Source organism: Rhodococcus sp. ACPA4, assembly GCF_002300185.1.
GTDB lineage: Bacteria > Actinomycetota > Actinomycetes > Mycobacteriales > Mycobacteriaceae > Rhodococcus_F > Rhodococcus_F globerula.
On record NZ_NSDY01000003.1, the window covers coordinates 288358 to 490710 of the forward strand.

The 202353-nt window shown below is 60.5% G+C and carries 165 protein-coding genes and 11 pseudogenes; 78 read left to right on the forward strand and 98 right to left on the reverse strand.

Annotated elements, in window-relative coordinates:
* Positions 1-2815 precede the first annotated feature (2815 nt).
* The 6 genes and pseudogenes from CJ178_RS31490 to CJ178_RS31520 all read left to right on the forward strand — a co-directional run bounded on the left by CJ178_RS31490 (position 2816) and on the right by CJ178_RS31520 (position 8510).
* Entirely contained in the window at positions 2816-3532 is a 717-nt protein-coding gene (locus tag CJ178_RS31490; RefSeq protein WP_095888958.1) for a ParA family protein, read from the forward strand.
* Complete coding sequence (locus CJ178_RS31495; protein ID WP_095888959.1) at positions 3532-4464, forward strand: ParB/RepB/Spo0J family partition protein; 933 nt, start codon at positions 3532-3534, stop codon at positions 4462-4464. Before CJ178_RS31490 ends, CJ178_RS31495 begins: the two co-directional genes overlap by 1 nt.
* A gap of 900 nt (positions 4465-5364) precedes the next feature.
* Positions 5365-5466: an excisionase family DNA-binding protein gene (locus CJ178_RS33540; RefSeq protein WP_257013673.1), complete on the forward strand. Its 102-nt coding sequence runs from the start codon at positions 5365-5367 to the stop codon at positions 5464-5466.
* 88 nt (positions 5467-5554) lie between these two features.
* The gene (locus CJ178_RS31510) at positions 5555-6025 is read left to right on the forward strand and encodes a PIN domain-containing protein (protein WP_257013640.1); all 471 of its coding nucleotides are present in this window, start codon (positions 5555-5557) and stop codon (positions 6023-6025) included.
* A gap of 105 nt (positions 6026-6130) precedes the next feature.
* Positions 6131-7713: pseudogene (locus CJ178_RS31515) on the forward strand (hypothetical protein).
* Positions 7713-8510 (forward strand): hypothetical protein, encoded by a 798-nt coding sequence (locus CJ178_RS31520; protein ID WP_095888960.1) that lies wholly within the window; start codon positions 7713-7715, stop codon positions 8508-8510. The pseudogene CJ178_RS31515 and the gene CJ178_RS31520 overlap by 1 nt, the downstream one beginning before the upstream one ends.
* A gap of 325 nt (positions 8511-8835) precedes the next feature.
* Here CJ178_RS31520 and CJ178_RS31525 read toward each other — a convergent pair whose 3' ends face one another.
* The 3 genes and pseudogenes from CJ178_RS31525 to CJ178_RS33545 form a co-directional block, all read right to left on the reverse strand.
* On the reverse strand, positions 8836-9729 hold the full coding sequence (locus CJ178_RS31525; RefSeq protein WP_179300903.1) for a LysR family transcriptional regulator: 894 nt from the start codon (positions 9727-9729) through the stop codon (positions 8836-8838).
* A gap of 220 nt (positions 9730-9949) precedes the next feature.
* Positions 9950-11242: a flavin reductase gene (locus tag CJ178_RS31530; protein ID WP_095888962.1), complete on the reverse strand. Its 1293-nt coding sequence runs from the start codon at positions 11240-11242 to the stop codon at positions 9950-9952.
* A gap of 462 nt (positions 11243-11704) precedes the next feature.
* Positions 11705-11911 (reverse strand): annotated as a pseudogene (locus CJ178_RS33545) (IS3 family transposase); the annotation flags it as partial.
* A gap of 501 nt (positions 11912-12412) precedes the next feature.
* On the opposite strand from CJ178_RS33545, the gene CJ178_RS31535 reads away from it, so the two are divergent.
* Complete coding sequence (locus CJ178_RS31535; protein WP_095888963.1) at positions 12413-15712, forward strand: protein kinase domain-containing protein; 3300 nt, start codon at positions 12413-12415, stop codon at positions 15710-15712.
* Positions 15713-16062: 350 nt separating this feature from the next.
* Here the strand turns inward: CJ178_RS31535 and CJ178_RS31540 are convergent, their stop codons facing one another.
* Together CJ178_RS31540 and CJ178_RS31545 are read right to left on the reverse strand one after the other, a co-directional pair.
* The gene (locus CJ178_RS31540) at positions 16063-16392 is read right to left on the reverse strand and encodes a hypothetical protein (RefSeq protein ID WP_095888964.1); all 330 of its coding nucleotides are present in this window, start codon (positions 16390-16392) and stop codon (positions 16063-16065) included.
* Between the two features lie 49 nt (positions 16393-16441).
* On the reverse strand, positions 16442-17614 hold the full coding sequence (locus CJ178_RS31545) for an amidohydrolase family protein (RefSeq protein ID WP_095888965.1): 1173 nt from the start codon (positions 17612-17614) through the stop codon (positions 16442-16444).
* A gap of 806 nt (positions 17615-18420) precedes the next feature.
* Between CJ178_RS31545 and CJ178_RS31550 the strand changes: the two genes are divergently transcribed.
* Complete coding sequence (locus tag CJ178_RS31550; protein WP_179300905.1) at positions 18421-19356, forward strand: alpha/beta hydrolase; 936 nt, start codon at positions 18421-18423, stop codon at positions 19354-19356.
* Between the two features lie 564 nt (positions 19357-19920).
* Positions 19921-20043 (forward strand): hypothetical protein, encoded by a 123-nt coding sequence (locus CJ178_RS33550; protein ID WP_257013641.1) that lies wholly within the window; start codon positions 19921-19923, stop codon positions 20041-20043.
* Positions 20044-20051: 8 nt separating this feature from the next.
* Here CJ178_RS33550 and CJ178_RS31555 read toward each other — a convergent pair whose 3' ends face one another.
* From CJ178_RS31555 to CJ178_RS31580, 6 genes are all read right to left on the reverse strand, one after another.
* Positions 20052-20312: a hypothetical protein gene (locus CJ178_RS31555; protein WP_095888967.1), complete on the reverse strand. Its 261-nt coding sequence runs from the start codon at positions 20310-20312 to the stop codon at positions 20052-20054.
* Between the two features lie 167 nt (positions 20313-20479).
* Positions 20480-22075: an AMP-binding protein gene (locus tag CJ178_RS31560; RefSeq protein WP_095888968.1), complete on the reverse strand. Its 1596-nt coding sequence runs from the start codon at positions 22073-22075 to the stop codon at positions 20480-20482.
* A 174-nt stretch (positions 22076-22249) separates the two neighbouring features.
* The gene (locus CJ178_RS31565) at positions 22250-24814 is read right to left on the reverse strand and encodes a CaiB/BaiF CoA transferase family protein (protein ID WP_095888969.1); all 2565 of its coding nucleotides are present in this window, start codon (positions 24812-24814) and stop codon (positions 22250-22252) included.
* A 15-nt stretch (positions 24815-24829) separates the two neighbouring features.
* Positions 24830-27424 (reverse strand): CaiB/BaiF CoA transferase family protein, encoded by a 2595-nt coding sequence (locus CJ178_RS31570; protein ID WP_218833770.1) that lies wholly within the window; start codon positions 27422-27424, stop codon positions 24830-24832.
* Positions 27421-27855, reverse strand: a complete 435-nt coding sequence (locus CJ178_RS31575) for a Zn-ribbon domain-containing OB-fold protein (RefSeq protein ID WP_095888971.1) — start codon at positions 27853-27855, stop codon at positions 27421-27423. The genes CJ178_RS31570 and CJ178_RS31575 overlap by 4 nt, the downstream gene beginning before the upstream one ends.
* Positions 27852-29036 (reverse strand): thiolase C-terminal domain-containing protein, encoded by a 1185-nt coding sequence (locus CJ178_RS31580; protein ID WP_095888972.1) that lies wholly within the window; start codon positions 29034-29036, stop codon positions 27852-27854. Before CJ178_RS31580 ends, CJ178_RS31575 begins: the two co-directional genes overlap by 4 nt.
* A gap of 215 nt (positions 29037-29251) precedes the next feature.
* Here CJ178_RS31580 and CJ178_RS31585 point away from each other — a divergent pair, with 215 nt between their 5' ends.
* The gene (locus CJ178_RS31585) at positions 29252-30169 is read left to right on the forward strand and encodes a LysR family transcriptional regulator (protein WP_095888973.1); all 918 of its coding nucleotides are present in this window, start codon (positions 29252-29254) and stop codon (positions 30167-30169) included.
* Between the two features lie 919 nt (positions 30170-31088).
* On the opposite strand, the gene CJ178_RS31590 is transcribed toward CJ178_RS31585, so the two are convergent.
* From CJ178_RS31590 to CJ178_RS31635, 10 genes and pseudogenes are all read right to left on the reverse strand, one after another.
* Positions 31089-31334 carry an IS3 family transposase gene (locus CJ178_RS31590; RefSeq protein ID WP_179300906.1) on the reverse strand — a complete coding sequence of 82 codons (246 nt, stop codon included), beginning with the start codon at positions 31332-31334 and terminating at the stop codon, positions 31089-31091.
* Positions 31335-31997: 663 nt separating this feature from the next.
* The gene (locus CJ178_RS31600) at positions 31998-33503 is read right to left on the reverse strand and encodes a CoA-acylating methylmalonate-semialdehyde dehydrogenase (RefSeq protein WP_095888975.1); all 1506 of its coding nucleotides are present in this window, start codon (positions 33501-33503) and stop codon (positions 31998-32000) included.
* Positions 33504-33867: 364 nt separating this feature from the next.
* The gene (locus CJ178_RS31605; RefSeq protein ID WP_095888976.1) at positions 33868-35034 is read right to left on the reverse strand and encodes a thiolase family protein; all 1167 of its coding nucleotides are present in this window, start codon (positions 35032-35034) and stop codon (positions 33868-33870) included.
* Positions 35031-35285, reverse strand: coding sequence for a Zn-ribbon domain-containing OB-fold protein (locus CJ178_RS32595; RefSeq protein WP_143547572.1), 255 nt, complete (start codon positions 35283-35285; stop codon positions 35031-35033). Before CJ178_RS32595 ends, CJ178_RS31605 begins: the two co-directional genes overlap by 4 nt.
* A 24-nt stretch (positions 35286-35309) precedes the next feature.
* Positions 35310-35561, reverse strand: a pseudogene (locus CJ178_RS33780) (zinc ribbon domain-containing protein); the annotation flags it as partial.
* Positions 35562-35593: 32 nt separating this feature from the next.
* On the reverse strand, positions 35594-37093 hold the full coding sequence (locus CJ178_RS31615) for an aldehyde dehydrogenase (RefSeq protein ID WP_095888978.1): 1500 nt from the start codon (positions 37091-37093) through the stop codon (positions 35594-35596).
* Positions 37094-37145: 52 nt separating this feature from the next.
* Complete coding sequence (locus CJ178_RS31620) at positions 37146-38882, reverse strand: flavin-containing monooxygenase (RefSeq protein ID WP_143547573.1); 1737 nt, start codon at positions 38880-38882, stop codon at positions 37146-37148.
* A 45-nt stretch (positions 38883-38927) separates the two neighbouring features.
* The gene (locus tag CJ178_RS31625; RefSeq protein WP_095888980.1) at positions 38928-41642 is read right to left on the reverse strand and encodes a branched-chain amino acid ABC transporter permease/ATP-binding protein; all 2715 of its coding nucleotides are present in this window, start codon (positions 41640-41642) and stop codon (positions 38928-38930) included.
* Positions 41643-41693: 51 nt separating this feature from the next.
* Complete coding sequence (locus CJ178_RS31630; protein ID WP_095888981.1) at positions 41694-42386, reverse strand: ABC transporter ATP-binding protein; 693 nt, start codon at positions 42384-42386, stop codon at positions 41694-41696.
* Between the two features lie 103 nt (positions 42387-42489).
* Positions 42490-43671 carry an ABC transporter substrate-binding protein gene (locus CJ178_RS31635; RefSeq protein WP_095888982.1) on the reverse strand — a complete coding sequence of 394 codons (1182 nt, stop codon included), beginning with the start codon at positions 43669-43671 and terminating at the stop codon, positions 42490-42492.
* 418 nt (positions 43672-44089) lie between these two features.
* On the opposite strand from CJ178_RS31635, the gene CJ178_RS31640 reads away from it, so the two are divergent.
* Entirely contained in the window at positions 44090-45325 is a 1236-nt protein-coding gene (locus tag CJ178_RS31640; protein WP_179300908.1) for an IS110 family transposase, read from the forward strand.
* Positions 45326-45715: 390 nt separating this feature from the next.
* On the opposite strand, the gene CJ178_RS31650 is transcribed toward CJ178_RS31640, so the two are convergent.
* Complete coding sequence (locus CJ178_RS31650) at positions 45716-46333, reverse strand: NAD(P)-dependent oxidoreductase (protein ID WP_095888985.1); 618 nt, start codon at positions 46331-46333, stop codon at positions 45716-45718.
* Positions 46334-46354: 21 nt separating this feature from the next.
* A complete protein-coding gene (locus CJ178_RS31655) occupies positions 46355-47140 on the reverse strand; it encodes an inositol monophosphatase family protein (protein WP_179300909.1) in 786 nt (261 codons plus the stop codon).
* Positions 47141-47212: 72 nt separating this feature from the next.
* Here CJ178_RS31655 and CJ178_RS31660 point away from each other — a divergent pair, with 72 nt between their 5' ends.
* The 3 genes from CJ178_RS31660 (at position 47213) to CJ178_RS31670 (ending at position 49559) form a co-directional block, all read left to right on the forward strand.
* A complete protein-coding gene (locus CJ178_RS31660; protein WP_218833771.1) occupies positions 47213-48106 on the forward strand; it encodes a LysR family transcriptional regulator in 894 nt (297 codons plus the stop codon).
* A gap of 84 nt (positions 48107-48190) precedes the next feature.
* Positions 48191-48781, forward strand: coding sequence for a TetR/AcrR family transcriptional regulator (locus tag CJ178_RS31665; RefSeq protein WP_095888988.1), 591 nt, complete (start codon positions 48191-48193; stop codon positions 48779-48781).
* An 85-nt stretch (positions 48782-48866) separates the two neighbouring features.
* The gene (locus CJ178_RS31670; protein ID WP_095888989.1) at positions 48867-49559 is read left to right on the forward strand and encodes a type 1 glutamine amidotransferase domain-containing protein; all 693 of its coding nucleotides are present in this window, start codon (positions 48867-48869) and stop codon (positions 49557-49559) included.
* Positions 49560-49840: 281 nt separating this feature from the next.
* On the opposite strand, the gene CJ178_RS31675 is transcribed toward CJ178_RS31670, so the two are convergent.
* The gene (locus CJ178_RS31675; RefSeq protein WP_306453229.1) at positions 49841-50674 is read right to left on the reverse strand and encodes an HpcH/HpaI aldolase family protein; all 834 of its coding nucleotides are present in this window, start codon (positions 50672-50674) and stop codon (positions 49841-49843) included.
* 1168 nt (positions 50675-51842) lie between these two features.
* Between CJ178_RS31675 and styD the strand changes: the two genes are divergently transcribed.
* Complete coding sequence (gene styD, locus CJ178_RS31680) at positions 51843-53330, forward strand: phenylacetaldehyde dehydrogenase StyD (protein WP_095888991.1); 1488 nt, start codon at positions 51843-51845, stop codon at positions 53328-53330.
* Positions 53331-53373: 43 nt separating this feature from the next.
* On the opposite strand, the gene CJ178_RS31685 is transcribed toward styD, so the two are convergent.
* Together CJ178_RS31685 and CJ178_RS33555 are read right to left on the reverse strand one after the other, a co-directional pair.
* Positions 53374-54285, reverse strand: a complete 912-nt coding sequence (locus CJ178_RS31685; RefSeq protein ID WP_095888992.1) for a helix-turn-helix domain-containing protein — start codon at positions 54283-54285, stop codon at positions 53374-53376.
* Between the two features lie 69 nt (positions 54286-54354).
* A pseudogene (locus CJ178_RS33555) lies at positions 54355-54582 on the reverse strand (3-oxoadipyl-CoA thiolase); the annotation flags it as partial.
* Between the two features lie 187 nt (positions 54583-54769).
* Here CJ178_RS33555 and CJ178_RS31695 point away from each other — a divergent pair.
* From CJ178_RS31695 to CJ178_RS31705, 3 genes are all read left to right on the forward strand, one after another.
* Positions 54770-55774, forward strand: a complete 1005-nt coding sequence (locus tag CJ178_RS31695) for an AraC family transcriptional regulator (protein WP_095888993.1) — start codon at positions 54770-54772, stop codon at positions 55772-55774.
* A 541-nt stretch (positions 55775-56315) separates the two neighbouring features.
* Positions 56316-57668 (forward strand): MFS transporter, encoded by a 1353-nt coding sequence (locus CJ178_RS31700; RefSeq protein ID WP_095888994.1) that lies wholly within the window; start codon positions 56316-56318, stop codon positions 57666-57668.
* A 101-nt stretch (positions 57669-57769) separates the two neighbouring features.
* Positions 57770-59341, forward strand: a complete 1572-nt coding sequence (locus tag CJ178_RS31705; RefSeq protein ID WP_257013676.1) for an AMP-binding protein — start codon at positions 57770-57772, stop codon at positions 59339-59341.
* A gap of 151 nt (positions 59342-59492) precedes the next feature.
* Here the strand turns inward: CJ178_RS31705 and CJ178_RS31710 are convergent, their stop codons facing one another.
* From CJ178_RS31710 to CJ178_RS31790, 18 genes and pseudogenes are all read right to left on the reverse strand, one after another.
* Positions 59493-60182, reverse strand: coding sequence for an IS6 family transposase (locus CJ178_RS31710; RefSeq protein WP_095888996.1), 690 nt, complete (start codon positions 60180-60182; stop codon positions 59493-59495).
* Positions 60183-60727: 545 nt separating this feature from the next.
* A complete protein-coding gene (locus CJ178_RS31715) occupies positions 60728-61897 on the reverse strand; it encodes an aspartate aminotransferase family protein (RefSeq protein WP_095888997.1) in 1170 nt (389 codons plus the stop codon).
* A gap of 247 nt (positions 61898-62144) precedes the next feature.
* On the reverse strand, positions 62145-62657 hold the full coding sequence (locus CJ178_RS31720) for a hypothetical protein (RefSeq protein ID WP_095888998.1): 513 nt from the start codon (positions 62655-62657) through the stop codon (positions 62145-62147).
* Positions 62658-62729: 72 nt separating this feature from the next.
* The gene (locus CJ178_RS31725; RefSeq protein ID WP_095888999.1) at positions 62730-63572 is read right to left on the reverse strand and encodes a mycofactocin-coupled SDR family oxidoreductase; all 843 of its coding nucleotides are present in this window, start codon (positions 63570-63572) and stop codon (positions 62730-62732) included.
* A gap of 353 nt (positions 63573-63925) precedes the next feature.
* Positions 63926-65743, reverse strand: a complete 1818-nt coding sequence (locus tag CJ178_RS31730) for a flavin-containing monooxygenase (RefSeq protein WP_095889000.1) — start codon at positions 65741-65743, stop codon at positions 63926-63928.
* Positions 65744-66184: 441 nt separating this feature from the next.
* Entirely contained in the window at positions 66185-66496 is a 312-nt protein-coding gene (locus CJ178_RS33105) for an IS30 family transposase (protein WP_218833772.1), read from the reverse strand.
* Between the two features lie 17 nt (positions 66497-66513).
* Positions 66514-66651 carry a hypothetical protein gene (locus tag CJ178_RS33110; RefSeq protein WP_218833773.1) on the reverse strand — a complete coding sequence of 46 codons (138 nt, stop codon included), beginning with the start codon at positions 66649-66651 and terminating at the stop codon, positions 66514-66516.
* Positions 66652-67581: 930 nt separating this feature from the next.
* Positions 67582-68779, reverse strand: a pseudogene (locus CJ178_RS31740) (IS3 family transposase).
* A gap of 218 nt (positions 68780-68997) precedes the next feature.
* Entirely contained in the window at positions 68998-70305 is a 1308-nt protein-coding gene (paaK, locus tag CJ178_RS31745) for a phenylacetate--CoA ligase PaaK (RefSeq protein WP_095889125.1), read from the reverse strand.
* A gap of 30 nt (positions 70306-70335) precedes the next feature.
* On the reverse strand, positions 70336-71430 hold the full coding sequence (gene paaE, locus CJ178_RS31750) for a 1,2-phenylacetyl-CoA epoxidase subunit PaaE (RefSeq protein WP_095889001.1): 1095 nt from the start codon (positions 71428-71430) through the stop codon (positions 70336-70338).
* The gene (gene paaD, locus CJ178_RS31755) at positions 71430-71891 is read right to left on the reverse strand and encodes a 1,2-phenylacetyl-CoA epoxidase subunit PaaD (RefSeq protein WP_373557502.1); all 462 of its coding nucleotides are present in this window, start codon (positions 71889-71891) and stop codon (positions 71430-71432) included. The genes paaE and paaD overlap by 1 nt, the downstream gene beginning before the upstream one ends.
* Positions 71892-71932: 41 nt before the next feature.
* Positions 71933-72850 (reverse strand): 1,2-phenylacetyl-CoA epoxidase subunit PaaC, encoded by a 918-nt coding sequence (gene paaC / locus CJ178_RS31760; RefSeq protein WP_095889003.1) that lies wholly within the window; start codon positions 72848-72850, stop codon positions 71933-71935.
* A gap of 11 nt (positions 72851-72861) precedes the next feature.
* The gene (paaB, locus tag CJ178_RS31765; RefSeq protein ID WP_218833782.1) at positions 72862-73173 is read right to left on the reverse strand and encodes a 1,2-phenylacetyl-CoA epoxidase subunit PaaB; all 312 of its coding nucleotides are present in this window, start codon (positions 73171-73173) and stop codon (positions 72862-72864) included.
* 47 nt (positions 73174-73220) lie between these two features.
* Complete coding sequence (paaA, locus tag CJ178_RS31770) at positions 73221-74162, reverse strand: 1,2-phenylacetyl-CoA epoxidase subunit PaaA (RefSeq protein WP_095889005.1); 942 nt, start codon at positions 74160-74162, stop codon at positions 73221-73223.
* 124 nt (positions 74163-74286) lie between these two features.
* The gene (locus CJ178_RS31775; RefSeq protein WP_095889006.1) at positions 74287-75066 is read right to left on the reverse strand and encodes an enoyl-CoA hydratase-related protein; all 780 of its coding nucleotides are present in this window, start codon (positions 75064-75066) and stop codon (positions 74287-74289) included.
* Positions 75063-75914: a 3-hydroxyacyl-CoA dehydrogenase family protein gene (locus CJ178_RS31780; RefSeq protein WP_095889007.1), complete on the reverse strand. Its 852-nt coding sequence runs from the start codon at positions 75912-75914 to the stop codon at positions 75063-75065. The genes CJ178_RS31775 and CJ178_RS31780 overlap by 4 nt, the downstream gene beginning before the upstream one ends.
* Complete coding sequence (locus tag CJ178_RS31785; protein WP_095889008.1) at positions 75911-76633, reverse strand: enoyl-CoA hydratase/isomerase family protein; 723 nt, start codon at positions 76631-76633, stop codon at positions 75911-75913. Before CJ178_RS31785 ends, CJ178_RS31780 begins: the two co-directional genes overlap by 4 nt.
* A complete protein-coding gene (locus CJ178_RS31790; RefSeq protein WP_095889009.1) occupies positions 76630-77850 on the reverse strand; it encodes a thiolase family protein in 1221 nt (406 codons plus the stop codon). Before CJ178_RS31790 ends, CJ178_RS31785 begins: the two co-directional genes overlap by 4 nt.
* 114 nt (positions 77851-77964) lie before the next feature.
* On the opposite strand from CJ178_RS31790, the gene CJ178_RS31795 reads away from it, so the two are divergent.
* From CJ178_RS31795 to CJ178_RS33785, 5 genes are all read left to right on the forward strand, one after another.
* On the forward strand, positions 77965-78582 hold the full coding sequence (locus CJ178_RS31795; protein WP_095889010.1) for a TetR/AcrR family transcriptional regulator: 618 nt from the start codon (positions 77965-77967) through the stop codon (positions 78580-78582).
* Positions 78583-78654: 72 nt separating this feature from the next.
* A complete protein-coding gene (gene paaZ / locus CJ178_RS31800) occupies positions 78655-80682 on the forward strand; it encodes a phenylacetic acid degradation bifunctional protein PaaZ (protein ID WP_095889011.1) in 2028 nt (675 codons plus the stop codon).
* Complete coding sequence (locus tag CJ178_RS31805) at positions 80679-80987, forward strand: EthD family reductase (protein WP_095889012.1); 309 nt, start codon at positions 80679-80681, stop codon at positions 80985-80987. Before paaZ ends, CJ178_RS31805 begins: the two co-directional genes overlap by 4 nt.
* Positions 80987-81439 carry a hydroxyphenylacetyl-CoA thioesterase PaaI gene (gene paaI / locus CJ178_RS31810; protein WP_095889013.1) on the forward strand — a complete coding sequence of 151 codons (453 nt, stop codon included), beginning with the start codon at positions 80987-80989 and terminating at the stop codon, positions 81437-81439. The genes CJ178_RS31805 and paaI overlap by 1 nt, the downstream gene beginning before the upstream one ends.
* A gap of 305 nt (positions 81440-81744) precedes the next feature.
* Positions 81745-81900 carry a hypothetical protein gene (locus tag CJ178_RS33785; protein WP_179300911.1) on the forward strand — a complete coding sequence of 52 codons (156 nt, stop codon included), beginning with the start codon at positions 81745-81747 and terminating at the stop codon, positions 81898-81900.
* A gap of 35 nt (positions 81901-81935) precedes the next feature.
* Here CJ178_RS33785 and CJ178_RS31820 read toward each other — a convergent pair whose 3' ends face one another.
* From CJ178_RS31820 to CJ178_RS33565, 3 genes are all read right to left on the reverse strand, one after another.
* On the reverse strand, positions 81936-82235 hold the full coding sequence (locus CJ178_RS31820) for an IS3 family transposase (protein WP_143547577.1): 300 nt from the start codon (positions 82233-82235) through the stop codon (positions 81936-81938).
* Between the two features lie 228 nt (positions 82236-82463).
* Positions 82464-82679: an IS3 family transposase gene (locus CJ178_RS33790; RefSeq protein ID WP_095889015.1), complete on the reverse strand. Its 216-nt coding sequence runs from the start codon at positions 82677-82679 to the stop codon at positions 82464-82466.
* A gap of 438 nt (positions 82680-83117) precedes the next feature.
* Positions 83118-83501, reverse strand: a complete 384-nt coding sequence (locus CJ178_RS33565; protein WP_257013650.1) for a hypothetical protein — start codon at positions 83499-83501, stop codon at positions 83118-83120.
* A gap of 501 nt (positions 83502-84002) precedes the next feature.
* Between CJ178_RS33565 and CJ178_RS31835 the strand changes: the two genes are divergently transcribed.
* From CJ178_RS31835 to CJ178_RS31865, 7 genes are all read left to right on the forward strand, one after another.
* Positions 84003-85124, forward strand: coding sequence for an NDMA-dependent alcohol dehydrogenase (locus CJ178_RS31835; RefSeq protein ID WP_095889016.1), 1122 nt, complete (start codon positions 84003-84005; stop codon positions 85122-85124).
* Positions 85125-85144: 20 nt separating this feature from the next.
* On the forward strand, positions 85145-86644 hold the full coding sequence (locus tag CJ178_RS31840) for an aldehyde dehydrogenase family protein (RefSeq protein ID WP_095889017.1): 1500 nt from the start codon (positions 85145-85147) through the stop codon (positions 86642-86644).
* Between the two features lie 289 nt (positions 86645-86933).
* Positions 86934-88340 (forward strand): 4-hydroxyphenylacetate 3-hydroxylase N-terminal domain-containing protein, encoded by a 1407-nt coding sequence (locus CJ178_RS31845; RefSeq protein WP_095889018.1) that lies wholly within the window; start codon positions 86934-86936, stop codon positions 88338-88340.
* Between the two features lie 36 nt (positions 88341-88376).
* The gene (locus CJ178_RS31850; protein WP_095889019.1) at positions 88377-89474 is read left to right on the forward strand and encodes a CaiB/BaiF CoA transferase family protein; all 1098 of its coding nucleotides are present in this window, start codon (positions 88377-88379) and stop codon (positions 89472-89474) included.
* A gap of 312 nt (positions 89475-89786) precedes the next feature.
* Positions 89787-91376, forward strand: coding sequence for an AMP-binding protein (locus CJ178_RS31855; RefSeq protein WP_095889020.1), 1590 nt, complete (start codon positions 89787-89789; stop codon positions 91374-91376).
* 2 nt (positions 91377-91378) lie between these two features.
* Positions 91379-94570, forward strand: coding sequence for an acetyl-CoA carboxylase family protein (locus tag CJ178_RS31860; protein WP_095889021.1), 3192 nt, complete (start codon positions 91379-91381; stop codon positions 94568-94570).
* A complete protein-coding gene (locus CJ178_RS31865; protein ID WP_179300912.1) occupies positions 94567-95160 on the forward strand; it encodes a TetR/AcrR family transcriptional regulator in 594 nt (197 codons plus the stop codon). Before CJ178_RS31860 ends, CJ178_RS31865 begins: the two co-directional genes overlap by 4 nt.
* Before the next feature lie 70 nt (positions 95161-95230).
* On the opposite strand, the gene CJ178_RS31870 is transcribed toward CJ178_RS31865, so the two are convergent.
* A complete protein-coding gene (locus tag CJ178_RS31870; RefSeq protein WP_095889022.1) occupies positions 95231-96535 on the reverse strand; it encodes an MFS transporter in 1305 nt (434 codons plus the stop codon).
* A 543-nt stretch (positions 96536-97078) separates the two neighbouring features.
* Here CJ178_RS31870 and CJ178_RS31875 point away from each other — a divergent pair.
* From CJ178_RS31875 to CJ178_RS31915, 9 genes are all read left to right on the forward strand, one after another.
* Complete coding sequence (locus CJ178_RS31875) at positions 97079-100336, forward strand: protein kinase domain-containing protein (RefSeq protein ID WP_095889023.1); 3258 nt, start codon at positions 97079-97081, stop codon at positions 100334-100336.
* An 869-nt stretch (positions 100337-101205) separates the two neighbouring features.
* On the forward strand, positions 101206-102387 hold the full coding sequence (locus CJ178_RS31880) for an ABC transporter substrate-binding protein (protein WP_179300913.1): 1182 nt from the start codon (positions 101206-101208) through the stop codon (positions 102385-102387).
* Positions 102388-102479: 92 nt separating this feature from the next.
* Complete coding sequence (locus CJ178_RS31885) at positions 102480-103361, forward strand: branched-chain amino acid ABC transporter permease (RefSeq protein ID WP_179300914.1); 882 nt, start codon at positions 102480-102482, stop codon at positions 103359-103361.
* The gene (locus CJ178_RS31890; protein WP_095889026.1) at positions 103358-104413 is read left to right on the forward strand and encodes a branched-chain amino acid ABC transporter permease; all 1056 of its coding nucleotides are present in this window, start codon (positions 103358-103360) and stop codon (positions 104411-104413) included. Before CJ178_RS31885 ends, CJ178_RS31890 begins: the two co-directional genes overlap by 4 nt.
* Complete coding sequence (locus tag CJ178_RS31895; protein ID WP_179300915.1) at positions 104410-105135, forward strand: ABC transporter ATP-binding protein; 726 nt, start codon at positions 104410-104412, stop codon at positions 105133-105135. The genes CJ178_RS31890 and CJ178_RS31895 overlap by 4 nt, the downstream gene beginning before the upstream one ends.
* Positions 105128-105832, forward strand: a complete 705-nt coding sequence (locus tag CJ178_RS31900) for an ABC transporter ATP-binding protein (protein WP_095889028.1) — start codon at positions 105128-105130, stop codon at positions 105830-105832. The genes CJ178_RS31895 and CJ178_RS31900 overlap by 8 nt, the downstream gene beginning before the upstream one ends.
* A gap of 11 nt (positions 105833-105843) precedes the next feature.
* Complete coding sequence (locus CJ178_RS31905; RefSeq protein ID WP_179300916.1) at positions 105844-107397, forward strand: class I adenylate-forming enzyme family protein; 1554 nt, start codon at positions 105844-105846, stop codon at positions 107395-107397.
* Between the two features lie 405 nt (positions 107398-107802).
* The gene (locus CJ178_RS31910) at positions 107803-109368 is read left to right on the forward strand and encodes an acyl-CoA carboxylase subunit beta (protein WP_095889030.1); all 1566 of its coding nucleotides are present in this window, start codon (positions 107803-107805) and stop codon (positions 109366-109368) included.
* 8 nt (positions 109369-109376) lie between these two features.
* Positions 109377-111089 (forward strand): acetyl/propionyl/methylcrotonyl-CoA carboxylase subunit alpha, encoded by a 1713-nt coding sequence (locus CJ178_RS31915; protein WP_095889031.1) that lies wholly within the window; start codon positions 109377-109379, stop codon positions 111087-111089.
* A gap of 24 nt (positions 111090-111113) precedes the next feature.
* On the opposite strand, the gene CJ178_RS31920 is transcribed toward CJ178_RS31915, so the two are convergent.
* Positions 111114-111743: a TetR/AcrR family transcriptional regulator gene (locus CJ178_RS31920; protein ID WP_095889032.1), complete on the reverse strand. Its 630-nt coding sequence runs from the start codon at positions 111741-111743 to the stop codon at positions 111114-111116.
* A 164-nt stretch (positions 111744-111907) separates the two neighbouring features.
* Here CJ178_RS31920 and CJ178_RS31925 point away from each other — a divergent pair, with 164 nt between their 5' ends.
* A complete protein-coding gene (locus CJ178_RS31925) occupies positions 111908-113509 on the forward strand; it encodes an AMP-binding protein (protein ID WP_095889033.1) in 1602 nt (533 codons plus the stop codon).
* Positions 113502-114386: a crotonase/enoyl-CoA hydratase family protein gene (locus CJ178_RS31930; RefSeq protein WP_095889034.1), complete on the forward strand. Its 885-nt coding sequence runs from the start codon at positions 113502-113504 to the stop codon at positions 114384-114386. Before CJ178_RS31925 ends, CJ178_RS31930 begins: the two co-directional genes overlap by 8 nt.
* 175 nt (positions 114387-114561) lie before the next feature.
* On the opposite strand, the gene CJ178_RS33795 is transcribed toward CJ178_RS31930, so the two are convergent.
* Positions 114562-114993 (reverse strand): IS30 family transposase, encoded by a 432-nt coding sequence (locus CJ178_RS33795; protein ID WP_373557498.1) that lies wholly within the window; start codon positions 114991-114993, stop codon positions 114562-114564.
* 141 nt (positions 114994-115134) lie between these two features.
* Between CJ178_RS33795 and CJ178_RS31940 the strand changes: the two genes are divergently transcribed.
* On the forward strand, positions 115135-116340 hold the full coding sequence (locus CJ178_RS31940) for an IS110 family transposase (protein ID WP_095889035.1): 1206 nt from the start codon (positions 115135-115137) through the stop codon (positions 116338-116340).
* 114 nt (positions 116341-116454) lie between these two features.
* Here the strand turns inward: CJ178_RS31940 and CJ178_RS31945 are convergent, their stop codons facing one another.
* Genes CJ178_RS31945 through CJ178_RS31955 form a run of 3 tightly spaced genes read right to left on the reverse strand, consistent with a single transcriptional unit; the run spans position 116455 to position 118194 of the window.
* Positions 116455-117456 (reverse strand): helix-turn-helix domain-containing protein, encoded by a 1002-nt coding sequence (locus CJ178_RS31945; RefSeq protein WP_257013653.1) that lies wholly within the window; start codon positions 117454-117456, stop codon positions 116455-116457.
* Positions 117407-117892: an IS3 family transposase gene (locus CJ178_RS33800; RefSeq protein WP_095889036.1), complete on the reverse strand. Its 486-nt coding sequence runs from the start codon at positions 117890-117892 to the stop codon at positions 117407-117409. The genes CJ178_RS31945 and CJ178_RS33800 overlap by 50 nt, the downstream gene beginning before the upstream one ends.
* The gene (locus CJ178_RS31955; RefSeq protein WP_095889037.1) at positions 117892-118194 is read right to left on the reverse strand and encodes a transposase; all 303 of its coding nucleotides are present in this window, start codon (positions 118192-118194) and stop codon (positions 117892-117894) included. Before CJ178_RS31955 ends, CJ178_RS33800 begins: the two co-directional genes overlap by 1 nt.
* 350 nt (positions 118195-118544) lie before the next feature.
* Here CJ178_RS31955 and CJ178_RS33805 point away from each other — a divergent pair, with 350 nt between their 5' ends.
* The gene (locus CJ178_RS33805; RefSeq protein ID WP_218833774.1) at positions 118545-118712 is read left to right on the forward strand and encodes a helix-turn-helix domain-containing protein; all 168 of its coding nucleotides are present in this window, start codon (positions 118545-118547) and stop codon (positions 118710-118712) included.
* A 177-nt stretch (positions 118713-118889) separates the two neighbouring features.
* Here the strand turns inward: CJ178_RS33805 and CJ178_RS31965 are convergent, their stop codons facing one another.
* From CJ178_RS31965 to CJ178_RS32005, 9 genes are all read right to left on the reverse strand, one after another.
* The gene (locus CJ178_RS31965; RefSeq protein ID WP_095889039.1) at positions 118890-120116 is read right to left on the reverse strand and encodes an allantoate amidohydrolase; all 1227 of its coding nucleotides are present in this window, start codon (positions 120114-120116) and stop codon (positions 118890-118892) included.
* Positions 120117-120195: 79 nt separating this feature from the next.
* On the reverse strand, positions 120196-120453 hold the full coding sequence (locus tag CJ178_RS31970) for a WhiB family transcriptional regulator (protein ID WP_095889040.1): 258 nt from the start codon (positions 120451-120453) through the stop codon (positions 120196-120198).
* 10 nt (positions 120454-120463) lie between these two features.
* The gene (locus CJ178_RS31975; RefSeq protein WP_095889127.1) at positions 120464-121132 is read right to left on the reverse strand and encodes a helix-turn-helix domain-containing protein; all 669 of its coding nucleotides are present in this window, start codon (positions 121130-121132) and stop codon (positions 120464-120466) included.
* Between the two features lie 99 nt (positions 121133-121231).
* Positions 121232-122554: an FMN-binding glutamate synthase family protein gene (locus CJ178_RS31980; RefSeq protein WP_095889041.1), complete on the reverse strand. Its 1323-nt coding sequence runs from the start codon at positions 122552-122554 to the stop codon at positions 121232-121234.
* Between the two features lie 9 nt (positions 122555-122563).
* Positions 122564-123289 (reverse strand): protein glxC, encoded by a 726-nt coding sequence (locus CJ178_RS31985; RefSeq protein ID WP_095889042.1) that lies wholly within the window; start codon positions 123287-123289, stop codon positions 122564-122566.
* Complete coding sequence (locus tag CJ178_RS31990; protein ID WP_095889043.1) at positions 123274-124173, reverse strand: class II glutamine amidotransferase; 900 nt, start codon at positions 124171-124173, stop codon at positions 123274-123276. The genes CJ178_RS31985 and CJ178_RS31990 overlap by 16 nt, the downstream gene beginning before the upstream one ends.
* Positions 124174-124201: 28 nt before the next feature.
* Complete coding sequence (gene glnT / locus CJ178_RS31995; protein ID WP_095889128.1) at positions 124202-125569, reverse strand: type III glutamate--ammonia ligase; 1368 nt, start codon at positions 125567-125569, stop codon at positions 124202-124204.
* A 53-nt stretch (positions 125570-125622) separates the two neighbouring features.
* Complete coding sequence (locus tag CJ178_RS32000; RefSeq protein WP_095889044.1) at positions 125623-126813, reverse strand: NAD(P)/FAD-dependent oxidoreductase; 1191 nt, start codon at positions 126811-126813, stop codon at positions 125623-125625.
* A 199-nt stretch (positions 126814-127012) separates the two neighbouring features.
* A complete protein-coding gene (locus CJ178_RS32005; RefSeq protein WP_095889045.1) occupies positions 127013-127567 on the reverse strand; it encodes a HutD/Ves family protein in 555 nt (184 codons plus the stop codon).
* 188 nt (positions 127568-127755) lie between these two features.
* Here CJ178_RS32005 and CJ178_RS32010 point away from each other — a divergent pair, with 188 nt between their 5' ends.
* Entirely contained in the window at positions 127756-129120 is a 1365-nt protein-coding gene (locus CJ178_RS32010; protein WP_095889046.1) for an ammonium transporter, read from the forward strand.
* 75 nt (positions 129121-129195) lie between these two features.
* On the opposite strand, the gene CJ178_RS32015 is transcribed toward CJ178_RS32010, so the two are convergent.
* From CJ178_RS32015 to CJ178_RS32030, 4 genes are all read right to left on the reverse strand, one after another.
* Positions 129196-129861, reverse strand: a complete 666-nt coding sequence (locus CJ178_RS32015; RefSeq protein ID WP_257013657.1) for a helix-turn-helix domain-containing protein — start codon at positions 129859-129861, stop codon at positions 129196-129198.
* A gap of 153 nt (positions 129862-130014) precedes the next feature.
* Positions 130015-131237, reverse strand: a protein-coding gene (locus CJ178_RS32020; RefSeq protein ID WP_095888597.1) for an IS3 family transposase whose coding sequence is annotated in 2 segments (ribosomal slippage) — positions 130015-130931 and positions 130931-131237 — 1224 coding nt in all. Because the reading frame shifts where the segments join, the coding sequence is not laid out codon by codon here.
* A 183-nt stretch (positions 131238-131420) separates the two neighbouring features.
* Positions 131421-132866: an aldehyde dehydrogenase family protein gene (locus tag CJ178_RS32025; RefSeq protein ID WP_095889047.1), complete on the reverse strand. Its 1446-nt coding sequence runs from the start codon at positions 132864-132866 to the stop codon at positions 131421-131423.
* 59 nt (positions 132867-132925) lie between these two features.
* A complete protein-coding gene (locus CJ178_RS32030; protein ID WP_257013658.1) occupies positions 132926-133588 on the reverse strand; it encodes a zinc-binding dehydrogenase in 663 nt (220 codons plus the stop codon).
* Positions 133589-133800: 212 nt separating this feature from the next.
* On the opposite strand from CJ178_RS32030, the gene CJ178_RS32035 reads away from it, so the two are divergent.
* From CJ178_RS32035 to CJ178_RS32055, 5 genes are read left to right on the forward strand one after another with little or no spacing between them, the layout of a single operon-like run.
* Positions 133801-134214, forward strand: coding sequence for an acetate--CoA ligase family protein (locus CJ178_RS32035; protein ID WP_257013677.1), 414 nt, complete (start codon positions 133801-133803; stop codon positions 134212-134214).
* The gene (locus tag CJ178_RS32040) at positions 134214-135896 is read left to right on the forward strand and encodes a (2,3-dihydroxybenzoyl)adenylate synthase (RefSeq protein ID WP_095889050.1); all 1683 of its coding nucleotides are present in this window, start codon (positions 134214-134216) and stop codon (positions 135894-135896) included. Before CJ178_RS32035 ends, CJ178_RS32040 begins: the two co-directional genes overlap by 1 nt.
* Entirely contained in the window at positions 135893-136969 is a 1077-nt protein-coding gene (locus CJ178_RS32045; RefSeq protein ID WP_095889051.1) for a cupin domain-containing protein, read from the forward strand. The genes CJ178_RS32040 and CJ178_RS32045 overlap by 4 nt, the downstream gene beginning before the upstream one ends.
* Positions 136970-136975: 6 nt before the next feature.
* Positions 136976-137800: a fumarylacetoacetate hydrolase family protein gene (locus CJ178_RS32050; protein ID WP_095889052.1), complete on the forward strand. Its 825-nt coding sequence runs from the start codon at positions 136976-136978 to the stop codon at positions 137798-137800.
* Between the two features lie 11 nt (positions 137801-137811).
* On the forward strand, positions 137812-138531 hold the full coding sequence (locus CJ178_RS32055; protein ID WP_095889053.1) for a maleylpyruvate isomerase family mycothiol-dependent enzyme: 720 nt from the start codon (positions 137812-137814) through the stop codon (positions 138529-138531).
* Between the two features lie 9 nt (positions 138532-138540).
* On the opposite strand, the gene CJ178_RS32060 is transcribed toward CJ178_RS32055, so the two are convergent.
* Entirely contained in the window at positions 138541-139068 is a 528-nt protein-coding gene (locus tag CJ178_RS32060; protein WP_095889130.1) for a PadR family transcriptional regulator, read from the reverse strand.
* A gap of 134 nt (positions 139069-139202) precedes the next feature.
* Between CJ178_RS32060 and CJ178_RS32065 the strand changes: the two genes are divergently transcribed.
* Positions 139203-139814 (forward strand): cysteine hydrolase family protein, encoded by a 612-nt coding sequence (locus CJ178_RS32065; RefSeq protein WP_095889054.1) that lies wholly within the window; start codon positions 139203-139205, stop codon positions 139812-139814.
* Positions 139811-140791: an NADPH:quinone reductase gene (locus CJ178_RS32070; RefSeq protein ID WP_095889055.1), complete on the forward strand. Its 981-nt coding sequence runs from the start codon at positions 139811-139813 to the stop codon at positions 140789-140791. Before CJ178_RS32065 ends, CJ178_RS32070 begins: the two co-directional genes overlap by 4 nt.
* On the opposite strand, the gene CJ178_RS33575 is transcribed toward CJ178_RS32070, so the two are convergent.
* The 6 genes from CJ178_RS33575 to CJ178_RS32095 all read right to left on the reverse strand — a co-directional run bounded on the left by CJ178_RS33575 (position 140792) and on the right by CJ178_RS32095 (position 146861).
* On the reverse strand, positions 140792-141397 hold the full coding sequence (locus tag CJ178_RS33575; RefSeq protein ID WP_306453235.1) for an LLM class flavin-dependent oxidoreductase: 606 nt from the start codon (positions 141395-141397) through the stop codon (positions 140792-140794).
* Positions 141283-141834 carry an LLM class flavin-dependent oxidoreductase gene (locus CJ178_RS33580; RefSeq protein ID WP_257013659.1) on the reverse strand — a complete coding sequence of 184 codons (552 nt, stop codon included), beginning with the start codon at positions 141832-141834 and terminating at the stop codon, positions 141283-141285. Before CJ178_RS33580 ends, CJ178_RS33575 begins: the two co-directional genes overlap by 115 nt.
* 28 nt (positions 141835-141862) lie before the next feature.
* A complete protein-coding gene (locus CJ178_RS32080; protein WP_095889131.1) occupies positions 141863-142636 on the reverse strand; it encodes an SDR family oxidoreductase in 774 nt (257 codons plus the stop codon).
* 45 nt (positions 142637-142681) lie between these two features.
* Entirely contained in the window at positions 142682-143731 is a 1050-nt protein-coding gene (locus tag CJ178_RS32085) for a 2,3-butanediol dehydrogenase (protein WP_095889056.1), read from the reverse strand.
* A 38-nt stretch (positions 143732-143769) separates the two neighbouring features.
* A complete protein-coding gene (locus CJ178_RS32090; RefSeq protein ID WP_095889057.1) occupies positions 143770-145140 on the reverse strand; it encodes an NAD-dependent succinate-semialdehyde dehydrogenase in 1371 nt (456 codons plus the stop codon).
* Positions 145141-145229: 89 nt separating this feature from the next.
* Positions 145230-146861, reverse strand: a complete 1632-nt coding sequence (locus tag CJ178_RS32095; protein ID WP_095889058.1) for a flavin-containing monooxygenase — start codon at positions 146859-146861, stop codon at positions 145230-145232.
* A gap of 222 nt (positions 146862-147083) precedes the next feature.
* Between CJ178_RS32095 and CJ178_RS32100 the strand changes: the two genes are divergently transcribed.
* Positions 147084-148808 carry a sigma-54-dependent Fis family transcriptional regulator gene (locus CJ178_RS32100; RefSeq protein WP_095889059.1) on the forward strand — a complete coding sequence of 575 codons (1725 nt, stop codon included), beginning with the start codon at positions 147084-147086 and terminating at the stop codon, positions 148806-148808.
* Positions 148809-148820: 12 nt separating this feature from the next.
* Here the strand turns inward: CJ178_RS32100 and CJ178_RS32105 are convergent, their stop codons facing one another.
* Complete coding sequence (locus tag CJ178_RS32105; protein ID WP_095889060.1) at positions 148821-149714, reverse strand: LysR substrate-binding domain-containing protein; 894 nt, start codon at positions 149712-149714, stop codon at positions 148821-148823.
* Positions 149715-149804: 90 nt separating this feature from the next.
* On the opposite strand from CJ178_RS32105, the gene CJ178_RS32110 reads away from it, so the two are divergent.
* From CJ178_RS32110 to CJ178_RS32130, 5 genes are all read left to right on the forward strand, one after another.
* Positions 149805-150983, forward strand: a complete 1179-nt coding sequence (locus CJ178_RS32110) for an acyl-CoA dehydrogenase family protein (protein ID WP_095889061.1) — start codon at positions 149805-149807, stop codon at positions 150981-150983.
* Positions 150980-152194, forward strand: a complete 1215-nt coding sequence (locus CJ178_RS32115; RefSeq protein ID WP_095889062.1) for a CaiB/BaiF CoA transferase family protein — start codon at positions 150980-150982, stop codon at positions 152192-152194. Before CJ178_RS32110 ends, CJ178_RS32115 begins: the two co-directional genes overlap by 4 nt.
* A gap of 35 nt (positions 152195-152229) precedes the next feature.
* Positions 152230-152958, forward strand: a complete 729-nt coding sequence (gene fabG, locus CJ178_RS32120) for a 3-oxoacyl-ACP reductase FabG (RefSeq protein WP_095889063.1) — start codon at positions 152230-152232, stop codon at positions 152956-152958.
* 94 nt (positions 152959-153052) lie between these two features.
* The gene (locus tag CJ178_RS32125; protein ID WP_095889064.1) at positions 153053-153511 is read left to right on the forward strand and encodes a MaoC family dehydratase; all 459 of its coding nucleotides are present in this window, start codon (positions 153053-153055) and stop codon (positions 153509-153511) included.
* A 4-nt stretch (positions 153512-153515) separates the two neighbouring features.
* Entirely contained in the window at positions 153516-154274 is a 759-nt protein-coding gene (locus tag CJ178_RS32130; protein ID WP_257013660.1) for an IS6 family transposase, read from the forward strand.
* Between the two features lie 237 nt (positions 154275-154511).
* Here CJ178_RS32130 and CJ178_RS32135 read toward each other — a convergent pair whose 3' ends face one another.
* The 7 genes and pseudogenes from CJ178_RS32135 to CJ178_RS32155 form a co-directional block, all read right to left on the reverse strand.
* Positions 154512-155087: an IclR family transcriptional regulator gene (locus CJ178_RS32135; RefSeq protein ID WP_257013661.1), complete on the reverse strand. Its 576-nt coding sequence runs from the start codon at positions 155085-155087 to the stop codon at positions 154512-154514.
* A gap of 33 nt (positions 155088-155120) precedes the next feature.
* Positions 155121-155279: pseudogene (locus tag CJ178_RS33585) on the reverse strand (helix-turn-helix domain-containing protein); the annotation flags it as partial.
* 1022 nt (positions 155280-156301) lie between these two features.
* Positions 156302-156775: a transposase gene (locus tag CJ178_RS33590; protein ID WP_179300923.1), complete on the reverse strand. Its 474-nt coding sequence runs from the start codon at positions 156773-156775 to the stop codon at positions 156302-156304.
* Between the two features lie 296 nt (positions 156776-157071).
* Positions 157072-157761, reverse strand: coding sequence for an IS6 family transposase (locus CJ178_RS32140; protein ID WP_095889066.1), 690 nt, complete (start codon positions 157759-157761; stop codon positions 157072-157074).
* Between the two features lie 47 nt (positions 157762-157808).
* The gene (locus CJ178_RS32145) at positions 157809-159287 is read right to left on the reverse strand and encodes an aldehyde dehydrogenase family protein (RefSeq protein WP_095889067.1); all 1479 of its coding nucleotides are present in this window, start codon (positions 159285-159287) and stop codon (positions 157809-157811) included.
* A gap of 64 nt (positions 159288-159351) precedes the next feature.
* Positions 159352-160224, reverse strand: a complete 873-nt coding sequence (locus CJ178_RS32150; protein ID WP_095889068.1) for an SDR family oxidoreductase — start codon at positions 160222-160224, stop codon at positions 159352-159354.
* A 54-nt stretch (positions 160225-160278) separates the two neighbouring features.
* Positions 160279-160848 carry a TetR/AcrR family transcriptional regulator gene (locus tag CJ178_RS32155; protein WP_095889069.1) on the reverse strand — a complete coding sequence of 190 codons (570 nt, stop codon included), beginning with the start codon at positions 160846-160848 and terminating at the stop codon, positions 160279-160281.
* Between the two features lie 279 nt (positions 160849-161127).
* Between CJ178_RS32155 and CJ178_RS32160 the strand changes: the two genes are divergently transcribed.
* From CJ178_RS32160 to CJ178_RS32175, 4 genes and pseudogenes are all read left to right on the forward strand, one after another.
* Positions 161128-162897 (forward strand): FAD-dependent monooxygenase, encoded by a 1770-nt coding sequence (locus tag CJ178_RS32160; RefSeq protein ID WP_095889070.1) that lies wholly within the window; start codon positions 161128-161130, stop codon positions 162895-162897.
* Entirely contained in the window at positions 162894-163835 is a 942-nt protein-coding gene (locus tag CJ178_RS32165) for a 3-carboxyethylcatechol 2,3-dioxygenase (RefSeq protein ID WP_095889071.1), read from the forward strand. Before CJ178_RS32160 ends, CJ178_RS32165 begins: the two co-directional genes overlap by 4 nt.
* Before the next feature lie 80 nt (positions 163836-163915).
* On the forward strand, positions 163916-164818 hold the full coding sequence (locus CJ178_RS32170) for a hypothetical protein (RefSeq protein WP_143547578.1): 903 nt from the start codon (positions 163916-163918) through the stop codon (positions 164816-164818).
* Positions 164818-165826 (forward strand): annotated as a pseudogene (locus tag CJ178_RS32175) (NAD(P)/FAD-dependent oxidoreductase). Before CJ178_RS32170 ends, CJ178_RS32175 begins: the two are co-directional and overlap by 1 nt.
* Before the next feature lie 9 nt (positions 165827-165835).
* Here the strand turns inward: CJ178_RS32175 and CJ178_RS32180 are convergent.
* From CJ178_RS32180 to CJ178_RS32195, 4 genes are all read right to left on the reverse strand, one after another.
* Positions 165836-166792 carry a LysR family transcriptional regulator gene (locus tag CJ178_RS32180; RefSeq protein ID WP_095889073.1) on the reverse strand — a complete coding sequence of 319 codons (957 nt, stop codon included), beginning with the start codon at positions 166790-166792 and terminating at the stop codon, positions 165836-165838.
* A gap of 119 nt (positions 166793-166911) precedes the next feature.
* Positions 166912-168399 carry an aldehyde dehydrogenase family protein gene (locus CJ178_RS32185; RefSeq protein WP_095889074.1) on the reverse strand — a complete coding sequence of 496 codons (1488 nt, stop codon included), beginning with the start codon at positions 168397-168399 and terminating at the stop codon, positions 166912-166914.
* Positions 168400-168469: 70 nt separating this feature from the next.
* Positions 168470-169621, reverse strand: a complete 1152-nt coding sequence (locus CJ178_RS32190; RefSeq protein ID WP_095889075.1) for an iron-containing alcohol dehydrogenase — start codon at positions 169619-169621, stop codon at positions 168470-168472.
* Complete coding sequence (locus tag CJ178_RS32195) at positions 169621-170502, reverse strand: alpha/beta fold hydrolase (protein ID WP_095889133.1); 882 nt, start codon at positions 170500-170502, stop codon at positions 169621-169623. Before CJ178_RS32195 ends, CJ178_RS32190 begins: the two co-directional genes overlap by 1 nt.
* Before the next feature lie 308 nt (positions 170503-170810).
* Here CJ178_RS32195 and CJ178_RS32200 point away from each other — a divergent pair, with 308 nt between their 5' ends.
* The 5 genes from CJ178_RS32200 (at position 170811) to CJ178_RS32220 (ending at position 175794) form a co-directional block, all read left to right on the forward strand.
* The gene (locus tag CJ178_RS32200; protein WP_095889076.1) at positions 170811-171689 is read left to right on the forward strand and encodes an amidohydrolase family protein; all 879 of its coding nucleotides are present in this window, start codon (positions 170811-170813) and stop codon (positions 171687-171689) included.
* Positions 171690-171820: 131 nt separating this feature from the next.
* Positions 171821-173200, forward strand: coding sequence for an MFS transporter (locus CJ178_RS32205; protein WP_095889077.1), 1380 nt, complete (start codon positions 171821-171823; stop codon positions 173198-173200).
* On the forward strand, positions 173197-174912 hold the full coding sequence (locus CJ178_RS32210) for an AMP-binding protein (protein ID WP_095889078.1): 1716 nt from the start codon (positions 173197-173199) through the stop codon (positions 174910-174912). The genes CJ178_RS32205 and CJ178_RS32210 overlap by 4 nt, the downstream gene beginning before the upstream one ends.
* Positions 174906-175376: a MaoC/PaaZ C-terminal domain-containing protein gene (locus tag CJ178_RS32215; protein ID WP_095889079.1), complete on the forward strand. Its 471-nt coding sequence runs from the start codon at positions 174906-174908 to the stop codon at positions 175374-175376. The genes CJ178_RS32210 and CJ178_RS32215 overlap by 7 nt, the downstream gene beginning before the upstream one ends.
* Complete coding sequence (locus tag CJ178_RS32220; RefSeq protein ID WP_095889080.1) at positions 175369-175794, forward strand: PaaI family thioesterase; 426 nt, start codon at positions 175369-175371, stop codon at positions 175792-175794. The genes CJ178_RS32215 and CJ178_RS32220 overlap by 8 nt, the downstream gene beginning before the upstream one ends.
* A gap of 65 nt (positions 175795-175859) precedes the next feature.
* Here CJ178_RS32220 and CJ178_RS32225 read toward each other — a convergent pair whose 3' ends face one another.
* The 6 genes from CJ178_RS32225 to CJ178_RS32250 form a co-directional block, all read right to left on the reverse strand.
* Entirely contained in the window at positions 175860-176642 is a 783-nt protein-coding gene (locus CJ178_RS32225; RefSeq protein ID WP_095889081.1) for an SDR family NAD(P)-dependent oxidoreductase, read from the reverse strand.
* A gap of 27 nt (positions 176643-176669) precedes the next feature.
* Positions 176670-178115, reverse strand: a complete 1446-nt coding sequence (locus CJ178_RS32230; protein ID WP_095889082.1) for an aldehyde dehydrogenase — start codon at positions 178113-178115, stop codon at positions 176670-176672.
* Positions 178116-178181: 66 nt separating this feature from the next.
* Positions 178182-179039 (reverse strand): 3-hydroxyacyl-CoA dehydrogenase, encoded by an 858-nt coding sequence (locus tag CJ178_RS32235; protein WP_095889083.1) that lies wholly within the window; start codon positions 179037-179039, stop codon positions 178182-178184.
* A gap of 64 nt (positions 179040-179103) precedes the next feature.
* Positions 179104-180666, reverse strand: a complete 1563-nt coding sequence (locus tag CJ178_RS32240) for a long-chain-fatty-acid--CoA ligase (protein WP_095889084.1) — start codon at positions 180664-180666, stop codon at positions 179104-179106.
* Between the two features lie 2 nt (positions 180667-180668).
* Complete coding sequence (locus CJ178_RS32245) at positions 180669-181547, reverse strand: alpha/beta fold hydrolase (RefSeq protein ID WP_095889085.1); 879 nt, start codon at positions 181545-181547, stop codon at positions 180669-180671.
* Positions 181544-183088 (reverse strand): flavin-containing monooxygenase, encoded by a 1545-nt coding sequence (locus CJ178_RS32250; protein ID WP_257013663.1) that lies wholly within the window; start codon positions 183086-183088, stop codon positions 181544-181546. Before CJ178_RS32250 ends, CJ178_RS32245 begins: the two co-directional genes overlap by 4 nt.
* A gap of 205 nt (positions 183089-183293) precedes the next feature.
* Here CJ178_RS32250 and CJ178_RS32255 point away from each other — a divergent pair, with 205 nt between their 5' ends.
* The gene (locus CJ178_RS32255; protein ID WP_095889087.1) at positions 183294-184472 is read left to right on the forward strand and encodes a PucR family transcriptional regulator; all 1179 of its coding nucleotides are present in this window, start codon (positions 183294-183296) and stop codon (positions 184470-184472) included.
* A gap of 245 nt (positions 184473-184717) precedes the next feature.
* Positions 184718-186046 (forward strand): MFS transporter, encoded by a 1329-nt coding sequence (locus tag CJ178_RS32260; RefSeq protein ID WP_095889088.1) that lies wholly within the window; start codon positions 184718-184720, stop codon positions 186044-186046.
* A 450-nt stretch (positions 186047-186496) separates the two neighbouring features.
* On the opposite strand, the pseudogene CJ178_RS33840 reads toward CJ178_RS32260, so the two are convergent.
* Positions 186497-187526, reverse strand: a pseudogene (locus tag CJ178_RS33840) (IS110 family transposase).
* A 161-nt stretch (positions 187527-187687) separates the two neighbouring features.
* Positions 187688-187936: pseudogene (locus CJ178_RS32270) on the reverse strand (IS6 family transposase); the annotation flags it as partial.
* Between the two features lie 4 nt (positions 187937-187940).
* Between CJ178_RS32270 and CJ178_RS33845 the strand changes: the two are divergent.
* A pseudogene (locus CJ178_RS33845) lies at positions 187941-188384 on the forward strand (IS6 family transposase); the annotation flags it as partial.
* A gap of 70 nt (positions 188385-188454) precedes the next feature.
* On the opposite strand, the gene CJ178_RS32275 reads toward CJ178_RS33845, so the two are convergent.
* Together CJ178_RS32275 and CJ178_RS32280 are read right to left on the reverse strand one after the other, a co-directional pair.
* Positions 188455-189195: a haloacid dehalogenase type II gene (locus CJ178_RS32275; RefSeq protein WP_095889089.1), complete on the reverse strand. Its 741-nt coding sequence runs from the start codon at positions 189193-189195 to the stop codon at positions 188455-188457.
* 35 nt (positions 189196-189230) lie between these two features.
* Positions 189231-189864: pseudogene (locus CJ178_RS32280) on the reverse strand (PDDEXK nuclease domain-containing protein); the annotation flags it as partial.
* A gap of 30 nt (positions 189865-189894) precedes the next feature.
* Here CJ178_RS32280 and CJ178_RS32285 point away from each other — a divergent pair.
* Positions 189895-190287 (forward strand): type II toxin-antitoxin system RelE/ParE family toxin, encoded by a 393-nt coding sequence (locus tag CJ178_RS32285; RefSeq protein ID WP_095889134.1) that lies wholly within the window; start codon positions 189895-189897, stop codon positions 190285-190287.
* The gene (locus CJ178_RS32290) at positions 190284-190634 is read left to right on the forward strand and encodes a helix-turn-helix domain-containing protein (RefSeq protein WP_095889090.1); all 351 of its coding nucleotides are present in this window, start codon (positions 190284-190286) and stop codon (positions 190632-190634) included. Before CJ178_RS32285 ends, CJ178_RS32290 begins: the two co-directional genes overlap by 4 nt.
* A gap of 648 nt (positions 190635-191282) precedes the next feature.
* On the opposite strand, the gene CJ178_RS33035 is transcribed toward CJ178_RS32290, so the two are convergent.
* Positions 191283-191447: a hypothetical protein gene (locus CJ178_RS33035; protein ID WP_179300917.1), complete on the reverse strand. Its 165-nt coding sequence runs from the start codon at positions 191445-191447 to the stop codon at positions 191283-191285.
* A gap of 882 nt (positions 191448-192329) precedes the next feature.
* Here CJ178_RS33035 and CJ178_RS32305 point away from each other — a divergent pair.
* From CJ178_RS32305 to CJ178_RS33120, 5 genes are all read left to right on the forward strand, one after another.
* Entirely contained in the window at positions 192330-192713 is a 384-nt protein-coding gene (locus CJ178_RS32305; protein WP_143547579.1) for a hypothetical protein, read from the forward strand.
* A gap of 563 nt (positions 192714-193276) precedes the next feature.
* Positions 193277-194122 carry a hypothetical protein gene (locus CJ178_RS32315; protein WP_257013665.1) on the forward strand — a complete coding sequence of 282 codons (846 nt, stop codon included), beginning with the start codon at positions 193277-193279 and terminating at the stop codon, positions 194120-194122.
* A complete protein-coding gene (locus tag CJ178_RS32320; protein WP_095889096.1) occupies positions 194107-197613 on the forward strand; it encodes a DEAD/DEAH box helicase in 3507 nt (1168 codons plus the stop codon). The genes CJ178_RS32315 and CJ178_RS32320 overlap by 16 nt, the downstream gene beginning before the upstream one ends.
* Positions 197614-197659: 46 nt before the next feature.
* The gene (locus tag CJ178_RS33115) at positions 197660-198088 is read left to right on the forward strand and encodes a transposase (RefSeq protein WP_218833775.1); all 429 of its coding nucleotides are present in this window, start codon (positions 197660-197662) and stop codon (positions 198086-198088) included.
* A gap of 105 nt (positions 198089-198193) precedes the next feature.
* Complete coding sequence (locus CJ178_RS33120) at positions 198194-198358, forward strand: hypothetical protein (protein WP_218833776.1); 165 nt, start codon at positions 198194-198196, stop codon at positions 198356-198358.
* A 116-nt stretch (positions 198359-198474) separates the two neighbouring features.
* Here the strand turns inward: CJ178_RS33120 and CJ178_RS32330 are convergent, their stop codons facing one another.
* Complete coding sequence (locus tag CJ178_RS32330) at positions 198475-199734, reverse strand: ATP-binding protein (RefSeq protein ID WP_095889097.1); 1260 nt, start codon at positions 199732-199734, stop codon at positions 198475-198477.
* 300 nt (positions 199735-200034) lie between these two features.
* Between CJ178_RS32330 and CJ178_RS32615 the strand changes: the two genes are divergently transcribed.
* Both CJ178_RS32615 and CJ178_RS32340 read left to right on the forward strand, forming a co-directional pair.
* Positions 200035-200241: a hypothetical protein gene (locus CJ178_RS32615; RefSeq protein WP_143547580.1), complete on the forward strand. Its 207-nt coding sequence runs from the start codon at positions 200035-200037 to the stop codon at positions 200239-200241.
* A gap of 216 nt (positions 200242-200457) precedes the next feature.
* The gene (locus tag CJ178_RS32340; RefSeq protein WP_095889098.1) at positions 200458-200916 is read left to right on the forward strand and encodes a hypothetical protein; all 459 of its coding nucleotides are present in this window, start codon (positions 200458-200460) and stop codon (positions 200914-200916) included.
* Positions 200917-201148: 232 nt separating this feature from the next.
* Here CJ178_RS32340 and CJ178_RS32345 read toward each other — a convergent pair whose 3' ends face one another.
* Positions 201149-201652 carry a hypothetical protein gene (locus CJ178_RS32345; protein ID WP_143547581.1) on the reverse strand — a complete coding sequence of 168 codons (504 nt, stop codon included), beginning with the start codon at positions 201650-201652 and terminating at the stop codon, positions 201149-201151.
* Positions 201653-202353: the final 701 nt, after the last annotated feature.

The window sequence follows — 202353 nt, forward strand, 5'->3', positions numbered from 1 at the left end:
AGCGAACAGGCCGACGCGTCGCCGCATCCCGAACCGCACTCGCCGAACGAACCGGAACCTCGGTCTCTGTAGTCCAACGCGCCCGACGAGTTCTATCCGCGCTCCACGTAGCTAAAGAAATGGCCCGAGGACGCTTCCTACGCACCATCGAATGCTGGGCCGCCGAAGCACACCACGGCGGCCATCAAACCCGCGCAGCGAGCGTCTGGGCACTCATCTCACCCAAATCGGTAATTCAACGTCTCACTTCACCAAACACCCCAACCGAACCCTCATCACAAACAACCCCACAGGCCCCAGAATGCGACCACACTCCAACCAAAACTTATCCACAAACAAACATCCCTGACCCCCTATCTGTTGTACTTGCTTTTAGTTCTTCTTCTTCCGTTAGGAAGAACTACACAAACGCGCGCACGCGCAAAGGCCACCAGAAGAAATTCAAAACCCGCAAGCCCAAACCCCTTAACCTTCAGCGAGCAGCGGCAGAACTAATTCGATACGCGCCTGCGCTGATGCCCCCCGGGCACATTGGAGTGATTAGCGACGCCCTCATCCGCCACTCGATCGACACCAACCGCTGGTCGGGTCGAGATATCGCCCGGACCCTCACCGAAGACACCAAGTCGCGAGGCTGGATATGGCCTAACACAGCTGACCTGAAGGATCCGGTCCGATTCCTGCACTGGCGCCTCGCCCGTATCAACTGGTCTGTCCCCTCCCCAAACGAACTCGCTGTCACTGCGAAGAACCAACGCGACGAAGAGCGACGGACTGCGGCAAACGAGGCCGCCGCTCGGAATCAACGTGTTGCTTCTCCGTCCGTTCGAGCGGCTGCCCTAGCGCTTATCCGAGCGACCGTCGCCGGAAAGTCGCGGGCACAATGATTCCTCCGATAACTGCTGCCTCTGCAGTGTCATCGGCATGAAAACCATTCTTACAGAATGGAATCCAATCGATCTTCGAACTCGCCAACTACGAGGACGCGCAATCATGTTGATAACAGCCAGGATTCAACTACTTGCGAGGCCATTCCCAAATTGAGGCCGGAGATATTCTTGACTGTCGTTGTCTGATAAGGGAATTGATTCAAGAAGATTTTCTCGGATCAGTGAGTTCTGCCGCTACCCTAAGCGGATTTTCGGCCTCAAGTGAGCACCACTACATTCTGGCGCCAACGTTGTTGAGTTGACCCGACAGAACCTCGCGCCAGCGAGGCGCCGGATAAGGCCCGATTGGAGGGACTCCTTGTGTAGTTGTCAGACGTGCCCTAGAGGAATGAACTGGAGGTGAAACTCTGGCCGCGCAGACAGGCTGATGAGAGTGCTGATCTGTTCTCGTGGATATTGCCGGAATTGACGCGCCAGAGTTGTCCAGATCCGGAGTTTACCGCGGTAAACCGGCAGATCAGTGTTCCGGACGAGAATTGCTTCGGAGTTTACCGCGGTAAACCGTGCAAGCGGTGAGTTTCGGTTCGTCGAGCAGAGGAGTTTACCGCGGTAAACCGGCTGGATCGATATTCCGGCGAGGCTGCCTTCGGGGGTTTACCGCGGTAAACCTCGGGTTCCGGCGGCGCATTCGGATGTGAAGAGCACGGACGTTTACCGCGGTAAACCGGCAGATCAGTGTTCCGGACGAGAATTGCTTCGGAGTTTACCGCGGTAAACCGTGCAAGCGGTGAGTTTCGGTTCGTCGAGCAGAGGAGTTTACCGCGGTAAACCGGCTGGATCGATATTCCGGCGAGGCTGCCTTCGGGGGTTTACCGCGGTAAACCTCGGGTTCCGGCGGCGCATTCGGATGTGAAGAGCACGGACGTTTACCGCGGTAAACCGGCAGATCAGTGTTCCGGACGAGAATTGCTTCGGAGTTTACCGCGGTAAACCGTGCAAGCGGTGAGTTTCGGTTCGTCGAGCAGAGGAGTTTACCGCGGTAAACCGGTGCGCCAGCGGCACATTCAGATGTGAAGAGCACGGACGTTTACCGCGCTAAACCGTGCAAGCGGTGTGCGTCGGTTCGTCGAGCAGGGGAGTTTACCGCGGTAAACCGGTAGAGTCGGTTCTGGGAAGTGCTGATTATCGGAGATCATTCTATCCCGAGAAATGGGAGCGCTGAACTCCGCCCTCTTGCTCTCGCATGTGTGCAACCTGAACCGTACGCTGTTTGTAATTGCAGATGTAGATCGTGGTGCACTTTGTAGCGCGATGCCAGATATAGGAATGAAGGTCCAGCTGCGAGAATGCGTATTGAAATTTCTCGGCATGGTCAATGGGCGAACATATCGTCACAGTGACGTAATGTCTCCTGGTGAATGATCGCCAGTGAATCAGGGCAGGTATGGCGAACTCCAGCTGAGCGTTTCGAAGCTGAAAGACGTAGTCGATGCGTGAATCACTTTGCAGCAGGGCGCTTTTCGATAAGAAATTGGATTGATAAGTCAATCCCCATAGTTGCTGCGCCGGTGAGTAATCAGGCTTGTTCTCCACTGTGAGATTGCGGCAACCAGTCTGCTGCCACAATTGGTGTTGGCCCATGCGGATTGTTTCCGACTTCGATTGCGCCAGTAGTGCAGAACTGTTGAACGGCAGGTCAGTTGGCCTCCACGTGTTTTGGCAGTAAGTGGAACGTGCGAGCACGTCCGACATCCGTTGCCTCGAAGCCCTTTGCGGCTTATGGCGATTGCCGCATGTCGATTTACGGATTCACCTGTGGACCCCGTAGAGTGAACTTGACACGCGCGCCACTTCAATAATGGTTGCGGCGGCGAAAGTCCGAAGTAGCTCCCTATTAAGGGGAGCGAAGTATACGGAGGTTGTATATGGCTGTGCACGTGGTTTTGAATCAGAAGGGTGGAGTGGGAAAATCCACCCTCACAATGAATCTCGCGGCGGTGAAAGCTCACGCGCTGACCGGTGATGCGGATGTCGAATCGCCCGTGGCGGCGATCTCGGTTGATCCTCAGGGGTCGGCGGTGTGGTGGGCCGATCGTGTCGAAGGTTCTGGAAACGAGCTTCCCTTCAAAATTGCTCAGGCACATGACAATCCGAAGGTTCTGAGTCAGCTTCACAATCTTCCCGGCATCAGTCACGTCTATGTTGACACACCGGGGTGGATCGATTTCTCAAGCAACGGCGACGGTGCGGACTCTTTGGGCTCCGGCGCATCCGGTGATGCACTACGCGCAGTCCTCTCAATTGCTGATCTGGTCATCGTTCCGATCGAACCCGAGCCGCTGTGCTTCGACCCGACGGCTCGCACGATCAAGAAGGTCATCGAGCCCCTCGGTAAAAAGTTCGTTGTCGTCATCAATAACTGGGACCCTCGAGACGGCAAGGTTGATCTGGAGCAGACTCGCGCGTTCGTCAATGCTCACGGTTGGCCGCTCGCCCGGACTGTGGTGCGCCACTACAAGGTTCACACACGTGCGGCCGCGGACGGCCGCGTGGTGACCGAATACGACGCCAATCGCGTTTCTCTGCAGGCCCGCGAAGATTTCTACAAACTGAGCCTCGAGTTGGAAGCTGGTGGACACTGATGGCGCGCAGGGGCGGCAGGATCGACTTGGCATCGCTGGCCGGTTCCGTCGGAGACAACTCTTCCGTCGATAGTAAGCCGGTAACACCCGGGAAGACCACACCCGCAGACATTCCCTCCGATGTCAGCACGTACATCGATGGCCAGCTCCTCGCGAATGTTCCCTTAGGGGAGTTGATCGGCAACCCACGTAACCCGCGGCGCCGGATCGGTGACCTGTCAGATCTGTCGACGATCGCCGAACGACAGCTCCAACCAGGCGTCGCCATCACCAGGGCGACCTGGCTGAAGATCTTTCCTGCTGACGAAAAGCTCATCGGTGCAGCACGTTACATCGTCGTCAACGGTAACCGGCGTCTTGCGGCGTCGAAAGAATTCGGCCGCACTGGGATGGACGTCGTTGTCCGCGACAGTATCGCAACGAGCTCGGAATCGATTCTAGAAGCCGCGATCATCGAGAATATCGGCCGCAGCGATTTCGATGTCCTGGAAGAAGCAGAAGCAGTCCAAGCGCTCGTTGCCGAGTGCGGCAGTGCCGACGCCGCAGCCCAGCGACTCGGTCGTTCCAAAGGTTGGGTATCTCAGCGGCGCGCGTTGCTCAAGCTTTCCCCTGAACTTCAGGAGAAGCTTCGTGGCGGAGAGATCGCCATCAGATTGGCACGTTCCCTCGCGCAAGTTCCCTTGGAAGGGCAGGTCAAGGCCTGGCGCGCCGCGCAGGAGCGGGCCGAAAAACAGTCTGCGCAAGAAGAATCCAAGGATGCAGAGCCAGCCACCGAGACTTCAAGTAGTAGCACAATTGTTACGGCGAAGGCTGTCCGTTCATTGCGTTCGCTGCGTAAGGGCGGTGTGAATCCGGAAGTGCTGGCGAAGGCCTTGCGCGAGATTTACACCGACGAGGAACAGCGGTCACTGCGCGACGCACTCGGGCAATAACAGCAACGCGGGCCGGTTCAGCGGTCTCGTGGACCAATAGGTGAGCTTTGATCCGTTGACGGCGCCGGGGATCCAGAATGATCATGGCAGGGGATCTGTCGCGGTCACTGTGCCCGGCGCCCTGACTGGCGACGGCACCTGCGCCTGGGCGGGCGCGGTCGAGACGACCGCAGAGGCGAGCGTGATCACCATCACTGCTTGGCCGAGCCGTCGTCGGATCATTGCACCGCTCCCGGGGTTCGTCCGTATGTACGCCGACTTCCATTCCACCGGAGGTGCCGGCATACCGGTTCGACCATCTTCGGGTGCCGCTCCCGCGGTCGAGGGGTCGGTCTGTTGTCCGAGACGTGTACGGGCACAGCGTAGCTCGCGTTGAAGGAATGGGGCGAACGCCGACTCGCGAGGTCGCCTCCCGTGCACGCGGGGGCCCTGAGCGATGGAAACGTGTAGATACACTGGCGGTGTGTAAATGCTGGTGCCGTCAGGAAATTGTTGTGTGGCTCTGGTTGATGCGGCACTCTCGCGCGGTGAACTGGTGTGCTGGCGCATCTCGGGCGATTGTCAGCCATCGGCAGATCGCCTACGTTCCGTTTGTTTCGATTATTGCGTATGTTTCGGTTATAGGATTCTGGTATGTAGGAGGTAGCGCCATTTCCGCCGGCGAACAGCCCAGTGTCATCGAGCAGGAGCAGGCACGTCAGGCGTTGCAGGTGCTGCGCGGTGTCGAACCCGATGTGGGTCAGACTCTTGACGTTACGGTCGCAGGGACTGCGGAGTCTGTGCATCTACCTCGCGCGGCATTCGAGTTGTTCCGCGACGTGTTGGCGAACATGGCCGCGGGGGCGGGGCATCACCGTCGTCCCGGCACATGCGGAGTTGACCACGCAGCAGGCTGCGCAGATGCTCAATGTCTCTCGCCCACATGTCATCAAGCTGCTCGACGAGGGACATATCGAGTTTTGGTTGGTGGGCCGTCATCGCCGGTCCTCGCATCGTCGCTGATTGCCTATCAACGCTCTCAGCTTCGGCGGCGCACGTAACGCCGCCGACGAGTTGGCAGATCTGACGGAAGATCTCGGGCTGTACTGACGTGACCTTCACCGTGTTGTACGACGCCAATATGCTGTATGCGAACGTTTTACGAGATGTGTTGATCCGGCTCGCGCAGACCGGTCGTGTCCATGCCCAGTGGACGGATCGCTTTCTCGATGAGACTTTCGGGAACTTGGCACAGGACTGCCCGGATATCCCGACCGTGAAGCTGGACAAGTTGCGGGAGTTGATGAATGCCGCGGTTCCGGACTGCCTGGTCACCGGTTACGAGAAACTGATTCCCGCACTGACATTGCCCGATGTGGATGATCGGCATGTGCTTGCCGCAGCGGTTCGAGCGGGAGCTCAGGTGATCGTGACCGCGAATCTGCGGGACTTTCCCGATTCGGAGCTTGCGCAGTTCGGTGTCGAGGCGAAGCATCCGGATGAGTTCGTGATGGATTTGTTCAATCTCGACGGGGTGCGGGGTTCATCGTGCGGTCAGTGCGACGGCAGCGGCGTGGCGTAACCCTCCTGGGACGCCGGCGGATGTGTGTGATCGTCTAGTGGCGGCGGGGCTTCCGATCTCAGCGGCAGCGCTTCGCCGCTGAGGTGGCAGCGACTGCGAGCCTCTCTGCTTGCTGACTGCGCCACGAACGTGTCTGCTCCATGTCACCGTCACGGACGACGGTTGCACCCTCCCGTGGGCACGGACTCGGTTGAGAAGCTCGACAAGCTGATCCGCTGGGCGGCACTGACCCCATAAGGTGCTCCGGCACAGATCTGGGTCGTCGGCATCGATGCCTGCGAGATGCTCGGCTGGATCATCGACCCCGGCAGCGAAGACGACGTCGATGACATGGAAGTCCTCCGGACCCGCGCCGCCGAGGAACTCACCGGTGTCCTTTCGGCCAGCTTGAATCCGATGCTGACCGCCGGATGGGAACTGCGCGGAGACCCCGGCCATGTCGTGCAGCTCTCTCGTACGACAGGGAAATTCACCTCCATGGTCGATATCGTCATCGAACCGTACGTGTGGACGTACTGGAACAAAGACTTCGGGTGGGGAAATCGTGTGGGGGGCATGGGAATCCTCGGATCGCCCACTGCCGGTACATATCTCCCTGACGATGATCTTCCTGCCGCACAGGAACTCGGACGCAGACTTGCCTGGTGTGCACAGCACCTCGGTGTCCTACCCGGTCCCACCCCGGCTCGTACCGGGGCCGCAGTCGTCGACAAGATCAAACGCGAACGCACCCGCAGCGGCAAAGGCATCGTCGTCACAACCGCAGGCCCGGTACCGCCGCTCGACGGCGAACACCGCGGCGATCTCGAACCCGCCCTCGGGTGGACACGCGTCCCCGAACGCGGCGAGCTCGACGACGCTTCTGTGCTTGTTTCCATCGATCAGCGCGCCGCATACTTAGCTTCGGCCGGCATGCTCGACTTCGGCTACGGAAAACCGCGCCATCTCCGCAGCGACGCCGCGCGCGCAGCCGCGGAGGAAACGAAAACCCCGTTCGGACTGTGCACGTCACGCTGCCGGCAGCAAATATGCTCGCCCTCCCAGACACTATGCCGCTGCCGCACCCGCACATGCTCGAGGACCAACCCGTTCAAACGTGGGTTACTTCTGTCAGCCTCGACGCCTTGTGCGCCCCGGTCGCCGATGGCGGCATCGGCGCCGAACTCGACGACCTCGACATCACCGAAGCGTGGGTGTACCCGGAGCAAGGTCGCGCTCTCGACAAATGGGCAAAAATTTTGCGGGAAGCCCGCAAAGTAGTGGTCGACACCGACGATGCCGCGATGAAACGGTTCCTCGGGGCCTGCTACAAGGGATATATCGGCCGAATGGTCAACCCCGACATGTGGACTGCGAAACAAATGCAACACCACCACCAACCGCTCTGGCGGGCGGCGATCATCGCACATTGCCGCTGGCGTGGCCGCCGCGTCGCGATGCGCATCGCCCGTGAAACCGGCCGCTGGCCACTACGTACAGTCACCGACTCCTGGGTCTACCCACTCCCTGACGGACTCGACATCGCCGACGACAGTGACGCTTTGGGTAAGATGACCTTGGAGAAGTGCACCCCGCTCACCGAGAACGTCACAGCAATGCTGACCGACGCCCGCGACACACACGAGATCAACCTCGCGCTCAAAGCCGCCTTTTCCGGCGACTCTGCCGATGATGAAGGAAACACATAGTGGCACTGCACCTTCCGAAGCCACGTACCAAGCAGCCCGCGCAGAAGGCGGTCGGGCTCGATGGACTCAAGGTGTCCGTCTCCACGGCGGCGACCAGCGGCATCGAAAAGTCCAAAACCGTCAAAAGTGGAGGCTTGGCAGGCCTGACCAGCAAGGTGTCCATCCGGCAGATTCGTACCGAAATCGGCAACGACGGCCTACGCCAAGCGGCCATCGACGCCGGCCGAACACCACCGTCGGACCGAACGTTGCGACGGTGGGCACAACAAGGCCGGATCCCGCACCCGGATGTCAACGAGCGGGCCCAACGGAGGGCCGCGATCGAGCGTCTTGGTGGAATCGATGCTGTCGCACAGAAAATCGGCCGTTCTCGATCCGCAGTCTCCCGGTATCGGTCCGGGGAGACGAACGAACTCCGCGCCGATGCGAAGAAGAAACTCAAGAACGTCAAAGCCCGCGACATCATGGACCGCGCCGGCGTTCTGCGACCCGACGGGCAACCCAAGAAGGCCACCATCCGAGTCCGTGGGGGAGTCTCCGTCCGTAACGGTTCCGAGGAAGGCTACGACTACCGTGTGCGCACTTTGGATTTCGCGAACTCCGATAGTCCGTTCAGTGTCGAGGAAACACGAGAACTCGCCGTAGCACTGGCCAACGACGACCACGCTCGTGTCGTCGCGATCCTCGAACGCCACGCCACGATGGACTACCCGGAAAACAAGGGCTTCGACCAATACAACGACGCCTTCGGATTTCACTTCGATTCCATCGAATCCGTCCACATCGACTGGACGTGATTTGACAGCTCGCTACGACACGCCCGGGAGATTTCGCTCGCCTCGTCGTCATATACTGTCATCGATCTCGGCCGCTCATGGTGGTTCCTACTGCTGTGAATTTGATTGATCCGAGACGCACCCCGAACCGGTTCGGCATCCGGCACCGCCACCACCGGCGAGCTCCGGTGGGATCGACGATATCACCGAGGCATGGGGAGGTCGTCGTCTCCTGCTTTGCGATGAGCGACCACCCGCGCATCTGTGCACTCCGGGCTCGGCCTTACAGGCGGTCATGGCGCACTTAACTGCAGAAGAAATGTGCAAATACATTCACTCGAACCCGCTATTCCTTCAAAGTATCGAAGACGAGACGGGTCTGCGACTCGATTGCCACAGCGACTGCCCGAACCTCGGGACGCCTAAGGTTCTCAGAACGTGCACTCATCCAGTAGGTGATCGGGAAGTCTGGAATTTTTGGGATTAGCACTTGCCGCAGATCAGGCTCGTTTTTGGCTAGAAAGTCGGGGAGTATTCCGATGCCAAGCCCCCGCCGCGTCATCTCGAGCTGGGCCAAGGCACTCATCGCTCCCAAGACTTGGGGACTGGAGTGGTACAGACGCGCGAGCAGATCTAGATCTGGCACCTCTAACATCGATTCGATGTAGTAGATCGCGGTGTGCTTCTGAAGGTCGGACAAAGTCTCGGGCGTGCCGTACTCCTGCAGATAACCGCTGGAGGCGAACAGGCCAAGCTTGTATTCGATTAATTTCCGTCGTTCCGTCCTGGTTGATGAGGGTCTTGTCACCGCGATCTCAAGGTCCTCTGTCCTGCCATACGGCCACCCCGATCTTGCGACCGGAACTAACTCAAATCTGATATGAGGGTGGATCTTACGGAGGGAAGCAAATGCAGGAATGACAACGAGAAGACCGAAAACTTCGGTCGAACTCACCCGCACCATTCCGTGCAAACCGCCAACTTGTATTTCTTCCACACCTGGAAGTGTTTGGAGAGCCTTTTCGACGCCCTCGGCCGCGACAATAGTCGCGCGGCCGATGGCCGTTAGTTCCCAACCTCGGGAGCCCTGAACAAGTAGGCGATCACCGACCTCTCGTTCGAGCGCTTTCAAGCGGCGCGCCACCGTCGTATGGTTAAGCCCTAGCGTCTCGGCGGCAGCCAGGTGAGTTCGAGTGCGAGCTACCGCTAACAGAACCAACAAATCCGAGGGATCAATCACAATGCCGTCGTCCTTCTCGATAGGTTGGTGTTCGAGGCATATAGACAATCCTGGCCGATTCGGATGCGAACCTTAGGTGACCCTGCGGGTATGTCGCGAACATCCTGTGTAGCCCTCATGGCCCTGGTGCCTCAGGCAAAGCTTGACATGTTGTGTAATCGTTGTGATTTAGCTGTGTTCATTTGCTGCGTAGGGCTTTTCGTGAAATAATGGTCGGGATTTAATAGTCGCTGGTGTACCAGGCCCGGTAGTCCTGCAATTGTTGCGCACCACCGGTACCGCGCAACTCGTTCTCGATTCCGCTCGCAGCCTCCTTGAGCTCGCGAATCCAATGTTTGACGCCACGCCCGTCAACTCTGCGTGGTAGCTGGGTCAGTCGTACGACCATCGACACGTCGCCTTCGGGGTTATGCACAGGCACCGCTACCGAACCAACGTCGTAGACCTCATCGTCGATGAGTTCGCCCGCCGCAAAGAACCACGACATGTCCTGGATCACCGAACGAATTGCACGTTCCCGCGCGGGGGTAAGTTCGTTTCTCGCGTACTCGTCCATAGCATTGTGGAGATCGCGATAGGCGTCCTCGCCACCCGGGGCAATCATAGCGAGAGCCACTCCGCGTTCCGCGATTGTGCGAAGGCGTGAACGATATCTTGCGAGAACTTCCGGCTCCTGTGACGGTGCTCGAGACAACCAGCGCTCGACCACCTCGGTGGTCTGGCCAGCGACATATGCTTCTCCCAATGGAGGCATGAGCGGGATTCGAGCACCTAGACGCTCCTGCATCGAAGCGTCACCGCCATACGCGCTCGCAGCTGTCGTCAATTCGTTGTCGTTGACCCCTACAAGTACTGCCGCCTCGCAACCCAAAGCCTCCGAGAGGGCTCCGATGAAGCGACGCGCGGGGTCCGCCAAACGGATTGCGGTGATGAGGTCGGCGTCACCCTTTGCCGTCATGCCGCGCGGGCTGAATCCCCCGTATCCACCTTGAAAGAACAGGAGGGGAGGGGCCGAGCGTGTCACCTCCATCGCGTGCACTGTGCACAATACGATGAGATGGTCACCGGCTGGTACTGCGCTCCTCATAGTGCAGTGGATGTGAGCGACCGCTTCGGCGAGGGCAGGGGCTCCGAAGGCGGACACGCTCCAATCGACCTGACTGAATTTGTCGTCGCGGGGGACCGCCATCCGGCGACATAGGTCCAATTGATCGTGGGCCAAAACGTTGATGCAATATGCAGACGATTCGGCTAGCCGCATATAAGTCCTCGAGTTGATTGCAGGCATAAATGTGACCATGGGGGGGTCAAGTGACACTGCGCTGAATGTTCCTACGACCATGCCGATAGGTTCGCCGTTATCGAACCCGGTGACGACTGCAACGCCGGTTGGGTAATGTCCCATGACCTCGCGATACAGATCGGCATCGACGACCGGGGCGCTGTCCAAGTCCATGTCTGTCATCAGCTCAACTTCCGATTCATTGCGTCGAACAACGCACTCTATGACCATTCAGTCAGACACCGCGGAACGGAGACGTGCCTGGCATGCCATTGTCTTCTTTCGAGCAATGTTTGGTCGATGTCGAACTTTGCAGAGCAGAGCTGCATTACCGCACACTGATGGGCCGTTGAGCGCGTCTAGTTTCCCGCAACGTAACGAGTCGGAGAAGAACACCCGCAGCTACCAGCGGCATCGAAGAACACCCGAAGCGACTAGCAGCGTAATTTCAGTTCAGGCGGCTCCCGCCGGAAACGCGCAGCGTGCGAACTTCGCGCCCATCCTGACCCGTGTCGACATGCCATCACGAAGTTGTTCCGCAACAAGTGACCGCGCTGGATTTCATATCGCGCGCTTTTGAGAAGGATGCAGATCTGTGCCTAAGTGTTGCTCGCCCGAGCAAAGTGGCGGAGTTGACAAGGCCTACGGCGACGCTCTCGCGGAGCGACGATCGGACTGCTGGTAGACGGAGGCCGTCTCCAAGAGCTGCATGCCACCGCATGTCCCGGCCCTGCTCAATGAACGTTGTAAACCATTGTTAGACAGTGCATGTACGAACTTTCTTGACCGAAACTGACTATCGCGATCGGAATGTACGGCCGTCCCGGGCGCACAGGGAAGTGCAACTGTATTGGTCAGTGCGTTCACGGCCAGCGATGCTTTCATTCGTGGGTCGATCGAGCGGAGAAACATCTCGACCTGTTTCTCGCGTCGAATACGGAGTGTGGAGGCTAGCGATGCATCTAGTGGCACCACGAGGTCAGCGGCTCGTGGTCAATCGTGCCGAATGCTTCGCCGACGTCGACGCTTCTTATCTGCAAGGTGCGAAATCTGCGGCACAATGCTCACCGTTTCCTTGCGAAAAAGGCTGATGGACAATGCGTTACCGTTCTGCGGCGGGTGCCGTTCAATCGGGCGAATGGGTTCGCGTCGTAGACGTCGACGGTCAGCGAAGTGATCTGCGAGGCAAACGACGGCAACCAAGTTGAGGGGGTGTTAAACGCCAGAAATTGTGCAGTATTCGTTCCGGGAATCGCGATGGCGGTCAGTGAAGGAACGAGCCAATCAACCGTCGAGTGCGAACGACTTACCCCAGGGCAGGGATATACTGAAAGCAGCGTTACCGAGAGGCAAGAGGATGGTTCGTTTTATGGGCGAGGCCGGGCGGGTCGCAAGTCACCGATGAGCACCGATGGCCCGTCCAAGCCTCGTCGAGGCGCGTCAGACACGGTCGCGGTTGAGCTGAGTGCGGCAGGTTTCGACGACCTCCACGAGATTGGGCGGGGCGGCTTCGGCATCGTCTATCGGTGCATTCAGCCCGCCCTCGATCGTATGGTCGCGGTGAAGATTCTCACTGCGACGGTAGTCGATGATGAGAACCAAGCGCGATTCTTCCGAGAGCAACGGGCAATGGGTCGTCTGACGGGCCACCCTCACATCGTTGGTGCTCTGCAAGTCGGTATTCTCGCGGGCGGACGTCCCTACATTGTGATGCAATGCCACCCGAAAGGGTCGTTGGACCGCCTGATTCGGCGAGCAGGACCGCTTGGATTGGAGGGTGCGCTACGGGTAGGCGTTAGGATTGCGGGGGCTCTTGAGACGGCTCACAGGCTTGGCATCATCCATCGTGATGTGAAACCTTCGAATATTCTGCTCACTGAGTACGGTGAGCCGGCACTGACTGACTTTGGTATCGCGCACATGTCAGGAGGATTTCAGACTGCCACGGGCACAGTTACAGGATCGCCAGCGTTTACTGCTCCAGAGGTACTCGGGGGTGAGCCTGCGACCGCAGTATCTGATATTTACAGTCTCGGTGCCACGCTATTCTGTGCCATTACCGGCCACTCAGCATTCGAGCGTCACAGTGGTGAGCAAGTAGTCGCACAGTTTCTGCGGATCACCACCCAACCGGTCCCGGATCTGCGGAAGAAGGGCGTCCCTGAGAACGTAAGCGCAGTGATTGAATGCGCTATGTCCGCCGATCCGCGGAATCGTCCGAACACTGCAGCAGAGTTCGGTGACAAGCTTCGAGCGATTCAACTCCAGGCGGGCTATCCGGTTGACGAGATGGCCTTGCTCGTCAACCGGGGCGATCCTCGTGAAGATGTTGAGATGTTTGCAGCACCCTCACACACTGCGAGGACTTCAGTGAGCAGCCCGTCGACGGGTTCGGACTTCCGGCGTTCGGGAGGGAATCTGCCGCTTGAGCTCACCAGCTTCGTGGGCCGGCGCCGCGAACTGACATTGGTGAAGGAGAAGCTCACCGAGTCTCGTCTGGTGACGTTAACCGGAAGCGGCGGTGTAGGTAAGACCCGTCTGGCGTTACGAGCAGCCGCCAATTTGCAACGCGCATTTTCTGATGGTGTGTGCTTGGTCGAGCTGAGCGAACTCCATGATGAGACTCTGTTGGTTGAGGTGGTAGCTGCCAATCTAGGGGTGTGGGATCGGTCCATAATGCCACTCGAAGAAGTCGTAGTGGACTTTCTCACTCCGCGTCATATCCTGCTCGTGCTCGACAATTGCGAGCATTTGGTGGATGCGGTTGCCTCCCTGGCTGAAACACTGCTGCGATCCTGTCTCAACCTGAGGATCCTGACCACTAGTCGTGAATCCCTCGGCGTCGGAGGGGAATCAATACTGCGTGTTCCTTCGCTTACAGTTCCCGTTCCTGACGGAGATGCGCCGTTACAGGGGCTTCCACAGTACGACGCAGTGACGTTGTTCGCGCAACGGGCAGCAGCGGCCTTGCCGGGATTCAGCATCACGGAACAGAATCGAATCACGGTCGTCCGGATCTGTCACCGGCTCGATGGCTTGCCGTTGTCGATTGAACTGGCGGCAGCGCGGTTACGCGCCATGTCAGTTGAGCAGATTCTGGAACGCCTGACCGACAAGTACGCGTTTCTGACCCTCGGCAATCGCAACGCGCCGGCTCGTCAGCAGACTATACGTTTGTGTATCGACTGGAGCCATGACCTGTGCACACCCAAAGAACAGCAGATGTGGGCACGTTTGTCAGTATTCGCTGGAAGTTTCGAATTGAACGCCGCAGAGGTGATTTGTGACAGCGAGTTACTGCCGGAGGATTTGCTCGACCTTGTGACGGCTTTGGTCGACAAGTCAATCCTGATCCGGGAGGACTACCTCGCGGTGGTGCGCTTTCGGATGTTGGAAACTCTGCGTGATTACGGCAGCGAGAAACTGGACGAGGCTGGCAGTCAACTGAGATTTCGTCGGCGGCATCGGGATTGGTATCACCGGCTGGTTTCGAAAGCGGAAGCCGATTGGATTAGTCCCCGTCAATTAGAATGGATCGCCCGCCTCGAAAGAGAGCAATCGAACCTTCGTGAGGCGATGCAGTTCTGCTTGACGCAAGTCGGCGATGGCGAGGCAAAGGCTGTGCTGCGCATCGCTACCGCTCTCCTGCACTTTTGGAACGCGCGAGGCTTATTGACCGAGGGGCGTCGGTGGCTCGATCGCGCCCTCGCCCACCCATTGAGCGAACCGAGTATCGAACAAGTCAAGGCAATTTATGCCGATAGCTTGTTGGCCGAGCGGCAAGGCGATCTCTCAGCAGGGGTGGACCTCATCGAGAAAGGCCGGGCTCTGACTGCACGAATGGTCGATCCTGTTGCCCATGCGCTCCTAGCTCAGGCCGAGGGTCTCCTTGCGCTCTACAGCGGCAACATACCTCGCGCATGCTCGCGCCTCGAGGCCTCAAGAGCAGTATTCGGCGTATCTGACGATCTGTGCTTACAGATTACGGCATTAGGAGCCCTCGGATGGGCTTATGAATTGCGCGGGGACGTGCCGTTATCCATTACTTGCTACGAGGAGATGCTCGCAATAACGGAAGACCATGGTGAATTGATGTACCGGTCGTATTCGCTGTGGGCAATGGGAGTAACGCGCTGGAGGCAAGGCGATCGTCATCAGGCGGCGCAATTGATGGAAGATGGCCTTCGGCTAACCCGAAAAATCGACGATCGACTTATGTCCGCAATGTGTCTAGAGTCGCTGGCATGGGCCAGTGGCGATCAGAATCAGCAGCGCGCTGCCGTACTGATGGGAGCTGCGGAGGCATTGAGAGAGAAGATCGGCAGCCCCACCGTTCTGCTTCCCAACCTCCTCGTCTACCATGAATTGTGTGACCATCAAGCTCGTAATGGTCTCGGGGAGAAGGCATTCGAGAAAGCCTACAGTATCGGATACTCGCTAGGATTTCAGGGCGCCACCGAATATGCGCTACGTGAGGAACCCGGAGTAACCGGGAATGCAGTTAAGGCAATGCCCGTTTTGACCAAGCGTGAACGGCAGGTTGCGGCACTGGTCGCTCAAGGTCTGACTAACAAAGAAATTGCGGCAAAGCTCGTGATATCACCACGGACCGCCCAAGGTCACGTCGAACACATCCTAACCAAACTCGGATTCACATCGCGGGCACAGATCGCGGCCTGGGTGGTCGGCCACCAAGAATAGCGGTTCTGACACGGGAATAGTCTGAATCTGGTGTGAGAAACCATTGGCGGCTGGGCGGTTCGCTAATAAGGTTCTCCCGATCCGATCCGCATTTGGGGGACGGAGTCGGCTCCTGGGTGGTGAGGAATCGGGCGTCAAGAACCCTCATGCTCACACCCCAGGAGCCGTTACATCTTGTGCCTCATTCGATTACCGGAAGATCGATTTTATGCACTCTAAAACCGGAAGAGCCAGCAGAGACCGGAACAGTGTGTAACGCCGAGAGAGCGCTGTTCCGGCTGCGTGGCGTCATTGTCTCGTCAGCTCGTGATTTAAGGTCCTCGTCGACCTTGAATTAAAGTCGAGTGCAGTCAGTAGTAGACAAGACGAACCCGTACCATCGCGCAGGCAGAATCTAACCATCCGCGTGCACGGGCATGGTCGATTAGGCGGTCGAAGCCGCCCAACTCGGTCGTGTTGGCCCGCTCTGCGAATTCTCGGGTGAGTGACTCAATGTTTAAGAATACGGTGCTGTCGTCTGCTGGCGTGCCGGCGCCGAGTTGAGCCGTTTCTAGATAGCCTGAAATTTCCGTATAGGGTGTGCCAGAAGGGACGTCAACGTTTAGGCGTGACAGGTCGCCTACTTGGCAGATGATGTGGGACAGCCCCTGATGGTCCACACTTTGCAGCTTGAGGATCATCAGACGCCCCTCGCGTTGGCTGTGTCCACCCCGAACTCAGAGCCCCTCATCATGATAACGACTGAACGCTGGTTTGCTTCAGGGTGCCAAGGTCGAAGAGTTTGTTTGCGGTGCCCCCGAGGATCAGCTGTGCAGTCTTGGGATCTGTCGCGTCCACGACCGACTGCATAGCAGTCCAGTTGTAGCCGAACGTGCTCTCAACATGCGGGTAGTCGGACGACCACATCACTCGTTCTCGACCGATGGTATCGAGCATAGCCAGGCCAGCGGGGTCATACATGAAGGTTGCGTAGCAGTTGTTGAACCAATAATGAGAGGGCTCATGTTTCAGCCTTGGCTGGAGAATGGTCTTATAGCCTTCGTAGAGGGTTTCAGCTAATTGCAGGGCACCCGGAATCCAGTTGATGTCGCCTTCAGTGAATACTACCTGTAGCCCAGGGTGTCGATCGAGAATTCCGCCGAAAATCAGGTCGCCAAGCGACTTTCGGAAGGGGCCTAGCGAGACCATGCTCGTGCGCCCGATTGCTCCGGGCCCATCTTGGAAGAACTCGCCAACATGGAAGCATATTGGTAGGCCAGCCTCTTCAAGTGCTGCCCACATGGGGTCCATTTCCGGGGTGCAATAGTCGAGTACCATTCCATCCGCGCCTCTTGGGTTGATCGGGATCGAGACTGTTTTAAGGCCAAGTTCCTTTACTCTCGCGATAGACTGTTTGGTGCGCGTAGGATCCCAGAAGTTGACAAAACCCACACCGAAGAAGCGTCCGGGGGCCTTGGCGGAGACACCTGCTATGTATTCATTGTAGATGTCAATGGCGCACTCCCGTACCTCAAGGTCCGGGTAAGCAAAGAATATTCCGACACCATTTCCGAAAACGATTTCCTTAGTAATTCCTTCTGCATCCATGTCAAGCAACCGCGGGGTAAGTTGGGTGCATCCCGGAAGTCCTTCGAAGGTTCGGAAGACTTCTTTCTGAACTGAAGAGAAGATTGACCTGCCGTTGAGAAGGAAGTCGAAGCCTTTTTCATCCCAAATCAACCGTGGCATTCGAGATTTGAGAGCTGCGGGCGCCTGATCGATAAAGACGTCCTCCGTAATCGACCAATGGTTGTCCGCAGATACAACCAGGGTGCCCTCGGGGAGGGAGAAATCCGACTTCTCTTGGGGTGCTCGGTCGTTGCTGAGGCCAATATCCTGCACGATGCTAAATTGGTTGTTCATTGCTTCCTAACTCGATCACAGATAATAGACTTGTCGGTTGCGCCCAGACTGTCCGGGTGTCCTCCCGGTGGACACTTTTCACGGCCCGTTTGGCCTTGCCTCAGAATCGCTCAAGCCGTCGTGGCAGTCCATGGTGAAGGTCGCACTGTGGTTCTGCACTCTTGCAGAGTGCGTCGCAGATCGGGACCACGGACTTGGCCTTGCGATTCAAAAACATTTGATCATTGTGGAGTAAAGGTGTAGGGCAAAGTGTCTGCACCGATAGTGCAATCTTCTATTGACGACGGTTGAAAAGTGGGTCAGAACCAGTTTTCGACCGTCGTTCACATCGTCGAAGATCGCGTGCGAACCGAGTTGCGTCAGTCAGGGCAGTAGGGTGTCAGCGGCACCGAGGAGTTCTCACCTCGCGACCGGTTCCACCGGGAACGGAAGCTGTGATGATGGTACGTGGGCAAAAAGGAGGTCAGTCCAGTCCTGTATGGCATCTACGTCTCCAGGTTCGCCAATTGTCGCCCTGCCCAGTGGCGCCGACGGCTGAACAAACTGTACGGCTCACTGCAGCAAATCAAGAATATTTCGGCCGAACGCAGGTGGATGACCAGGTTATCGTGGAGCTCTCGCGTGCATATCAATGCCTGAAGTTGAACACACCAACGCTGGGCCCTCGGAGTGCGCCAGTCTGCGAAATCGCACTCCGATTGTTCGAAACTCGTCATCGACACCGATTCGTCGTGCGAGTTCACTTACCACGAGCCGATGGCTTCTCGTTTGAGCGGACCCAACCCGCAAGAGTTTTAGGAGTAGCGTTGAACCCTACTATTGATTCAGAGCTTGAACCATATGCGAACGCCCACCCGCCCTTAGCTGAGCTGAGTGTCTCAGCGTATCGAGAACGCGTGGCTGAGGGCATAGCTCGTGCTGTCAAACCTGATCCCGGTGAGTACATCATCGAGGATTTGTTGCTTGAGGGGCCAGAAGGTGCGGGTCTGACAGTTCGAGTCTATCGTGCCCCTGAAGCCGCCTCACCCGAGCCGGTCGTGCTCTACTTCCACGGTGGAGGATTCATCTGTGGTGGTATCGAACCCGAGCATGAGTTCTGTTTGTCGCTCGCGAAAGAATCAGCAGCTACGGTTGTCTCAGTCGACTACCGTTTGGCTCCGGAGCACCCGTACCCGGCGGCCCTAGATGATGCTTATGTGACGCTTGCGTGGGTTGTTGATCAAGCTGATCGCCTTGGCGTCGACCCTGATCGGTTGGCCGTTGCAGGATCGAGTGCGGGCGCGACTTTGGCTGCGGCGCTGTGTCTCAGAGTTCGGGAGCAGGGCGGCCCGTCAATTCGATTCCAGATGTTGATGCACCCGTCGGTGGACGACCGACTTGAGACGAACAGCATGCAGATCTATGCGGGCGCGCCGAGCGGGCACGGCAAAGATACATGCAAATTTCTCCTGACTGAATACCTTCGTGGAACTGATGAAGCGGAGACGCCGGCGTTAGCCTTCCCGGCTCGGGCGAAAGATTTGAGTGGTCTTCCTGCCGCCTATGTCGGAGTCGGTCAGTTCGACCCGTTGAGAGACGAGGGCGTGGCATATGCAGTCGCGCTGATGAGCGCCGACGTGGCCACCGAACTTCACTCATTTCCTGGAACGGTGCACTGTTCGTACCTCTTTCCTAGCGCTGAGGTCTCGCGCCGGGAACGTCGTGCCTACGCAGAGGGCCTGAGGGCCGCTCTTCAGCGATAACGGTTGTTGCATGAACGGGGTGGTGCGTCGGTGGAGGGGCGAATGCGGTCACGATGTGGGCGCTGGCCGTCTCGCCTCGGAGCAGGGCCCTGCTCCGAGACTCTTGCAAAGAGCCGCCGTCGACCCTGGTCGCCACAGGGAAGGGTGTGCTCCCACCTAGGAAAATGCGACTTGCAATAGTTGAAGCGCTCCCTAGATCAACCCGAAAACTTCACTTCGATACCACCGACAGCGCTCCCATGTCGCACGATCACCTTGCGCAAAGAACCGGCGTGCCGACAATAGTGGTCGATCCCCAGACAGTCTGGGCAAGATCTTCGCGATTCACGTGCAGTCTGCGGTAGCTGCGAGTGAATCGCGAGGGGAGCGAATCCACCTTCCATTCCCTGGCCTGGTCGCCTCCCATCCGAGGATATCTTCGTTCTAACTGGTCAGTGGCCTGCCGCTAACTTCGACGAAGTTAGCGGCTATCAAGGACCTCTGCGTAGCGGCACGAAAGCAACGTGACGGCACTCCGATGAGCACGGCCAACATCGATCTGCGCCACCGGCGATCATCGAGTCGATGACACCCTCGTCATCGAGCATCCGAAACGTCGAAGAGGAAGAATGCCTTTATGAGATCGGCGACGCGCAGACCTGGCTGCCAGCCACGGATTGCGGGCCGGCGCAGGTTGTGCTTGGCTGAACGGCGGATCAGCCAAGCATGAATCGAGTCGAATCCGATGCAGATCCTGGTAGTTGGATGAGTGAAGCTTGTTCCTTGGTCGCATCGTCGATGATTGCCGCCGGAACATAACAACCTTGTCCCAGATCTGCATTGAGTGCTCCTTCAGGCCCTTCGGTGCGCTGCCATCGAGCTAGAAGAACTTGGTTGGTCCCGGTCAGCTGCTGGATGCGTAGGGCGATCGGCGGACTGGCGTGTTCGCCGTCGTTACTGACTGCCAGTCGTCCCATGCGCGAGCATGGGCAGCTCGACGACATCATCCTCCGGAACTACAGTGCGATTCAGTTTGGTGATTCAGCCATGACTCTGCGCCGTGAAGCATCTCCGTTTGTGACTGCGGCCAGGTTAGACCGAATCCGGATGCGCGTAAAACAGTTCGGCTGATGCAGATCAATGCTCATGTCACTTCGATCGTTCGCAGATCCTTGCGGAGGATCTTTCCGGCCGCGGACTTGGGGACCGTGCTGATGAAGGCGACCTTGCGAACCTTCTTGTGCGGTGAGACGCGCTCGGCGACAAAAGCGATGACGTCGGCCTCGGACAACGCGGCACCGTCCTGCAGGACGACAAACGCCTTCGGCACTTCCTCGCCCTCCTCGTCGAGTACTCCGATGACGGCGGCGTCGGCGATCTGCGGGTGGGTGAGCAGCAACGCTTCGAGTTCGGCCGGCGGAACCTGGTAGCCCTTGTACTTGATCAGTTCCTTGAGACGGTCGACGATGGTGACGACACCTTCGTCGTCGACGGTCGCAATGTCGCCGGTACGCAGGTAACCGTCGGCGTCGAGGGTGTCTTTGGTTGCCTGCTCGTTCCCGAGGTACCCGGCCATGATGTTCGGGCCCTTGCACCACAGCTCACCGGGCGAACTGACCTCGCCGGAACCGGCCGCGGGGTATGCAACCTCTTCACCGGTGCCCGGATCGACGAGCTTGCATTCCATGTTCGCGATGGTCGGGCCGCACGAGTCGAGCGGCATGTCGTCCCGGTCGAACGGAATTGCATGGCTGACCGGGCTCATCTCGGACATGCCGTAGCCCTGACGGACCCGGCAGTTCAGGCGATCGGCGACGGCCTTGCCGAGGGCGGCATCGAGCGGGGCGGCGCCGGAGAAAATCGTGTGCACACTCGACAGGTCGTACTGGTCGACCAGTGGATGCTTCGCCAACGCGACCGCGACGGGCGGCGCGACGAAGATGTACGTCGATTTCTGCTCGGCGACGATCCGCAGGAATTCGACGAGATCGAACTTCGGCATCGTGATCAGGCTCGCGCGGGCGAAGAGCGCGGCGTTGAGCAGCACCGTCATGCCGTAGATGTGGAAGAACGGCAGGACTGCGAGAATCTTGTCGTCGGAGCCGATGCCCATCCGCGGCATGATCTGGCAGACATTCGCGACCAGGTTGCGATGGGTGAGCATGACCCCCTTGGGTCGACCGGTAGTGCCTGACGAGTACGGCAGCACCGCGAGTTGGGTGGCCGGATCGAAGGAAACCTCGGGCGGCGTTGCACCTTCACCGAGCAGATCGCGCAGCGAGAGGTGGCCTTCGGCGCCGTCGAGGACGATCACGTTCTCGGCGGGGATGCCGACCTCGTCGGCCGCCGCCTTGGCTTGCGGAAGCAGCGGCGAGACCGTGAAGAGGAACGTGGCCTTCGAGTCGGTGAGTTGCTTGGCGATGTCCTCGGCGGTGTAGAGAGCGTTGATGGTGGTCGCAACGCCACCGGCACGCAAGATGCCGTGGAAGACGGATCCGAACGCCGGGACGTTCGGTGAATGCAGAGCGACGACGTCCCCCACAGCGAGTCCGCGCGCGGCGAGGGCTCCAGCGACGCCGTTGATCTGCGCGATCAGCGAGGCGTACGTGGTGACGGTGCCCGAAGCGCCCTCGACAAACGCGGTCTTGTCGAGATCAGCGGGTTCGATGTTTCCGAACAGGAAGTCGTAGACGCTGACGTTGGGGATGTCGACGTCGGGGAACGGACTCTTGAAGCTCAACGGTGCTCCTAGACGATAGTTTTGACCGGGCTTATGTAGGGCACGGCGGCTGCGATACCACGCAGGTTGAACACCGCCGCGGAAGGGCTGGACGCCGGCCCAGGGTGGATCGAATGGACGCGTGGGAGAAGTCCAGCACCATGAAGATTCACGCAAATGCGGCTGCGATGTTCCTTAGAGTGCGCCGTTGTGGTGGAGATTGTTGATGGTGTCTTGGTCGAGGTTGAGGAGTTGGGCGAGGATCTGGTCGGTGTCTTCGCCGTAGGAAGGGCCGGATCGGTTGATACGTCCGCCGATGTGTGTGGGCGTTTCGGAGAATCGGACGGGGTGTTCTTTCACAGGCCAGGTGCCGATCTCGCTTTGTGGGAGTTCGACGAGCCAATGGTCGTGCGCGAGTTGTGGGTCTGTTTCGTAGCGGTCTTCGGCTGTTTGGCAGACACCGGCGGGGACGCCTCGTGCTTGGAGTTTGGTCATGAGATCGAAAGGTTTGTGCCTTTGGGTGGCTGTGTCGATCAGCTTGTCGAGGTCGTCTTGGTGGTTGATGCGTGTTTCGAGGGCCGTGAAGCGGATGTCGTCGGCGAGGTCTGTCAGTTCGAGGACGTCGATGAGGTCGTGCCATTGCTGGTCGGTGAACGCGGCGATCGCGATCCACCGGTCATTACCTCGGGTGCGGTAGGCCCCGTGGGGTGCGGCTGGCTTGTGGGGGGAGCGGTTACCGTAACGGGACCAGCGTCTGCCGTTGATGGTGTGGTCGAGGATGGCAGTGCCGGTGAGGTAGATACCGGTCTCGGCTTGGGAAGCGTCGATGTGGCAGCCTTCGCCGGTGATGTCGCGTCGGTAGAGTGCGGCGAGCATGGCCACGGCCATGTTGTAGGCGCCGAACCAGTCTAGGTAGGAGTATCCGATTCCGGCTGGGGGGAAGGGTTCGGGCAGTCCTGACATGTCGCTGAGTCCGGTGATGGCTTGGGCGGTGGGTCCGTAGGCGCGGGCGCGGCCGTAGGTTCCGGTTTCTCCGAAGCCGCTCTGCTGGACGTAGATGATGTTCGGGTTGAGTTCTTTGAGCCGTTCGTAGCTCAGTCCCATACGGGTCATGGTGCCGGGGGAGAATCCTTCGACAATCATGTCGGCGTCGCGGATGAGGTCTTCGAGGATCGTGCGGCCCTCGGGGTGTTTGAGGTTCAGTGACAGGGACTGTTTGCCGGAGTTGATCTCCATGAACGATCCGCCACGATTCGGATTAGTTCCGATTGGTGGTGTGGGTAGCGGGTCCGTTGCGGCGTCGCGCTCGGCGCGGCCGCCGGGAGGGCAGGCCCCACGGCTGAAGCGCATCGCGTCGGGGCGGCTGATGTGCTCGACCTTGATGACCTCGGCGCCCATTGCGGCGAGGTACCTGCCGGCGCCGGCGCTGGCCAGCATCCACGACAGATCGATGACTCGAACCCCCGACAAGGCGAAGGGTTTGCCGTGTGGACTCAGGGTCTCGACTTCGGTGGGGCGTGGGGAGAAGAACGACCGCACGTGCTTGACGGGCACTGCGGACCATTCCTTGAGGATGTCTTCAGTGTGTTCACCCAGCAGCGGTGGTCGTGGACCGCGCTGCCAGTCCATGTCCTCGGTCAACCATTTGCCGCCGGTGTAGCGGAATGTTTCGTCCAACTCGGGGTGGTAGACGTCGAAAAACGCACCCCTCATCAACCAGTGCTCGTCATGAGCGTTCTCCTCCGGACGACGCACTGGGGCCCACGGCAGACCGAACTCCTGAGCCTCACGCCACAGGTCTCGTTCAAAGAGGTATTTGGATACGAGGTCGTCGATGACGCTCACCGCTGCTTCGGCAGGAGACGTCAGCGAGTCGTTCGTAGGCTCACCTTCGACGTCGTAGCCGTGTTTCTCGAGCAGGTTTACCGTCCCGGCCCACACATTTCCCGAGCGCATGAGGTAGGTGCGGTAGGGGAGGAGGTAGCGGCCGTCCTTGGTCATCGACAACGAGGGGGCACTGGCGGTGACCATCGAGTGACGGCAGGTCAGCCGGTTGTGTGTCTGTCGGAGGTACACCCAGTCGGGGAGGTCGGTTTCGGTGTTCTTGCTGACGGCTTCGTGGATGCTGGTCGACAGGTGCTGGCCGTGCCCGCTGGTGAGGCGGTATTGGAGGGCCCCGAGGATCGACATTGCGGTCATTTCGCCGGCGATGTGGTAGCTCTGCCACATCTGCGGGGCCACGGGTGGGGTGTCGTAGAAGCCGGTGGGGTCCGGGTCATATCCGCAGTTCATCATCACCCCGCCCAGGGCGAGGTGGATCAGGTCGCTGGCTTCGAAGTCTGCCCAGGGGCCGGTGTCGCCGAAGGGGCTGATCCGCGCGTAGATCAGCCGCGGGTTCAGCGTCGCGAGTGTTTCCCATCCGCTGTTGCGCTCGGACAGGTAGCCGCGTGGGCGTGAATCGATGATGACATCGGCGGTGGCGGCTAGAGCATGGAAATCGGCCTGTCCTTCCGGGGTGTCGAGATCCATTACGGCAGAACGCTTTCCGAGGTTGTAGTGCCAGAAGTGCAGACTGCGGTCGCGATGCGGTTCGTCGTGATAAAACGGGCCGTAAGAGCGTGTCGCTGTTCCCTCGGGGGGTTCGATGCGAACGACATCGGCGCCCAAGCCTGCCAGTACTTTTCCGCAGTACTCGCCCAGCTCGTCACCCACCTCGAGGACACGAACCCCACCCAAAAACCCCACAAAATCTATAGTCATGATCTGCGATGTTCCTTAGAGTGCGCCGTTGTGGTGGAGATTGTTGATGGTGTCTTGGTCGAGGTTGAGGAGTTGGGCGAGGATCTGGTCGGTGTCTTCGCCGTAGGAAGGGCCGGATCGGTTGATACGTCCGCCGATGTGTGTGGGCGTTTCGGAGAATCGGACGGGGTGTTCTTTCACAGGCCAGGTGCCGATCTCGCTTTGTGGGAGTTCGACGAGCCAATGGTCGTGCGCGAGTTGTGGGTCTGTTTCGTAGCGGTCTTCGGCTGTTTGGCAGACACCGGCGGGGACGCCTCGTGCTTGGAGTTTGGTCATGAGATCGAAAGGTTTGTGCCTTTGGGTGGCTGTGTCGATCAGCTTGTCGAGGTCGTCTTGGTGGTTGATGCGTGTTTCGAGGGCCGTGAAGCGGATGTCGTCGGCGAGGTCTGTCAGTTCGAGGACGTCGATGAGGTCGTGCCATTGCTGGTCGGTGAACGCGGCGATCGCGATCCACCGGTCATTACCTCGGGTGCGGTAGGCCCCGTGGGGTGCGGCTGGCTTGTGGGGGGAGCGGTTACCGTAACGGGACCAGCGTCTGCCGTTGATGGTGTGGTCGAGGATGGCAGTGCCGGTGAGGTAGATACCGGTCTCGGCTTGGGAAGCGTCGATGTGGCAGCCTTCGCCGGTGATGTCGCGTCGGTAGAGTGCGGCGAGCATGGCCACGGCCATGTTGTAGGCGCCGAACCAGTCTAGGTAGGAGTATCCGATTCCGGCTGGGGGGAAGGGTTCGGGCAGTCCTGACATGTCGCTGAGTCCGGTGATGGCTTGGGCGGTGGGTCCGTAGGCGCGGGCGCGGCCGTAGGTTCCGGTTTCTCCGAAGCCGCTCTGCTGGACGTAGATGATGTTCGGGTTGAGTTCTTTGAGCCGTTCGTAGCTCAGTCCCATACGGGTCATGGTGCCGGGGGAGAATCCTTCGACAATCATGTCGGCGTCGCGGATGAGGTCTTCGAGGATCGTGCGGCCCTCGGGGTGTTTGAGGTTCAGTGACAGGGACTGTTTGCCGGAGTTGATCTCCATGAACGATCCGCCACGATTCGGATTAGTTCCGATTGGTGGTGTGGGTAGCGGGTCCGTTGCGGCGTCGCGCTCGGCGCGGCCGCCGGGAGGGCAGGCCCCCAGGCTGAAGCGCATCGCGTCGGGGCGGCTGATGTGCTCGACCTTGATGACCTCGGCGCCCATTGCGGCGAGGTACCTGCCGGCGCCGGCGCTGGCCAGCATCCACGACAGATCGATGACTCGAACCCCCGACAAGGCGAAGGGTTTGCCGTGTGGACTCAGGGTCTCGACTTCGGTGGGGCGTGGGGAGAAGAACGACCGCACGTGCTTGACGGGCACTGCGGACCATTCCTTGAGGATGTCTTCAGTGTGTTCACCCAGCAGCGGTGGTCGTGGACCGCGCTGCCAGTCCATGTCCTCGGTCAACCATTTGCCGCCGGTGTAGCGGAATGTTTCGTCCAACTCGGGGTGGTAGACGTCGAAAAACGCACCCCTCATCAACCAGTGCTCGTCATGAGCGTTCTCCTCCGGACGACGCACTGGGGCCCACGGCAGACCGAACTCCTGAGCCTCACGCCACAGGTCTCGTTCAAAGAGGTGCCTAGACACCAGTTCGTCGGTCAGCTTGGCAATGTAATCGGTGGACTCCCTTTCGAACTTTTTGTCTCCGTAGAATCGAGGGCCCTCCAGATCGCCCTCGGACTTGTACTTCTTGAGTAGAGCGACCGTGCCATCCCAAGCGTTGAGCGCCTCTTTGAGGTAGGTGCGGTAGGGGAGGAGGTAGCGGCCGTCCTTGGTCATCGACAACGAGGCGCCGCTGAGGGTGGGGACGGAGTGCCGACACGTTAGTCGAAGGTGTGCCTGCTTCAGCAGGACCCAGTCGGGGAGGTCGGTTTCGGTGTTCTTGCTGACGGCTTCGTGGATGCTGGTCGACAGGTGCTGGCCGTGCCCGCTGGTGAGGCGGTATTGGAGGGCCCCGAGGATCGACATTGCGGTCATTTCGCCGGCGATGTGGTAGCTCTGCCACATCTGCGGGGCCACGGGTGGGGTGTCGTAGAAGCCGGTGGGGTCCGGGTCATATCCGCAGTTCATCATCACCCCGCCCAGGGCGAGGTGGATCAGGTCGCTGGCTTCGAAGTCTGCCCAGGGGCCGGTGTCGCCGAAGGGGCTGATCCGCGCGTAGATCAGCCGCGGGTTCAGCGTCGCGAGTGTTTCCCATCCGCTGTTGCGCTCGGACAGGTAGCCGCGTGGGCGTGAATCGATGATGACATCGGCGGTGGCGGCTAGAGCATGGAAATCGGCCTGTCCTTCCGGGGTGTCGAGATCCATTACGGCAGAACGCTTTCCGAGGTTGTAGTGCCAGAAGTGCAGACTGCGGTCGCGATGCGGTTCGTCGTGATAAAACGGGCCGTAAGAGCGTGTCGCTGTTCCCTCGGGGGGTTCGATGCGAACGACATCGGCGCCCAAGCCTGCCAGTACTTTTCCGCAGTACTCGCCCAGCTCGTCACCCACCTCGAGGACACGAACCCCACCCAAAAACCCCACAAAATCGTCAACGCGGGATGTCACCTTCATGTGCGCGGCTTCCATTGCACAAGGGTGTAATCAGAGTGATGCTCGAATACTGCTTCTACGGGTGTCCCAATCGAGACGCTCTGTCGACTGTCGCCAACGAGATTGCCGACCAGTCGGATGCCCGGAGCGGAATCCAGCTCGATTACGACAACGACGAAGGGGCAGTGCGATGCCAGCGCTGGTGTGGAGGGATGCCAGACGCGCTCCCAGGAATAGATCGTGCCAGACGGAGCGACGCGGCTAAACCCGAGATCGAATGAATTGCAGTGGTGGCACACCCATTCCGGAAGCCACTGGAAGTTTGAGCACGCGTTGCACTGCTGGATCCAGATCTCTTCGGCACGTGTACCTTCCCAGAAACGTGCGTCGAGGCCTTCAGGGTCGGGTACTACTGGTAGAACTCCATCGGGGAGGACATAAGAATCGTTCATGACAAGGTCTCCTTGCTGCCATAAATTAGGGAACTGGCGGGGGCGACCATAGGGCCGGCCGCGACGAAGCTGACCTTCGCGTCCTGCACCTGGTTCACCGACTCGCGGCGAATCTGACGGACGGCTTCCACATGCAGCTCGAGCCCGTGGATGTACGCCTCGGCGAGATTGCCGCCGCTGGTGTTGAGAGGCAAGCGGCCAGAACTTGCTACAAGGTTTCCTGGGGTGAGCACTTCATTTGCCGACTCCGGCGTGCAGAATCCGTGCTCGACCAGGCTCATAACGACACCGCCGGTGAAGTTCTCGTAGGCCTGCACGACGTCGACGTCGGAAGGATCCAAGCCAGCACCGCTGAACAGTCGCCCCGCAATGGTCCTGAATTCAGCTGAAGCGAATGCTGTGGAATCGTAAATATTGGAATTGAACGCTCCGCTTCGGTGACCGCCTCCCTGCGCTGCCGCCAAAATGTAGGCGGGCCGCTCGGTTAACTCTTCGGCCCTCTCAGCGCTCGTGACGATCAAAGCTGCCGCGCCGTCATTCTCCTGACAACAGTCGAAGAGACGGAAAGGTTCGCAGATCCACCGACTGGCGTCGTACTTCTCTGCGGTCAACGGCTTGCCGTACATGACTGCGCGCGGATTGGCCTGTGCATGCTCGTAGGTGGCGAGAGACACGGCGCGCATCGTCAGCGGATCGATACCCGTCTCATGGAAGAAGCGGGTTACGCGGGTGCCCAGAATCGAAGCCGCTGTGTTCATACCGTAGGCGGCACGATGCGAGTCGGCGCCGGACGGAGCCTGATTACCCCCGAATCGGCCGAACTGTCCCTGCGCAAGCCCTCGATACACCACAACCGTGTCCGCGAATCCAGAAGCAACAGCGGCGGCGGCTTGCTGTACTGCACCCGATCCTCCTGCTCCACCCCCGCCCCACTGCATCGTGGACCAGCGAAGTTCTTTTACTCCGAGGGCAGCGCTGACACGCATAGCAGTGTTTCGATCATCTGAGAAGCTGACGAAGCCATCGATGTCCTTAGGATCGATGCCAGCGTGACGAGCGGCAGCAAGAATTGCTTGTATCGTCAGCACAAATTCGGGGTCGGGGGACTCGCCGTGACGGTAGTAGGCTGATTCCCCGACCCCGACGACCGCTGTCTTTCCCTTGATATTGCGGTTATTCATGCGCGCACACCCGCGATGTGGGTACTTGACCCGGGGCGAATGAAAGTGGGCATGGGGCTCTCCTCCAGTGTGGACGTCGCCGGCTTCCGATCGACCGAGCGGTACGCCTGTGAGACACAATGATCGCCCTGCAATACCGTGCAGTCGATGGGGAAGAATGCACATAAGATGTGCATTTCTGTACAATCGGAGCTCTGCAATCAAGGAATCCTGAGATGATTGACCCAACTGATCTGCTGGTTCTGCTCGCTGTCGCGAGGTCACGGACACACGTCGGCGCCGCGTCAACCTTGGGCATGAACCACACCACGGTGGCACGGCGAGTGAAGTCTCTCGAGCGTCAAATGGGTGCGAGGCTCTTGGTTCAAGGGGCGGGTGGCTGGGAGCTGACGGATGCGGGTCGCACGGCGCTCGTCGCTGCAGAAGGAGTTGAGGCAGCCCTTCGATCCATGCCAGGGACAGAGTCCGATGACAGCCTTAGAGGGGTAGTAAGGATCAGCTGCACCGAAGTATTTGGGCTGGCTGTCGTAGTGCCAGCATTCGCCGAGGTTCGTAGGCGACATCCACAGATCGGACTCGAATTAGTATCTGTGAACAGGCCGAGCGCCCCGTACGCAACCTCAGTGGATCTTGAAATCGGAGTCACGAAGCCTATTTTGGCTCGGCTTGAGAGGCGAAAGCTAATCGACTATGGTATGGGGCTGTTCGCAGCGCCGAGTTATCTCTCCGAGCATGGGACACCCGTTAGCAAACAACAGCTTGCCCACCACTTACCGATCTTCTACATCGAGTCGATGCTTGAGGTTGCCGATCTGGATGTTGTCGACAAGCTATTCGGCGAGAACGCTCATGTGCTTGCTGCGACGAGCGCGTTGGCTCAACTGGAGATGACCAAGCTTGGACTGGGTATCGGTATACTGCCTGACTTCGTCGCCGCGCAGGCAAACAACCTGCAACGGCTTCTCCCCGATGATGTAGACTTTCTTATCACCTACTGGATGAGCGGTAAAGCCCAGAACCTTCGAAGAGCTGAGGTGAGGGTGGTCGCGGCAGCGATCGAGCAGAAAGCGCACGAAATCTTCACGGTGCCTGGACCGGCGACGCCTGAACGTTGGAATCCTATTCGCTCGTAGCTGTCTCGCAGTGAGTGGTTTGCGTAGGTGCTCATTTGCGATGTGAATTGTCTTGTCTCGGGATCTATGAACGAAGCGGATCCGGACGCTGCTGCCGTTCGGCATTGTGAAAATTGTCGAATTGATCGGCCATGGTTGCAGTCAGTTGCAGCGTGGTCGACCACTTCTTCCGGTTCAGTATTCGGTTTGCATTCGGCCCCAGAAAGATTCGATCACGACGTTGCCATAGCATTGACCGGCTAATCGCTGTTGAGGGAACTCCATTGTTGTGCAGAATTGTTCATCACCGCCGCAATGAACCACCTTCATCCGCCACGAGAGCGCGGCGAAGACGCGACCTCCGGAAATTAAGCAACTGCCTGGACAGCGAGCGCGACAGCCCTGCGTGCCAGCCGAGGCCATGTCCGGGGAGGTCGAGCTCGATCGGGATTCGTGGCACTTGGCCAGGCAGTTGGTTGTTCGTCCGGCGTGTGAGCGGACAGGCCGGCAACAAAGTGTCGTCGGGTACGGCCTGCCCGGGTCAACGTGGAGGAGCCCCACGTTTCGTGGAGCACTCGGCATCCGAAGTGTCGACGATTCGCCCTATCGCTCGAACAGTATTGCATATCGCTCTGACCTGTTCGTATATCTCGCTTAGCCGGTTAACAGGCAATCGCCGACCGTCCAAGGACTCGAGCAGGTCCCACCTTCGCAGATCCTCACCGAACCCCCACGACGTGAACTGCGGACCCTGATCGGCATGCAAGAGAGTTGCCTCCCAACGGATCCGTTCCTGCACGACCATGTTCACCGCATGGTGGACCAGTGCCGTATCGGCCCGAGAAAAGGAACGACCCACGATCATTTTACTGAATCAGTCCAAAATCGCACAGCAGTAAACCTTTCCGTCACGAGCGGGATGATCCGCAATGTCCGTAAATCACAGTTCGTTCGGCCGGCTTGCCGTGAAACCGCGATTGACCCGCTGAGAGAGGGTTTCGACGCCGAACAGGTTCAGTTTCCGCTTGCCTGGACGAGGGAACCCGGTAATGCCGAGCTCGGTCATGATCGCCGACACCGGCTTGTGATCGACGTTCATTTCGTACGTATCGAGGAGTTCCGCTTGGATACGTCGCTTCCCGTAGGGTTCACGCGACTGGTAGATTCTCTCGATCGTGTCGGCCACGATGAGGCGCCGTGCTCGTCGATCGGAGCCCGGCCGTCGCCGATACGCGTGTAAGGTTGATCTGCTCAAACCCCTTATGCAACATGGCGAAACGTCCTCGTGTGATCAGTCCTTCGATAATCGAGATCTGATTTTTGGGGCCCCACCGGCTGCATGAACAATGCACAGTCATCGTTGGTCGATGCGAGTTCGGCTTCGAGTGCAGCGATACGGGCGCGGGCCGATGCCAGTTCGTCGGACTCGATGCTCCGTCCCGCACTCCCGCATCGATCATGGCTTGGTCCTTCCAACGGAACAACGTCGGCGGCGATGTTCCGGTTTCCAGAGGCGATATCGGCTTCTGCATCACCATCGCGAAAACAGTGCGAAATCTGTCGACGGACTGAGATTGGATACGACATGGGCGCTTTGACCTCCTCTGGATCACTTTGCCAATATTCGCAATCGAGTCTCTGAGACTTCGAGTGTGATAGCGACTCACTCCGACGTGTGATCTGAAAAATCTCGGTTAGACTTGCTCGCCACATCTTTGGGGATCCTGCCGACGCTCTCTTATCGTCCCGCCGTGGTAAGAATTCGCCAGCACCCAGTCCAATGATCGCCTCTGCGGCTCCTGTGGAGTGCTCTTATCGCGCCATTCTGATGCAATCGAGAGCTCGGACGTCAGTCCATCGTAGGAATGACGAAGTGGTTGGTGTTCCCCTTCAAACCGCCACCGGGCCAACGCTGAGTCACAGTCTTGGTCTTGGTGTAGAAACGGATGGAGTCCGGTCCGTGCTGGTTGAGGTCGCCGAATCCGGATGCTTTCCATCCGCCGAAGGTGTGGTATGCGATCGGCACTGGGATCGGCACGTTGATGCCAACCATACCGACCTGGACACGCGTCGCGAAGTCGCGAGCGGTGTCACCGTCACGGGTGAAGATCGCAACCCCGTTGCCGTACTTGTGATCCGTCGGAAGTGCGAGTGCTTCTTCGTAGTCGTCTGCACGAACGATCTGTAGCACGGGGCCGAAGATCTCTTCCTTGTAGACGCGCATATCTTTCGTGACGTTGTCGATAAGCGTTGCGCCGGTGAAGAATCCCGTATCGTTGTCTTCGATGTTCTGGTTCCGTCCATCCGCAACGACGGTCGCACCCTCGTCGATAGCGATCTGGACATAATCGTTGATGCGCTTCACGGCGTCCGAGCTGACGAGCGGGCCGATGTCGACGCTGTCCTGGTCGGACTTGCCAATGTTGAGCTTGCCCACACGCGCGGTGAGCTTCTCGACGAGCGTGTCCGCGGTCCCCTTACCGACTGGCACGGCCACTGAGATTGCCATACAACGCTGTCCGGCGGAGCCGTATGCGGCACCGACGAGCTGGTCTGCGACGTCGTCGAGGTCAGCGTCCGGCATCACGATGGCGTGATTCTTGGCGCCGCCAAAGCACTGCGCGCGCTTGCCGTTGGCGGACGCGGTCTCGTAGATGTACTGCGCGATGGGGGTAGAGCCGACGAAGCCAACCGCCTTGATGCGCGGGTCAAATAGTAGAGCGTCGACAGCTTCCTTGTCTCCGTTGATCACGTTGAAGACTCCGGACGGCAAGCCGGCTTTGAGGAACAGTTCGGCGAAACGAAGCGGTACGGATGGGTCGCGCTCAGAGGGCTTGAGTATGAACGCGTTGCCGCAGGCGAGTGCTGGGCCGGCCTTCCACAGCGGGATCATGGCCGGAAAGTTGAAAGGGGTGATACCCGCGACGACGCCGAGTGGTTGGCGCATGGAGTAGACGTCGATGCCGGTACCGGCGCCCTCGGTGTATTCGCCTTTGAGTAGGTGCGGTATTCCGATGGCGAACTCGATAACCTCTAGGCCACGCTGTATGTCACCCTTGGCATCAGGGATGGTCTTGCCGTGCTCTGAGGACAGCAGGGCGGCGAGGGAATCCATTTCGTCGTTGACCAGGGCCACGAACTTCATCAGTACGCGCGCACGCTTCTGTGGGTTGAACTTCGCCCACTCGCGCTGTGCTTCGGCGGCGTTGGTGACGACCGCCTCGACCTCGCTCTTACTGGCGAGTGGCACCTTTGCCTGCACCTGGCCGGTGTTGGGGTCGAAGACATCTCCGAACCTGCCCGACGTTCCGGCGACGCTCTTGCCGCCGATGAAATGCGAAAGCTCACGAACCATATTCTTCAACCTGTCTTTGGATTCTATAAGAGATGCCGAACCTTTATCTAAGAATGTTATTCGTTTCCACTCATCCATTCAAAGTGGAGAACAGCAATCTAAGTTTCGGATGTATTATTTGATCGATTCCATCGATTCGCTATCTTCTTGACTGGTTTTAACTGGGATCGGAGAATGAGAAAAGTGGGATAATGTTTTTTGGGGAGGTAGTTGCACAGGTTTGGCAGGTACTTTTATCCGCCATGCCGGGAAGGATCCGAGTCCTTCGCTACTGATCAGCGAATCCGGTCGGTGATGACGATTCACGGTTCGGCCAAGTACCCATCGCCGCACTTCTTGTGGCGATGGGTACGGACGCGGAAGACTAGCCAGGGTCGCTGGCGAAGACAATACCTCCGGCGTGGTGCGTGCCGCCGACCGTCACCAGGGAGATATCTGCCCCTTCTATCTGGCGAGAACCTGATCGGCCCATCGTCTGCATAGCGCCGTCCATCAGGTGGGGTACGCCGTGCATACGCCCGTTACCCAGATTTCCGCCAGATGTGTTGAGCGGGATGTGTGGTGCCGCAATCCATTGCAGTCCGCCTCCGTCTTCGCACAGACCCATTGAGTCGGCCCAGAATGGGACGTTCGCTGAGTAGCCGTCATAGAGATTGGCTACATCGATATCGCATGGTTCAATGCCTGCGTTGCGGTACAGGTGGGCTGCCATACGCCGGCCAGCGTCGATCTGCGACTCTACCGTTTCCGGATATGTGACGGGCGAGAAGAACTCTGGTGAGATGGCTGTTCCCAACACGAAGGCCGGACGTGGTACGAGATCGCGTGCTCGGTCTGTTGAGGTCAAAACGAAGGCGGCTGCGCCTTGGATGGGGATGTCGCAGTCGTGCATCCCAATCGGCTCGCTGATCGGCCTTGCCGAGAGGTAGTCGGCAAGCGTGAGCTGTTCAGGACGGTGTTGCGCCCAGAAGCTGTTGGGATTGTCGAGACCGAATTGTCGGTTACGGACCACGAACGTACCGAGATCCTCCTTCGTCCCGCCGCCCTTTTCCATATACCTGCGAAGCTGTTGGGCGACAGTGGTCGGTCCGGTAGATCCGTATGGGTTCTGCCACTGATCGGCACCGTACGCCCGAGTAGCCGCGATTCGGCCGTATCGCCCGTCCGGGTTGTGCAATGCCCGAAACACCAAAGCGTGCCTACATGCACCGGCCGCAACAGCGTTCACAGCCTGGACAAACGATTGTGACAGCATGAACGTGCCTTGATCGGAATAACTGGGATCCAGACCAAGTGCCTTGATCATGAAATGGGTTCCTACGACGTGAATGCCTTCGACGGCGCCCGGCGATGCGGCCGGATGTGTGGGTGATGTCGTGACGCCATCGATGTCCGACGGCGTCAAACCGGCGTCGGCGATCGCGAGGCGAGCGGCCTCGACCGCAAGCACACCCAGCGGCACCTCGGCTCGTCGATAGACCGGAGAGTGACCCAGGCCGACCACCGCGACCTTCGCCTGACTGTTCCTCATAGACCCTCATCGCCTAGAGGCTGGAACTGCGGCAAGAAGCACCCGGGAGCAATCTCCTCGAACCAGACGTGGACGGGCATCCCTGCCCTCACTTGCTCGATCGGAACACCGGGGAGATTCGTCCGAAGCAGCACGTCCGGCGCGTCCTCCAATCGAACCGTGGCGACGACATAGGGCGTGAGCTCGTCGAACGCCACCAGCCGCTGATCTTTGACGACAGCGAAGCTGTAAACGCTCCCCCTGCCATTCATTGTGACGAATGGCAGGTCGGTTGACAGACACTCCCAGCACAGTCCGATCGGAGGATGATGGTATCGACGGCATCTTCCACACTGTTGGATCACCAGCTCGCCACGAGCAGCCGAGCGCCAGAACGGCGCGGTCAGCGGATCGTCCTGATCCGGGCGAGGTCGGCTACCGGGTTCATCGGTGATCGTGGCCCCTACGGGGGCTGACTCTCCTGCGTACGACAAAGTATGTCCTCGATAAAATGATCGTGATGAACGGCGCTGTTCGGAATTGTGCACGCACCGAGCTTCGAATGCTGAGCCGCGGACGTTCAGCCCTTGGCGGGGGACTTGTAAGCCGCAGGAGCGCCCTGCAGGATCACAGTTTTCGACTCCAGATAGGGCAGCAGCCCCTCCATACCACCTTCACGACCAATGCCGGACTGCTTGAAACCACCGAAAGCGATGCCGAAGTCAGTTCGGAAAGAGTTGTGACCCACCGTGCCCGACCGAAGCTGGCCGGCGACCTCACGGGCGCGGTCGAGGTCCTTCGTGAAGACAGATGCGTTCAGACCGTAGATGGTGTCATTCGCGATCTTGACGGCATCCGACTCGTCAGCCGCAGCTATTACGCTGAGTACCGGGCCGAAGATCTCTTCACGCGCGATGGTCTGCGAGTTGTCAACGTTCGCGAAGACAGTGGGTTCGATAAAGAAACCCCTGTCCAGGTGTTTCGGTCGTCCACCTCCAGTCACGAGCTTCGCACCCTCGGATATGCCAGAAGCAATGAATCCTTCGACGCGATCACGCTGCCGTTCCATCGCCAGCGGACCCATCTGGGTGTCAGCGTCGAACGCGTTTCCGACCTTTGTCTGGGAGAACATGCCCGACAGGATCTCGACGAACTCGTCGTGTCGCCGACGGCTGATGACGAGCCGGGTGAGGGACGAGCACACCTGACCTGACAGGAAGCACTCCGCGCCGGAGATAACCGCAGCGGCCTGCTCTAAGTCGGCGTCGTCGAGGATGACTGCAGCGGACTTTCCGCCAAGTTCAAGCGTGTACCGGCCGATCCGCTCTCCGAGCGTCGATGCGATCTTGCGGCCCGCCAGCGTCGACCCCGTGAAGGCGATTTTGTCGATGCGTGGATCACGCACTAGTCGTTCGGAGACCTCGCGGTCCGCCGTCAATACGTTCAAGACTCCCGCTGGCAAACCGACGGCCTCCGCCGCCTCCGCAATGATGTATGCCGCTCCAGGCGCTTCGGGGGAGGCCTTGAGTACGGCCGTGCATCCAGCCAGAAGCGCTGGGGAAAGTTTCCACAGTGCAAGAGACAGCGGCCCGTTCCAGGGAATGATCGCACCTACGACGCCGACAGGCTCCCGAACCAGAAGCCCGAATCCGCCATCTTTCGGTGTGACCTCCTCCTCCCATGGGTAGTCCGCAGCGAGATCCGCGTAGTAGTCGAGGATTTGCGAGTCCGCGACACTTCGATTGACAGCGACGCTGTGCAGCACACCTGACTCCCTGGGCCAGATGTCCGACAAGACATCTACGCGCGACTGCAATTCTGCGCTCAGGGCCCGAAGGTATTCAGCGCGCTGGATGTGGCTGAGCCGCGGCCAGGGTCCGCTGTCAAAGGCTGTCTTGGCAGAATCGATGGCTCGGTCCATATCTGCGGCCTGGGCTTCGGACACGCGGAAGTACAATTCTTCGGTGTTCGAGTCGAGGACGTCGAACATGGCGTCTGAGCTGGGATTGACCCATTCACCTCCGATGTAGAACCGGTTGGGATTCTTCACGGGTGAGTAGACGTCGCTGACAGTAGTCATGTTTCTCCTAGTAAATATGAGTCGTGCGATGGTTGAGGGGCGACAGGGTGAGCTAGATCAGCGTGCCGCCGAGTGCCGGGTCATTGGATTTAGTCGCCGCGGTCGCATCGAGGGGTCCTGACCAGTTGCGGCGATGCTCGTTCATCAGATTGCCGTCACGAGAGAAGACGAATCCCTCATAGTGATCGTCGGCAGCACGCGCGCAGATTGATCGATACACCTGGACACCACCCACATAGGCGAGATAGACCCTGGGCTTGCCCGGAACATTCGACCCGAAGTACTGCGTGTCGTCTTTGTTGAGCAAGAGCTTGTCAACAGTCTCCGCAACATGCGCGGTCCAGGCTGTTTCCGCCTCCGGGCTGGGAGCCACCTCGTCGATCCCCTCACGACGCATGTAGCCCAGGAGATCGGCCAACCACTCGACATGATGCTCGATCGAGCCAGTTACAACCGAGCGGATAGAGGGGCTACCGGGGCCTGCGATCATGAAGCAATTCGGGAAACCGTCGACCATGAGACCCAGATACGTCGTGGGGCCGGACGCCCATTTGTCCGTGAGCTGCAGACCTCCCACGCCGACTAAACCGGTCTTTGTGAGAGCCCCGGTCCCCGAATCAAATCCGGTTGCCAGGATGATCACGTCGAGCTCGTGGTGGGTCGTGCCCGTGACGAGTCCCGTACTCGTGAATCGGACGATCGGGTCGGCTTTTACATCGACCAAGGTGACCTTGGGATTGTTGTATACCTCGAAATAGCCGTTCTCCACCAACTGACGACGTGATCCGACGTGGAAGCCCTTGGGTTTCAGTTTTTCGGCCGTCGCAGGATCCGCGACCCGTTCGTCGACCTTCGCCCGAAGATACTCGGCGACACGATGATTCGATCGTTCGTCCGTCAAAAGATCTGTTACCCACCCGAGCACAGTCGGGCCGCCGGCTGTGAACGCCTCCTCCATTCGTTGAGCGAACTGATCGTCGTCCAGCGCCGCGACCGGGCCGGTTTCGACATCGACGATGAAGCCGGTGCCGGAGCGGCGAACCTGATCCCAGAAGCCGTCGAAGTCGGACTTGATCTGTCGCTGAACATCACCTTCGAGAGGCTTGTTCCGTCCGGGAACAGCGAAGTTCGCAGTTCGCTGGAACACAGTCAGCTCCGTGAACGCGTCGCTGTGTCCGATCTCCGTGATCGCCTGCATCCCGCTGGAACCGGTTCCGATGATGCCCACACGCTTACCTTCGAAGGACACATTCTCCTCAGGCCACTGGCTGGTGTAATACACCTCACCCTCGAAATCCTCGAATCCCGCAATATCGGGTTGTACCGGACTCGAAAATCCACCCGTCGCCATGAACACGTATGTAGCCGTGACGGTGGTACCCGAATCCGTCTGTACGGTCCAGCGTCGCGTCGCGTCATTGAACACCGCGGACTCGACCCTTGCCTTGAACTCGATGAAGGATCGCAGCCCAAGACGGTCCGCGACGTAATTCATGTAAGCCTCGATCTCAGGCTGAGCGGCATACTCCTCGGTCCAGATCCAATCCGTCCACAACTCTTCGGAGAACGAGAACGAGTAGCCAAGGCTCTTGGTATCGCACCGCGCCCCTGGGTAGCGGTTCCAGTACCACGTCCCACCGACTGAGCTGCCGGCTTCAAACGCCGCTACCGTCAGACCCATCTCGCGGAGCTTGTGAATCATGTACATCCCGGCAAAACCGGCTCCGACGACGACGGCGTCGACCGATTCCATTTTGTCGTGCGCAGGGGTGATTGAGGTCGTACTCACTGGTGGGTTCTCCTATTGTGGGGCGTTGGCGTCGAGTTCGACTGACTACGCACTGTGAATCGTGCCTTCTTCCTCAGTTCCCAGGTATGCACGTCGAACCTCCGGATGGTCGCGGATCTCCTCTGGGGTTCCCTCGGCGATCAGACCACCGAACTCGATCGTGTAGATGTAATCCGAGGCAGCCAGGACAAGTGGGATGTCGTGCTCGATCACGAGCACTGCCATACCCCAGTCACGCGCAAGGCGTCGAATCAAGTGAGTCAGCTCAGCCGACTCGACCTCGTCCAGTCCGGCGGCTGGCTCATCGAGCAGGAGCACCGATGGCTCCGCCGCAACGGCTCGCGCGATCGCCAGCATGCGCTGCCGTCCGTGCGGCAACTCGCCAGGTCGTTTATCCAATACATCGTCGAGCTTGAACTCGCGGATGGCCGCTAAACCCGCTTTGGTCAAGCGGCTCTGACCGGACCAAACGAAACTTGTGAGATTTCCCTTCCAGCCACGAGGTTCGGAAGCGGCAAGCAGATTCTCGAGCACTGTCATGTCGCTGAAGAGTTCCAGGGACTGGAAGGACCGACCCAGTCCGAGTCGGGCGCGGGCATGAGGTGTGAGCGCAGCTAATTGTTGCCCGTCGAGCTCTGCAGTGCCACTTGCGATAGAACTGAACCCTGTTATGGCATCTAGCACGGACGTCTTGCCTGCGCCATTGGGACCGATCAGACCAGTGACCTTGCCTGGACGGATCTCAAGAGACAAGCCGTCCACTGCAACGACTCCGCCGTACCGCACCGTCAGATCGTCGAGGACGAGCAATTTCGGCTTGACCTTGTCGACAACATCGACATCGCTGACAGCGAGGTCAGCCAGCGCAGTCTTCGAACCGGCTGGACCCTGCCGTCGAGTGCGCCGCGCACCCAACTGCTTGAGTTGACGCAAAGTGTTGGGAACGATCCCGTCAGGCCCTTGGAGAATCGTCACCAAGAGCAGTATTCCGCCGATCAGGAAGATGTATTTCTCGGCGGACTCGCCGAACGTACCCAGGAACAATGTGCCTACGCTACCTGGATGCAGTAGTGAACCCACCGGTGCTCCGCTGACCCAACCGACACCACCTACCACGCCCTCCATCAGCAAAGTGATCGACGACATGAGCCCGTACTGGCCATTCGTAAACGTCAGGTTGAACTGCATATATGAAAGAAGGACACCGCCGATGGCGGCGAGTGCAGCGCCGGTGCTGAAAGCGAACACCTTGGATCCGAGCACGGAGATCCCGAGTGATGATGCGGCACGCTCATTCGTGCGTACGGCAATCAAGCGTCGCCCGACTCGGCTTCTGCGCATATTTGCCACTGCAACTAGTGCGATTATCATCACGAGCACGGCAATAGTGGCAAATCGTTGCGGGTATAGGAGATAGTCGAATTTCCACCCGAAGATCGACAAGTTCGGAGTCGAGATGCCGCCGATGCCACCTTGAAGGCCTGTGTTGCTGAAGATCACGGCGTCAGCGGCAGCGGCAAACGCAAGTGTGATGATCGCAAGATTCAAGCCACGAGTCCTCGCGCCGACCACTGCGAGGACGATACCCATGAGCACTGAGGTCGCAACAGCTGCGAAAATAGCGAGAATGAGAGGCCAGCCCAAGTTGGTGGCCAGCGTTCCTGAAATCCAGCCGCCGAGACCCGCGAACGCGAATTGCGCAAGCGACAGCTGACCGCAGTATCCGACGACCACGACCAGTGATAGCAGCACAACCGCAACCGCGGCCTGAAGCGTCAGCGCGTCGACCCATTTGATCGGTACGACCCAGATGAGCGTGACGAGAGCTGCTGTGACTACAACAAGTGGAAGCGGCCGAATGCGTCCTGACCCAATCGAGGGCATCCGGATGGCGCTGTCGCCGCGAGCGGGCGTTGCTCGTCCTTTGGAGATCAGCACGGCTGCGGCGAGGAGAGCTGGAACAACGGATACAAGGCCGGGGGTTGACGTGTAATTCACGAGAAGTGACTGAGTGACTCCTATTATGAGCCCGCCGGCCAGTGTGAGTGGGAAGGACTTGAAGTCGCCCACTACAGCTGCAGCCAACATCGGCACGATCAGGAGTGTTGCGGTCTGAATATCCAAGCCAAGTATCGGTGACAAGAATATGCCAGCAAGTCCAGCCAGAGCAGCTCCGACTGTCCAATTGATTAGCGAAATCTTGTCCGGAGATATTCCGAGGCCCGCTGCCGCATCGCTATTGTCTGCAACGGCGGTCGTCGTTCTGCCGAATGTCGAGTAGCGGTAATATCCCGCGAGAATTACGACTAGAACAACGACGCCGACCAACACCAGCAACCGATCAAGTCCGATTGACACGCCGAAGAATGAGACCGACTGAGTCGGCAGAATCGGCGCGACCACCGCGCTTTCTTCGGGATATCGCAACGCCGTTAGCGCCTGGAGTATCGCCAACACTGCGAGTGTTCCTACAAGCTGCGCGAGCAGCGACTGCTTGCGCAGCGGCCGCATCACGAACTGATACGTCATGGCTCCAAGGAGTGCGGCAACGAGCAAGCCGATGATCAAGGCGATTGTGAATGGAACCCCGTTGCGGTCCCGGAGCTCCCAGAAAACATAGGTCGCGACCATCCCAATGGCAGCGTGGGCGAAGTTGATCACTCCCGAGCTGCGTTTTACAAGGACGAGCCCCAAAGCACCCAGAACGTACAGTGATCCAGTACTTAGACCCAGGATGACGAACTGGGTGATGGTTGACATGTGATGTGCTCCTAATGGCAAAGATGAATACGGCCCCCGTGACGCAGTGGGCTAGTTCGTTAGGTACGCGCCTTCGATTTCGTCGATTCGCTCCAATAGTTCATCGGCGGAGCCGGAGATGACGACATGTCCTCTCTGGAGCACATAACCTCGGTCCGCGATAGCAAGGGCAGCTCGCAAGTGCTGCTCGACGAGAAGCACAGCGAGCCCCTCTTCGTCGGCGGCACGCCTAATCGCGGTCAAAAGGCGCTTCACGATCATGGGCGCGAGGCCAAGGCTTACCTCATCTGCAAGGAGAAGCTTTGGTCGACATGACAATGCACGTGCCACTACAAGCATCTGCTGTTCGCCTCCGGACAGCAGGCCCGCCCGTCGGCCTAAAATAGGAACTAACTCCGGGAACAGTTCGAGTGCTCGTTCTTTGTCAGCTCCAACCCCAATGTCGAGATTGTCCACGACACTCATTGACGGGAAGATTGCTTTCGACTCTGGAACAGACCGGATCCCCGCGGCCGCCCGGCGATATACCGACATCTTCGTTGGCCGACCAAGCCAGCTGACGTGACCTCCCGATGGCTTCAGCCCACCTGCAATGGCATTAAGAGTTGTTGTTTTACCTGCTCCGTTGGAGCCGAGCAGCACGACAACCTCGCCCGCATGTGTATCGATCTCGAGGTCGTGAATCACCGGTACCTGGTCGTACCCAGCGCTCAGTCGATGTGTACTGACGATTGCTTCGCTCATAGCGTTCTTTCTCCATCGAGAGGGGAGACATCCGGGGATGACGTAAAGGCCCCCAGGGAGCTCATAGATCAGTTAGACGCCGAGGGGCTTCTAACCGGAAGATCTAATTGAAAATTTCACGTTGGCTTACCGCCGGGCCCTCAGAGCTGAGCTTCTGATCTTTCGTTGTGTAGAAGTAGACATCTGTGGCAAAGATCCGGGCGTAGTCTGCCTGGCTGTTCGGTTTGGTCGTGTTGAAGTCTCCGAAAAGACCGGTAGCGGGCGTGGTGATGTTGTTCATGGCGCTCGTGACTGCTGCACGATCTGGGGTTCCTGGCACAGACTTAATGGCCCCGACGACCAGTTGAAAATCGCCCCAGGCCTGAAGGCCGAGAGCCGTGAAGTTCTTGGGATCGACGTTCGCAGCCTTCATATCGGCCAGAAACTTCGCTACGTCCACGTTGTCCGCATCGCTGACATCCGGTGTACCTGATGCGAGCAGTAGGTTGTCACCGTCTTGGCCCAGCTGGGTCAGGACGGCGACCGGGGCCGCGGCAGTTGTGGTGCCGACGATGAAGTTAGGATCACGCTGCTTCTGTGCGCGAATCCACTTGACGGCATCTGTAGCAGGGAGAAAACTTAGCGCACACGTCGACCCCGCATCAGAAATTGAAGCCGCAACCGGACCGTAGTCCGATGCCCCCGATGCACCCATATTCTTCTCGAGGAGCTTCTTGCCGCCATCGGCGACAACCTTCTGGACCAGAGGCAGGGCCAGTGCAGCGGTCGGGGTGTCCCAGTGGATAAACGTAATCACGTCGCACCCACGGCTGATGAATTGCTGAGTGAGTCCTGCGACTCCGACCTGCGGTGATCCCGTGGGGAATGATGCAGAATTGGTGTAGTCGGACGAAGTCGTTGCGACGTTGCCGACCATGGTCATATTGGCCTGGTCAAACAAGGGGAGCACAGCTTCGCTGTAACGCGTTTGCAGAGCGATCGCCGCGACGGCATCAGACGTCACCGCGTCCCGTGCACATTTAGTCGAACCTGCTTGCGTTCCCTGGTCGTTGCACACTGACAAATCGACTTTCCGGCCGTTGATACCGCCGGCGGAGTTCAGGTTCTCGGCCGCTGCCTGAATGACTACAGGAACCTCTGGATAAGAGAAACCCTGGGCCGCGAACTGGCCGAATAGAGCTATGTCGATGGGTTGGTCTGCCGACGGCTCGTCCCCCGAGCTAGAACAAGCCCCTAGCGTCAGCGCAAGAGCGAGCGCTGAGGCGAGGCAGTATGTCTTCTTCATGAGATGAGTGCCGATCCTCTCGTAAAGGAGTAGCGATATGTTCTACTCCTTGTGACATGGAACACCTCAATCTCAGCTACGTCGATGACGAACGCTGCACACGCAATCTGCAGATGTGCACATTCGTCCATGGCATGTCTCGTCATCAATGCAGTTGTCAACGACGGTCGAAAATGGGGGCTCTATCGGCCTTTGGTCGATGTCGGCGCGGGTCTGTCTCTAGCTCCTCTAATGAGAGCTATCCGACTCCGCATGAGGCAGGGTGGGGTCGGTAGTCGCCGGTGGGGTGAGCACCCAGCTCCTCTGAGCCGTGTTCGAGCTCTATTGACAGATCGTGCCCTCACCGGTGGCCGGGAGAGCCGACCACTGATGGGATGTCGTGCCCGCCGTGTAGTGGCGTGAGCACTGATTCATTAGAGTGCCGGGGCGCTCCCGCGAACTACGAACTAACCAGGGCGAGAGGAGAATTCAACGTCTGGCGCGCGCCCGACTTCCCGAAGGCGTAGAAGGCATCGCGAAACTACATGCGTTGATCGCCGAACATGCACCCACCGAGTGGGTGGACCTACCAGCAGATCAAGTCGTCGTAGGAATCGAAACTGACCGCGGCCCTTGGGTAGTGGCCCTGCAGGCGGCTGGATACCTGGTTTTCGCGATCAACCCACCCTCGGCTGCCCGGTATCGGCAGCGGCATTCCACGTCCGGCGCCAAATCCGACGCAGGCGACGCGCACGTACTGGCCGAGATCGTCCGCCTCGACCGGGCCCATCACCGCCAAATCGCTGGGGACAGCGATCTGGCCGACGCGGTCAAACTGCTGACTCGTGCTTATCAGAACGCGATCTGGGAAAGAACCCGGCACGTACTACGGCTGCGATCAGCATTGAATGAGTTCTTTCCTGCTGCGGTGCACGCATTTCCGGACCTGGCCGCCCCGGATGCATTGATCCTGCTCGGCAGGGCTCCAGACCCGGCTCGGGCCGGCCACCTCACCCGCAGCCAGGTAATGTCCGCCCTGCGCGCCGCCGGCCGGCACCACGTACAGGGCAAAGCCGAATCGCTACGTAACTTGCTGCGCACCAGCCAGTTACGTCAACCGGCAACTATCGAAGCCGCCTACGCCACCATCGTTTCGGCACAGGTCAAGATCCTGACCGCGATCAACGAGCAGATCGCACAATTCCAAGTGGCGGTGAGCGAGCATTTTGGCAGGCACCCGGCCGCTGAGATCTACCTCAGCCAGCCGGGCCTGGGACCTGTTCTCGCCGCCCGTGTTCTGGGCGAATTCGGCGAAGATACGACCAGATTCAGCAACTCGCGCGCACGTAAGAATTACTCAGGCCAAAGCCCGATCACCCGGGCATCGGGCAAAAGAACTCTGGTCATGGCCCGCTACGCCACAAACCGCCGGTTAGGCAATGCCCTACATCAGCAGGCATTCAGCGCGATCTCAAGATCACCCGGGGCGCGCGCGTATTACGACACGATCAGAGGCAGAGGTATCGGTCATCATGCTGCTCTCCGACAACTCGCCAACAGGCTTGTCGGTGTCCTCCATGGCTGCCTGAATACCGGCACCCCGTACGACGAAGCCACGGCATGGCCGCACCGAGTTGGCGACGCCGAATCCAGCATCATCACGCCTGCTGTTTGACGGAAACTGGCATGGGATGTCTGACACGCAGGGGGCGAACTTTCGTGCAAGGTGGGTCAGAACTGGCGAGATCAGGCGGCCTTCGGAATTCGTCGGCCGGAGCCTCGGGTGCGCCGAATCGGTGTGGGGACCCGGCCGATGCCGACTCATATCGAGTTAATGGAGATGATGCTCGTCCGTATAGATTTCGTCGACTTCGTGTTGGCGAATCGTCTCCAAAAGGCTTACATGTATGGGTACGTCGATCGAATTGCTCTGAGGTATTTGACTAATCGGATCGTACGGCTATGTGATTTCCGTGCGTCGATGTCTCGTACAGCGATGTCGCGCCAGATCCCGGTCAGCAGCTTCGAGGATAGCCGAACCTGAACTACGGCCCGTCGATATGGATCATCTCGCCAGCGGAACGACGGTCATGCCGGGGAACTTGTGCGTCTCGGCTTCGGTCAGCATTGCTGCGGCGACGGTTGCGCGGCTGATGGTCGCAGGGAAGCGTCTGCGGGGAACTGTGTGCAGACCGGCGACTTTCCAGTTGGATGCGAGTGCTTTGTTGGTTAGTGGTCCGGCGTGGAAGACGGTGCCGCCGGCCCGAATCACGGCGCTGTCGGCGGATACTTTGTCGGAGAGTTCGTTTCCCATCACTCGGCGCAACAGCCAGCGGGTCGGTGGCCCTGCGGTGTCGGCGGATGCACCTGTTCCGTAGGCGCCGAGCCATATGATTCTGTCCGGTTGGGCGTCGATGACGGCGCGGGCGCCGGCCTCGAGGGTTCCGGTGGCGCCTTTGGCGACACCGAGTCCGGAGATCACTGTGGTGCCCGGGACTACGGCGCGAGCGATGGAGGAGGAGTCGAAGACGTCTGCTGCGACTGTGGTGAGATTGGCTGAGTCGGGCAGGGCGATTCGACTGGGGTCACGGGCTAGGGCAACTACGGTGTGTCCGCGTTCGAGTGCTTGTTCGGTCAGTTGGCGCCCGGTGGCCCCGGTTGCTCCGAGGATGGTGATGTGCATCGTTAATGTCCTTTGATGTCTTCAGATTCGGGTGAGGATGTTGCTGGTTTGCGCGCCTAGTGTTGTGTTGGATACGAGAATGTCGGAACTTCCTGGGGTCCAGGGCGTTCCGTTGATTCGTGTTGCGGTGCCGCCGGCTTCGGTGGCGAGGAGTATTCCTGCGGCGACACCGGGAAGGGTCGGTTGGTACTGCCAGAAGACATCGGCGTGACCTGATGCAACAGCGAGCAGTGGAAAGGTCGAGGGCACAGTTGCTTGAACCAGCAGATTCTGGCCCAACATCGCGCCTATTGACTGCGATATTGCCTGGTGAGTATCGGTTTGGCCGTGTTCTGCTTGGCCGGTCAGAGCTAAGGAATCAGCGAGATCGTGTTTCTCCGCAACGCGCAGAGTCTTGGTGCCCAGGTGCGCGCCCTCTCCGGCGATCGCGGTGTAGGTGTTGTCTCCGATCGGTGCTCGAACGACGGTGAGCACGGGTTCACCGCCTGCGACGAGTGTGATCGTCACGCACCACTCGCCGGTTCCATGGACGTGGTTGATGTTGCCTTCGACTGCGTCGACGACCCACCACTCGCCGTCGGGGAGTGGGGCGGATTCGAGTTCGTCGGGTAACCATGTCGCTTGTGGCCGGGTCGATTTGAGTTCGGCGCGGAGGCTGGACACGGCATTTTCGTTGCGGCGCATGGCCTCGAATATCTGTGTCCGATCGGCGGGACGATTATCGGGTTCGTACAGGGCGAGAAGTTTCTCGCCCGCGCCGAGTGCGATTTCTACGACGTGGGGGAGAAGTGTGCGGTATTGGTTCATGCCTCGAAGGTAGAACTGATCCGAACATAACTCCAGTGCAATATTGGCAATGATTAGTTTACTCTCGTGCATGTGGATCTGAATCTTTTGGTCGCGCTCGACGCACTACTGGAGGAGAACAGTGTGCAGGGGGCTGCGGACCGCCTACGACTGTCCGCACCCGCGATGAGTCGCGCTCTCGGTCGGATCAGGCGCGCGACCGGTGACGATATTTTGGTGCGGTCGGGGCGGACGATGACTCCGACGCCGAGGGCGCTCGAATTACGTGAGGAGACAAGTGATCTCGTTCGGCGAGCCACGGCACTCCTCGCCCCGGCCAGGGAGGTCGACCTCGCAGATGTGAACAGAACGTTCGTCGTTCGATGCCACGACGCCCTGCTCGGCACGCTGGCGCCAGGCCTGCTCGGCGTTGTCGCCGAGTCGATGCCGCAGGCGACGGTCCGATTCGTCGGTGAAACGGCGGACGACGGCCTCGATCTCCAGCGCGGATACGTCGACCTGGACATCGGAGCATCCCCACCGCCTGTGCCCGAAGTCTCTTCGAAGGTCATAGGTCGGGATCGGTTGGTGGCAGCGATGAGACCCGATAATCCGCTTGCGCTCGAATCGATGACGGCGAACCTGTTTGTGTCCGCTCGACACGTCATCGTGTCGAGGAGAGGGCGGACGCGCGATGCGATCGACACGGTGCTGAACGAGTTCGGGACCGAGCGGCGTGTTTATGCGGTAGTGCCGACGAGCACGGCGGCGCTGGAGATAGTGGCGGAATCGAATGCAGTCGCCGTGGTAGCGGGGGGTGCGTGCGCTGCAGCAATGCGCCAGCTGGGGATCGTCGGCAGGGATCTGCCGTTCGAACTTCCCGGTACGCCGGCGATCATGCTGTGGCATCGGCGCAATGACAGCGATCTGATCCATGCTTGGTTTCGGGACAAGGCGGAAGGCGTGTTGAGTGCCGCACTCGTGTAGTGAACGCGCTCGGTAGAACCGAGCAATGAACGCGTCGCGAAACGTAAGTAGACGACTGGTCTAATATCGCGTACTGTCATTCACATGCCAGCGATCGAGCGCACCGACACGCGAGAGACCATCATCGCCTGCTCTCAGATGCTGATGGCCAGAAAAGGTTACACGGCAGTTGGTTTGAATGAAATTCTCACGGCAGTGCATGTCCCGAAAGGGTCGTTTTACTACCACTTCGCGTCGAAAGACGCGCTCGGGGAAGCGATGCTGAAATCCTATTTCACGGACTATTTGGCTGACTTCGACGTGATCCTGGGCCGCGAAGACCGTACCGGGGCGCAAAGGATTCTGGACTATTTCGAGTCCTGGATCGAATCTCAGGGCAGTTTCGACTGTCAGGGCAAATGCCTGGCAGTTAAACTGGGCGCGGAGGTGTCAGACCTGTCCGAACCGATGCGCCTCGCACTCAAGGGCGGGATAGGTGCGATCACGCAGAGAATCGAAAGGGCAATCCGTGCCGGCATCGACGACAAGTCGGTGACGTTGGACGGGGATCCGAAGCCGACGGCAGTGGCGCTGTACGAGTTGTGGCTCGGCGCAAGCGTCACAGCCAAAGTGAATCGGACGACCGATTCGATGCGCAATGCACTGGACCTGACCCGCCAGATCCTGGCTATCTGAACCCGAGCAACATCCAAGGGTGGCCGCACACCTGTATATGGCACTAGACGACTGGTCTACTATTTCTCTCGAAAGAAGGAAAACAATGAAGGTTCTGATCGTTCTGACTTCCCATGACACGCTGGGTAACACTGGCCGGAAGACCGGGTTCTGGCTCGAGGAGCTCGCCGCACCCTACTACCGCTTCAAGGACTCGGGCGCCGAGATCGTGCTGGCGTCGCCGGCCGGGGGACAACCTCCACTCGACCCCAAGAGTAACGAGCCCGACTTCCAGACGGCGGACACGCATCGTTTCGAGGCGGACGTCGCCGCAACGGCACAACTTGCGGACACCGTCGCACTGAATTCGATCGACGTCTCCGAGTTCGACGCCGTCTTCTACCCCGGTGGACATGGACCGCTCTGGGACCTTGCCGAAGATCGCACGTCGATCACCCTCATCGAGACCGCTTTGCAGAAGCAGATTCCGGTCGCGCTGGTATGCCATGCTCCCGGCGTTCTGCGGCATGCCTCCAATCGTGACGGAAGCCCACTCGTAGCGGGCCGTACCGTGACCGGATTCACCAACAGTGAGGAAGAAGGGGTCGGTTTGACCGAAGTTGTGCCATTCCTCGTCGAGGATGAGCTGATTCGACTCGGCGCCGCTTACAGCAAGGGGCCGGACTGGGATTCCTACGTCGTTAGTGATGGCATCCTGATCACGGGACAGAATCCGAACTCGTCGGCCGCTGCCGCGACCGCACTTATCGAATTGGTTGACGGACAGACCTTGGCCTGACTGTTGACGGCATGTCGCGCGCAAGGTCACGTCGAGACCACAAGAGCACCTCAGGATGGGCCCAGAACTTGTTTGGGCCCATCCCGCCCTGACTGTCTTGGATGTTCGGAACTCGTCGTACTTCTTCTGCGCCGGAGGTCGGTATCGCCAGATAGGTTTCGTACTCGCGGCGGCAGGGGAGCGTTGGCGATGTTCCGTAGGATTGGTGCTCTGTCTTCGAGAACGGTTGTGTCGCAACACTATTGTTCTATCGAGCGTCAGCCCGACTTGCTCACCCGACGTCAGGACTCGCGACAACCAGGTGCAACCTCGTTCTCCTGATTGACGGTGGAAGCAGGGCTCGTGAGGGGCTGAAGTTTGATTTCACTCCGCCTTGGCGTGGTATAGGAAGCATTTCTTCGCTGGCCAGTCCCAATCTTGACCAGCTGATCGAGAATTTCCATCAATACGTGAGTGACGTTGACGACGACGAGATGTGCCCCCGCTGCGAATGAGTGCCGCGCCTGTTCCGCACTTGAAACGATCTCCATTCTCTTCCGGTCCGCGGCCGCGGCCTGATTGTGCAAGCTGGACAGTGCTTGTGATACCCGGATGTCGGACGGACCGTCGACACCGAACGACAATGAGAGATCGGCAGGGCCGCCCATAACGCCGTCGATCACAGGAACTGCCAGTATCTCTTCGGTATTGGCGCAGCCGGTGTGGGATTCGATCATCACGATTACCACGGTTCGGTCGGTATCTGCCTGCAAGTGTTCGCGAGCTGGTACCTGGCCGAAACGTCCGGCCCGCCCGTACGTGGCGAAGCCTCGGTCGACCGCCGGGGCGTACCGGCCTTGCTGAACCACCGCGTGAGCCTGTTCCGCGCTGTCAACGTGCGGCACGACAATTCCCGTTGCGCCGTGGTCGAGAACCCGCTGGATCAGCGCCTGCTCGTTTTGCCCGACGCGCACCAGAACATCCATGCCGTGCAGTTCTGCTGCGGTGATGTGGTGTCTCAAGGCAATGAGAGCCGACGAACGAGCGGTTTCGTGAACACAACAGTGTGAGGACACGGTTCGCTGCCATGGAGGTCTCGGAACTGTCGAAACCTGGAACCCGTCGGCGTTGAACACGGATAGGAGACTCGACAGCCGAGGAAATTGCGGTCATGAGACTCGTGGTTGAAATCGGACCCAGCTCGCCAAGAAACCTGCGCTCGTTGAAGTAGCCGACCTATCCGACGGTCGGAATCTCGACGGTTTTGATACTGTGCCAGGTGCCCGAATCAGGGGTGGCCTGGCGATGATCGTCGGCTGGCAGGGTAGCGGGGGGGAGATTACGTAACCTGCGTCCTCGGGCAAACTGTCACTCACCGCCTCCATAGCGAACTTGGCGACAGAGTATGCGCCGTAATTCGCCATAGCGACTCGACCGCCCACTCAAGTGATGTTCACTATTCGGCCACGGCTGACTAAGAGGGCCGAAAGAAGGCTCCCGTGAGTGCGATCGGCCCGAAAACGGACACATCGAACTGATGTCGGTCATCCGGCTATTTTGCATCGCGGCGGCATTCGGTCCTCTCGGCCGAGATGAGTACGGATACCACCGCAGGTCAATTGTTCGACACCAACAACCTTCTTTCCAACGACCTTCTTGTGTCGACACCAACAACATTCTTAATCTCCGTTGGCACGACTCCAGCCGCCGAACTACAAGCGTGCAGTCGACGCAGCACTAGTGCCCGCTATGCAGACCCGTATGTCGCTGGCTATCTCGCTGTGTGCGCATAACGACATCAACTGTGCGCACATCGTCAAGTCTTCAGACGTTCCAGAGTCCAAGCTGAGACCCAGGGCACAATTTCAGGAAAGAAAGGAGTAGATGTCATGACGTTGTGGGTAAACGTTCCCGGGCAATCTGGTAGCCCTTGGGAGTTCGAAGACCTGGTACTCGACGCCCCGAAGTGCGGCGACGTGAAAGTCGAGTGAGTGACGTCGGGGCTACGCCACTCTAACGAACGCCTCCGTGACGGTAGCGGCCCTGGTCGATCTGCCTCCGATCATCGGCGACCACGCCCATCTCGGCCTTCTTCCCGTGTGTCGGCGCTTTCGCGGATGCCTGAACGGTCCATTGCGATCTGGGTGTCCATCTGCTCGCCCTACTTCGCCTCTGCATTGAAGGCGAGCTCGACGAAATAGTCACGCGCACGTACTCCATCCATCAGGTCAACGACGGGTTCGAGGCCATGTGCAACGCCGAAAACGTCAGCGGTCTCATCCTGTAATCGAAAGGCCATTTTCAATGACTGCAGTCCACGAAAACCCCACTTCCGCGTTCCTCCCAGGAAATACCGCAACCCAGCTCTTCATAGCGGGCAACTGGCAGAACGCTTCTGACGGCGGCACGTTCACCGATCTGAATCCGACGACGGGACAACTACTCGTCGAGGTGTCCTCGGCTACAGCAGTAGATGTTGACGCAGCCGTACGCGCAGCTCGCACCCAACTTGCCGGTGAATGGGGCTCGACCCCCGGCGTTGTCCGTGGAAAGCTGCTGAATCGGATCGCGGATCTCATAGAACGCGACGGGGATCTGCTTGCCCGGCTCGAAGCCCACGACGTCGGTAAACCTGTCGGTCAGCCGGCGATGCTCGATATTCCCAATGCTGCAGCGACATTCCGTCACTTCGCAGGTTGGGCCGACAAGATTCAGGGCACCACCATCCCGACGGCGGGATACTTTGGTCAGCCGACGCTCTCTTACACCGTGCGTGAGCCCGTCGGCGTCATCGGTGCGATCATTCCCTGGAATACCCCGCTGATGATCGCGGCGTGGAAGCTCGCGCCGGCCTTGGCTGCCGGGAACACCCTGGTGGTCAAGCCGCCGGAGGATGCGCCGTTGTCGATTCTGCATTTGGCGCGTCTCATCGACGAGGCAGGCGTTCCTGCCGGTGTCGTCAATGTCGTTCCGGGGTTGGGTGAGGTGACCGGAGATGCACTTGTCGGGCATCCGGATGTCGATAAGATCAGCTTCACTGGAAGCCCGCGCGTCGGCAAACTCATCGCGATGAAAGCTGCCGACACATTTAAGCGGACGACTCTCGAGCTGGGGGGGAAGTCGCCGCAGATCATCCTCGAGGATGCAGATCTCGAAGCGGCGATCAACGGCACCGCAATGGGGTTGTTCTTCAACCAAGGTCAGGTCTGTGCCGCGGGTACTCGTGTGTTGGTACACCGTTCGTTGTACAAGCAGGTCGTCGACGGGTTGTCCGCAGCAGCATCGGCGCAGGTGCTCGGGGATCCATTCGATCCTGCGACAACTATGGGTGCACTCGTCAATGCGAAGCAGAAGGATACGGTGCTCGGCTACATCCAGTCCGGGCGTGACGCCGGCGCTCGTGTCGTTGCCGGTGGTGGCAGCCCGCAGCGCGACGGATTTTTTGTCGAGCCGACGATTTTCGCCGACGCGAACAACGACATGAAGATTGCGCAGGAGGAGATCTTCGGTCCGGTCGGAACGGTCATACCGTTCGACACCCCGGAGGAAGCGATCACCATCGCCAACGCGACGGAGTACGGTCTTGCCGCGAGTATTTGGACGCGTGACGTGTCTCATGCGCACCGCTTGGCTGCTCAGGTCCGGTCGGGCGCGGTCTGGGTCAACGGCTGGGCCGCAATCGATCCGGCACTTCCGTGGGGCGGTATGAAGGCCAGTGGGACCGGCCGCGAACTCGGCTGGGCCGGCATCGAGGCCAACACCGAAGAAAAGGTCGTTACGATCGTCCTCTGATGTACCTCGCAGCCCGTGCGTGCGTAGTTACATCGGACCTCAACTACGCACGCCCGGGTGCACGTGCATGCCGCGGGGATACGCCGTACGCCTCTTTGAACACTCGAGAGAAATGTGCAGAATTTCCGAGACCGTAACGCGCACAGATGGTCCCGATGCTTTCGTGCGACAGGCGAGGATCTTCCAGGTCCCGGCGACAACACTCGAGACGGCGGGACCTGATCCATGCCGCGACGCCGCGGCCCTCGGCTTCGAAGACCTTCTGCAGGTAGCGCGGCGAAATATGGCGAGCAGCAGCAACCATGGCCGTATTGAGCGCCGGGTCGTGCAGGTTGCTGTCGATGAACGACTGAGCGCCAGCGAGGATCACCGCGCCAGGGGACTGGATTGCGTGGGGTGCACGTTCGTCCAACGCCGCGCTGACGAGATCGAGGATGGCATTTTCGAACATGCGTGTCGCCGGAAAAATTCCGTCGGTGAGGTATTTTCGCAGATTGAACAGAAACGGCGACACCAGTGATCCGACGCCGTCGTCGCCCTGGATGCGTAGTGCCAGCACATGTGCCAGGTCGTTCGGGCGGATACTCAGCGACTCGCGCGGAAACATCAGCACGAACATCGCGAAATCGTCGTCGAAGTGCAACGTGTACGGCTCGCTGGTGTCGTAGACGGCGAAGTCGCCTGGCATGAGCACGGCCTGCCGGTCGCGTTGCACGACTACTCCTCGCCCGCGCAACTGCACGCCGACCTTCACCAGACCTGGATCGCTACGGCGGATGGTGGCACGGGTGCGCCGTACGTCGACGTCACGGCCGGACACCTCGCTGATGTGCAGCGAACCCAGTTCCGCTGACGAAAGGCCGCCGTCGAACTGCGACAGGCCGGTGGGCACGGCGTCGAGGGGCACGAAGGCCGTCGACACATCCTCGCTCCATTGCTCGAAACTCTGTGCCACGGTCTCACCTCATACCGTCGGTCGGTTGTCGATTAGGCGACATGCTTTGCCGATGGAACATTCGAGCGTGGGCAAGCCGGCGAGGCGAACCCGTCATGCGGGCCACGTCATGATTGTCTTCGCCTGCCTGGTTGGCTGCGCTGAGAATAACCTCGTCGATCTGAATCCCCGGGATTCCGGCGCGCCGACTGCTTCTCCCACGACGATTCCGGCAAGATCGTCGGGTCTCACGCTCGACAATGCGCCATCGTATCGCCCCCACGGTTCCCGTGCTGCCACCAAGAAAACTTCGCCCACTGCTTTCTCCTCTCCCGCGTTTCGATACGGTCAGTAGTAACCGAACATTCGGTCGTTGCGCAAGAAATTGGACGTTTAGTGGTGCACATTGGGGGGAGAGCACCTGAGAACGCAACGACTACCGCGCGCGCCCGGTGACCGATCAGGCTATGGTGCGGTACGCAAAGATGCTAATCCGAGAGGGGAGATGGCCGTGCTGGTGGACGAGACCTTTGATGTCGCCCTGGTTGAATCGTCATCACAGTCCGACTATTGGGAGAATGCCCTGTCGGTCACTCACGTGCCTCTGGCGGTCAAAGTCGCCGTCGAATCGGATTCGCATGAGGCGAAACCGTTCGTAGGGGCGATTCGCCGACGGTGGCTTGGCGACATAGCCCTGATGGATGGGCGCAGTGGACCATTCAGAGGCAAGTTCGACCAGTCAAGGATCAAGGAGATCGACGGGGATTACATACAGCTCGTTTTGCCCACGGCGGGCAGTGAGCGTATCGCTCGTGTGGGTGGACTCGAGATAGGAATTGAACAACTGGTCATTTCCTCGACGCGCTCCGCCTATCAATTCGAGGTCCCGACAGGCATCTGCAAGCGCACCTTGCGCCTGCCGAGAGCAGGTGTTGAGGTTGTGCTCGGGCGGCGGTGGGAGTCGGCGCCGGTTGCGGTGATTGCCCGGACGGAGTCGCCGGTGCGGCTACTCGAGGGATACCTCGATGTCGTAGACGGCATGTACGCCACGATGACCGCCCTGGACGCGATGACGGCGCGTAATGCGGCCTTGGAGCTGATTGCAGGGATCATTCGCTTCACCGAGAACAGGTCATTGCCCACACCAGCTCCTGCGCTCCGGCCGATGATCGAGTCATGGATCGATGTCCAGTTGCTGATGCACGCTGATCTGAGTGCGCAGGCTGCCGCCGCGGCTCATCATGTGTCTGTGAGGACCCTACATCGCTTGTTTTCCGGCGATGGTTTGTCATTTGCCGAGTTGGTGCGGGCGCACCGGTTGGAACATGCTCGTTCCGATCTTGTGAGAACGAGCGATTCGGTGCAGAAGGTGGCGAATCGTTGGGGGTTTGCTGATGCCAGTCACTTCTGCCGCTTATTTAAGCGTCAATTCACCATGACCCCTAACGATTACCGGTATACCCACTCAGTTACTGAAGACCTAGGTGGCGTTCTAGCCGCGGTTCGCTAGAACGCCAACGGAGGCCCTGATGGGGTGTCCGGAGCGCGATGCTTAGAGAGTGTCCTGCAGCCTCTGTGTCTACTTCTGACCTTCAGGGTGGACTGAATGCCCTGATTGAGCAACGATTCGGTCACCGCCGCGGTAGATCTCGTCCTGGCAAGTTGAGCGCTTTGGCCACGACCAGTGCGGCATTCCTCGGGAGGATGCTCCCCCAGTGATCGGCTGTGATCCTCTGATCGAATCTGCCGAAGGCACGGCAAATATTGCGAAACCTCCCTCTCCCGAGATAGTTGGCACTTTCAGCCCGTGTGCTGGCGCACGCATCCAATGTGATTGCAGACACAGCCATGACAATGGACAGGTCGCTGTAACCGGAGAACCCGTGGGTCTCGATGGGCCACAGTTTTTCTCAGCTCGCAGAGTCATCAACGCCGAGACTCCTCAAACATGAGCGTAGAGACACATTACCGACCTGCCGCCAACCAGATGTTCAACCGCGCGACCGGTGTACGACCCGTCGCCGACGAACACAGTCGAAAGAGCCAGTCTTATGACACTGACGTACCAAGAAGTCGTTGATGAAGTCCCAGTCCGGAGATTCCATCGCAAACTACTGATCGCCTGCTGTGGTGGCCCTTTTCTCGACGGGTACATCATCAGCATTGTGGGGGTGGCCATCATCGGCCTCGGGGCGGATCTCGATCTCTCCAGCTGGGACATTGGACTCGTAGGAGCCGCCGCTCTGATCGGAATTGGTGTGGGGGCACTGTTCTTCGGTTCCGTCACCGATCGGATCGGACGGGAGAAGATGTACGCAATCGATCTGACCGTCCTCGTCGTGGCCTGCATGCTTTGTGCGTTTGTCACGGAGATGTGGCAAATAGTTGTGCTACGTCTAATTTTGGGCCTGGCGATCGGGGCGGATCTACCCATTGCCACTTCGCTTTTGACCGAGTTCGCACCCACCAAGAAACGTGGGACGATGCTCGCGTTCGCCGCGGTCGCCTGGGGGGTAGGTACGGCCGTGGCATACCTGGTGGGTTATCTCTTCGCTGAGTTCGCAAACGGATACGAGGACTGGCGATGGATGTTGGCGAGCGGGGCGGTCTTCGGCGCGATCATCGTGTTTCTGCGACGAGGCATCCCGGAGTCTCCGCGGTGGCTTGCCAGCCGAGGCCGGATCGAGGAGGCTCAGGCAGTCGTACTGAATATCTACGGAAAACAGATCCCTGCCAGCGCATTCGACACTGCTAGTAAGCAGACGGTCGCGAACAACGCTGGTCTGTGGGCACGAACCAGGGTTCTGTTCAGTCCCCGCTACGTTCGTCGCACGATCATGTGTGCTGTTCTCTACTTCGCAAACGTCACGCCGCAATATGCAATCTTCATCTTCGCGCCCGTTCTCCTGACCAGTTTTGGACTGGTTGGCGGATCAGCAGAGCTGTTAGGCGGCCTGGTGATCGCCCTCGTGTCCATTGCGGGCATCATCCCGGTTCTGCGCTGGATGGAAACAGTGGGACGGCGCAAAATGGCCCTGATCCCGATGACAATCATGATGATCCCCTTCACGTTGCTCTGGCTGTTCCCCGCCGGTCCAGCCTGGTTTGTCATCGCGATGTTCGCGATCTACGCCCTCAGCGTCGCCGGCCCCGGAACCTTGATCTGGTCATACCCTAATGAAATCTTCCCCACCGAAGTTCGGGCGACTGCCTTGGGATTTTGTATCGCTTTCAGCCGAGTCGGAGCCGTCGCAGGCACATACCTCTTGCCTGTAGGGATCGAGCATTGGGGTGTGGGCAGCATCATGCTCATTGCCGCTTTGTTGACTCTTTTGGCGATCGTTGTCTGCTATTTCTGGGCGCCCGAGGTCAAAGGGATGGAGCTGGAAGAGGCGGCTGCATGACGACGAATCTGTCCAATGATTACAACTCCTCCTCGAAGAAGACGAATCTGATGAACTCTGATACCCCGATAGCCTTGACCTGGCCCGCCGACACACCCTCCATGTGGGATCGAGTGAAACTGGCACCTATTCCTGTAGTTGTTGCCCCTCTGCTTCGGAGTCGTCCGTACAGCGCGGCGATCGAGTTCGAGGACGGCGTAACCCTCGAATGTGGAACCTTGCTCAGGGAAGCGGAAGGCCTAGCCGCCTTCCTCCGGACCCGTATACGGCCCGGAGACCGGGTGGTTATGGCGATCGGAAACAGGTCCGAGTTCTTCATCGCATGGCTCGCGATTCTGGCCGCCCGAGGCGTGGCGGTCAAAATCAGTCCCAATACCGGGCCTGCAGACTCAGGCCACATCGTGCGGGATTCGGACGCATCACTGGCCATATGTGAACCGGAGGCTGCGCAAAACCTGCAGCAGGCATTTAGTGACATAGGTCGCGACGGCGGCGATTCCGTACTCGTGCTGGGAGGTGTTGAGCCATTCGGGCTTTCCCACTTCAGCACAGATCTAACGCCGATACCACTCGACGCAGACTGCGGCGACATCGAAGACGTCGCTGGCTTCACGTACACCTCTGGAACAACCGGACCGCCAAAAGGCTGCGTGCACGACCACCGTCAGTATCTGCGATACGCCGACGTGAAATTGAGGCTTTTACCATTCAGTAGTTCCGATGTGATTCTCAATCCACTTCAGTTCTATTATGGTGACTCGATTTGGCTTTTCCTCGCGGCTCTCCAAGCGGGCAGTCGATTCGTCAGCGTCCGAAAGTTCAGCGTGTCGCGTTTCTGGCCGAACGTCCATCGCTTCGGCGTGACGGGATTCTTGGGAATCGGCGCGATACCTACTCTGCTACTCAAGGCGCCGCCGGGAGATTTGGATCGCGGTCATTCTGTCAGATTCGCCTCACAGGTAGGTATTCCTGCGGACAGGCACCAGGAGTTGGTTGACCGATTCGGATTTCCTTGGGTCGAGGGTTATGGCATGTCGGAATGTGGTTCGGTGATCCTGATGCCCATAGGCCATCATGATTCGTATGTTGGAACCGGAGCCATCGGAATCCCCGTTCCCGACGTAGAAGTGGCGCTGAAAGATGCTGCTGGTGAGACGATTCTGGGTGCTGGCACTGGTCGGTTGTTCGTCAATACTCCCGACATGATGGCCCGTTACCACAGCCGGCCAGAGGCGACAGCCGAGGTGCTATCGGTCGACGGCTGGCTGGATACCGGTGACCTCGTCCGGCGCGACGACGACGGAGTGTATTACTTTGTCGGGCGTTCGAAGATCATTATCCGACGGGGCGGAGAGAACATTGCGCCGGAGGAGGTCGAGGCTGTCCTGCGCCAGGTTCCAGCGGTGCTCGACGCAGCTGTGGTGCCGGTGGCTGATTCGATATGGGGAGAAGAGGTGAAGGCATACATCGAAACTGCTCCCGGAGCCGCCTTCGACCCCGAGAAGATGGTGGATCATTGCCGAACGATGTTGAGTGCCTTTAAAGTGCCACGATATTTCGAACAGCGCACAGATCCGTTTCCTCGTACACCGAGTATGCGCATTCAGAAGGAAAAGCTGAAGGTCGGCGGTGTTCATTCGACTGCAAATGCCTGGGACCGGTTGTCGGATTAGGGGCCGATCAGGAGTGTCGGGGCCGCAGAGATTTGAACTGCTCCCCGGAGGTTGGACTGAGAAATTCAGTTCCGACTTCCGGGGGGCATTGTCAAGTTGTTTGGAGTGCAGCAGCTTTCGGGCGTAGCAAGGCATCACACGGAACGATCGGTCAGGCAGCGACGACCTGATCCCACACCTGAAATCGTGTGGCGACTTCGGTTCGGTGGTCGCTCGCAGTCATGCGGTGGCGGGGTAGGCGGAAGTACGGGGAGATACGACTAAACGAGGCCAGAAACCGTTGCGCTGCACCGACGGAGCGGAATTCTTTCATCGCACGTTCGCGTTGTCGGGTCGGTCGATGGGAGTTCTCGCACCGATTATTCAAGTATTTGTTCTGCCGGTGTTCGACCGTCGACATCGTCTTCCGGTGTGCGACCTGGTAGCTGCGAAGTTTGTCGGTGATCAGTGCCCGCGGCCGACGGCCTTGTTTCTTCAGAAGTTTCCTGAAGAACCTGGTCGCAGCCTTCCCGTCCCGCTTTCCTTGGATCAAAATGTCGAGAACATTCCCGTGCTGGTCCACCGCTCGCCACAAGTACTTCTGCACCCCGCCGACCTTGATGAACACTTCGTCGAGATGCCACTTATCGCTAGGTCGGGGTGCTTTCTGCCGTAGCCAGCGAGCGAACTCGGGCCCGAACCGAGTACTCCAAGCGCGGATCGTCTCGTATGAAACTTCGACGCCTCGGGCCGTCATCATCAACTCGATCTCGCGGAACGAGAGGGTGAACCGGTGATACAGCCACACGCAGTGCGCGATGATCTCCCGCGGAAACCGGAACCCTTTGTACGTCGACGACACACCGCATTATCCCAGATCAGGCGATCTCAACAACTTGATAGTGCCCCACAAAGCTCAAGGGCCTGAGCCCGGTGCAATACCGTGCCCAGGCCCTTGCTGCCTAAGCTCTTACTTGGCCAGTCCAACAATCGGGGACCAGTTCAGATTCCACTTGCGGCCCCGCATTGCTCGAGTGCCATCAACTAGCCGTTAGGAGATCGAGTGACCTGTCAGCGACCGCCTGATCGCCAATTGATGCACCTCGGAAGGAGCATCGTAGGAGAGAGCGCTGCCTCGATCGAGGTTGTCGGCATGACAAAGCGGGGTAGCCGAAGTTACATCGTTTGGTCTCGACAAGATCCAGCATTGACGCGTTACATCTAGCACGGTACGCACTGAGGTGAACCTCAGTCGATAGAACGAATCGGCCAGAAGGCGGTAGAACCCTGCTATGGGAGGACATCGCGTAGCTGCTTCTTGGGCCACTGTGAAAGTACTCGTTGATTACTACGCGACGGGCCTCCGGGCGTCGCTGCACGTAGTGCTTCCTTCAGGACCCGGTGAATTCAGGCCGATTCGGGAGCGCACACACTGAGTACGGCATTAGTGATTGAGGTGAGGTGATCGTCGGTCATCGGTGTTGACAGGGCCAACAATCCATTAGTGCCGGCTAGCACTCCGGCACGGTACAGCTTCCACCAAGTGACTGCAGGGTCGTCGGTTACCAGCCGGATCAGCGATCCGCTGCCGTTCGCGGCTACTCCGCCGTCTGTAAGTCGTTGGCGGACAGCGTCGCCGCTCGCGTTGAGTTCAGCGATGACGTTCGGGGTGAATCGGCGCAGCGCTACCATCCCGGCTGCCATAGTGACCGGGTTGGCACTGAAGGTGCCTCCCCAGGTCACCTCGCCGACGAGCGGATTGAATGACGACAGGACGTCGGCTCGGCCACCGACCGCGCCGACGGGATATCCGCCACCGATGGCTTTGCCCAGGGCCACCAGATCGGGAGTGATGCCGTATCGAGTATGCAGTCCGCCATATTCGAGGCGGAAGGTGATCACCTCGTCAACGGCCAAAAGTGCATTGTGGGTGCGCGCGAGTTCGCCTAGTCGTGAGACGAATTCGCCGGTTGCGGGTTCTAGGCTTGCGCGATTGGGCATAAGGTCGATCAGCACCGCGGCGACTTGCCCGCGATGAGCGGTGAGGGCGTATTCGACGGCGTCGATGTCGCCCTGGGGCACCTCGATGACCGAACTGGCCACTGCTGCGGGAACTCCATTCGCCGAGTGGGACACTGCCCCGTCGTAGGTTCCGTGGTAGCTACCTTTGAAGCGGATAATCAGGTCCCGGCCGGTGTGGGCGCGCGCGGCCCGCATGAGCATCATGACCGCTTCGGTACCTGAGTTGCAGAACCGCCACTGCTCGATACCGTCGGTGCGCTCACGCAGGGTTTCAGCCATCTCCACCTCGTAGCGAGTGGGCAGGCCAAACGCGGTTCCCTCGGCGGCCACCGCGGCGGTGATCTCGAGTATTTCCGGATCGGCGTGACCGTGGATCAGTGCGGTGTAGTTGTTGTTACAGTCGATGACCACATGTCCGCTCTCGTCGGTCATTTCGGCACCATTGCCGCGGACGGCATAGGGAGGGTGCGGTGGCACGAACAGAGTTGATCGGGTGTTGCCACCTGGCATGACAGCGATAGCACGGTCATAGAGCGCGCGATCAATGCTCGACATTGCCGAAGCCTCTTTCGGTAGACCGTGCGGGCAGACCGTATTGGCGCCGCGGCGGATTCACTGGTCGGGAAGTGTCAAGTAGGGGCGGCGCGTGCGTGAGGTGAAATGCTCACGGGCGCTAGACCATTGGAAATGTTGTTGGGTCCAGCGCCCGTGAGCGCAAACAGGACGAGCCATTTTTCAGGCGACGCCGCCTCTTCTCATCCAGTTAATTCGGCTCAAGCCCTAAACAACCAACGCGCGGTCTTTAGTGAAGATTTGACTGAGGCGTGGGTGTCTTGCGCGGTTCGCTGGCCTCTTTGAAAGATGCTTCTGTGCGAGGCAGGGCAACACTGAGCCAGTCAGCGACCAAGCCCGGTTTCGGCGCGCCGATGACCGCGATGGTGCAGTGGTAACGCACCAGATAGCCGCCGTTGCGTGGTTCGACGGAAGATACCTCACTGGTGAACGTGAGGTCATCAGAGGCAGTCAGGTTGGATGGGAACCGAACTTTGTCGAGGCCGTAGTTGAACCCGACTGTCGTGGTGGGTTCCAGCCGGATGAGTTGGTGGAGTAGGTAGTCCAGCAATGCCAGGCTGTGGAAGCCCTCGATCATTCCGTCGGGGTAGTCGGTGGGCAGTGTTTGGCCATAGGTGGCAGTGACACCTGTGACATCCTCGAACGTGTTGACTTCGTCTTGCCCGATCCGAAATTTGTCGATTGTGAACACGGATCCGACGAGTGAAGGCAGGTCGTGAAGCGCGATGGTACGGGGACTCATGGGGTTCCTTTCCCGAAACGTGAGGGGTGTTGCTCCTCGAAGTGTGTCGATTCGGGTGTTACCCGCATCGATTCATTTCCATTTGATTGGAGCCGTAGCACCAGCATCGATGACCTGCGTCGTCCCAGTGACGTATCGTGACTCGTCCGACGCGAGATAGACCACCGCATGACTGACGTCACTGGCCTCGATCCAGGGGATCGGCAATGCGTTGTGTAGTGAACTGGCCGCTCTGACATCGTCCATCGTCGCGCCCTCTCGGCCATTGGTGAACAGATCAAAGATGACGTCGTTGTCGATCATCGGGGTCCATACGGTGCAGGGATTGACAGAATTGACCCGGATGGATTGCAGCGCAAGCTCACCCGCCAACGCACGCATCAGACCGTTCGCCCCATGCTTGGCAGCGGTGTAGTGCGCAAGGCCTAGCTCTGCAATTAATCCTGAGATCGACGAGGTGATAATGATCGAACCACCTGTCCCTTGCTCCAGGAGCGTTGGGATGACCGCTTTTGCGGTCTTCCACACACCGGTCAGGTTGACGTCGATCATCGTGTTCCACTGTTCTTCGGTGAGTTCCCACGCTGGGGCGAAGCTACCGATTCCAGCGTTGGCACAAACGACATCAAGGTGTCCGAACTCGGCAACGCCTTCCTCGACGGCGCTCTTGATCTGGTCGAACTCGCGAATGTCGACTTTCCGAGTAATTATCCGGCCGCCGGCTTCTTTCACCAGCCTTGCGGTCTCAGCGAGGTCCTCTTCGGTCGCAAGTGGGTACCCGACAGTCTCAATGTCTTGGCAAATGTCGACAGCGATGATGTCGGCGCCCTCTCTGGCGAGATGAATCGCGTGCGACCTTCCCTGTCCGCGCGCTGCACCAGTGATGAATGCGACTTTGCCTTCAACTCTTCCCATTGTGTCTCTCCTTGGTTGATAGTCCGGAACTAGCTACTACTTATGCGGTCGGGCTTGTTGGTTATTTTCAAACGTGCTTCGGGCATGCCAGCGATCGTGTTGCCGACGGCTACTTCGATTCCGGGTACGAACAACACCACCCCTCACCAAGTGGCCTGCTCTTGACCTTGAAATTGTCTCGATATTTCAGGAAGCGGACGCAGCTTTCCTTTGTTGATCACATGGACCATCACGCTTTTTGTGGTTTTCGCGGTACGGGTACAGGCCGTGTGTTCGTGTGGTGGTGGCTCGGTGGTTCTGGAGAAGATCGTTAGGCAGGGTGGGGACTCCCGTCAGGCAGGTCCTCACCCTACTTAACGAAGGTGGTGGACGGGAGCCAGTTTGTAGACCGGGGTGTCGAGCTTCTCGTAGCGCGCCTTGAGTTGGAGGGCAAGGAATTTGGAGTAGAAGCGGCCGGTTCCCAACCCTCCGCCATGGACCCACAAATTTGGATGTGCGGTTGGTTTGCTGATGTTACGCAGCTCCCCTTCCCACGGTCCGGGGTCACCATCATAGCCAGCACCGTAACCCCAGCATCGGCCAAGTTGGTCCGCGATCTCAGGGGAGGCCAGCTCTTTGACCCAAGCTGTCATTGTGTCGTACCCGGTGGCGTAGACGATGATATCCGCCGCAAGTTCGGTTCCGTCATCGAAGATAACCGAGTGCTCGCGAATCTCGGTCACGGCGCCCTTCTTTACTTTCACGTCGCCCGAGACGAGCAGCTCGGTTGTGCCCTCATCGATGTAGAAGCCACGGCCGGTTCGGAACGCCTGGGTGGTCAAGCCCGATTCGTCCTCACCGAACGAGAACATGAATCCTGTCTTTTCCAACGCGTCATAATAGTCGCTCCGCCGCTGTCTTTCCTGTACCCAGAATTCGCGCATCGGGTCAGCCTGTAGGGCGAACGGCACCGAAAAGCGGATGAAGTCAGCCTCTTCGGCAGACAAGCCTGCATCCACAGCGTCCTCGGAGTAAAGCGGGGACAGCAGTTCGCGCAGTGTCTCCGATTTCACGATATGAGTGGATGAGCGCTGCACCATGGTGACCGCCTCACAACCGTGTTCCCAAAGGTCGAGTACCATATCGAACGCCGAATTCCGGGCTCCGATCACGACTGCCCTCTTGCCTTTCAGCGTGTCACCACCTCTATGTGCACCCGAGTGGTACTGCTCGCCTTGGAAAGTGTCGGCTCCGGGAATCTGCGGGGTGATCGGCTTACCGGTCAGGCCTACTGCGAATACGACATGCTTGGGGCGTAAGGTGACCGGTTCGCCGTCCCTGAGTACCTCCACTCGCCACTCGTTCGCGGTCTCATCGAACTCGGCCTTCACACATTCGGTAGAACCCCAGAAGTCAAGTTCCTGTACCCGCGTATACATCTCAAGCCAGTCGGCGAGTTTGTCCTTCGGGCTGAAGATCGGCCAGTCGTCAGGGAACGGAATGTAGGGCAGGTGGTCGTACCACACCGGGTCATGCAGGCACAGCGAGTTGTAGCGATCACGCCAGGCGTCGCCCGGCGCGGAATGCTTGTCGATGATCAAGGTGGGCACGCCGAGTCGCTTGAGGCGTGCCCCCATGGTGATTCCGCTCTGACCGCCGCCAATCACCAGACAGTACGGTTGTTCGTCGTACCCGAACTGTTTCTGGTGTCGGGTTCGGTCGTCAAGCCATGAGGTCCGACCGGGCACGGGCTTGTGTATGTTTCCCTTGCTGCGGCGGCGGCGGGTGGGTTCCTCAAAACCTTTGAGCTCTTCGAGGGTGGTGAACACCGTGAGTGCCTTGCCTCCGATCAGTCGGACGTGAGCACGAGCGCGTCCAGCTTCGGTCTCAAACCGGAGAAGCCCTTCGACGACACCGTCGGTTTCGCTGGGAGTGCCCTCAACGACCCAATTGTGCGGTTTGGTGGTGGCAAGTGTGGTCTGCAACATTTCCCGGATGGCGTCCGGACCCTGCTCTGTAACGATGTTCCAGGTGAACGCCATGAAGTCACGCCAAAAGGAATTGTCAGGCAGAAAGTGGTCGACCACGCGATCGACATCGCCGTCACTCAATGCGTTCGAGAATGTCTTGAGCCAAGCGTCAAGCGCCTCGGTGGCCCGGCCTGTGTCCGACTGTGTTGTGGGTGCGCTCAACGCGATTGCCTTCTTTCTTCACTGTGATACTGCGGAGGGCCGTGTGAGGCAGATGCATTTTTTTCTGAGTGCCTACACGATGTGAACTCGCCGTTCAACTATCGTCGCTGCCAACGCAAGCTGCGCATAGGATGGTTGCGCCACCGCATCGACTCGTTGTGCCATTTAGCTTCTGCCCTCTTTTTCGCCCTGGACTTGCGGTCATGGGACGTCCTTGGGTGGTTGTCCTCGGTGCGCGAATTGCCCACCCAGCGATGGGCGGAGGTGCGACTCCGGATCCCAGGCATGTCCTGAGACTTTGATGTGTCCAGGATTTCCGGAGTTCGTTTGTTTCTACTTCGGGCATTGGTATATCCGAGAGATGTACCGATGCCCCCGACGTTTGCCCACCCGAGTACTGCAGGAAGTTGCTGGTAGCGTTCCTGAAAAAGCGTCCTTAATTCAACCTGTCAGCGCAGCAGCTTCTTCCGCCATGAACTCCGCAGGTGTTCGGAATCCGAGGCACTTCAGTGGCCGGTTGTTGAGCTTGGCCGCGATGGTGTCAAGGACCGGCTGGCTCAGATCGCCGAGGTACATTCCTTTCGGAAGATACTGGCGTAAAAGCTTATTGGTGTTCTCATTTGTCCCTCGCTTTGAGGGGCTGCGCGGTGCTGCGAAGAACATCTCGATGCCTGTGGTTGCGCTGAGCAGCTTGTGGTCGGCCACTTCCATCCCACGGCCCCAGGTCAAACTCCGACACAATGCCGGATCCATCCGTGCATATTCCCCTACTAGTGCGGGCGCCACGAGGTGGTATGCCGGGTGAGTGTCTGCACGATCTTTACGAAGCGAGCCTTGCGATCCACCAAGGTGGCAACCTGACTGTTCTTCGAACCGATCACCAGATCTCCTTCCAGGTGGCCAGTCACGCTGCGATCCTCGGCACTTGCGGGTCGATCCTCGATCGGGCGTGCATCAATGATCTGCGACTTCCGTGGTCCTTTAGCATTGTGCCGCTTATTCTTTCGAATCGGTCGCCGTGTTCGTAAACGTTTGCATAGTTTCTGCGGAATGACACCCCACCGAGTGGTGTAGATCGAGCGGTAAATCGTCTCGTGTCTGATCTCCAACTCCTCGTCACCTACGGGGTGCAGTCTCAAGTGTCCTGCACCGGCGACCACTCGTCTTCGAGAATCGACACCACCCTCTCGCGTAGAGCTGGCGTCGTTGCAGTAAGCACGGTTTGGGTCCTTTGGCCTGCGCGCTTGCCCGTTCCAGTGCGGCCGCAACTCGGTAGGCGTGCCGTCCACCATCCCTGTTAATCTCCCGACTCGCCGTCGAGGGCGCACGGCGGAGAGCTGAGGCTATCGAGCGCACGGAATCGCCTGAAACTATTGCCCGCTAGATCGACTCACGCTCAACAGGAGTCAAATGATCAGAATTCGCTTTGTGCGGCTCAGGTGCAATACCGCCGTGATACTTCTGGAGGGTGAAAACCGATCCCGGGGCCCTCCCCGTAGCGCGGGAGATGACGCTGATCGACTCCCGGACAGCCACCGCCGCCACAACTCCTCCTTCTTCTCATCCGACATGCCTGGCCGGCCGATCTTCGGCACTCGCACCGTCCTTCAACTGGACTGTTGCGCTGACCCTTTGATTGAAAGTCGGCGTACTTTGCGGCGAATCAACAAAAGTAGAGCGCTACTCGTTGATGGCTGCAGAGTACGCGACCTTCGGAATTCATCGGATATCTCTACTGCTCGGCGTTTCGCACTCCGGTTACTGTAAACATCAAAGATGCAGTACAAAAAAGAAACTCACCCAAAGGCAACTGAACCGTGCCGGGTTTCTTGCCGCTCCTATGCTGGCGACATCTCCGGCTGGAGAATCGATAGTTGAGAGTGATAGATGGCCTCGAACTCGTCGGGAGTGACGTAGTCCAAGGTGCTGTGCAGGCGGCGGGTATTGAACCAATCCACCCCATTCCATCGTCGCGAATTCGATGTCGTCGATCGTCTTGATCGCCCCTTGCAGAAACGGACTGCTCTTGGAAACTGCTTCTGTCTTGAACAGTCCGATCGTCGACTCCGCGAGAGCGTTGTCGCAGGCGTCGCCGACGCTTCCAATTGAAGCTGCAATCCCTTCCAGCGCAAGCGTTTCTGCGAAGGCAAGAGACCTATATTGGCTACCGGCATCGCTGTGATGGATCAACCCGTCACCGACCCGATATCCACCGTGATCGCGTCGCCACAACGCCATCTTCAACGCCGCGGTGACCAACGCCGTGTCCTTCACTGTCGAGGCATGCCATCCGACAATTGCCCGGGAGAAGCAGTCGATCACGAATGCTACGTAGACGAACCCCGCCCACATTCGGCAATAAGTGAAATCGGTAACCCATGTGCGGTTCGGAGCTTCGGCGGTGAAGTCACGATCGAGCAGGTCGGGTGCCCGCCGACTGTCCTTGCCGCCAGGAATCGTGGTCCGGTGCTGTCTGCCTCTGACCGCCCCGTTCAGTCCTTCGTCGCGCATCAAACGGTCGACGGTACAGACCGCAACATGGTGGCCCTTCCGACGCAGATAAGCCGTCATCTTTCGTCGGCCGTAGAGCCCTTCCGCAGTGCCGATCGTCGACCGCAGCCTCGGTGAGGTGGGCGTCGGTGACCGTCCTTGCAGATGGTGGCGCGGTTTTCCAGTTGCGATCCTAAAATTATGTGCACGCATGTCGTCGATGAACTGGACTATCAGCGGCGGCGAGGGTCGAGTTCCCTCGCAAAGAAAATCGATGCCGACTTATTCAATTTCGTTGGCTTCCTTGAGATCTCGGTTCTCATGCTCGGGATCTTTGATGCGTTGCAGTTCCGCAGAAGTAGCACCGGGAACTTTGTTGGCATCAATCTGGCCTTGCTTGGTCCAGTTCCGGAGCGATTCGGCACCGATACCGAGTTTCGGGCCTATCACCTGACATGCGGAGTAGACGGACCGGTATTCGTCGAGGTGATCGAGGGCCATTCTGACGGCTCGCTCACGCTGTTCGGGCGGGTAACGCTTGGGCATGATCTGCATCCTTCACAAAAACGGATGCGGCATCAAACCCGGCACGGTTCACTCGCCCATATAGCAAATTTATTCCCTACGGGGTCCCGATCGGTTGATGCACCGGGGCCCCGCTGCGCTACCGCGAAACGAGGCCGAGTGTGCTCTCGTCCGATGCGCGTAACGTCGTCACCTGCGGTTTCTGAGAACGATCGTGTTGGCCGCCAACGAGTTTCACCTCATGCGGACGGCCGGTTGTCGATCAGGCGACGCGCTTTGCCGATAGACCGCTCGAGAGCTGCTGGGTGGAGGACGTCGACGGTCACGCTGACCCCGATGCGATCTTTGATCAGCTTCTTCAAAGTCGCTGCTGCGACGGGGTGGGTTTCGGGTCCAGCGGCTGGACGTGCCTCGACCAGAACGGTCAACGAATCCATTCGGCCGGCGCGGTCGAGCACACATTGGAACTGCGGGGCCAACGCCGGTACTGTGAGGATGAGCTCCTCGATCTGTGTGGGGAACAAGTTCACGCCACGCAGGATGATCATGTCGTCAGTGCGGCCGGTTACCTTTTGCATCCGTCGCATTGTGCGGGCGGTGCCCGGCAGCAACCTGGTCAGATCGCGGGTGCGGTAGCGGACGATCGGCATTGCTTCCTTGGACAGTGATGTGAATACCAGTTCCCCCTCTTCACCGTCTGGAAGTACCTCTCCAGTTACCGGATCGATGATTTCTGGGTAGAAGTGATCCTCCCAGATGTGCAATCCGTCCTTGGTTTCGACGCATTCCATCGCAACGCCCGGCCCCATGACCTCGGAGAGACCGTAGATGTCGACGGCGTTCATATCCAGTGTCTTCTCGATCTCGTGACGCATCTCCTCGGTCCAGGGCTCGGCACCGAAGACACCAGTACGCAGCGATGTGGTGGACGGGTCGATGCCCTTCTTGATCATCGCGTCGACGATCGTCAGCATGTAAGACGGCGTCACCATGATCGCGTTGGGCTGGAAGTCCTCGATGAGCTGGATCTGACGGTCCGTCATGCCTCCGGACATCGGAATCACGGTGCAGCCCAATCGCTCTGCGCCGTAGTGGGCGCCGAGGCCTCCGGTGAACAAGCCGTAGCCGTAGGCGACGTGAACCTTGTCTGACGGCTTCACGCCACCGGCGCGCAGGCTGCGGGCGATGAGGTCGGCCCAGTTGCTGATGTCGTTCGCCGTGTAACCGACGACCGTCGGCTTGCCGGTGGTTCCCGACGACGCATGGATGCGCGAAACCTTGTCCTGCGGGACCGCGAACATGCCGAAGGGGTAGTTCTCGCGGAGGTCCCTCTTCGTGGTGAATGGAAACTTTGCGAGGTCAGATAGATCTTTCAGGTCGTTCGGGTGAACTCCAGCGTCGTCGAACTCTTTTCGATAGTGCGGGATGTTGTCGTACGCATGCTTCAGCGACCACTGCAGTCGTTCGAGTTGCAGGGTCGAGATGCGGTCACGTGAGGCGAACTCGATGTCGGGGGTGTCGGCCGGGGCGGACAGGACGCTGGTCATGGCAGTCTCCAAGGATCAGATATTGGGGGCTTAGGCGTCGAAGTCGACGGTCACGGTATCGCTGAGGGGGAATGTTTGGCAGGTTAGGACGAAGCCGGCTGCGACCTCGTTGTCCTCGAGTGCATAGTTGCGGCGCAGGTCTACATCGCCGAAGGTCACCTTCGCTCGGCACGTGCCGCACACTCCGCCTTTGCAGGCGAACGGGAGGTCGGAGCGCAACTGCTCGCCGGCGTCAAGGATTGACTCGTCCTGCGGAAGTGTGCCAGTGACGTTTCGCCCGTCGAGGATGATGGTGACCTCGCTGCTGGGTCCGGTGACACCGGGTTCGCGGTGTTTTTCCTGGGTCGGCGGAACGTCATCGACGTAGAACAGTTCGTGATGGATGCTGCTCCTTGGAACACCGAGTTCGGCGAGTACCGATTGCGCGTCGTTCACCATCCCGAAGGGGCCGCACAACCAGAAATGGTCTATGTCGGGCGTCGGAACCACGGCGTCGAGGATGTTTCGCAGGCGCTGGGCGTCGAGCCTGCCGCTGAAAAGCTCCACCTCGCGCGGTTCGCGTGAGAGTACGTGGATGACATCGAAGCGAGAACCGTACCGATCTTTGAGGTCGGCGATCTCTTCGGCGAACATCACCGACCGTGTACGCCGATTCCCATACAGCAGCACGACTTCGGCGTCAGGGTTGGCGAGAACCGATCCGGCGATCGACAGCATCGGGGTAATACCGGAACCAGCCGCGATGAGGACGTGCCTGCCGCCCGCGGACGGATCGGCATAGAAAGTCCCCGCAGGCCCCTGGACATCGACGCGGTCACCGACCTTGACCTCGTGGACGAGCCACGAAGAAAACAAGCCATCGGTGACCTCGCGCACGCCAACCCGAGGGCGCTCGCCGGAAGGGGCGCAGATGGAATATGAGCGGCGATGCTCGACACCGTCGACCGTCCGGCTGAGCATCAACGATTGACCTGGGCGGAAGTCGAATTCGTCACGCAGATTGTCGGGGACATCGAAGGTAACCGCGACGGCGTCGTCACAGAGGCTTTCGACATCGACGACGGTCAGCGTGTGAAAGGCCCTTGTCCGGTTAGTGGTGACGACTGGTTCGTCAGTCACGGTCATCAGATTTCCTTCACGTGGTCGAAAGGTTCGAGGCAGTCGTCACAGCGGTACTGCGCCTTGCAGAGCGTCGCACCGAACTCGGATGTCAGCCGTGTGTTCGACGATCCGCACTGGGGGCATTCGAGCTGACGCGGTCTGGCGGTGAGGTTCAACGGAACCGGGCCGGATGCGCGCGCCGGCGCCGGACGGGGCACCGAATACCCCGTTTCGCGCAGCTTGCGACGACCCTCGTTCGAAATCCAATCTGTACTCCATGCCGGGGTCAAGCTGGTAACGATCTCGATATCGTCATAGCCGTTGTCGCGCAGCTTGTGCTCGATATCATCGCGCATCGTCGCCATGGCCGGACATCCCGAGTACGTCGGGGTGATCGTGACGAGCACCCTCCCGTCACCCCTCACCTCGACGTCACGCAGGACACCGAGATCGTCGAGGGTCAGCAGCGGCATCTCCGGATCCATGACGGATGCGGCGATCTCGCGCGCAGAGGTTTCGAGCGTGGTCACCAGACCCCCTCCGGGTGAGCACGGGCAACGACCTGCATTTCAGCGAGCAGCAGGCTCATGGCCTCGGTGTGAATGCCCCGCCGTCCGCCCCGTCCACCGATCGTCCCCACACTTCTGCCGGTCGGGACTTCGAGTTCTGCGGCGTGCAGCACCTGCGCGATGACAGAATCGAACTCCTCGCGCACATGTCTTGGGTCCACCCCGACACCTACCTTGGCAAGTGCGATCTCCCCGTTGGTAGGGGCGAACAGCTCGGAAACCCAGGGCCAGATGTGTTCGAGGCCGTCGCGGACGCGGCGCTTCGATTCGTCGGTTCCGGAGCCCAGCGTGACGACCCAACGCGCAGCGTAATCACGATGGTACGTCAGTTCTTTGACGCCTTTGTTTGCGACCGCAGCCAGAACCGGGTCCCGCGAGGTGCGCAGGCGATCGAAGATCGCGAGACGCCACGTTGCGAACATCAGCAGACGCACCTGTGACTTCGCAAAGTCACCGTTGTCCAGCTCGACGAGTCGGACGTTCTTGAACTCGGAGTCGTTGCGGAAGAATGCCAGCGCATCCTCCGGTGGAACAGGCGTCGTATCCGAGATATACGGCACCACAGCGGCGTTCGCCGCAGCGGCGCGAGCGAGCAACAGACGGGCCTGCCCGAGAAGGTCGAGTCCGACGTTGGCCAGAGCCACCTCCTCTTCGAGCTCCGGTGCGCGGGTGCTCCATTCGGCGAGCCGCTGCGAGCTGATCAGCGCGTCGTCACCGAGCATGAGGCAGTATGCAGCGAGAGCTTTCAGGTCGACGTCATCCGGGACGGTGGTGTCGACACCGGCGAGCGGGTCGTCGAAACTCGTTCCGAACGCCCACTGGCCGTGAGAATCCTCGTCGACGAGGCCCTCATAAGCACTGTCGTGATCAGTCATCGATTCAAGCCTCACATGTGGGGAACATTGTCGGGGATCGCGTAGAACGTCGGGTGGCGGTACACCTTGTCACCGCTCGGCGCGAAGAACGGATCTTTCTCCGACGGCGACGACGCGACGATCGAATTGGACGGAACCACCCAAATACTGACGCCTTCGTTTCGACGGGTGTAGACGTCGCGTGCATGCCGCAGCGCCATGTGGTCGTCGGCGGCGTGCAGCGACCCGACATGGACATGATTCAGTCCACGCTTGCCGCGCAAAAAGACCTCGTACAGGGGCCAATCCGCCTTGACGGACGACCTTTTCGGCTCATCAGACATATTCTCGGCGGGAACGACGCCGTGCCCGCCTTCGGCAGTTGATTCTGTCATGATGCTACGTTCCTCTCCGCGAAAGCGGTTGCTGCCTCGCGCACCCAGGCGCCGTTCTCGTGTGCCGCTCGCCGGTTAACGATGCGCTCGATGTTCGACGCACCGTTGCCCTGGATTACCTCCATGAATTCTGACCAGTCCGGCTCACCGAAGTCGTGCGATTTGCGCTCTTCGTTCCACTTCAGGTCGGGGTCCGGGAAGGTGACGCCGAGTGCCTCCGCCTGGGGGATAGACATGTCGACGAAGCGCTGACGCAGTTCGTCGTTGGTGTGGCGCTTGATGCCCCACTTCATCGACTGCTCGGTATTGGGAGACTCGTCGTCGGGCGGGCCGAACATCATCAGTGCCGGCCACCACCAGCGGTTCACCGACTCCTGGACCATGGCGCGCTGCTCGTCGGTGCCACGCATCATCGTCGCAAGCAGTTCGTAACCCTGACGTTGATGGAAGGATTCTTCCTTGCAGACGCGAATCATCGCGCGTGCGTACGGTCCGAAGGAGCTTCGGCACAGGGGAACTTGGTTGCAGATCGCCGCCCCGTCGACGAGCCAGCCGATGGTGCCGACGTCTGCGTACGTCAGGGTCGGGTAGTTGAAGATCGAGGAGTACTTCTGCTTACCTTCGATGAGCTTGGCCGTCAGGTCTGCGCGGTCGGCTCCGAGCGTCTCGGCGGCGGAGTACAGATACAGGCCGTGTCCGGCTTCGTCCTGAACCTTGGCCATCAGAATGGCCTTGCGTCGCAGCGATGGCGCGCGGGTGAGCCAGTTGCCCTCCGGTTGCATGCCGATGATCTCGGAGTGCGCATGCTGTGCGATCTGGCGGATGAGCGACTTGCGGTAGCCGTCCGGCATCCAGTCGCGGGGTTCGACGCGCTGCTCGTGGGCAATGGTCTCGTCGAAAGTTTCCTGTAACAGATTTAGGGTTTCTGACGTGGTCATTAGTCCTACTTTCATTACCGAATATTCGGTAGGTAATCAGTATGCGCGAAAGGGGCTCGAGGCACAAGAGGACGGGGCTTCAGTGATGCGGTTGAGCGCTCAAGAGGGGCACTTAACCGCACCACTACGCTCCGGTGAAGACCGGCTTCTTCTTCCTGAGAAATGCGTCGACAGCAGCTCGATGGTCCGCCGTCTGCCCCAGGTGTCTTTGTGCTGCGAGTTCACGATCCAAAGCCTCCGATAACCCGGACGCCGAGGCATGGACCAGCGACTTGACCTGTCGGTATGCCTCGGTGGGGCCTGCGGCCAAGTTTCGGGCGAGACCCGACGCGGTCGCGAGGACCTCCTCGTCGGCGACGACTCGGTGTACCAGACCCCAGTCCAGTGCCTGCGAGGCCGTGATCTTGTCGCCCAGCAGCATGAGTGCGCAGGCACGACTGGTCCCGAGCGATTCCACCAGCGAATAGCTCAAACCGGAGTCACTGGCAAGGCCGATGCCCGTGAATGCGGTCGCGAAAGACGACTTCGTCCCGGCGACGCGGATGTCGCCGGCCAACGCGATCCCCAGTCCGGCGCCGACACACGCACCCGGCAGAGCCACCACCACCGGCACTACGAGATTCTTCAGCGATCGAATCAGCGGGTTGTAGTGGATGCCGACTGTGTCCATGGCTGTCGACGGGTCGGTCTCGAGCGCAGCAACGTGCTCGCCGAGATCCTGCCCGACGCAGAAGTTCTTACCCTCGGCGGTGATGAGCACTGCACGCACGGTCGAATCGCCAGCCGCGGCGTCGACCGCCTCCTGAAAGGCGACTTTGGACGCCGTATCGAGAGCATTGTGCGCCTCGGGCCGAGCCAGTGTGATGGTCGCGAGCCTGTCGGATACGTCCAGCCGTACGGTCATTTGCTCTCCCATTCGTGGAACCCTTTGCCTGACTTGCGCCCGAGCTCACCGCGTGCGACCTTGTCGCGAAGCAGCTGTGGTGGGGTGAACCGCTCACCGAGCGTCGATGCCAGATGCTCCGCGATGGCCAGCCGGACGTCGAGTCCGACGAGATCGGTGCTCCGTAGCGGGCCCATCGGGTGCTTGTAGCCGAGTTCCATTGCACGGTCTATCGATTCGGCGTCGGCGACGCCTTCCTCGAGCATGCGGATGGCTTCGAGTCCAAGACAGACGCCGAGGCGGCTGGTGGCGAATCCAGGGGAGTCATTGACGAGTACCTCGGTTTTGCCGAGCAGTGATACCCATTCGCGCACTCGCTCGACGACATCGGCTGACGTCGTCGGCGCTCGGACGATTTCCACCAGCGTCGACGCCGGAACCGGGTTGAAGAAGTGCATTCCGATGAACCGGGCCGGGTCGTTGAGTGCGACCCCGAGTTCGGCGATCGATATGGAACTCGTGTTGGACGCGATGATCGTCTCGGTAGAAACCGTCTTGTCGATGAGTGCGAGCACCTCGACCTTGAGCGTCGGGATCTCCGGAACAGCCTCGACAACGAGGTCCAGGTCGGACGGCAGGTCGGCCGGGCTGGCGACGGTGGTGACATACGACAGAAGTTCTGCTGGGGAGAGAGTGAGCTTCCCGCGTTCGTGCGCGCGAGCAAGGCCGGTCTCGACGCGGTCCAGTGCGGCCTTCTGGTCGGCGGATTCGGCGATGACGACCGTCGAACCCAGGACTGCGAACACCTGTGCGATGCCCGCGCCCATCCGTCCGCCGCCGACGACACCGACCTTCTGTGGAACTGTCATTTCTTCTTCTCCAGAAATGCCGTCATGCGGCGTTGTTTGTCGTCGGTCTCGAACAGGACAGCTTGGGCGATGTCGTCGGCCCACGGATGCGAGCCCGGGGCGTCGAGGATCTTCTTGGTCAGCTTCAGCGCCAGGGGTGCCTGCTTAGCGACACGGTCGAGCAATGCGTGCGCAGCAGCTAGTGGGTCTTCGGCAATCTCTACCACCAGTCCGGACCGTAGCGCGGCATCCGCGTCGAGCGTGCGGCCACCGAGCAGGACTTGCTTGGCGACGGATACACCGACGAGGGTGGGAAGCCGGTAGCTTGCTCCTGCGGCTGCCATGATCCCCAGGCCCGGCTCGGGGTTTCCGAAAAGAACGTTGGGCGAAGCGATTCGAATGTCGCAGGCGTAGGACAATTCCGCACCTCCGCCGAGGGCGTAGCCGCAAATTGCCGCGACGGTCGGTAAGGGGAGTGCGGCGATACGGTCGAACAGGTTCCGATTGATCCCACGCAGGGCATCTTCGCGCGTTCGTGCCCGAAGCTCATTGATGTCAGCGCCGCCGGCGAAGTGATCGCCCTGGCCGGTGAGGAGGAGCAGCTTGGGATTGTGTTCGATGAGTGCGCACACCTCGTGCAGTTCGGAGATCATCTCCGTGTTGATGGCGTTGCGCTGCTTCGCACGGTCAAGCGTCACGACGACGCGATCCGCGAATTCCTCTACGACGAGCGTGTTCACGGCGCCTCGATCAGCATCGAAACACCCTGCCCGACACCGACACACAGGGTTGCCAAACCACGTTGTGCTTTTTCACGTTCCATGCGCCCGAGGAGTGTGAGCAGTATTCGTGCGCCCGAGGCGCCGAGGGGGTGTCCGAGGGCGATGGCACCGCCGTCGGCGTTGACGATGGAGTCGTCGAGTTTCAACTGACGGATGACGCCGAGTGACTGCGCGGCGAATGCTTCGTTGAGTTCGACGGCCCCGAGGTCGCCGATGCTCCACCCGGCACGGGCGAGCGCTTTCTGCGTCGCCGGGACGGGCCCGAGGCCCATGATGTTGGGGGCAATGCCGGCGCTCGCACTGGTGACAATGCGTCCGCGGACTGCGAGGTCATATTTCTTCACTGCTTGTTCGCTCGCCACGACGAGCGCGGCAGCACCGTCGGTGAAAGGCGATGCCGAGCCGGCCGTGACGATGCCGTCCTTCTTGAAGACGGACTTCAGTTTGCCCAGCTTCTCGAGCGTGGATCCACGGCGTGGGGTTTCGTCCTCGGTGACGTCCCCGTCTCTGGTCTGTACCGACACTATTTCGTCGGCGAAGCGGCCTGCGTCGATGGCGGCGACGGCGCGCTCCTGGCTGCGCAGCGCGAAAGCGTCGCTTTCTTCGCGCGTGATGCCCTCGCTGAGCGCAACCTCTTCGGCCGTCTCGCCCATGGACAGCGTGATCTTGCGTACGTCCGGTCCGGAGCCGGCTGGGACCGCGGCATCGTGAGCAGTGAACGTCGGGTTGGTGAATCGCCAGCCGAGCGAGGTGTCGAAGATTTCACCGGGCTTGGCCCACGCGGTGCCAGGTTTGGACAGAACCCATGGAGCGCGCGTCATCGACTCGACACCGCCCGCGACGATGATGTCGGCTTCGCCGCTACGGATGGTCGATGCGGCGTTGGCCACGGCGGTGAGGCCGCTCGCGCAGAGTCTGTTGACCGTGTATCCGGGGACGGAGTCGGGCAGGCCTGCGAGGAGAACCGCCATCCGAGCCACGTCACGATTGTCTTCGCCGGCCTGGTTGGCGGCACCGAGAATGACTTCGTCGATCTGATCCGCCGGGATACCGGCGCGTCGGGCGGCTTCCGCGACGACGATTCCGGCGAGGTTGTCGGGCCGCACGCTCGACAGCGCGCCGCCGTATCTCCCTTGCGGTGTTCGTGCGCCTGCTACCAAGAAAACTTCGCCCACTGCTTGCTCCTCTGCCGGGTTGATACCTCAATTAATAACCGAACATTCGGTCGTCACGCAAGAGCTGGGTGGCATGATGCTGTGCAATGGGAGGGCACCTGAGAAGATATCGCCATGACAACCGCACGCGATCCGCGCAGAACAGGGCTCCCGGGACGCCCGGGATACGACCTCGACTCACTGTTGGCCGTCGCGGTCAAGGTCTTCAATGACAAGGGGTACGACGGCACGTCGATGGAGGTTCTCGCGAAGCGCCTCGGAATTACCAAATCGTCGATCTATCATCACGTGTCCGGTAAGTCCGAACTGCTCGAGCTTGCGCTCTCGCGTGCGTTGAACGCCTTGTTCGCGGTCACTACCGAGAAGCCGGCAGCCGAGGGGCGCTACATAGACCGGCTGGAATATCTTACCCGGCGAAGTGTGGAAATCCTCGTCGCCGAGCTGCCGTACGTCACACTGCTGCTTCGGGTTCGCGGCAATACCGAGGTTGAGCGTCGGGCCCTCGCGCGGCGTCGCGAGTTCGATGCCTTCGTCTCGGCTCTCGTCGTCGCTGCTGCGGATGAGGGAGACCTACGAGACGACATCGACCCCGCGCTCGTCTCACGTCTGCTGTTCGGCACCGTCAACTCGCTTATCGAGTGGTACAAGCCCCGAACTGGAGGCTCTGTCGACGCGCTCGCCGACGCCGTGGTTGCACTGACATTCGATGGTTTGAGGCGGCAACCCAGCTGATTGCCCTTGACAATTGGATACATTCCGCGCCATGGTAATTACCGACCGAACGTACGGTGAGATGGAGATGCTGTGAGTAGACTGCTGGAAAGCTACGCGCAAGGACAATGGTTCGCTGCGAGCGGAGAGGGAACTCCGTTGCTCAGCGCGATCGATGGCAGCGAGGTCGCCAGAATCTCGTCGACTGGACTCGACGTCGCCGGAATGATCGACTACGCCCGCAATATCGGCGGCCCCGCGCTGGCCGCGCTGACGTTCCACGAGCGCGCCGCCCTGCTCAAGCAGCTTGGCCTGACGCTCATGGCAGGCAAGGAAGAGTTCTACGAGCTCGGTGTTCACACTGGTGCCACCAAGCGCGATTCCGGCGTCGACATCGACGGCGGGTTCGGCACCATCCTGAGCTATGCGAGCAAGGCTCGACGCGAACTTCCCAATGACATCGTCTACCTCGACGGCGCAGTCGAGCAGCTCGGGAAGAAGGGCACTTTCCTCGGCCAACACATTTACACCTCGCGCCGTGGTGTCGCCGTGCAGATCAACGCGTTCAACTTCCCGGTGTGGGGCTTCCTCGAAAAGCTCGCGCCTGCCTTCATCGCCGGCGTCCCGACCATCGTCAAGCCTGCAAGCCAAACGGCCTACCTCACCGAGCTGGTGTTCCGCCGCATTATCGAGAGCGGCCTGCTTCCCGAAGGTTCCGTGCAGCTTCTGTGCGGAAGCGCACGCGGCATCATCGACCACCTCGGTGGTCAGGACTCGGTTGCCTTCACCGGATCGGCCGACACCGCCGCGTTGTTGCGCGGCCACCCGAACGTCGTCGGAGACGGCGTGCACTTCACCGCCGAGGCCGACTCACTCAACGCTTCTATCCTCGCTTCCGACGTTGCGCAGGAAGACCCCGAGTTCGACCTGTTCGTCAAGGGTGTCTTCGCCGAGATGACAGTCAAGGCCGGCCAGAAGTGCACGGCCATCCGTCGTGTCCTCGTACCGCAGCCGATGGTCGAGCCCGTCATCGACGCGTTGAAAACGCGGCTGGACAAGGTCGTTGTGGGAGATCCCCGCGACGAAGGCGTCACGATGGGCGCGCTCGCCAGCATCGACCAGCGCGACGAGGTCCTGAAATCCATTCGCGGCCTGGCCAAGTCCGCAAGCGTCGTTTACGGCGCTCCGGAGAACGTCGACTCGCGACCAGGCGCGTTCATGGCGCCTGTGCTGCTGAAGGCAGGGGACAAGACAGCTCCCGAGCCGCACGAGATCGAGGCGTTCGGCCCGGTCTCGACGGTGATCGGCTACGACGACACCACAGACCTGCTCGACCTCGTCGCCCGCGGCAAGGGCTCACTGGTCGCCTCGCTCGTCACCGCGGATCCCGCGATCGCCCGCGAGATCGTCCTGGGCTCCGCGCCATACCATGGCCGCATCCTCGTGCTCAACAATGAGGACGCGAAGGAGTCGACCGGGCACGGTTCACCCCTCCCTGTTCTCGTCCACGGCGGGCCCGGGCGCGCAGGTGGCGGCGAAGAGCTCGGTGGTATGCGCGGCGTGCTGCACCACATGCAGCGCACTGCAATTCAGGGAACGCCCGACGTACTCACCGCCGTCGGAAACAAGTGGGTGACGGGTTCTGCTCAGACAACCGGAGACGTGCATCCGTTCCGGAAGAACCTCGGCGAGCTTAAGCTCGGTGACACCATCGTCGGTGGACCCCGTCAGGTGACCCGCGCGGACATCGACCACTTCGCCGAGTTCACTGGCGACACGTTCTACGCGCATACCGACCCCGAAGCAGCAGCGGCCAATCCGCTGTTCGGCGGCATCGTCGCGCACGGCTACCTAGTCGTCTCGCTCGCGGCAGGATTGTTCGTCGATCCCGCGCCGGGCCCCGTGCTCGCCAACTTCGGTGTCGACAACCTGCGATTTCTGACACCGGTCAAGGCCGAGGATTCGCTGACGGTGACGCTGACGGCCAAGTTGATTACCCCGCGTCAGAGCGCCGACTACGGTGAAGTGTGCTGGGACGCAGTGGTTGTCAATCAAGAGGGTGGCCCCGTCGCCACGTACGACGTGCTCACTCTCGTCGCGAAGCCGGAGAACGAGAAATGAGCTTCCGCGTGGCCGTCTGTTACGGCAAGCCCGAGGACCCCTCCGCGTTCGATGACTATTACACGTCCACACACGTTCCGTTGGCCAAGGCTGTGCCCGGTCTGACTGACTTCACGTGGGGCAAGGTCGGTTCGCTCGACGGGTCGGATCCGCCCTTCTATGCGGTTGCCAACCTGTACTTCGCTGATGAGGCGTCGCTGCAGGCCGGTCTGGCGTCCCCGGAGATGAGGGCAGCGGGCAAGGACGTGCGAAACTTCGCCACCGGTGGGGCCACCATGTTCATGCAAGAAGAAGCGCGGCAATAATGAAGAACCGGATCGCGCACGAGATGTTCGCCGTCGATGCAGCGTCGCAAAAGCTGGGGATCGAACTGATGGAGCTGGACGACGGGTACGCGCGGATGTCGATGGTGATCACCGAGGACATGGTCAACGGCCATGCGATCACCCATGGTGGTTATGTGTTCCTGTTGGCCGACACCACGTTTGCGATGGCCTGCAACAGTTACGCAGATCCGGCGGTGGCGGCGCGTTGCGACATTCGATACGTACGCCCGACCAAAGCCGGCGACGTGCTCATGGCCGACGCGGTCGAGCGTGCGCGATTCGGTAAGAACGGGATCTACGATGTCACCGTGACCAGCGGAGACACGGTGATCGCGGAGTTCAGGGGTGATAGCCGAACAATGCGTCCCAGGCAGGAACCGCGGGTAGGAGGTGAGAGGAGAGCGACGCCGCCGCATAACACTGGGACATGACGGACTCGACATCCCATTGGCTCCCCGAGCGCCATCTCGGCGTTGCCGCGACGCTGTCCCACGCGGACGAGCTGATCGGGGCAGGTCAGCGATCTGCTCTTCGCTTACCAGACGCAAACCCACGGCGTGTACGGCCCGTGCGAGGTTCCGGCGGGGGTGTTCAGCCGGACCGTTCTGGAACGCGTGGCTCCGATGCCTCGCAAGGTGCCGCTCCTCGTGGCCGATGCGCTGGTAGCTCTGCGGGCCGCCCTGGAGTGTTTATGACAGGGCAAGTTCTAACAGTCGTCGCAACACGGCGGTGATCGATGAGTCTCTACGAGCCTACCGAACCGGTCAGCTGGGGTGTCCCAGTCGAGGATCTTCCGGGGACGGTTGGTGAGTTCGACAGCAACCTCCGCAAGCCGATGTGGGCTGTGCACGTTCAGGTCGCTACGTTTGGGGAAATAGTCGCGGAGCAGTGAAGTGGTCCCCGAAAGTTGGACACTTTAGTGGAAGCTTATGCGATGGTGGATGTTTGGGCGCGGTACTCGTCGGGGTTGAGGTAGCCGAGCCGTTGTTGAATGCGGGTGGTGTTCCACCATCGCAGGTAGTCAGTGAGTCTCGTGTGAAACTCGTCGAGAGTTCCGGGTTTCTGGATGCGGAACCATTCCTCCTTGAGGTGGCTGAAGAATCCCTCCATGACGGCGTTGTCGAGGCACGTGTCTTTGCGGGACATCGACTGGGTGAGCCCTGCCTCGCGCAACGTGTCGCGCGTGACGGTCAGGAAATCCGAAAACACCGGCACAAACAGTCTCACTGTCCGAGTGAACAAGTGGCTTCTCACCAGGGTTGAGAGTGTCGATGGCCATGCGGAGGCTGCCGGTGACCATCTTCACGCTCGGAGAGGACCCTGCCGTCGCTGAGATGATCCGGTTGTCATGGAGATCGAGGACGGGCGAAAGGTAGACCTTGAAACTGCCGATGTTGAACTCGGTCACGTCCGTGACCCACCTGGTGTGCCTAAATTCTGTCGCGAAATGGCGGTTCAACACGTTCTCGGCTGCCGCGCCGACCTCCCCTCGGAAGGAGTTGTACCGTTTTGCGACGGCGCCACCGGGCATTGCGCCCCGAGTTCGCGCATCAGTGTGAGCACGGTCTTCTTGGACACCTTCCACTCCCGTCGGAGCAGGACGGAGAGGGTGCGTCGGTGCCCGTAAGCGCTGTTATCCGCCTCGAGTGCACCCCGAACGTTCTCTTTGATCTCGGTTCGGGTGTCCCCGCGACTGAGCCGGCGCCGGTGGTCGTAGAACGTCGACTAGGGAAGGCCTGCGATCTGCAGCAAGAGGGGTAACGGGTAGTGCGCCTGAGGTCCTCGACAGCTCGAACTTTCAGCGTCGTTCCTGTGACCTCAAGCCCGCAATTTTCCCAAGTAGGCGATCTCGGCGCGCAGTCGTTCGTTCTCCGTGCGCAGTGTCATCGCGCGAGTGATGTGTGGACACGGGTTCGGTCCGTGGAAGCTGGTCCCCATAACCTAGAACGGTAGCGCGAATCGGACCCGAGTTCTGGCGCCGTCGAGATATAGGGGCGGCCCTCGCTGTGTTTTGGTGAGGGCCGCCCCTGTGGTGCGTCAACTCCGGAGCAAAGCATCTTCTGAATTGTGTGTTTGATCTGTCGTGGAGGTAGAGGATCGGTGTGGCGATCACATCGCCGGGTCCGGCGGCACCGACAGTGCGGCGAATCCCGTCGACGATTCTAGGCGGCGCGAGTCGGGGGAACGGAGCAGTCGCGCGGCGATACGATCCGCTCGACGGTGCAGTTTGAACAAATGGGAGCGCTCGGCCTCATCGAGTTCCAGGGCACGTCCGATGGCGTCAATCACGGATTTGGAGATACCGGTGACCTTGCCGCGTTCGATAATCGTCGCGGAATCGGTGTAGAAGAGATGTTCTTTGGCGCGGCGGATGGAGCTCTTGAGGGTGGTCGCGATGACTGCGGGCAGTCCGGTGGCGTCGAGGGGTTGGCCGCACAGCTCTCGCCAATCTACGAGCGGCTCATTGGGTTGCGTGACTGAGCTCGCTGTCATGTTGGCTCGGCGGTCACGGGCTTTGCTGCCCCAAATGCCTACCGCCGCAGAGTGTCATGGCAGCTTCCGACTAGAACGCCGCGCCGCTCAACGGCCTGTCTCGAAAGATCCCTTTGCGCGCAGGCGAGTAAGGAGCCAGTTGCTGCTCCCCATGAGGTGGCGGAAAGAGTCGTGGAGAGTCACTTCGGCAACCGCTTGTGAGTATCCGATCCGCGTAACGCGCTTAACGCGGAGGAACGTCCTTAACGCGGAGGAACGTCCTTAACGCGGAGGAACGTCGGGGATGTTATCCCGCCCCGAGCGGAGACGTCCATCGAGGCTCACAATCTTCCCCTGTGACACTACTGTCAACGGATTGCCTTTCCAAGAGCGGGTTGAATGCTGACTCATTGACACAACTGTCAACTGATGTAAGGCTAATCACATGCCGACCGCAAATTCTGTGTCGTCACTCTGGTATCCGCTATCCGCCCGAATCGGGGCGCGTCAAGGAGGCAAACTGTGATAACCCGAGCAGCTGTGCTGCGTGAGTCCCCAGGCAAGTTCGAGGTCGTCGACATCGAACTCGAAGAACCGCGTCAGAACGAGTTGCGCGTGAAGCTCGTCGCGGCAGGGCTCTGCCATTCCGACGATCATCTCCAGACTGGGGATCTGGTGGGAGACCATTACCCGATAATCGGAGGTCACGAGGGCGCGGGCGTTGTGGAGGCCATTGGACCTCACACATCCGGGTGGGAAGTAGGAGACCACGTCGTCTTCTCATTCCTACCGGCCTGTGGCCATTGCCGGTGGTGCGCAGAAGGGATATCCAACCTGTGCAACGTGGGTCAGTACACGGTTCGAGGCTCTCGGTTCGATGACCCTGACAGCTTCCGTTTCAGTCTCGATGGTCAGCCTGTGGGGCAGATCGCAGGGCTGGGAACCTTTGCCGAGAGAACTGTCGTATCTGCTATGTCGGCGATTAAAGTGCCGAAGGAGCTGTCTTTGGAGAAGATTGTCCTTCTTGGCTGCGGAGTCGGTACAGGTTGGGGTTCGGCTGTCTATTCCGCAGAGATCATGCCCGGCGACGTCGTGATCGTCATGGGTATCGGTGGTATTGGCATCAACGCAGTCCAGGGGGCTGCGCACGCCGGAGCCGGAACTGTCATCGCGGTCGATCCAGTGCCGTTCAAGCAGGAGAAAGCCTTGGAATTGGGTGCGACGCATGCCTTTTCGACTATCGAAGAGGCTGCTGACTTCGGCCGCTCGGTCACCGAAGGTCAAGGTGCCGACAAAGCCATCGTGACCGTTGGTGTAACCGCCGGTGTGCACATCGCTCAAGCCTTCGACGCCATCCGCAAGGCTGGAACGGTGGTTGTGACGGGTATCGGTGATATGACCGGCGAGGGTGGTATTCCCATCAACCCATGGATGCTCACAATGATGCAGAAGCGGATCCAAGGATCCTTGTTCGGTTCGAGCAACCCCTTCGCCGACATCCCCAGGCAGATCCGGATGTACCAGAACGGGCAGTTGAAACTCGACGAGTTGATCACGCAAACGTACACACTGGACGATGTGGCGACCGGATACGCGGACATGCACGCGGGCAAGAACATTCGCGGCGTCATCATCTTCGATTAACCGATCACGGGAGACATGACATGCACTATCAGATGTTAATCGGTGGACAATGGGTCGACACCGATGAGCGCTATGAAGTGATCAACCCGGCCACGGGCGCTTTGGTAGCGACACTGGCCAAAGGTGGGGTCAAGCACGTCGACGCGGCGGTGGAGGCGGCGGCCCAGGCCTTCGCGACCAGCGGCTGGCGCGAGCGGCCGATGGCAGAGAAGGCGGATCTCATCGATGCTGTCGCAGCGAAGCTCAGTGAGCGGGCCGAGGAACTCGCACTGCTCGCCGCACAGGAAAACGGCACACCTGTCCGACTCGCACAGGGATTGGCGGTCGGGTACCCGATCGCCCACATGCAGCGGTTCGCCAATCTCGCTCGAAGCTATGAGTGGGAGCGAACTGTGGTTGAGGCTGACGGCAGTGTGGCCGGATCAATCCGGCGTGAACCACTGGGGGTCGTGGGAGGAATCGTTCCATGGAACTTCCCTCTGTTGCTGGCCGTGTGGAAGACGATCCCTGCCATTGCCACGGGCAACAGCGTTGTACTCAAGATCGACGAGAAGACACCTATTGGCACCACAATCCTCGCCGAAGCCCTCATGGACGCTGGACTGCCTGATGGGGTCTTCAACCTTGTCACAGGAGACGGCGACAGCGTTGGTGAGCATCTGGCGGGGCATCCAAGAGTCCGCAAGATTTCGTTCACCGGATCCACAGCCACTGGCCGGAAGGTGATGAGCGCGGCCTCGAACAATGTCAAGCAGGTCACCCTCGAGCTTGGTGGCAAAGGCGCGAACATCATCCTCGATGATGCCGACCTCGACCTCGCGGTGGATGGGTCGTTGTGGGCATTTCTCGTCCACGCCGGGCAAGCGTGCGAGTCCGGCACCCGCCTTCTCGTGCACGACTCCATCCACGACGATTTCGTCTCCCGGTTGGTCGCTCGGGCACGTCAACTCCGGATCGGAGATCCGACAAAAATCGGGACCGACTTGGGTCCAGTGATCAACTCTCGCCAGCGTGATCGCATCCTCGAATTCATCGAGAGCGCGAAACAGGAAGGTGCGAGCCTGGCCTTCCAGGGAACCCTGGACGGTCCGCTATTTGAGCAGGGGAACTGGGTTCCTCCCACAGTATTCACCGATGTAACCAGCGACATGCGGGTGGCGAGTGAGGAGATCTTCGGCCCGGTGCTGTCGGTGCTCCGGTACCACGACATTGATGAGGCAGTAGCGCTGGCCAACGACTCGGAGTACGGCCTGTCGGCAGGGGTGTGGAGCACCGACGAAGGCAGGGCGCGTGAAGTGGTGAATCGACTCGAGGCCGGCACCGTCTGGATTAACGACTGGCACAACCTTTCAGGGGCACTGCCTTTCGGCGGGTACAAGCAGAGCGGTTTTGGCCGGGAGCTCGGCCCAGATGCACTGGACGAGTTTACAAATCAGAAAGCCATCTCGATCGATCGTTCGGAGCGTTCGGACCGGGTCGGTTGGGGTCTGCTGTTCGGTGTGACCGAGTCGACGAGTTGACAGCAGAGTACTACTCGACGAGTTGGGCGTGAACCTTAGTTGATCTCTACGCGGGTCGACTGGGAGGGGCGGGGCGATGTATCAGCCCTCGCCCCTCTGGTTTGAGGCGACTTGGCATCAATCTCCAGGTGTCGGATCGAAGTTGTAGTGCCAATAGGGCTCAAGTTACGGCTTCAAAAACGGGTATTTCGCCCTGCCTTGACCACGATATGGACTTGTGCGCTTAGGTAGCGATCGCTAATCTATTTGACACTACTGTAAAGCGTTGTTAGCAGATGAGGAGTCCATAGTGGGTTTACGTACGGGTGACGAGTACCGCAAGGGCCTCAACGACGACCGTCGAGTGTTCTACCGTGGCAGGCAAGTCGACGACGTGGTCGGTGAGCCCGAACTCGCCATGGCAGTGGACCATTCGGCAATCTGCTTCGACATTGCAGCTGATCGTCCGGACTTGGCGGTCGCCGATGTCGATGGGGAGGAAGTCAGCGCATTCTACGTCGCACCAAAATCTGCCGACGATCTTGTGCGCCGCGGAGCGCTCATCGAAGAGGTATCGCGACGTGGCGGAGGAACGATCGTCCTCAAGGAGGTCGGCAGCGACGCGATGTTCGCGCTATTGCGGGCGACAGAAGGTGAAGGGCTCGAGAACGCCCGCGAATTCTACCGTCGGGTCTGTCGAGACGACCTCGCATTAGCTGTCGCCCAAACTGACGTCAAAGGCGACCGGTCACTGGCACCGCGCCAACAAGCAGACCCGGACCTCTACCTGCACATCGTTGACGAAGACACGGACTCAATCACCGTCCGCGGCGCCAAATGCCACACCTCGTTCTCCGCGAACGCCGACGAACTGATCGTGCTCCCCACCCGAGCCATGGGACCCGACGACGCCGACTACGCCGTGTCCTTCGCCATCCCGATAGACACACCGGGTCTTAACCTCTACGTCTCGCCATATGCCGCGGGCGATCGAAACAGCTTCGAGTTCCCGATCTCAAGCAAGCACAAATTGCTCGAGTCTCTGACGGTATTCGACGACGTCCGAGTGCCGAAGGATCGCGTATTCCTCAACCGTCGTTCCGAATTGGCAGGTCCACTTGCTCTGGCGTTCGTCGACTATCACCGCTTCACCGCTATCAATTACAAACTTCCGCTGCTCGACATCATGGTCGGCGCCGCTTCCCTGATCGCCGACGCCAACGGCATCAGCAAGGCTGGCCACGTCAAAGGCAAGCTCACCGAGTTGATTACTTGGAGTGAGACTGTCCGTGGGCTTGCTCAACTGTCGGCTGTGCGTTCGCGTCCAGGTGAGCATGGAGTGCAACAGCCCGACCCTCTCGCGGTCAACATGGCGAAGTACCACTTCGCTCACGGCTTTCACAACGCTGTCGCGATACTCACCGACCTGTCGGGCGGTTTGCTCGCCACCGGCCCCGGCGGCGAAGATTGGGACAACCCGGAGATTCGGGCAGTTCTCGAAAAGTACTATGCAGCAGCTGTTCCGGCCGAGAAGCGTCTGAAGTTGCTCAACTTCATCGCCGACCTCACCGCCCGCGACTACGGCGGATACCAATCCGTACTCGCAACCCACGCCGAGGGCTCACTCGAAGCGGAGAAGCTACAGATTTCTCGCTCGTTCGATCCCACTCGTGCGCGGAGCTACGTCAGCGGTCTCGCCGCTATCGATGCGCTTTAGAGTGCGGCTCTCCAATCGACACGAAAGGTTGCTCGTATGCCTGGCCCCCTCCACGGTGTAAAGGTCCTCGAACTCGCAGGAATCGGCCCCGGGCCGCACGCTGCCATGATCCTCGGTGATCTCGGCGCCGACGTTGTCCGGGTCGAACGCCCGAGCGGCGCGCTCGAGGTCACGAATGGGCAACCCGATCACATGTTGCGAAATCGACGATCGATCAATGCGGACCTGAAGACAGTTGAGGGGCGTGAACGAGTTCTCGAACTCGTCGCCGTCGCGGATGTCCTGATCGAGGGTTATCGGCCCGGCACCACCGAACGGCTCGGCCTGGGCCCGGACGACTGTTCGTCGGTCAATCCAGGGCTGATTTACGCACGGATGACGGGATGGGGCCAAGAGGGTTCACTGAGCAAGCGTGCAGGACACGACATCAACTACATCGCTTTGACGGGCGCGCTACACGCGATCGGCGACAGCGAGGGGAAACCTGTCCCGCCACTGAATTTGGTGGGAGACTTCGGTGGCGGATCGATGTTCCTCGTCGTGGGGATTCTTGCTGCGTTGCTCGAACGGCAGCAGTCAAGTCGCGGGCAGGTTGTGGATGCGGCCATGGTCGACGGCGCGAGCGTGCTTATGCAAATGGCGTGGGCCATGCGGGGCGCTGATGCATGGACGGATCGGCCACGGGCCAATCTTGTCGACGGGGGAGCGCCGTTCTATGACACCTACCAATGCGCCGACGGCAGATGGATTGCAGTGGGCGCAATCGAGCCACAGTTCTACGCACAATTACTGACAGGGCTGGGTTTGGCCGACGCGGAGTTACCCGAACAAAACGACCGTGATCAATGGCCACATATCCGAAAGGTGTTTGCAGAGGTCATCCTCGCAGAGGAACGTGATCACTGGGCGGGCGTATTTGCTGGCACCGATGCTTGTGTGACGCCGGTGTTGTCGCTGGATGAAGCGGCGGCTGGCGGTCATTTGGTGCGGCGTGGCACCATCATCGAAGTCGGCGGGGTCCAGCAGGCGGCGCCCGCGCCGCGTTTCTCCCGTACGCCGTCGGCCATTCCCACGATCCCTCGCACAGCTGGCGCAGACGCGAGTGCTGTTCTTCGCGACTGGCTCGGGAGATGACCGACTTCCGATCGCCCAGCGGCGACGGCGCACGGTAGATACTGTGAATTGCCTACTAGCGCAGGCGATTATGGCAAATTGATCAGTGCAATGGTCGACCATCGGCCATCGGCTATTGCACTGATCGCAGTCGGTGCTGTGGTCGTTTTGGGGCACGCTGCGCTGTCGCGTCATGCGGCGATCCCTGTTCATCGGTGCGCTTGCCATCTGTTCTGCCGTGGAGGGTGTGGCTTGTCGTGACGGCGAGCATGGATCGAAAGCATAGGGCCACAAGACTTGTGGCGCGTTTTACACATGTGTAAAGTCGAGTCAATGAGTAACCTTCCTCCCGTCGACAGGCGGACCATCCGCGACGCATTCGATCGAGCTCTCGCTGCGCATCCGGATAAGCTGGCGCATGTCAGTATCGATGGATCGTGGACCTTCACGCAGGCGTACGAGCGGGCTCTCCACCTGAGCTCCGGATTGATGCACCACGGTCTCGTGCGCGAGAAAACAGTGGCCTTGATGCTCGACAACAGCATTGACTTCGTCCATACCTGGATGGGTGCAGCGCTCATCGGTGCTGTTGAGGTTCCCGTCAACACCGGTTATCGAGGGAATTTTCTTGCCCACATCCTGAACGATGCCGGCAGCGAGGTGCTGGTGATCGAAGAACGCTACCTAGATCGACTCGAGCTCATTGCCGCGGATCTTCTGTTCTTGCAAACGGTGGTGGTTCGGGGTGAGACCAAAGCCAAGGCGCCGGCACCGTTTACGACGGTCCGCTTCGAAGACCTTCTCGGGTACGGCATGGGCGATCCAGTCGATCTGGATGCGAGCGACCTCATGGCGTATATGTATACCTCCGGTACGACGGGCGCGTCCAAGGGCGTCGAGATAACCCATGCCCACGCGTACACCTACGCCTCGCGTGAGGATCAACCACGCCCTACTGCGGATGATCGTATCCTTGTCACGCTTCCTCTCTTTCACCTTGCCGGTCAGTGGTATGGGGCTTATCAGGCGCTGATTGTCGGCGCCACCTGTTTCCTTGAGCCCGGCTTCTCGGTGTCGGGGTTCTGGCCGATGGTGAGACGGCACGAGATAACGATGACAGTCATGCTCGGTGCGATGGCCGAGCTGCTGCAGCAGCGCGATCGTTGTGAGGACGATGCCGACAACTCACTCGATCTAGCGGTAATGGCGCCGTTGGCCAGCGACCCAAAGGCTTTCGCCCAACGTTTCGGACTCACCCTTGAACCCGTGTATGGCATGAGCGAGATCGGCAGCCTCCTGGGCAGCTACGGAACCGAACTGGTGCCCGGCGAAGCCGGCGTCGCCCGTGAGACCGAATACGAGTTGCGGCTGGTGCGACCTGACGGCTCCGAGGTTGACGACGATGAAGTAGGCGAATTGTGGGTCAGACCAAGGGATCCACGCATTGTCATGGCCTGTTACCACGGCCTTCCCGACAAGACCGCTGAAACCCTGCAGGACGGTTGGGTCCATACAGGAGATGCGTTCCGGCGTATTGAGGGACACTATTTCTTCGCTGACCGGATGAAGGACGCGCTACGGCGGCGCGGTGAGAACATCTCGAGTTTCGAGGTCGAACGCGTTATCAACACTCACCACGATGTATACGAGAGTGCCGTGGTCGGCGTGCCCTCGAAGCTCACCGAGGACGAGATCAAGGCCATCGTTGTACCTCGGGACGGGGTCACGATCGATCCAGTGGCGCTGACGGAATTTCTGATCGAGCGGTTGCCATACTTCATGGTCCCGCGCTTTGTCTGCTTTGTGGACGAGCTCCCGAAGACCCCCACCCAGAAGATTCAGAAGCACATGCTCCGCGCCGACGCCGCCCATGTGATCTGGGACCGTGAAGAGGCTGGGATCATCGTCAGGAAAGGAAACTGACAATGCCCGTCACTCAAGTTCTCATCGCCAACCGCGGCGAGATCGCTGTCCGCATCGCCCGTGCCTGCGACAGCCTGGATCTGTCGTGGGTCACGGTGTATGCCCGCGATGACCACTCGTCCGCACACGTCACCGAGCGCAGCTACGCACTCGATGCCGAAGGCCCCGCCGCGTACCTCGACATCGCTGCGCTGATTGCTGCGGCCAAGGAGACCGGTTGTGATGCGGTACATCCCGGGTACGGATTCCTATCGGAAAATGCAGATTTTGCGCAGGCCTGCCTCGACGCTGGGCTGATATTCGTCGGTCCCGCGGTGCCCACTCTGCGGATCTTCGGCGACAAAATGTTGGCCCGCCGAGCGGCGGTCGAGGCCGGGTTGCCCGTGCTGCGAGCCACCGACACCGACACCGGGCCCGCGGCAGCGGAAGAGTTCTTCGATTCGGTGCCAGGTGCGGTAATGGTAAAGGCCGTCGCCGGCGGCGGGGGTCGAGGCATACGAGTGGCAACGCACCGCGAGGAGGTGGCGCCGGCGGTGGAACGTTGCCGCTCCGAGGCGCTGCGCGCATTCGGCAACGACGCGGTATATGTCGAGGAACTTTTGGCCCGCCCCCGGCACATCGAGGTTCAGCTGATCGGCGATGGACACGACGTTGTCGACCTCGGTGAACGCGACTGCAGCATACAGCGCAACCGCCAGAAGATCATCGAGCTGGCACCGGCTCCGGCGCTCTCGGACTCGCTGCGCCGCGATCTTCTCACCGCAGCCCGGACGCTAGGCCAACACACCGCACTGAGCGGCGTCGCCACGGTCGAATTTCTCGTCGATCCGGAACATGACCGCTTCGTGTTTCTCGAGGTCAATCCGCGTATCCAGGTCGAGCACACGATCACCGAGCAAGTCACCGGTGTCGATCTAGTAGCAGGTCAATTGCGGATTGCAGCTGGTACGCCCCTGTCCGAACTCGATCTGCCCGACCCCCCACCCCTCGCCCGCAGCAGTGTTCAGCTGCGATTGAACGCCGAGTCGATGACACCCGACGGACGAGTCCGCGCCGAGGTAGGAACGATCGACCGTCTCGATCTGCCCACCGGGTCCGGAATCCGCGTCGACACACACGCCCAACTGGGACTGCAGGTGTCCCCGCGCTACGACTCGCTGCTCGCGAAGATCATCGTCGACATGCCCATCGGAGATCCTCGGGCACTGCTCGACGCCGCCATTCGTGCCCTCGATGAAGTCCGGATCGACGGGGTGGAGACTAACGCGGCACTCGTCCGTAGTCTTCTTGCACGCCCCGAGATCGTCGACGGCTCGCTGTACACAACATTGGTGGACGACCAACTCCACGAGCTGATCGCCACGGTGACACGTCCGGCCGACGACCCACGGATCGAGACTGGAGACTGTGTCGTACACGCCGCGATGACCGGTGTGGTAATCGCGGTCGACTGCGCTGTCGGCGCAGATATCTCACGTGGCGCGCCGCTGCTGGTGCTGGAATCCATGAAGATGGAACACGTCGTGGCCGCTCCTGTCAGCGGCCGAGTCGAGCGTCTGATGATTTCGGTCGGGGATGTGGTTACCGAGGGCGACATCCTCGCTGTCCTGGGTGGAACTGCCGGCGATGACGCCGCTGATATTGCTGGCGATCTCAGTGTTGAGCTTAACGAAATCCGCCCCGACCTCATGGAGCTTGAAACGCGTCTCGGCTACACCCGAGACGACAATCGCCCGGATGCGACAGCGAAGCGACGCGCGCTCGGACGCCGCACTGCCCGCGAAAACCTGACCGACCTGTGCGACGAGGGGTCTTTCGTCGAGTACGGTGCTCTGACCGTCGCCGCGCAACGTGGGCGGCGCCCACTGCAAGACCTGATCGAGAACACCCCCGCGGACGGCCTGATCTGTGGCATAGCCACCATCGACGGCACTCGGTGCGTGGTGATGTCCTATGACTACACCGTGTTCGCTGGAACCCAAGGCATGTATGGCCACCGCAAACAAGCGCGGATGTTCACCATCGCAGCTGAGCAATCGTTGCCGATCGTGCTCTACACCGAGGGCGGCGGTGGCCGTCCGGGTGACGTCGATACAGGGTGGATCGCCGGACTCGACGATCCCACCTTCACTTTGCTCGCCCGGCTCTCCGGCTCGGTGCCCATTGTCGCCATCGTCTCCGGTCGTTGCTTCGCCGGAAACGCCGCGCTCGCCGGGTGTGCCGACATCATCATCGCCACTCCGGAAGCATCGCTCGGCATGGGTGGTCCCGCAATGATCGAAGGCGGTGGTCTCGGTACCTTCCACCCCGACGTGGTCGGGCCGATGAGTGTCCAGGTGCCAAACGGGGTCGTTGATATCCTCGCTGACGACGAGGCCCATGCGACTGCGTTGGCGCGCCAAGTGCTGGGTAACTTATCCGGCATCGAGATGACTTGGACCGTTGACGATCAACGTCTCCTGCGTCACCTCGTCCCGACGAACCGCGCGCGCGCGTACGACGTCCGACCGGTGATCACTACGGTGGCTGACACAGGTAGTGCGCTCGAGCTTCGACCCGATTTCGGTTCTGGTGTCTTGACCTACCTCGCGCGTCTCGAGGGCCGGCCGATAGGCATCGTCGCAAACAACTCGATGCACCTCGGGGGTGCTATCGACGCCGACGCGGCCGATAAGATGGCACGATTCCTCCAGCTCTGCGACGCACACGGCCTGCCTATTCTGTCATTGTGTGACACCCCGGGCTTCATGGTCGGCCCTGAGGCCGAGAAGTCGGCGTCGGTTCGTCATTTTCCCCGTGTTTTCGTCGTGGGCGCCAACCTGCGCGTCCCAGTCTGCTTCGTCGCGTTGCGGAAGGCATACGGACTCGGAGCCATGGCAATGTCCGGTGGGCATTTGCATGCCGCCACCGCAGCCTTCGCGTGGCCGACCGGAGAGTTCGGCGGTATGGGACTCGAAGGCTCGGTTCGTCTCGGATATCGTCGGGAACTCGAGGACATCGCCGATCCGGTCGAGAGGCAGGACCGTTTCGCCGAGCTTGTGGACGAGGCATATGAGAGAGGAAAGGCACTGAACATCGCGACAGTGTTTGAGATCGACGGGGTCATCGATCCCGCTGAGACCCGCACCCTGGTGTGCGGGGTCATCGGAAAGACGAAACTTGCCCCGCGGCGAAACTTCGTAGACACCTGGTGAGTACCGAAGATAAGTTACTGGACGCGGCGGCGGCTATCGTTGAACGGCGAGACTATGTGCTTCCGTCGGTCGCGGAGATCGCCCGCGAGGCCGGCGTGACGAGACCCACCGTATATGCCTACTTCACGAGCAGCATCGAGGTCTTCGCCGCTGCGGTCGCACGTGTGCGCAATCGCGTGCTGGCTATTCAGGAAAGCGCCGATACCACCAGCGCCACTGCCACTTTTCGCTCCACCTTGGTCGCAATGCTCGACATTCACGTCGAGCATTGCGGTCTGCTGGCGGTCCTAGCCGAGCAAGCCCGTATCGACGAGCAGATGCGGACTTTGTGGCATGACATTCACGACCGCTCGATCCGACGCCACGCTCGGTTTATCGACCGGCTGGCCGAATCAGGCCACGCTCGGCCCACTGCAAGTGGCCTGATCATCGCTGAAGCAGTCAACGGAATTTCGACCCGCTTCGCGTATCTAGTGATCGAGAACCCGGACCGCAGGGAAGAATTGACCGGCGAACTAGTGGCTCTGCATCGTGCGCTGGTCGGGTTGCCTGTCAACAATGAAGCGGCCCGCACAGGACTCACTCGCTGATCAACGCCCAAATGGACTCGTCCTCGGATCAGTAGTGATCCGAGGACGAGTTTTGTGTGGAGCTGGCCGGTCAGAACCTGGTATCGGCTGCCCGGACCTGCAGGATGATGGCAGCGATCAAACTGATGACGCCGGCGAGTGCCATGTAGACAGCAACTGCGGTCCAGGATTGGTAACTGCTGAGAAGGGCGGCGGCGATCAGCGGTGCGGTCGAGCTGCCGAGAACCTGACCGAGAGTGTTGCTTACTGCGACACCGGCGAACCGGACGTCGGCGGGAAACATTTCGGCGAAATAGGCGGGCATGATTCCGAAGTTGGCGACGAAGGGCACATAAAGCACCACAAATCCGAGCAGCATGAGTGCTGGTTGTGCGGTATTCAGGAGCAGGAACCATACGAAGGGTGCGGGAATCAACGCCACCAAAGACACGGTGAAGATGGTGCGGCGACCGATGCGGTCCGAAAGCCAACCGAAGAACGGCATACCGATGATGAGAATGATGTTGGCGAACAAGACCAGGGTCAGCATCAGGGACCGACTCACGCCCAGTTCCTGTGATCCATATGTCAACGAGAAGACGGTCGATACGTAGAACACCACACCGGCGGAGATCATCCCTGCCGCGATCAAGACGACCTGTCGCCAGTGATCGCGAGCGATGATTGCCAGGGGGAACCGGTGGACGCCGTCGGCGCTGACCGCGGTGAATTCCGGGCTTTCGTCGAGACGGATGCGGATGGCCAGACCTAGTACGACCAGGACGGCGCTGAAGAGGAACGGGATTCGCCATCCCCACGCGAGGAATGCGTTGTCATCGAGTTGTGAGACAAGTAGGAAAGCTAGATTCGCCAGCAGTAGTCCCCAACCGGATCCGGTTCCTACAATAGATCCGAACAGCCCGCGCCGTTTGGCGCCAGCGTGTTCGACGCTCATCAATACTGCACCGCTGTATTCGCCGCCGAGTGAGATGCCCTGGGTGATCCGGGCGATAACGAGCAGGATCGGTGCCCATACGCCGATCGCGTCGTAACTTGGTAAGAGACCGATCGCAAAGGTCGCCGTGCCCATCATCAGGAGGCTGGTCACCAACATTCGCTTGCGTCCCAAGCGATCTCCGAAGTGTCCGAAGATCAAGCCGCCAATAGGACGAGCCACAAAGCCCACACCGAACGTGGCCAAGGACAGCAGGGTTCCCATCAGCGGGTCGAAACTGGGAAAGAACAACTTCCCGAACACGAGCGATGCGGCGATGCCGTAGACGAAGAATTCGTAGTACTCGATAGTTGTGCCCAGCAGGCTGGATAACAACACTTGGCGTGCCTGCCGGGGTGGCGTTGCCACATCCACGGTCTTATACGCCGAAACATTTGTCATGGGGAAATGCCCTCCAAGGCATGAACAGGGGCGACGCTCGTCAGTCGCCAGCGTCGTTGAGGGTTGTCACCGGCACTCCAGTAGGTGACCCGGCGCACAATCTACGGTAACTTTACAGTACTGTAAAGCGCCGAGGGTCAGCCGCCGTTTTCGTAGGCGCGTTGGCGCCACCAGCGTTGACGTTTACGTCAATGAGGATTGGCGACATCGGTTGATGAAGCGCTGGACATCGCATTCTGACGTGGGATCGCTGGCGTCAAGGATCCAGACGCCCCGAGAGTGTGAACATCTTCGGCTTCGCTGATAAGGCTTTGATCTTTGCTAAGACCGAATCAGTCGGAGTTGCGATTCCGTGCGGCATCCCTTGTCCGAGCAGGCGAATTGTTTACTCCGCCGCGGCGGAGTCTTTCGGGGTTCGTAGAGCATGTCTGCGACATCTTTGTGCGCACACCATTGAGAAGTGAGTACTGTCGTATTTGAGCTGGTCGTACCGCCGGGATCAGTGTGTGGGACTAGGCACCGACGGAGTGAGTAGACCGTCCGATGGGTGAAGGTGATTCGCTCGGCACTCAGCGGTATCCGCTGTCGCTGGCCGCGGAACTGGGAGGCGTCGGCTTCGATGCTGCAGTGGAGATCGGCCGCGGCGGTTTCGGTGTCGTCTACCGCTGTACGCAGGCAGATTTGGACCGTACGGTTGCAGTGAAGGTGCTCACCGTTGATCTCGGCGTTGAGAACCGGTCTCGCTTCTTCCGGGAACAGCAGGCGATGGGCCGGCTGACCGGGCACCCGAACATCGTCAGTATCTTGCAGGTCGGTGCCACCGGCAGCGGCCGCCCGTACATCGTGATGCCCTATCACCCGCAGGATTCCCTGGACGCACAGATCCGCCGCGACGGTCCGCTACCGTTGACTCAGGCGTTGCGTTTAGGGGTGAAAATAGCGGGAGCGTTGGAGTCGGCCCACACCCTTGGCATCGTGCACCGGGACATCAAACCTGCCAACATCTTGCTCACCGACTACGGCGAACCGGAGCTGGCCGACTTCGGTATAGCGCACATCACCGGAGGATTCGAGACCGCCACCGGAGTAGTCACCGGTTCGCCGGCGTACACCGCTCCGGAGGTGCTGGCGGGAGATCCACCGACTCCAGTGGCCGACATCTATGGACTTGGCGCCGTCCTCTTCAGTGCTCTCACCGGTCACGCCGCGTTCGAGCGTCGCAGCGGTGAGCAGGTTGTCGCGCAGTTTCTGAGGATCACCAAGCAAGAGGTGCCCGATTTGCGCGAGCAGGGGATCCCAAACGATGTATCCGATGCAGTATGTCGCGCGATGTCGCGGACGCCCGGCAAGCGCCCGGCCACAGCAGCGGAGTTCGGCGAGGAACTGCGGCAACTGCAACGGCACTACGATTTTCCGGTCGATGAGATGCCCTTGCGCGCCGAACCCGTCACAGCGGGCCGCGGCCGACGACCAAGTCCCGAGGGACGCGTCCGACATTCAGGTGCCTTTTCTCCGAGGACGACGGGGGAGCTTCCTCTGGAATTGACCAGCTTTGTGGGCCGCCGACGCGAGCTGACCGAGGCGAAAAGGCTGCTCGCCTCTGGCCCGTTGGTGACGTTGACCGGGGTCGGAGGTGTCGGTAAGACCCGGCTGGCGATGCGGCTCGCGGCGGGGGTGCAACGGGAGTACGCCGACGGTGCGCGGCTCGTGGAGTTTGGTGAGTTGCGTGACGAGTCGTTGCTGGTCGAGACGGTGGCCGGTGTGCTGGGACTGCGGAACCAGTCCGCGAGACCGGTGCGGGAGATTCTGATCGAGTTCCTCGAGCCGCGGGAATTGCTGTTGGTTCTCGACAACTGTGAACACCTGGTCGACGCGACTGCAGAATTGGCCGCGACATTGGTGCGCGTCTGTCCGTCGTTGCGGATTCTGGCTACCAGCCGCGAACCCCTCGGTATCGGAGGGGAGGCGGTACTGCGGGTTCCGTCGTTAGGCGTCCCGGAGCTCGAGCGGAAGTCGTCGCTCCGGGAATTACCTAAATACGATGCGGTGTCGTTGTTCGCCGAGCGCGCCGCGGCGGCAGTTCCGGGCTTTGTGCTCACCGAGGAGAATGCAGAGACGGTAGGCGAAATCTGCCGCAGGCTCGACGGTTTGCCGCTGCCGATCGAGCTGGCGGCGGCGCGGTTGCGCGCCATGTCGCTCGAACAGATCCTCGAGCGGTTGACCGACCGATACACCCTGCTGACTCGCGGTAGCCGGGGTGCGCCGTCGCGCCAGCATACGTTGCGGCTCTGTATCGACTGGAGCTTCGAGTTATGCACTGCCAGTGAGCAATTGGTGTGGGCTCGATTGGCGGTCTTCGCGGGTAGCTTCGAACTCGATGCAGCGGAGTTGGTGTGCAGCGCCGACCTGGATCTCGGCGAACTTCTGGACACGTTGACGTCGTTGGTAGACAAGTCGATTCTGATCCGCGAGGAGTATGGGTCGGTGGTGCGGTTCCGGATGTTCGAGACGTTGCGGGAGTATGGGTACGAGAAGCTCGAGCAGTCCGACGGGGCTTTGCAACTGCGTCGCCGTCACCGAGACTGGTACGAGCGGTTGGCGCTCGAGGAGGAGGCAGAGTGGATCAGCGTCCGCCAACTCGACTGGATCGCCCGTCTGAAGCGGGAGCAGTCGAATTTGCGGGAGGCCCTTGAGTTTAGCGTCGCCGACGATCCCGCCGCCGGCTTGCGGACCGCCACGGCACTCTACGTATTTTGGGCCTCGCAAGGCCTCTACAGCGAGGGGCGGCGCTGGTTCGACCAGCTGCTTGCACGCCAAAGCGGCCCACTCACCCTCGCCTGGGTCAAGGGTCTCTATTGTGCCAGTGTGATGGCGAGTGTGCAGGGCGATCTCCCTGCCGGGACAACACTTCTCGAAGAGGCTCGGGCGATCGCAGCGCAGACCAGTGACTCGGAGATGCGGGCGTTCGTAGACTGTGCTGACGGCATGCTTGCCCTCTATAGAGGTGACCTCGAGCGCGCGTGCACTCATCTCGAAACCGCGCTTCCCGCATTCAGCACCGATCGAACGCTCGAGGTGGGCGTTTTGTACCCGTTGGGTTTGGCGTATGGACTGAGTGGCCAGACGGACAGGGCGATCGACTGTCACGAGCGTGTCCTGTCAATCACGCAACACCATGGCGAGAAAATGTATCGATCGTTCTCGTTGTGGGCTCTCGGCATCGCCGTGTGGCGAGCGGATGATACGAATCGAGCGGTGCGGCTACTCGAGCAATCGCTGGAGCTGGCGCGGCAGGTGCACAACCCACGGGTCGCCGCGGCATGCTGCGAGGCGATGGCCTGGATCGTATGCGCACAGCGGAACGCACAGCGTGCTGCGGTTTTGATGGGGATTGCAGAAGGGCTAGCGCTTTCCACGGGCTGTACTGTGATCATTCATCCCGATTTGCTTGTCTATCACCAGGAATGCAATGAGAAGGCGCAACAAATTCTCGGAGAGCAGGCATTCGCGACGGCTTACCGTAAAGGCCACGGTTTCGGATTCGATGCGGCAATCTCCTATGCGCTCAATGAAAAGCCTTCCGAGGCATCCAGATCCGATATCGACGACTCGACGAGGCTGACCAAGAGGGAACGCCAAGTCGCCGATCTCATCGCTCAAGGTCTGACCAACCAGGCCATCGCCGATCGCCTGGTGATCTCACCTCGCACCGCTCAAGGGCATGTGGAGCACATCCTGACAAAACTGGGGTTCACCTCCCGAGTGCAGGTCGCGGCCTGGGTTGTGGGGCGTACCCCATAGGCCAGGCACATTTGTGTATCTCGCCGGAGATGACTAGCGCGGATGGCGCTCGCGCTGGATTCTGCGGCTCTCAACGTGGTCGCCCAATCAAGGACTTTCAAGCCGTCCGTATAGTTCGTCGGTCACTATTTCAGGCTTTGGCGGCGTGCTTTGACAGGTTAATTTCAGGTGGAAAGCGTTGGTGCAGAGCACCGTTGGCGTCTGGCCAAATGAGGCCATGGGGGTCGTTGATTTGGTTTCGAAAGGAAATTTCAAACGGAAGGTGCGCACGGGTCTATTCTCGAGGACCATTTCCGATCGTTGATACCAGCTTGACCGACTATCTCGACAGGTACACCTCGGACGTTCACAGTGTGCTAGTTGGGCACACTGCCATAGCGAATGTGGATCGATGCCCGTGGCTGGGCACACGGCCGTCGAGTCCCGCATCTCAAAAAACTCGGTCCCACTTCGGTGCAGGAGCATCCGCAGTGCTCTGAACCGATCGGGTAATTCCGACGCTGTCTATTGGCGAATACTTGGCCGCCGGCGATGCCGGAGACGCCCTGTATGGCGGGTGCGTCGAGAGTTCGATGCCCCGTAAACCAGACCCGCTCTCGACTTCCCGACCTCTAGGGGGCGGCGGCTTTCCGCAATGCCTGGTAGGAGCGCATTCTTTGCGCACCGGCAACTTGCTGTGTCGGGGTCGCCGAACGTGAATCGATTCGTCGGCAAGGGTGACGTCTTAGCGTTGACAATGGTGACATCTTAGCGTTGACAATGATGTCAACGGCAATTACTGTGAGCCGCGACACGCGATCGGGCCTGTTTGGGGGCAGCTCGTCCTGGCGTTTCAACGACAGACATCTGTTTCTATGAAAGGCGTTTCCATGAGGAAGAAACTTCGAATCGTAGCGGTGGCCGCTGTGGTGGGCTCCCTGCTGTTGTCGTCCTGTGGTTCCTCGAGCGGTTCGGGAGACGACGGGACAATTCGTATCGCTTCGATCGCCCCGATGTCCGGGGCGGCATCGGTATACGGCAAGAGCGTAACGGCCGCGATGCAGTACGCAGTTGACGAGAAGAACAACGCAGGCGGGGTTGAGGTCAACGGCACCAAGCACAAGATCGACCTCACGCTCTTCGATGACGAACAGAAGCCCGACGTCGCGCAGTCTGTGGCACGCAAGGCGCTCGACGAGGGGTACAACTTTGTGTTCGGTCCGTTCGGATCGGGAACGGCCAGCGCCAGTCAATCGCTAATGGCCCAGTCCGAGGCATACTTTCAACTCACGGTTGCTGCTGTCGAAGGGCCGACAAAGAACCCGAATGTGTTCCGTTCTGGGGCCCGGATCAACCTCTACACCGATATTGCCCTGGATTACCTCAAGAATCATCCTGAGATCAAGACGGTTGGCATGATCACCGACCAGCTCCACACCGGTCTGGTCAGCGAGGAGCCTCGCCTCGTCGCAGGCATCGAGGCTCTCGGCCGAACAGTTGTCCTACAGGATAAAATGCAGTTAGGGGACACGGACTTTCGCGCGCCGCTCACCAAGATGTTGAGCGTCAAGCCGGATATCTACCTGGTGCGTGCCTACCCCGCCGAGACCGTCCTGATCACCAAGCAGGCGAAGGAGCTTGGCGGAAACGTCCCACTCCAGTGGTCTGCGGGTATGACCAACGGCGAGGTCAAAACGCTTGTCAACGATGAGGCGGCGATGGTGAACGTAACCCAGGCGACACCATTGGCCAACCTGGATCCGTTCCTGGCTGCGAAGGATCCACTTGCCGAGACAGTGGCAGCCGGTCTCGGGGACAAGGCGGGCACCTTCGCTGTCGCCGCATACGACGGCATGCAGGTCTTTTTCGCTGGCCTGGAGTCAGCAGATGAGGTCTCACCGCAGGCGTTGCAGACGGCGATGTCGGGCCTGCAGACTGACGAGATCAAGGACATCACGATCCAGGATTTCCGGCCGCAGGACAGTGGACAGGTGTTCAAGGACCGTGAGGTTTTGTTGAACGCCGCCGCGGTCAGGTGGCAAGCGGGCGTCGGCTTCGTGATTGCGGACTGACGTCCCAGGGGCGCGTCCTAATGAGGGGGCGCGTCCTAACGGGCGCGCCCCCTACTTCAGCAATTCCACCCGTGTATCCAAGGACGTCACTAATGGATCTCTTCCTGCAACAACTAGCCAACAGTCTGGTGCTAGGCGGTGCCTACGTCATGGTGGCGCTCGGGCTCTTCCTGGTTTTCAACACCCTGCACCTGCCCAACTTCGCCCACGGCGAGATGTTTACGCTCGGGGCCTATCTCCAGTGGACAGCCGTCTCACAACTTGGCATCTCGTTCTGGCTCGCCCTGCCACTCGTTGCAGTCATCGTCGCCGGCGTGGGGTGGCTGCTCGAACGTTCTGTCTTCCGCCGCCTCCAGGGATCAAGCGTGCTAGCGGTGCTGGTTGGATCGTTGGCGCTCTCGATCATCATCCAAGAATTCGTGACCTTCATCTGGGGTATCGACCCGCTGTCGGTCCAGGCGCCGATTGAGGGCACAGTCAGCCTTGGCAGCGTGAGCATCGCCAGCTATCGCATGCTCATTATTGTTGCCGCCCTGACGATCTCGGCGTTGGTTGGCGTATTGGTCTATCGGTCCAGGTTCGGCCGCTCGCTGCGCGCCGTCGCCCAGAACCGGGAGATCGCGACCCTTGCCGGAGTCAACATCATCCGCGTCGGCGCCATCACCTTCGCGCTGGGAGCTGGTATTGCCGGACTTGCAGGCGGGTTGCTCGCCCCTACGCTCAATCTTGAGCCGCACATGGGCTTTCATCCAACACTTGTCTCGTTCGTCCTACTCGTCGCGATCGGCGCTGGCGGGCGATTGCAGGCCGTAGTTTGGGGCGGATTCCTGATCGCCGCCGTTGAGACGCTCGCGGCCGGGTACATCTCCAACGACATCCGCAACATGGTCGTCTTCGTCGCCCTGGTCATCTTCCTCTCCGTGCGTCCTGAGGGCGCGTTTCGTCAGGCCTCGGCCCAGAAGGTGCAGTTATGACACTCATCAAGGATTCGGACTCGCCCGTTGTCTCCGACGTGCCGGTCCGCGAGCGGCGTGGAACGCCACTTTCCGTACGACTGGGAGTAGCGATGGCCGTGGTGGTGGGCGGGGTCCTTGTGGCTCCAAACCTGAGCAACCATGAGCTCTATATCGGCACGACAATCCTCGTCTGGGCGCTTGTCGCTTCGAGCCTCAACATCTCAGTCGGCTACGCGGGGCAGCTCAACCTCGCGCAGGGCGGCTTTCTCGCGCTCGGCGCCTACATCGGCGTGCTCGGCACAGGCCAATGGGGATGGCCAGGTCTACTGACCCTCGCTGTCGCCGCTGGTAGCGCGGGAGCCATCGCCGCTATCCTCGGCCTCTTCATCTTCCGAGCCAAGGGCCTCCACTTCGCGCTCTTGACAACTGGCATCACGATCGTGGTCTACAACGTGCTCATCGCGTGGAGCAGCGTGACCGGAGGGGCCGCAGGCATCTCAACGGCGGGGCCGATCGAGGACGGCGGAAGGATCGCGCCGCTCACGCTGCTCGGCCTCTCGATCCACACCGCAGAGGAGTGGTTCCTGGTCATGTTGATCGGACTGGTCCTTCTCGTGTTGGCGCTCACGTTCGTCAACCGCCATAAGCAAGGACTCTCATGGCAGGCCATTCGAGACAACGAAACGCTTAGCGCCTCAGTCGGTATTGATGTAGCCAAGGGCAAGCGGCGTGCTTTCGTTGCCTCTGCGGTACTGGCATCCCTGGTCGGTGTGCTGTTCGGCCACTGGCTCGGATTCATCACACCGGGCTCCTTCAACTTCGCCGAAGCGTCATTCGAGCCACTCGCGATGGTCATCATCGGCGGCGCCGGCACTCTCCTCGGACCGATAGTCGGAGCGATCATCGTAGTCGGTAGCCCCGAGATCTTCCGCGACCTCGACTCGGTCTCCACACTGGTCTACGGCGCCGTGTTGCTGCTCGTCGTGATGCTGGCGCCCAAGGGCATAGTCGGCCTCGGCAAGAATCTCCTCACCAAGGCATGGAACGCACTTCGAAAGGAACGTCCATGACCATGGATACCCAAGACATCGTGCTCGCGACACGGGGGATCGGCATGCGGTTCCAGGGCCTGCAAGCGCTGGGTGATGTCACGATCGAGTTGCCGCGGCACAGCATTACGGGCCTGATCGGGCCCAACGGCGCGGGTAAAACCACACTCGTCAACGTGCTGAGCGGCCTCGCCGCGCCGACAGAAGGCACCGTCATCTATGGTGGCAGCCCCGCGACACGCTGGCGACTTGGCCGAGCTGCCAGAGCGGGCGTGGCCCGAACCTTTCAGGCCTCTACAGTATTTCCCGAATTCGACGTCATCGAGAACATTAAGATTGGGGCTCTCCATGCGCGCAAACCGATTGAGGTCTCCCATGTGCTGGAGATGCTGAAGCTCGACAGTCGCGCTCGGGTCCGCGCCGGCGATCTGTCATTCGGTGAGCTGCGCCGACTCGGCGTCGCGATCGCCCTCGCTACAGGACCTGAAGTGGTCCTCATGGACGAGCCGGGAGCGGGTTTGACTGGCATCGATCTGGAGCTCCTTCGCGAAGTGATTCTCCGCATCCGCGACGAGGGTACGACAGTGTTGCTCGTCGACCACAACATGCGCTTCTTGATGAACACCGTCGAGCGCGTCGTCGTGCTCGAAGGAGGGCGTGTCATCTGTCAGGGCACCCCGGAGACCGTGCAGAAGGACGAGCGCGTCCTTGCCGCCTACCTGGGACGGGGTACCCATGCTTGAAATCAATGGCCTCGAGGCAGGCCATGGTAAGCGGGTCATCCTCCGCGACATCGACCTGACTGTCGGGCCAGCCGAGGTAGTGTGCGTCCTCGGCGCGAACGGGGTTGGCAAGAGTACGTTGCTGCGTACGGTCGCAGGTCTACTCACTCCTCTGGCCGGAGCGGTGCTACTCGACGGCGAAGACATCACCAGGCTCAACCCGTTCAAGCGAGCAGCAGCGGGGCTGGCGTTCGTGCCGGAGGGACAGCAGTCCTTCCCCGGCATGTCGGTGTTGGAGAACTTACACGTGGGTGCCTCTGTACACACCGAAGTCGAGAAGAACATCGACGAGCACCTCGAGCCGATCTTCGCGCTGTTCCCGCGACTCGCGGAGCGGCGCGGGCAGATGGCGGGCACCCTGTCCGGTGGCGAGCGCCAGATGCTCGCGATCGCCCGAGCACTGCTGTCGAAGCCAGCGGTGCTGATGCTCGATGAACCATCGCACGGGCTGGCGCCGATCATCGTGGAGCAACTCGCTGAGACCATCTCGACGATCGCGGAAACTACTTCGATCCTGCTGGTTGAACAGAACCTCAGCATCCCGGCGATCTGCGCGACACACGTTGTGGTGCTTGAGGAGTCGCACATCATTATGCGTGGCGAGCCCGTGGACATCCTGGGCTCAGACCATGTGGTTTCTGCCTACCTTGGCATTTGAGAGGACCGTCAGTGGATAATTATGGTGAACAGCTGCTCGTGGGGACGATCCCACACCAGCACGCGCGACTGCACACACGGCGGGACAAGATCGCTGTCATCGAAGGCTCGAGACGCCGACTGACGTGGGAACAAGTCAGTGAGCGGACCGCGCGCTTGGCACACGCACTCGCCGCACGCGGGGTCAAGCGTGGCGACAAGATTGCAGCGATCTTGCAGAATCGGGCCGAGTACCCTGAGATCGTATATGCCGCAGCTGGTCTCGGTGCAGCTGTGGTGCCGATTAGTTACCGCTTCACGCCGCGCGAGATGACCTACGCTCTCGACTTCGCCGATATCGTGGCCGTGGTGGTGGACGCCGACATGGTATCGACCTTCGTGGCAGCCAACGGGGTAGTCGGCCTCGCGCCGTACCAAGTTTTGGTGCTTGGTGAAGACCCGCCGGCAAACGAGTACTGCGACTACGAGACAGCCCTCGCAAGCTCGTCGGCGGAGATCGACTACCTCGTGGCGGAAGAGTGGGACGTCTACCATCTGGCGTTTACAGGAGGGACGACCGGCGATCCCAAGGCCTGCGAGGTGCCGCAACGCATCGCTGTCCAGAACTGGCTGGCGATCACAGCAGAGTTCGGGGTATTGGAGCATGATGTCACGCTCATCGCCGGCCCGTTTTACCACGGGCTCGGATTCGTTTGGGGCCTACAGCAACTCATGGTGGGTGGCACTGTCGTCATGCTGAGGACGTTCGATGCAGAGGAAGTATTGGGCACCATCGAGCGCGAGAAGGTGACCAGGGCGCCGATGGCACCGACGATGTACTCGTTGATTCTCGAAGTCCCCAGCAGAGAAAGGTACGACGTCGGATCGATGAGGGGGCTGGTATGTGCTGCCGCACCCCTGCTCACTGCCACCAAGGAAGCACTCCTGTCCTTCTTCGGTGGGGCGGGGCTGTACGAGTACTACGGGTCCACCGAGGGTGGGTTCTACTCGGTTCTCAAACCGGAGGACCAGCTCCGCAAGGTGCGATCAGTCGGGCTGCCATGGCCGGGGACAGAGGTCCGGATCCTGGACGAGGATGGTAAGGACGTCCCCTGTGGCGAGGTCGGCATGATTTACAAGCGTGGGCTGGCTCTGGGCGCTCGATATTACAAGAACCCAGAGGCGACAGCCGAAGCCTTCCGCGGGGAATGGATGACGAGCGGCGACTTAGGGCGACTCGACATGGAGGGCTACCTCTATGTGGTCGACCGAGCAAAGGACCTGATCATCGCCGGTGGGGTCAACATCTACCCCACGGAGATCGAGGAGGTAATTTCCCAGCATCCTGCCGTTGCGAGTGTTGCGGTAATCGGCGTGCCGCATGAGATATGGGGGGAGACTGTGGTGGCCTATATCGTGCCGAAGGCAGGTGTGGGTATCGACACGGCTGAACTCGATGCACTGTGCCGCGAACAGATGGCGTCGTTCAAGCGGCCGCGGATCTATGAGTTGGTCAGTGCCCTGCCACAGAACTCATCCGGCAAGGTGCTCAAGAACGAACTCAGGAAACTGGCTCAGCAGAGTTGACCTCAACTGACTGAATTCCTCCGGATGCTCGAATCGCGTCTCCGGAGGAATTCAGTCGTGGGCCGCAGGCGAAAGCGAGACGGGCAACGCGATGTCGCTGCTCCAGCAGCTCCGCTGCAAACTCGGCCCTTCTCCCAGGCTCTATCCAGCAGTACAGGAGTCTCCGGCGGCCTCGAACGTGGTGAGGTGGTCGAGGCACGCCGTGTGCCAGTGAGTGGCAATGATTCTTGAGGTATCTGCGGTTTCCTGGATCCGCCGCGGCTCGTTGCGTATCTGGGCACCAGCGTGGCGACGCCCGGTCGTTGGGTTTAAGGCAGGGGTAAGGAAAATTGCCAGACATTGACTCTCACCTGCGTTGACTATAGTGTCAACGAATCGATAGACTTGCGAACCAAGGAAGGCTTCATGACTGACGACTTACCTGACGCCTCGCCCGCGGCACTCGTGGAGGAGGCCCGCAGTGCCGGTCTCGACGCCGCTCGTGAGGTTTCTGTGGCGCGCCAGCACTCACTCGGGAAGCTGACCGCCCGCGAACGTGTCGAGATGCTCACCGACCCCGGCACATTCGTGGAGTTGGGCGGACTTGTCGGCCCAACTCGCGACACCGCGTTTGACGGGCACGTGGACGCCCCGGCCGACGGTATCGTGACCGGCACTGCGCAGATCGACGGCCGCCACGTCGCCGTCGCATCCTTTGATTTCATGGTTGCGGGGGGCAGTAACGGTGCGTCGGGCTCGCTCAAGATGGAGCGGCTGGTTCAGATCGCGCTGGACGAGGGCGTGCCGCTTGTCATGATCCTCGATGGTGGCGGGCATCGACTCCAAGAGGGGCTCGACTCCTGGCACTTCGCCTGGGGATTTTCGCTATTCGCGGAGATGGTCCGACTCTCCGGCTGGGTCCCGATCGTGGCCGTGATGGTAGGGCCGAACTTCGGTGGACCGACCAATTTCGCCGCACTGTCCGATTTCGTCGTCATGGTCCGTGGAATCTCCGCGATGGGCATCGCTGGCCCGGCACTAGTCAAGGCAGCCACCAACGAGGACATTACGAAGGAAGAACTCGGCGGGGCCGACGCACAGACTCGCCGAGGGGTTGCCGATCTGGCGGTCGAATCCGAAGAAGAGGCAATAGACGCCGTGCGTGTCTTTTTGTCGTACTTGCCGTCGAACAGTTCTCAGCAATCGTTACTTGCGGAATGCGTAGACGAGCATCCTGACGCTGCGATCATCGACTCGATGGTGCCCGCCAATACGCGCGTGGCATACGACGTCCGAGGCGTCGTCACCGCGCTCGCTGACGATCACAGTGTCTTCGAGATCAAGCCGACCCACGCCGCCAACGTGGTGACCGCGATGGGCAGGCTTGGGGGCCGGGCGGTCGGCTTCATCGCAAACCAGCCCCAGCATCTGGGCGGTGCTCTTGACAGCGCGGCGTGTGAGAAGGCGTCCCATTTCGTGTCGATGTGCGACGCGTTTGGTCTCGCGCTCGTCTATCTGATCGACGTGCCGGGGTTCCTGGGGGGCAGCACCGCAGAGGAAGCCCAGCTTGGCCGGCGCAGCGGGCGCATGCTCTTCGAATTGGGGCAGGCCACGGTACCGCGATTCAGCGTAGTCATGCGCAAGGGTTACGGCGCTGGCTATATCGCGATGAATGGGGGGCGCAGCTTTTCGGCCGATCTTGCGCTTGCCTGGCCCACCGCAGAGATCTCCGCTACCTCCATCGACGGGGCGCTTGACATTGCATACCGACGGCAAATTGCGGAGGCGGCTGACCCCGTCGCCGAGCGGACCGAACTGTTCAGTTCGTTTCAACGCCATATTTCGCCGCTAGCCGCCGGTCGCGGATTTGGGGTCGACGATGTCGTTCCTGCGTCCCGCACCCGGGCCCTGCTCGTTGATGCGTTGAGTCGCAAGCCGGTTCGGCACCCGAGCCGTGCCCCCCATAAGTCCCACTCGATCTCACCAATCTAGGACGCGCAATGCTCAAGAAAATCCTCATTGCCAACCGTGGAGAGATCGCGGTTCGGATCGTGCAGGCCTGTGAGACTCTTGGAGTCGGCTCGGTCGCGGTGCACACTGCCCGAGATGCCGCAGCCCTGCACGCGTCGAGTGCCGACGAGGCATTCGAGCTGACCCAGCACGGCCCGATCACGCCGTATCTCGATGCCGCAGCTCTGGTGGAGGCGGCACTCGAAACCGGCGCCGACGCCGTCCATCCGGGTTACGGTTTTCTCGCCGAGAGCGCGGCATTCGCGCAGGCGGTCACCGACGCCGGGCTCACTTGGATAGGCCCACGGCCACAGACGATCTCGTCGTTAGGGGACAAACGCCAGGCGCGGCGCATCGCGGTTGAGGCCGGGATCACGGTGGTTCCCGGATCGGACGGCGTGATCGAGGGCGTCGAGGAGGTCGTTGCGCTGGGTCGCACGGGTGGCTGGCCAGTCGTAGTCAAAGCCGCGCTCGGAGGTGGCGGTCGCGGTATGCGGGTCGTACACGACGAACGAGATGTCGCAGACTTGGTGGACGCCGCCCGGCGCGAGTCGCTCAAGGCTTTTGGCGACGACTCGTTGCTCGCAGAGCGGTTCATCGTAGGTGCGCGCCACGTCGAGGTCCAGATCATCGCAGACCAGTACGGCACTGTGGTGGCGGTGGGGGACCGTGAGTGCTCGGTGCAGCGGAGACATCAGAAGCTGGTTGAGGAGGCGCCTGCCTCGTTTGTTTCTCGGAAGGTTCGCGATGCCCTCGCGACAGAGGCGGAGCGGCTGATGGCGCACGTCGGTTATGTCGGGGCGGGCACTGTGGAGTTTCTCGTCCTCGACGACGAGCACTTCTTCTTGGAGGTGAACACTCGCATCCAGGTCGAGCATCCCGTAACCGAGGCGGTGACGGGAATCGATATTGTGGCCGAGCAGATTCGGGTGGCCGCTGGCGAGCGTCTCTCATTCGAGTGCATGCCGGAGGCTCGTGGCCACGCTATCGAAGTCAGGGTCAATGCGGAAGATCCGTTTCACGGGTTCGCTCCTGCGAGCGGGCGACTGGAGAAGTTCACGCTCACACCGGGTGCAGGCGTGAGGGTCGATGCTGGCTACACCGAGGGCGATGTGGTGCCTCCGGACTTCGACAGTCTCGTAGCGAAAGTGGTAGTTCATGCGCCAGATCGGGACCGGGCCTTACGTCGGCTCGCGCGGATACTCGACTCAGGTGTTGTGCGGGGCATGCCCACAACGCTGCCAGCGCTCGCGGATATCGTCGCACACCCGGACTTCGTCGCAGGTGAGGTGACTACTGAATGGTTCGAGCGGGTCGTCGAACCGACGCTCCGCGCCGACGATCCACGGGCACACCAGCGCGACGCCGACATCCTGGAGGTCTCTGGCGCACTGATACGCATCGCACGCCCGCCGACAGCCAGACGTGCCGCCAGTCGACGGCAGACGGGTGTCATGAGTTCAAGCGGAGGCGATGGTTCGGTGCGCAGCCCGATGATCGGGCTCGTCCTGGTGGTTCATGTGTGCGTGGGTGACGAGGTTGCGCGCGGAGATGCACTCGCGACGGTCGAGGCTATGAAGATGGAGAACATTGTGCGCGCGGAGCGTTCCGGGGTGGTGCGGGCGTTGAGTGTTGTGCAGGGCGAAACTGTGAAGCCTGGCCAGCTGCTCATGACCATGGAGACGGTCGAAGCCAAGGTCTGACCGGAGCGAAGTGTCTGTGAGACGTCAGCGACGAAGTCCGATGAGACGTTCGTAAATTGGCGAGAGCTTGGCGGCGAGAACCTCTATCCGTTGCGGCGAGGCTCCGGCATTCCGCAAGCTGTAGTGCAGCAGCACCGCCGTCATACTCTCGCTCGCGAGCGCGGCATCGATGCCCGGATCAGCGCTGCCCTGCTGCTGCAAGCGGATCACGAACCGCTGGGAAGTTCGGATCTGACCGTCCCAGAACGTCTCCCAGAGTTTCCGGACATCGGCATCGAGCTTGGCCTGCTGCTCGATGACTGTCAGCAGGCCAGCCTTACTGGTGTAGACCTCAAGGATCGTGGTGATCGACGAGGAGATGATCGCCCGGACATCCGTGCGATCGATCCCTGGGAGTCGTTGCGCCGCCGCGACATCGGCAATGAGTCCCTCGGTCAAGACCCTGAAGACCTCCTGGCGGGAGGTGAAGTAGACGTAGAAGGTTGCCCTCGCCACGCCCGCCCCATCAGTGATCCGGGCGATAGAGGCTTTGGCATAGCCGACATCGCTGAAAACGCGTTCAGCCGACTCAACCAGCTGGGTACGGGTAGCGCTATCGCTTCGATCGTATTCAGTCCGCTTGAACCATGCGGATTTTTCAGTGTCCTGCGTCATCACAGCTCCTGCTCTGGGCGTCCGGCTCGTCCACGAGCCTAGGGCTTCGTTGTCAAGGAGCGGATCAGCTCCTCCGACTTCGACCTATCACCTGCGTTGACATTATCGTCAACGTACTTCTATTGTGACACAAGGCACAGCTCTCGACCGCTCTTGGAGGAATCGTGTTCGACCACTGTCAATCTCTCCCCGAACTCCTATCGCTTCGCGCGGGCACAGATCCCGATGCGCTCTACATCCAGGATGCCGAGGCTGGCGCGGCGCTTACGTACGGAGAGGCAGACATACTCGCGCGGGGCTGGGCCCACGGACTGGCCCGCGCAGGCGTTCAGCGAGGCCGCACCGTGTTGACGATGCTTCCGCCGGGATTCCCAGCTATCGGGTCTTGGCTGGGAATCGCTTGGCTGGGTGCGTTGGAGGTTCCTGTCAACGTCTCCTACCGCGGCCGGATGTTGCGCTACATCGTCGAGGACTCGCTCTCGAACCTCCTGATCGTGCACGCCGACTACCTCCAGACCGTCATCGACGCGATTGGCGAGGACGTTGCACTCGACACGATTGTCGTGGTCGGCGGACCTCCCTGCCAGGTCGGCGGCATCACGGTTGTGGGCGAGGCGGACTTCTTGGCCGATGCGGATCCGGTGAAACTTGCAGCTCCGGCCGCACATGACATTGCGTCCATCCTTTACACGTCCGGGACGACCGGGCCGTCCAAAGGCGTTCTCGTGCCGTGGACACAGGCTCGACTGACCGGCACCGGCATCACTCCGCCGGAGCTGTTCGACGAGACCGACGGCTTCTATTCGCCTTTCCCCATGTATCACATGAGCGGCAAGGGTCCGTTGTTCGCGATGGCGCTAGTGGGCGGTCGCGTGATCATCCGGTCGCGTTTCAGCACGGATGCATTTTGGTCCGACGTCCGTACGTTCGGCGTATCTACCACGATCCTCATGGGTGCAATGGTCAACTTTCTTGTCGGTCAACCTGAATCCTCGTCGGATGCGGACAGCCCACTGCGCGATGCAATCATGTTGCCTCTCGCGGACAACCTGGAGGGATTCGAGCGCAGGTTCGGACTCCGCGCGCGGACTACGTTTAACATGACCGAGACCGCATGCTGCATTCTCAGCGAGGGCTACAACCTGGCCAACGTCAAAAGCTGTGGGCGAGTGCGACCAGGCTTCGAGGCACGAGTCGTCGACAGCAATGACAACGAGGTCGAACCAGGGGTGCTCGGCGAGCTCGTCCTGCGTAGCGAAAAGCCGTGGGCCCTCATGGCTGGTTACTGGAACAAGCCAGAAGCCACTGCCAATGCCTGGCGAAACCAATGGCTACACACAGGCGACGGCTTCACCTGCGACGCAGACGGCAATTACTATTTCGCGGACCGCCTCAAGGACGCGATCCGCCGTCGCGGTGAGAATGTCTCCTCCGCGGAGGTCGAGGCCGACGTCAATGAGCATCCAGCGGTACTCGAGAGCGCAGCAATCGCGGTGCCGTCAGAGCAGAGCGAGGACGAGATCAAAATCGTCGTCGTCCGTAAGCCAGGGGCTGTGCTTACTGCGGTCGACCTAGTCACGTTCCTTGAGGGGCGGATGGCGCGCTTCATGGTGCCGCGCTACATCGAGTTTGTAGATGAACTCCCGAAGACCCCGACACTGAAGATCCGCAAAGCCGAGCTACGTGCGCATGGCGTGACACCCGAAACCCATGACAGGGGAGACTCACGCCGAAATTCTGTGCGGGAAAACAGTATCAATGTCTGACACTCAGCGGACGTCGGCAGATGGTCGGAATGGCCCGGCGGCAACACTTACGCGAATCGATCACGTCGCCCTTATCACCCTCAACCGCCCCCACCGGCTCAACGCGGTGAACAGTGCACTCTCGAGCGCAGTGGGCAAGGCGCTGCAGACCCTCGATGACGACCCAGACCTGCACGTCGGCGTCATTACCGGCACGGGTCCGGCCTTCTGTGCCGGCGCAGACCTCAAAGCCCTCGCCGCGGGGGAATCATTCAAGTCAACCGAGCACCCCGAATGGGGGCTGGCAGGCCTCGTCGAGCACCGCGTCCAATCGCCGCTCGTGGCCGCGGTGAACGGCATCGCACTCGGTGGCGGCGCGGAGATTGCCCTGGCTTGCGACCTGGCTGTGATGTCCGAGGACGCTGTCTTCGGACTACCCGAGGTGCAACGCGGGCTGTTCGCCGGGGCTGGCGGACTGATCCGGTTACCCCGCCATATCCCGTCGAAACTCGCCCGCGAGATGGCGTTAACCGGCGATCCGATAGACGCAGCCACCGCACTGCGCTGGGGGTTAGTGAACCGGGTAGCGCCACCCGGCGACGTTCTCCCCATCGCGCTCGCACTTGCCGCCCGCATCGCAGGCCACGCCCCGCTCGCAGTGCGCGCGACCAAGCGAATGTTGTCCCTGGCCGAGGGGGCACATACAGGCTGGGATGCCAACCTATGGAACGAACAGGAAGCTCTCATTCATGCGATCCTCGCGAGCGGCGACGCGAGAGAAGGCGTGCAAGCTTTCGCTCAGAGGCGACTGCCAGCGGAACCGACTCGTAACCCACTCTCCCCACTTACCGTTTCACGATTACATGGACAACTCGGTGATCCCACCACCGAGCGATGAGTGATCCGTGGCCGGCGTCTAGGTGATTGAGTTCGCCCCGTCTCGCCCCTCACGCCTCGATGATGTTGGCAGATGTGAACTGACATCCTTCAAAGAACGGCTTTCTGTCGGACAGAAAATTCTCCAACGACCAGGATCAACTACTACTGTGTTTCGACTCTCGGTCGCTCCGACCTCAAAACGGAGTCCGGCGTGAGAGGGCGCGACGCTCGTCGCGGAAACTGCCGCGCTGCCAGGGAGCGCCCGCGTCTGCGAAGTAGACGTCGAAGTTGGTCGCGGCAGTGAACGCGCGGTGCTCGGCCATCTCGGCGCCTTGGTCCCAGGTCAGAGTTCCTCGCAGCGATGCGGGCAGATGACGGACGGTGGTGATGAGGGAGTCTCGGACGGCTTCGGCAGTCCGTTCACGTCCGAGGTGCCCGAGCATCACGAAGCGGGAGGAGCGTTCGACCAGTGTCGCGATCGCCGATCCACCCAGCGTGCCGATGATGAGGTCGCCTTCCTTACGTTGTTGTGGTGGGTGATTTCGAAGAATGTGTGTCGTAATGTCGCGATCACCCTCGGGTAGCGGGTATGGCACAGATCGCCCTGCCGCCGTCGGACGGCTCACTGGGAATGGCCGCCCGCTACCCGTCGATAACTCGACCGCTGATTGGGACTTACGACATCGATCGTTGGGTAAGGACGTGCCGGCGCGGTTATCGACAGGGTGAACAAAAGAAGGAACGGAGCGAAGGGACGGAGGCCACCGATGTCGGCTGTGTGGGCAGGAATCGACTCGGGAAAGTGGACGCATCATTGCGTCGTGATCGATCAGAGCGGAACGGTCTTGTTGTCCAAACGTGTCGAGAACGACGAAACCGTGCTGCTCGATCTCATCGAGACAGTCGTAGGGATTGCAGATGGCGACAACCTCTGCTGGGCAACGGATCTCAACTCCGGTGGCGCGGCACTACTCATCGCACTTCTGGCGGCTCACGGTCAGCAGTTGCTCTATATCCCGGGACGGGTCGTGCACCACGCCGCAGCCACCTACCGCGGCGACGGTAAGACCGACGCAAAAGATGCCCGGATCATCGCCGATCAAGCACGCATGCGCACCGATCTGCAATCCGTCCGCGGAGCGGACCAGATCAGTGTCGACCTCCGACTGCTCACAGCGCGTCGTACCGACCTGATCTGCGATCGGGTCCGCGCGATCAACCGACTCCGCGGCACCCTGTTGGAGTACTTCCCGGCGCTTGAGCGCGCTTTCGACTACTCCAAGAGCAAGGCCGCACTGACACTGCTTTCGGGCTATCCGACGCCGGATGGGTTGCGCCGCATCGGAACTTCCAGGCTCACCGTTTGGCTGAAGAATCGTGGCTGCCGCAACAGTGCCGCCGTCGCCCAGAAAGCCGTCGACGCGGCCAGCTCACAACGCACGAGACTGGCGACCCAGACGATCGGATCGACTTTGGTGACCAAGCTGGCCGCCGAGATCACGGTGATCGACCACGAACTGGCCGACCTCGATGCTCAGATCACCGAACGATTCACCCGCCACGAGAGCGCCGACGTGCTGTTGAGCCTGCCGGGGTTCGGGGTGGTGCTCGCTGCGACGTTTCTCGCGAACATCGGCGGCAACCTGGACGGATTCGACACCGTCGATCGGCTCGCTGCCGTCGCCGGATTGGCGCCGGTCCCGCGCGATTCCGGACGGATCAGTGGCAATCTCCACCGGCCCCGCCGCTTCAACCGCAGACTGCTCCGCACCTGTTATCTCGCTGCGCTCTCCAGTCTGAAGAACAGTCCGGCGTCCAGGACGTTCTACGACCGGAAACGACGCGAAGGGAAGTCGCACAAACAGGCTCTCATTGCGCTCGCTCGCCGCCGCATCAATGTCATCTGGGCCATGCTCCGCGATCACACCACCTACCAGGAACCCACTCCCGCCACACTGCCTCTCGTTGCTTGACAACAGCATTGAGATTCCCAATGTCCTGGAACTTTTCGCGAGTCGACCTCTGCCGGCCGATTGCTGATGGAGTTCATCGGGTCTACGAACCGGGGCCGGCGGGCGTCGGGCTGCCTATGTGGCTTGCGAGCAATTCGACCGCGCCGCAGTTGCTTTTGCGAGTTCTCGTGTGAGTTCGCTTCGGGCGTGGACGTAGATCGCCTGATAAATCGTCTCGGTGCTCGCGCGCATCTGCGGAGTGGTTGGGAAGTCCTTGATCAGTCGGTGACTGATCTGTTGCGGCGACCACCTTTTCGCCAGTTTCCCTTGGACGTAGGAACGAAGCTCGGCATTGGCAACCAGCTTCGCCTGCCGTGGCCTGGCCCGATGCTTCACCGACAGCCGATGTGCCGTGTGAGGCATATATCCCCTCGCCGAGATGGTGTTGCGCTTGAGTTCTCGGCTGATCGTCGACGGTGCGCGTCGCATTTCTGACGCGATCGCCCGGATCGACAACCCCGCGCGTCGTAGGTCCTGCAACTGCTCGCGTTCGAGCAGGCTGAGGTAACGGGGATGGATGATCTTCTCGACGACGTTGAGGTCGACGCTTCCGCCGATCGCGCGGGTTCTTCGTTCTGGCGCACCGTCATTGTTCTTTACCGGGTACCGCACCACCCGGCCGTCGGGATAGACCCGACCGCGGTTGATGATCGTGATGCCCTTGTCCCAGTCGGTCGCCGATCGGGCATCGGCCCCGACGCGGGTTCTGGCCTCTACGCGCGTGAGTCCCGCAGCTCGCAGACGTAGGAACTCTTCACGCCGCGGGTTAACCTTGCGCGCCTCGCTGGTCGATATCCCTGCTTTCCGCGCCCATGCATACGCGGTTGGCGGATGAATTCCCAGCTCATGAGCAACGGTCGAGATGATTTCCCGCTCGCGAACGAGCCGCAAGAACTCAGATTTCAACTCCGCAGGGTAAGTGCGCGGCGCCGCCCGCACCATGGTCAGCCCTGTCTTCCGCAACCAGTTGTAGCCGGCGTTTTCATGAACGCCGACCGCTCGCGCTGCGGCGCGGACCGTGCCACCTCTATCGAGTAATCGGAAGAATTCTCTGATCCGTGTACTTTTGCCAGCCATTGCAACACCTTCCAGTAGTTGTTGCGACGATTGCTGGAATACAAGGCGTGGGATGTTCCGTGATATCCGTGACCCACAGCTTATTCGGCTCGTCGCGAGTGAACTTGCGGTCCACGAGATCGCTCGCGGTCGGAGTCTGATGCTTGGAACGCGCACGCTTGTTTCCCGGAAGTCCTTTCACACCAGCAGCTCTCATCAGCAATTCGATGCAGCCGTGTTCAACAGCAATACCGTGGCCAAGGGTGAGTTCAGCGTGGATGCGTCGCGCACCGTAGGTACCGCGCGAGGCGGTGTGAACCTCGGTGATCAGCTGCGTCAGCCAGGCATGTCGCCGTGAGCGTTCTGAGGGTGGCCTGTTTCGCGACTCGTAGAAACCGGACTCCGACACCTCCGGGATCCGACACGAGGTCTGTACCGGTAGTCCTTCCTTGGCCATCACTTCGATCGCTTCGAACCGCCTTTTGGGAGCACCACCGACTTCAGCAACTCGGTGGAGCGTTTGGCGATGGCAAGCTCGGTCTCCAGTTCGGTGATACGACGACGGGCGGCGGCGAGTTCGGCGCTCTCGATCGAGCTCAGCCCCGGCTTCTGGCAGGTGTCGATGAGTTCCTGATTGCGCCAGTTGTAGATGGTTTGTTCGGTGACCTCGAGACCTGCGGCGACCTCGGCGACCGTGCGTCCTGACTTCAACAAATCGAGGACTTTCCGGCGAAACTCGGGCGGATAACGTCGGGGCATCGTGAACCTTTCTCGGGTGCATCAATGCCTGAAGTAAAACAAACGAACTCCGGAAAACTCGGGGTACATCGAAGTCCCCGGAAAATCCGGTGCGATTCAGCCATCGATTTCATGAACAACGATAGATCGCTTTTCATCGCGCAAAAACTCACCCGCATCGAGTACGTACACAGACAACGGATCATCGATGTCGGGCGGTAGATTTAACATCGCGAGTTCAAGAAGCTTGCACTACCGAATCAAGCCGTACGTACCGAAACAAATGGAAAAAGTCCGCGTCAACGACAAGAGAGGTGATACGGAAACCCTAGTGCAGCAGAGGTATTCGTCGAAGAGTCTCCCGGTATGGGTTGCACGACCATCGGCTTCGCCGTCCTCACCGTGATCTCGCCGACCCTTCCTCGACCGTGCAGGCCATCTCCACACGGTGGGGATTTGCCGACGCGAGCCGTTTGTGTCGGGTATTTAAGGCTCAGTATGGCGTCACACCCAGCGAATATCGCCTCAGCAGAACTTAAATTCAATCAAATTGGTAGACCGATCCGGGGACAGGCCGGAATTCATGGAATACCAAGAGCGAGTTTGTACTATTCATTCTGGGCAGCATCTCCCGAATGCGTTTTCTTCGATGCCAAGACAGCCGCTCCAATCAAACAATGAAGAGTGTCATCGTCACAGCAGATGCAAATTTGTACTTAGTTAGTGACCCAGTCGGCCATGACGTCGGCAAGTGCGTGAGCGCCGATGTTGCAGTCGCCGGGTTCGGCGAACTCGTCGGGGGAGTGGGAAATTCCGGTTGGGTTGCGTACGAACAGCATTGCGGTCGGTACCTTGGCGGACAGTATGCCGGCATCGTGGCCCGCCGCGGTGGGAAGGACCGGCACGTCACCGAGGTGGGAGAGTGCGCGTCGTAACTTCTCGCGCGGCTCGGAGGGGAACTCGACGATCGGCGTGATGGATTCGGCGAACACCGCCAGACCGATTTCGTCGATGTCAGAATGTTTGCGTGCCTCCGATTCGATCTGCGTGACGAGTTTGGTCAGAGTCTCCTCGTCCGCGGCCCTCGCGTCGAGCCACGCCTTTATTTCCGACGGGATAGCGTTGGCGCCGTTGGGAAGTACACGTAGTTTGCCGAAGGTCGCGACGGCCTCGTGGGAGGCAGCAGCAGTGCGGGCCGAATGCACGGAGGATGCGAAGGCGAGCATCGGGTCCCGGCGGTCGACGAGTCTCGTCGCCCCGGCGTGGTTCGCTTCACCGGTGAAAGTGAACTCCCATCGACCGTGCGGCCAGATCGACGACGCAACAGCGATGGGCTTGTCGACGAGATCGAGTGCTCGGCCTTGCTCGACGTGCAGTTCGACGTAGACGCCGACTCGGCTCACCAGGGAGTCGTCGGTGCCGATGTGCTCGGGTGCCCGACCGGCCTTGGTCATGGCCTCAGCGAGGGTGATTCCGTCGGCATCGCGCAGACCGAGTGCGCGCTCGGCTGTGAGCGCTCCGGTGGTGAGTTGGCTTCCGATGCAGGCGACTCCGAAGCGTGCGCCTTCTTCGTCCGAGAAAGCGGTGACGGCAATGGGGATGGACGGTACGACGCCCTTCTCACGCAGGATGTCCACGGCGGCGAACGCCGAGACGACACCCAACGGGCCGTCGAAGGCGCCGCCGTCGGGGACCGAGTCGAGGTGCGAACCCGTCACGAATGTGCCCGTCGGTTCACCGACCCAACCGTCCGGCATCCACCACGCCCACAGGTTGCCGTTGCGATCCTCCTCGACGTCCATACGTCGTTTATGCGCCTCGCCGCGGAACCACTCCCGCAACGTCAGATCGGCATCACTCCAGGCGAATCGGCGGTAACCACGCGTGCTGTGGTGCTGGCCGACGTCGAGAATGGAATTCCAGAGGGAATCGAAGGAAGTCATGAACGTGCGCGTCCTCTCGGGTAGATCACAGGAAAGTTCAGCTGGTTCTGCGGTTGTCGTGAAGGGTTCGTGGCCTGAGTCATCGTTGCCGGTTGCGTTCTCGGTCCGACAGTCCGCCCCAAATTCCGTGCGGTTCGCCTGCATCGATCGCGTAGTCGCGGCACTGCTCGAGCACAGGGAATCCGCCGCATACCGCTCTGGCATTTGCGGACTGTTCGGCGTCGTCTTCGCGTTCGAAGAACATGCTCACGTCGTGTGTCTGGCAATCTGCGCGCAGCTGCCATTCCCATTCGGAGGCAACAGGTGCCGGTAGCACGACCGGTCTTTCGTGTCTCATTGCTCGGCCTCTACTCGACATGATTGTCCGGGTACGCAGTGACTGCGAGGAAACGGATTGGGAGTTCGGAGAGGCTTTTCGGCCCGTGCAGGCCTTCGCCGTCGAGCAGCAACGAATCGCCAGGCCGAATGCGGTAGTCGGAGCCGTCGTGGGTGTAGACCATGTCGCCTTCGAGCATGAACAACAGTTCGGTGCCCGGGTGCGCGAATCGCGGGGAGATCGTCGACTCCTGTTCGAGAGTGACGAGTACCGCCTCGAGTCGTCGGTGCTGCCCAAAGAGTGCTCCGAGCATCTCGTAATGATGGCCGGCACGGGTTCCACGGCCGACGATGTGAGCGCCGTGACCTGCGGGGGTGTAGACGGACTCCCGCTGTGTGCCTGCTCCGCGGAACAGTGTGCTGACGGGGACATCGAGGCCCATCGAGAGCCTCGACAACGTGGCCAGGCTGCAGGAGGTCTGCGCGTTCTCGATCTTCGACAGCATCGCTTTGGAGATACCGACCTGGGTTGCCATGTCGCTAAGGGACAGTCCCGCATTGATCCGCAGGGTCCGTACTTGCGCACCGATGACTGCTTCGAACGACCCGGTGTCGGCGTCACCGGGCGCGACTTCCCGTGGTTCGGTGTCGTGAACGGTGCCGGGCGTGGGGATGTTCTTGACGGTGTGCGCTGCTGTCATGGTGTTCTCCATCTCTCGCTCGTTCCGGACCCGTGTGTGAGTGGTGACAGTGAACTCGACGACACTGAAGTCCTACTGCCCACACACGGGTGGCTGCAATCAGTAGCGGCCGGGGATCCAGTTCGTTCCTGCGAGTGGAACCCGTGCCATCGCGGACGCCTCGACCGTGAGCGCGACGAGGTCCTCGGGTTCGAGGTTGCGCAGGTGCGACTTGCCGCAGGCTCGGGCGAGGGTCTGCGCTTCCATCGTGAGCACACGAAGGTAGTTGGCCAGACGGCGCCCACCTTCGACGGGATCGAGATTCTTCGACAGCTCGGGATCCTGCGTGGTGATGCCCGCGGGGTCGCGACCAGCCTGGAAGTCGTCGTAGAAGCCAGCAGCGCTGCCGAGTTCCTCGTACTGCTTCTGATAGCGGGGGCTGTTGTCGCCCAATGCGATCAGAGCAGCAGTGCCGACGGCGACGGCGTCGGCGCCGAGGGCCATGGCTTTCGCTACGTCGGCACCACTTCGGATCCCGCCGGAGACGATGAGCTGGACCTTGCGGTGAACGCCCATCTCCTGCAGAGCCTGCACGGCCTGCGGGATCGCAGCGAGCGTCGGGATGCCGACATGCTCGATGAAGACGTCCTGCGTCGCGGCGGTGCCGCCCTGCATTCCGTCGACGACGACGACGTCGGCGCCTGCCTTCACAGCGAGTTTGACATCGTAGTACGTGCGGGTGGCGCCGACCTTGATGTAGATCGGCTTCTCCCAGTTGGTGATCTCGCGGAGTTCGATGATCTTAATCGCGAGGTCGTCGGGGCCGGTCCAGTCGGGGTGACGGCACGCCGAGCGCTGGTCGACCCCCATCGGAAGTGTGCGCATTTCTGCGACTCGCTCGGTGATCTTCTGGCCCAGCAGCATTCCACCACCGCCCGGCTTCGCGCCCTGTCCGAGAACGATCTCGATGGCGTCGGCCTTGCGGAGATCGTCCGGGTTCATTCCGTAGCGCGAGGGCAGGTACTGGTAGACGAGGTTTTTCGACTGACCACGCTCTTCAGCCGTCATACCACCGTCGCCGGTGGTGGTCGAGGTGCCCACTTCGCTGGCGCCGCGGCCGAGCGCTTCCTTGGCTTGACCGGACAGTGCGCCGAAGCTCATTCCGGCAATGGTGATCGGGATATCTAGGTGCAGTGGGAATTTCGCGTGTGTGTCGCCGAGCACGACGTCGGTGTCGCACTTCTCCCGATAGCCTTCGAGCGGGTAGCGCGACATCGATGCGCCGAGGAACAGCAGGTCGTCGAAGTGGGGGAGCTTGCGTTTGGCACCCCACCCGCGAATATCGTAGATTCCGGTCTCTGCGGCGCGCTGGATTTCGGCGATGACGCCGCGGTCGAAGGTCGCCGACTCGCGTGGCTGAGTAGCGGGGACGTATGCATTCATGGGTGTCTCCTAGTACGCGCTGACGTTGTCGACGTGGAAGTTGTAGAGCTGGCGGGCGGATCCGTACCGGGTGAACTCGTTCGGATCGTGGTCGATACCTGCGGAATCGAGCAGGTCTTTCAGCTCCGCGAGGTGCTCGGCCTGCATCTCCTTCTTGATGCAGTCGGCGCCCAAGGAGGCCACGGTCCCGCGGACGTAGATTCTTGCTTCGTAGATCGAATCTCCCAGTGCCTCACCGGCGTCACCGCAGACGACGAGGCGTCCGGCCTGTCCCATGAAGGCGCTCATGTGGCCGATGTCGCCGCCGACGACGATGTCGACGCCCTTCATTGAGATGCCACATCGAGCAGCCGCGTTGCCGTCGATGACGAGTAGGCCTCCGTGCGCGGTGGCACCGGCGGATTGGGACGCATCGCCCTTGATATGGACGCGACCGGACATCATGTTCTCGGCGACGCCGACTCCGGCGTTTCCGGTTACCGTGACCGTCGCCTTCTGGTTCATGCCTGCGCAGTAGTAGCCGACGTGCCCTTCGATGGTCACGTCGAGTTCGGCGTCGAGACCGCATGCGAGGGCGTGTGCACCCTGTGGCTGAATGATCGTCAGCGCCTTCGGTGCGTCGGGAGAGCTGAGAAGTTCGTTGACGTCGCGAGTGCTGAAGTTCTGAAGATCGATCGACCCTGTTACGGCCTCCTGGGTCGGGATCTCCTGCGTGGTGGTCACTGACGGTGCCATACGTACACCTCTTCCGGTTCGGGCTCGAAGATTCGGGCGTTCTCGATGCCTGGCAGATGTGCCAGAGCGCGGTATTCGGAGGCCATGGCCACCCAACGATCGGTTTCGGCGATGATGGCCGGTTTGCAGGAGATCGCGTCGCGGACAACGGCGAACGAGTCACTGTTGGAGACGAGCAGCGTGTAGAAACCGTCGAAGGTTTCGTTTAGCATCAGCAGTGCCTTTTCGAGATCGACGCCCTCGGCAAGCTGCTTCGCGACGAATCGTGCACCGACCTCGGTGTCGTTTTCGCTGTCGAAACTGACTCCGGCACGTTCGAGCTCGTGCTTGATCGACATGTGATTCGAGAACGAACCGTTGTGTACCAGGCACTGATCCGGTCCGACGGCGAACGGGTGCGAACCCTCTGCCGTGACGGCCGATTCGGTGGCCATGCGGGTATGTGCGACGCCCTGCCATCCGATCGCCTGGGGCAGCCCGAATCGGTGGGCGAGTTCGATCGGATTCCCCATCCCCTTGAGCACCGTCAGATCGTCACCGAAGCCGATGATGCGCGCGTCGGGAACGACCGCGCGGACTGCTGCGGTGAGCGCATCGGTGGAGGCTGCGCCGTGCAGAACTATCGTGGGGTCGAGGTCGTGACCGGTGACCGATACTCCGACGATCTCGGTGACCTTGGTGGCGAGTTCTGTTGCGCCGACGGAGGAATCGAGCAACGACACTGTGGCTTCCCCTGCTGGCGACCATGTCGGGTCGCCATAGACGGCCATGCCGGCCGAGTCCGGCCCGCGGTCGCACATCTGGTCGAGCATGTCGGTCAACAACGCACCGAGGTGGGGGTAGAGCGTGGCGTCACGCAGGTGAAGCCCGACGATTCCACACATAGTGTTCCTTTCCGAGACTGTGAACGCGCTAGAAGGCGGTGAGGTAGTGGTCGATCTCCCATGAGCTGACCGTGTTGTGCCATTCGAAGAACTCTTCGCGTTTGGTCTTCGCGAAGTACTCCGCGACTCCTGGGCCTGCGGCGTCGAGTGCTTCAGTGAGTACGGAGTCCTTTTCGAGGGCGTCCATCGCGTGCAGGAGGGTCATCGGCAGCATTTCGCTGGGAGAGTCTCCGCTGCCGGGCTTACCGGGGTGTAGTCCGCGTCGGACACCGTCGAGACCGGCTGCGATCGCGCCTGCAGCGGCGAGATACGGGTTCGCGGAACCGTCGCCGCCGCGGAGTTCGACTCGGTTCTTGTCCGGGACACGGAGGTAGTGGGTGCGATCGTTGCCGCCGTAGGTGGCGTAGCGCGGTGACCATGTTGCCCCGCTCGCAGTCGCGGTCGCGCCGGTTCGCTTGTAGGAGTTGACGGTCGGTGCTATCAGGCCCTGCAACGCGCAGGCGTGCTCGAGAATTCCGGCGACGAAGGCGTAGGCCGTCGGCGACAGTCCGAGGCCCTGTTGGTCGTCGGCGTCGGGGAAGACCGCGCCCGCGTCGTTCCACAGCGAGAGGTGCATGTGCAGCCCGGTGCCGGTGCGGGTGGTGAAGGGTTTGGGCATGAAAGTGGCTTGCATGCCGCGTTTCTCGGCGATGACCGACAGCAGGTAGCGCAGCGTGATGACCCGGTCCGCGGTCGTCATGGCGTCGGCGTAGTCGAAGTTCTGCTCGAACTGACCGTTGCCGTCCTCGTGGTCGTTGGCGTAGTTGCCCCAGCCGAGGGTGTTCATGGCTTCGGAGATCTCGGTGAGGTGGTCGTACATGCGGGTGACGTCGCGGGCGTCGTAACAGGGGTTGGCGCTGGTGTCGCCGCGGTCGGCGGTGACGAGTTCGCCGTCGACGCGGTTGACGAGGAAGTACTCGATCTCGGCACCGACGTTGACCGACATTCCCAGCTCCGCGGCCTTGCGTAGCTGCTCCTTGAGGATGACGCGGGGTGCGTACGGCCACGGCTTGCCCTCGACGTGTGGATCGCAGTGCACGATCGCCAGACCCGGCTTGACGAAGGGGATCGGGGTGAAGGACGCCACGTCCGCGATGGCGACGAGGTCCGAGTCCTTGGGTTCCTGACCCATGTGACCTGCGGCGTAGCCGGCGAAACCGACTCCGTCGTCCTCGAGTTGCTTGACTGCCTGGATAGGAACGAGCTTGGCGCACGGCTTCCCGGACAGGGTCACGAACAACGCGAGGATGAACGTGGTGCCGCTGGCATGGGCGACCTCGGAGAGGGTGGGCGAGGAGGTTTCGGCGGGCAGTGAGGTCTCGGTGATCGGTGCGGCCTCGGATGTGTCTACAGCCATGAGGGTGTCCTTTTCGAGTCTGATGTCGGCCGGATCTGTTCTGTCGGTCAGGGTCATCGCATTTCTCCGGCGCCCTCGTACGGGTGGAGACTGAACAGAAGGTCATCTTCGGCGAAGCGCGAGTAGCGGAAGTCTGCGGGATTGACGTTCGGCAGCGAGGTTTCGTCGTCGATCAGCAGGTCGGCCACGAGCTTGCCCACTGCCGGGGAAATCTTGAAGCCGTGGCCGGAGAATCCTGTTGCCAGGAAGAGGCCGTCGACGGGGGAGGGGCCGATAATCGGGTTGTAGTCCGGGGTGACGTCGTAGGCACCCACGTACGAGCTGGTGATTCGCGGATCGGGCATGTCGGGCAAGCGATGTCCGAGCTTGACGATGTTCTTCTCGATCGCGGCGTCGTCGGCGCGATTGACGTACTTGTCGGGATCGATGTACTCCGGTGCCTGGTGATCGGAGTTGCCTACAAGGAGCTCACCGTTGGGCTCGCGGCAGATGTACTGCAGTCCGGCGAGATCGGACAACACCGGCACCTCGGGCGTCGGAACACCCTGATCGATCAGAACGAGCTGTGCGCGTTGCGCTTTCACATCGAGGTCGACGCCGACACCCGCGGCCAGGGCAGGCGCCCACGGCCCGGTCGCGAGGATGACGTGTTCTGCGTGTACCTCGGATCCGTCCTTCAACGTCACGCCGTACACGGCACCCGACGCGTTCTGCAACAGGGACACCACCGGTGTGCTCTGACGGATCTTGACGCCCATCTTTCGGGCGGTGGCTGCGAATGCCATGCCTGCCATGTACGCCTCGCCGCGTCCGCCGAGAGGTTCGTAGGCGAACAGTGCGAAATCGTCGAGATGCAGGCCCGGCCAGAGTTCGGCCATCTTGTCGTGGGCGATGAATTCCGTTGCGATGCCGAGCCCCTGCATCATCGCGATGTTCTTTTCGAGGGGCTTGACATTGTTCTCGCCGACTCCGACGACGTAGCCGCACTGGCGGAACGCCATGTCGTCGTCGAAGATTTCCGTTGCGCGAGTGAAGATGTCGATGCCGTACCACGACATCGCGGCCAGCGACGGTGTGCCGTAGTGGCAGCGGACGACGCCGCTGGACTTGCCGGTCATGCCCGAGCAGAGGGTGTCCCGTTCGAGGACCAGAACGTCCGTCTCGCCGCGCTCGGCGAGCGAGTAGGCGATGGCGAGTCCTTCGAGTCCTCCGCCGATGATCAAGAACTTGGTCGTGTCGCTCACGTGTCGATCCTTACGATGGCAGGTGGTCTTGCACCCGATCAGGAATGCTGCTGTTCAGGGATGCTGCTGTCGATCTGGTCTTGCGACCGCTGTTTCAGCAAGTGAATCACTGTTGTCCACTATGAAACAGTTGATGTGTGACAAACACGTTACGAATGCGTCAGGGCGGCATCACAGTTTCCTAGCAGTGGTTGTTGTTTCATGAACGCAAGGCTGTGATTTCCACCCGGGTGATCGTCCCGATTCCGACCATCTCGACGGCGGAACGGCGCACGAGCAGGCAGTCTCCGCTGTGCGCTGTGTGTCCTTCGGCGTCGATGCGGCCGCTGTGCACGTAGGCGACGGTGACGGTGTCGGGATCGGTGTGCAGTGCTGTGTCTCGAAGGTCGTGAATCGTGACCGCCGCTCGGTAGGAGTTGCGGTCGACCATCACGTTGAACGCACTGGTGGAGCCGGCGGGGACGCATCGAAGATCGACCTCCCCGTCGAATGTGAAGGGGCGGAGTGGGGCGACGTGCGACGTCGTTCCCGCGAGCTCGAGATCGACACCGTGCGGACCGACGATCGTGAAGATGCGGTCGAGGCCGGGGAACGTGGAGAAGATCGACGGAGTGTCTCCGAGGTCAGCGATGCTGATGCGCCATCCGGGATGTGCTCCGCCGTCGACGGCTACTTCCTCGGTGGTTCCTGCCCCGTTCTTCCATGGTGTGCGCAGGCGATCTTCCCGGCGAAGTGGGACGATAAGGTCGGGCATGGTGAGTCTCCTTGTGAATAAAAGGGATTCAAATTCCAGCCGTGGCAGGAGTTTACGTACCGTTCACGGCGAAGCGAACCGTGTTAACGATCGCGTTGGTTTACTCTTGGTGTACCACGGCCACCGATGAGAACCTATTTGCGGGTGGCGCCCCTTCATTCTTCGATCACGAACTAGGTGGATCACATATGAACGAAGCCGTCGCCGCCGCAGACACTGCGTGGATGCTCGCAGCCTTCGCGGCTGTCTCACTGATGGTGCCCGGCCTCGCCCTGTTCTACGGGGGCATGGTCAGCGTTCGGAGCACATTGAACATGGCGATGATGACGTTCGGCGCTTTCGCCGTCGTCGGAATCCTCTGGATCGTCTTCGGATACTCGACCGTCCTGGGCAACTCGATCGGTGGAGCCGGCATCCTCGGTAACCCTCTCGAGTTCTTCGGCTCGAGTTCACTGCTCGACGCCCCCGCCGAACCCGGCTTGCCGCCTGCGCTGGTGTCGGCCTTCCAGCTGTTATTCGCGGGAATCACCGTCGCACTGATCTCGGGCGCGGTCGCCGACCGTATGAAATTCGGCTCATGGATGGTGTTCGCCGGACTCTGGGCCACGCTGGTCTACTTCCCAGTCGCACACTGGGTGTTCGCATTCGACTCCTCCGACGGTTCGGTCGCCGGTGGATGGATTGCCAACAAGCTCGCCGCCATCGACTTCGCCGGTGGAACGGCAGTGCACATCAACGCCGGAATCGGGGCGCTCGCGCTCGTCATCGTGCTCGGTCGTCGTTCGTTGTTCAACAGCCCGCCGCGGCCGCACAGCCTCCCGTTGACGATGCTGGGTTCGGGCATCCTTCTCTTCGGTTGGTTCGGCTTCAACGGCGGATCGGCGCTGGCCGCGGGCAACAGTGCCTCGGTGGTCGTACTCAACACCGTCGCCGCCGCGTGTGCCGGAATCATCGCGTGGCTCGCTGTCGAGCGCATTCGAGAGGGTCACGCCACCTCGCTCGGTGCGTCCTCGGGGTTGATCGCCGCGCTCGTGGCCATCACCCCAGCATGTGGCGCGGTGTCGCCGATCGGCGCCCTGATCGTCGGCGGACTCGCCGGAGCGGTGTGCTGCGTCGCGGTATCACTCAAATACAGACTCGGATACGACGATGCCCTCGACGTGGTCGGCGTACACCTTGTCGGCGGCATCCTCGGAACCGTCCTCGTCGGATTCCTCGCGACCGAAGCTGCACCCAATGCGGCCGCAGGCCTCTTCTACGGCGGCGGCGTCGATCTGCTTTGGCGTCAGGTCGTCGCCGTCCTCGCGGTACTGACGTACAGCTTCGTCGTCACCTGGATGATTGCAATGGTTCTCAAGAAGACGACGGGCATCCGTGTCGATCACGACATCGAACTAGAAGGTCTCGACGTCGCGGTGCACGGGGAGACGGCATATGTCCTCGACGCGCCCGGCCCAACTTCTCGCGCAGTCAAAGCAGCTGATGCAGTCGCAGCGGCCGAGGTCATCACGACGAATTCGGCAAGAGGGACCGCGCCCTCGCGCTCTGAATGAGAAAAACGTCCGGCAAGATCTGCAGACCGTCCGGCAAGATCTGCAGACACAGTGCAGGTCCTGCCGTTTCGTTCGTCAGTCCTCGTGGTGATCAGGGTATGCGGTGACAGCCAGGAACTTGATGGGCAGCCTCACGAGATCGTGTGGCCCGTGCAGTCCTTCGCCGTCGAGCAGAAGTGAATCTCCAGGGCGCAGCGTATATTCCGACTCTCCGTGTCCGTACACCATGACTCCTTCGAGCATGTACAACAACTCGGTACCCGCGTGCTGGAATAGTGGGAAGACCTCGCTGGCGTTGGTCAGTGTCACCAGCACAGGTTCGAGTCGTTTGTGTTGTCCGCGCAATGCACCGAGAAGTTCGTAATGGTGTCCGATACGCGTGCCTCGACCCACGATCGTTGCACCGTGGCCGGCCTCCACGTAGACAGCATCGCGCTCGGAGTCTGCACCGCGAAACAACGACGTGACCGGAACGTCTAGACCTGCTGCCAGGCGCGCGAGAGTGTTGAGGCTGCAGGATGTCTGTGCGTTCTCAATTTTCGACAGCATTGCCTTGGAGATGCCGACCTTGATCGCCATGTCTCCGACCGAGAGGCCCGTCGCTCGTCGAAGTGCCCGAGCCTGTTTGGCGATCACTCGTTCGAGATCTGGTCCGGTCGGCGTGTCCTGGGGGACCTCTCGCTCGACCGCGTCGAGAATCTGTTGTGATGGGTGATCGGTTATTGGATCGTCTTCTGGCACGCACTTATCCTAAACCGCCGTTCACCCTCAGTGGACGAAAGCGGTCGGTAGAACGGTTATCTAAATCGGTCTTTGAATCGCAAGTAAGTGTTTGTAGTGGCCAGCCCCGGGCCGGTGGGCCTTGACCCCGGAAACTGGACACGGGGTTTGTGATTACGCGGCTTGCTGCAGGCTATCGGATGTGTGAGCGTTTTCGTAGTCGGTGGGACTGAGATAGTTGCAGTACGAGTGCCGGCGTCGGGTGTTGTAGCGGGTGATCCACCGGAACACCGCGAGCCTTGCCGCCCGGGGCGATTCCCAGCGGGCTGCGCCTTGCAGCGTTTCGCGTTTGAGTGTCGCATTGAACGACTCGGCCAGGGCATTGTCCGCGCTCGTGCCCACCGCTCCCATCGATTGTGCAACACCCAAATCCGCGCAGATCATCGCGAAACACTTTGAGGTGTACTGACTTCCGCGATCGGCGTGGAACACTGCACCGGCAAGACCGCCGCGGGTGCGAGCTGCGGCCTCGAGCGCGTTCTCGACGAGTTCGGTACGCATGTGCTCGGCGATCGACCAGCCCACCAGGCGTCGGGAGAAGCAGTCGATCACCGTGGCCAAATACAAGAACTCACCGTCTCCGCATGGCAAGTACGTGATGTCACCGACGTATCTGGTGTTCGGTGCGGCGGCGGTGAAATCACGGTTGAGCAGGTCCGGCGCCGGAGTGTCGGCTGGTTCGGCGATGGTGGTGCGGTGTTTTCGGCGCAGCCGCAGGCCCTCGATGTTGTTGGCACGCATGATCCTTGCGATCCGTTTGTGATTGACCCGCTGGCCGGTGGGTTGTCCGTGATTGATCTCGGCGGTGATCCTGGGCCGCCCGTAGGTGTTGTCCACCGTGTGGACGGCGCGGATCTTCTCGGCGAGTTCGAGGTCGGCGATTGCGCGGGCAGCCCGCGTGTCGGCGGCGTTGATCCATGCGTAGTACGACGAGCGGGCGATATCGATGACCTGGCACAACCGCTTCACCGGGTAGGTGTCGGAGTGGTCTGCAACGAACTGGAAGCGGTTCACCAATTCGTCTCTCCGGCGAAATATTTTGCCGCCGACCGCAGGATGTCTCGCTCGGTTTCGAGCTTGGTTTTCTCCGCTCGCAAGTGTGCAACCTCGGCGCGGAGCCTGGCGGCTTCCTGCTCGGGTGTCTCGCCGGTGCCGGGCCCCGGAGCGGTGGCGGCGGGTCTGCGGATCGGGATTCCCGCGTTCTTCAGCCATGTGGTCAGGGAGCCGTGGGATATGCCGAGGTCGGCGGCGATCCCGGCTACGGTCGCGCCGTCGGTGTCGCGGTACAGCGCGACTGCGTCGCGGCGGAACTCTTCGGAGTAATTTTTCTTTGCCATCGGGTTAGATCTTCTCGCTTTCCCTGGTCTGAGACCAGGATCAAGCGTGTCCAACCCGCGGGGTCAAGGCCCGGTCACTACAAACACTTACATGCGATTCAGAAGCTAGACTTGCGGCCCCGGTCGTGTCGGCGGGCCATGTCTATTCCTTCTGGTGCGTTGATGGCCGATGTGTGGACGGTGTCACTTGAGTAGGCGAATCGAATGCTCATCGACGTACTCGCGCATCCCTGCTTCGCCGAATTCGCGACCTATACCGCTTTGCTTCACACCACCGAAAGGCATTCTGAGATCGAGTGATTCGAAGGCGTGGGTGTTGATGAACGTGCTGCCTGCCTCGATGCGCCGCGCAACGGCCACCCCTCGATCGTGATCGGTGGTCCACACAGACGATCCGAGACCGTACTCGGAGTCGTTCGCCCAATCGACAACTTGGTTTTCGTCGTCGTACGCGATCAGTGGAATCACGGGCCCGAACTGTTCACAGCTGCTGATCGGTGCGGAGTGTTCGACGTCGCGAACCACATGCGGTAGCACGTAGTAACCGTCGGCAGCGGAATCGAGCTTACGTCCAAGCTGCACGACCTTGGCCGAAGAGCTCTTGGTGCCCTCGATGAGCGCGTTTACCGAGTCGAACTGGACCTTGTTGTTGAGTGGGCCGAAACTGGCGTTCTCATCCAGACCGTGCCCCACTGCGTACTGATCGACACGCTCGATGAAGGCATCGGCGAATGTTCCGTAGAGCCCGCGCGGGACGTAAATACGCTTGACCGCGAAGCAGATCTGCCCTGATCGAGTGAAAACACCCTTGAGCATTCGATCGAGCGCGGCGTCGATATCGACGTCGTCGAGGACGATGGCCGGGTCATTGCCACCGAGTTCGAGGGTCAGATTCTTGATGGTTCCTGCCGCGGCCGCCATCACCTGGCGTGCAGTGGCCGTTCCTCCGGTGAACCCGATCTTGCGGACCAACGGGTGCGACGTCAGTGCCTGTCCGACATCGGAGTTGCCGTGCACGACGTTGATCACTCCGGCGGGCAGCTTCGCAGCCATACGATGGAGGGCGAGCGTGAGCGCGGCAGGAGCAAACGGGGACGGTTTGATGACGATGGTGTTGCCGGTTGCCAACGCGGGCGCCAGTTTCATCATCGTCAGAACGACCGGCATGTTCCACGGAACGACCGCGCCTACGACTCCGCGGGGAATGCGTTCGACGCTGATGAAGCTCTCGGGGTCGTCGTACTGAACTGGCTCGAAAAAGTTCTCGACGAGGCTCGCGGTGTGTTGGAGAACACCGGTGCCGAGTCCGAAGTCGGTCTGGGCCTCCCAAAGCACTCCGCCATGCTCGCGAACGAGCAAGGGGGCGAGATCTTCCCCGGAAGCCGCGAGGACGTCTGCGATCCCGAGAAGTAGGCGGGCCCGCTCGGAGGGTGCAATGTTCTTCCACGACTTGAACGCCTCGTGTGCCACCTCCACTGCTCGATTGACATCTGCGGGGGTACCGACGGCGACTCGTGCAACGACGTCACCCAATCGGCCGGGATCGACGACGTTGTCGTAGTTGTCTGCAGCGGTGAGCTCATGGCCGATGAGGTGACCTACCGACAAGAGGTCGTTCGTTGTAGTCATTGGCTTCTTCTCCTTGTTGGTGACGCTCGTGAATGAATGAGTAGCTGTGGGAGGAGGACTCAGAAAACGACGACCGGTTTGATGGTCGACCCGTTCTCCGAGTCCGCGAAAGCGATATTGATGTCGTCGAGCTTGTAATTCTTGATGAGTTTGTCGAAGGGGAAACGCCCTTGCTCCCAGAGGAGAACGAGACGAGGTATGAATTGCTGGGGAACCGAACTTCCCTGGATGATCGTTTTGAATGTCCACCCCTTGACGAGGGACGCACCGATCTCGAATGTCACGTCCGTCCCGGGTGCTGCTGCGCCGACAAGGGCTACGGTGCCGCCGATGCCCAGCGAGGCGGCGGCTTGCTGGAGGACTGCAGGAACGGCGGTGGTGTCGAGTGCGAAGTCCAGTCCTTTACCGCCGGTGATCTTCTGGAGTTCGGCCACGTCGGTTGTTCTACCATTGATCGTGTGAGTGGCCCCGATAGTCTTGGCCAAGTCGAGTCGCGAATCGTGGAGATCGATCGCCACTACTGTGGTACATCCTGCGATCTGGGCCGCCATGATCGCGGCGCAACCAACAGCCCCAGTTCCGAACACAGCGATGGTTGTTCCCGGTGCGGGACGAAGATCGTTGAGGATTGCTCCGGCGCCAGTCTGCAGGCCGCACCCCAGGGGAGCGATGATCTCCAGCGGAGCCCTTTTGTCGACCTTGATCACGCTGGTCTCGACCACATTGGCATAGGTCGAAAAGGCCGACTGTCCGAAGAAGTGAGAAGAAATAGGTCCGTCGCCATCGGAGAGAGAGGTGGACCCGTCGTGCCTCGCGCCCCCGAAGTCTTCCGCGAACAAGTTCTCGCAGTAGGCAACTCGGCCTGATCGGCACTGCACGCACTTCCCGCAGTAGGCGGCGGAGAGAACGACGTGCTCTCGACGCACTCGACGCGATCGGGGCTCCGGCGTATCTCCTCGAGAGCATGGCCGGTCCTGGCGTCGATCTTTTTCTCGGTGTCCGACGAGATGCGGTATTCGGGCCCATCGTGGTCGCGGGTCTGGGTGGTACAGCGGCCGAAGCGATCGGTGACGTCGCGATCCGCAGCGGTGACGTCACGTTGGCTACAGCATCGACGATGCTAGATGAGCTCCACACGTCCGCGCTCTTGCACGGCTGGCGTGGTGGTCCGAGCCTGGACCGGGACGAGTTCGGCCGCGCTGCAGTGTCTCTCGCCGAATATGTGACGGAACACGAGGAGATCGGCGATCTGGAAATCAACCCACTACGTCTGACGGTCGACGGTCTGATCGCGCTCGACGCCGTAGTCGTCGGAACGTCGCGCATTGCTACTGAAGGAGTTCGGTGATGAGTACGAGGGCGGCTCTGAACATCGACGGCGTCGTGCCGTGGCCTGAGGACGTGGCGCGGCAGTACCGCGAAGCGGGCTACTGGGGCGGACGTTCGCTCGGTTACTACATATCCGAGCGAGTGCGTTCTGCACCTGACGCCGAAGCTCTCGCCGACGGCTCGACCAGGTTGACCTACCGCCAACTGTGGGACAGCGCAGCGGCGTTCGCGCAGAAGCTACTCGATCTGGGCATCTCACCTGCCGACCGAATCGTGCTGCAGCTTCCCAATTCATGGGAGTTCGTCGCTCTCACGCTGGGGTGCTTCCGCATCGGTGTCGTTCCGGTCATGGCACTGCCCGCGCACCGGCGGCACGAACTCACGCACCTCGCCACATTGTCCGACTCGGTCGCGATCGTTGTAGCAGACACCGACAAGGAGACCGATCTGCGAACGACGGCGCAGGAGGTGGCAGCCGAGGTGCCGACGGTCAAGTCGGTTCTGATTCACGGCGAACTCTCCGCGATCCCCACCTCGACGCCCGAGTACGGCCTTGCCGAAGCCTCACAGACCGTCCCCGTTTTCGACGAGAACGAGTACGAGCCCGCGGGCGAGGATGTCGCGTGCTTCCTCCTGTCCGGCGGCACCACCGGTCTCCCCAAGCTCATCGTTCGTACGCACGACGACTACGCGTACAACATCATTCGCTGCAACGCAGTCACTGAGATCACCTCGGACAGCGTGTACCTGGGCGCGTTGCCGAGCAGCCACAATTTTCCCCTCGCATGCCCCGGCATTCTGGGAACGTTGTTCGCGGGCGGTCGAACAGTCATGCTTCCGTCTGCCCGAGCCGATCGAGCGTTGGCCGCGATCGACAGCGAGGCAGTCACCGTTGCGACCGTCGTTCCCGCAGTGGCACAAACCTGGATCGAACATCAGCGTGAGCATCACACACTGACAGGATCGAGCCTGAAGGTCCTCCAGGTCGGCGGTTCGCGTATGCCGGACGAATTGGCGGCGCGGGTGGAACCCGTACTCGGCGCGCGTCTTCAGCAGGTCTTCGGGATGGCCGAAGGGCTCATCAACATGACCCGCTTGGACGACGACCTGGAGGTCATCACGAACACGCAGGGACGGCCGGTCAGTGAGGCCGATGAGATTGCCGTCGTCGACGAACACGGAGATCCAGTGGAGGACGGCGTACCCGGTGCGCTTCTCACCCGCGGCCCGTACACGCCGCGTGGGTACTTCCGTGCACCGGAACACAATGCTCGCGCATTCACCTCGGACGGATGGTACGGCAGCGGTGACATCGTGGTTCGGCGGCCCGACGGCAATTTGATCGTGGCCGGCCGCGACAAAGACATGATCAACCGTGGTGGTGAGAAGATCTCCGCGGAGGAGGTCGAGAACTTCGCCTACCAGGTCGAAGGCATCGAAATGGCCGCCGCGGTCGCCATGCCGGACCCGAAGCTCGGTGAACGGCTGTGCCTCTACGTATCCGTTGCACCCGGGAGAGCCGTCGACCTCGACGATGTCGTCCGCGTGATGAATGCAGCAGGCGTGGCGCGTTTCAAACTGCCCGAGAGGTTGATCGTCGTCGACTCCATTCCCACCACCAAGGTAGGCAAGCTCGACAAGAAGGCATTGCGTGAAGACATTCGCGCTCGCCTCGCTGCAGACCAGGAGGGAAACCGATGACCGACACCGACGCGCATATCGAAGACCCAGCGCTCGACAAGCTTTACCGTGACTTCGAGTCCGAGAACCTCATGCCGCTCTGGACGCAACTGGGCGACTTGATGCCCATGACACCGAAGTCGAAAGCCATTCCCTTCGTGTGGAAGTGGTCGACTCTGTACCCGCTAGCGCAACGCGCCGGCGATCTCGTGCCAGTCGGTCGTGGTGGTGAGCGACGAGCCATCGCGCTTGCCAATCCGGGCTTGCAGGGGGTTCCGTACGTCACGCCCACGCTCTGGGCGGCCATCCAGTACCTCGGTCCGAAAGAGGTTGCGCCCGAACATCGTCACGCGCAGAATGCGTTCCGGTTCGTCGTGGAGGGTGAGGGAGTGTGGACCGTCGTGAACGGTGACCCCGTTGCAATGCGACGGGGCGACTTCCTGCTGACCCCCGGATGGAACTTCCACGGCCATCATAACGAGACCGACCAGCCTATGGCCTGGATCGACGGACTCGACATTCCGTTCGTCCACTACACGGACACCGGCTTCTTCGAGTTCGGCTCCGAGAACGTCACCGACGACTCGACGCCCGACATCTCGCGCTCGGAGCGCCTGTGGGCTCATCCTGGTCTCCGTCCGCTCGTCGGGCTGGACGCCAAGTCGAGTTCACCGATCGCTGCCTATCGGTGGGAACACACCGATGCTGCGCTGACGGCACAACTCGATCTCGAAGACGAGGGCTTCGCGGCCACCACCGAACCCGGTCACGCGGCCGTCCGCTACACCAATCCGACAACAGGTGGCGACGTGATGCCAACGATTCGCGCCGAATTCCACCGTCTACGTCAGGGTGCCCACACCCGACCACGACGCGATGTCGGCTCCACCGTCTATCAAGTGTTCGAGGGCAGTGGACGATTCGTGCTGAACGGCGAGAGCAAGCCGGTCGATACCGGTGACATGATCGTTGTTCCATCGTGGACCGAATGGTCGATCGAAGAGGACACCCAGTTCGACCTGTTTGCCTTCTCGGATGCGCCAATCGTCGAGAAGCTGCATTTTGCCCGCACCATCGTTTCCGAAGGAGCCTGAACCACAATGAGACTTGCAACTCTGCGTCGCAACTCGACTACCGTCGCAGTTCGTGTCGACGACGATACGGCGACCGCCATCGACGGATACGCCGATCTGACTGCCCTCCTCGAAGAACCGGACTGGCGTAGCGTCGCGGAGGCGGCAGCGGGCGAGCAGGTGAGCTTGTCCGACGCCGACTATGCACCGGTGGTGCCACGTCCGGGCAAGATTGTCTGCGTCGGACTGAACTACGCCAATCACATCAAGGAGATGGGTCGTGACCTCCCCGAGTTTCCGACGCTGTTCACCAAATTCCGCGAAGCTTTGACGGGCCCGTACGACGACGTCGTGGTGCCTTCTTACGCGGCGGCGCAGCTCGACTGGGAAGGTGAGCTGGCGTTCGTCATCGGTAAGCAGGCGTACCAGGTGTCCGAGGCAAACGCCGAGGAGTACATCGCCGGCTACTCGGTCATGAACGACTACACGATGCGTGACTACCAGTACCGCACACTGCAGTGGGACCAGGGCAAGACGTTCGAGAAGACCAGCGGATTCGGTCCCTTCCTCACCACCACCGATTCCTATACGTTCGGCGGCTCGCTCGAAACTACTCTCGACGGGCAGATAATGCAGACCACCACAACCGACGACTTGGTGTTCACCCCAACCAAGTTGGTCGAGTACATATCGCACATAGTGACTCTCCAGCCGGGCGACGTAGTCATAACTGGAACGCCCGGTGGTGTCGGACACGCACGTAAGCCCGGTCTCTACATCCAGGACGGACAGACGGTCGAGGTCGCCATCGAAGGCCTCGGATCCGTTCGCAACAAAACCATCGTCAAGTAGAGCGTGTACGAGTGAGTTTTCATGAACTGCCCCTCGGCGAACGGCTACTGATCGTCCGTAGAGGCACGTCGTACTTCGCGCAGCGACTCTCGGAGTTGACCGACGCCGAGTTGGACAAACCCTCGCTGTTGTCAGGCTGGACCCGACGGCACCTCGTCGCACACATCGGATACAACGCTGCAGCACTGTGCCGACTGATGGATTGGGCGGCGTCCGGAATCGAGACGCCGATGTACGAATCGACCGACCAACGTGGGCGGGAAATCGAAGAAGGGGCAACTCTGTCCCCGGCCGCAATTCGAAACCTGTTCGACCACAACGTCGCTCGACTCGACGAGAAGTGGAGAAACCTGCCGGTCTCGGCGTGGGAAGCTGAGGTGAGGACAGCCCAGGGCCGAACGGTCCCCGCCTCGGAGACGGTATGGATGCGTACGCGCGAGGTGTGGATCCATGCTGTGGACCTCGGCAACGGTGGGCGGTTCGGGGACTTTCCCGAGGTTGTCAACGAAGGATTGCTCTCCGACATGGTCGGCATGTGGCGGAAGAAGGGCGAGGGCAGCGGTCTGGCGTTGTCGGTGGAGGGGCACAAACAGGTCGAGGTAGCGTCCGACGTCGCGGTCACCACTACGATCCACGGATCGCTCCCCGTCGTCACCAGGTGGGCGGCAGGGCGCGGTGGGGTCGGAGTGTCGATATCCGGCGCAGGCGGCGAACCACCTCGTTGGCTGTGACAGGTTTCCTCAGCTGGTCTTCGGGGAGGCGGCGAGAGCAGTGCTGAGCCAGGCACGCTCGGCCCTGCTTGTCTCGCGTGCCACCAGCAGGACGCCTTGTCGGTAGACGTCGGTGACATCTTCCGCCCGTAGCGTTCGGTCGCCCTGGTAGAAGAAACTCGCGGGTTGTTCCAGAAAGTCCAACCGTCGGCGAAGCACGGCGTGTTGGTCCTCGACCTCGGGCAGCAAGGACAGAAACGTCAGCAGCACGATGAAGCGCGAGAAGTCGGAGATCTCGCTGGCACTGGGGTTGTGGAGGCGGCAGAGCAATTGGTCTCGTCCCGCCGCGGTGATGGTAAGGACGTAGCGTGCCGGGCCCGCGCCAGGCTCGGCTTTCCGGATCAGAAGGCCGTCGCGCTCCATACGTTTGATCGCTGGATACAGCGTCCCGTCGCTGACGGGCCTGGCGTATCCGGTCAGCTGGATCACTCGTCGCTTGAGTTCGTAGCCATGGAGCGCGCCCTCGGACAGAAAACCGAGGATGGTCAGTTCCAACATCGGACCATTGTGACAGAGGTATCTCGATTCGATGTGTATCTCGAAACGAGGTACCCTGATCGAGTTGTTCGTCAGCATTTCGGTTGGTGCGGATGCGACCTACCTCTCCTGTCTTCTCCTCTGTAAGGGCTCCGATGACCACCACTTTCGACCTCGATCACACGGCACTCGTCCTCGTGGATCTCCAGAACGACAATGTTCACGCTGACGGGGCGTACGCCGCGTTCGGCGCGGCCGATCATGCCAAACACCAGAACCTCGAAGAGCATGTGCGGGAACTGTTGGCCTTCGCTCGTGAGAAGTCGCTTCCGGTGATCCACAATCACATCGTGTCCCTACCGGGTCGGCCGTTCGGTGGTAGCAACGCTCCGATCTTCAAGCTGATCGGGCCGGACTCCCTCAAATTGGGCTCCTGGGGTGCGCAGGCGCTCGACGGTACCGAAGCGCGTGAGGATGAACCGGTTCTGATTCGGAACCGAATGAGCTGCTTCAACGGCACGATGTTGGACACATTGCTTCGTAACCTCGGAATCAAGGATGTGCTCGTGGCCGGAGTCTGGACCAACATGGCCGTCGAGCACACCGTCCGCGATGCCGCAGATCATGGGTACCGGCCCATTCTCGTCACCGACGCGACGTCGAGCCTCAGCGAAGAATGGCAGCACGCGGCGGAGAACTTCGCGCTGACCAACATCTCCGAATTCGCAACCACAGCAGAGGTTTTCGCGCAGTTCGCTACAGCATGATCGCCGCGTGGTACGACTCGCAGGGGCCCGCTCACGACGTTCTCGAGGTCGGCACATTACCGACGCCCGAGCCCGGGCCGGGGGAGGTCCGCGTTCGACTGGAATTTTCCTCGGTGAATCCAGGGGATACCAAGAAGCGGCGCGGCTGGCTCGGTTCTTCCATGTCCTATCCCAGGGTCGTACCACACAGCGACGGTGCAGGATTCGTAGACGCCGTCGGTTCAGGTGTCGAACACTCACGCGTCGGGGAGCGCGTCTGGGTGTTCGGAGCCCAGTCGTATCGTGCATTCGGTACAGCTGCGCAGTTCACCGTCGTACCCGAGTGGCAAGCGATCGCTCTCCCGGATTCCGTAGCAGCCGAAGTGGGTGCGTGCCTCGGTATCCCGGGCATCACGGCTCACCGTGCCGTATTCGGCGACGGAGATGTTGTAGGAAAGACCATCGCCGTTCAGGGCGTACTCGGCGGCGTCGGGTCGCTCGCAGCTCAGCTCGCACGATGGAGGGGCGCGACGGTGATCGGAACGGTGCGCACCGCTGCGGACCTGGAGCAGGCCCGCACGTCGGGAATCGACCTGGCAATCGCGCTCGACGATCCCAATGCGGCAGCCCAGGTACGCGAGTTCGCAGGTGGCGGCGTAGACCGCATCGTGGAAGTTGCGTTCTCCGACAACGTCGAATTCGACGCCTCGATCGCCGAGAACAATACGATTATTGCCGCGTACGGCACGCGGGATGGCCACCCGCGCATCCCGTTCTGGCCGATGTTGTTCGACAACGTCACTATTCGACTTCTCGGCAGCGACGACTTCTCGACAGAAGCCAAATCGCAGGCCGCGACCGATCTCACAGTGGCTGCACAGAGTGGTGCTCTCACTATCCCGGTCGGGGATTCGCTACCGCTGGAACGAATTGCGGACGCCCATGACCGGGTGGACCTCGGTACCCGGTCGCGGGTCGTCTTGCAGATTCCGGAGTGATCAGCCGCCGAGCTTGCGCGTCACCTCGGGAATGACCTTGTCGGCGATGTACTGGATGCGGGCAGAACCGGATTCGACCGACTCGCCGGGGAGTTGGGCCCAGTAGTGGAAGTCGCGAATCTGAGGGAATTCCGTGGCCATGGTGACCAATTCGTCGACGGCCATGGATGCATCCATGAGTTTGTAGGCGCCGGCGTCCAGCAGGTGCTGTGGGTTGTCGAACGCCGACGGTTGATCCGGGCCCTCGAACGAACCCCACTCGATGTATTTGTTCATCTGATAGAGCGCATGCTCCCCGATTCTCGCCCACTCGCGCTCGGGGTCCTCGGCAACCACGGCCCATTGACTGGCATAGATACGAGCGTCGTCGAGGATCTTGCCGTGCTTGGCGATCGACTCCTGGTAGTTCGTGAAATGCGCGTTCTGCAGGGTAATTACACCGTCTGCGATTCGCGCGGCTCGATCGATGCCGACAGGCGACTGAGCGCCGATCAACAGTCGCGGCGCGACTTCCGGTAGCGGCGTGACAGGCAGGGCGGGGACCGAAAACCGTTTCCCCTCGTACGCTTCGCCGGAACCTGCCCATGCGTGCCGGATGACGGCGATGGCGTCTTCGAGGAGACTGGGCGCTGCTTGACCTTACGGCCGAAGGCCGCGAACTCCTTTTCGTGGTAACCGAGGCCGAGGCCCAGCTCGAAGCGATTGTCGGTGAGGAACGACAACGCGGCGGCGTCCTCGGCGAGGCGCATGGGCTCGTGTAGTCCGGCAACGATGATGTTGGTGCCGATGCGCATAGTTTGAGTGCGGGCACCGATGGCGGCGGCAACGACCAGGGGAGACGCTGCGTAGTCGTCCTCGGCGAAATGATGCTCGCTCAACCACGCGGACCCGAAACCGAGCGATTCGGCCCAGACGACCTGATCCACTGATTCTCGATAGAGAGATCCGAGCGGCTTGGCCCACTGTTGCGGGTTACGAAAGTCGTACCACAGTCCGAATGTCGGAATCTCGTACTTCGATGCAGATGGGTTGAGCGAGTTCATTATTCCTCCACGTTGAGTAAATCGAACATCAGACGAAAAGCATGCCGCCGTCGATCAGTGCGGATTGACCGGTCATATAGTTCGAATCGGGTCCGGCCAAGTACGACACGTAGGCCGCGACGTCCTCGCCGGTGGAGACGCGCCCGAGTGTGATGCCGGCGGCCATGGCCTTCATCGATTCGCCCTTTTCGACGCCGTTGATGGCGCCGAGGTCACGGTCGACCTCGACCCACATGTTGGTATCGACAATGCCGGGGCAGTAGGCATTGACGGTGATGCCGTGCTCGGCCCATTCCTGCGCCGCGGCCTGAGTCAGAGCGCGTACTCCGAACTTGGACGAACTGTAGATGCCGAGAAGCGGGAATCCTTTGTGCCCGGCGATCGACGACGCACCGATGATCTTTCCGCCTGTGCCCTGCGCAATCATCACGCGGGCAGCTTCGGTGTAGCAGAGGAACATTCCGCGACCGTTGACCGCGTGAACCTTGTCGTACTCCTCCGGCGTGACGTCGAGCAGCGCTTTCGTCTGGGCGATACCTGCATTGGCGACGATGACGTCGAGCGAGCCAAGCTGGTCAGCGGTGTCGGTCATGAGCGCACGAACGGAGTCATGATCGCTGACATCGCCGGTCAGGGCAATGGTCCGGACGCCGTGGGCCGCGACCTCGCTCCGCGTCTTCTCCAGTTCTTCCGACATCGAGGGCAGGTCGGACAGGGCGATGTCGTGGCCGTCCTGTGCGAGGCGCAGTGCGATGGAGCGGCCGATGCCGCGTGCCGAACCGGTGATATGTGCGACTGTCATAGTCGTCTCCTGAATGTTGTTGTCCATAAAGTGAAGTGGTGGGAATCAGGCTGTCGGATCGACAAGGAGCTTCATCTTGCGACCGGCTCGTAGTTCTTCGAATCCGCCGTCGACCACGTCACCGAGTGCGATCGTGTCGACCCAGCCGGTGGTGTCGTAGTGGCCTTTGGCCATCAGATCGATCACGGCCCGGTAGTCGTCGCTGGTGTAGCAGATGGTTCCCTGGATGCGTCGCTCCTGGAGAACGAGGTTGATCAGAGGTGTCGACAGAGGCTTGTCGTAGATGGCGACACTGACGAGCGGGCGGCGCTCGCCGACGCAGTTCAACGCAGATTCGATCGCGGGGGTGACGCCTGCTGCGTCGAACGCGGCGTCGACGCCGTCGCCGTCGGTACGGTCGGCGATCAGGGCAGGTACGTCGACCGAGAGCGGGTCCAGCGTGCGGGCGCCGAGCGCCTCGATGGACTTGCGTCTGGTCTCGGACGGCTCGACCACATCGACCTCGGTGAGGCCCATGCCGCGGAGGGCGAACCAGATGCCGATTCCGATCGGACCTGCGCCGTAGATGAGGGCGCGGCTCTGGTCGCCGACCTCGCCGAGTACTGCCGCGTGATAGGCGACAGACATGGGTTCGACGAGGGCGCCCATTTCGACCGGAATGCTGTTCGGCAGTTTGTGAACCTGGTTGCGGGGGACGACGGTGTATTCGGCCATGCCGCCGTCTGCCATCAGGCCGTGGAACCCGATTTTCTTGCAGATGTTGTATTGGCCGTTTCGGCACGGACGACATTCGCCGCACCGGTAGATCGGTTCGATGGTGACCGCGTCACCCTCTGCGACGTCGTCCACGCCGCTGCCGATGGCGGTGACGATTCCCGAGAACTCGTGCCCGAGGATCAATGGCATCGCTTTGTTGGTCAGGGGATGCGGATCTGATGGTGGGATGAAGATAGGGCCGTCGTAGAACTCGTGAAGGTCGGTGCCGCAGATACCGTTTCGTGAAACGCGGACCTTGACCTGTCCGGGACCGGGGTTGGGCTCGGGGACGTCTTCGATCTCGACCTTGTGGTTGCCGTAGTAGACAGCTGCGCGCATGTTCGTGCTCCTTGAATGGGGATCGGCTGATGAAGATGTCAGAGGGTGCGAACGAGTTTCTTGTTCGCGAACTCGTCGAGGCCGAATCTTCCGAGCTCGCGTCCGATGCCGGAGGTTTTCACTCCACCGAACGGCATGTCGGGTGCGCTCTTGATGGTGGTGTTGATGCCCACCATGCCGACGTCGAGTCGATCTGCGACGTAGGAGGCTTCGGCGTCGTCGGTGGTGAATACGGCACTTCCGAGGCCGAAGGGTGAATCGTTTGCCAAATCGATGGCTGCGTCGGTTGTTTCGACCTTGTGGAGCACGGCGACCGGTCCGAAAAGCTCCTCGCGGTACGCTCGCATGTTCGGAGTGACACCGGAGAGCACAGTTGCTGGGTAGTAGGCCCCGTCACCGTCGGGGATGGTTCCGCCCAGGTGCACGGTGGCGCCCTTCGCGACGGCGTCTGCGACTTGCTCGGCGATCTCGTCGCGTCCACTGACGGATGACATCGGTCCCAGCCGCGTTGCAGAATCCGTCGGATCACCCATAGTCCAGGTCTCGGCTGCCGAGACGAATCCGTCGAGGAAATCGTCCCACACTGTTGCATCGACGATCATGCGTTTGGACGAGGTGCATGCCTGACCGGCGTTTCCGAATCGGCCGGGGACGGCAGCCGCAATGGCGTCGCCGACGTCGGCGCCGGCGAGCACGATGAACGGGTCGGATCCGCCGAGTTCGAGTACGGCTTTCTTCATGTGCTTTCCAGCGAGCTGACCGATGATGCTGCCTGCACGTTCCGATCCGGTGAGCGAGACGCCCTGGATCCGGGGATCGGCGATGAGATCGGCGATTTGGTCGCTGGAGGCAAAGATGTTCTGGTACACACCTTCTGGACTTCCTGCATCACGCAGCATCGCCTCGATCGCCAATGCCTGCTGTGGGCAGTTGCTTGCGTGCTTGAGCAGAATTGTGTTGCCCAGCAGTAGGTTCGGTGCAGCGAATCGCGCAACTTGATAGTAGGGGAAGTTCCACGGCATGATGCCGACGAGAGCTCCGATGGGAGCTGTACGCACCAGAGCTCGTCCGGAACCGGCGATGTCGAGTTCCTCGTCCGCCAGTAGATCTTGGCCCTTGGTCGCGTAGTGCTCGAAGATCGACGCGGACAACTTTACTTCGCCGCGGGCCTGCGCGATCGGCTTGCCCATCTCCAGCGTCATCAGTTCGGCGAGTTCGGTTTCGCGTTCACGATGCAGATCGGCGACACGCTGGAGTATCGCAGCGCGTTCGGCCACGTCGGTGATGCGCCACGCTCGGTAGGCCTCGTCGGCGGCGGAGAGCGACGCCAGTGCCTGCTCGTCCGACATTGTCTCGAACTTTGCCACGACGGTGCCGGTAGTGGGATCGGTAGTTGCGTATTTACTCATCAGCGTGTCTTTCGTAGCAGGACGCCGGCCAGGTGAGAAGGGAAAGGTCACCCGGCCGGTGTGATCGATGCAGTGGCGTCGAGGGGTGATCAGGCAGGCTTCAGTACGTCCGACTGCGTCAAGAAGCTTGGGTAGCCCGATGCCTTTTCGTTGTCGAGCACCGAGCGGTACTCCTTGATGCCGCCGAGGTAGAACATGACCGTGCGCTTCTTGCCGGGGATGTTGGCTCCGAAGATCCACGAGGCGGCCTTGGGGAACAGTGTCTGCTCAGCGATATCGGAGCAGATGTCGGTCCATTCGGTCTCGATGTCGGGCTTGGCCTCGATCCAGCCCGTCGAGTTCTCCTCCATGTTCTTGATCGTGTCCGAGATCCACTCGACCTGGGTCTCGATCGACGGCGGCAGGTTCGTGAAGGGGCCATTCGGGCCGAGGATCATGAACATGTTCGGGAAGCCGGTGGTAGCCATGCCGAGGTAGCTCGTCGGTCCGTCCTGCCAGTGTTCCTTCAGGCTCTCGTTGCCCCGGCCGCGAATATCGACCTTGACGTAGTTGCCATCGACAGCGTCGAATCCGGTTGCGCAGATCAGCACGTCGATCTTGTGCAGTTCTCCGTCCTCGGTGACGATGCCTTCTGCCGTCAGCTCTCGAATGGGGTTCTCGCCGACGTGAACGAGGGATACGTTGTCGCGGTTGAAGGTCTCGTAGAGGCCCGAATCGCACAGCGGACGTCGAGCATAGAGATCAGTGGGCGTGAGTTTCCGGCGAGTTTCGGGGTCCTTGACGATCTCGGCGATCTTCGATCGGATGAACTTGGCTGCTTCTTCGTTCGCCTCCGGGTTGGTGGCGATGTCGCTGAAGGTTTCGAACATGAACCGGAAGCCGCCGCCCTCGTCCCACGTGCGTTGGAAGATCTGCTGACGCTCTTCGTCGGAGACGCTGAAAGTCTCGACCTCGCTTTCGACGAATCCCATTGCGACGCTCGAGTTGCGGACTTGGTCCCAATTGGCCTCGAAGTTCTCCTTCTGGCTGACCAGCTCTTCGTTCGACAGCACCCGGTTACCCGCAGGCACGCTGTACTGCGGCGTGCGCTGGAACGAGGTGAGGTGGCCCGCGATCGGCGCGACGGCCGTGATGACCTGGCCGCCAGTGGATCCGTTTCCGATGACACCGACGCGCTTGCCGGTCAGGTCGAGGTCCTCCGGCCATGCGCCGGTGTGAACTAGTCGGCCTTCGAAATTCTCGACGCCCGGGAAGTTCGGAACGTTGGTCGCGGACAACAGGCCGAGACCGTTGACGAGGTAGCGCGCCTTGAACGTGACTCCGCGATCGGTGGTGACGGTCCAGATGCCGGCGACCTCGTCGAAGCTCGCGGACGTCATCGTGGTCTCGAGCTGAATGTCTTTGCGCAACGAGAAGCGGTCGGCGACGCCGTTGAGGTATTCGAGGATTTGTGGCTGGCGCACGAACTTGGTGTTCCAGGTCGTCTGATCGTACAGATCACGGTCGAACGAGTACTGGTAAACGAACCCTTCGGAATCCGACAGGGCGCCTGGATACTTGTTCCAGAACCACGTTCCGCCGACTCCGCTGGCCTTGTCGATGGCGACTGCATTCAAACCGAGTTCTCTACGCAGCTTGTACAGCATGTAGATGCCACCGAATCCGCACCCGACGACGAGCGCGTCGATCTCGCGGATTTTGTCGGGTTCGTGTGACGCCATGTGATTGCTCCTCCGGTCTCACGACCTCTGTGGTGTAGTTCACGTTCCTTGGTCACAATGGTGAGGTGGAGCACAGATGGTGCGAGTGTTCCAATCTGGAACACTTTCAAACGCGGTGCCCTACCTGGACTTTTGCGAATAATGCAATAATTAGATTGCTTACTCGTCGACGTATGGCACAAAAAATGACGGACAAGGCGAAATTCGAATGTGGGAGACGCAGTGAATGATCAGGTGCGGGAAGCAAAGCGGCACCTCATGCGTGTCGGCCTGCTGGGTGACGTTCCTGCGGAAGGCGTGGTGCCGGACCTTATCCTGCGAAGTTGGCGCCGATCCATCGGAAACAGTGCCGATCACACACTTCCGTCGCAAAAGTTCGACGAGATCGATACCGATTCGATTCTGCGTCGGGCTGCGGATCCAGTGCTCGACCGCTGGCAGGATCAACTTGCCGACACCGGAACAACACTGTTCCTCGGCGACAGGGCGGGGAGCATCGTCGCCCGACGTGCCAGCGACCGAAGCCTGCGTCGTCGGCTTGATCGAGTCAATGCCGCCGAAGGGTTCGATTACTCGGAGGATTCGATCGGGACGAACGGACTCGGTACGTCGATCGTCGAAGGACGCGGGGTCTACATCGAAGGCAGTCAGCATTTCAACGAATCGCTCTCGGTGCTCGCCTGCGCTGCCGTGCCGGTGTACACCCCCGCCGGATTGGTGATCGGGTCGGTCTCTCTCGGCGGGCCGATCGAGCTCGCCAATTCACTGATGCTCACACTCACCAAGGAGATCGGGCAACAGATCGAAGAACGACTGAAAGCAGCGACGCGTCCGCAGGACTTGGCTTTGGCCATGTCGTTCATGCGCTATGCGAACTCGCGGCGCCCCACAGTGGTCATGGATCACGAGTCCCTACTTGCCAATACGCCGGGACTTCCCTACGTCAGCGTCGACTCGCACGTTCTTCTCTGGGATCGACTCAACGCGCACACCTGGAACAAGGAAAGTACCGCATCGTTAACCCTCGACGGCGGAGCAGTTGCCGTGACCGCTCGCCGAGTCGTCGAGGGCTCGCGGCTGTATTACGTCCTGCATTTTGCTCCGGTTCCCTTGGCTGACTTGACGATTGAGAAACCGGCGCATCAGCGAATCGTCTCGGCGGATGCCGACCGGGCGACGGGCCGCTCAGGGGTGATGGTGGTCGAAGGTCCACGTGGGTCCGGCCGAGCCACGCAAGCGCTGGATCTGCACAGAGAGCAGGTGCAGGACCGAACCCTCGAAGTTGTCACCCTCTCGTCAAGTACGGCGACACCGTGGGATGCAGTGGACGATCTTCTGGCTGGTGGTCACGACGTGATCATTCGTCGACTCGAAGAAATTGGAGACGACGAGGTGCCGCGCGTGTCCGAACTCATGGACACCCACCGCGCGGCGTATCCCGTCGGCCGGAAGAACGCTGTGCTGTTCACTGTGTGCCACGAAGCGGCTTCTCCTGCAGTGCAGGGCCTGATCGAGATGTGGGGCATCGACGTGAGCACTCGCCCCCTCGCTGAAACCCCGGACCGGATACCGGCCCTGGTCCGAAACATCTTCGACCGGGTGGACACGACTCGTCGACATTCGATGTCTCCTGCAGCATTGCAATCGCTGATGCAGTGGGACTGGCCCGGCAACGTCACAGAGTTGGTCGAAGTCCTGTCCTCACTGGCCACCGACATACCGACCTCTGTGATCCAACGAAGCGACCTCCCCGAATACCTTCGGCAGCCGCCCATCCGCAGAAACTTGACGCTGATGGAGACCGCGGAACGCGGCGCCATCCTCAGTGCACTTGCGAGTGCAGAAGGCAACAAGTCACGGACAGCTGAACTACTCGGAATCGGCCGCACAACGCTCTATCGACGGATGAAGCAATTGGGGCTCGACGACGGTGAAGCGTCCCTGTAGAAAAACGCTGCGTCACAACGCTTCGTCGAGCAGTACCACTTCGCGCAGAACCACACGTAGAGCAGGGTTCGTGTCGTCCCGGCGCCACGCCGCGCGCATATCCACATCGGCGGTCGGGTCGTCCAGCGGAACGAACACCACATGCGGGTCGGTCACATTGCGCGCGACCGATGCCAAAGTAAGGTGACACCCCACCTCGGCTCCCACGAGCGCAAGCGCGGTCTGGGTGTCCGGTGCGATTTGGACGACATTGGCGACAAAACCATGTGCGTGGGCCAGGCGGCGTAGTCGATCGGGAAGGACCGAGCCGTCGTGGAGGGGGAGAGAGATGAAATTTTCGCCCGCAAGTCGTTCGATCGTTACTCGTCGAGAACCCGCCAAGGCATGCGTATCAGCCAGGGCGACAACGAGTTTATCCGGCATCACAACCCGTGACTCGACCTCCGCAGGAATGACATCCCACCGCCCCAAGGCGACATCGGTGCCACCGCCGACCAGTCTCTTCATCGCTGGCTGCGCAAAATTTTGGCTCGACAACTCCAACTCGATGCCCGGGTGCTGGGAGCGCACAACCCGCGCAAGTCGCGCAACCAGCCTGTGCGTCGATACTCCCGCGAACGCGATGCGAACCAGGCCGGTATCCCCGCCGTCAGCCAATTTGACCGCATTCTCGGCGCTGCGTAGGGCGTCGAGCACGGCGCGTGCCGGTTCGATCAACGCCTGCCCGCTGGCGGTCAACTTGACCGAGCGAGTGTTGCGATCGAACAGTATTGAGCCCAAGTGTCTTTCGAGTTGCTTGATTGTGCGGCTGAGCGGCGGTTGGGCCACGTGCAACCTTTCGGCCGCACGACCGAAATGGAGCTCGTCGGCAACGGCCAAAAAGGCGCGAAGCTGTTCGACGTCCACATGCACCCCTCGATTGTTGCAGTTCAAGTATTAAAGAATGACTGATTAAGTATTGGACTGATTGTAATACGCGGCGCGATAGTTGACGCTATGAACACGCAGAACCCCGAGGTACCCGACGATGTATTCGAGGACGTCGTGAAGCAGATCGCGCACTTCGTCAGGTCGCGGGTTGTTCCGCGAGAGGTCGAGATCATGAACTCCGATTGCATTCCCGATGACCTGCGGACACAAGCGGCGGAAATGGGATTGTTCGGATACGCGATACCCCAGGAATGGGGCGGTCTGGGTCTCAATCTCATCCAGGACGTCGAAGTAGCGATGGAATTGGGCTACACATCGCTGGCCTTGCGATCGATGTTCGGCACCAACAACGGCATCGCCGGCCAGGTTCTGGTCGGATTCGGCACGGATGAGCAGAAGGCGAAGTGGCTGCCGGGCATGGCAGCAGGCGAGACTGTCGCATCGTTTGCGCTGACCGAACCGGGCGCGGGATCCAATCCCGCAGGTCTGAAAACGACCGCGCGACGTACCGACTCCGGTTGGATCATCAACGGTAGCAAACGATTCATCACCAACGCGCCCATCGCGGATCTGTTCGTGGTGTTCGCGAGGCTCGAACCAGCACCCTTGAGCGGCAACGGAATTGCCGTGTTCCTCGTGCCCGCAGAAACGCCCGGGATCGACGTCGGTATCAAGGACGCCAAAATGGGGCAACAAGGTTCAGGTACGGCCGACGTATCCTTCACCGACGTCGCCGTCGGTGAAGACGCGTTGGTCGGCGGCGACGGTGACATCGGGTACCGCGCCGCAATGACCTCGCTGGCACGAGGCCGCGTACACATCGCAGCCCTGTCCGTCGGACAGGCGCAGCGAGCCCTCGACGAATCCGTCAGTTACGCGGCAACCTCGACCCAAGGCGGTGAACCCATTGGAAACTTCCAACTCGTCCAAGCCATGATTGCCGACCAACAGACCGGAATCATGGCAGGCCGCGCAATGGTACGTGAAGCTGCACGGGCATGGGTCGAAGAAACCGACCGGCGGATCGCACCCTCGGCAGCAAAACTCTTCTGCACCGAAATGGTCGGCAAGGTAGCAGATCTCGCGGTGCAGATCCACGGAGGCAACGGCTACATGCGCGAAGTTCCCGTCGAACGAATCTATCGCGACGTGCGCCTGCTCCGCCTCTACGAAGGCACCAGCGAGATTCAACGCCTCATCATCGGCGGGGGCTTGATCCGAGCGCAGCAGAAACGAATCTCATGACGAAGCCTTTGGACGGATTCACCGTCGTTGCAATCGAACAGGCCGTCGCTGCACCCTTAGCCACACGGAATCTTGCAGACCTAGGCGCTCGCGTTATCAAGATAGAAAGGGTCGACGGCGGAGATCTGGCCCGCGGATACGACCACGTCGTGCACGGAACGGGCGCACACTTCGTCTGGCTCAACCGAGGTAAAGAATCGATCGCGGTAGATCTCAAGACGCCGCAGGGACGAACGATCGTCCACCGACTGATCGCCAACGCAGACGTATTCGTACAGAATCTTGCACCGGGCGCCGCCGACCGCCTCGGACTCGGCGCGAAAGAACTGAGGGCTGCACAACCGAACCTGATCGTGGCGAACATGTCCGGTTTCGGCAACGGCGGCCCCATGCACGATCGCAAGTCCTACGACATGCTCATCCAAGCCGAGGCAGGGCTGGTGTCCATCACCGGGACACCGGAAAGCCCGGCCAAAACCGGAATACCGACCGCCGACATCGCATCCGGAATGTACTGCGCCCAATCTGTTTTGGCGGCACTCCTGCGCAGATCTCGCACCGGAGAGGGCGCCACAGTGGACATCTCGATGCTCGACTCCACCGTCGAGTGGATGGGACACGCCATGTACACCCAGATGTACACCGGCAAGCAACCCCCGAGAATGGGTTTGAGCCACATATCAATCGCACCCTACGACGCGTTCCCCACCCAAGATGGCCAGATTCTGATCGGTGTCCAGAACGACCGCGGATGGCGCACGTTGGTCACCGACGTGTTGAACATCCCGGAAACGGCAGACGATCCAAGGTTTTCCACCAACGTGTCGCGAGTAGAGAACCGACAGGAGTGCGATGCGATCGTTGCGGCACGAACAGTTCTTTGGGCTACCGAGGACCTCGACGCACGCTTGGCCGCTGCGGGTATACCGGCAGCACAAGTCAAACAGATGGAGCAGGTAGTCGCACATCCTCAACTCGAAGAACGAGATCGATGGCGAACGATCCAGACCGAACACGCATCAGTTTCAGCGCTTCTACCTCCGGCGACCTTCACCGACTACGAAGCCCCCATGGGGGACGTTCCCGCACTGGGACAGCACACTCGGGCGCTGTTGATCGAATGCGGAACGGAACCGGACATCGCCGATGACCTCCTTGCGCGAGGGATCGCGCTACAGACCAGTGTTTTTGAAAAAGACTTCGCTCGCTGACCGCGTGCGACACACACTCGAGAAGAGGACAACCCATGCTTGACGGACGTACCGCAGTCATCACCGGAGGTGCGCAGGGCATCGGATTGGCTATCGCCACGATGTTCGCCGAGCACGGCGCGACGATTGTCATCGGTGATCTTGACGAAGCGAAAGCCAAATCAGCCGCCGCGGCATTGGCCACCGACGCTCGCGGCGTTCGATGTGACGTCACCTCGGGCGAGGACGTGCAAGCGTTACTCGATGTCGCAACCGCATCGTTCGGATCAATCGACATCATGGTCAACAACGCCGGCATCACACGCGATGCTACGATGCGCAAGATGACCGAGGAACAATTCGACCAGGTCATCGACGTACATCTGCGTGGATGCTGGAACGGCACCAGACTCGCTGCCGGCGTCATGCGTGAGAACGGGGGAGGATCGATCATCAATCTCTCGTCGATATCCGCCAAAGTGGGATTCGTGGGGCAGACGAACTACTCCGCGGCGAAAGCAGGCATCGTCGGTTTGTCCAAAGCCGCTGCGAAAGAAGTCGCGCACCTGGGTGTTCGAGTGAACGTCATTCAACCCGGACTGATCCGAACTGCCATGACCGAAGCGATGCCACAGAAGGCATGGGATCAGAAGATGTCGGAGATCCCCATGCAGCGTGCCGGGGACCCACGGGAAGTAGCATCGGTCGCGCTGTTCTACGCCTCCGACCTGTCGTCGTATATGACCGGTACTGTCGCTGAAGTCACCGGTGGGCGTTACATGTAGCCGCTCGGATTTGCACACCGAAACGGCCAGCCAGCGCCGCAATGAAATTGAGGGCAAGTGACCCAAAACAGCAACTGAGAAGGAAAACAACGAGATGCGAACCTTCAAGTCCGCGAACGATCTTCGGCTAGCTGTGGGCGACGACCTGGGAACCAGCGACTGGCTGCGAATAATTCAGGATCGCATCGACCGCTTTGCAGATGCAACCGATGATCATCAGTGGATACATGTGGACGAAGTGCGCGCAAAAATCGAAAGTCCGTTTCGCAGCACCATTGCTCACGGTTACCTGAGTCTGTCGCTGATCCCAGCGCTGAACGCACAGATCTACTCGATCGAAGGTGCGAAACTTGCATTCAATTACGGTTCCAACAGAGTCAGGTACATAACGCCGGTCAAAGTGGGTGCGGAAGTACGCCTTCGTGCGAAGTTCGCTTCCGTAGACGAGGCGAGGGGTGGTGCACTCGACCTGACCGTGACACACACGCTCGAGATCAACGGAGTGGACAAGCCCGCCGTGAGTGCAGAGACTATTTCTCGAATCATGTTCTGACGGAATGTGCGACAACTTTCGGGATTGGTGGATTGCCGACACGAGTGGTCGCGCAGTGTCGGCAATCCACCGGTTGTCGCCGTTCCGGTTTCCGCGGGAGATCATCGCGCACTGCGTGCGGCTGTACCACCGATTCACCCTCTCGTTCCGGGAGATCGAGTTATTCATGGCCGACCGTGGGGTTGAGGTGACCTACGAAACGATCCGTACCTGGTGCACCCGGTTCGGGCCCGAATGCGCCCGCCGACTGCGGCGGCAGGCACCCCAAGCTGGTGATAGGTGGCACCTCGACAAAGTCTTCATCAAGATCGGCAGAGTCCGAAAATATCTGTGGCGGGCTGTCGATCAAGACGGAACCGTGCTCGACGTATTGATCCAGAGCAAGCGGGATGGGAAGGCCGCGACCAGGTTCTTCCGCATGCTCCTCAAGCACCAGGGGCACCCGCCGCGGGTGCTAGTCACCGACAAACTCCGCAGCTACCAGGTCGCGCACCGGACCACGATGTCGACGACCACGCACCGGCAGAACAAATACTTGAACAATCGCTGCGAGAACTCCCATCAACCGACCCGGCAACGCGAACGGGCGATGAAAGGGTTCCGCTCTGTCGGTTCAGCGCAACGATTCCTGTCCGCTTTCAGTCGCATCTCCCTGCACTTCCGTCCGCCGCGGCACCGTATGACCGCCACCGATCACCGCACCGACATGGCCACCCGATTCCAGGTGTGGGATCAGGTCACCGAACAGACCCTCGCTGCCTGACCGACTGCTCTGTGTGATGTTCGGCTGAACCCGAAACCTGCTGCACTCCAAACAACTTGACAATGCCATCAAGATGCTCACAAGGCGGATGTGCGTACGCACCGTATTCGATCTGCTCCGCAAACGAATACTGCTTAGCGACTGACACATTCAGAAATGACGACGGAGGTGGGCCAGAACAAATTCCAGCCCTTCGTTGACAGCGAGCGGGTCCTTCTTCGGCATTATCGCTGCGGGTCAGTGGGTGCTCTGAAAGCCCAGTCGCTTGGAGATGGTCAGTGCGCCTTCGACGAGCGCGTCGGCCAACTCGGTCAGTCGTGGCTGTGCGAAGTTCGCGATAAATCCGCCGAAGCTCAGTGCAGCTACCGGCCGACCGGACCGGTCGAAGATGCACGCGCCCAGTGCCGCCACTCCCGGGGTGACGTCCTCGAGGCTGATCGCATATCCGCGTTTGCGCGTTTGCACGAGCACCGATCGCAGTTCTTCCTCGGTGACCTCATCGCCGAGCGGCGTCGAGAGTGGACCAGTCGCGAGCACCTTGGGTAGGGAAGTGTCTTCGAGTTCAGCCAACAGTGCTAACGGTGCACCTCCGATGAACAGTGGAAGCGATCGGCCTACAGACAGCGACATCACTCGTACCGGGCGGCTGCTTTCGATCAGGTCGAGGCACATTGCTCGGGCGCCGTCGGGCACGACGAGATAGACGTTCTCGTCGAAGCGCGCGGCGAGATCGGACATGACGTGGCTCGCTTCGGTCCGGAGGTCAAAGCTTCCGAGCACGCTCGACGCCAGTTCGAACACGCGCAGCGTCATCTTGTAGTCGCCGGACGAGGTTCGTTCGATCCAACCGGTTAACTCGAGGGTATCGAGAATCCGATACGTCGTTGTGCGGGTGTATCCGCATCGTTTGACCAGCTCCTGAAGTGAGAGCTCGGGTGAATCCCTGTCGAATGATTCGAGGATTTGGGTGGCTTTGACGACGGAAGCGATGTGGTTCTTGGGGATCTGTTCGAACGAGGGGTCAGCGGAGCATTACGGTGTGTCACAGGGCCGGTCCTTTTTGGTCGAGAACGGTTGTGTCGCAACTCCCATTCTTGCGCCGAGGACCAGTCCGTCTACTTCAGTCTCGCGTCAGGAACGTCCATACCCACAACAACAATTAATCCAGGATTGTGGCAGTGGGACTGCCACGGTTTCGCTGGCCTCGTTGGGCCGGTGTTCCGCCGATCGCCGCCAGCCGGTACACGGTGTACAGGGTCGCCGAAAAGGGTTGATGGTCAATGAGTTGCACGTGTGTGGGAGCTTTTGGCCCCGTGATTGACCGAGGCCTGCTGTTGTGACCTGCGTGTACTTTTTCCGCATCTGTCAGGGGTCGAGATCGATTCGGTCGGTGGGACCGCCGTTGGAGTCCGTATTCGTGCGTCGTCGGTTTCGGCGAGCGGTTCGACGTGTGTCTGCGATTGCGGCGGAGTTGGGCTGTCAATCGCCGGTGGTGACACCACGCTGGGGAAGCTGTTGGGCGTGGGGTAAGTGTCGCGCACAATGTGGTGTACTGCAGCGCAGGTTCGGCGCCTGGACGAGATGAGGAGATGGACCGCAGCAGACCGCACGGCTATCAGAACTGACACATAGTGAGCAGTTCTGGGGGGATCACGAGTATTCAACCTATCCTGCGATTGAACCCTCAAGTAACTGTTACCTGCCGAAGACTGGCATCAGTCTTTCAATGCCGGGTATGTTCTTTTCGCTCTCGCCGGCTGCTGAGCCAGTCGCGTGGTCGAGTAGTCCCGCCGATGATGTTCCCCAGATCGTCGGCGGGCACCACGAATGGGCGCACAAATTAGGAAGATCCGGCCATGTCGAAACACGAAATACCGAGAGTCGAGCGCGAGGTTAGGCAAGCCGATCCAGCAGTCAGACTGAAGGCGTGGCTAGTTATTGCACTGTGCATTTTCACCGTTTTTGCGGTTATCTGCGGCCTAATCTACGACAAGAGCCGACTGTCCTGAGCAGGAGTGGGCGGGCCGTCAACGGCACCCGGATTTTGGTTCTGGCCCACTTTCCGTGATCGATTTTGAAAGTGTCAGCCGCTGAGAAGTATTCGTTTGCGAAGCAAGTCGAAACCCACTCACCCGTAGCATTTGCCGTTTGAGCATCTTGATCCGGTTCACATGCCTTTCGACCGTGCCGGAACTATAGGGCAGAGTCAGTCCATTCAGAACCGCAGCGTGGTCGGTTTCGAGCCCTCGGACGAAACGATGCAGCTGCGGCAGATCATCTGCCGAGACTGCTGACATCCAAGAGTTCAATTGTGCACCAAGGCGTCCGGCAAGCATCTCCGCGAACGATGCGACATGTCCTGCAGTTGCTTCTAGATGTGGGCAGCTGGCGAGGATCTGTTTGAGTCCGATCTGCTCGTCGTCGGTGAGGTTGTCTTCGGTGTCGTAGCATCCAGGAGGTGATCCGCCGGACCTTCGGTATCTGCTTTCTGGCTGGCGCAGCGCCGATGGAACGAAGCGGTCTCAAGTAGTCGCGGACGGAGCAGTAGCTGCCGCGATATCCCATTGTTCGAAGTTCTTCGTAAAGTGCAGCAGCGGAGGTGCATCCGTCGTTGAAGCGCTCGTGCAGGTGGACGGCGAACTTGTCCAACATGGTGGGCCGGCCGGCCCGCGGCGCGCCCAGTAATTCATCGACACTGCTCGTGTAGTAGAAACGACGAACGGTCTCGCGGGCATTGTCAAGTTGTTTGGAGTGCAGCAGCTTTCGGGCGTAGCAAGGCATCACACGGAACGATCGGTCAGGCAGCGACGACCTGACCCCACACCTGAAATCGTGTGGCGACTTCGGTTCGGTGGTCGCTCGCAGTCATGCGGTGGCGGGGTAGGCGGAAGTACGGGGAGATACGACTAAACGAGGCCAGAAACCGTTGCGCTGCACCGACGGAGCGGAATTCTTTCATCGCACGTTCGCGTTGTCGGGTCGGTCGATGGGAGTTCTCGCACCGATTATTCAAGTATTTGTTCTGCCGGTGTTCGACCGTCGACATCGTCTTCCGGTGTGCGACCTGGTAGCTGCGAAGTTTGTCGGTGATCAGTGCCCGCGGCCGACGGCCTTGTTTCTTCAGAAGTTTCCTGAAGAACCTGGTCGCAGCCTTCCCGTCCCGCTTTCCTTGGATCAAAATGTCGAGAACATTCCCGTGCTGGTCCACCGCTCGCCACAAGTACTTCTGCACCCCGCCGACCTTGATGAACACTTCGTCGAGATGCCACTTATCGCTAGGTCGGGGTGCTTTCTGCCGTAGCCGGCGAGCGAACTCGGGCCCGAACCGAGTACTCCAAGCGCGGATCGTCTCGTATGACACTTCGACGCCTCGGGCCGTCATCATCAACTCGATCTCGCGGAACGCGAGGGTGAACCGGTGATACAGCCACACGCAGTGCGCGATGATCTCCCGCGGAAACCGGAACCCTTTGTACGTCGACGACACACCGCATTATCCCAGATCAGGCGATCTCAACAACTTGATAGTGCCGTTCAGAGGCCTTCGGCGTAGACCTTGATTTTCTGGAAGGCTTCGAGGCCGTGCGGTCCGACCATGCCAAGGCCGCTTTGCTTCCAGCCGGTGGTTTCGAATTCGTCGGTCAGTCGGCCCCAGGTGTTGAGCCACATGCCGCCGGCATGGATCTTGTGTCCGATTCGGCGTGCGCGGGCTCTGTCGGTGGTGAATACGGCTGCGGCGAGCCCGAATTCGGTCGCGTTGGCGCGTCGGACGGCGTCGGCTTCGTCGTCGAACACTTCGAGAACCTGGATGGGTCCGAATGCTTCGTGCTGCACGATCGGAACGTCGGGTTGGTCGACTTCGAGGAGGACGGGTCGAAAGAATGCTCCGTTCGCGAGGGGGCCTTCGGTGATCGCCCCGCCGGGGACGAGGACCGTGGCGTACGCCGAGGCGTCGTCGACGATCGTGGTCAAGCGCGCGACACTGGCGTGGTCGACGACTGGGCCGAGCTCGCTTGAGGGGTCCTCCGACGCCCCGAGACGCACAGCAGAGTAGGCCTCGACGAGTCGGTGACGAACCTCGTCCGCGACATCTCGGTGCACGAGCACCCGTGAGCCGGTGCAGCAGAATTGTCCGTTCATCAGTGTCAATGCGGTAACGATCGTCGGTATTGCGATGTCGAGGTCGGCGTCGTCGAAGACGATCAGTGGGGTTTTTCCGCCGAGCTCGAGGAGGGCAGGTTTGAGCGATGCGGCACAGGACGCGGCGATTGCTCGGCCGACGTCGGTGCTGCCGGTGTAGGAGACCACGTCCACCTCGTTCGACTCGGTCATGTGTACGGCTCCGTGGCGGTGTGCCTCGGTGAAGATGTTCACCGCGCCGGCGGGCAGGTTCGGTGCGTCGGCGAGAACGCGGGCGAGAAGGTTGTTGGTCAGCGCTGTCTGGGCCGGCATTTTGGCGACGACCGTGCAGCCTGCTGCAAGTGCTGGTGCGACGGCGCGGATGGTGAGGTAGACGGGACTGTTCCACGGGCTGATCACTGCGGCGACCCCGCGTGCTACCGGCTGGGAGTCGATGAGCATTCCCGGTGTGTTCGGTGTTGCGCGCCCGTTGGTGTGGACGAGTGCGGATGCCGCGGAGTGGCGCAGCATGTTCGCTGCGGCGCCGACCTCCCAGGTGGTCTCGGCGAGGCGTTTGCCGTTTTCGCGTGCGAGCATCGACGCGATCTCACTCTGACGCGCTTCGATGGCCTCGGCCATCTCGATCAATGCGCGCGAGCGGAGCTCGGGTGTGCGTGACCAGTCCGTGTCGTCGAATACTGTTCGGGCAGATCTGATTCCGGCTCGGGCTTGTTCGACACCGCCGGCATCGAAGTGGCCGAGGATGTCGCCGGTGGAGGGGTTTCGTGATTCGTCGATCGAACCGGATCCGATCCATTCGCCGCCGATCCAGTGCAGTGCGGTGTGCTGCGCCTGATCGTCGGTGGTATGCAGGTCCGAGAGTGTGTTGGTCATGAGGGAACTCCGATGTGTTGTGGGATGTGTGAGGGGCGACCGGGTGATCGGCGGGTATGTGCTGTCAGCGTGCTGACTTGGCGAGTTTGCGGTTCTGCCGTCGGAGGGTTCCGTCGAGGAATCTGTCGGTTGCGATTCGTGCCATGCGGTTGACGAGTGCTGCGTCGGTGCCGATGGTGTAGCGGGTCTTGGGCTTTCGTGCGGTGACCGCCCGTGAAATCACACCGGCGGCATGTTCGGGTGTCACTCCGTCGCGGGCGAATCCTTCGGCTTGTGCGATGAACGCCTTGGTGAGTTCGTCGTAGCGGGTGTGTTGATCGGGTGTCATGGTTGCGGTGATGCGTGCGGCGGTGGCGAGACCGCTGTCGGTGAGGTTGGTGCTCACTGCGCCGGGCGTGACCTTCACGACGGTGACGCCGAATTCTTCTACCTCGCGGCGGAGCGAGTCGCTGACTGCTTCCATGGCGAACTTTGCTGCCGAGTAGGCCCCGAAGTTGGCCATCGCGACGCGGCCGCCGACGGAGGTGATGTTGATGATTCGGCCCTTGCTCGCGAGCAGCGCAGGAAGCAGAGCCCGCGTGAGTGCGATCTGGCCGAATACCGAGACGTCGAACTGGTAGCGCCAGTCGTCGAGGGTGAGTACCTCGATGGGTGCGTTCACCGCGACGCCTGCGTTGTTGACGAGCGTTCGGAGTGGCCGCTTCTTCGGGTCGGATGCGACGCGTGCGACGAGGTTGTCGATATGGGTCTGGTCGGTGACGTCGAGGATGACCGGTTCGATGTTGACGCAGGCGATCTTGTCGGCATCCGATTGCTTGCGGACGCCGGCGAGGACGTGGAAGCCGTCGGCGGCAAGTCGCTGTGCGGTGGCTTTGCCGATCCCGGAGGACGCTCCGGTGACGATGGCGAGCTGGCTGGTTTCAGTTGACAATGTCATGCGAGAACTGTAACCAGTCTCGGATGACATTGTCAACTGAAAAGTGAAGGCGCCTTATTTGTCGAGGAGTCCGATCAGCATGTCGACGAGAGAGTCCCCGGTTGTTCCCCACTTGCTCTCGTTGAGTTGGCCGCTGTGTTCCATGCCGGCGATGCCGTGCGCGGTGGACATGAGGAGTGCCCCGTACCGCCGCGCAGCGTCGTTGCCGACCAGTTCGGCCACGATGGCCAAGAAGATGTCTTGTGATCCGGATGCAGCGTCGATCAGTAGTTCCGGATCGCGGGAGGGGGTAGTAAACATCAGTGCGTACAGGTGTGGGCGATTGCGCGCTACGTCGATCGTTGCGATCAGTGCTGATCGAAGACGATCCTTGGTCGAGAGGTTGGCTTCGGATTGGAGCGCTGACAGTTTCTCGGTCATGCGGTTCCATTGTTCGACGGCAACAGCGGTCAGGAGGTTTTCCTTGTCGGTGAAATGCCCGTACGGTGCGCCTCTCGATACTCCTGCCAGTGCGCCTACCTCCCGGAGTGTGACCGCGTCCGTACCGCCCTGATCGAGAAGTGTTGCGGCGGCTGCGAGTAGCGCGCGGCGTGTGATCGCGGCGGATTCTGCTCGGGTAACCATCGATCCAGTTTAGCTGACGTCGTCACACGGATATGAGGACCTTGTCCTTTCGGCTGACCCTCTGCGGAGGTGAGGCAATCGGTTGCGTTGATGTGCATCGTTGCACCCTGCATTCGACAACAGCCCGAAGGAACAGCAGCCACTGCCAGCGTCGTTGTTCTCATACCCCAATGAGTATGGGAACGGCAAAATTTTTGTCTTAGTCCTATTCAGTCGTACTCGATACATTCAAAACCGTTGTTGTACAGCCGAGGAACGAACGAAGTGAATGGGAATCGAATGAGCGAGACGCTGAGGACCGATACCGATGATGTGCAGAACAGTGGAGGATCCTCGTCGAAGCGTTGGCCGGTGATCGTCGTCGGTGGCGGACCCGTAGGTGCGGTCGTAGCCCTCGAACTCGGCTCGCGGGGTATTCCGACGCTGATGCTCGAACAGAGCACCACAACGACAGTCAATCCTCGCTGTAACACTACAAATGCCAGGTCGATGGAGTACTTCCGCCGTCACGGCCTGGCCGATGAGATAAGACGGGCGGGCTTGCCGCTCGATCACCCATCCGACGTCGTGTATTGCACCGACATTCTCGGTGACGAACTGACTCGTTTCGAGTTCTCCTCGGCGCAGCAGATTTTGGACGGTAGCGCGTCCGAGTTCGACGAATGGCCGACACCGGAGCCTCAGCACCGTATCTCTCAGATCTATCTGGAACCCATTCTGCACAAACGCTTGTCGGAACTCGATGCTGTGTCTGTGCAGCGCGGGTGGGCGGTCGAATCGGTGGTGTCGCTCGACGATCACGCGGTTGTGCACGCTCGACGGCTCGAAGACGGCCTCGAGCAAGCTTTCGAAGCGGAATATGTGGTCGGTTGCGACGGCGGTGCCAGCAATGTGCGGTCCTCGATCGGAGCGACGTTGAAAGGCGACGGTAAGGCCGCACACGAGCGGGTATCGGTCTATTTCAAGTCCGAAGAACTCGGCACGTTGCTGGCCGATCGCCAGCCAGGATGGATGTACTGGTGGTACGCAGAGGGCCTTCGCGGATCTTTCCTTCAATTGAACGGTAGCGATCTGTTTCTTTGCCACGCCCGTGTGCCCGAAGGTATGCATCGCGATGACTTGGACGCGGATGTGGTGCTGCAGAAAGCAATCGGCAGACCCGTTGCCCATGAGAAATTGCAGGTGGTGCGGTGGACTCCGCGTCGACTCGTGGCCGACTCGTTCCGCGAAGGCCGCGTCGTGCTCGCCGGCGATGCTGCGCACCTGTGGCTTCCCCTCGGTGGGTTCGGTATGAACACCGGGATCGCCGATGCAGTTGGACTTGCCTGGCGACTCGCAGCAGTCGTTGAAGGAATGGCCGGTGATCGACTTCTCAGTGACTACGAGTCCGAGCGTCGGTCGGTGGGCGAGGCGACGTCTCGTGCTGCGTTGAAGATCGAGACCGACATGAAAACGATTGCGAGCGCGGCGAATTTCCATACCGACAGCGTCGAAGGTAAGCAGCTGCGCGAAGCCGCCGGACTGTTGATCCGCGAGACCGATCGCCAGCAATGGTTCAGCCCTGGTGTGCAATTCGGGGCCCGCTATCAGGTGTCGGCGGGATTCGTCGATTGGGTGGATGCCGCTCGCTCCGAGGCGATCAGGCGGATCGACGAGTACGTTCCGTCGGTGCGGCCAGGTGGGCGTTTTCCCCACGCATGGCTCGCCGACGGTAGCTCGACCTTCGATCTTCTAGGACCCGAGTTCACACTCGTCACCGTCGGAGCCGACGACGATGCCCGAGTTCTTCTCGAGGCCGCCGGCACCCTCGGATGGACTGTGGCGCACCTCCCGTTGGCCGAAGAATCGGTCGGGTCTGTCTACACGAAGCGGATGACCTTGGTAAGACCGGATCTCATCGTCGCGTGGAGCGCCGACGAACTTCCCGAGAACCCAGCGGCAATGTTCGCGGAGTTACTCGCCTTGCAACACAGCGGCAACACGCAGAGCGCGGCGTTCGGTGTCCCTGCTGGAGCGGTTCTGTCCACGACGGGAGGGTACGCAGAATGAATGCGGTACTGATCGCCATGAGTCACAGCCCGCTGCTGGACAAGGTCGACTTACCGACGGAGATCGACCGGGAGATCGAGGCAGCTTTCAGTCATGCCAGGGACTTCGCGAATGCGTTCGAGCCCGAAGTGGTGGTCATCTTTTCCCCGGACCACTACAACGGCTTCTTCTACCGGTTGATGCCGCAGTTCTGCATCGGCACGTCGGCGCACGGGGTCGGGGACTACGGAACGACGGCGGGGCCCTTGAACGTGCCGCAGGAACTAGCTTCCACGCTCGGCGCGTCGATTCTGGACGCGGGAGTCGACGTTGCAGTCTCGATGGACATGGCGGTGGACCATGGGACAGTCCAACCGCTCGAGATCTTGTTCGGCGACTGTGCACGCCCGCGGGTCGTACCGATCTTCGTCAACTCCGTGGCCCCGCCCTTCTCTCCCATGGCACGAGTCCGGGCTCTCGGTGAGGCGGTCGGCAAGTTCGTTGCATCGACGGGCATGCGTACGCTCTTCATCTCGTCGGGAGGCCTGTCTCACGACCCCCCGGTTCCGCGACTCACTACTGCCACCGAGGCTCAACACGAGTTGATTATGGGCCGGGTCGAGGCCACCGCAGAGACACGTGCGGTCCGCGAAGAACGCGTGATTGCGGCAGCCGAACGACACGTCCGCGGCGAACCTGCTCAGGGACAGGCGATCGCACCCGAATGGGATCGAAAGCTACTGAGCTACCTGCACAACGGGGATCTACTCCCTCTGGACGAGTGGACGTCCGATGAAATGGCCTGCGCTGCAGGGAACTCCGCGCACGAAGTGCGTACCTGGCTCGCTGGCCACGCCGCACTCGGCGCGGTAGGAGACTACGAAGTCGAACATGCATATTACCGACCGGTCGAGGAACTGCTCACCGGATTTGGAGTCCAGACCCTGCGGCTGAAGTAACCCCGAACTCGAAAGAGTTCTCGCGATTCCTTCAACCTGCGAACCACAACTGCGACCGAGAGAAGACGATGTCAGACGTAATGCCTTCCAATCTCCCAACTCCCTTCAGCTTCAAAGACATGATGGCCGACATCTCCGGGCGCCAGCCTTCGCCGGCAGTGGATTTCGACCCACCCACATTGACGTCCCTTCAGGTGCCGTTGGCCAATGCGACTGTCGGTGTCCTCGTGTCCTGCGGTGTCCACACTGCCGAGGACGCGGCGTTTGCTTCGACGAACGACTTGACCTATCGGCTCGTTTCACGAGACATCGAACTGGACGAACTCGTTCTGGGGCACCAGGCCGCGATCAGGAAGTACGCACTGCAGGACCTCAACTGCGCCTACCCGCGGGATCGGCTCCTCGAACTCGAGGCCGAGGGATTGTTTGCAAAACTGGCGCCGCACGCCGTGAGCTTGGTGGGAGCAATCAGCGACCAAGAGCGGCTGATGCAAGAGACCGTGCCGCAGATATACGAGGAGTTCCGTAAGCAGGGTGTAGACCTGGTGCTCTTGCTCCCGTTCTGCCCTGCCTGCCACACGACGGTGCCCTTGATCGCCCGCGCGTTGGAAAAGCGGGGTCTCTCCACAGTGATGACCAGTTGCCTGTGGGAACGAGTGCACGAGTACAAGGCACCAAGGACAGCATTCCTCGATTTCCCCATGGGTTGCCCCGCTGGTCGCCCGGGTGCCCCGGAGCAGCAACGACGGGTCATCACGGCTGCGCTTTCTGTAGCTGTCGACATTCGAGATGCCTGGGGAGTCCAGGAGTTGCCGATCGAATGGGGCACCTCGGGGGCAGGCGCGGACGATTGGCGTTCCGAAGTCCGCCAGATCTATATCGACGACGCCGAAGGGCTGGCACGCCGGGCAGACTCACTCACCGAGAGTCGGACGACTCTGGCAGGCCAGGAAACTGCCTTCGCAATCCGTTGTGCGTGCTGATGCACACTTCCGAAACCCCGTCGGACGGTGCCGAAACAGCCTGCGAAACACGTCGAGTCGTCATCATCGGGCCCGGTCCGTCCGGGTACACAGCGGCGCTCTACGCGGCTGGTGCCTCGTTGGCTCCGCTGGTATTCGAAGGCTCGGTGACGGCAGGCGGAGCTCTGATGAACACCACGGAGGTCGAGAACTTCCCCGGGCCCGATCTGATGTCCCGGCTGCGGGAGCAGGCCGTGCGTTTCGGGGCTGAGTTCGTCGTCGACGATATCGTGGCCGTCATCTGACGGGCTCACCCAAAATTGTCAGGACCAGTACCGAGCAGTTCTCGGCCGACACGGTCATCCTGGCCACGGGGTCCGGCTACCGCAAGCTCGGGCTCCCCGGCGAGGAGAAGCTGTCCGGGCGTGGGGTGTCGTGGTGTGCACATGCGACGGCTTCTTCTTCCGAGATCAGCACATAGCCGTCGTAGGGGGTGGAGACTCTGCGGTCGAGGAGGCGACTTTCCTGACCCGCTTTGCTTCGAGAGTCTCGTAACTGGTTCGAGGTGACGCTCTTCGGGCCTCGAAGGTGCTGCAGGAGCGGGCATTCCAGGACCCGAAGTTGGAGATTCACCCGAACACCGCGGTCACGGCAATTCACGGCGACGACAGGGTGTCGTCGCTGACGATCGAGGACACACGCACAGGGCAGGCGCGTGTGCTCGACGCCACCGGCTTGTTCGTGGCGATCGGGCATGATCCCCGGTCGGAACTGGTGGCGGAACAGGTCGAAATCGACTACGGCGGGTATGTGATCACTCGACCGCATTCTACCGCCACCAGCATCGAGGGTGCCTTCGCCGCCGGTGATCTGGTCGACCACAGGTATCGGCAGGCAATCACTGCTGCCGGCTCGGGTTGCGCGGCTGCGGTCGATACCGAGCGATGTCTCGCGGCGCACCGAAACTCCAGTCATTTTCATGCGGAGACTGATCGAATAATGGACCGAGGTCGAGTTCTCGGCGGCTGACGTGAGCCTTCAAACCGGTGGGTTGCCCAGGGGCTCTTCGAACGCGGCGAGCTGAGCAGTCACACCTGATCTGATTTCGGCCAACAAACGATCTTGCAACGCAGTGGAACGGTGGTTGCGGCGCCGCACGAGGTAGAGCTTGTCGCGGAGGGTGTGACCCTCGATCTTCACCTCACGCAGTGTTCCCTCGGACAGCTCGCGGTCGACGGAGGAGCGCCAGAGCAGCGCGAGCCCGAGGTCCGCCGCGACGGCCTGCTTGATGGTGTCTGCATTGCCCATCTCGATCTGAACCCGTCGATCGGTGACGCCGATCGACGCGAGCGCCGCGTCTTGACTACCCCTGATCGCGACACCGCGAGGGGCGCACACGAACGGCATCCCGTTCAAGGCGTCCGGTTGCACCGACTCGCCGACCAACTGGCTGGCTGAGCCGGTGACAAGAGAGAAACGCGGCTCGGCCAGAAGTTCGGCTTCGAAGGATTCCGAATCGAGCATGGCATCGGTCGCCAGAACGCAGAAGTCGACCTGGCTCGTGACGACGGCCGTGAGAGCGGCTTCGACTCCGGAAATCGTCAGTGTGAGCTGCGCTCGGCGATGCCTGCGCCGAAAGTCAATCAGCAACGGACTGAGCAAGTAGGTGCCGACCGACATGCTGGTTGCGATCGTGACAGTTCCTGCGACGCCGCTCGACAGATTCTCCAGGCTCGCGGCAAGTTGAAGTCGTCCTCGCAGTACGTCGGCCGCCCAGACGTGCACTTCGCGTCCGGCCTCCGTCAACGCGATTCCTCGTCCGTCCCGTTCGAACAGTTGCGCGCCGATTCGTTCCTGCAGGGAGCGAAGGTGTGCGCTGACAACAGGCTGGGAAATGAACAGGTCCTCGGCCGCGCGTTGCACGCCGCCGAGCTCCACCACCTTGCAGAACACTTCGAGTTTCTGAAGGGAGATGCGGTTGTCCGTTACGTGCATTGCGGTGACCGTCCCTTCAGTGTCCGGAAACCGCTGACAGGCCTACGAAAATAGTCCGTAGGCCCGTCGAACGTTCCTGCATCGATACTATGCGCGCGGAAGCCGCGAGTTTCTGTCACCTACCGCCCTGTGTGTTCGGCGAGTGCGTCCATGCCGACTACCGGACCGCTTCGAAGGATCAGCGCCTTCTTGCGCAGGAACCGAAGCAGGCCGGCCGGACCCATTCGTGATCCGCCTAGACCCGAGCCCTTGAAGGCAACCTTCTCCACATCGCGCATGATGCCTATCGTCAACGAGGTGTCCTGCAAGCTGATCGCTCCGGCATCCAGTCGGCGACCGATGACGTCGGACTCTTCCGCGCTACCGGAGATAACGGCACCGGACAGTCCGAATTCCGAGTCGTTCGCAAGTTCGATTGCCTCGTCGATATGGTCGTAGGCCATGACAGGCATCACCGGCCCGAACGTCTCATCGGTCAGCAGCGTCATCGTGTGATTCACACCGACCACCACGGTCGGTCGCATGTAGCGGCCACCGCCGAGTTCGGTACTCATTCCCCCTGTCAGCACTTCGGCGCCTCGATCGACAGCATCCTGCAGATGACGGTCCACGATGTCTGCTTGGTGCTCGAGAATGAACGGGCCGACATGGCCGTGAGCGGGATCGGGGTAGCTCAATTCGAGCAACTCGGCCTGATGTACCAGCTCGCTGACGAATCGGCCGTGGATTGCTCGATCCACATAGATGCGCTCGGTGGCGAAACACATCTGACCGGTGTTGTGCACCGCCCCCTTGAGCACGGCTGCAGCGGCAGACGGTACATCGGCGGAGCCGGTGACAATGGCTGCGTCCTTGCCTCCGAGTTCGAGAAAAGCAGGGATGAAGCGCGAAGCACACGCCGCGGCGACGACTCTGCCAGTCGAGACGCTCCCGGTGAAACACAGCGCATCGACGTTGTCGATGACCGCCCGGCCTACGTCCGCAGCCCCGGGGACGTAGGCAAGTACGGCTGCCAGTTCGGGCACCTTCCGGATCGACGCCATCACCGGCTCGATGAAGCGCGGAGTGATCTCGCTTGGCTTGACTAGAACCGCGCAACCGGCGATCAATGCGGGGATGGCATCCGTCGACGACAGCAGGAACGGGTGGTTCCACGGGCTGATGATGCCGAGGAGAGCATACGGGTCGAGTTGCATCGTGTAGGTCACGTCGCTCATGACACTCGATCGACCCTCGAGAGTGGCGTTCTGCACGATGCCCGGAGCTTTTGCGCACCAATCGCGGATGGACGCCGACACCATGAACGGCACCTCGCCCGCAACCCGTGTGCGGCCGGTGTCGGTTCCTTCGGCTGTTGCGATGGATTCGTGGAGTTGTTCGATCGCATCGGCCCAGCGCAACATGACCGCGATTCGCCCGTCGAGCCCAAGGTCGCGCCACACACGCTGAGCCGCTCGCAGCTGGGTGGCAAGGACCCCGACCTCGGCTGGTGTCGGTGTGGTGACCGTGTAGTCGACCTCGCCGGTTCGGGGATTTCTGGCTCGTAGTCCGGCGCTCTCGTCTGTTGTAGCGGAGAACGTAGTCTGCGCTGTCGACGCGTCTGTCATGTTGTCACCCTTGATGATCGATGGTATGGATCGTTTGTTCTCGCCAGGCCGCCGGCGTGTACTCGGCGAGCTATCGGGGGACGGTCGCCGTTCGCTCGGATCCCATGGCCGACCGAGCCATGAGCTCGTAGTCACGCGCCGTCGCGGCGCCGGGAGCGGACTGGTTGAAGGCGCTCGCGGTAGCGAGCACGCTGACGTCGTTCAGACGCGCCGGGTCGACGCCCAACGCCGTGAGTCCGTCGGGCAGGCCCAATCGTACGGTGAAGGCGGTCAGGTCGGCTCGAAGAGTTTCGGGCGTAGAGTTCAGCGCCTCGGCAACGGTCCTCATACGGTCGGCGCCCACCACGGCGGACAAGTATTCGACGGTATGCGGCAGTAGTACGCCGACAACTGTGCCATGATGCAATCCCATATCGTCGAACGGCATCGACAGCGCATGGGACAGTCCAAGTCCCTTCCAGGTCGTCATCGCCGCTTCGAGAGCGCCCATCATTACGTTCCAGCGCGCCTCACGGTTGTGACCGTCCGCCACAGCTACCGGCAGCCACTTCCAGAGGCGCCGAAGCACATCCAGTGCGATGGCGTCGGCAGGAGGGTTGATGGAGGGAGCAAGGTACGCTTCGAATGCATGGCTGAACGCATCGATTCCGGTAGCCGCCGTCAGCCACGGTGGAAGCCCGTGAGTCAGTTCGGGATCGCAGATAGCCACTCTCGGTACGAGATTGGGACTGAGGAAGACTTCCTTCTCACCCGAGTCCAGTGTCAATCCAGCACCTCGACCGATTTCGCTCCCGGTACCCGCTGTTGTCGGCATTGCGATGATGGGAGCGACGGCACCGGTGATTCGTTGCTCGCCGCCGTACTTTGCCAGAAACGATTCGAGCGGTCCGTCGTGGGTGGACAGAAGGGCGACAGCCTTGGCGCAGTCCATCGGAGACCCTCCACCGACGGCGATGATTCCGTCGCACCCATTGTCTCGATACAGTGAAAGTGCCTCCCGGACGGCCGTTTCGGTGGGGTTGCTCGGTACGTCTATGAATCGAGGGATATCGGACTTCGACCGAAGATGTTCGAGAGCCGTTGCGAGAACGCCATTCGTGTCCAACCCTCGATCGGACACGACCAGCGGGTTACCAACGCCGATTCGCTCCAATTCGTCGGGCAGTAACCGCCGCGCGCCGTCGTCGAACTGGATGCGACCGATGTATTGGATGAATGCCATCAGAGATGCAGCTCGTTCCCGAGAAGGAAGTCGAGATGTAGCCGATTGAATGTCGCGGCGTCCTCGTACTGCGGCCAATGTCCACAATTCTCCATCACAGCCAATTGGGCGTTGGGAATCAGTGACGCGATGCGACGCGCTTCGTCGACCGGTCCGGAGGGATCTTTCGTCGTCCACAGCACGAGAGCCGACGCGGTGATGCCGCGTAGATCGTCGTCGGTGATCATATTGCGTGCGCGAGTCTCGGGATTCTGCAGCGCCATGTTCATCTCACATGCCATCAGCCACTCGTCTTGCTGGAAGATCATCTGCCGGGTTCGTATCAGGTCGTCGGTGACCATCGCCGGGTCGGCCATCAACCACTCGAGTCGGGTGCGTACGTTCTCCCAGCTGGGGTCGCGAGCTGCGTTCATCGACAGAGTGAACAGGCGCTCCATCACCTTGGGATTGGCCATCGTGCCGCCCATCGTGTTGAGAGCAATCCGGTCGACCAACTCGGGATGATCGGCGGCGAGCCGGGCGGTGACCCACCCACCGAGGGACTCGCCGGAAAAGGAGGCCTTGTCGGTGCCGATGGTGGTGAGAAGGCCTCGGACCTGGTCGACGTAGTGGTGTATTTCGAGCGGATGTTCCGGTTTTGCGCTGTAACCGTGTCCGATGAAGTCGATCGCCCACACGTCGAAATGTTCTGCGTGTGCCTCGAGGTTGCGTACGTACGCCTCGGCATGTCCGGTGATGCCGTGGAGCATCACGAGCACCGGCTTGGAGGAGTCTCCTGCGTGTAGGTAACGGGTGCGGTAACCGCCGGCGTCGATGAATCCTTGGCTGAACTCGACCTGATTGAGGTCGGACCAAACGCTGGTGTAAGGGCGCGGGGGCATGTGTGGATCTCCGTTCTGCGTTCCGCTGCTGATGTCGTTGCGGCGGCTCGAGTCTCGCGTTCTCACCGATTCGTGGGCCCGGGAATGCCAGTTCTGGTTCTCTCGCCCGACGAAAGCGCGAATACATGGTTCGAGTCACATTACGGGCGCGGATGCAGATGCTCCATGACATAGTTCACTGCCGTCCCATAGCCGAACGGCTATCTGACGGTGGCCCACTGCGATAGGTGGTCACCACAAAAACTATTGGTGCGCTCTCGGGGATGGTCCTAGCGTAATTCTGACCTTCAGACGAATGCGAGAGAAACATGCGTGATCCACGATCTACCGAGTACGTCATCGACGTACACCATCACGTCGGAGAACTTTCTCTGGGCACCGGAGCCGATGGTGCAGGGGAAGAAGGGACCACGATCCGGCCCGTCGAGATCCACGAACAGATGCTCGACTCGTTCGGCTTCACTGCCGCGTGCGTTATCCCTGGGTTTCAGTACGACCGAACCGACGGCATTGCGAACACACGGAGAGTCAACACGGCGGTCGCTGCCTACCGAGATAGCACGCCGTCCAGGTTTCCTGTCGCCCTCGGCACGCTGGAGCCGTTGCACGACGCAGAGGCGTGCCGCATCGAAGCCGACCGATTAGTCGAGGAACTCGATATCGACGGCTTGGCCTGGCACACGCGCTACCAAGGCGTGTTCTTGTCGGACGGTCGTATGCATGCCTTCGTCGATCTCGCCGTGGAGCTCGGATTGCCCTGTTTCGTTCACTTGTTCGCGGAGTCCGGAATGGAGGCGGCCTGGTCGCTGCTCGACCTCGCCAGGGAGCATCCCGACGCGACCATCGTGGCACTCGACGGGTTCTCTGGCCCTGAACAGACGCGATATTTGATGGACATAGCCGAACGGTGTCCGAACGTATTGTTCGATACCGCAATCTGCTTTCCACTGACGCGACCACTCGACAAGTTCGTGGAGGCGTTCGGTTCGGAACGCCTCCTGTTCGGAACAGACTCGTATGCGCGCCCCCTCCTCTACAACACTCCGTCGGTGCTGCACGAGCTGAGGTCGTCGGACATGCCCCAAGACGACCTCGAAAACATCATGTGGCGCAACAGTGTGCGCTTATTTCCCCAAATTGCGACACACTTGAATCTGGCTATGGATGGAGCGGAAATTTCCTCTTAGTGTTCTGGACCACACTTGTCCTACCGTGATCGGGTATTCGGAAATCGAACGGACAGTGTCTGTTTCGCCGACGCACGTCGCTCCACCACCCTCTCATTCACGAAACCGGACGAGATTGAAGGTAGAACGCTATGAACATCCGCAACAAACAGAGGGTCCCGCTGTACGCAGGAGCGGACGGACGTGAACTCAAACGAGTGCTGGCTTCGAGCTATATAGGCAGCATGATCGAGTATTACGATTTCGTTTTGTACGCAGCAGCATCCGGGCTTATCTTCAACAAGCTGTTCTTCGCCGACCTACCTCCGGCCGCCGCGACACTGGCAGCGTTCGCCACACTTGCAGTCGGTTTCGTCGTCCGGCCGGTGGGGGCGGTGATTTTCGGCTATTTCGGTGACAGACTCGGTCGCAAATCGGTGTTGGTCATCACCATGAGCATGATGGGTGCCGCTACCGCACTGATGGGGCTACTGCCGACCCAGGAGCAGATAGGTGTGTTCGCACCAGTTCTACTGATCCTTCTCCGGGTCGTTCAAGGCCTGTCCGTCGGCGGCGAATGGGGTGGAGCAGCGCTGATGGCGTTCGAACATGCCCATCCGAAGCGTCGCGGCTTCGCCGCGAGTTTCGCCACGGCAGGACAGCCGAGCGGCGCCCTGGTGGCTGGAGTCGTATTGGCGATTTTCGCCCTGATGCCCGACGACCAGTTCCTCAGTTGGGGTTGGCGCGTGCCGTTCGCCCTCAGCGGCGTTCTTGTGATCTTCGGTGTCTGGATCCGCTTGCGTGTTTCCGAGTCCCCGCTCTTTCTGGAGGAGAAGGATCGTCAGTCCAGATCAGTCGAGAAGCCGAAAGCTCCGATCATCGAAGTACTACGGCAGCCGCGAACACTCGTCCTCTCCTTCGTCGCACTACTCGCTCCGTTTCTTTCTTTCACATTGTCCGGGGCTTTCGGCATCACCTACGGCGCCACTCACGGTCTTTCGACGTCGAACGTACTGTTCGTATCGTCGGCAGGGTCGCTTGTGGCTATCTTCGCGGAGCTCGGTTTCGCAGCGCTCTCCGACAACATCGGACGTCGGCCGGTGATGATCGGCGGTGTCGTCGTCGGCGTAGCGTCCGTCTATCCGTTCTTCGCGCTTCTGCAGACGGGCAGCACATCCGGTGCCCTACTGGCCTTTTCGCTGATCAATGGTTTGGCAATCGGCGCCACCTTCGGCCCCCTCGCGGCATTTATGGGCGAACGTTTCCAGACGAGTTCTCGCTTCACCGGCCTTTCTCTCGGCTACCAGATCGCAGCGACGCTCGGGGGAGGATTCGGTCCGCTCATTTTCACCGCGCTGATCGTGAACAACACCAGCGACGTCACCCCTATTGTGTGGGTCGTCGCCGGTGTCTCCGTCCTGAGCGTCATCGCGCTGGCGCTCTCGACAGACAACGAGGTCGAGGCTCCCACCGCAGTCACGACCGGGCCTGCAGTCACGACGGATCCCGCGGTCATCGAGCCGGTCGAATGAGAGGTCCATGCGCACGACCGCGCAGTAGTTTCGGCGACGCGGATGTCGACATCATTCGTTTGCCGGGAGATGTGATCGAGGTTCGATCTCGCACGACCCCCTCCGCTGCACCGACCTCCACGCTGAACTGGTTGCAGCACTGGGCGACCGTCACACCGTCGACACCGTTTCTCTCGGAGGTCGTCGACGGGATTCGGGTAAGTGTCGATTACGCAACAGCGTGGGACGCGGTCGTCCGAACTGCATTTGCATTGCTGGGCTCGGGAGTCGGGCGTGGCGATCGAGTCGTGGTGGTCGCCCACAATGGAGTCGATTCCTTCGTCGTGGGACACGCAGCAATGTTGGCCGGCGCGGTCTGGGTGCCGATTGCACCCCAGTATCTCGGACTCGGGGCAGATCGAACGAAGATCGCCCAAGTGCTCGAAAAAATCTCTCCTGCTCTGATATTCGTCCCCGACGACACTCTGCGGGCGCGAGTTCCACAGGGGTACGACGTGGTCGGGCAGATCGCTACGGACGGATCCGCTTTCGAGGGCAACACTCTGCTCGGTCATCTCACGGGAGGCGACCGGGCGAAGTTGCTTCTTACCTCTGGATCGACTGGGCTGCCCAAGGCCGTCGTATACACCCATCGAATGCTGGTGAGCAACGTTCGCGCAACGGCCGATGTCTGGACGTTCGTCACCGATCATCGACCTGTTCTCGTCGACTGGTTACCCTGGAATCACGCATTCGGAGGTAACGCCAATCTCAACATGGTCTTGTTGGCCGGCGGCACTCTGCACATCGACGACGCGCGAGGGCAACCGTCGGGCCTCCCGCAGACCATTGCTGCGATCACGGAATTCGAACCGACGTTCTACGCGGCCGTGCCGGCCGGATTTCACGCCATGCTCCCCGCTTTGGAAGCAAATATCGACTTTCGACGAGCCCTGTTCCGGCGATGCGATGCACTGTTTTCGGCGGGAGCGGCTATGCCGTCCGTCGTGTTCGACCGCCTACGCGATCTGTCGCGGACCGTTCGATCGAAGCCAGTTCCTGTGTTGACAGGATGGGGCTCGACTGAAACCGGTCCTGGCGCGACCATTGTGCACGCAGCAGACAGCGCACCCGGATGGATCGGAACGCCGCTGCCCGGTGTGACGATCCGGCTTGTTCCCGTCGAGGACAAGCTCGAGCTCCGGGTGAAGAGCTGCGCGGTGATGCCCTGCTACTGGCGCGAACCCGAGCGTACCGACATGGCATTCGATGCCGACGGCTTCTATCGCTCGGGTGATGCAGGCGCGCTCGTCGACGATCGGAGGCCCGAATTGGGACTCCGATTCGACGGTCGCATCGCGGATGACTTCAAACTCGCGAACGGCTCATGGGTCAACGTCGATCGGCTTCGCGCGAGGCTACTGGCTCTTGCCGGAAGCGAGGTACGCGACGTCGTCATCGCCGGCGCCGACCGGCCGCATCTCGTCGCACTGTTCTGGATGGCACACGGGAAGACAATCGACGTGCAGGCATGCCTGTTCGCCCACAATTCTGCTGCGACCGGACAGACCAACGTCATTGTGACCGGGGCCGCGCTCGACGCGGATCCCAGCCCCGAACTGCTCTCATCCAAAGGCCTTATCAAACCCGTCCTGTTCCGCGCAGTCGAGCACGCGAAAGTCGATTCGCTCTACGAACTCTCACATGAAACAAGCAAGGAGAACCCATGCTAGTAGTCGATTCGGTCAGCGATTTGGCCCCCAATGTCGGGACTGTGCTGGGACGGAGCGATTGGGTGCCCCTGCGGCCCGAGCTCATTGCATCGTTCGGCGAAGTCACGGGCGACGAGCATTGGATGCACGTCGATCGTGATCGTGCACGCGAGGAGAGTCCCTTCGGTGATGTCATCGCCCATGGATTCTTGCTGCTCAGTTTGGTGACGGGACTGGGAAACCAGTGTTACGACGTTCGGCGTGTACGCCAATGGACGAACTACGGGCTCGAACGCGTGCGATTCACCGCACCGGTCACTGCCTCGGACTCGGTTCGACTGGTGATGACACTCGACGAGCTGATCCCCACGGCGACTGGAGCCAAGCTGATACTCGGATGTGAGCTCGAGCTTGAAAACTTGTCCCGGCCCGCAATGGTTGCACAGTGGATCGTGTTGACCGCAGAAGGAAGCGACCATGAGTGAATTCGTATCGGTCGGGCAGGAAGGAACTTTCCTCGATCATGTCGGGGGGATCGAGTGGAGCCGAGAACCTGATCGTGTGCGCACGCGATTGACGGTGCGACCCGAACATGTCAATCCGAATGGAACCACACACGGCGGCCTCTTGCTGACCCTTCTCGATTTCACCCTCGGGGTCGAGGTGGAGCGTTCCCTCGGTGCGGGATCCATGGGTCACCCGATAACAATCCAGCTGTCCTGCAGCATGATCGGTGCCGCGGCGCTCGGCGAGACTGTCGAAGGAATTGCTCGCGTGTCGTCGCGAACCAGGACGATGACGTTCGTCACCGGAGAGATCGTCTCCGGTGAACGGGTACTCACCACAGCCAGCGGTGTATTTCGTAACCCACGGACAGCGGAGAACCCGCCTGCTCGAGGTTGACCCACCCGAACGCGACGTTTCATCCGTCATCCGACCACGAATCGGATGACGGATGAAACGGTGCATCAGTCGTCTGACCGAGGTCCTGACATCACGATTCCGTGTAGTGAGTCGAAGGACGAGATGGTGCTGAGCAGACCGCCGTCAACGATTATTTCGGCCCCGGTCGTGAACGAGGAGTCCTCGCTCGCGAGAAAGACGACTGTCTTGGCGAGCTCGGCGGATTGCCCACTCCTCCGCATCGGGATGTCGATGTCAGCGGGGTCGGTTGCGGCCATCATCGGGGTGTCGAAGAAGCCGGGCGCTACGGCATTGACCCGAATGTTGTGCGATGCCAGCTCTATTGCGGCGCTTTTGGTCAAGCCGCGGACACCCCACTTGGCGGCGACGTAGGGGTACGCGAATGCAGCTCCCCGGTGCCCCAGGACAGACGAGATGTTGACTATGGAGCCACGTTTCGCAGCTTTCATACCTGGCGCGACGTGCCGCATACCGAGAAAGGTGCCAGTGAGGTCGATGCTGACGACGCGCTCCCAGTCTTGGATGGAGTAGTCCTCGAGCGGCGCAGGCAGTCCGGAGATGCCGGCGTTGTTCACCAGCACCGAGATGGGCCCGAACTGCCGCTCGGTCTCGATTACGGCTGCAGCCCAATCCTGTTGATCGGAGACGTCCAGGTGAAGGTACGAGGCGTGGGCACCCAATTCCTCGGCAAGCTTCTCGCCTTCGTAGTCGAGTACGTCGCTGATCATGACCCGGGCACCGGCGGTCACCAGCGCGCGGCATTGCGCCTCGCCGTTTCCTCGGGCGCCGCCGGTGACCAGTGCAACATGGTTGTCCATGGTGGGCATTTGTCTTCCCTTCGTCGAACGTGATGGTCAGGTGTAGATGGACTTGAGTTGCTGATACGGATCGAGCGAACCGGGACCGAGTTCGCGACCGATTCCGCTGCCTTTCACTCCTCCGAAGGGAGCACCGGGGTCGACCGAGTAGCGGTTGATGCCGATGGTGCCGGTCTGTACACGACGGGCTACGTCCATACCCCGTGTTGCGTCGGTGGTCCACACAGTCCCGCCCAGACCAAAATGGGAGTCGTTGGCGATGCGAACGGCATCGTCAATGGTGTCGTAAACGATGATCGACAGAACCGGACCGAAGATTTCCTCCTGCGCTATGGCCGCTCCGTTACTGACGTCGGCAAATACTGTCGGCTCCACGAACCACCCCTGTTCCAATCCTTTCGGTCGTCCGCCGCCGGTTACCAGGCGTGCGCCGTCACTGGAGCCCTTAGCTATGTAGCCCTCGACCCGGTCTCGGTGCGCGCTCGAGACCATCGGCCCGATCTGCGTGGATGGGTCGAGCGCGTCGCCGACTTTCAACGACCTCGCGAAGTCGCACAAGGTGTCGACCACTTCGTCGTAGCGAGAGCGAGGAGCGAGGATCCGGGTGCTGAGAAAACAGGTCTGGCCGTTGTTTCTCAAGGTCGCATCGAAGAGGTCATCACTGATTCGTTCAAGGTCGAGATCGGCGTCATCGAGGACGATGGCGGCGGACTTTCCACCCAGCTCCAGACTGACGGGGCGCAACAACCGCCCGCACACCTCTGCGATACTTCGACCGGCTGCTGTGGAGCCGGTGAATGTCACCTTGTCGATATCGCGATGCGAGACGAGGTATGCGCCCGTTTCCCGGCCGCCGGGAATCACATTGACCACTCCGTCAGGTACGTCGGAAGCGGCGACGGCTTCGGCAAAAAGCATCGAGTCGAGAACCGTCTCGGGCGAAGGTTTCAGGACAACGGTGCACCCGGCCGCAATAGCTGGTGCGTACTTGAGCGAGGCAAGAATCTGCGGCTGATTCCACGGTGCGATTGCTGCCACGACCCCGATGGGTTCTTTGCGCACGATGGTGGTTCCGCCCAATAGATGCGGCCGTTCGACTTCGAGCTGGGCAGACCGTAGGAGCCCCGCGACGTATCGAAGATAAATTGCGGGGAAACCTCCCGTGGGGCGCTCGGCAATCGAAATCGGCATGCCGTTCTGCATGCTGACTCGACGTGCCATCTCGTCGTTACGAATCTCGAGTTCGTGCGCCAAGCTGTCTATTGCCGTCGCGCGCCGCTCGGGTGCCCAATGAGCCCACCCGTGCGGGTCGTCGAAAGCTCGTCGTGCAGCCTCGACTGCAGCGTCGACGTCGGAGTTACCGGAGCCCGGGACCGAGCCGATATGTTCACCGGTACTGGCCGAGAAGACCTCGATGACGTTCGGCGTGGAGGGAGCGACCCACTCGCCCCCGATGAAATGACGGTCGTAAGTGATACTCATGCTTCCCTTGTCGGTTGCGATCTCTATCGTGAACGGCTGCAGCGCATCTCGTCTGCAATCTGAATGTCAGTACTTGTAGAATCCTTCGCCCGTGGTCGTGCCGAGCTTGCCTTTGTCGATGTACTGCTCCTTCAGAGCGGCCGCGAACTCGCGAACGCCGGGATCCTCGGAGGCCGAGGCGATGTTGAAGGTGGTGTTCAGCCCGATGACGTCGAGCGTTTGGAATGGGCCCAGGGGGGCGAGCGTCGTCATTCGGTGCACGGTGTCGATCGTCTCGTGGTCCGCGACGCCACTGGCCCATAGCTTTCCGGCGGCCATGAAAAATGGAACGCCGAGCGAGTTGATGATGTAACCGGGTTGTTCTTTCTTGATTTCGATCGGAACCATTCCGGTGGCCGTTGCGAATGCAATGGCGTCGAGAACGACGGTCGGATCGGTCTCCGACGTACCCATGATCTCGGCGAGATTCCTGATCCAGATTTGGTTCGCGTAGTGAATTGCCAGGAAGCGATCCGGTCGACCGGTGGAGTCCTTGAGATCGCTCGGGAGCAATGTCGACGAGTTGGTGGCGAAAATTGTATGTGCGGGTGCCACTTCGGCGAGTTCTTTGTACAGTTGACGCTTGATCGCGAGCGATTCCGGAGCTGCTTCGATCACGAGGTCAGCCTCAGCTACAGCTGCGGCGAGGTCCGTAGTGAACGTCAAGTGGTCGAAGGCCTCATCCGTCTTGCCTTCTGACGCGCCAGCGACGCCGTCTCGTTTGTACAGCTCGGTCGTCTCGACCATGCGAGCCCGGGAGGCGGTGAGGGCGTCATCGGAAATGTCGTACACGACGACCTGCAGTCCGCTGTACGCGGTGTGGTAAGCGATTTGCGTACCGAGGACCCCGGCTCCGAGAACGCTGACCTTGGTGATTTCGGGCATGACAACTCCTGGTGGTGTTTCGGGATGAATTCGGCCGACTGGCCGGGTGCTCTGACGTGGTGCGTCAGGACAGGGCGCGCTTGAGGATCTTTCCGGTCGCTGTCATTGGCAGAGAGTCGACGATCGTCACGTTGCGCGGGTACTTGTAGGACGCCATTCGTCCTTTGCCCCAGGCGACTATCTCTTCGGGCGTCACGGCGGCATCCGGTTCGAGGACGACGATGGCTTTGACGTCCTCGCCGTGGCTCGGGTGTGGGACTCCGATGACGGCCGCGAGCGAGATGGCTGGGTGGGTGAGCAGAACCTCCTCGACCTCGCGTGGGTACACGTTGAAACCTCCCCGGATGACGAGATCCTTGGCGCGATCGACAACGTAGTACCAGCCGTCGGCGTCTCGTCGGCCCAGATCACCTGTGCGAAACCAGCCTTCGCTACTGAAAGCATCTCGGGTGTCATCGGGCCGGTTCAGGTAGCCCTTGAACACATTGGAGCCTTTGACTGCGAGCTCGCCGATGGAGTTCGGCGATGGATCGATGAGCTGCCCGGATTGTGGGTCGAGCAGTCCCATCTCCACACCGGGGATCGGCAGGCCCACCGAGCCTGCGCGGGGAGGGTGTCCGAGGCGGGTGAAACTGGCGACGGGGGATGTCTCGGACAGGCCGTAGCCTTCCAGGATCGAGACGCCGAACCGCTCATGGAACTCTCGATGGATTTCGATGGGTAGCGCAGATCCCCCGGCGAGGGAGAGTCGAAGGTTCTCCGCAAGCCGTTCGACGTCGATGCTGTCGTCGAGTGCGCGTAGTAGACCCCAGTACATCGTGGGAACGCCTGCGAACACGGAGATCGACTCGTCGAGCATGAGCCCGAGAGCTTCTCGGGCGTCGAACCGATGCAGCATGACGAGCGTGCCGCCGAAGGCAATCGCGCAGTTCTGAATCACGGTCTGGCCGAACGAGTGGAACAGCGGTAGAACGCTGAGGTAGCTGTCGGGTGCTTCGGCGGTTAGGCCGAAGATGTCCTGACACGCCAGTACGTTGTCGCGCATGTTGCGATGACGTAGCTCGGCTCCCTTGGCCTTGCCGGTCGTACCCGATGTGTAAAGGATGACGGCGGTGTCGTCCTCGTCGGTGTGGATTGTGTCGAACGTGGTGTCGTGACCGGACATTGCGACCGTCAAATTCTCTGCGTCGACGAACGACTTGTTGTCCGAGGTGGGGGAGATGACGAAGAAGTGCTCTGTAGCGGTCGCTGTCTCGAACGCGGAGAACGCTTCGTCCGCGATCGGAAGTTCGGACGAGCCGTTAAAAGCGATGAGTATCTTCGCATCGGCATCCTCGAGGTGGTAAACCACCTCACGCGACTTCAACAGGATGTTCAACGGAACCACGGTTGCACCGGTTTTGAGGATGCCGAAATAGGTTGTCGTGAACTCCGGTACGTTCGGGCACATCAGCGCGACCGTGTTGCCGGGGCCGATACCGCGGGATACCAGTAGGTTTGCGACCTGGTTGGCGGTCGCCTCGACGGCGGCGAAGGTCATGCGACGCTCACCGGCGATGATCGCGATGCGTTCGGAATACTCGGCCGCAGTCTTCTCGAGCAGAGCCGCGAGGTTGTATTCGGTCATGGTCACCGGCTCGTCGAACTGGAAGCGGCCGCGATGAATTTGCCCACCAATTCAGCGAACTCGGTTGGACGCTCGATCTGAGGCATGTGTCCAGTGCCGGTGAACAGGTGGGTGCGCGCGTGAGGGATCAGCGATTTCGCGGTGGCGAGTTGCGCGACCGGAAGGACGCGGTCTTCTTCCCCCCACATCACAAGGGTGGGGCGAGGAGTCCGCGTCAGCCGGTCCATCAGCTCGTCGCGCCACTGCTGACGGACACCTCTGATCGTGGTGAGCGCGTGAGCGGCCTCGTGGGCGACGATGCCGGGTCCTTGCTGGTCTGCGATAGCCAGCGCATGAGCGATGCGCTCGGGTGTTGCGAAAGCGGGATTCGCATGGAGGGATCGCTCGGTCATCTTCGCACCGAAGGCGCTCGAACGCTTCGTGAGGGCACGTCCGACCACCGGGGTGCCGAGTAACCGCACCATCGGTGTGATCTGGGATCCGAAGCCGGCGGCGTCGGCTAGAGACAGGCTGGCTACCCGATCCGGGGCGATGGCCTGGATCTGCATCGCTATCGAACCGCCGAGGGAGTTGCCGAGGAGATGGACCGGCCTGTTCTCGTCGAGGGCGCCGAGGGTCTGGAGGGCGTCCAAGGTTTCCAGGACGCCGCAGGCGAAGGACTGCAAGGAGGCGCGTTCGGGTCTGCGGGCGGAGAATCCGAAGCCGGGAATATCAAGGCTGACTACTCGAAAGCTCGGGGCCAGCCGTACAGCCGCGGCAGCCCAGTCCTCCAAGCTGCGGTTGATTCCGTGCAGGAGTACGACGGGGGGAGCTGAATGTTCCCCGTCGATCTTTATTCGAGTCGCCCGGCCTGCGACGTCGATGATCTGCGTTCCGCTCATACCGATGCCACCTGCTTCAGGCTCGGTGCAATTTCGCCGACGGGGGAAGAGAGGTGGAGTGATGGGTCGTCGAGGTCACCGTCGCGCAGGCGTGCGCGGTCGGCAGCGTAACTCTGAGGCATGGTCCACGAGCCGTGCGATCCCTGCTGGGGGTACAGGTGCGCCGAACGTCGAAAATAGCCGGAGTCCATGTTCGAGAAGGTGCTGCGTATGACCGTCGGATCGTCGTCGACAGGGAGTGCGACAGAGTAGCCGCCCCGGTCCATGTGAGCAAGCAACCGGCAGAGATATTCGGCGACGAGGTCGACCTTGAGCGTCCACGATGAATTCGTGTAGCCGAACGCGAACGCGAAGTTCGGTACGCCACTGAGCATGGCGGCCTTGTAGACGAGCGTTCGATGCAGATCGACGTTCTCGCCGTCCACACTGAATTCGATCTTGCCGTAGGGAACCATGTTCAGACCGGTCGCGGTGACGACGAGGTCGGCCTCCAACTCCTGACCTGACTTAAGCAGGATGCCGCGCGGAGTCATGCGGACGATGCTGTCGGTCACGATCGATGCCTTGCCGCTGGAGAGCGACTCGAACAGATCGCCGTCGGGCACGGTGCACATGCGCTGGTCCCACGGCCCGTACTCCGGTTTGAAGTGAGTATCGACGTCGAACCCGTCCGGCAGGGACTTGATCGTTGCCTTGCGGATCAGGCCACGCACGGCGTCGGGGTAGCGTTGGCTGGCCCCGTAGATCAAGCGGATGCGATTTGCGCTGATCGTGCGAGCGACCTGATAGGCGAGTTTCGGCGGAAGCAGCTTTTTCACGACCTGGGCGATCGGGTCCTGTTTGGGGATCTTGACGACATAGGTGGGGGAACGCTGAAGCATCGTGATGTGCCCGACGCAATCAGCCATGGCGGGGATGAGCGTGACAGCGGTCGCGCCGCTGCCGATGACTACCACGTTCTTGCCGGTGTAGTCCAGGTCGTCGGGCCATGCCTGCGGGTGGACGACCTGACCTTCGAAATCGTTCCTGCCCTTGAAATCTGGCGTGTACCCACCGTCGTAGTCGAAGTAGCCGGCGGCCGAGAATAGCCAGCTGCAAGTGAGCTCGACGAGTGCGCCGTCGAGCGTGCGTTCAAGCGTGACTGTCCACAGACCGGCCTGCGTCGAGAAGTTCGCGCTGATCACCTTGTGGCCGAGGTGGATGTGTGGTTCGAGTCCGTAGTCGTCGAGTGTCTCCTGGATGTACTCCAAAATCTCTCGACCGTCTGCGATGGAGTTCTTGCCTGTCCAAGGTTTGAAGGCGTAGCCGAAAGTGTGTAGATCGGAGTCGGAGCGAATGCCTGGGTAGCGAAACAGGTCCCAGGTGCCACCGATGGCATCGCGGGCGTCGACGATCGCGAACGTCCGTCCGGGCTGTTTCGTCGTCAGGTGGCTCGCGACACCGACACCGGACAATCCTGCCCCGACGATAAGCACGTCGACGTGTGACGGAACTCCACGACGATCGTCAACCGATTGGGTGCGGGTAGCGCTCTTGGCCACAATATTCTCCTCTTGCATAACTTGGCTGATACCAGCTGTGCGCTAGTGGCATCGTGACCAGTGTCACGTACTCTTAGCCCATGGAAAAGGTCCAACTCACCAGAGCTGGGACAAAAAATTGTGCAGAAGAACCAATCGGAGAGATAGTCACGTGGAAGCGACTTCATCGATCAGACGCACGCTCGTACAGCGACTGAGGGCTACCATGTCGGAGATCTCCGACGAGATCACCGAGATGACCGAGGAGAAAGTCGAGAGGGTCCGCGTCGAGAAGATCGAACTCGATTGGATTCGTACCTCCAGTCGAGCGCACATCGACGCGAAGAACCATTTGCTCGCGCACCCCGAGGATCTTGAGACCTCGGCACCACCGGTGGGCGCGATCTCGCTCGTGCGTGAGCTCGCGCGTCAGGGCATGCCACTGCACGAGATCATTCGCTCATACCAGCTCAGCAGCGCACGTTGGTTCCAGATTTGCAGTGAGGTGCTTGCTACGTTGACCGATGACATCGAGGTTCTCGTTGCTGAGAGCATTGCGGTGTCGAAGATCGCGAGCGAGTATCTCGATCACGTATGCAAACAGATAGCCGCCGAGTACGAAGACGAGCGCGAACGCTGGCTCAGGCAGGAAGAGTCCGTCCGACTCGATCGCGTGCTTGCGGTACTGCATGGCCTTTCATCCAACGCCGAGGGAGCCGAGCGCTCTCTTGGCTACCGGATGCGACAGAACCATCTCGCTGTGATCGCATGGGTCGATTCGACCGATGATCTAGGTAGCGAGCTGATTCGGGCTCAGCGAGCGGTCAACAACGCCGCGGCCCTCCTCGCGACGCACGGACGCCCTCTCGTAGTCGCGCGCGACGCGAGGACTGTGTGGGCGTGGATCCCTCAACCCGTCGGGCTGTTGGACGCCGCTGACGTGGAGAAGGCGGTCACTGCAGCTGACGCGGGAGCACGCTTGGCTCTGGGTGATCCCGCATCGGGCCTTGCCGGCTTCATCAGCTCGCACCGCCAGGCCGTCGCGGCGTCAGACGTTGGACGTGCGTCGACGACGCGCGCCGTCTTCCCGTACCAGGCAGTCTCCGTGCTCGCTTTCCTGGTGGCTGAACCGGAACGTGCACGGTTCTGGGTTCGAGAGACGCTAGGTCTACTTGCAGGCATCACCCGAAGGGAGGAGGTATTGCGAAGCACTGTCGGCGTGTACTTGCAGTCCAATCAGAGCGCAACCGAAACTTCGCGAGCGCTCAACTGCCACAAGAACACTGTGCTCTACAGGCTCCGCGCGATTGAACAGCTCATGGGTCGTTCCATCGAGTCCGCGCCGGTCAATACGGGACTGGCTGTGCAGGCATATGAGTGGCTGGGCACCGCCTATTTCAAGTAGGGGTGAAAAGGACGCGCTGGGCGGCGTATCTCCGTCTTCTGTGCTGGTCCTGGGTGACCGATCTGCTTGCAGCGGCGGGGTGGGTGCAAGCACCGGGAGCTAGCCAGGACAGCCAAATCTATTGTGCAGCAACTGCCATCGATTTCAATTTTCGTGTCAATCTATTGGCATCGAACTATTAGACATGGCCCAGTGGGGTCCAATAGCGTGTCCGGCATCACATACCTCGACCGCCGGAGCGTCCGATGCCCAAAACCCCTCACTACCCGCCAGCAGGACGTGCGCCGCGTGCCGTTCTTGCCTTAGCGTTCGTCGCCCTTGTCCTTGAGGGGTATGACCTTACGATGTACGGGACGATTGTCCCGTCACTGCTTGAGCACCCCGATTGGAACGTCACGCCGTCAATCGCCGGTCAAATCGCTTCGGCCACTGTGGCTGGTATGTTGATCGGCGCGCTACTCGCCGCGTTTCTGACGCACCGTGTCATGCGACGCCAGTTGATGATCGCAAGTATCGGGCTCTTCTCGGCAGCCATGGGTTTGTGCGCTGTGGCAGGGTCGCCCGCCCAGCTCGGGTTCTTTCGCTTCTTCGTCGGACTGGGCGTTGGTGTCCTGATGCCCGTAGTGGCCGCCATGATCATCGAGTTCTCGCAGCCGGGCAGGCGCGCGCTGAACGTCGCAATTGGCTTCGCGGGTGTTGGTATCGGTGGTTGTATCGCAGGCGTGCTTGGTGCGTGGATCGTGCCGGATCATGGGTTCCGGCCGATGTTCGTCCTCGGCCTGCTTCCCTGCCTGATTGCGCTGCCGTTGATGCAACGCTACTTGCCGAATTCTTTCTCGCAGCTGGCTGAACGTGGCCAGCGAGCCGAGGCCCAGACGCTGGCCGACCGGTATGGGTTGTTGTTGCCTGACCAGGAAGAGCACACAGGATCGTCACGAAGCTCGCTGATGGACATACGCATCCTATTCGGCGCGGGTCATGCTGTCGCCACGAGCATGTTCTGCCTCGCAACATTTCTGTGCATGATGCTGATGTACGGTGCGGCTGTCTGGCTGCCCACGATGATGATCTCGGCCGGTTACGGTGTTCAGTCCTCGCTCGCATTCCTACTGGTCCTCAATCTGGGCGCCACATTAGGTGCGCTCGTTTCGTCTCCGATCGCTGACCGTAGCGGATTCAAGCCTGTCGTCGTCGGTGCCTTCCTTGCTGCGGCCTTGGCCTTGTGGCTAATCGCCCAGCGTCCGCCTTCGGTGGCAGTGATAGCTCTGGTTGCTCTAGTTGGTCTGGGCAGCATGGGAGTGCAAATCCTTCTGAATGGTTATATTGGCACCCATTTCCCGGTTGAACTTCGGGGGTCGGCACTGGGCATTGCGTTGGGAGTTGGACGCTTGGGCGGAATTGCGGGTCCGATGTACGGCGCGACCCTGATCGAGAACTACTCGACGTCGGCTCAGTTCTACGCGTGGGCAATCCCCGGTGTCATCGGCGCCGTCGTTATCGCCCTGGTGCCGTGGAATCAGGCCGATCGAAGGCGCGAAAGCAGTGCAGGGGAGGAAGTCTCACAAGTTCGCTAGTGGTGCGGCGTTCGACTTCCAATGCCCAAGGGTACTGTCATCCCTGTGGGCGCAGGGCACTGTCAAGGGTGGCGTTTTACGAGGTTTCGGCTCCATGCGGGCAGCACTGAGTGAGGGCCGGGGGTCAAGACACAGCGCCCGCAGCGTCAGCGAGGACGAATGGTCTCGATGGTAGCCCAGCCCGGCGCAGACTGGTACGAGCCTGAGAACGTCGAGGGTCAGAATCGCGATTCGAATTATGTATGTGGTTGTGGTGCAACGTCTCCAGTGTTGGTGTGGGGTTGGGCAGGGCCGAGTTTCCTCGGCTGCCGGTCATCCCTTCGCCCGGCCGGAGGGCGGGCATGGAGCGGTACGACGAAGCAACACGCGGGGTCAATCACGTTGGCGACCACGCCGCTGAGGCAGGGGTCAGACAGTGCAGCGACCGCGCGCGTGTTGCGCCCGGGGTGCTCACGCCGCCCCACTGTGGGTCAGTGCGCGGATATGTCCGTCGCGCAGCCCGTAATAGACCAGTGTGAGCAGTTTTCGTGCCGCGGCGATCTTCGCGATGTTCCTGCTGCGGCGGGCCTCGATCCGTGTGCGATCGGTCGAGATTTTCGTGCCCGCGGGGTGCCGTTGGATGGCCTCGACCGTCGCCCAGCGCACCAGTTTGCTGCCCTGTTTGGTGATGTGCCCGCGGTGCACCGCGATGTCGGATTCTCGGTGTTTGGGCGTCAGTCCTGCCCACGAGCACAGGTGAGCGGGATCGGTGCACCCGTGCACATCCCCGATCTCGGCGACGAACACCGCGGCCAGCGTAGGCCCGACGCCGGGCAGCGCCTGGATCGCCGTATACCCGCGGTCGCCACGCAGTTCGGTGGCGATCGAAGGCGGTGAACCGCGCCTCGTGGGCGTCAAGGACGTCGAACAGCTCGAGCAACGAGATCACCCGCTGCGCGTACGCGTCGGCAAGCGGCACCCGCGCCAGCTTCTGGCGGCCGGTGACACCGAACAGATCCGACACGGGGATCAGGACTCCCGCCTTGGCGAGCACGGAGTGCACCTGCGCCTTGAGCCCGGAGCGCAGCGCGACGAGCTTCGCGCGGTAGCGCACCAGTTCCCGCAACTCGCGTGTGGCGGGCGGGGCGATCCAGGCTTCGGGGAGTCGGTGCATCCGCAGCAGGTCAGCCAAATCGCTGGCGTCGCGGACATCGTTCTTAACCCTCCGGTATCGGAATCCTTTGACACCCAACGGATGTGCTAGACGTACGTTCGCGCCTGCCGCCTGCAGGGTATCGGCCGCCCAGTACCAGCCGTAGGTGGCCTCGAGGACGACCTCGCGGTTCGGGCCGGCCTTTTCGATCTGCAGAGCCAATGCCACCGGATCGTTGACGATCCGTACCGCCGATAATTGTTCACCCTCCGCCGTCTGGTGGACGATCACCGATCGCTGCCGGTGCAGATCGATCCCGACAACCTGTTTTTCGTCATACTCGTTCATAAGGGGCCTCCTCCATCGTTGAAGTGACACCCCCAGCATTCGCCGGGAACCACGAGAGCGGGAGGCCCCGCTCCTACATCGCATCACGTTGATTGAAATAATCAGCGGCGTCGTTGGTTTGGAGTACGCGGCAATGTAATCCCGTTGGGGTTGTTCACGTTTCAGGAGGCAAAACCGCTCGCGGTAACTTCCTGCCAGACCGCGAAACGGTCGGCCATCTCGGTGCGCCATTCGGGCGCCGAGAGCCGGCCGGGCCGGAAACGCGGTGAGATCGAACTGAACGCGGGCAGGAAGCGTTGCGCGTGTGCGACCGATTTGAAGAGTTTCATCGCCCGCTCCCGCTGTTGGTGGGTTGATGGGAATTTCTCGGCCCGGTTGTTCAGATACTTCGACTGCCGATGCTCCACCGATGGCGGAGTCCGAAAGTACTTGTGGCGGGCAGTCGATTAGCACGGCAGCGTCCTCGACATATTGATCCAGGACAAGCGGGACGGCAAGGCTGCGACCAGTTTCTTCAGGAAACTACTGAAGAAACAAGGGCACCCGCCGCGTACTGATCACCGACAAATTCCCCAGCTACCAGGCCGGGCACCGGAAGACGATGTCGACAGTCGAACACCGGCAGAACAGGTACTTGAATAATCGGTGCGAGAACTCCCATCGACCCGGCAACGCGAACGGGCGATGAAAGGGTTCCGCTCCGTCAGTGCAGCGCAGAGGTTCCTGTCCTCGTTCAGTCGCATCTCCCCGCACTTCCGCCCACCGAGGCACCGTATGACTGCCACCGATAATCGCACCGAAATTTCCGCTCGATTTCAGGTATGGGATCAGGTCACCGAACAGACTCTCGATGCCTGAACACCGCTCGGCGCGATGGTGTTCTGCGCCCGAAAACAGTTGCACACCACACAACTTGACAACACCGCTATCAGAGCCGTGGGCAACCGAGCTGATCGGCCAGTTCTTCGACGCTGTCGACTATGAAATCGAAATGCCCGTCGGGAACATCCTCAATTTTTCCTGACGGTCCGTATTCCAACGGCCGTCGGATATAGGCTGTGCCAGAGCCAACTCCACGTGCCGCTTCGAGGTCGTATGCATGAGAGGCGACCATGAGGGTCTCTGACGGGGTGATCCCCAGAAGATTCGCCGCACCTTGGTATGTGGACCGGTGGGGCTTGTAGGCTCCGAAGATTTGAGCTGAAAAAACAGCGTCCCAATGCAGGTTGGCGCTACGGCTGACGTTAACTACGGCGGAGAAGTCGGCATTCGACAGAGCGACGACAAGGAATTTTGACCTTAGCTGTTCCAGCCCGGAGCGTGCGTCCGGCCATGGCTGTAACCGTTCCCAGCCATCCGTTAGCAATTCTACTTCGGCGTCGCTAATTGTGAAGCGGTCAGGAAATTCCGCGAGAAGGCCTACGAGTGCATCTCGATACACGGCCCGCACCGACCGCCATTTTTCCTGTTTCACCAGGGCATCGAGCTCGTCACGGTAGCATCTGCGCCACTGGTCGACCAGGTCTTCCCAGGTGTCTTGATTCACTCGCTCTCCGAGAATTACCGTGCCATGGTCGATGAGCGTGGAGCGGAAGTCTGTCAATGTTCCTTGTACATCGAAAAGCATAGCGCGGAACTGCGTGTCGTTGTCGGTGTTGATCGTATTCATTGTCTTCGCAATCCTTGGGTTCAGTGGTCGTTGCAATACCGGACGACATTGTCGTTGCGGCCGGCGCAGAGCAAGATCCCCACAGTCGGCGCGTGGATGTCTTCGTTGCGGAGATTATCGTCGATCAGCGAAACGTAGGACCCAAGCTTTCCCACATATTCGGGTTCGAATCTGCCCACCTTCAACTCGACGACAACGAACCTTGCTTGCACCCAGTTGAAGAACTGCAAGTCGATGTAGAAGTCCTGATCGCCGGCCTCGAAGTGGTACTGACGTCCGACAAAAGCGAACCCGTGGCCAAGCTCGAGGAGAAACTGCTCCAACCGACGCATCAGTGCAGATCCCGGTTCCCGTTCTCTCGACGTGTTCGGTGATGTCGAGGAAATCGAACACGTACGGGTCACGCACCAATTGTTGTGCGAGATCGGAGTCTTCGGCCGGAAGATGATCCTGGAAATTCGACGGTGCCGCACCGATTCGGCGTCGCAAACCGCTGTTGATCTGATTGTGCAGAACGTTGCGGGACCAGCCGTGTTCGGCCGCTGTTGCTGCGTACCAGTCGCGGTCGGACAGGTTGTCGAGTTTGTCGAGCAACACCGTGATGTGGCCCCATGGCAATTGGTCAACAGGTTGTTGGCCAATTGCATCGCGGCCCCAGCTGCTAGATATGTGGGTGTGTCGAACTTCATCGGATACACCATGTGCGGTGTACACCTTGCAGGGTGTATCGTTGTGGGTGTGAGTTGGAAGGTCCGCGCCGTCGACGAAGTCCAGGAATGGGCCGAGGGGCTCGACGAGCAGCTCTATGATGCGTTCCGGGCGGCTGTCGAGCTGTTGCAGGAAGAGGGTCCGACTCTCGGTCGTCCCCTGGTGGATCGCATTCATACCTCACGGTTCCACAACATGAAGGAGCTGCGAATCAAGGAGGGCGGCAAACATATTCGAGTGCTGTTCGTCTTCGATCCACGCTCCCGTGCGGTCCTGCTTGTGGCTGGCGACAAGACCGGTAACTGGGACAAGTGGTACCGCGTGAACGTGAAAATCGCTGATGCCCGATATCGGGCATATCTCGACCGGGAGGATCCGACATGACAATCCCAACGCCGCAGGTGGCAGCACCCTCCGAAGGTGGGGCTCGTGACATCGAGGGCCTGTTCGCGCGCCGCGAGGGAAACCCGGAGCGGATCGCCGAGCTCAAGGATAAGTACCGCGCGAAGGTGCGTGGTGCTCGACTGGCCGAAATCCGTAAAGCGTATGACCTGACTCAGGAGCAGCTTGCCGAGCAGCTCGATATCTCGCAGAAGCGGGTCTCGCGTATCGAGCGCGGAGATATCGACCATACGGAGGTCGCGACTGTGCGCCGTTACATCGAGGCGCTCGGGGGGACGGTCGAATTGGTCGCTCGATTCGGGGACGATTCCTACACGGTTTCTTCCTGAGAGCGATCTCGGGTACCGGATCGGGTGAGTGTAGTTGGCGGCTGCGTCGATATCGGGGCGACTGTATCCGTGAGCCGCGTAGTCCGGAGGTCCGTTGCGCGTGAGGTGAATGGAATGCTGAGAAATTTGATGCGATCTTTCCGCGTCTGAGAATCCTGCAACAGGGTGACCAAGTGAGAATCGGGACCGAAGGCATAACCTCAAGCCACGTCAACTGTTGCAACGATGACTAGAACCCAAGGTGCACGTCGCGACGTGGTGGCCTTTGCGGCGCAGGTGAGGGGTCATTCTTCGGCGACGGTACAACCCTTCCGCGGTGCCGATTGTTGCTCGCAGTTCCTTGGTGAGGTGGGCGTCGGTGATCGTCCTTGCAGATGGTGGTGCGGTTTTCCAGTTGCGGTATGTGCGTGGGGCGACCTGGATTCCTTGTGTGGTGAGCACTCGGCAGATCGACTCGACCCTGAAATTTTGTGCACGCATGTCGTCGATGAACTGGACTATCAGCTGCGGCGAGGGTCGAGTTCCCTCGCGAAGAAATTCGATGCCGATTTCAGAATTTCGTTGGCTTCCTTAAGTTCTCGGTTCTCACGCTCGAGATCTTTGATGCGTTGCTGTTCCACAGAAGTGGCACTGGGAACTTGGTTGGCATCAATCTGGGCCTGCTTGGCCGACGTTCCGCAGCGATTCGGCACCGATCCCGCGTTTCGGGCCTATCACCTGACATGCGGAGTAGACGGACCGATATTCGTCGAGGTGGTCGAGGACCATCCTGACGGCTCGCTCACGTTGCTCGGGTGGGTAACGCTTGGGCATGATCTGCATCCTTCACAAAAACGGATGCGGCATCATGCCCGGTACGGTTCACAAACCCAAACAAGGCCGATAGTCCCTTCGCCCTGTCAAACTGCCTTCCGCTTCCAAAACTGCAGCACAGACAGGCGCTTCCCCGACTGACCGACCTGCAAAGGAAGATCATCGACTTTAAACGACCGACGATCCATGTGCAGCATGCGCCGGCCCCTGCCGCGACGGTACTTTCAACCGGTTTGGCGGAAGAACTGCAAAGTCTCGCGAACCTGCACCAGCAAGGCATCCTCGACGCCGCGGAGTTCGCCGCAGCGAAACAAGCAACGATCGCACGACACTCGTGACCTTGCCGGATCTCCCTTCGATTTTGTATCACTACACAGATGCTGCGGGGTTGGCAGGGATTGTGAGTCCTCCTTCGTGGCCGGTGAAGTCAGCCGATGATGCACTCACGTACGGAGCCGCGGCAAAATTGTGGGCGTCGGATGTGCGGTATATGAACGACACTTCCGAGTTGGCTTTCGGCGCAGAGATCTTCCGGGAACGACTTGCAGCGGCGAGCGCGGACACGGCGGTGCCGACAGAGATGCGGTCTGCGTTTGAGCGGCTCGCTGCGTGGTTCGATCCGGACAATGTATTCGATTGGCCTCTACGGTGTTTCGCAACGAGCTTCTGTATCGATGGCGACCTGTTGAGCCAGTGGCGGGGGTATGCGGCGGCGTTGGTGGGTACGCAATCGGATTTTCATGGAACGCGGTGTCCCAAAATGCATACTCGTTTCATCCGAAGTCCACAGCCCTCGGAACCACAGGGTTTCCGGCGACATTGCGGAGGGTGGTCTACGGCCGCACTGCTGCGTCCGCGTGGGCCGACAAAATTGTGTCCAGCATGGCGGCCTCATCATCGCAGTTCATCCGAGGAGTTGATGGGCAGCTGGATATTTTTCTTTTGTCGGCGATGGTCTTCCGCGAGATCTTAACGTTGAAGGAATCCGCATTCTCGGAAGAAAACGAATGGCGTTTGTCAGCGGTGAACGAGTTGAGGTACCCGGCGAATCTCCGCGCTGGCCGTGCTGGATTGTTGCCGTACTTGGAGATGGTGATCAATCTGCGAGGGGATCGGTCGGACGATCTGCCGGTAACAATTGAGCGTTTGGTGGTCGGCCCTGGTCCACATCAGCTCGCGCAGGTAGCAGCGGCCCGGGAGTTGTTGCATGTCTGCGGTCATGACCTAGCTGCGGTTGTGCCATCGAAGGTCCCGTTCCGTGGTTGATGTTTTCTCCGACGGTGCGGGGCGTGGTTAGTTTTTGCGGAGGAGTCGGTGACTCCGGCAATAAGCGAGCGGTGAGTATCTTGGAGGCGATGCGGAGGATGGGTAGCCCTCTGCTTTCAGGTGGGCAGGGCGTTGGATTGGACATCCCCCGCGAGATCGAGTTAATTGCTTCCAATTCCTTGGCAGGCGTTTCGTCGTCGCTGCGCAGAGGCAAAGTGGAGCAGTCTTGGAAGCAGATCGAATATCCCTGATCGCTCCTGCAGCCCTGCCAACGCTCGAGCTTGTCGCCCTCCATCGAGCCGGACGTGAAGAACAGATCGACCGACTCGATCTCACCGCCTAGCGGGAGACATGGGCCGCCAGTTTTGGCGAGTCCTGGTAATGCCGCAAGGTGCGCCGCATCTCGTCAAGGGGATACGTTAATTCGCCTGAGAGATTGCGGGGGCATATGAATGGGTGGTCCTATTCGGTGCGTAGAGTCCCCGACACGTGGTGAATGCCGAAGTTACGTTGGGGACTTCTAATCCGTGGTGTGCATAAGGTGATTGGGAGATTGAGAAGCAGTGACTACTCCGCCCATGTTGACGCCTCTGCTTTCTCTCATCGACAGCCCAGCCACTTCCCAAGTGGAGTACGTAATCGGAGGCAGCACACTCAGTGATGCCTCGCGTGACGCCGCAGCGGGTCTCCTCGCGGATGAATACATGACGCTTGCGTGTGGTCGTGCTCCTTCACTCGACCGGTGGCGGAGTCGCCGCGATGGAGCCCCCGCGCAAACCGGGAGCAGGCTGAAGGCTCTCGAGACAATCGTTTCGATCGCGTTCGGCCTTCCAGGAAAGCCCAAGAACATCGATCACGTACAGGGACACGTTGCGGAGCTCTTCTGGAACCGGCTGATAAACGAAAGGACGCTGTGCCGTGACGGCCGCCAGCTCGTCCGCGCGCACCCGATCAAGATCGACGCCCTCGAACCCGGTGGAGACGGATTTGTTGTCTACCAGGACGCTTGTGGCACGTTTGTCTTTCGACTGTGGGAGATCAAGAAGCACGATGCGGAAAACAGTGTTTCGGCCACCATCAACCGGGCAAGCAAGCAACTGCTCGATCGTGGGAATGAATACCTCGCTAAACTCGCAGGCCCCGAGACACTGACGGAAGACGGTGTACTCGGCGACTTGTACGCGAACATGACCGAGTTATGGTTCGACCGCAGCACGCGCGCCGGTGTTGGTGTGTCTGTGGGTACCTCGGATCATCACGCGCCGAAGCACCCGACCGCATTTGGCTCCATCAGGACCCAGTTTCCCGAGTTTGCCGAGACGAGCCAGACCGAGAGCATCGTGGTGGCGGTTCCGGACTTTCCGGCGTTCGCTGATCAGGTGAAGGAGATCGTGTGGAGCGGTCTCTGAACCTCGGACTGCTCGCAGGTGCGCTCGATGGGAGAACCGGCCTGCCGACAGCGGAGGAACTGCAACAGCTGATGGCAGATGTCGAGGTGCGACTTATCCTCCGGCAGTCAGAGATGGACCAGCAGTTGTTCCACACGGCGTGGTACCTACACAGCGTGGCTTCGGTCGACGGCGCTCGTCAGCGGTACACCCTTCCCCGTCAGCGACAAGCCTTCCAAGTCAGCGCCCACATCTTCGACTTGGCCCTCAATCAGGATGGGTGGACGGCCGAACAACGGCTCTCTTATGGATTCGCTGCCGCGATCGGCTACCGCCGAGGAGGATTGGACCCGAACGCAACCGCGATCATGAACAAACTTCGTGGCGATATCGACATCGAATCCGAAGCCACCGAACACTTTTCAACTCTCTCAATGGAGGCCGGCCTAGCATTCCTCGGGTTCGAGACCAAGACACTGTTCAAATGGCTGGCAAGGTGGCGCAGACAGCTTGACACGATAGCCGTAGCCTCCGAACTGTCTGATCTCACCACCACGGTTTTCGGTCCTACCCAGATGGTCGTGTTGGGTGTTGAAGATTTGCTTTATTACTTTGCTCGCGGAAGCATGAGCCGCCTGCAACGTGGCCGCGAGCGACTGCGAGCTGCGGCCACAGGGCAGGCCGGCCCGGATGACCTCAACTCACAATGGGTTGCCGCGCACCTCCTGCACTTTTCCAGGGAAGCAGAAGCAGGTTCGCTGTGGAACCCCAAGGTGTTTCCGCCATCGGTACCCGCTCTGGTCCGTGAAGCATTCACGGTGGGAAATCCTCCGATTCTTACGCTGTGGGAGCCGCAACGTGATCTGCTCAACGGTTCTCGGTCTCCGTTCGATCCCGACATTCGCCGGATGGTTCTGGCTGTACCGACCAGTGGCGGCAAAACCCTCGTAGCCCAGATGCTTGCCGTCGAGTATCTCGTGCGTGCTGACCGCGGTGTCTGCTATGTTGCGCCCACACGCAGCCTTGGCCGCGAGGTACGTCGAGCGATGGCCAGCCGTGTTCGTATCCTGCAGAAGGAAGCTGGCAGTGATCAACCCGACTACCCCACATTCTTGGATACGCTATTTGATCTCGAAACATCAGATGCCCCAGCAGATGTCGAGGTCATGACACCGGAGCGGCTAGGTCACCTTTTGCGTCACGATGCAGATGCAGTCCTCGATCGATTCGGCATGTTCGTCTTCGACGAGGCGCAATTGATCAAGGAATCAGGCAGGGGGTTCGTGCTGGAATCGGTCATCGCGCTACTTGACTACCTCACACGTGAGACGGACCACCAGATTACGTTGATCTCCGCCGCCATGGGCAATGCGGGCGCTATCGCCCAGTGGCTGAGTCCGGACGGGAGCTATCTACTACACGAGTCCGAATGGCGAGGTCCCCGGCGACTTCACGCAGCTTTCACCACGAAGGCTCACTGGGAGACCACCCGGATCGAGTCAGGCGCAGGCTCTGTCTGGAAATACCGTCACACCACCGAACTCAGCGGAGTGCTTCGGCTCCGCACGGCTGACGGCCAGACAAAAGAGTTGTACATGGACGATACGGACTGGCAGTTGGTTCGAAAATCCAGGGACGGCAGCAGATACCCGAGCGAAGTGTCGAAAGACCAGGGTCGGTCGACGACGAACTACGTAATGGCAAGTGAGATGATCGCCGAGCTGGGCCACGCGGGGTCGGTCCTCGTCGTAGCTACAACGCGGAAGCAGGCCCAGCAACTGGCTACAGCCCTGGCTGCTGGACGAGATGAACAGCCGTCACTGGCTCCCCTGGTCGATTTCGTGCGGCAGCAACTCGGTGACAATCACCCACTGGTCAGCGTTCTGCGTCGTGGAGTGGGATTCCATCATGCTCGTCTACCTATCGAAATCCTGGAGGCGCTCGAGGAGGCGGTCCGCGGGGACCTCTTGCCGTACCTTGCGTGCACATCGACCCTGACTGACGGGGTCAATCTTCCCGTTCGTACCGTCGTCATTTACGACCAGCCGTTCCCGGGCCAACATGAGGACAGCAGGCTGAGCGGGGCACGTCTAGTCAACGCGATGGGCAGGGCAGGGCGAGCTGGCAAGGAAACCGAAGGCTGGATCGTACTGGTGCGTGGAGCTGCTCCCACCCCTCAGGACTTTCACGATCTCAACCCCGGAGCTGAAGCGCTCGCTGTGACCTCATCGCTGACCACTGAAATCGCCCTAGAATCGTTCGCCCGATTGGAGGAAGAACTGCGCCAAAGCGAAGACTCTATTTTTACCTCAGCGGGTGTGGCAGCAGACTTCATCAGTTTCGTCTGGCTGATGCTGGCGATCGAGGAAGCGCGCGGCACAGATCCAGAGTTTGCTGATATCGATGGCATTGTTGGATCCACACTTGCCGCCACTCAGTCGGATCAGGCCCGCACTCGCGGCACGCGGATCGCGGAGGTAGTTCGTCGCCGCTATGTGGTTAGTGACGTGGACGCACGACGGCGGTGGCCACGTACAGGAACGTCGATTGGATCGGCGCGAGCCATCGACGATCTGGCACGACGAATAACCGACGAACTTCTCGAGCTAGAGGCTGCTGGGAACCTGGCGGACATACTCATCCCCGAGCAAGCTATCGCAACGATCGGGCTGGTATTCGACGAACTCCTGGGCCTCTCTGAGGCGCCTGAGTGGCGGTTCCGCACCAGCATCCAGGGCGATGACATCGATATCACTCCTTTTGTTCTGTTGAACGACTGGATTTCAGGTAAACCGTTACCCGATCTCGCCGACATCCATCTCGCGACAGCACCAGACGCAGCCTGGCGTATCGAACAGCTGGTCGGTGTCGTCACGGAACATTTCCAGCACTATTTGGCCTGGACAGTCGGCGCGCTGACCGAACTGATCAACGCCCGTCTGGCCGAAGAGAACACCGAGATCCGCCTCTGCCCGGGAATCGGTGGGTACATCCGTTACGGCGTTGATTCGGCTCATGCACTGCTGCTGATGACATCCGGAATCCGCTCCAGACGGTTAGCTCACGCTGTCCATCGCTCGCTTCCGACAGACATCGAACCCACATACGAGGATCTTCGTTCCTGGTTGGCCGAAATGGATATTGCCGATTGGACAGAGCACTACGATGCCACCTCGTCTGAAATTCTGGATCTGCTCGACTTCACCAGAGTTCGCAGCAGAAGCCTGCTCAAGACGCTACTGGAATCAGGAAACGTTGCCGTCGAGTTGCGGGACGTAGATCGCAGCATGCTGAGTTTCTTAAATGATGTCTCGCTAGTGCCAGCCCGCGATGAACCCGACCCGAAGCCGCTGGCTGTCTATACAGACGAGGGCCTTGTCGCGATCATCGCCTCTCAGGACCACTCGGACGTACAAGCAATTCTCGACACCGGACTTGACCTCGTTTTCGCAATTGATGACGGAGTAGGCGCAGAGACGCTGCTCATCTCGTTGCCGTTCGGTGACGGGTAGACGATACGTTGAGCGTTCCCGCTCCCGTCCGTGCTCCTCAGGTGGGATGGCCGCGTTGATCTCCGGGGAGCAGGACCGGAAAGTATTGGTGCAGTTGGCGCGTTCGAGGATGCGGGCGAAGATCGGGCAACTCGAGGAAGCGTTCAACGGGCACTTCGACGACCACCACCGGTTCCTGCTGGTGCGGATGCTGAGCCGAATCGATGCCGATATCGCCGCGGTCGACGAGCAGATCGAGGCCCATCTGGCCCCTTTCGGATCGGCGGTGGCCCGACTCGATGAGATACTGGATATCGGCCGGGTTGCCGCGATCACCATCACCGAGGTCGGGGCGGATATGTCGAAGTTTCCGACCGCCGGGCACCTGTGTTCCTGGTCGAAGTTCTCTCCCGGGATCAGCTCTTCCGCCGGTAAGAGCAAGGGCAATGGATCCACCGGGCACGGCAACCGCTACCTCGCCCCGGGTCCTCAGTGAGGCCGTGGTGGTGGCTGGCAGGACCGACACGTTTCTCGATGCCCGCTACCGGCGGATCGCCAAACGCAGGAGAAGAAACGGGCGATTGTCGCCGTCGGGCGCTCGATGTTGGTCATCGTCTGGCATCTTCTTAGCGACGAGCAGAGCGCCTTCCTCGATCTCGGTGCCGACCACTTCGCTCGTCACATCAACCCGGATATGAAGAAACGCAACCATATTCGCCAAATCGATGCTCTCGGCTATATCGTCACCCTCACCGCTGCTGCCTGAATCACAGAACATCACGGAGAACCTTCCGGCTCCGCTGGGCTCCGCCGGGCGACACGTGTCCACACCCGGGGCACGTCACCTCATTTTCGGATCAGGGGCAGTCCCGTCACACTGGCCTATCTCCGCAGTGCGCTCGACGGGGTGTAATCGAGTATTGCCCGGAGGTCAGTGATGCCACCTTGGTTGATGCAGTCTTCGGCGAGAGTGCGGACTTGCTGGTGATAGTCGTCGTCGGAGGCGCCGGCTCGGATGGTGCTGGCGACGGGGGTGTACCGCGTGAGAGGTAACGAGTGGCCAAGGAACGGGTAATTCAATTGGTCGACAGTCTGGATGATCAGCGGGGTGCCGCCGGTCCACTCGATGCCGATCTGCGCGTCGTATTCGTTCGTTCCGAGCTGGAGATTGGCGGCGCGGATCAGGGCCATGAAGTTGGCAACGGAGCTCTCGATGGCTGCGGAATCGATGTGATCGACTGCGAGGGTTTCCGTCGGCGTTCGGCGTCCGCCAATCGCTGTGGTGAGGGTGACAGCTCCGTTGTGGTGGATACTCACCCCGGTTCCTTGCCAGTTCGTGAACCCCTTGTGAACGGGGTTGGGGGCGATCCAACGGCGAAGTCCGGGTCGGGGTTCGAACATTTCTGTTGAATCGAGTGGATGCCCGCCAGCGCTGGTGGAGTAGCCGTAGGCGAAGTTCCGTGCTTCCCGGAACATGGAGATTGCGTCGTTTCGGGTGGGGCGAGTCCCGGTTGCTCGGGGTAGACGTGGATGCGCGACGGCGATGAGCCAGGCACGTGTGTCAGTGTCTTGGCGGACTGCCTGTTCTGCGTAGAGGGTGGTCAGTGCTTCGGTGGCGTGGCGGCGTTCGTCGAAGCGGGTCCGGTACATGAGTTCGATCTGGCGTTCTTTCATCCAGACCGTGTCTGCGTCGTTGCGGATCGGTGCCCCGAAGTATTCACCCTTGTAGATCAGGCGCGGTCCGTCGACGCTGGATTCGATGACGATCGCTACGACTTGGTTTCCGGGTTGCCCGATGCGGTGGATGCTGAGCCCGAAGATCGGCGGGGTGATCGCGGTGACGGCTGCGCTGCGCAAGGCGCGTTCGTGTTGTTCGGTCAGCTCTCCGACGTCGCGCCGGCCGGTGGCCGCTTTCTGCGATTCTTCGACGCCGTAGACGATGATGCCGCCGCCGTTGTTGGCCATTGCGGCGATGTCCTTGGGGAAGTCGGATTTCGGTAGGTCCTTGAGCGGTGGCAGTTCGGATTTCCAATCGAGGTCGGCTGTCTCGGCGAGGCCCCCGGAGACAGCGGCGTTGAGCATCTCGTCGGTGAAGGGTTGCGGTTGCAGGCCGAGAAGCCGGTGTAACGCGGTGAAGTCCATGCCCGGATATTTACCACGCGCCCAAAACGAGGGGCATTTTCCTGCTCCGGCGAAGCTGCTCATCCGGTGCTCCGCCACCGGATGAGCAGGTGGTTTTCCGGGTCGCGAAGGCTTGCTTTCGGATCGGGTTGGTGGGTCAAAATCGAGTCTATTTGACTGTTGTACAGGTGTTTTCGTGTGCAGTGAGTGGGCTATGTTTTCTGACTTTCCTTGTTCATGTGGGGCAGGGGTTGGCCACCTTGTTTATGACAGGTTTGGTTCTAGCGGTCGTTGCAACACCCTGAAATCTTGGAAGTTGCAATGACTGTGGCACATTCCGTCGACGGCGCGGAGCTTCTCGATCCACATCGTGACCGCGAGGGGGGGTTGTCGGAGTGTATGAGCGGGGTGCGGTATCGGACTTCGATCCCGGCCACGACGGACGTCCCCAAGAGATTCGAATTGTCGGGGCGGGCGGAGAAGCCGCGAGTCGATGCGGCGGGTTCGGTAGCTCTCAGTGTCGAGTAGTAGCCCGGCGAGGGGGCGGTGCAGGGTGGATGATCCGCTGCGGCGTAGGTGGTTACTGGTGATCCGCCGGCGCAGGTTCGTGGACAGTCCGCCGTAGAGCACCGCCCCCCGACTCGGTGGGATGTGCGGTGCCGGGAAGCTGCGGGAACACGTCGGGGCCTGCCCAGCATGCGTAGAGGCCCGGTGCTGCGGGCAGTGTGGACAGGTCGTCGAGCGATGAAAGCGCTAGAGAAGGGTGGCCCTGATGGGAATGGCTGGATTACGCGCACTCCCGAACGGGGCCGCGGGTTCAAGATCACCGTTGTTCATCTACCCGAGCCGAAACGAGCCCCGTGGATCACACTCCCTCTCGAACTCTGGTCGCGGGGATGGATCAACGTGATGTCAGCGCGAGCCTTGTACGTCTATCTCTGTCTGCGGCTTGTACTCGCCGGCAAGCCGGACAGCGAAGGATCCCATGTGTCCACGTCTGACAGAAGGCGCTTCGCTGTCAAAGACGACACCTGGCAGCGCGGCATGAAGGAACTGGAGGCGCTGAAACTCGCCCGAAGCGAAATCACTCGGGTAGCAGAGGACAGATGGACGACGGATCTGCGTGAGCGCAAGGTCTACTACCTGAACTCCGAGTTCCTCAAGGTCACCGACAGCCCGTTGGAACCGCTGGCCCTGACTTAGAACGAGGACCGGCTCACGGTCAGCGGGCCGGTCCTTCGATTGTGATGCGGCGCGTATGCCTCTCATCGTGCCGGTGCGGGCTTTTGGTGTGCGGTTGGCGGGGAAGGTTGCAGATGGGCGTGGAGGAGCTGTGAGAGGTGTCCGGTGGTGGTGTCATCAAGGTGGTGTGCGTGGCCTCTCATCAGCCCATCTCCGGTCTCCACGGCGTAGTACCCGGCGTTGAAGAGTCGTTTCAGCTCAGGGTCGCGTCGATCTCGATCGCCACGATTGGTTTGCACATGTACGTCGGTTTGTCCGCACACCAATCCATGCCACATTTTTCTTTGAAGAACCTGACTCGGTTTTCGTGACCGGCGCCGGTATCCGGCATAAGGCGGAGTCGTGTTCGACCCGCCGCGGTTGCCAGAACAGAGAACGCGTCGAGGAGTTTCGGGCCGATGCCCTGCCCAGGATTGAGTGCTGCTGCGACCGCAACGAGCGCATCCGTCTTCAGGAGATTTCCGGCGAGAAAGCCGACGTATGCGCCGTCTTGCACTGCTACGACCCGGAGGTACTCGATTGCACTCCGCTTTCTCGTGTTCGGGGAGTTGGGGACGTCATAGGCCCACTCACTGTCGAAGTAATCGATGTCTTCAAGGGCAGTGCCTTCACTTGACTCCAATGCATGAAGAAGCTCACCGAGTTTCGCTAGGTCTATTTCTGGGTCGCAGATACATGTCACGGGACTCGTTGTCATAGCCCAATTCTGGGTGGGCGCCGGCAGATGGGCGCCGGCGGGCACAGGTTGCCGCGCCGTGGGTGGGTTCTTGTGCAGGTGGTCTGGGTGCGGTGGGTGTGGATCCGTCGGGTGGGGCGCTAGGTGTCTTCGTCGCCCTAGCGGGGTGCCGGGTCTGCTCAGGTTGATGGCTCGCGAGTGCCGGCTGCACGGGGAGATGCTGCTGCTCGTCGATTTGGGCGTGCGGCGGGCTCGGGAAGGTCGATTTTCGGGTGTTTTTGAATGTTGTTGCGTTTCAGTAATTTTGGGTGATCAGTTGGCGCAGAATCAGTTTCGGTGGTTACGCATGGAAATGTTTTATGGATGCTCGAATTATTCTGTGGTGATTAGGATTTCGACGTTTCGCGGTTTCGTGTTGTTTTGCGATTTTGGGTAGGGTCCTGTAGGGTGGGAAGCATGATGACGATGAGCTGGCAGACGCGAGACGGGGTAGCTTCGAGCGACCTCTGCTCTTCCTCAGCCTCGTTTGGTACTTGGGTACCGACTTTTCAGTTCCGATCAAATCCTTTGGTGACAAAGAAAATTCAGGAATTCAGAGGAGCGAAGCGAGTCGATCGACGGCAGCCTGGCGGGACCCACTGCGAGCCGCGCAGCGGCTCCCTGGCGGGGAGCGAAGCGAGCCGTCCCCGTTCCCGATGCGGAGCATCGGGAGAGCGCCGCGG

Coding starts and splice junctions, on each gene's coding strand:
- CJ178_RS32615 (WP_143547580.1), top strand. CDS start 200,035: ATGACTGTGGCACATTCCGTCGACGGCGCGGAGCTTCTCGATCCACAT.
- CJ178_RS31890 (WP_095889026.1), top strand. CDS start 103,358: ATGACACTCATCAAGGATTCGGACTCGCCCGTTGTCTCCGACGTGCCG.
- CJ178_RS31605 (WP_095888976.1), bottom strand. CDS start 35,034: ATGAGGAACAGTCAGGCGAAGGTCGCGGTGGTCGGCCTGGGTCACTCT.
- CJ178_RS32290 (WP_095889090.1), top strand. CDS start 190,284: ATGACAATCCCAACGCCGCAGGTGGCAGCACCCTCCGAAGGTGGGGCT.
- CJ178_RS31705 (WP_257013676.1), top strand. CDS start 57,770: ATGTGGGATCGAGTGAAACTGGCACCTATTCCTGTAGTTGTTGCCCCT.
- CJ178_RS33580 (WP_257013659.1), bottom strand. CDS start 141,834: ATGAACTCGCTCAACCCATCTGCATCGAAGTACGAGATTCCGACATTC.
- CJ178_RS31565 (WP_095888969.1), bottom strand. CDS start 24,814: ATGACTATAGATTTTGTGGGGTTTTTGGGTGGGGTTCGTGTCCTCGAG.
- CJ178_RS31975 (WP_095889127.1), bottom strand. CDS start 121,132: ATGACAGCAGCGCACACCGTCAAGAACATCCCCACGCCCGGCACCGTT.
- CJ178_RS31695 (WP_095888993.1), top strand. CDS start 54,770: ATGGCCGTGCTGGTGGACGAGACCTTTGATGTCGCCCTGGTTGAATCG.
- CJ178_RS31855 (WP_095889020.1), top strand. CDS start 89,787: ATGAGTAACCTTCCTCCCGTCGACAGGCGGACCATCCGCGACGCATTC.
- CJ178_RS33120 (WP_218833776.1), top strand. CDS start 198,194: ATGTTGGTCATCGTCTGGCATCTTCTTAGCGACGAGCAGAGCGCCTTC.
- CJ178_RS31630 (WP_095888981.1), bottom strand. CDS start 42,386: ATGAGCGAAGCAATCGTCAGTACACATCGACTGAGCGCTGGGTACGAC.
- CJ178_RS31715 (WP_095888997.1), bottom strand. CDS start 61,897: ATGTCGAGCATTGATCGCGCGCTCTATGACCGTGCTATCGCTGTCATG.
- CJ178_RS32005 (WP_095889045.1), bottom strand. CDS start 127,567: ATGCCCGACCTTATCGTCCCACTTCGCCGGGAAGATCGCCTGCGCACA.
- CJ178_RS31580 (WP_095888972.1), bottom strand. CDS start 29,036: ATGAATAACCGCAATATCAAGGGAAAGACAGCGGTCGTCGGGGTCGGG.
- CJ178_RS32095 (WP_095889058.1), bottom strand. CDS start 146,861: ATGGCGTCACACGAACCCGACAAAATCCGCGAGATCGACGCGCTCGTC.
- CJ178_RS33565 (WP_257013650.1), bottom strand. CDS start 83,501: ATGACAGCGAGCTCAGTCACGCAACCCAATGAGCCGCTCGTAGATTGG.
- CJ178_RS31725 (WP_095888999.1), bottom strand. CDS start 63,572: ATGGGAAGAGTTGAAGGCAAAGTCGCATTCATCACTGGTGCAGCGCGC.
- CJ178_RS33800 (WP_095889036.1), bottom strand. CDS start 117,892: ATGGCCAAGGAAGGACTACCGGTACAGACCTCGTGTCGGATCCCGGAG.
- CJ178_RS31880 (WP_179300913.1), top strand. CDS start 101,206: ATGAGGAAGAAACTTCGAATCGTAGCGGTGGCCGCTGTGGTGGGCTCC.
- CJ178_RS32070 (WP_095889055.1), top strand. CDS start 139,811: ATGATCGCCGCGTGGTACGACTCGCAGGGGCCCGCTCACGACGTTCTC.
- CJ178_RS31670 (WP_095888989.1), top strand. CDS start 48,867: ATGAAGGTTCTGATCGTTCTGACTTCCCATGACACGCTGGGTAACACT.
- CJ178_RS32235 (WP_095889083.1), bottom strand. CDS start 179,039: ATGCCCGAAATCACCAAGGTCAGCGTTCTCGGAGCCGGGGTCCTCGGT.
- CJ178_RS33785 (WP_179300911.1), top strand. CDS start 81,745: ATGAGTCTCTACGAGCCTACCGAACCGGTCAGCTGGGGTGTCCCAGTC.
- CJ178_RS32050 (WP_095889052.1), top strand. CDS start 136,976: ATGAGACTTGCAACTCTGCGTCGCAACTCGACTACCGTCGCAGTTCGT.
- paaA (WP_095889005.1), bottom strand. CDS start 74,162: ATGACCACGTCAGAAACCCTAAATCTGTTACAGGAAACTTTCGACGAG.
- CJ178_RS32215 (WP_095889079.1), top strand. CDS start 174,906: ATGCTAGTAGTCGATTCGGTCAGCGATTTGGCCCCCAATGTCGGGACT.
- CJ178_RS31665 (WP_095888988.1), top strand. CDS start 48,191: ATGCCAGCGATCGAGCGCACCGACACGCGAGAGACCATCATCGCCTGC.
- CJ178_RS32045 (WP_095889051.1), top strand. CDS start 135,893: ATGACCGACACCGACGCGCATATCGAAGACCCAGCGCTCGACAAGCTT.
- CJ178_RS32125 (WP_095889064.1), top strand. CDS start 153,053: ATGCGAACCTTCAAGTCCGCGAACGATCTTCGGCTAGCTGTGGGCGAC.
- CJ178_RS31635 (WP_095888982.1), bottom strand. CDS start 43,671: ATGAAGAAGACATACTGCCTCGCCTCAGCGCTCGCTCTTGCGCTGACG.
- CJ178_RS31895 (WP_179300915.1), top strand. CDS start 104,410: ATGACCATGGATACCCAAGACATCGTGCTCGCGACACGGGGGATCGGC.
- CJ178_RS31850 (WP_095889019.1), top strand. CDS start 88,377: ATGCCTGGCCCCCTCCACGGTGTAAAGGTCCTCGAACTCGCAGGAATC.
- CJ178_RS32190 (WP_095889075.1), bottom strand. CDS start 169,621: ATGGCATTCATCCAATACATCGGTCGCATCCAGTTCGACGACGGCGCG.
- CJ178_RS31545 (WP_095888965.1), bottom strand. CDS start 17,614: ATGAACAACCAATTTAGCATCGTGCAGGATATTGGCCTCAGCAACGAC.
- CJ178_RS31990 (WP_095889043.1), bottom strand. CDS start 124,173: ATGTGTGGAATCGTCGGGCTTCACCTGCGTGACGCCACGCTCTACCCC.
- CJ178_RS32150 (WP_095889068.1), bottom strand. CDS start 160,224: ATGACATTGTCAACTGAAACCAGCCAGCTCGCCATCGTCACCGGAGCG.
- CJ178_RS31530 (WP_095888962.1), bottom strand. CDS start 11,242: ATGGTCATAGAGTGCGTTGTTCGACGCAATGAATCGGAAGTTGAGCTG.
- CJ178_RS31795 (WP_095889010.1), top strand. CDS start 77,965: ATGACAACCGCACGCGATCCGCGCAGAACAGGGCTCCCGGGACGCCCG.
- paaB (WP_218833782.1), bottom strand. CDS start 73,173: ATGTCTGATGAGCCGAAAAGGTCGTCCGTCAAGGCGGATTGGCCCCTG.
- CJ178_RS31860 (WP_095889021.1), top strand. CDS start 91,379: ATGCCCGTCACTCAAGTTCTCATCGCCAACCGCGGCGAGATCGCTGTC.
- CJ178_RS31980 (WP_095889041.1), bottom strand. CDS start 122,554: ATGAATGCATACGTCCCCGCTACTCAGCCACGCGAGTCGGCGACCTTC.
- CJ178_RS32040 (WP_095889050.1), top strand. CDS start 134,214: ATGAGTACGAGGGCGGCTCTGAACATCGACGGCGTCGTGCCGTGGCCT.
- CJ178_RS32200 (WP_095889076.1), top strand. CDS start 170,811: ATGCGTGATCCACGATCTACCGAGTACGTCATCGACGTACACCATCAC.
- CJ178_RS31600 (WP_095888975.1), bottom strand. CDS start 33,503: ATGGTTCGTGAGCTTTCGCATTTCATCGGCGGCAAGAGCGTCGCCGGA.
- CJ178_RS31775 (WP_095889006.1), bottom strand. CDS start 75,066: ATGACCGTACGGCTGGACGTATCCGACAGGCTCGCGACCATCACACTG.
- CJ178_RS32155 (WP_095889069.1), bottom strand. CDS start 160,848: ATGGTTACCCGAGCAGAATCCGCCGCGATCACACGCCGCGCGCTACTC.
- CJ178_RS32160 (WP_095889070.1), top strand. CDS start 161,128: ATGAGCGAGACGCTGAGGACCGATACCGATGATGTGCAGAACAGTGGA.
- CJ178_RS32090 (WP_095889057.1), bottom strand. CDS start 145,140: ATGAGTAAATACGCAACTACCGATCCCACTACCGGCACCGTCGTGGCA.
- CJ178_RS31910 (WP_095889030.1), top strand. CDS start 107,803: ATGACTGACGACTTACCTGACGCCTCGCCCGCGGCACTCGTGGAGGAG.
- CJ178_RS32240 (WP_095889084.1), bottom strand. CDS start 180,666: ATGACCGAATACAACCTCGCGGCTCTGCTCGAGAAGACTGCGGCCGAG.
- CJ178_RS31965 (WP_095889039.1), bottom strand. CDS start 120,116: ATGACTTCCTTCGATTCCCTCTGGAATTCCATTCTCGACGTCGGCCAG.
- CJ178_RS32025 (WP_095889047.1), bottom strand. CDS start 132,866: ATGACTACAACGAACGACCTCTTGTCGGTAGGTCACCTCATCGGCCAT.
- CJ178_RS31970 (WP_095889040.1), bottom strand. CDS start 120,453: ATGAGACACGAAAGACCGGTCGTGCTACCGGCACCTGTTGCCTCCGAA.
- CJ178_RS32230 (WP_095889082.1), bottom strand. CDS start 178,115: ATGAGTATCACTTACGACCGTCATTTCATCGGGGGCGAGTGGGTCGCT.
- CJ178_RS32220 (WP_095889080.1), top strand. CDS start 175,369: ATGAGTGAATTCGTATCGGTCGGGCAGGAAGGAACTTTCCTCGATCAT.
- paaC (WP_095889003.1), bottom strand. CDS start 72,850: ATGACTGATCACGACAGTGCTTATGAGGGCCTCGTCGACGAGGATTCT.
- CJ178_RS32345 (WP_143547581.1), bottom strand. CDS start 201,652: ATGACAACGAGTCCCGTGACATGTATCTGCGACCCAGAAATAGACCTA.
- CJ178_RS31930 (WP_095889034.1), top strand. CDS start 113,502: ATGTCTGACACTCAGCGGACGTCGGCAGATGGTCGGAATGGCCCGGCG.
- paaI (WP_095889013.1), top strand. CDS start 80,987: ATGAAGAACCGGATCGCGCACGAGATGTTCGCCGTCGATGCAGCGTCG.
- CJ178_RS33035 (WP_179300917.1), bottom strand. CDS start 191,447: ATGCCCAAGCGTTACCCACCCGAGCAACGTGAGCGAGCCGTCAGGATG.
- CJ178_RS31625 (WP_095888980.1), bottom strand. CDS start 41,642: ATGTCAACCATCACCCAGTTCGTCATCCTGGGTCTAAGTACTGGATCA.
- paaD (WP_373557502.1), bottom strand. CDS start 71,891: ATGGATCCGGAGATGCCGCTGCTGACCCTCGACGATCTCGGTGTCCTG.
- CJ178_RS32195 (WP_095889133.1), bottom strand. CDS start 170,502: ATGCCCCCGCGCCCTTACACCAGCGTTTGGTCCGACCTCAATCAGGTC.
- CJ178_RS31840 (WP_095889017.1), top strand. CDS start 85,145: ATGCACTATCAGATGTTAATCGGTGGACAATGGGTCGACACCGATGAG.
- paaE (WP_095889001.1), bottom strand. CDS start 71,430: ATGACCGTGACTGACGAACCAGTCGTCACCACTAACCGGACAAGGGCC.
- CJ178_RS33540 (WP_257013673.1), top strand. CDS start 5,365: ATGCTCAATGTCTCTCGCCCACATGTCATCAAGCTGCTCGACGAGGGA.
- paaK (WP_095889125.1), bottom strand. CDS start 70,305: ATGACCAGCGTCCTGTCCGCCCCGGCCGACACCCCCGACATCGAGTTC.
- CJ178_RS32340 (WP_095889098.1), top strand. CDS start 200,458: ATGAAAGCGCTAGAGAAGGGTGGCCCTGATGGGAATGGCTGGATTACG.
- fabG (WP_095889063.1), top strand. CDS start 152,230: ATGCTTGACGGACGTACCGCAGTCATCACCGGAGGTGCGCAGGGCATC.
- CJ178_RS31940 (WP_095889035.1), top strand. CDS start 115,135: ATGTCGGCTGTGTGGGCAGGAATCGACTCGGGAAAGTGGACGCATCAT.
- CJ178_RS31555 (WP_095888967.1), bottom strand. CDS start 20,312: ATGGGACGACTGGCAGTCAGTAACGACGGCGAACACGCCAGTCCGCCG.
- CJ178_RS32285 (WP_095889134.1), top strand. CDS start 189,895: ATGTGCGGTGTACACCTTGCAGGGTGTATCGTTGTGGGTGTGAGTTGG.
- CJ178_RS32145 (WP_095889067.1), bottom strand. CDS start 159,287: ATGACCAACACACTCTCGGACCTGCATACCACCGACGATCAGGCGCAG.
- CJ178_RS31915 (WP_095889031.1), top strand. CDS start 109,377: ATGCTCAAGAAAATCCTCATTGCCAACCGTGGAGAGATCGCGGTTCGG.
- CJ178_RS32330 (WP_095889097.1), bottom strand. CDS start 199,734: ATGGACTTCACCGCGTTACACCGGCTTCTCGGCCTGCAACCGCAACCC.
- CJ178_RS32260 (WP_095889088.1), top strand. CDS start 184,718: ATGCCCAAAACCCCTCACTACCCGCCAGCAGGACGTGCGCCGCGTGCC.
- CJ178_RS31700 (WP_095888994.1), top strand. CDS start 56,316: ATGACACTGACGTACCAAGAAGTCGTTGATGAAGTCCCAGTCCGGAGA.
- CJ178_RS32085 (WP_095889056.1), bottom strand. CDS start 143,731: ATGCGCGCAGCTGTCTACTACGGCAACCACAAGGTCGAGATCGAAGAC.
- CJ178_RS32060 (WP_095889130.1), bottom strand. CDS start 139,068: ATGTTGGAACTGACCATCCTCGGTTTTCTGTCCGAGGGCGCGCTCCAT.
- glnT (WP_095889128.1), bottom strand. CDS start 125,569: ATGGCTGTAGACACATCCGAGGCCGCACCGATCACCGAGACCTCACTG.
- CJ178_RS32165 (WP_095889071.1), top strand. CDS start 162,894: ATGAATGCGGTACTGATCGCCATGAGTCACAGCCCGCTGCTGGACAAG.
- CJ178_RS32595 (WP_143547572.1), bottom strand. CDS start 35,285: ATGAATGGCAGGGGGAGCGTTTACAGCTTCGCTGTCGTCAAAGATCAG.
- CJ178_RS32205 (WP_095889077.1), top strand. CDS start 171,821: ATGAACATCCGCAACAAACAGAGGGTCCCGCTGTACGCAGGAGCGGAC.
- CJ178_RS32065 (WP_095889054.1), top strand. CDS start 139,203: ATGACCACCACTTTCGACCTCGATCACACGGCACTCGTCCTCGTGGAT.
- CJ178_RS32115 (WP_095889062.1), top strand. CDS start 150,980: ATGACGAAGCCTTTGGACGGATTCACCGTCGTTGCAATCGAACAGGCC.
- CJ178_RS31985 (WP_095889042.1), bottom strand. CDS start 123,289: ATGGCACCGTCAGTGACCACCACGCAGGAGATCCCGACCCAGGAGGCC.
- CJ178_RS31570 (WP_218833770.1), bottom strand. CDS start 27,424: ATGAAGGTGACATCCCGCGTTGACGATTTTGTGGGGTTTTTGGGTGGG.
- CJ178_RS33115 (WP_218833775.1), top strand. CDS start 197,660: ATGGCCGCGTTGATCTCCGGGGAGCAGGACCGGAAAGTATTGGTGCAG.
- CJ178_RS32225 (WP_095889081.1), bottom strand. CDS start 176,642: ATGCCCACCATGGACAACCATGTTGCACTGGTCACCGGCGGCGCCCGA.
- CJ178_RS33105 (WP_218833772.1), bottom strand. CDS start 66,496: ATGGATCCGGCATTGTGTCGGAGTTTGACCTGGGGCCGTGGGATGGAA.
- CJ178_RS31885 (WP_179300914.1), top strand. CDS start 102,480: ATGGATCTCTTCCTGCAACAACTAGCCAACAGTCTGGTGCTAGGCGGT.
- CJ178_RS32245 (WP_095889085.1), bottom strand. CDS start 181,547: ATGAGCGGAACGCAGATCATCGACGTCGCAGGCCGGGCGACTCGAATA.
- styD (WP_095888991.1), top strand. CDS start 51,843: ATGACTGCAGTCCACGAAAACCCCACTTCCGCGTTCCTCCCAGGAAAT.
- CJ178_RS32130 (WP_257013660.1), top strand. CDS start 153,516: ATGTGCGACAACTTTCGGGATTGGTGGATTGCCGACACGAGTGGTCGC.
- CJ178_RS31615 (WP_095888978.1), bottom strand. CDS start 37,093: ATGACTACTGTCAGCGACGTCTACTCACCCGTGAAGAATCCCAACCGG.
- CJ178_RS31495 (WP_095888959.1), top strand. CDS start 3,532: ATGGCGCGCAGGGGCGGCAGGATCGACTTGGCATCGCTGGCCGGTTCC.
- CJ178_RS31920 (WP_095889032.1), bottom strand. CDS start 111,743: ATGACGCAGGACACTGAAAAATCCGCATGGTTCAAGCGGACTGAATAC.
- CJ178_RS32210 (WP_095889078.1), top strand. CDS start 173,197: ATGAGAGGTCCATGCGCACGACCGCGCAGTAGTTTCGGCGACGCGGAT.
- CJ178_RS32305 (WP_143547579.1), top strand. CDS start 192,330: ATGGCGGCCTCATCATCGCAGTTCATCCGAGGAGTTGATGGGCAGCTG.
- CJ178_RS32135 (WP_257013661.1), bottom strand. CDS start 155,087: ATGACGCTGCGCGTGTTCGAACTGGCGTCGAGCGTGCTCGGAAGCTTT.
- CJ178_RS31575 (WP_095888971.1), bottom strand. CDS start 27,855: ATGAACGATTCTTATGTCCTCCCCGATGGAGTTCTACCAGTAGTACCC.
- CJ178_RS31900 (WP_095889028.1), top strand. CDS start 105,128: ATGCTTGAAATCAATGGCCTCGAGGCAGGCCATGGTAAGCGGGTCATC.
- CJ178_RS31540 (WP_095888964.1), bottom strand. CDS start 16,392: ATGATCCTCAAGCTGCAAAGTGTGGACCATCAGGGGCTGTCCCACATC.
- CJ178_RS32180 (WP_095889073.1), bottom strand. CDS start 166,792: ATGCACGTAACGGACAACCGCATCTCCCTTCAGAAACTCGAAGTGTTC.
- CJ178_RS32110 (WP_095889061.1), top strand. CDS start 149,805: ATGAACACGCAGAACCCCGAGGTACCCGACGATGTATTCGAGGACGTC.
- CJ178_RS33550 (WP_257013641.1), top strand. CDS start 19,921: ATGACACCCTCGTCATCGAGCATCCGAAACGTCGAAGAGGAAGAATGC.
- CJ178_RS32170 (WP_143547578.1), top strand. CDS start 163,916: ATGCCTTCCAATCTCCCAACTCCCTTCAGCTTCAAAGACATGATGGCC.
- CJ178_RS31490 (WP_095888958.1), top strand. CDS start 2,816: ATGGCTGTGCACGTGGTTTTGAATCAGAAGGGTGGAGTGGGAAAATCC.
- CJ178_RS31875 (WP_095889023.1), top strand. CDS start 97,079: ATGGGTGAAGGTGATTCGCTCGGCACTCAGCGGTATCCGCTGTCGCTG.
- CJ178_RS32185 (WP_095889074.1), bottom strand. CDS start 168,399: ATGACAGACGCGTCGACAGCGCAGACTACGTTCTCCGCTACAACAGAC.
- CJ178_RS32080 (WP_095889131.1), bottom strand. CDS start 142,636: ATGACAGTCGCACATATCACCGGTTCGGCACGCGGCATCGGCCGCTCC.
- CJ178_RS32010 (WP_095889046.1), top strand. CDS start 127,756: ATGAACGAAGCCGTCGCCGCCGCAGACACTGCGTGGATGCTCGCAGCC.
- CJ178_RS31870 (WP_095889022.1), bottom strand. CDS start 96,535: ATGACAAATGTTTCGGCGTATAAGACCGTGGATGTGGCAACGCCACCC.
- CJ178_RS31535 (WP_095888963.1), top strand. CDS start 12,413: ATGAGCACCGATGGCCCGTCCAAGCCTCGTCGAGGCGCGTCAGACACG.
- CJ178_RS31655 (WP_179300909.1), bottom strand. CDS start 47,140: ATGAACCAATACCGCACACTTCTCCCCCACGTCGTAGAAATCGCACTC.
- CJ178_RS32255 (WP_095889087.1), top strand. CDS start 183,294: ATGTCGGAGATCTCCGACGAGATCACCGAGATGACCGAGGAGAAAGTC.
- CJ178_RS31945 (WP_257013653.1), bottom strand. CDS start 117,456: ATGGCTGGCAAAAGTACACGGATCAGAGAATTCTTCCGATTACTCGAT.
- CJ178_RS31585 (WP_095888973.1), top strand. CDS start 29,252: ATGATTGACCCAACTGATCTGCTGGTTCTGCTCGCTGTCGCGAGGTCA.
- CJ178_RS31955 (WP_095889037.1), bottom strand. CDS start 118,194: ATGCCCCGACGTTATCCGCCCGAGTTTCGCCGGAAAGTCCTCGATTTG.
- CJ178_RS31780 (WP_095889007.1), bottom strand. CDS start 75,914: ATGACAGTTCCACAGAAGGTCGGTGTCGTCGGCGGCGGACGGATGGGC.
- CJ178_RS31720 (WP_095888998.1), bottom strand. CDS start 62,657: ATGAGTCCCCGTACCATCGCGCTTCACGACCTGCCTTCACTCGTCGGA.
- CJ178_RS31805 (WP_095889012.1), top strand. CDS start 80,679: ATGAGCTTCCGCGTGGCCGTCTGTTACGGCAAGCCCGAGGACCCCTCC.
- CJ178_RS32275 (WP_095889089.1), bottom strand. CDS start 189,195: ATGAATACGATCAACACCGACAACGACACGCAGTTCCGCGCTATGCTT.
- CJ178_RS31650 (WP_095888985.1), bottom strand. CDS start 46,333: ATGCACATCACCATCCTCGGAGCAACCGGGGCCACCGGGCGCCAACTG.